Raw genomic sequence first — 172,419 nt, forward strand, 5'->3', positions numbered from 1 at the left:
CACCTCGCCCGGATAGCAGGGGGACCAGAACCCCAGCGGGTGGCCGGGCTGGATGCCCACCTCGAAGCGGCCCCCACGGCAGTCGGACCAGACCTGCTCGACCCGGTCCAGGTCGCGCAGGATCCAGTCCACCGGCGTGCCGTCGACCCGCAGCCAGGCACCGCCGTTGACCCACGGCCCCCAGCCGCCCGGGCCCGCCACCTCCACCGGGGAGCCCTGCAGCTCGCACGCGAGTGCTGTCAGGGCGGCCAGATCGGGAGCGCCCCGGTAGTAGACGCCGAGGTCCCAGTCGGAGTCCGCGCGGTGTGTGCCACGGGCGCGGCTGCCGCCGAGGACGACGGCCCGGACACCGGGCAGTTCGGCCAGCCGCGCCGCCATGTCGCCGATGAGTGGTACATCTACCGAATCCCTGTTCATCGGCAGGGACGTTACCCGCGGCCCGGCTGTCGGTGCGGCGGAATATCCTTGAGTCTCTTGGCCGTCGGCTGACAAAGGAGTCCGAAGGTGCCGTCGATGCTCGATGCCGTCGTCGTGGGGGCGGGACCCAACGGACTGACCGCCGCCGCCGAACTGGCCCGCCGTGGCTTCTCGGTGGAGGTGTTCGAGGCGGCTGAGACCGTCGGAGGCGGCGCCCGCACCGAGGAACTCACCCTCCCCGGCTTCCGCCACGACCCGTGTTCCGCCGTGCACCCGCTGGGCATCGGCTCGCCCGCGTTCGCCGCGATGCCGCTCGCCCGGCACGGCCTGGAGTGGCTCCAGCCCGAGCTGGCGCTCGCCCACCCCTTCCCGGACGGCTCCGCCGCGATCCTCACCGGGTCGGTGGGGGAGAGCGCCATGTCGCTGGGGCCGCAGGACGCGGGGGCGTACCGCAGACTGCTCGCCCCTTACCTCGGCCACTGGGACACGCTCGCCGAGGACTTCCTGCGGACCCCGTGGGACGGGCTGCCGCGCGATCCCTACCACTGGGTGCGGTTCGGACTGAACGCGATCCAGCCCGCCTCACTGCTCTCCCGCCGGTTCCGGGGCGCGAAGGCGCGCGGCCTGTTCGCCGGGCTCGCCGCCCATGCCATAGCTCCTACCAGCGGAATCGCCACCGGCGGTATCGCCCTGCTCTTCGCGCTCGCCGCGCACGAGAACGGCTGGCCGGTGCCGCGCGGCGGCTCACAGGCCATCTCGGACGCGCTCGCCTCGTACGTACGCGAACTGGGCGGCGCGATCCGAACCGGCACGGAGGTCAAGCGCCTCGACGAGCTCCCGCCCGCGCGCGCCTATGTCTTCGACACCTCGCCGACCGCTCTCGCGCGGATCGCCGGACTGGGTCACGCCTACCGTGGCTACCGGTACGGTGCCTCCTGCTTCAAGATCGACTATGCCCTGTCGGGCCCCGTCCCCTGGACCGCGCAGGAGGCACGGCGGGCCGGCACCGTCCATGTCGGTCCCACGGCCGGTGAGATCGAGGGCGCGCTGCGCGCCGCGGTGGCGGGCCGCGACCCGAGCGTGCCGTTCCTGATCACCGCGCAGCCCAGCCTCTTCGACCCGTCGCGCGCGCCGGAGGGTCGGCATGTCTTCTGGGCGTACGCGCATGTCCCGGCGGGCTGGGAGGGCGACGCCACCGAGGTCATCGAGCGGCAGCTGGAGCGGTTCGCGCCCGGCTTCCGTGATCTGGTGCTCGCCCGCGCCGTCGCGGGTCCGCCACAACTCGCCGCGCGCAATGCCAATTACGTCGGCGGTGACATCGCCTGCGGCGCGTTTGCCGGACTGCAGACGGTGATCCGGCCGAAGCTCGCCCGCGTGCCGTACGCGACGGCGCACCCGGCGGTGTTCCTGTGCTCCTCGGCCACCCCTCCCGGGCCCGGCGTGCACGGGATGTCCGGTCACCATGCGGCGAAGGCGGTCTGGCGGCGGCTCCGGGCGGTCTGACCCACCGGAGCAGCCCGGTGACGGCATGATGGCCCGCATGAGCCCACCTCCGACCGTCAGAGTCACTCTGGTACGCGGTGACATCACCCAGCAGTCCGTCGACGTCGTCGTCAACGCGGCGAACTCCTCGCTGCTCGGCGGCGGTGGGGTCGACGGAGCGATCCACCGGCAAGGCGGTCCGGAGATCCTTGCCGCGTGCCGGAAGCTGCGCGCCTCGCAGTACGGAAAAGGGCTGCCCACCGGCCAGGCGGTCGCCACGACCGCCGGCAGGCTCGACGCCCGATGGGTGGTCCACACCGTGGGACCGGTCTGGAGCAGTGCCGAGGACCGGTCCGCGCTGCTGGCGTCCTGCTACCGCGAATCGCTGCGGGTGGCCGCCGAGCTGGGCGCGCGTACCGTGGCCTTTCCCGCCATCTCGACCGGCATCTACGGCTGGCCCATGGACGACGGGGCGCGCATCGCCGTCCGTACCGTGTGGGCGGAGGCTGCCGCGCCGGTCGAGGAGGTGCGGTTCGTGCTCTTCGACGCACATGCGTTCGTGGAGTTCGAAGAGGTCCTGGCAGCGCAAGGTTGATGTCGGATTCTCGCCAGCCCCCACGCCTCCGGTGACCCATGCTTGAAGCATGTACACCGACACCGAGCGCTGCGTACGGGCCGTCCGGTCCAAGGACGCCCGCTTCGACGGCTGGTTCTTCACGGCGGTCCTGACCACCCGGATCTACTGCCGTCCGAGCTGCCCCGTCGTGCCGCCCAAGGTCGAGAACATGACCTTCTACCCCAGCGCCGCCGCCTGTCAGCAAGCAGGATTCCGCGCCTGCAAGCGGTGCCGGCCCGACACCAGCCCCGGCTCCCCGGAGTGGAACGCCCGCGCCGACTCGGTCGCCCGCGCGATGCGGCTCATCGGGGACGGGGTCGTCGACCGTGAGGGCGTGCCGGGGCTGGCCGCCCGGCTCGGCTACTCCGCCCGCCAGATCGAACGCCAGCTCCTCGCCGAGCTGGGTGCCGGCCCGTTGGCCCTGGCCCGCGCCCAGCGCGCCCAGACCGCCCGGCTGCTCATCGAGACGACCGAACTCCCCATGGCCGACGTGGCGTTCGCGGCCGGGTTCTCGTCCGTCCGTACCTTCAACGACACCGTCCGTGAGGTCTTCGCCCTCGCGCCCGGCGAGCTGCGCACCCGCGCCGCCCGGTCCGTGAAGACGCCGGCGACACCGGGCGTGATCGCGCTGAGGCTGCCGTACCGGGCCCCGCTCAACCCGTCCAACCTCTTCGGCCACCTCGCCGCGACAGCGGTCCCCGGCGTCGAGGAATGGCGCGACGGCGCCTACCGCCGCACGCTCACCCTCCCGTACGGGCACGGCATCGTCGCCCTCACCCCGCACCCCGACCACATCGCGTGCCGGCTCTCCCTCACCGATCCGCGCGACCTGACCCGCGCCATCAGCCGCTGCCGCTGGCTGCTCGACCTGGACGCCGACCCGGTCGCCGTCGACGACCAACTGCGGGCCGATCCGCTGCTCGCCCCGCTGATCGACAAGGCCCCGGGGCGTCGGGTGCCGCGTACCGTCGACGGCGCCGAGTTCGCCGTACGGGCGGTGCTCGGCCAGCAGGTCTCGACGGCCGCCGCCCGCACCCACGCGGCCCGCCTGGTCAGTGCGCACGGCATCCCTGTAGACGACCCGGAGGGCGGCCTCACCCACCTCTTCCCGACCCCCGAGGCGCTGGCATGCCTCGACCCCGAGCAGCTCGCCCTGCCCCGCAGCCGCCGCACCACCCTCACCACACTTGTCGGTGAGCTCGCCGACGGCTCGTTGCAGCTCGGCACCGACAGCGACTGGGAGAGGGCCCGGGCCGAACTGATCGCACTGCCCGGCTTCGGCCCGTGGACCGTCGAGGTCATCGCCATGCGGGCGCTCGGCGACCCGGACGCCTTTCTCCCCACCGACCTCGGCATCCGGCGGGCGGCGGAGGAACTCGGCCTCCCGTCCACGCCCGCGGCGCTCACCGCACGCGCGGCGGCCTGGCGCCCCTGGCGGGCGTACGCGGTCCAGTACCTGTGGACCGTCGACGACCACCCCATCAACCACCTGCCCGTGTAAGGGAGTTCCTGCATGAATGCGACACATCTCGCGACCCGTCGGTACACGGTCGTCGACAGCCCGTACGGCCCGCTCACCCTCGTCGCCACCGACGGCGTGCTCTCGGGCCTCTATATGACCGAACAGCGGCACCGCCCGCCCGAGGAGACCTTCGGCGACCCCGATCCATGCCCCTTCGCGGCGACGATCCGCCAGCTGGACGCCTACTTCGCGGGCGAACTGCGGGAGTTCGATCTGCCACTGCACCTGGACGGAACGCCGTTCCAGCGCAGCGTGTGGGAGCAGCTCCGGCAGATCCCGTACGGGGAGACACGCTCGTACGGAGAACTCGCCGAGCACCTGGGCAAGCCGGGCGCCTCACGTGCGGTGGGCCTCGCCAACGGCAAGAATCCGGTAGGGATCATCGTTCCGTGCCATCGGGTCGTCGGAGCCTCCGGCAGCCTCACCGGATACGGCGGCGGCCTCGACCGCAAGCAGCGGCTGCTGGCCTTCGAGAACGGCACGGGGGACGACACCCCGGTGCTCTTCTGAGGGCTGTGATCCGGACACGGCGAAGCCCGACGGTCGCACGGGGCGACCGTCGGGCTTCGCCGTGGCAGGCTGCGTTACGGAACCGGCTCAGGCCGTGAAGATCTCGACCACCGACCAGATCGCCAGCCCCAGCATGCACAGCCCGCCGATGCGCTGGACCGTGCTCAGCGGTACCCGCTTCGCGATGAAGCGCCCCGCGAGCAGCGCCAGCGCGGAGACGGACATCAGCGCGGCCAGGGATCCGATGGCCGTGGACCACGTGCCGTTACTGGCGGCCAGGTTGGCTGTGGTGATCTGGGTGAGGTCGCCCCATTCACTGATGAACACCGCCATGAACGCGGTCGAGTAGACCGGCCAGAAGCCGGTCACGGTCTTGACTTCGCTCTCCTCGTCGCCGTCGTCACCCCCGCCGCGCAGCAGCATGAACGCACCGAACGCGAAGAGGGTTGCCGAGACGAGCTTGACGATCCAGTCGGGCAGCAGCCCGATCAGACCGCCGGCGCCGACGGCGATCGCGACGTGCACGAGGAACGCGGACGAGGTGCCGAACCAGACGTAGAGCGGCCGCATGCGTGTGCCCATGGCCAGCGACGCGAACATGGTCTTGTCGGGGAGCTCCGCGAGGAAGATCAGCCCGAAGGCGGTGACGATCGCCAGGGGGTCGAGATGCATTCCGGGTGGCTTTCTGTGAGAGCCGGGCCCCGGGCCTTTCCGCGAAGCGCCACTCGGGCTTTTCGGAGGACCACTCGGCCCGGCATGACTGCAGCGCCCACAGGGCGCGGGCGTGTCATACCTGACCGAAGGTCTCGCCCGCCCGTAACGATCTACGAGCCCGGCCACCGGGAACCCGAGGGTTCCAGTGTGTCGACGACCGGTTTGCGGGGCTACTCCCCTTCGCAGCCACCAACTTTACCTCACCAGCCCGTAGCCACCGGCCCCGGAGGGGCTCAAGTGTTCGACGTCACTGCGCTCGGTACAGTCCCACGGTGATCATCCGCGCCCTCGCCCTCGCCCGCGTCACGACCGGAAGCGTCCCCGTATGAGCCGCCGCACCCGCAAGGCTGCCACGTCCGCCCCGGGCGCACCCAGGCCCACCGTCAGTGTCTGCCGGGGCTGCTGCTGCGGTACGCCGAAGATCCCGGACGTGGACCATGCCGGCCAGCTCGCAGCTCTGTGCCGGTCCCTCGGCGAGATCGCCGCGGTGCGTGCCGTGGAGTGCCTGGACGCGTGCGAGCAGGCCGATGTCATCGTCGTGCAGCCCTCGGCCGAGGGCAGGAGGGCGGGGGGCCGTCCGGTCTGGCTCGGCCTTGTGAATGACCCGGATGCTGTCGCCGACATCATCGCCTGGGTCGAAGCGGGTGGCCCCGGCCTCGCGGACGCCCCCGACATCCTCGACCTCTACACCTTCCGCCCCTCGCGCCGCGTACAGCAGGAACTCGGTTCGTCCTGAGAACGGTCCCGTAAGCCCTGGTGGATCAGTCGGCCGGGCTTGATCGCCCTCCGAGGCAGGCCGCCGCCCCTCGCAGGTCAGCCGCCCGCCCCCGGGCCGGCTTCGGCGCACAGCCGCGCGAGCAGCGACGGCAGTGCGGTTCCGATGGGCTCGCGGATCGTCTTCTCGGCCAGTTCGTCGTACGGCGTCGGCTCGGCGTTCACCACGATCAGCCGCGCACCGTGCTCCGCCGCGATCCCGGCCAGCGACGCGGCGGGCTGCACCTGCAGCGTCGTACCGACTGCGATGAACACCTCGCAGGCCTTCGCGATCGACATCGCCTCGCCCAGCACCACCGGATCGAGCCGCTCACCGAACATGACGGTCGCCGACTTCAGGATGCCGCCACAGACCGTGCACGCCGGGTCCGCCTCGCCCGCCTCGACCCTGGTCAGCGCCTGAGCCATGGGTGACCGGGCATGGCATCGGGTGCACACCACCTCGCGGGCGGTGCCGTGCAGTTCGAGGACCTTGTGGGCGGAGACTCCGGCCAGCTGATGCAGCCCGTCGACGTTCTGCGTGATCACCCGCACCGGAACCCCGGCCCGCTCCAGGTCCGCCACGGCCCGGTGGGCGGCGTTCGGCTCGGCGTGCCAGGTGGCGCTGGTGCGGCGCATCTGCCAGGAGCGGCGCCGGATCTCCGGATCGGACATGTAGAAGTCGTACGTGACGAGCTTCTCGGCCTCGGGGTCCTTCCGCCAGAGGCCGTTCGGCCCGCGGTAGTCGGGGATGCCGGAGTCCGTGGAGATGCCGGCGCCGCTGAGGATCGCGACGAGAGTCATACGGCGAGCGTACGCAGCGACGGCCGCCGCCCGCGAGGCGTTTTGATCACGCCGTCAGGGCCCGCCCATGGCCGAGCCCACCGTCGGTCCCGATGCGGCACCCGTGGGGGAAGCGATGGTCCCCCCTGTGGGGTGCCCAGCACTGGCAGAAACCGCTGACCACTCCACACCGAAAGATGTCCCGTCACGATGCCGCCGGTATCGCGATCGGACGACGCGCCCTCGGGCACCCGGTCCGGGATGGGTCTCCCCTGCTCGAACGGAGTTGAGAGCTTGGGGAAGGACGGCACCGCCCCCGCACGACCGGAGTGATCGTGCGGGGCATCGGACCGCCCAGGCCGCACCAGGCACCCGGGGGCGTGAGGGAACCCGCCTGCCCGCAACGGACCGGCCCCCTGGAGGGCCGCCGCCGAGCGGGAAGCGAAAGCGGGAACCCAGTGCATCCAACACCGTTCGGGATGCGCCCAGTACGCGGCAGTGGGTCCAGGACTCACTTACGCACACTGGTTAGGAACGGTGACCGGCCTGCCGTCCTCGAGCTCCACGGCGCCGGTTCCGGAGTCGCGCACCTCGAGTGCCGCCCGCACCCGGTCTCCGAGCGGGCCGAGGAGATACCGGTCGAGCGCGTCGCGCTCCACCAGCTTCCAGGACAGGAGCTCCTCCTCCTGCAGCCGGATCGCCTCCAACTGGACGTCGTCCAGGACTCCGCCGTCGTACAGATACGCGGCGATCGGTGGCCTTGCGGGGCTGCGCGCCCAGTCGACAGCGAGCAGCCGTCCCGGCTCCAGATCGAGCCCGATCTCCTCGGCAGTCTCACGGCGCGCGGCCCGGCGCGGGGTCTCGCCCTCGTCGGACTCGATCGTTCCGCCGGGCAACGCCCAGCCGTCCCGGTAGTTCGGCTCGACGAGCAGGACCCGTCCTTCCCTGTCCTGGAAGATGGTCGCGGCGGCGGCCAGCACCCTGGGCAGTCCCGCGATGTACGTGGCGTAGTCAGTGGTGGTCACGTGCGCAGCGTAGTGCGGGCGCCGGGCCGGACACCGGAGCCCGGGTCCAGGGCCCGGACACCCATGGGCAGAGGGCGGGCGCTCCGGATAGGGTCGGGGCGGCGCGACTGCCTGTTCGAAAGCAAGGGATGCAAGGTGACGGACGGAGCAGTGATGGAGACCGCCCGCGTGCTCGTCGCGGCGGACAAGTTCAAGGGCTCGCTGACCGCGGTACAGGTCGCGGAGCGGGTGACAGCCGGGCTGCGGCGCATCGTCCCGGAGGTGCAGGTCGAGACCCTGCCCGTGGCGGACGGCGGCGACGGCACGGTGGCGGCGGCGGTGGCCGCCGGCTTCGAGCGGCGCGAGGCGCGTGTGACCGGGCCGCGCGGGGAGACAGTGACCGCGGCGTACGCGCTGCGGGACACCACCGCGGTCGTGGAGATGGCCGAGGCCTCGGGCCTCCAGCACCTTCCCGCAGGGGTCTTCGCCCCGCTCACGGCCACCACGTACGGCTCCGGCGAGCTGCTTGCCGCGGCGCTGGACGCGGGCGCCCGGACCATTGTGTTCGGGGTCGGCGGCAGTGCGACGACCGACGGCGGCGCGGGCATGCTGGCCGCGCTCGGCGCCCGCTTCCTGGACGCGAACGGCACGCCCGTCGGTCCCGGTGGCGGCGGCCTCGCGGAGCTGGCCGAGGCGGATCTGTCCGGCCTCGACCCGCGGCTGGCCGACGTGGACCTGATCCTCGCCAGCGACGTGGACAACCCGTTGACCGGTCCGAAGGGCGCCCCGGAGGTCTACGGGCGGCAGAAGGGTGCGACCGAGGACGACATCGCGACCCTCGACGCGGCGCTCGCCCACTACGCGTCCATCCTGGGGCCGGACCACGCGAAGCTCCCCGGAGCGGGTGCGGCGGGCGGTATCGGCTACGGGGCGCTGGTGGCGCTCGGCGCCCGGTTCCGCCCCGGCATCGAGGTCATGCTCGACGTACTCGGCTTCGCGCCGGCGCTGGCCCGCGCCACGCTGGTGATCACGGGCGAGGGCTCCCTCGACGAGCAGACCCTGCACGGCAAGGCCCCGGCTGGCGTCGCGGCGGCGGCCCGCGCGGCGGGGCTGGAGGTGGTGGCGGTCTGCGGCCGCCTGGCACTCCCTCCGGGGGCGCTGGGCAGGGCCGGCATCCGGCGCGCGTACGCCCTCACGGAGCTGGAGCCGGACCCGGCTGTGTGCATGGCACAAGCGGGCCCGCTGCTGGAGCGGGTGGCGGAAGGGATCGCCCGCGACTTCCTGTCGTGAGCTGAGCTGAGCTGAGCCGAGTCGGATCGAGCCGGGCTGAGCGGGACGGGCCGTGGCCCGTCCCGGAACGTCCGACCGGCCGTCGCCGGACGGTCCCGAACCCGTCCGGCGGCGACCGGTCGCATCGTCAGCTGGTGTACGCCTCCAGTTCCGAGAGCTGACCCGCGGGCCACCCCGAGTTCGCGGTGAAGGTCAGCCGCAGATAGCGGGCCGACGTGCCGGGCAGAGTGATCGTTGCTGTATTGCCGGCGGCCGGGTCGAAGACATAGTCGGCCGACCCCTTCAGCGAGCTGTACGAGGAGTTGTCGGCGCTGCCCGACACGCTCAGCGTCTGCGTGCGGGTCGCCCATGCCGTCGCCGGGGGCAGTTTCAGGACCACGCGTTTGACGGCCCGGGGAGCGCCCAGGTCCACGGTGATGGTCTGCGGGAAGGCGTGGTTGGTGCTCTCCCAGTAGCTGTTCGCATTGCCGTCCACGGCGTTGGCCGCACCATAGACGTCCGCGTGCCCCGATTCGGTGACCGGTCGGCCCAGCGCAAGGTTGCCGGGATCGGTCGGTGGGTCGGTGGGCGGGTCGGTCGGGTCGGTGCCGCCCCCCGGCACCCCGCCGTTTGTCCACACCGGGTCCGGCCAGGTGCCGGTGCAGACCGGCGGGTCGGCGTACCAGCCGGAGTTTCCGCTGCCCCGGGTGATCTGGAAGCCGCTGCCGACACAGTTGTGGATCGGGTTCGACTGGGCGATGTGCGTGGCGACGACATCGGTGAACGTGGCCGTCCCCGGAGCCTGGATCTGCAGGGCGTAGGTACCCGCGCCGTCGATCCTGACGTGGTCGAAATGCAGCCCGTTGGTCGCCCCCTCGATCAGATGGATCGCGGCGTACGAGCTGTCGAGTATCTCGGTGTCGGTGATGTTGATCGTGGCGTTGATGGGTTCGTTGAGTCCGCTGAACCAGATCGCGCCGACCCCGAACCGCCAGTTGAAGTCGTTGTTCCCGGTACGGATCAGAGTGTTCCGGGCGGCCGTCGTGATGCCGGAGACCGCCGTGCCCTGACCCGAATTCACACCGGGATAGCGATTGGCGACATGGAGGCCGCCGCCGTTGGTGATCGTGTCGGACATGACGTTGTCGGAGATGGTGATGTCCTTGCCGCCGTACGTCACGATGTTGTTCGCGAGGATCGGCAGGATCACGGTGTTGAACGTGAACTTGTTCTTCACATTCGGTACGTTCTCCGCCCACATCGCCAGGCCGTCGTCACCGCTGTTGCGGACGAATGTGTTGGTGACGGTGGAGTTCGTGACGCCGTAATGGAAATTCACGCCGTCGGCGGTCTGGTCCAGAATGCGGCTGTTCTTGACGGTGAAATTGTCCATCGGCCCGTCCATCCAGGCGCCGCACTTGGTGTGCTGCATCCAGATGTTGTCGACGACCGAATTGGACATCGCCCCGCCGATGGCGTTGACCTGGTCGTTGTCCACCCGTTCACGGATGTCGCCGATGATGGCGAAGTCCTTGAGGGTGACATTGCTGCTGCCGCCGTCCGCGGCGTACTTGCCGTAGACACCGACCGCCTTGCTGCGGTTCGACGGATCGCGCCCGGTCAGCACGCTGTACCAGGGACCGGCCCCGCGCAGTGTCACCTTGTCGACGACGATGTGATCGCGGACCTGGAAGGTCCCCTGCGGGATGTACACCTCCTTGCCCTGGGCCCGCCCGGCGTCGACGGCCGCCTGGATCCTGCTGGTGGAGTCGGTGGCTCCCGTCGGGTCGGCGCCGAAGTCGCTCACCACGTCCAGCGCCCCCGACGGCCTGCCGACCGGGGCGCCGACCTGCTCGAAGTCGGCCAGGTCGATGGTGAACGTGGGCGACGCGGCAGTGGAGGAGACCTGCAGCCGCACCTTCGTGCCGATGGGGAGCGTCGACCCGAACATGGTCCGGGCCTCGTCGTAGAAGTGGTGCGGGTTGGTGTCGCCCGGGTTGTTGTTGAACGGGTAACCGCCGTAGTACCAGCCGTACTTCGATGTGACCGGGACGCTCTTCGGCGCCCCGTCGCCCACGCGCACGTCGATCGAGGCGTCCCGGCCCGATCCGTCGGAGCTGTCCGGCAGCGAGTACCGGAAGGACATCGCGTTCGCCGGGGCGGTGAGGGTGAATTCCACGTACTCGCCGACGGCGTCCAGCGTCACGGCCTGTCGGCCGGAGGCCTCGGAGGGCAGCGTGCCGTACAGCCGGTTCGGTCCGATCAGCGTGCCGTTCGTGGCTGCGTACTCGGCTTCCTGTTCCTTGAACGGAACGGTCGCACCGCGGCCGGGGACCGCGAGGGGGGATGGTGCGGGGACACCTGCGGCCCGGGCGGGCGGGGCGCTGGACAGTACGACCGCGGCGGCGGTGCCGAACGCGGCGAGGGCCAGGGAGAGGGAGGCGGACAGAGAGCGTCTGAGCAGGAGGCGTTTCGGTGGTGGGGTCACGTGATCGTCGTCCTTGCGGCTCGTGGGGGCTCTTCGGACGCCCCACAGGCTAGGAGTAGGACGCAAAGACGTCTATGCCGCTCGCAAAAAATCGCCTTGATCACTCAAAATTAAGACTTTGGTCGAGGCTTTTTACGAAGAACGCCCAGAAAGATGGGTGTGCGGAGCAGTGCTCCGAAGTTGTCGCGTGGCATGTCTTGACTCCAGGCGCACGGCGGAGCGGCCCTATGACGCAAAAGACTCGCAAAGTGATGGAAGATGTCGTTCATCGACATGGCCGGGTCCACCAGGAGTGCTGCAGGGCCGCCGGGGCGCATCATGGGTCAACTGCGCAGCGCTGCAAGGGCCTTCGCCCTCAGTGGGCACGATCCGTAGGAGGTGGTGAGCGGCACCAACCGGCTGCTCATCGACCTCGACCCCGGCCAGATCGCCGGCTGCTGCTACGTCGTCCTCGACCCCCGTCACCGGCCGCACCCAGACGGTCCGGGCCGGGCACCCGCATCCCCTGCCCTGCTACGCCGCCCCGACCACACGACGGAGGTTCTGGACCTGCCCGGCGGCATCGTGCTCGGTGTCGCTCCCCCCGTGCGTCCTACCCGGTCAGCAACTTCCTCCTGGCCCCCGGCGCGATCCTGGCGCTGTTCACCGACGGACCGGTCGAGCACACGGGGGCCGACATCGATCTGGGCATCGAGCGGCCGTGCTCCACGATCGAGCGAGCCGACCTGCCGCCGCTCGCCGACACGGATCTGGTGATCCGGGAGGCGAGCAGGAGTCCGACCGGCCCGACGGCATCGCGCTCCTGCTCGCCGCCCGCTGGGACCCGGTGCAGCGGTCGTCCCACCGACCAGCAGAAGCCGGCCGTTCACCCGAGGACTTGCACTTGTGGACCCGGCCCGAGCCGGAGCCTCGCCAAGGAGGCAAGGAGTGTCAGACGACATGCATGAAGGCCCGGGTGCTGGGGAGCACCCGGGCCCTCATCAGGATCACGGCGGTGGCCGCGCAGTGCCGGCCGATGCACCGCGGCCGTTCAGGCCTGCTGTTCGCTGATGTTGACCAGCCAGGTGATGCCGAAGCGGTCCGTGCACATGCCGAAGACATCGCCCCACATCTGCTTCTCGAGCGGGACCGAGACCGTGCCGCCTGCGGAGAGCTTGTCCCAGTACCCGCGCAGCTCTCCGGCGTCATCCCCGCTCAGGCTCACGGAGATGTTGTTCCCGGGGTTGTACGCCATCCCCGGCGGGGTGTCGGAGGCCATGAGTGTGAAGCCGCTGTCGGTCTCGAGCATGCTGTGCATGATCTTGTCGGCGATGTCTCCGGCCTCCTTCTGGCCGAAGTCACCGAAGGTGTTCATCGCCAGGGTGCCGCCGAAGATCTCTTTGTAGAACTCCATGGCTTGCCGGGCGTCGCCGTCGAAGCTGATGTACGGGTTGAGTCGAGAGGACACGAGATCATCCTTTCGGGATGAGACGTCGGTTCTGGCAGATTAGGCGCTGTGCCACCGGTGATGAGGGCGACTCCCCGGCCCGACGCCGACCGCAGTGGTGGCGACACAAGGGGGACGCGCTACCGCGACATGCAGGAGGGCCCGGGTGCTGGGGAAGCACCCGGGCCCTCGTACGTCTTGCTCTGTATCGCTAGGGCAGCTGAGCCGCCCGTGCCTCGCGCCGGTTGTCGCGGAAGGTGTTCACCCGCCGCGCCGTCGCGAAGAGCGGGATGACCGCTCCCAGGACCACCTGCAGCGCGCAGCCGGTCTGCAGGAGCAGCTGACCGCCGGGGGCGTCGAACGCCCAGGCGGCGAGCAGCCCCATCGCGCCGACGATCCAGCTGAGCATCGCCACCGCGAGGACACCCCGCGGCTTCGGGTACTCGACCCGGCTGACCATCAGCCACGCCACTCCGACGATCGCGAGCAGCGTCGGTACGAAGGGCAGCTCCAGGAGGACGATCGAGACGACCGTGAGCGCTCCGAAGGGACTCGGCATGCCCTGGAACATGCCGTCCTTCATGGTCACGCAGGAGAATCTGGCCAGTCTCAGCACCACGGCCAGCAGCACGACGATCGCCGCCAGCGCCGACATCCTCTGGTGTGCGTCGTCCGCGACCATGCCGTACACGAGTACGAAGTACGCCGGCGCGAGGCCGAAGCTGATCAGGTCCGAGAGGTTGTCCAGCTCCGCGCCCATCGGTGAGCTGCGGAGCTTGCGCGCCACCAGCCCGTCGAAGAGGTCGAAGACCGCGGCGAGGAGCATCAGCATCACGGCGGTGGCCGCGGAGTGCCGGGCCATGCCGCTCTCGTCGCTGCCCGTGAGGTGCGGGATGAGGATCCCCGTGGTGGTGAAGTACACCGCCATGAAACCGCACGTCGCATTACCGAGAGTGAGGGTGTCCGCTATCGACAGCCGCATAGAGAGCGGCATGTCCTCGACGTCGTCCTCGGACTCGGCCTCCGGCACCCAGCCGGCCTGTGTGTCGGGATCAATCACGGTCAATTCGAGTCACCCCCGCGGTGGTGGTCTGGCCGACCTCGACCGCGACATCGATACCTTCCGGAAGGTAGATGTCGACCCGGGAGCCGAAGCGGATCAGGCCGATACGCTCGCCCTGCTCCACCTTCGTGCCCTGCGGGATGTACGGGACGATGCGACGGGCAACCGCACCCGCGATCTGCACCATCTCGATGTCACCGAGCTCGGTGTCGAAGTGCCAGACAACCCGCTCGTTGTTCTCGCTCTCCTTGTTGAACGCCGGGACGAACCCACCGGGGATGTGCTCGACCGATGTCACCGTGCCGGCCAGTGGCGCACGGTTGACGTGAACATTCAGCGGGCTCATGAAGATCGCGACGCGGGTGCGCCCGTCCTTCCACGGCATGATGCTCTGCACCACACCGTCGGCCGGAGAGATGACTCGGCCCTGGGTGATCTCGCGCTCGGGGTCGCGGAAGAACCACAGCATGCCCGCCGCGAGGGCGGTGGTGGGCACGGCCACGGCGGCCCAGCGTCCGGACCTGCGGGCCCGGGTGAGGCTGAGCGCCGCGGTGGCGACGGTCGGGAGGAGCCACGGCGAAGCTCCGCGCGCAAGGCGGACTCCGCCGCGTGATGCAGAGGTTTGGCTGTCGGGCATGGATGACCTTCGTAGCGGATGAGGCCGCGCTGGCAACGGGGGACGGCGGCTTTTCCGGCGATGCTATCGGTTGCGAGCCGCAACTGGGCAAGCCAGGAGCCGAGTCGGACGGCTGGAAGGCACCGGCTGAGGATGACAGGGTGTGATCTTCTTCGCGACTAAATCGTCTCGAAGGGGACAATCAGCCCTGGAACCGGTACTCCTCGAGGAGTCGGCGCCCAATGATCATTTTCTGGATTTCGGCGGTACCTTCACCGATCAGCAGCATCGGGGCCTCCCGGTAGAGGCGCTCGATCTCGTACTCCTTGGAGAAGCCGTAACCGCCGTGGATACGGAAGGCGTCCTCGACGACTTCCTTGCAGTATTCGGAGGCGAGGTACTTCGCCATCCCTGCCTCCAGGTCGTTTCGTTCCCCGGAGTCCTTTTTGCGCGCTGCATTCACCATCATTGCATGCGCCGCTTCTACCTTGGTGGCCATTTCGGCCAGCTTGAACTGGATCGCCTGGTGCTGGGCGATCGGTTTTCCGAACGTGTGGCGCTGCTGAGCGTAGGAAACGCCCAGCTCGAATGCACGCTGCGCGACGCCGCAACCACGCGCGGCCACATTCACCCGGCCGACCTCGACACCGTCCATCATTTGGTAAAACCCTCGACCCGTGGTGCCGCCGAGTACACGATTGGCCGGAATGCGTAGTCCGTCCATGATGAGTTCCGTCGTGTCGACGCCCTTGTAACCCATCTTGTCGATCTTCCCGGGAATGGTGAGCCCCGGCCGGACCTCGCCGAAGCCCGGCTCCTTCTCCACCAGGAAGGTCGTCATCGACTTGTGCCGGGCCGTCCCTTCGGGGTGGCCTTCGTCACTTCGGCACAGCACGGCGACGAGCGAGGACGTACCGCCGTTCGTCAGCCACATCTTCTGGCCGTTCAGGACGTACTCGTCGCCGTCCTTGACGCCCTTGGAGGTGATTGCCGCGACATCGGAGCCCAGCGCCGGCTCGGACATCGAGAACGCGCCCCGGACCTCGCCCAGCGCCATCCGCGGCAGGAACGTGTCCTTCTGCTCCTGGGTGCCGTGCTGCTTGAGCATGTACGCCACGATGAAGTGCGTGTTGATGATTCCCGACACGCTCATCCAGCCGCGCGCGATCTCCTCCACGCAGAGCGCGTATGTGAGAAGCGACTCACCCAGGCCCCCGTACTCCTCGGGGATCATCAGCCCGAACAGGCCCAGTTCCTTGAGCCCCTCGACGATCTCCGTCGGGTACTCGTCGCGGTGCTCCAGCTGGGTCGCGACCGGAATGATCTCCTTGTCGACGAAATCCCGGACCGTGGAGAGGATTTCCTGCTGGATGTCGTTCAGGCCGGCGGTCTGGGCGAGTCGCGTCATGGCTACTTCTCCACGTTCTTCTGCGAAGGCTGGTTCAGCTCCGGGCGGCCGGGCTGCTCGCCGCCGCGTTCCTTGATGTACGTCTCGGTGGGGACCATCACCTTGCGGCGGAACACGCAGACGAGCGTCCCGTCCTGCTTGTAGCCCTTGGTCTCCACGTAGACGATTCCGCGGTCACTCTTGGACTTCGACGGAGTCTTGTCGAGGACGGTCGTCTCGCCGTAGATCGTGTCGCCGTGGAAGGTCGGTGCGACATGCTTCAGCGACTCGACCTCCAGGTTGGCGATCGCCTTTCCGGAGACGTCGGGGACGGACATGCCGAGCAACAGCGAGTAGATGTAGTTGCCGACTACAACGTTCTTGCCGAAATCGGTCGTCTTCTCCGCGTAGTTGCTGTCCATGTGCAGCGGGTGATGATTCATGGTGAGCAGACAGAAAAGGTGGTCGTCGTACTCCGTGACCGTCTTTCCGGGCCAGTGCTTGTACACCGCACCGACCTCGAACTCCTCATAGGTGCGTCCGAACTGCATGGTCAGGCCTCCGGAGCTTCGAACTTGGAGGTGCGCTGCATGCCGGCCGCGCGGCCCTTGCCCGCGATGACCAGGGCCATCTTGCGGCTGGCCTCGTCGATCATCTCGTCGCCGAGCATCGCCGAACCCTTCTTGCCGCCCGCCTCCGAGGTGCACCACTCGTACGCGTCGAGGATCAGCTCGGCGTGGTCGTAGTCCTCCTGCGACGGCGAGAACACCTCGTTGGCCGCGTCGACCTGGCCGGGGTGCAGCACCCACTTGCCGTCGAAGCCCAGCGCCGCCGCACGGCCGGCGACCTCGCGGTACGCGTCCACGTCACGGATCTGCAGGAAGGGACCGTCGATCGCCTGGAGGTCGTGCGTACGGGCCGCCATCAGGATGCGCATGAGGATGTAGTGGTACGCGTCCGCGCCGTAGCCGGGCGGCTGCTGGCCGACGACCAGGGTCTTCATGTTGATCGACGCCATGAAGTCGGCCGGGCCGAAGATCAGCGTCTCCAGACGCGGTGAGGCGGCCGCGATGTCGTCGATGTTCACCAGGCCCTTGGCGTTCTCGATCTGCGCCTCGATGCCGATCTTGCCGACCTCGAAGCCCATCGTCTTCTCGATCTGGGTGAGCAGCAGATCGAGGGCGATGACCTGCTGGGCGTCCTGGACCTTCGGCAGCATGATGCAGTCGAGGTTCTGGCCGGCGCCCTCGACCACCGTGATCACATCGCGGTACGTCCAGTGCGTCGTCCAGTCGTTGACGCGCACGACCCGGGTCTTGCCCGTCCAGTCGCCGTTGTTCAGCGCGTCGACGATGTGGTGCCGGGCGCCTTCCTTGGCGAGTGGGGCGCAGGCGTCCTCGAGGTCCAGGAAGACCTGGTCGGCCGGGAGGCCTTGGGCCTTCTCCAGGAACCGCGGGTTCGAGCCCGGTACAGCCAGGCAGGAGCGGCGCGGACGCAGACGGTTCACGGCGGACGTGGGCGTGGTCATGCGGGGACCTCCAGAGGGTCGAGCTTGTTCGCTTTCCGGATCTCGTCGACGATACGGCCGATGATCTCCGTGATGCCGAAGTCCTTCGGGGTGAATACGGCGGCGACGCCCGCCTCGATCAGCGCGGTGGCGTCGGCGGGCGGAATGATCCCGCCCGCGATGACGGGTATGTCGTTGGCGCCGGCCTCGCGCAGCCGGTTCAGCACGTCCGGCACCAGCTCGGCGTGCGAGCCGGACAGGATTGACAGACCGACGCAGTGCACGTCCTCGGCCAGCGCGGCCGAGACGATCTGTTCGGGGGTCAGTCTGATCCCCTGGTAGACGACCTCGAACCCGGCGTCACGGGCCCGTACGGCGATCTGCTCGGCACCGTTGGAGTGCCCGTCCAGGCCCGGCTTGCCGACGAGCAGTCGCAGCCGTCCGGTGCCGAGGTCGCCGGCGGTGCGGGCGACCTTCTCGCGGACCAGGGCGAGCGGCGTGCCCGCCTCCGCGGTCACCGCGACCGGTGCGGACGAGACGCCCGTCGGGGCCCGGAACTCGCCGAACACATCGCGCAGCGCCCACGACCACTCGCCGGTGGTGACACCCGCGCGGGCGCACTCCACGGTCGCTTCCATCATGTTGTCGGTGCCGGCCGCGGCCTTCTTCAGCGCCGCCAGCGCCTCGGAGGCGCGGGCCTCGTCACGGTTGTCGCGCCACTCGTGGAGCGCCGTGACCACCCTGGCCTCGTTGGCGGGGTCGACCGTCATGATCGCGCCGTCGAGGTCCGCGGTGAGCGGGTTCGGCTCGGTCGTCTCGTAGATGTTGACGCCGACGATCTTCTCCTCGCCGCCCTCGATCCGGGCCCGCCGCTGTGCGTGCGACGAGACCAGCTCCGACTTCAGGTAGCCGGACTCGACGGCAGCCATGGCGCCGCCCATCTGCTGGATCCGGTCGATCTCCGCGAGCGACTCGGTGACCAGGGCGTCCACCTTGGCCTCGATCACATGCGAACCCGCGAAGATGTCCTCGTACTCCAGCAGATCGCTCTCGTGCGCGAGGACCTGCTGGATCCGGAGCGACCACTGCTGGTCCCAGGGCCGGGGGAGCCCCAGCGCCTCGTTCCAGGCGGGCAGCTGGACGGCCCGGGCGCGGGCGTCCTTGGAGAGGGTGACCGCCAGCATCTCCAGGACGATGCGCTGGACGTTGTTCTCCGGCTGCGCCTCGGTCAGCCCGAGGGAGTTGACCTGGACGCCGTAGCGGAAGCGTCGCTGCTTGGCGTTGGTGATGCCGTACCGCTCGCGGGTGACCTGGTCCCAGATGCGGCCGAAGGCGCGCATCTTGCACATCTCCTCGATGAAGCGGACGCCCGCGTTCACGAAGAAGGAGATACGGGCGACGACATCGCCGAACTTCTCCTCGGGCACCTGCCCGGAGTCACGGACCGCGTCGAGGACGGCGATCGCCGTCGACATGGCGTATGCGATCTCCTGGACCGGAGTGGCCCCTGCCTCCTGCAGGTGATAGCTGCAGATGTTGATCGGGTTCCACTTCGGTATGCGGTTGACCGTGTACGTGATCATGTCGGTGGTCAGCCGCAGCGAGGGACCGGGCGGGAAGACGTGCGTCCCGCGCGAGAGGTACTCCTTGACGATGTCGTTCTGCGTCGTGCCCTGGAGCTTCGTGGCGTCGGCGCCCTGCTCCTCGGCGACCACCTGATAGAGCGCCAGCAGCCACATCGCGGTGGCGTTGATCGTCATCGAGGTGTTCATCTGCTCCAGCGGGATGTCCTGGAACAGCCGCCGCATGTCACCGAGGTGGGAGACGGGCACGCCGACCCGGCCGACCTCGCCGCGGGCGAGGATGTGGTCGGGGTCGTAACCCGTCTGGGTCGGCAGGTCGAAGGCGACCGACAGACCGGTCTGGCCCTTGGCGAGGTTGCGCCGGTAGAGCTCGTTGGACGCCTCGGCGGTCGAGTGACCGGCGTACGTCCGCATGAGCCACGGGCGGTCCTTCTGACGCCCGCTCATGTCAGACGTCCCGGAAGCGATTGATGGCGTCGATGTGCTGCTCGCGCAGCTCCTCGTTGCGCACACCCAGACCCTCGCGGGGGGCCAGTGCGAGCACGCCGACCTTGCCCTGGTGGAGGTTGCGGTGCACGTCGTAGGCGGCCTGGCCGGTCTCCTCCAGGGAGTAGACCTTCGACAGCGTCGGGTGGATCTTGCCCTTGGCGACCAGCCGGTTGGCCTCCCACGCCTCGCGGTAGTTGGCGAAGTGCGAGCCCACGATCTTCTTCAGCGACATCCACAGGTAGCGGTTGTCGTACTCGTGGTTGTAGCCCGACGTGGAGGCGCAGGTGACGATCGTGCCGCCCTTGCGGGTCACGTACACGGAGGCGCCGAACGTCTCGCGGCCCGGGTGCTCGAAGACGATGTCCACGTCCTCGCCGCCGGTCAGCTCACGGATGCGCTTGCCGAACCGCTTCCACTCGCGCGGGTCCTGGTTGTGCTCGTCCTTCCAGAACTTGTAGCCCTCGGCGTTGCGGTCGATGATCGCCTCTGCGCCCATCTTGCGGCAGATGTCCGCCTTCTGCTCGCTGGAGACGATGCAGATCGGGTTGGCGCCGCCGGCCAGCGCGAACTGCGTGGCGTACGAACCGAGTCCGCCGCTGGCGCCCCAGATCAGCACGTTGTCGCCCTGCTTCATACCGGCGCCGTTGCGCGAGACGAGCTGGCGGTAGGCGGTGGAGTTGACCAGGCCGGGAGCGGCGGCCTCCTCCCAGCTGAGGTGCTGCGGCTTCGGCATCAGCTGGTTGGACTTGACGAGCGCGATCTCGGCGAGGCCGCCGAAGTTCGTCTCGAAGCCCCAGATCCGCTGCTCGGGGTCGAGCATCGTGTCGTTGTGGCCGTCCGAGGACTCCAGTTCGACCGAGAGGCAGTGCGCGACGACCTCGTCGCCGGGGTGCCAGGCGTTGACGCCGGGGCCGGTGCGCAGGACGACACCCGCCAGGTCGGAGCCGATGACGTGGTACGGCAGGTCGTGGCGCTTGGTGAGCTCGCTGAGCCTCCCGTAGCGCTCCAGGAAGCCGAAGGTGGACATCGGCTCGAAGATCGAGGTCCAGACCGAGTTGTAGTTCACCGAGCTGGCCATGACGGCGACCAGTGCCTCGCCGGGCCCGAGCTCGGGCACCGGAACGTCGTCGAGGTGCAGCGACTTGCGGGGGTCCTTGTCGCGGGAGGCGAGCCCGGCGAACATCTCCGTCTCGTCCTTGCGCACGGTTACCGCGCGGTACGACTCAGGGATGGACAGGGCCGCGAAATCTGCGGCCGTGCTGTCCTGCGATTGGATCGCGTCCAGGATTTCCTTCACGGTGTGCCTCCGGGATGGTGTCTCCCCTGCCCGACCGGAGCCGAGTGCTCGGGGAATGCGTCGAGGGACGCCTGAGGGTCCCTGCCAACGGGGGGTGCGGTGCGTTGTGGAGGTGCTGCCGTCGGTTCGGCTGGTAAGGCTTCGGCCTGCTCTGGTGGAGCAGAAGGGTTTGCCTGTGACGCAGGCGTCCGGGCGCGCAGGCACATGGCTTGCGGGGACAGCCGGCGTACGTGAGGTCTCTGCACGCCGGCCGCCCGGACAACTTCAACGTATGGCACTCCGTGACACCTGGCAAGGCACTGGGTGCCAACAATTTCTCTCACATGTCATCCCGCCGGCACGCATGAGCAACACGGGAGGCGGTTCGTGCTGTTCTGTCCCGCTCGGTATGGTCAGGCAGTGCGCCGGTGGACATACGGCGTGGTGGTGCTCAGTGCGGTGAAACCGAGCCGCTGGAGGATCGGACGGCTCTGGTCGGTCGCGTCGACCTGCAGATATGTGTAGCCACGCTCGGTGGCGATCGCGGCACGGAAGGCCACCAGCGCCCGGTAGATGCCCTTCCCGCGCCACGGCTCGACCGTCCCGCCGCCCCAGAGCCCCGCGAAGCCGGTGCCCGGGTACAGCTCCATGCGGGCCGAGCTCACCGGCTCGTCGCCCACCATGGCCAGCACCCCGACGAAGCTGTCCGGGGCCTCGGCGAGCCGGGCCAGCACCTGATGCCGCAGCCGCGACCGGTCCGAGCCGAACGCCCGCTCATGAGCCCGGGCCATCAGCTCCACATCGGCCGCATCGGTCACCGTGCGCAGCCGGACGCCCTCGGGGAGCTCCACCGCGGTCGAGAGGTCCGCGACCGGGGCGACCAGCAGGGTCTCCGGCTCCTCCGCGACGAAGCCGGCCGCCCGCAGCCGCTGCCCCAGGTCCGCCGGCCGGTCGTGCGCGTACAGCTTCCACTCGAACTCGTCGAGGCCGAGCGCGGTGAAGCGCTCCACCTGAGCCGCGATCGCCGCATCCGCCCGGACGGCGTCCAGATCCGGCGCGGACCAGACGACGCCGTTCCAGTCGTCGGCCGCGCCGACCTGACGTACGACATCGGCGGTGCGCTCGACGCGGACACCGGGGCCGTCGGCTCGGGCATGCTCGCGCATCTCGTGGTCGAAGAGGGACAGCAGGGCGTCGTGATCACGAGTCATGCGCCCACCACAACACCGGCGGGTCCGGGCCGCAACCAGGTTTCGGCGCCCGGGCGCGCATACCGGACGGCTCGAAAGCGAGCCCGTCCGGCATGCGGGGGGCGACGGAGCGGTTCGGCCAACAGGCCCCCGCTCAGTGGTCCTTGAGCGCCTGCTGGATCGTGCGCATCACTTCGTCGAGCGGTGCGTCGGTGCGTGCCACCGCGACCAGCACCTCGCCCTCCGTGCTCACCGAAGCTACGGCCGGCGGGGACGCGGGCTCGGTCCCGGCGATCCGGCCCGCGCCGATCCCGGTCCCGAACGTGTCCCGGACGATCGCGAACGCGTGGTCGAGCTGGGCCTCGACGTCGCCCTGGCCGCCCGCCCGCAGCCAGCGGCGCAGCACATGGTTGTGCGCGGTGACGACGGCGGACGCCGCGACCTCCGCCAGCAGCGGATCGTCATTGCCGACATGGTGGTCGCGTTCGTCGAAATGGCCCAGGAGATAGCGCGTGAACAGCCGCTCGTAGCGGGCCACCGAGGCGATCTCGGCCTCCCGCAGGGTGGGGACCTCACGGGTCAGCTTGTAGCGGGCCACGGAGACCGCGGGCTTGGCCGCGTACATCTTCATGACTTCCTTGATGCCGCGGCAGACGGTGTCGAGCGGGTGCTCGTGCGCGGGGGCGGCATTGAGGACGGCCTCGGCCCGGACGAGGGTGTCGTCGTGGTCCGGGAAGATCGCCTCTTCCTTGGAGCGGAAGTGCCGGAAGAAGGTCCGCCGGGCGACGCCCGCAGCGCCCGCGATCTCGTCGACCGTCGTCGCCTCGTACCCCTTCGTGGCGAAGAGCTCCATCGCTGCGGCGGCCAGTTCGCGGCGCATCTTGAGCCGTTGGGCGGCGGCGCGCGTGCCTGCGGCACTCTCCGGGGCGTCGGGTGCGGCGGAGACACGGGGGGACCTGGCAGGCTGGGACATGGTGTGAACGTACTGCATCGGCGCAGGAGAGCGCGCCTGCGGGGGCGGGCCGCCGGGCGGCACCTCCCACGCCGAAGGCGGTGGCGGCGGATCGAGCAGCCCTCCCCAGCCGGCTCCCGGCCCGGGGACCGGCTGGGAGCCGGCCGGGCGGTCCCGCCCGGCCGGAGACCCGGCCGGCCGGGCAGGAGCCCGCCGTCCCTCAGCGCCGGGCATATTCGCGGAAGCCGCGCCCCGTCTTGCGGCCGAGGCAGCCGGCGGCCACCAGATGCTCCAGCAGCGGTGCCGGGGCCAGGCCCGGGTCGCGGAACTCGCTGTGCAGCACCTTCTCGATGGCGAGCGAGACATCGAGCCCGACGACGTCGAGGAGCTCGAACGGGCCCATCGGGTAGCCGCCGCCCAGCTTCATCGCGGCGTCGATGTCGTCGAGGGTCGCGTAGTGCTCCCCGACCATCTTGATCGCGTTGTTGAGGTACGGGAACAGCAGCGCGTTGACGATGAAACCGGCCCGGTCCCCGCAGTCCACCGGGTGCTTGCGGATCTTCCCGCACACCTCACGGACGGTGGCGTGGACGTCGTCGTCCGTGAGCACCGTACGGACCACCTCGACCAGCTTCATCGCGGGCGCCGGGTTGAAGAAGTGCATCCCGATGACGTCCTGCGGACGCGAGGTGGCCCGTGCGCACGCCACGACCGGCAGCGACGACGTGGTGGTGGCGAGCACCGCACCCGGCTTGCAGACCTTGTCCAGCGTGGCGAACAGCTGCTGCTTGACCGCCAGGTCCTCGGCGACCGCCTCGACCGCGAGATCGACGTCGTCGAACGAGTCCAGCGAACCGGCCGCGGTGATGCGGGCGAGGGTCTCGTCCCGCGCCTCGGCCGTCAGCCGCCCCTTGGTGACGGAACGCTCCAGCGACTTGGCGATCCGGCCCTTCGCCGTGTCCGCCTTCTCCTGGCTGCGCGCGGCGAGCACCACGTCGTAACCGGCCTTCGCGAAGACCTCCGCGATGCCCGAGGCCATCGTCCCGGACCCGGCGACGCCCACGGACCGCACGGTGCGCCCGGCCGCCGCTCCGGCGCTCTCCCGCGGCGTCTTCGTGTCCGGCACCACGGTCTGGCTGCCCGGCGCCGCGTACGTGTAGAAGCCGCGGCCCGACTTGCGGCCGGTCAGCCCGGCCTCGCTGAGCTGCTTGAGGATCGGCGCAGGGGCGTGCAGCCGGTCGTGCGACTCGGAGTACATCGCCTCCAGGACGGTACGGGCGGTGTCGACCCCGATCAGGTCGAGCAGGGCGAGCGGGCCCATCGGCAGCCCGCAGCCCAGCTTCATGGCCGCGTCGATGTCCTCGCGGGAGGCGTAGCTCGCCTCGTACATCGCGGCGGCCTGGTTCAGGTAGCCGAACAGCAGCCCGTCGGCGACGAACCCCGGCCGGTCGCCCACCGCGACCGGCTCCTTGCCCAGCTCACGGGCGAGCTCGGTGACCGCCTCGACGGCCGGCGGCGCGGTCAGCACCGAGGAGACCACCTCGACCAGCTTCATCGCGGGCGCCGGGTTGAAGAAGTGCAGGCCGATGACGCGCTCGGGGTGCTGCGACTCGGCGGCCAGCCGGGTCACCGACAGGGCGTTGGTGCCGGTCGCCAGGATCGCGGTGGGGGAGGTGATCGCGTCGAGTTCCCGGAAGAGCTGCTGCTTGATCTCGTACGACTCGGGCACGACCTCGATGACGAGCTGCGCGTCCGCGGCGGCCTGCAGATCGGAGAAGGTACGGAACCGGGCGAGGACGTCGTGCCGCTCGCCCTCGGTGATCCGCCCCTTCTGCACGGCGCGGGCGGTGGAGGCTTCGAGGGCGGCAACGGCCTGACGCGCGGCCGCCTCGCTGATGTCGATACCGATGACCTCGCGGCCGGCCCGGGCGAGGACCTCGGCGATGCCGGTGCCCATGGTGCCGAGGCCGACGACGGCGATGGTGGAGAGCGGGATGTCCATCACGGGACTCCAGGGATGAGTGACGACTGTGTGGGCGCACGACGCGCAAGGATCTGGTGGGGCCGCGGGGCCCGACCGGCGCATGGCGTGCGGGAATTGCATGTCGTGGTGCTCAGGGCCGGGGGTGTACCGAACACACCCGGACCCGGGATGGGGGTGACGGACTCTGTCCCGGAGTCACGTCTCGCAAAGCTGCCGAACCGACAAGCACTCCGGGTGGCTGCGTCACCAGGCCACTGGAGTCGGCGGGGAGTGTGTCCCGCTCATATGAGGTTAACCGGCGAGTAACGAGCGCGCCAGTCCCGAGTTGTTGTGTGCCCGCTCACACTCGCCGTGTCCGCCGATACGCTGACGGTCATGGACGAGGAGTTCCGGTCGCTGGCCGACCGGCTGGGGGACGAGGCGGGGGAGTCGGCGGCGTACCGCAGGCTGCTCGCCACCGAGGACGACGAGGAGCTGGCCCAGGTTCTCGTCGAAGGCGAACGCCCGCTCTGGGCGCGCGAGATCGCCGCGTTCCGGCTCGGCTGCGGCGGCGACAGACGGGCCTTCGAGGCGCTGGTCCTGCTGCTCAACCACCGCGACCCGGAGCGCTGTGTCTCCGCCGCCCATGCCCTGGTGCGCCTCGGCGACCCGCGTACGCCCCGGGCCGCCGCCGCCCTTGCGACCAACACCCTGCGCACCGCCTACGCCCTGCATCCGGTACGGCTGCTCACTGCCCTGCGGGCCCCCGAGTCCGTCCCGACGCTGATCAGCACCCTGGAACGGCTGCTGGCACCGGACGAGCCGCACTGGCGGGTCGCGCTGGCCTGTGTGGAGGGGCTGGGGCAGCTCGGCGACGCGCAGGCGCGGCCGGTCCTGGAGGCGGCGCTGCCGCACCCGAGGCTCGGCGGCGCGGCCGAGGAGGCGATCAGCCGGCTGCCGGCGGCCTGAGGGGACGTACGTAACGCACCTCGGGCACGAGGACGCCACCGACCTGGAAGGGTTCCTCGGCGCCGTCCGGAGCGAAGCCCGCATGCTCGTAGAAACGGCGGGCCGGTGCGTTCTCCTTGAGGACCCAGAGCGACAGATCGGGAAACCCGTCCGCTGTGGAGCGCTCCAGGATCTCCGCCATCAGGGCGCGGCCGACTCCGGTTCCGCGCTGCTCGGGCAGCACATAGATGGCGTACAGCTCGCCGCGGGTGAGCCGCCTGCCGTCCGCGCGGTACGGGCCGTAACAGGCCCAGCCGATCACACCCGTGCCCGGCCGCTCGGCCACCACATTGACGACCGTGTTGCGTTCGGCGAAGAAGCCGCGCCGCCGCTGCGCGTCCTCGGCGATGTCCATCGCGTCCAGATACGCCTGCGGGATCAGCCCGGTGTACGCGGCCTGCCAGCCGCGCACCCGGACCGTCGCGACGGCCTCGCAGTCGTCGATGCTCATGGTTCTGACGGACAGGTCGGGGGCGTACGCGGAGGTGGGCCGTGTCGTCATACGGACCATGGTGGCGTACGCCCCCGAGGGCGTGCGATCGGGTTACCGGGTCCGGAGTCCGGGCCCCTCCCGTCAGCCGCGGAAGCCGAGCATCGCGTGCAGTGCGCCGCCTCCGTCTGCCGTCGCGCCCCGCAACGTCTTCGCCGATGCCCCGGCGGCCAGCGGCTCCGGGTCGGGCGACCTGGGGCAGACCGCGTCCGCGTCGGCACCGCTGCCGCTGCCGTGCGGGACGGTGCCCTTGTCGAGGTAGTCCACCAAGTACCCGTCCAGGCACTTGTTGCCGCTCAGCGTGATGCCGTGGTTGCCGCCGCCCTGTTCGACGACCAGGCTCGAGCCGCGGAGTCCACGGTGCATGGTGACCCCGCCCTCGTACGGGGTGGCCGCGTCCTCCGTGGCCTGGAAGAGCAGCGCCGGCGGGAGCGCGTCGTTGGAGACCCGCACCGGGTTGAGCGGCTGCACCGGCCAGGATGCGCACGGTGCGTTGTACCAGGTGTTGTTCCAGGTGTAGAAGGGTGCCTTGCTGTGCACCCTCCAGCTATCGCTGCGCCAGGTGTTCCAGTCGCGCGTCCACTCGGCGTCGTGGCACTGCACGGCCGCGTAGACCGAGTAGCCGTTGTCGCCCTTGTCGTCGACGGCGCCGAACTTCTTGTACGCGCGGACCAGCGCGTTTTGGTCCTTGTGGTTCACGTACGAGGCGAACGCGTCGGCCAGGTACGGCCAGTACCCGTTGTTGTAGCCGCCCGGCAGGAACGTGTCCTGCAGCTCACTCATGCCGACCGTGCCGCCCGCGGGTTCCTTCCTGACCGCTTCGCTCATCGCGTACCAGGCGGCCTCGACCTTCGCCGGGTCGCTGCCGAGTCCGTACGTCGAGTTGTGCTTCGCGATCCAGGCGGCGAACGCCTTCTGGCGGGCGTCGAACGCGTAGTCCTGGCCGATGTTGTCGTCGTACCAGACCCCGTCCGGGTCGACGTTCGAGTCGAGCACCAGACGCCGTACCCGCTCCGGGAACAGCTTGGCGTACACCGCGCCCAGATAGGTGCCGTACGAGTATCCGAAGTAGTTGATCTGCGGGGAGCCGATGGCCTGCCGGATCACATCGAGATCCTTGGCGGTGCTCACCGTGTCCATGTACGGCAGCAGATCGGGGTACTTCGCGCCGCACGCGGCGGCGAAGGACGCGGCGCGGTCGCGGTTGGCCTGCTCGGTCCGGAGGTCCAGCGGTACCGGGTCGGGGCGCAGCGGCTCGAAGTATTTCGGTACACAGTTCAGCGCCGGGGAGCTCTTCCCGACCCCGCGCGGGTCGAACCCGATCACGTCGTACTGCGCGGCGGTCTCCTTCGGCAGTGAGGCCGCCACGTAGCCGGCCATCGCCAGTCCGCTGCCGCCGGGGCCGCCAGGGTTGACGAGCAGAGGGCCCTGCGAGGTCTTCGCGGTGTGCGGGATCCGCGACAGGGCGAGGGTGATGCTCCTGCCCGACGGATCGTCATGGTTGAGCGGGGTGAGCACGGTTGAGCACTGCAGCGTCGGATACGACTTCGTGGCGCAGCCGGTCCATGTGAGTTGCGCGGCAGGCGGCGCGACTCCATCGGCTGCCGCCGGGGACGGAACGCCGGTCAGCAGACCGGCGACTGTCGCACCGACGGCGAACAGAATTCCTGAACGATTCGTCATATGGCCTCCCGTGGTGGAGGGAACGCGGCTGCGGGTCGTGCAGCCCCCGCCGCATGCTGCCCACATTCGGACACGGAAGGACATGTTCTGATGAGAGTTGACCCATTTGCCCGACCCGGGCTCGCGTAAGCCCAGGGCAGGTTCGGGGTGAGGTCCGGAACCGAGCTCGGGCCGAGGTCAGAGCAGGGTCAGCTGAGTGGGGCCGGGATCGTCGAGCGGCGACTGCTGCTCCTGCTGTACGGGGATCCGGCGGGGCTCTCCGCGACGCGCCGGACCGATGCCGTACTCGGCGGCCAGCTCGTGCACCCGGCGGGTGACGGTGCGCTGGTACCACGTGGGCGCGTACGCCCCGTCCGCGTACATCCGCTCGTACCGCCGCACCAGTTGGGGGTGGTGCCGGCCGAGCCACTGCATGAACCACTCGCGGGCGCCCGGCCGCAGATGGAGCACGAGCGGGGTCACCGAGGTCGCCCCGGCGGCGGCGATCGCGCGAACCGTGGCCCGCAGCTGGTCCGGGCGGTCACCGAGGAACGGGATGACGGGCGCCATCAGTACGCCGCAGTCGATGCCGTTCTCGCTCAGCGTGCGTACGACGTCGAGGCGGCGCTCGGGGGAGGGGGTGCCGGGTTCGACCGTGCGCCACAGCTCGGGATCGACGAAGCCGACCGAGACGGAGATGCCGACTTCGGTGACCTCCGCGGCCTGCCGCAGCAGCTCCAGATCGCGCAGGACGATCGTGCCCTTGGTGAGGATCGAGAACGGGTTCGCGTGGTCGCGCAGGGCCTCGATGATGCCGGGCATCAGCCGGTAGCGGCCCTCGGCCCGCTGGTAGCAGTCGACGTTGGTGCCCATCGCGATGTGCGCCCCGTGCCAGCGGCTGGAGGCGAGGTGGCGGCGAAGCAGCTCCGGGGCGTTGATCTTGACGACGATCTGCGAGTCGAAGCCGAGCCCGGTGTCGAGGTCCAGATAGCTGTGGGTCTTGCGGGCGAAGCAGTAGACGCAGGCATGCGTACAGCCCCGGTACGGGTTCACGGTCCATTCGAACGGCATCCGGGATGCGCCCGGCACCCGGTTCACGATCGAGCGGGCCCGGATCTCATGGAAGGTGATTCCCCGGAATTCGGGGGTGTCGAAGGTGCGCGTGGTCACCGCGTCCGCGGCGAAGAGCGCGCCGGTCCCGGTCTCCCGGGTGTTCTCGACCAGATTGTCCCAGCGCATGGACGCCTCCTCGGTAGCGCTGGACACAGAATAGAACACTTGTTCCCTTGATCGTTTCCTCCCCTTCGTCCCGGCCCGGATTTTGAGCGGCGCGCCGGAGGTGATTGGCTCAGCACACCCCGAACAACCGAGTGGTGGAGGAGCAGCCATGGCGCAGGTCGAGGCCACGACAGAGCGGATCATCGCGGCGGACGCGGAGACGGTGTTCGACGCGCTGGCCGACTACAAGGAGGTCCGGGGCAAGGTGCTGCCCGGCCAGTTCAGTGAGTACGAGGTGCGCGAGGGCGGTGACGGCGAGGGCACCCTCGTCCACTGGAAGCTGCAGGCCACCAGCAAGCGGATCCGCGACTGCCTGCTGGAGGTCGGCGAGCCGACCGAAGGTCAGCTCGTCGAGAAGGACCGCAACTCGTCGATGGTCACCACCTGGACCGTCACGCCGGCCGGTGAGGGCAAGTCCAAGGCCGTCGTGTCGACCGTCTGGAACGGTGCGGGCGGCATCGGCGGATTCTTCGAGAAGACCTTTGCGCCCAAGGGACTTGGGCGCATCTACGACGAGCTGCTGCAGAACCTCGCGACCGAGGTGGAGAAGTAGCACCGGACATCCCTGACCGGCCTCACCGGTTCGGGTGGTTTTCCCGGCCCGCCGGTTGCGCGCCGTAGTGGCTCCCACCGGGGCATAAGCCCCGCGAGTGCGCCGTCAGCGCCCCCCGTCGCGTTTGCCTCTCTATGTCGCGCAATGCGAGAAATGGGCGGCGCAGATGCGACGAGGGGAGCGGCACGTGGTGGGTGGTATCACTCTGGTGAAGGACGAGCCGGACGGTGCGGGCGGCGCCGGGGAGCAGACAGCCGCCGCTCCCGGCTCGGCGACCGCGGCCCCGTCCGCAGCGGCTTCGACGGATCCCACCGTCACGGATCCGACCGCCACGCCCGCGGCCCAGGAGATCAGCCCCCGAGGCATCCGGCTGGTCTTCCTCGGGCTGATGCTCGCCCTGCTGCTCGCGGCGCTCGACCAGATGATCGTCGCCACCGCGCTGCCCAAGATCGTCGGTGAGCTGCACGGCCTGGAGAAGATGTCCTGGGCGGTCACCGCCTATCTCCTCGCCTCCACCATCGGACTGCCGATCTACGGCAAGCTCGGCGATCTCTTCGGCCGCAAGAGCGTCTTCCAGTTCGCGATCGTCGTCTTCGTCGTCGGCTCCGCGCTGGCCGGCTGGTCCCGCACCATGGACGAGCTGATCGCCTTCCGTGCCGTCCAGGGTGTCGGCGGCGGCGGACTCATGATCGGGGTCCAGGCGATCATCGCGGACGTCGTACCGCCTCGCGAGCGCGGCCGCTTCATGGGGCTGATCGGCGCCGCGTTCGGCCTCGCGTCCGTCGCGGGCCCGCTGCTCGGCGGCTTCTTCACCGACCATGCCTCGTGGCGCTGGTGCTTCTACATCAACGTCCCGTTCGGCCTGGTCACCCTCGTCGTCATCACCGTCGTACTGAAGCTCCCCAAGCCCACGGTCCGGCCCCGGCTCGACGTGCTCGGCGCCCTGCTGCTGGCCGCCGCCTCCACCTGCGTGGTGCTGCTGACCAGCTGGGGCGGCACGGAGTACGCCTGGGGCTCGCGCACCATCCTCGGGCTGGCCGCCGGAGCTGCCGGAACGACACTGCTCTTCCTCGTGGTCGAACGCCACGCACCCGAACCCGTCATCCCGCTCCGGCTGTTCCGCGACTCGATCTTCAATGTCACCGCGCTCGTCGGCGCGGTCGTCGGTGTCGCCCTGTTCGGCGCCGCCAGCTATCTGCCGACGTTCCTGCAGATGGTCGACGGCGCCACCGCCACCGAATCGGGTCTGCTGATGCTCCCGATGATGGGCGGCATCGTCGGGTCGTCCGTCCTCTCCGGCCAGCTGATCTCCCGTACCGGCCGCTACCGCCTGTACCCGATCCTCGGCAGTGCGATCTCGGTGGTCGGCATGTGGCTGCTCTCGCGCCTCGAAACCGACACTCCGCGCATCGAGTACAGCATTGCGCAGGCCGTGCTCGGCATCGGGATCGGCCTGATCATGCCGGTGCTCGTCCTGGCCGTGCAGAACTCCGTGCCGCCCGCCGACCTCGGCACCGCCACCAGCGCGAACAACTACTTCCGTCAGATCGGCGGCAGCGTCGGCGCCGCCGTGTTCGGGACCCTCTTCGCTGGACGTCTCGCGGACGCTCTCGCCGTCCGCCTCCCGTCCGGAGCCGACCTCCCCGACCCGGAGTCGATCACCCCGCAGCTGGTCCATGCCATGGAGCCCGCGCTCCGCGACAGCTACATCCAGGCGTACGCCGACGCGATGCCCCGGATCTTCCTCTACCTCGTGCCGGTGCTCGCGCTCGGCCTCGTCATCGCCTTCTTCCTCAAGGAGAAACCGCTGGTGTCCCACCACAGCCCCGATTCAGCTGCTGATTCCGCCTCGATCCCCGGCGCACGTACTACCGTTGCCCCGCCGCCGACCGTCCAACTCTCGGGCGTGCCGGTGTGCGGCAACGTCCAGCACGCCGACGGCTCGAAGGTCCCGCGCGCCGCCCTCACCCTCATCGATGTCCAGGGGCAGCAGGTCGGAAGGGGCGCGAGCGGTGACGACGGGCGGTACGCGCTGAGCGTGCCGGGCTCCGGCAGTTACGTCCTGATCGCGGCGGCCGGCGGACATCAGCCGCAGGCCGTCAGCGTCACCGTCGGCGAACGGCCCGTCGAGCTCGATGTGGTGCTCGGCGGCGCAGGCAGACTGGCCGGAACCGTCGTCACGGCCGACGGGATCCCGGTGCGCGACGCCGCAGTCACCCTCACCGATGTGCGCGGCGAGGTCGTCGCGTCCACCCGCAGCGGCCGCGAGGGCGGCTATGTGATCTCGGAGTTGGTGGCCGGCGAGTACACCCTCGCCGCCAGCGCCCCCGCCTTCCGGCCCGCAGCGCTGCCGGTCAGCGTGCAGGCGGCCAGAGAGACCCGGCAGGACATCGAACTGGCCGGTGGCGCTGTGCTGCGCGGCATCGTACGGGCGAGCGGTGGACGGCCCGTCGAGGACGCCCGGGTCACGCTCCTCGACGCGGCGGGCAATGTCGTCGACACCCTGACCACCGGGCCCGACGGGGCGTTCCGCTTCGTGGATCTGTCGACCGGCGAGTACACGGTGATCGCGGCCGGTTATCCGCCGGTGGCGACCGTCCTCCAGGTCGCGGGCGGTGGACGCACCGAACGCGACCTCCAGCTCGGGCACGCGGACTGACGTAGGGGGCCATGGCCGGAGCCATCAGGGGCAGGCTCTTGGGGCAGGACCCGGTTCCGGTCGCCCCCAGCGGCTCCCCCCGCCCGGTTGTGCGCGGCGGGGCGCGCGGGGCGCACCACCCCTGGGGTCGATTCCGCCGATGTCCGGCGGGGGCCGGACAGGGAGCCGTACCGTGGAGTCACAAGCCGCAGAGCCTTGCGGTGGGGAAGGAGCCTTCCACCCATGGACCTTGGTGTACCGCCGCAGAGGGCACCACAGCCGCGCGACACCACTGCCGGACGGGTACCGCTCGCCGTAGTCGTCGTCGACGTGGCCGGACTCGTGTCGCACTGGTCCACCGGGGCCAGACGGCTCTTCGGCGTCGGGAGGGAGGACGCCATCGGCTGCCCGGCCGGTGAACTCCTTCCGGTCTCCGGGGCGTTGCGGCAGGACGGGGAGCCAGGGCCGGACGGTACGTACGCCGGATTCGGCCACCCGCTCGACAGTTCGCTCAGCGGGAGCGTCGCCTATCCGGCGGCGGGACGGGCCCGTGTCGACGAGCCGCGGCGCGGCCGGATCGACGTTCTGTGGTGGGCCTACCCGCTGGTCGGCCCCGGTTCCGAACGGCTCCTCGTCCTTGCCGCGGACGCCGGGCAGTTGTGCGAGGCCGATGCGAACGGCAGCCGGGACAGCGAGACGATCGCCCCCGGTTTCGCGCTCCACACCGACTTCCCCGGCTATCAGGACCTGGCCGGCCGGCTCCCCGAGATCCTGCCCAACATGAGCGTGCACCAGGCGACCCGGATCGTCTCGCAGGTCCTCGAACTGGGCTACCCGATCCTGGAGTTCAGCCACCGCGACCGGGTACCGGTCACTCCCGACTGGGGTGTGCCGCGCCGGACGCCGCGCCGCCCGGCCGAGGATCCGGAGGCCACCGCCGACGGTTCGCCGACACCCCGCGCCGTGCCGCGCCCCGAACTCGACCTCGAGTACGGCGCGGTCCGTGAACGGCTGGAGTTCCTCAACGAGGTCAGCGGCCGCATCGGCACCTCCCTCGATCTCGAACGCACCATCCGCGAGGTCACCAGCGCCGCCGTCCCCCGCTTCACCGACTTCGCGGGTACGCATCTGCGCGCCGCGGTCCTCGCCGGTGAGGGCTTCCCGGACGGGCCGCCCGACGTCACCACCGTCTGGCACCGGGTGTGGGTCGAACACAACGACGAGCCCGGCCGCTGGGACGACACCGTCCCGGTCGGCGAGTCCATCGCCTTCCCCGAGCACACGCCGTTCTTCCAGTGCATGGTCACCGGTGAGCCGGTCCTCATCCCGTACGTCAGCGAGGAGATGAGCAACCGGATCTCGGGCGAGTTCGAGAAGCGTGACCTGCGCCCCCTGATCACCCACCGGTCGCTGCTCATCGTGCCGCTCAAGGCTCGTGACGTGGTGCTCGGCTTCATGGTCCTGATGCGCCGTCCCGGCCGCGAGCCCTTCGACGACATGGACCGCACCACGGGCGCCGAACTCGCTGCCCGTGCCGGGCTCGTACTCGACAACGCCCGCATGTACACGTACCAGGAGAATGTCGCCGACACCCTCCAGGACAGCATGCTGCCTCAGGTCGAACCGCGCATGGCGGGCTGCGACATCGCCACCCGCTATCTGCCCGGCGCCCGGCTCGGCCGGATCGGCGGCGACTGGTTCGACTCGGTGAAGCTGCCCGGCTCCCGGACCGCGCTCGTCGTCGGCGACGTCATGGGGCACGGGCTCAACTCGGCGGCGATGATGGGCCAGTTGCGCACCGCAGTACTGACGATGGCCACCATGGAGATGCCGCCCGCCCAGCTGCTGCGCAACCTCGACGACCTGGCACAGCGCCTCGGCGAGCAGTATCTGGCGACCTGCCTCTACGCCGTCTACGACCCGATCCACTCCGAGCTCCAGATCGCCAACGCCGGGCACATCCCACCCGTACTGGTCCGCGCCGAGGACGGCCGGGCGGAGCTCCTCGACCTGCCGACCGGTGCGCCCATCGGCGTCGGCGGTGTCGCCTTCGAGACAGCGACCGTGCAGGTGCGGCCCGGCGACCGGCTGGTTCTGTGCACCGACGGTCTGGTCGAGGTGCGCGGCCAGGACATCGGCGCGGGACTCGCCGCACTCTGTGCCTCTGCCGCGCACCCCGCCGCCTCGATGGACGACGCCTGCGACACGATCATCCGCGCCCTGAACCCGAAGGGCGGCCGCAAGGACGACGTGGCACTGCTGATGGCTCGGCTGAACGGCATCCCGGACGGCGACGTCGCCGAGTGGCAACTCGCCCTGGACCCGCGCGAAGTGGCCCGCGCCCGGCGGCTGGTCCGCGGCAAGCTCCTCGACTGGGAGCTGCCCGATGCGGTGGAGTCGGCCGAGCTGATGGTCAGCGAGCTCGTCACCAACGCCGTGAAGCACGGGCGCACCCACCACATCGGGCTGCGTCTCGTCCGGACCGGCGCCCTGCTCTGCGAGGTCAGCGACGACGAACCGGCCCCGGCCGCGCTCCTCAACGCCTCCGCCCACGACGAGTTCGGCCGCGGACTGCTGGTGGTGAGCGGCCTCGCCCGCGAGTGGGGGACGAGCACCACGGCACGGGGCAAGACCGTCTGGTTCGAACAGGCACTCACCCGCTTCCCGCGCCCCCGCTCGAACATCAGGTGAATGACGCCGCCCCGAACGACGGATGATGCGCACACCCTTGCCACCGGACGCTCCGGGGCAGTAGTCCGTTGCTGAGCAGACAGTGGTGGATACAACGGATTCGGGAGTGCGTATGGACGTGTCGCAGGGCTATCGCGAGTCGTGGGAAGGCTTCTGGTCGGCCACCTCCGACGCCCCCGGTGAGGCGATCTGGGACTCCGACCCGTCCCTCACCTCCGTACCCGACAGCAAGTTGCTGCTTACATACGCCGACGCCTCGCTGCCCGTCGTCGACCTCGGCTGCGGCAACGGCACCCAGACCCGCTACCTCGCCACCTGCTTCGCCCGGGCCATCGGCGTGGACCTCTCGCACGCGGCGATCGAGCACGCACGCCGCGCGGACACCGCGGGTGTCGCGGAGTTCGCCCAGCTCAACCTCGTCGACGGTGATGCGGTGCGGGCTCTGCACGAGCGGATCGGTGACACGAACGTCTATATGCGGGCGGTGATCCACCAGAGCGAGCCGTCGGCCCGGCCCGTGGTCGCCGCAGCCGTCGCGACGCTGATCGGCGAGCGCGGCCGGGCTTTCGTCGCCGAGCTGACGCCCGCCTCCAAGACCGTGCTCCAGCAGGCTGCCCAGGCGCCGGGCGGACCGCCCGAGAAGCTGCGGCGGGTCTTCGAGCACGGGCTCAAGCCGGCGAGCGCCACCGAGGAGGAGGTTCCGGAGCTGTTGCGTGCGGCGGGGCTGACGACGCTGGCCACCGGGGACACCGCACTCGCCCAGACCGAGTACCTGCCCGACGGCACCCGCATCGACCTGCCCGCCCGCTGGTTCGTCCTCGCCGGCGGCTGACCCGAGGATCACGGCAGCAGCCGTGGCCCCCGTTTCGCTGCGATGTCCTCGACCCAGCCGAACAGGGCCACGGCCGTCGCGATCAGCACCCAGGCGATCGTGAACTGGAACCACAGGCTGTCCAGCGGCAGATCCCGTTCGAACGCGGGAACGTTCCACATCAGATCGATCAGCGGGACGCTCGCCATCAGTGCGACCTCGTGCCACAGATAGATCGTCACGGCGCGGGCATTGAAGACCTTCACGATCCGGTCGGCCGCGCGATGCCGGGCGAGCCCGCCGAAGTCGGGCCGGAAGCGGAGCAGCAGCAGGACGAATCCAGCGGACCACAACGCCTGGGCGAGCGGGATGTCGTCGAGATCGTAGGAACCGTCGGCCCGGTGGTGGAAGGCCCACCAGGCGCCTGCCGCCAGCAGGGCCGGCGCCACGGTGACGACGAGTGCGGGGCGCATCCGGTCGAGTACACCGTCGCGGTGGGCGAAGCCGAGCAGCCAGCAGAACAGGAAGACCGACAGGTCGCTGAGGGCACTGCCGAGGCGCCCGTCCGGCACACTCCCCAGGGTCTCCAGGACCACGACAGGCACGAGGGACAGTGCGAGCACGGGCAGCGGGGCCAGGCGGAATGCGCGCAGCAGCACCGGCGACAGCAGCACGAACCACAGATACGTGCGCAGGTACCAGAGCACCGCCCAGGCCTGCTCGCCCCACGCATTGCCGGGGGGATCGCCGACCGGCAGCACCCAGTACAGGACATCGGGTCCCGGCAGCCAGCCGTGCAGCAGCATCGCCGTACCGATGACCAGCGCGAACACCCAGAGGGGGACCAGCAGTCTGCGCAGCCGGCCGCGGATGACGGGCAGCGCGGGCCGCTCCAGCGAACGAGCCATGAGCGATCCGGCGAGTGCGAACATCACGCCCATGGACGGGAAGACCAGCCCCAGCCAGGGCCACTCGAACGTGTGGTACGTGATGACGCGGACCAGTGCGAAGGCCCGCAGCGCGTCGAAGTAGCGGTCGCGGCCGCCTTTCGGGGCAGCCAGCACCACGGGCTCGGCCGTGACCTCCTCCGTACGGACCGCGACCTGCGGTCCGCCCTTGCGGTGTGCGCCTCCCATCAGCGCACCCCCGTGCCGGGGGCCGGTGTACCGACCTCGCCGGTGCGCTTCAGCTTCTGCCAGCGCAGCCGGCCGCCGGTCGCGGCGGTGACGCACGAGTGGATCAGCACCAGATACATCAGCTGCCGGTACGCGATCTGCTGCAACGGCAGCATGAGCAGATACCGGTACCGCTCGCGGTCGAGACGGAACGCGTAGGCGGCACAGACCAGTTGGACAAGCAGCACCGCCAGCCAGGCGAGCAGCGACGCCTTGAAGTCCACAAAGATCATCGCGTAGACCGTGAACACGTCGATGAGCGGCGCGAAGACGGGTGTGACGATCTGGAAGAGGACCACCAGCGGCATCCCGACCCGGCCGAAACGGCCGGACGGCCCCCGGTCGGTGACCGATTTCCGGTGCTTCCACAGCGCCTGCATCGTGCCGTAGCTCCAGCGGTAGCGCTGCCGCCACAGCTGCCCCAGCGAGGCGGGCGCCTCGGTCCAGGCGCGCGCGTGCTCGGCGTAGACGACCCGCCATCCGGCGCGGTGCAGTGCGATCGTGATGTCGGTGTCCTCGGCGAGGGTGTCCTCGCTCATCCCGCCGACCCCCAGCACCGCATCGCGGCGGAACGCCCCGATCGCGCCCGGGATGGTGGGCATGCAGCGCAGCAGGTCGTACATGCGGCGGTCGAGGTTGAAGCCCATCACGTACTCGATGTGCTGCCAGGCGCCGATCACGGTGGTGCGGTTGCCGACCTTGGCATTGCCGGCGACCGCACCGACCTCCGGGTCACCGAACGGCTGCACGAGTCGCTGAACGGTGTCGGGTTCGAAGACGGTGTCGCCGTCCATCATCACCACGATGTCGTAACGCGCGTGCCGCACACCGTTGTTGAGCGCGGCGGGCTTGCCCGCGTTCGGCTGGCGGATCACCCGCACGTTCGGCAGGCCCAGGGACTCGGCGATCTCGGCGGTGCCGTCGGTCGAGCCGTCGTCGACGACCACGATCTCGATGGGGTGGGTGCTGGCTGCCAGGGAATTGAGGGTGTTGGCGATGCACTCCTTCTCGTTGTACGCGGGCACGATCACGCTGACCGGTCCGGTGACCGAGGGCCCCCAGGAGAACCTGTGTCTGTTGCGTTGCCGGTAGTGGCGCCGCGCGAGGACGAGCATCATCGCGAACCTGCCCAACACGGCTACGCCCACGACTGCCAGCACCGCGGCCAGACCGGGCACGGTCCACTCCGCGACGGCGACCGCACCGAGAAGGGCGCGGCCCTCCCAGAGCGTGGCGGTGTCGGCCGTGCGGTGCGCGGCCTGCTCCGGGTTGCTCTGCCGGGCGTTGCCCCCGGTGCCGGGGGTGCCCTGCGCCTGCTGCGCTTGTGCTTGCTGTCCCTGTCCCTGTGCCTGTTGCTGGGCGCCGCTGACCGTGGTGAAGGTGTAGCCCTTCGACTTCATCTTCTTGATGTACTGGGGCAGCGCTTCGAGGGTCTGGGAGCGGTTGCCGCCCGCATCGTGAAAGAGCACCGAGGCGCCCTTTCCGCTCTTCGGCGTGGCCCATTTGATGATCTTGGAGACGCCCGGCTGCTGCCAGTCCTCACTGTCCGTGTCGATGAAGACACTGGTGTAGCCCATCGCGCCGAGCTTCTTGTAGACGGGCCAGCTGTAGTTGTCGATCGCGTCGTTCGTCGACGAATACGGGGCGCGGAAGAGTGTCGTCGTGATGCCCGCGGCCCCCGCCAGTGCGAGCTGTGTCTGGGCGATCTCCCGAGTGACGCGGGCCGCGCTCCGGTACGAGAGATCGACATGGGTGAAGGTGTGGACGCCGACCTCGTTGCCGTCGTCGACCATCCGGCGCACCACATCCGGGTAGCGCGAGATCATCGAGCCGACCAGGAAGAACGTGCCGGGCACATCGTTGTCGTCCAGGATGTCGAGCACCTTCTGGGTCCACTCGGGGTCCGGGCCGTCGTCGAAGGTGAGCACGATCGTCTTGTCCGGTACCGACCGGGTCCGCGCCGTGCCGCCCTGGAAGCTGAGGAACGGCCCGCCGTCGAGGACGCTGTCGGGCACCTTGCTCGCACTCGCGTCGGAGCGGACACGCCGGTCGTTTCCGACCTCGGCCCGCAGATAGCCGTCGAGCAGCATCACGGAGACGAGGCCGAGCAGGAGCAGAAGGGCGATGATCACCCGCGGCTTGGGAACCGCCTGCCGGCGGACGCGTTCGATCCGGCTCGGCGTGGCATGCCGTCGCTGGGGTCGTACCTGATTCCGGTTCATCGAGGATCAGCCGGTCCCCGCGGTCGCGGACACCGATACGGATGCCGAGGGCGACGGGCCCGCCCCGCCGGCGGGAGGACCGCTCGGAGGTGCGCCGGTGACTCCCGGAGGCGTGATCCCGGCGGGGCCGCCCTGGGCGGAGGGCGCGCCGTCGAAGGGAAGCAACTCCGAGGGCGACATGGAGATGCCACCCATGAAGGCGAGACCCAGCACGGCCGCGTAACCGACACAGGCGATGCCCAGGGCGATACCCGCACGGCGGAGCAGCCGGGCCCGGCGCCCGGAGCTGTCCACGAAGACGGGACCTTCCTGCGCTGCGGTGCCGGCCAGGGGCCTGCGCAGGCCGGCGTGTTTGCGTCGGCCGTGTCCGGTCGGATTTTTCTCGATGGCGGAGTCGGAATGCATTTGAGCATGCTGACGAACTGCGATGTGCGAAGTCTTAGCCGTTCCTGGCCGAACGCTGTGAGAACGCGGAAAGTCTGTGGATGAACTGAGAACGCGACCGCGGGTCAGGCTCTTTCGAGAGTATGTGATGTCTCGTCATATCCCTTCTGGCGAAGGGGTAATGGATAATCTCTGGGTGACTCTTCGGCAGGCCTGCAGGAAATCTCCGGGTTCGGACACATGGTGATGTGTGAGAGGTTTTCGGTGTCCCCCGTTCTTCATTGTTGCTGTTTCGGGACAATTCTCACGAGAGCAGGTGCAAACTTTATGCGCATTTCACCGAAGGGCTCTCCGAAGGGTGCGGCGGGCCGTGCGAGGCGGGCGACCGCCGTCGTCGCCGGACTCGTCGCGCTCGGGCTCGCCTGCTCGGCGTGTACGACGGGCGCGGCGGCGAACCAGGGCGGTGACTCCCGCTCCCGCGCGGACGGCCCCACGGCCTCCGCTGCCTCGACCGCCTACACCCCGTACGTCAGCGCCACGACCGCGGCCGACACCGACTCCGTAGGTTCCCCGGACACGTACAACCTCGCCTTTGTCGTCGCCGATGACGACACCTGCACCCCGCTCTGGGGTGGCACCGCCGAGCCCACCAGCCGTGCGGTGACCGCACGCGTCGCCGCACTCACCGCGACCGGTGCGGACATCAGGGTCTCGTTCGGCGGGGCTGCCGGGACCGAGCTGGCGCTCGCCTGCGACAGTGCCGAGGACCTGGCCGACGCCTACGCCCGGGTGCTCGACGCCGTGGGCGCCACCAAGGCCGACTTCGACGTCGAGGGCGACGCACTGACCGACCGGGCGTCGATCACCCTCCGCGACAAGGCGCTCCGCCTGCTCCAGAAGAAGCGGCACCTCGACGTCACGTACACCCTGCCCGTGATGCCGGACGGCCTGGAGACCACCGGGACGGACCTCCTGAACGACGCCGCCGAGCAGAAGGTCGACCTCTCCGCGGTGAACATCATGGCCATGAACTACAGCACGTCCCACGACGGTGACATGAGCGACTATGCGCAGCAGGCCGCCGAAGCCACCCACGATCAGCTCACCGACGTACTCGGTCTGTCGGACTCCGAGGCCTGGCAGGCGCTGCACCTCACGGTGATGCTCGGTGTCAACGACACGGCCGGAGAGACGTTCACCCTCGCCGACGCCGCCTCCCTTCGCGCCTTCGCCCGGCGGACCGGCGTCGGTGCGCTCTCCATGTGGGCCACCTTCCGCGACCGGGAATGCACCGACGAGGACACCACGAAGGCGAGCGACACGTGCAGCGGGGTCGAGCAGGAACCGGGAGCCTTCGCGACGGTGCTGGGCGGGTGATCCCTGGTCAGCGCGTGGCGCCATCGAGTGCGTCGCTGCGCACCAAGGTCATCAGCGAGCGGGCGCCGGGGCTCATGGCCCCGGCGGCCGGAAGTACCACGACACTCTCGTAGAAAGGCTGGTCGGCCCCGTCCAGTTCCACCGCGACCAGTCCCAGGGCCTCGGGCTTGCGCGAGAAGTGGTGCGGCACCACGGCGATCCCCAGCCCCTCGTGCACCAGCTCCAGCAGGCTGTGCACGTCGTTCACCTCAAGGCCCACCGTGCGGCGCACCCGTGCCGTCGCGAACGCCTCGTCGGCGGCGCGGCGCGGCCCCCAGTCCGGATGGAAGTCGATGAACGACTCACCGGGAAGCTCGTCGAACGGGACGCGGAGCGCCTGCGCGAACCGGTGGCCGGGGGCGCACAGGACGACCATGCGCTCGCGCGCCAGTGGGATCAGCTCGCCACGCCACTCCCCGGCACTCACCGTCGCGGCGAACGCGACGTCGAGCCGGCCGCCCGCCACCCCGTCCACCAGACTCGACGTGCCCTCCTGGCGGAGCCGGATCTCCATCTGCGGGTGTTTGCGGTGGAAGGCCGCGAGCAGCCGCGGGACCCGCACACCGGCCACACACTGCTCGACCCCCACCGTCAGTGTGCCGCGCAGCAGTCCCCGTACGGCATCGACGGCGTCCTTCGCCGCCCGTGCGCCCGCGAGTGTGCGCTCCGCCTCCACGAGCAGTGCGCGGCCCGCCTCGGTCAGCCGCACGGTACGGGTGGTGCGGCTGAACAGGGGAGTCTTCAACTCCTGCTCCAGGGAGCGGATGGAGGCCGACAGCCCGGACTGCGACACGGCGACCCGTTCGGCGGCACGCGTGAAGTGCTGCTCCTCGGCGACGGCGATGAAATGTTCCAGCTGGCGCAACTCCATGATTGAGAAACATAGACGATAAATCCAACCTGAATCTTCTGTTGGACTGCTGGATCGATGTCGGAGAGCCTGGAGACCCACGCATTCCCGCACCTCTTCCCCTCTCCGTGGAGCCCCGCATGTACCTCCCGTCGCCCGACCGCTACCAGGCCATGCCGTACCGGCGAACCGGACGCAGCGGTCTGCTGCTCCCCGCGCTCTCGCTCGGCCTCTGGCACAACTTCGGAAGGGACCGGACCGCGGACACCCAGGGGCAGATCCTGCGCCGGGCGTTCGACCTCGGCATCACACACTTCGATCTCGCCAACAACTACGGCCCGCCGCCCGGCGCCGCCGAGAGCGCGATGGGACGTGCGCTGAGGACGGACTTCGCCCGGCTCCGGGACGAGATCGTCATCTCCACCAAGGCGGGCTACCTGATGTGGGACGGGCCGTACGGGGAGTGGGGATCGCGCAAGTCCGTGCTCTCGTCGCTCGACCGGAGCCTCACCCGGCTCGGCCTCGACTACGTCGACATCTTCTACTCCCACCGGCCCGACCCGGACACTCCGCTCGAAGAGACGATGGGGGCGCTGGACTCGGCGGTACGGCAGGGCAAGGCGCTCTACGTCGGCCTCTCCAACTACTCGCCGGAGCAGACCCGGGAGGCGGCCAGGATCCTCAAGGACCTCGGCACCCCGCTCCTGATCCATCAGCCGCGCTACTCGATGCTGGACCGCTGGGTCGAGGACGGCCTGCTCACGGCGCTGGACGAGTTGGGCGTCGGCTCCATCGCCTACTCGCCGCTGGAACAGGGCATCCTCTCCGACCGGTATCTGCAGGGGATCCCGGCCGGCTCGCGCGCGGCGGGCGACAGCCCCTTCCTGACGCCCGATTCGGTCACCCCGGAGCTGATCAGCCGGCTGCGCGCGCTGGACAAGGTCGCCTCCGAGCGTGGCCAGTCCCTGGCGCAGATGGCGCTGGCCTGGGTGCTGCGGGGCGGACGAGTCACGTCGGCAGTGGTCGGGGCGAGCAGTGTCGCTCAGTTGGAGAACAGTGTCGACGCGGTGCGGCACCTGGAGTTCAGCGACGAGGAGCTGGCCCGGATCGAGGTACTTCTGAAGACCTCCTGAGGGGGGCTGGCCTTCGGAGGAGGGGGCGGACCGGGCAGGCCGCCCGGTCCGCCCGGGAACGGAGCCGTACCTCTGGCCGGCAAAAGGTGACCGATCCGCCGGTCGCCATGCGGTCGGGAGCCGTCGTCACCCGGACGGTCGGCCGATGTCACTCCGCTGCTTCCCGGGCCGCGCCGTACCGGCCGGCTCCGGAAACGCTGGATGCGTCGCCCCCCTCCTCCCGAAGAGAGAACCGCATGGCATTGTCACCTGTTCTCGCACCGCGGCACCGGCGAATACGTCCGACACGTTCCCGTCGGGGGCATGCGATCGCTGCGGCGCTGACCGCGACGGTCCTCACCGGAGCCGCCGGATCGGCAGCGGCCGACACGGGTACCACAGTCATCACCAAGCCGACCGTGGTGCTGGTGCACGGTGCGTTCGCGGACGCCTCCAGCTGGAACGCCGTCGTCGAACGGCTGCAGCGCGACGGATACAGCGTCGTCGCCCCGGCCAATCCGCTCCGGGGACTGGCGGGGGACTCCGCGTACATAGCGGGCTTCCTCAAGAGCATCCGGGGACCGATCGTGCTGGTCGGGCACTCGTACGGCGGCGCGGTGATCAGCACCGCCGCCGCCGGGAACTCCCAGGTGAAGTCGTTGGTTTTCGTCAACGCGTTCATGCCGGACAAGGGTGAGGCCCTCGGCGCACTGGGCGACAGGTTCCCGGGCAGTGAACTCGCCGCGGCCCTCAGGCCCGTACCGTTCCGCAACACCGACGGCACCAACGGCACCGACCTCTACCTGCAGGCCGCGAAGTTCCACCAGGCTTTTGCCGCGGACCTCCCGGCAGCCGTGTCGGCCGTGATGGCTGCCACCCAACGCCCCATCGCCGCCTCCGCGTTCATGGACAAGGCTGCCGAAGCCGCGTGGAAGACCATCCCGTCCTGGGCCCTGGTCTCCACCCGGGACAAGGCCATCTCCCCGGCCCTCGAGCGCTTCGAGGCGCAGCGCGCCCACGCGCAGACGGTCGAGGTCGACGCGTCCCACGTCGCCCTGGTGTCGCACCCCGCCGCGGTCACCGATCTCATCCGCCAGGCCGCCAACGGCGGCGGGTCGTCCGCACAGCCGGCCCTGGCCGGCACAGGCCTCAACACCCTGGTCCTGGCAGGCCTCGGCCTTCTCGCGGGCGGGACCGTACTGACGGGCTGCGGCCTCATCGGGGCGGCCCGCAAGCGACGCGAACCCAGGCGCTGACCCGCACCGCCGAGCCCCGCCGTCGGCGCAGTCACCGACGTCGCCCGTCGGCGCCGACGACACCGCACGCCCGGCTCCGAGATCCCAACGGTCTTGCACTGGACTGGACCTCTGGAGCTGAAAACACCTCTGGCCTGGGACTCCGCCGCCGCGTACGGTGTTGCGGCAGGAAGATCGCAACGACTTCTGACCTGTGAGAGGACCGGTACATCGTGAAGATCCTCATCAGCGCGGACATGGAGGGCGCCACGGGGGTGACCTGGCCGGCCGACGTGCTGCCCGGCACCCCGCAGTGGGAGCGCTGCCGCTCGATGTTCACGTCCGATGTGAACGCGGCGGCCCTCGGCTTCTACGACGGGGGAGCCGATGAGGTGCTCATCAACGAGGCTCACTGGTCCATGCGCAACCTCCTGCTCGAGCGGCTCGACGACCGGGTCGAGATGCTCACCGGCAAGCACAAGTCCCTCAGCATGGTGGAGGGGATCCAGCACGGGGACGTCGACGCGATCGCGTTCGTCGGCTACCACACGGGAGCCGGTACGGAAGGCGTGCTCGCGCACACCTACCTCGCCAACTCCATCACCGGAGTCTGGCTGAACGGCGTCCGTGCCAGCGAGGGGCTGCTCAACGCCCATGTCGCCGCCGAGTACGGGGTGCCCGTCGTCCTTGTCACCGGCGACAACCTGACCTGCGTGGACGCGGACGGATATGCCCCCGAGGCCCGCAAGGTCGCCGTGAAGGACTATGTGTCGCGGTACGCGGCGGTGTGCCGCACCCCGGCCCGTACCGCCGCCGACATCCGGGCTGCCGCCAAGGAGGCGACCGCGCTCGCCGGGCGCTGTGATCCGGTGCGGGGCGGCTCGTTCACCGTGGAGCTGGAGTTCGACGCCGAGCACCTGGCGGCGGCCGCGACCGTCGTCCCCGGCGTGGCGCCGAGCGGTGAGCGGCGTGTCGCCTACACCAGCACGACGATGTACGAAGGTATTCGGACGTTCAAGGCGGTGACGACGATCGTGTCGTCCGCTGTGGAGGAGCAGTATGGCTGAGGTGACCACCCCCCAGGACTCCGTCGACGATCTGGCGCTCGACGAATCGGTGACGTTCACCTCCGAACTGATCCGGATCGACACGACGAACCGTGGCGCCGGCGACTGCAGGGAGCGCCCGGCCGCCGAGTACGTGGCCGAACGGCTGGCCGCCGCCGGACTGACACCCGAGCTGCTGGAACGCACCCCGGGCCGTACCAACGTGGTCGCCAGGATCGAGGGCACCGACCCGTCCGCCGACGCGCTCCTGGTGCACGGGCATCTCGACGTCGTGCCCGCCGAGGCCGACGACTGGACCGTGCACCCCTTCTCCGGGGAGGTCCGCGACGGGGTCGTCTGGGGCCGTGGCGCGATCGACATGAAGAACATGGACGCCATGGTCCTCGCCGTCGTCCGGGCCTGGGCCCGGGCCGGCATCCGGCCCCGCCGGGACATCGTGATCGCGTACACCGCCGACGAGGAGGCCAGCGCCGCCGACGGCTCCGGCTTCCTCGCCGACCAGCACCCCGAACTCTTCGAAGGGTGCACGGAGGGCATCAGCGAGTCCGGTGCCTTCACCTTCCACGCCGGACCGAGGATGCCGCTCTACCCGATCGCCGCGGGCGAACGCGGCACCGGATGGCTGAAGCTCACCGCACACGGCAAGGCGGGCCACGGCTCCAAGGTCAACAAGGCGAACGCGGTCAGCACGCTCGCTGCCGCCGTCGCCCGGATCGGTGCGCACGAATGGCCGGTGCGGCTCACCCCGACCGTACGCGCGGCGCTCACCGAGATCGCCGCGCTGCACGGGATCCAGGTGGACGTCGACGCTCCCGGATTCGACGTGGACGAACTCCTCGGCAAGCTCGGCCCGGCCGCCGCACTGGTCGAACCCACCGTCAGGAACAGCGCCAACCCGACGATGCTGGAGGCCGGTTACAAGGTCAATGTGATCCCGGGCCGCGCCGTCGCCTACATCGACGGCCGGATGGTGCCCGGTGGCGAGGACGAGTTCCACGCCACCCTGGACCGGCTGACCGGCCCCGATGTCGACTGGGAGTTCCACCACCGCGAGGTCGCCCTGCAGGCCCCGGTGGACTCGCCGACGTACGCGAAGATGCGCGCCGCCGTCGAGCGCTTCGACCCGGACGGCCATGTCGTCCCGTACTGCATGTCGGGCGGCACGGATGCCAAGCAGTTCTCCCGCCTCGGCATCACCGGCTACGGCTTCTCACCGCTGAAGCTCCCGGTGGGCTTCGACTACCAGGCGCTCTTCCACGGCGTCGACGAACGCGTGCCCGTCGAGGCGCTGCACTTCGGCGTCCGCGTACTCGACCACTATCTGCGCACGGCCTGAACCGCACTGGGGGGGATTTGATCATGGTGTCCACAGGGGCCTACGGAACATGGCCGTCACCGATCGACGCACGGCTGGCCGCGTCGCACGACGGCCGCCCGGAATACGTCGGCGTGGTCGGCGACGAGGTGTGGTGGACGGAGCCGCGCCCGGCCGAGGCGGGCCGTCGCGCCCTGGTCCGCCGCCGGGCGGACGGGACCACCGACTCCGTGCTGCCCGTTCCGTGGAACGTCCGCAGCCGCGTCATCGAGTACGGCGGACGGCCCTGGGCCGGCGCCGGGCGTACCGACGGCGGACCCCTCGTTGTCTTCGTGAACTTCTCCGACCAGCGGCTGTACGCGTATGCGCCGGACGGCTCCGGCGAGCCGTGGCCGCTCACCCCGCTGTCGGGCGTCGGCGGAGGACTGCGCTGGGTCGACCCGCAACTGCACCTCGACCGGGGCGAGCGGGGCGAAGTGTGGTGTGTCCTGGAGGAGTTCACCGGCGAGGCGCCCACCGAAGTACGACGGGTGATCGCCGCCGTGCCGCTGGACGGATCGGCGGCCGACGACCGCGGCGCGGTGCGCGAACTCTCCGACGACCGGCACCGCTTCGTCACCGGACCGAAGGTCTCGCCCGACGGGCGGCGGGTGGCGTGGATCGCCTGGGACCATCCGCGGATGCCGTGGGACGGCACCGAGGTGATGCTCGCCGACATCGCCGACGACGGCACGTTCCACAGCGCCTGGAGCTTCGGCGGCGGACCCGAGGAATCGGTGCCACAGATCGAATGGGCCGCCGACGGACAGCTCCTCTTCGCGAGCGACCGCAGCGGCTGGTGGAACCTCTACCGCGCCGATCCGCACCGGGGCACGGTGGCGCTCTGCACACAGGAGCAGGAGTTCGCCGGACCGCTCTGGAAGATCGGGCTCGGCTGGTTCCGGCCGCTGGAGAACGGGCTGATCGCCACCATCCACGGCAAGGGCACCACCACCCTCGGCATCCTCGATCCGGAGACGGGTGAACTCGCCGACATCGCGGGGCCCTGGACCGAATGGGCCGAGACGCTCGCCGTGCACGGCAGCCGGGTCATCGGTGTCGCCGCGAGCCCACGCAGCGCGTACGAGATCGTGGAGCTGGACACCGCGACCGGCCGCACCCGGATCATCGGCGCCCGGCACCGGGACGAGGTCGATCCCGCGTACTACCCCGAACCTCACCAGCGCACCTTCACCGGGCCCGACGGCCGCGACATCCACACCCACATCTACCCGCCGCGCAACCCCGAACGGGTCGGTGCGGAAGGTGAGTTGCCGCCCTACGTGGTGTGGGCGCACGGCGGTCCCACCGGGCATGCCGCGCTCGTCCTCGACCTGGAGATCGCCTACTTCACCTCGCGCGGCATCGGCGTCGTCGAGGTCAACTACGGCGGCTCCACCGGCTACGGAAGGACGTACCGCAACCGGCTGCGCCAACAGTGGGGCGTCGTCGACGTGGAGGACTGCGCCGCCGTCGCCCGGGCGCTGGCCGCCGAGGGCGCAGCCGACCCGAACCGGCTCGCCATCCGCGGCGGCAGCGCCGGCGGCTGGACCACAGCCGCCTCGTTGACCAGCACCGATGTCTATGCCTGCGGCACCATCAGCTACCCCATCCTCGACCTGACCGGCTGGGGCACCGACGAGACCCATGACTTCGAGTCGCAGTACCTGGAGTCCTTGATCGGCCCGCTCGCCGAGGTCCCGGACCGCTACCGCGCACGGTCGCCGATCAACCGGACCGACCGGCTGACCACGCCGTTCCTGCTGCTCCAGGGGCTCGACGACGTGATCTGCCCGCCGGCTCAGTGCGAGCGGTTCCTGGCTGCGATCGAAGGCCGCGGCATCCCGCACGCGTATCTCGCGTTCGAGGGGGAGAGCCATGGATTCCGGCGTGCCGACACCATGATCGCCGCGCTGGAGGCCGAACTCTCCCTCTATGCACAGACCTTCGGGATCGACCGCCCCGACGTACCGCGACTGGAGCTGAAGAAGTGACGCTGACTCCTCTGGCCCGCGCCGCCCGCCTGCGACCGGGTGCCAGGGTCGCCGTCGTGTCGCCCAGCGGACCGGTGCCCGGCGACCGTCTGGAAGCAGGCCTCGATGTGCTGCGCGGCTGGGGCCTGGAGCCCTTCGAGATGCCTCATGTCCGTGCTGTGCACCCGGAGTTGGACTATCTCGCGGGTACGGACGAGGAGCGTGCCCGGGACCTCCAGGAGGCCTGGTGCAACCCGTCGGTCGAAGCGGTGCTGTGCGCCCGCGGCGGTTACGGGGCACACCGCATGGTCGACCTGGTCGACTGGGCGGCGATGCGCGCGGCCGGCCCCAAGGTGTTCGTCGGCTACAGCGACATCACCGTCCTGCACGAGGCGTTCGCCCGGCACATGGGGCTCTCGACGCTGCACGGCCCGATGGCCGCCACGGAGACCTTTCTCAAGGACCCGGACACCCAGGAATCGCTGCGGGCCACCCTGTTCGAGCCGGAGTCGGTACGGACCCTCGGCCTTCGCACGGCCGGGGTGCTGGTGCCCGGCCGGGCCCGAGGCATCACGTACGGCGGTTGCGTGAGCCTGCTCGCCGCCGACATCGGCACCCCGCACGCCCGGACGTCCGCGCGGGGCGGGCTGCTGATGATCGAGGACACGACGGAGGATCCGTACCGCCTCGACCGCATCCTCACCCAACTCCTCAGGGCAGGGGCGCTGTCCGGGATATCCGGGGTCGCCTGCGGCTCCTGGCAGGGCTGCGAACCGTACGAGGAGGTGCGTGCGGTACTCGCCGACCGGCTCGGCGGGCTCGGCGTGCCCGTCGTCGAGGAGCTGGGCTTCGGGCACGGCCCGACGGCGCTCACGATCCCGCTCGGTGTGCCCGCGGTGCTGGACGCGCCGGAGGACGGCGGCCCGGGCGTGCTCACGGTCGAGGTGCCCGCGCTGATCTGAACGTACTCCGGATGCGAAGAAGTTGAACATCCTTCAGGAAACGCTGCCGCGAGCGTTGACACCGCTATGACGCGTATCACAGCATGAGCGCGCCCAGTACCTACTGGTCGGTAAGCTGCCCTCGCTGTGGAGGTCTTCGTGGCACGCGCTGTTCGCAGATCCCGGTCCCGTAAGTCCTTCGCCTACGTAGCCGGGGCGGCGCTCGCCGCACCTCTGGCCCTCACCGGCGCGGCACACGCCGCCACCACGGCCGCTGCCCCCGAATACACCGTCACCGCACTGAAGTTCACCGTCACGGCGGGCGGTCGCTCCTGTACCGTCGACGCCGACCTCTACCGCCCCGCCGGGGCCGACGCCGCTCACCCCGCCCCCGCCGTCCTCGCCACCAACGGCTTCGGCGGCAGCAAGTCGGACGGCTCGACCGACGCCATCGGCAAGGCCTTCGCCTCCCGCGGCTATGTCGGACTCGTCTACTCCGGCCTCGGCTTCGGCAAGTCCGGCTGTCTGATCACGCTCGACGACCCGGCGATCGACGGCCGGGCCGCCACCGGACTCATCGACTTCCTCGCCGGGACCCGCGCCGCCGACGACGGGACGAAGGCCGACTTCGTCACCAGGGACGGCAAGGGCGACCCGCGTGTCGGCATGATCGGCGGCTCGTACGGCGGCGCCATCCAGATGGCCACGGCGGCCGTCGACCGCCGCGTCGACGCCCTCGTGCCGCTGATCACCTGGAACGACCTGTCGTACGCGCTCGATCCCAACAACACGGCCACAAGCAAGGGCGTCTCCTCGGACACGCCAGGTGTCTTCAAGTGGCAGTGGACCAACGGCTTCTACCTGATGGGGGAGGGACAGACGATCCTCGCCCCCAGCCTCGACCCGTCCCGGTTCGGCAACCTCACCTGTCTGCACTTCGCCCCGCAGGCCTGCGACACGATCGGGCTGCTCAACTCCGGCCGCTACCCGGCCGGCAGCGCCGACGCGATGCTCGAATACGCGCGCAGCGTCTCGCCGGTCTCCTACCTCGGAAAGGTCAAGGCACCCACCCTGCTGGTCCAGGGCCAGACCGACAGCCTGTTCAACCTGAACGAGGCCACCGCCACGTACCGGACGCTCGAGTCACAGGGCACCGCGACAAAAATGATCTGGCAGTCCTGGGGCCATAGCGGCGGCCAGGTGCCCGGTGAACTCGACCTGAGTGAAGGCAACCTGGAGACCAGTTACGTCGGACAGCGCGTGCTTGCCTGGTTCGACCGCTACCTCCGGCACAACAAGAGCACCGACACCGGACCCGAGTTCGCCTACTACCGTGACTGGAAGAGCGGCTACGGCACCGCGGCCGCCGTGCCCGCGCTGTCGCAGAAGGTCTACCTCTCCGGTGACGGCAAGCTCGTCGACAACCGCTCCAAGGTCACCCGCGGCAGCCGCCAGTACGCCAACTGGCTGGTGCCGACGAGTCACTCGGAGAGCTCGCTCGCCGGCATCATCGGACTGCCGGACCCCGAACCGTACGACACACATGGCACCTACCTCGGCTGGACCAGCGCCCCGCTGCCCTCCGCCGTCGATGTCGTCGGCGCGCCGAGGGCCACCTTGAAGGTCGTCTCGCCCAAGACGGAGCGCGTACAGAACAGCGGTGACGCCGCCGACAAGCTGGTCCTGTTCGCCAAGGTGTACGACGTGGCGCCGGACGGTTCCAGGACACTGGTGAACCGCCTCGTGTCCCCGGTGCGGGTACCGGACGTCACCCGGCAGTTCACCGTGCAGTTGCCGGGCATCGTGCACCGGTACCGGGCGGGGCACCGGCTCGAGTTCGTGATCGCGGCCAGCGACAGCGCGTACTTCGGCAACCGTGGCATCAAGCCGGTCACGGTCGTCAGCGCCCCGGACGACACGGGGGTGCTGGAGCTGCCCGTGGTCGGCGGCCGGGTGAACTGAAACCGGGCAGACCGACGCGGGCCGGACCGTCACCCGTACGGCCGCTCACCACCGCCCCCGGGCGCCGGATGGAGACATCCTGGTACCGGGGGCGGTGACGTATCAGGACCAGAGAAGGGGCCGGACCATGAGCCCGAAGGACGTGTCGAGCGGCGGCAAGGGCGCCGTGGGAGCGTTCTCGCCCTCCCGCATCGTTGTTCTCGTCATCGCGATCCTGTCGCTCGTCTTCATCGTCGAGAACACCGGTGAAGTCACGATCCGTCTGCTGATCCCCCTGGTGACGATGCCGCTCGCGGCGGCCCTGCTGGCGATGTTCGTCGCCGGGTTGGTGTGCGGCGGCTATCTCTTCCGCCGCCGCGCGAAGTGAGGCCGGCGGCGGTTGCCTACGCTGTCCGGATGTCTGAGAACCCCTACCTGGCCGAGGGCGCACGCACGGCGATCCGCCCCTTCACCACCGCGGACGCCGAAGAGTTCACCAATCGCGCCAAGGAGAGCCACGGCATGCACCATCCGTGGCTGTTCCCGCCCGACGACGCGCGTGCGTACGCCGCGTACGCGGGCCGGCTGACGGTGGACGCCACAAAAGTGGGCTTCCTCGTCTGCGAACGTGCAGTCGACGACGGGAACGGGACCGCGGCCGCAAGCGGCCCCATCGCAGGGTTCATCAACATCAACAACATCGTCGGCGGCGCCTTCCGCTGCGGCGCGCTGGGATACGGAGCGTTCGCCCACGCGGCCGGGCGCGGCCTGATGAGCGAGGGGCTCGACCTGGTGATGCGGTACGCCTTCGGCCCGCTGGGACTGCACCGCCTGGAAGCGAACATCCAGCCCGCCAACGCGGGCTCGATCGCCCTGGTGCGCCGGGCCGGATTCCGCCTCGAAGGCTTCTCCCCGGACTTCCTCTTCATCGACGGGGCGTGGCGTGATCACGAGCGGTGGGCGATCACGGCCGAGATGGTGCGTCAGGACCCGCCGAGGGACGCCGACACCATGGCCCCGGGCTCCGGTCCGGCCTGGACGACCACGACACCGTCCGGACCCCAGATCCCGGAGCCGCCCGACGTCTGCGGACAGGTTCCGCCGGCCCCCGCCGAGGTGGACAGCACCACCCACATACGGTGGGCGGCGGCCCGCTCGCTCATGTGCCCGTCGCGCCGGGCGGCCGATTCGGGGCCCGCACCGTAGAGGGTGCTCGCCACATACGCGTCGATGCCCAGACCGGCGGTGTCGGCGGCATGGTCGGGGACAGCCGCGTCGTAACAGATCGCAAGCCCCAGCCGCACCCCGTCGACAACCAGGACCTCCGGCTTCTCGCCCGGGCTGAAGCGGTCGAACTCCTCGCCGTGCAGCCACATCTTCCGGTAGACGACACGCGCGCCCTCTCCCGTGACGGCGAGCGTGGCGATGTGCTCACGCCCGTCGGCGTCGCGCACCGGGGCCCCGGCCAGCGCCGTCGCCCCGGTGGCGCGGCATGCGGAGACGATCGGCCCGAGGCGGGCGTCGTCGGGGGAGACGGCCGGGGCGGTGAGGTCGTAGCCGGTCAGCGACAGCTCCGGGAAGACGACCAGCCGGGCCCGGGCTTCAGCGACTGCCGCCGCATGGGCGGTGGCGTTAGCGGCGACATCGAGGTGGAGACAGACGGGCTGGGCGACGGCGACGGTCAAGGGTGCGGACAACGTGCTGCTCCGGGTCGGTCGGCGGCGGTCGACAGAGCTGTCAGGCATGCACAGGCCTCTTCATACGCGCAGGTCACAGGCATGAACAGCGTCGTCCACAGCGTAGACGGCGGTCAGCCGAGGGTCCGTACCGGGACCGGCTCGCACGCGAGCACGCCGATGGACGGTGCCCCAGCAGATCCGAGGCGGCGGTGTGCCCGGATACGGGACCGCCCCGGCCGCACGGAAGTGCGGCCGGGGCGGAACGAGTACCGCAGTTGTCGGGTGGCCCGAAGGTCAGCCGAGGGTCGCGATGGCCTCGTTGAACGTCGCCGACGGACGCATGGCGGCCGAGGCCTTGGCGGCGTCGGGGTGGTAGTAGCCACCGATGTCGACCGGCGAGCCCTGCACGGCGATGAGCTCGTCGACGATGGTCTGCTCCTGCTCGGTGAGCGTCTTGGCGAGACCGGCGAACGCCTCCGCGAGCTGCGGGTCGTCCGTCTGCTTCGCCAGCTCCTGGGCCCAGTACATCGACAGGTAGAAGTGGCTGCCGCGGTTGTCGATGCCACCCAGCTTGCGGCTCGGCGACTTGTCCTCGTTGAGGAAGGTGCCGGTGGCGCGGTCGAGGGTGTCGGCGAGGACCTGGGCGCGCGCGTTGCCCGTGGTGGTGGCCAGGTGCTCGAAGCTGGCGGCCAGGGCGAAGAACTCGCCGAGGCTGTCCCAGCGCAGGTAGTTCTCCTTGACGAGCTGCTGGACGTGCTTCGGGGCGGAGCCGCCGGCGCCCGTCTCGAAGAGGCCGCCGCCGGCCATCAGCGGGACGATCGAGAGCATCTTGGCGCTGGTGCCCAGCTCCAGGATCGGGAACAGGTCCGTCAGGTAGTCACGCAGGACGTTGCCGGTGACGGAGATGGTGTCCTCGCCACGGCGGATGCGCTCCAGGGAGAACGCGGTGGCCTCGACCGGCGACATGATCTCGATCTGCAGACCATCGGTGTCGTGGTCGGCGAGGTACGTCTTGACCTTGGCGATCACCTGCGCATCGTGGGCGCGGTTCTCGTCGAGCCAGAACACGGCCGGGACGCCCGTCGCACGGGCGCGGGTGACCGCGAGCTTGACCCAGTCCTGGATCGGCAGGTCCTTGGCCTGGCAGGCGCGGAAGATGTCGCCCTGGGAGACCTGCTGCTCCAGTACGGCGTTGCCGGCCTGGTCGACGAGGCGCACGGTGCCCGTGGAGGGGATCTCGAAGGTCTTGTCGTGGCTGCCGTACTCCTCGGCCTTCTGCGCCATGAGGCCGACGTTCGAGACCGAGCCCATGGTGGACGGGTCGTACGCGCCGTGCGCACGGCAGTCGTCGATGACGACCTGGTACACGCCGGAGTAGCTGCTGTCCGGGAGGACGGCGAGGGTGTCGGCCTCGTTGCCGTCCGGGCCCCACATGTGGCCGGAGGTCCGGATCATGGCCGGCATGGAGGCGTCGACGATGACGTCGCTCGGGACGTGCAGGTTGGTGATGCCCTTGTCGGAGTCGACCATCGCGAGGGCCGGGCCCTCGGCCAGCTCGGCCTCGAAGGACGCCTTGATCTCGGCGCCCAGGTCGGGCACCGAGTCCAGGCCCTTGAGGATGCCGCCGAGACCGTCGTTCGGGGTCAGTCCCGCGGCGGCAAGCGTCTCGCCGTACTTGGCGAACGTCTTCGGGAAGAAGGCGCGGACCACGTGGCCGAAGATGATCGGGTCGGAGACCTTCATCATCGTGGCCTTCAGGTGCACGGAGAACAGCACGCCCTCGGCCTTGGCCCGGGCGATCTGCGCGGTCAGGAACTCGCGCAGCGGTGCGGCGCGCAGGACGGACGCGTCCACGACCTCGCCCGCGAGGACCGGTACCGACTCGCGCAGCACGGTGGTGGTGCCGTCGTCGCCCACGAGTTCGATGCGCAGCGTGTCCGGCTCGGCGATCACGACGGACTTCTCGGTGGAGCGGAAGTCGTCGACGCCCATCGTCGCGACGTTCGTCTTCGAGTCGGCCGTCCAGGCGCCCATGCGGTGCGGGTGCGCCTTGGCGTAGTTCTTCACGGACGCGGGGGCGCGGCGGTCGGAGTTGCCCTCGCGCAGTACCGGGTTGACCGCGCTGCCCTTGATCTTGTCGTAGCGCGCGCGGACGTCCTTGTCCTCGTCCGTCTGCGGGTCGTCCGGGTAGTCCGGCAGCGCGTAACCCTGCTGCTGCAGCTCGGCGATCGCCGCCTTCATCTGCGGGATCGACGCCGAGACGTTCGGCAGCTTGATGATGTTCGCGCCGGGCGTCTTGGCCAGCGCGCCGAGCTCGGCGAGAGCGTCATCGATGCGCTGGTTCTCGTCGAGGCGCTCGGGGAACGAGGCGATGATCCGTCCCGACAGGGAGATGTCGCGGTTCTCCACGGTGACCCCGGCCGTCGAGGCGTACGCCTCGATCACGGGCAGGAACGAATACGTGGCCAGCGCCGGGGCCTCGTCGGTGTGCGTATAGATGATGGTCGAGTCAGTCACCGGGTGCTCCGCTCCACGTCTGCAACATTGCTTGACATCAAGATATCCCGTGACGCCCGCCCGTTCGACAGGGCCCTGCCCCGACCGGTGGCAGAAATCACCGACGAGGGCTGTCGGCGCGCAGGACCAGTTCGAGGAGGCCGGGGAACCGCGCGTCGAACTCCTCCCGCCGCAGTCGGTTGGCGCGTCCGCGCCGTCGGCCACGGGGTCGAGGGGCTGCGTCCGGGGCAGGAGGTCGCCGCGCTCACCGGTGGCGCCTACGCGGAGGTCGTGGTGGCCGAGGCCGCCACCGTTTCCCGCTCCCGAAGGGGGTCGACCTGCGGGCCGCGGCCGCACTGCCCACCGTGCTGCCGACCGCGCATGCGCTGCTCCACGAGGTAGGGCGGCTGCGTGCCGGCGAGAGCGTGCTGGTGCACGGTGCTGCGGGCGGTGTCGGCACCGTCGCCGGGCAGCTGGCCCGGGCGGCGGGAGCGGGCGCGGTGTACGGCGTCGTCTCCTCCGCGGCCAAGGCCGCATACGCACGCGAGTACGGCTACGACGAGGTGTTCGTGGGCGACTCCTTCGTGGACGGGGTCCGCCGGCCGAGCTCATGGGGCAGGGCGGCTCGGTCGCGGGCTTCTCCATCCTGTCGCTCGCACGGACCGCGCCCGAGGTTCTGCGCCCGCTCGTCGAACGCGCGTTCCGTACCGTCGTCGACGGTGTCGTGGACGTGCCGATCAGCGCGGAGTCCCCTTGTCCGCGGCGGCCGAGGCCCACACGCTGATGGGCGGACGCACCTCGACGGGCAAGCTGCTGCTGCGGGTGGCCGAGCAGTCGCCGACGGCCCAGCCGGAGGGGTGATCGACGGGTCGGGCCGAGAAGTCGCCCGGGTCCGGCCGGCCGGAGGTGCTGCCTCGTGCAGCGGGCGCGGGAACGAGATCGCCGGGGTGCGCTCTCTGCGATGCAGGGGCAGCAGGCGATCACGTCGCCCGGTTCACGGCCGGGCCTGCGCCCTTGGCCTCGGTCCAGTTCGGGGAGTGGGGTCCGGATGACGGGTGTGAGGAGGTCACCTCGGCCGGCCAGCGGGCACCGGAGTCGAGGATCAGGGTCACGCAGCCCCGGAGCAGCAGTGCTTCGCCGCCGGGGGCCGTGAGCCGGGCTGTCCATCGAGGCGTGTCGATGGGCCCGGCGGTGTCGTCGGGGTTCTCATCGAGCGAGACTTCGGCCCACACACGGACTGTTGAGTCGTCCGCCAACTTCACCGTTGCCAGTCCCTCGTACGGGTTCATGGAACCAGTTTCGGTCGGCATCCGTAGCGTTGCCCCTCGGGATCGGCCCGCCGGAGCCCGGAGTACTCGCCTCGGCGGTCGCGGCCGGGCGGGATGACGGTCGCGGCTGCGATGTTCGCAGCCGGACGGGCGCGCACAAGATCGCAAGATCGCCATCGACGGACACCCGGAGCACAATGAGATCCAAGGCTGAGCGAGGTCGCGCCCGTGTCAGCGACGGAGGCCCAGGAGGTGCTTGACCATGGAGCGAGGAAGCAGCCAGGTCAGTCCGTGGGTGGACGACGAGAGAAAGCACGCGCTCAAGGACTATCTGAGGTCCGGACACCCCACCCACACGGTGGAGTCGTACGACCCCGAGCCGGCGGCCGACGACGATGTGACGGTGGACGTCGGCGGTCCCGTTCCGCCGCCCGGTGCAGGAAGGGACCGGGCGCGTGCCGAGGCCGAGGCCGGACGGCTCAGGTCCGACCTGGCACGGCATCTGAACCGCAGCGACTTCCCCGCCGACCGCAGGTCACTCCTGCGGACCCTGTCCGAGGAGCATGTGCCGGACCCACTGCTCGAAGCCGTACGAGACCTGCCGGCGGACGAGCGGTACGGGAACGCCGGGCAGATCGTCCGGGCGCTCGGCTACCGGCCCCGCGTGTGAACGCGCACGGCGGAATGTGCTTGCAGAGCGCGGAGTTCATGTGGCATTCGGTACCCGTCAGTGCGTGAACATACCGAGAGCGGCGACGGATCGGCGACAGGAGTTCGGTGCCGTCCCGGGTGGCGTACGGGGTGTTGTGGGCGTATGGGTGGAATGCGTGCGGCGGCCCCGTGGGGGACGTCGCACGGCGCGAGGGAATCGCCACCCGGGCTGCCGCGCGCAGGGCCGGATGCAGGAGAGGAACGATGTGATGCCGGCAGGATCGAGTCGTAAGCGGGAGCGGCAGTACGAGCACATCAAGGAGAGTGCCGAGAAACGTGGCGCCTCCGAGGCGCGTGCGAAGGAACTCGCGGCACGCACCGTCAACAAGGAGCGGGCCCGCTCAGGAGAGGCGCGAACGGCGAGCAGGAGTTCCCTGCGCGATCCGAAATCCGCCTCACAGCGTGGCGGTGAGCGGTCCCATCGCGGAGCGCAGGGGCCCACGAAGGACCAGCTCTACGAAGAGGCGAAGAAGAAGCACGTCGAGGGCCGCTCGGCGATGAACAAACAGGAGTTGCGCGAGGCGCTCGGCCGCTGACAGGACATCGTGCGGGGGCGAGGAGACAACGCTGATGACGCCCACAGGGCACGTCATGCCGGTGTGCGGAACACCGTGCTGGGTCAACCTCATGACCCGCAACCTGCGAGCCACGCAGGACTTCTACTCGGCCGTTCTGGGATGGGAATTCCGGCCGGGCAGCCTGGGAACAGGCTTTTCGGTCGCCTCCGCCCACGGGCAGCCGGTGGCCGGGCTGGGTGAAGTGGCGCCCGGCCGGCCGGTGGCCGGGTCGTGGACCCCGTACTTCGCCGTGGCGGACGCGGACGTCACCGCGGCCCGGGTGCGTGAGCGCGGCGGCACCGTCGCCGTCGGCCCGGTGCGATTCGGCCTCGGCCGGGGCGCGGTGGCAGCCGACCGCGACGGGGCCGTCTTCGGCTTCTGGGAAGGCCGGGCCCTTCGCTGGTCGGACGAGCAGGGCAACCCGCCGGCCGTTCTCGAGCTACGCACCCGGGACGCGTTCGACGCCGCCATCTTCTACGCACAGATCTTCGACTGGGCCTCAGGCGAGCCCGGTGGCTGCGAGGTCGCCTATGCCTACGAGAACGACACCGTCACCGTGCGGCAGGTCAAGAACACCGTGGCCACCGTGCGCGGAGGCGGCGTCGGGGAATCTCCCGACCCCCGCGTGCGGCCACGCTGGCACGTGCACTTCCGGGTCGGCGACGTGGAACCGGTCATCGCCGCCGCACGCACGGCAGGGGGAACCGCCACTCCCCTGGCTCCGTCCCCGGGCGGCGGGACCGAGTCCGTCATCAGCGACCCCGGTGGAGGTCTCTTCACCGTCTCCACCGGATCGGTGCCGGCCGGGCCGGTGACCAGGAAAGGCCCCGTCGGACACGGCGGATGATAATCGGGAGTGCGATCACGCAGCAGAACTGTCTTGGAAGGGTCTCCGAGGACGACACGGCAAGGACGGGGTGCATGGCACCGGACACAGACCACACCGAGGTCGGCAGTGCGTCCGGCAGTCCGTTCGCCGCGACTCGAGCGGCCGCAGCGGTGATGGACGCCCGCGGGGTACTCGCCGGGTGGAGTGCGGGTGCAGAGCAGCTGCTGGGCTACGGAGCTGCCGAGGTTCTGGGGCGGCCTGCTGCGTCCCTGCTCGCCGCTGCCGGGCGCGCAGCAGTCCTCACGGCGGCCGCCGACCTGAGCCACGAGGCGGAACAAGGGCGGCAGGTCGGTGCCACTCTGCGCCGTAAGGACGGGCGAGACCTGGCCGTGGTCCTGCGGGCCCACCCCTGGGTGGGCCCGGACGAGGCACGGTTCTGGCTGCTGCTGGCCGCCGAGGAGGCCGAGACGCGGCGCTGGGAGGAGGACCTCGCGGTACTGTCCGGCCTGTTCAACCAGTCGCCGGTCGGGCTGTTGGTCTCCGACACCGATCTGCGCTGCACCCGGCGCAACGGGGCACTGGAGCGGATGACAGGTGTGCCGATCGGGCAGCGGCTGGGCAAACGGATCAGCGAGGCGCTGCCCGACCTGAACGTCGCCGAGGTCGAGGCGACGATGAAACGCGTCCTGGCCACCGGCGAACCGGTGCTCGACTTCATCCAACGCGGCCTCACTCCGGCCGATCCCAGCCGTGAGCACGTCTGGTCCACCGGGATCTTCCGGCTCGAGGACTCCGAGGGAACGGTGCTCGGACTGTGCCACGCGGTCGTCGACATCACCGATGCCCACCGGGCCAGGGAGCGGATGCAGCTGATCAACGAGGCGAGCATACGTATCGGCACCACCCTGGATGTGGGCCGCACCGCAAAGGAGCTGGCGGAGGTGGCGCTCCACCGACTGGCGGACAGCGTGACGGTGGATCTGCTGGACTCGGTGCTCCGGGGAGACACACCCACGCCCGGCCCGGCCGACCAGGGGCTCACATTGCGTCGGGCGGCCCACGAGACCGTATTCGAGTCGATGCGGCCACCGAAGGTGTTGGCCGTCGGCGAACTGAGCCGGTTCGGTCCGGCCTCGCCCCAGGCCCAGTGCGTAGCCGATCTCGAGGCGAAGTTCATCGCTCACCTGGACCTCACGGCGCCCTGGCTGGACGAGGATCCCAAGCGGGCTGCGATCATCCGTGCCACCAGGGTCCACTCGCTCATCGCCGTACCACTTACCGCGCGGGACGTCCTGATGGGCGTGGCCACCTTCTACCGGTGGCGGGATCCCGAGCCCTTTGACGACGACGACATCACCCTGGCCGCCGAACTGGCCTCCCGGGCGGCTCTCTCCATGGACAACGCCCGCCGCTACACGCGCGAACACAACACCGCCCTGGCCCTGCAGCGCAGCCTGCTCCCGCAACGCCTGCCCGTGCTGAACGCGGTGGAGGTCGCCGGCCGCTACCAGCCCGCCGGCTCGGACACCGATCTGGGCGGGGACTGGTTCGATGTGATCCCGCTGTCCGGGGCCCGGGTCGCCCTGGTGGTGGGGGATGTGCCGGGACATGGAGTACAGGCCTCCGCCACCATGGGGCGACTGCGCGCCGCAGTACACACCCTGGCCGACCTGGACCTGCCGCCTGACGAACTGCTCACCCATCTCGACGACCTGGTGGGCCGCCTCACCGAGGAGGAAGGTGGTGGGGGCCGCGACGAACCCCACGCGGACGGGCCCGCGATCGGGGCAACCTGTCTGTACGCGGTGTACGACCCCGCCGAGCGGCGCTGCACGCTCGCCAGTGCCGGCCACTATCCGCCCGCCGTGGCGGGCCCCGGCGGCAGCGTCGACTTCCCGGAGGTGCCCGCAGGGCCTCCGCTGGGTCTGGGGGGGCTGCCGTTCGAGACGACCGAACTGGACCTTGCCGAAGGCAGCCTGCTCGTCCTGTACACCAACGGGCTGATCCTGGCCCGGGACCAGGACATCGACATCGGCCTGGACTCGCTGCGCCGCGTCCTGTCCCAACCGGAGCCCGCGCTCGAGGACGTCTGCGACCAGCTGACCGCGGCGCTGCTGCCGTTCCGGCCGCCGGACGATGTCGCGCTGCTGGTCGCCCGCACCCGGGCACTCGGCCCGGACCGCGTGGCTTCCTGGGATCTGCCGTTGGATCCCGCCATCGTGGTGGACGCGCGGGCCGCGGCCACCCGGCAGCTGGACCTGTGGGGGCTGCAGGACCTGGCGTACGTCGCCGAACTGGTGGTCAGCGAGCTGGTCACCAACGCCATCCGCTACGGCAAGCCGCCCATCCGGCTACGCCTGATCCACGATCAGAACCTCATCTGCGAAGTGTCCGACGGCAACAGCACGGCCCCGCATCTGCGCCGGGCCCAGAGCGACGACGAGGGCGGTCGCGGCCTGTTCCTCGTCGCCCAGCTCACCGACCACTGGGGCACCCGCTACGCCGCACGTGGCAAGATCATCTGGGCCGAGCTGTCCCTTCCGCAGTGAGTTGCGGGAGTCGGGACGCGGCCGTGCGGTCGCCCGGGAGGATCGCGTTCAAGGCGGCGGAGGCCCAATGCTGTCCCGTGATCCCTGGCGGGCACACAGCGGCAGCGACGGCACCTCGATGCGTTGCCGGAGCGCGCGCATACACCTGCTCGACGACTGCCGCGAGGCGGTTTCCCCCGCCTCCCGGGCATGTCTTCACGGTGTGCCCAACTCGTCAGCCTCCCTCGGACGGTGCACTGTGGAAGTTATGGGAGGCGGGCGGCCCTTTGCCGGTTGGCGGCCATGGCAGTCGAGCCATGCGCTGCTGGTGATCCCGATCGCGCTCATCGTGGTGATCACGGTCGTGGACATCCTGGTCCCGGCGGACGTGCACCTCGGTCCGCTGCTGGTCATCGCACCGGCGATCACCGCCTCGTTCGCCGGTCCCCGGCTGACCGGCGCGATCGGACTCCTCGCCGTGGCGGCCCAGGCGTACATCGGCTGGCACATCGGCTTGCTCTTCACCCGCAACGCGGTGGTGCAGGTCGTCGCGCTGGCAGTGCTCTCATCTCTGATCGTGTTCTTCTGCGTGGTGCGCGAGGGGCGCGAAAGGACGCTGGACCAGGTGCGGTCGGTGGCCGAGGCCGCTCAACACGTGCTGCTGTGGCCCATCCCGGACCGGATCGGTCCGTTGCGGACGGCCTGCCTGTACCTGGCAGCCGAGGACGAGGCAGAGATCGGCGGCGACCTGTACGCGGCGACCCGTACCGACGGCGGTACCCGAGTGATGATCGGGGATGTACGGGGCAAGGGCCTGGCCGCCATCGGAGAGGCCGCACTGCTTCTCGGCGCCTTCCGCGAGGCCGCCCACCAGCACACGTCCCTGCCCGCACTGGCAGACGCCCTGGATCGGAGCGTGGACCGCTACCAGGCAGAATTCTCCGAGCCGGAGGGTGAGGTCGGGGAACGCTTCGTCACCGCCCTGCTGCTGGAGATCCCCGACGGCGACCACATCACCCGGATGACCACCTGTGGGCACCCCCCGCCTCTGCTGCTCAGCCCCGGCGACTCCGTCACCGTCCCGAGCCTGCACCCCGCGCCTCCGCTGGGGCTCGGCCTGATGCGGTCGTCCCACACCCTGGACGTGTTCACCTTCGAGGTCGGAGACACCCTCGTCCTGTACACCGACGGCGTCATCGAGGCCCGTGACCAGGCCGGTGTGTTCTATCCGTTCGCGGAACGAGCCGCCCAGTGGGCCGAGTGCAACCCCAAGGCACTCCTGCAGCACATCCGGCGTGACCTCCTCGCTCACGCCGGCGGGCGCCTCGGTGACGACGCCGCCCTCATCGCGATCCACCGGCCACCCACCCACCACCGGGACCGCCACCACGGAAAGATCTTCCATACCGACGGGTGACGCCACGGCTCCGGAATCGAACCACGGGGATGAGCGCGGCGAGCCACGACCGCGGGATCGCGTGGAACCGGCGTCCCAACTTCACCAAGCCGATGAGGAGTTGGAGCAGTCCGGCGGCGAGGATCAGTACGCAGTGGACACGCCGGTGCAGTCGGTGATGACCGACGTGGCCTCCACGCCCCGTGGTCTTCGCGTCCGGGCCGCCGTCCGGGATCGAGGCCGACACGGTTCTCGTGGACGACTTCGGCGTGGTGCGTGCGGCCACCGCAAACTGCCGGCCAAAGGGCACATCGGCTGGGCTTGGTCCGACGTCTCCGTACGGACGGATGTGTGTGCGATCGATCCGGGGGACCATGGAAGCTGAAGCACTAGTGAACAGGGGGACAGGCCGCAGGTAAGTGGCCAGGCCACGGACCGGGGCGTGGGAGGGGCCACGCGGCCGGCCGGTGGAAGGAGTACCCGGGTGAGCGAGGTCGAAGGGGGCGTGGCCGACGCCGGTCGGCCGGAGGCACGGTCGTCGCAGCCGAGCGGGCTGGTGGACCTTCTCGGTTTCGCCGCGCTGCTGCTGGACGGCGATGGGCGGATCGTCTTGTGGAGCCCGCAGGCCGAGAAAGTGTTCGGCTATGCCGCTGATGAGGTGCTCGGGCAGTACGCGGCGCAGGTGCTCGTCCATGAACAGCACTGGGAACTGATGATCAAGCTGTTCGCCCACGTCATGGGGACCGGTGAGAGCTGGGCCGGGGCTTTCCCCATCCGGCACAAGGACGGCAGCGCCCGTCTGGTGGAGTTCCGTAACACGAGGCTGCTGGACGACCGCGGTGACTTCTACGCCCTCGGGCTCGCTACCGACGAGTCGACGTTGCGTGAGGTGGAGCGGGACGTCGCATTGTCCACCCGGCTGATCTCCCAGTCCCCCATGGGGCTGGCGATCCTCGACACCGACCTGCGGTACGTATCCGTCAACCCCGCCTTGGAGCGGATGCATGGCATACCCGCGGATGACCACCTCGGTCGGCACTACCGCGAGATCATGACCCACTCGAGGTTCGAGGTGGTCGAGGCCGCGATGCGGCACGTCCTGGAAACCGGGATTCCCATGATCGACCAGTCCACCGTCGTGGGCCGCAGCCCCGCCGACCCAGAGCACGAGCATGCCTGGTCGATCTCGTTGTACCGGCTGGAGGACCCCCAGGGGCGGGTGCTCGGGGTGGCCGAACTGGTGGTGGATGTCACCGACCGGCATCAGGCAGCCATGGAGGCTGCCAAGGCCCGGCGGCGTCTTGCCCTGATCGCCGAAAGTTCCGTTCGCATCGGCACCACCTTGGAGGTGGGGAAGACCGCCCGGGAGCTGGCCGAGGTCGCCGTTCCCGAGCTCGCCGACGTGGTCGCGGTCGACGTCCTGGATTCCGTCTTGGAAGACTGTCACCTGGCAGATCGCGAAGGCCCCGCGCTCTTTCGCGCCCTCGCGGTCAAGGCCGCATACCCGACCGAAGCCGCTGAGGCAGCCGACCCGCCCGGCCACCTGGCCGCATATGGCACCGGGCGACTGGCCACCGAATGCGTACGCACCGGCCGCCCGATCCTGATCACCCAGGCGGATGACAACGACCTGGCACGCATCGCCCGCGACGACCACGCCGCCGCCCTGCTGGCCCGCGCCGGCGTGCACTCCTACATCGCAGTCCCGCTCACTGCCGGTGGCCAGGTCCTCGGCTTCCTGGGTCTCACCCGTGCGCGCAATCCGCTGCCCTTCGACGAGGACGACCTCGCCCTCGCCGGTGAGCTGGCCTCTCGCACCGCCATGTGCATCGACAACGCCTGCTCGCACGAGAGGGTGCGCAACGCCGCCGAGACCTTGCAGCGCAGCCTCCTTCCGGAACACCCGCCCCGCCTTCCCGGCCTGGAGATCGCCTCCCGGTACCGGCCCGCACAGGCCGCATTCGAGGTCGGCGGCGACTGGTACGACGTCCTGCCGCTCGATGGCGACAAGACCGCACTCGTTGTGGGCGACGTCATGGGCAGCGGGATCGGCGCCGCCGCCACGATGGGCCGCCTGCGCGCCGCCACCAGTGCCTTCGCCGACCTCGACCTCGACCCCGCCGAGGTTCTCCAGCACCTGGACAAGATCACCTCGGGACTGGGGCACCCCATCGCCACCTGCGTGTACGCCGTCTACGACCCCCACCGCGCCGAGTGCCACATCGCCACCGCCGGCCACCTGCCCCCCGTCCTCGTGCGCAGCGGCAAGCACCCGGAACTGCTCGACCTGCCCACCGGCATCCCGTTGGGAGTGGGAGGCGTCCCCTTCGAGACCACCAGCTTCGACCTCGGCCCCGGCGACCAGCTGGTCCTGTACACCGACGGACTGGTCGAAACCCGCCACGACCCCATCGACAAACGCCTCAAGACGCTGCTCCGCGTGCTGGATGCGCCCGACCGTTTCCTTGAGGAGACCTGCGACCGGCTCCTTCAGGAGCTGCGGCGTCCCGACGGCCCCGATGACGTCGCCCTGCTCATCGCCCGGACACAGCCCTTCGAGCCGAAAGCGTGAACCCCCACCCACTGGTCATCGGAACTGCTGGAAGCCTCGAAGCGCCGCAGTAATTCCTTGAGGGCAGACCTCTCGGCCGCACACGCCACACCCCTGCCGGGCGGGGCGACCGGTCATGCGTCATCGGGGCAAGCAGGCCGTCGCCCTCGCCGGTGAACTGCGTACCTCCGGCGTCCGCGTCACCCTCGTTGCCGCTCGGCCGGCCTCGGGCAGCTTGGCCACGACGTCGATCTCCACGAGGACCTCGTAGAGATCTGGGCCCACCGTCGTGCGCACCGCTTGCGCTACGAGCTGTTCGGGCGCCGCCGGGTGTGTCGCGGCGACGCCCGAGGCCGGTGTCAGTTGGCGGCTACGGGGCTCTCCGCCTGCTGGATGTGGGCTGCCATGGCGGGGTCGCTGATGCCGTCCCCGCCGGTTTCCACTCGGCCGGCGAAGCGGCTCTCGAGCGGCGAGCCGTCCACGGTGACGGTGAAGTCGTACCAGTGACCGCTCGGGTTCAGCGACCAGCGCCGCTCGACTTCCTTGCGGGACGGCACATGGATCGTCCGGGACTCGGTGAAGCGGTAGGCGTGGGGCTCGACGTGCAGCGTGACCGCCTTCGGTCCGGGATTGTGCACGGTGAGGACGACAGACTTGCCGTGACGGTCGTACCGAACCCGGAGCTCCGGGCCGGCCTTGGAGGCCGTATTGCCGGTGAAGGAACGGAAGAAGCCGCCCGGACCGTGGACCTCGAGGTCGTACGCGCCCGAGTCGGCCGCGATGGCGTCCCACACGTCGGCGAGCCGCTTCCCGGCCTCGACGGTGTAACGCCGCGGGATCCGGTCGAGATGAAGCCTGTCGTACACGTGGAAGACGGCCCCCTTGTGACCGGTGTTGCGGAACTGGAGGGTGACCGTGCCCGCGGTGTGATCGGTGGAGGCGTCGGTGTGGAGTTCGTACGGCAGTGCGCGGGAGTAGCGCGTCCCGCGTTCCTGGAACAGCGGCTCCGGTGCCGTCGGGGCCTTCGGCGCCGGCAGGGTGCGCTGGTGGGTGTCGGAGGCGGCCCAGTCGCTCTGGTCGGGGAGTTCCGGGAACCGCTGCTTGTTGGGGTGCTTGAAGTCGAACGCCGAGGTGAGGTCACCGGAGACGGCGCGGTGCCACGGGCTGATGGCGTCGATCTGGACGCCGAAGCGCTGCTCGAGGAACATTCCGACCGAGGTGTGGTCGAACACCTCGGAGTCGACCCAGCCGCCCCGGCTCCACGGGGAGATGGCGTAGAGCGGCACGCGCGGGCCCATGCCCCACGGGCGGGTCGTCCCGGTGACCGTGTCGTCGGCCTTGAGCCACGACGACGGCTTGCCGGACGCGTCGAAGTACTCGCCGTCCACCGGGACCGTCGACTTGCCGGCGAGGGTGCCGTCGAGGTTGTACGACGGGACGGCCGGTGCGGGGACGTGGTCGAAGAGGCCGTCGTTCTCGTCGAAGGTGAGCAGGAAGACGGTCTTGCTCCACACCTCCGGGTCGGCGGTCAGCGCGTCCAGCACGTCGGCGGTGAAGTCGCCCCCGTGCGTCGGGCTGGAACCCGCGCCCGGGTGCTCGGAGTTGGACGCGGTCGTCAGCACCCAGGAGACCTGCGGCAGGGTGCCCTCGAGCACGTCCTGGCGGAGCCGGTCCAGGAAGTCGGGGCCACCGGTCATGCCGTGCTCGTACACCGGCGTGCCCGGCTGGGCGTTGCGGAAGCTCTCGAACGCCAGGCAGCCGTTCATCGCGCCGGTCCAGTTGTCGTTCATGTCCTGGTAGATGTGCCAGCTGACGCCGGCGCGCTCCAGTACATCCGGGATGGTGTCCCAGGTGAACGCGTTGCTCGCGTAGTTGTAGGTCTGCGGCCACGCGTCCGGCACCCACTTGCCGGTGATCCAGCACCGGAGGTTGTTGGGCTCGGACTGGTCGGGGCCGGAGTTGACGCCCTGGCGGCCGAGTTCGGGGTCGAAGTTGGAACCCGACCAGAACGTGATGCGGTTGGGGTCGGTGCCGGTGGTGATGGAGCAGTGGTAGGAGTCGCAGATGGTGAACGCCTCGGCGAGGGCGAACTGGAAGGGGATGTCGTCGCGCCGGTAGTACCCCATGGAGTACTCGGTCTTGTACTTCGGCCAGTGGCCGAGCTTGCCCTGGTTCCACGCGGCCTGCGCGTCGGAGAAGGAGTGCGGCGTCGAGGGGATGAGCAGGGCGCTGGAGCGCTCGGGGTCGAGGTGGTACGGCGGGATCTCCCGCGCGCCGTCGGACTGGTACCAGACCGGCTTGCCGCTCTCGAGCGGGATCGGGAACCGGTCACCGAAGCCGCGCACGCCGCGCATCGTGCCGAAGTAGTGGTTGAAGCCGCGGTTCTCCTGCATCAGGATCACGACGTGCTCGACGTCCTTGATGGTTCCCGTGCGGACGGCCGCGTCGACGGCGAGGGCCCGGCTGATGGACCCGGGGAGCACGGACGCGGCGGCTGCCGCCCCCAGAGTCGTGGCCGACCGGCGGAGAAAGTCGCGTCGACTGGATGGTGAGGGCATGACACATTCCTTCGCTCAGCGGAGGGGCTGCGCCTGGACAGGGACCGTCTCCGGAATCACTTCGGCCTCCGGGGTCGGGTGTTTTCCGTGTGGTGACGGCTGCAGCCAGCACAGGCTAGGAAGGCATGGTGAACCCGGACCGACCGTGCGGAAGATCGGCATGAACAGTGCTGAACACGGCGCCAGGCTCGCGGCGTGGGCCGACGGATAGGGCGCTGCTCCGTGATCGGTCTATCTCCTGATCAAGGAAGCACCTGATGAGCGACGTGATCGCCTCTGTCGATGAGGCTGAGGATGTACGTCCGGTCAGTAGCTGACCGGCCAGGTTTTCGTGGCAGTAATGGGTGAGGGCGAGGACGCCGGCGGTCATCGTGTGGTCGTCTCCCCGTAGCGTTCCGCGAGTTCGGCGGCCCTGTGGGGCGGTACGCGCTCGGGTGCTCGCGTGGGGTGACCCTGGCATGCCGCCCGACGTTTGTACGCTCCAAGGCGAAAGTCTTGAGGCCCTACTGAGCCGGGCCTCCACACATGCGGAGGCGTGCAGCTCGCATCGCCGAGCCCGAATCCTGACCTCAGTCGCTAAGGCCAAAGGCCATGAGCCAGAGGGATCATGCCCATCGAAAGGAGGATCGCACCAAGGATCGTGCAGGTCGTCCTCAAGTCAGTGAAGCTGACTCCGACGCGGTTCGGCATGTGGCTGTGGATTCGCAAGGCGAAATCACGGACATTGAATGCGACCAGTAGCAGGGCCACCCCGCACCCGAGGTCCCACACGATCTTGACCCAGGTACTCAACCCGGCCCCTCCTCGATTTACTGGCCTCATTGTGCATGGCTGGTCAAGCGGCAACCTGCGGTTGCCCTACGAGGTCGACGTAGCGGCTTGGACGGGAGATCGGGGGCCCCGCAAGCTTCCCGCGACTCGGGCTGTCAGCACTGGCAATACGGGCTGCAGGGATCAGCAACGGTTGTTGGTGGTCGGTGTGGCTGCGGTACTTCTCTGCTGTACTGCTGGCCCTGAGGATGAACCGATACGGGGCGGTGGACGGTGAGCGTAGGCAGTCGCGGAGTGCTGGCAGTCGTGGGTACGGCAGCTGATGGAATCGAGACGCTGCGCACCGGCCTGGTCGAGTCGGCCATCGCCCTCGGCTGGCAGATAGCCGTGACCCTGACGCCGAATGCCGTCCGATGGCTGCGGGCAAACGATGAGCTCGAACTCCTGGCGGCGGTGACCGGCCTGCCGGTACGGGTTACGCCTCGCCTGCCGACCGAGCCTGGCCCACACCCTGTCGCCGACTGCCACGTCGTCGCTCCAGCGAGCGCGAACTACGTGGCAAGCTCGCGACGGGTATCGCCGATAACCAAGCCCTGACGCCAGTGTGCGAAGCGCTGGGCACTGTCGACGTCCCGGTAGTTGTATCCCTCGGATCAACGCGGCGCATGCGCGGCACCCGGCATAGGCGGGGCACATCGAGACTCTGCGGAAGGCGGACGTGGATCTTGTCTACGGCCCTGAGGTCTGGCCATGGTGTGAACCTCGCGAGGGCCCGGAAGTTCGAGAACTGCCCTGGCCCACGATCATGGAGTCCATCCAGCAGGTAGCGTCCCAACCTGCTCAGCGTCCGCTTCAGGAGTTCGATCGCCCATTGCTGCCGTGCCCGGGAACCGAGCTGATTGCTCACTCCCGAGCCCTCAGATCGCCTCCGGGCGCGCTCATGCCACCAGCGCTGACACGCCTACTCAGATGCCACCGCGACCATGACCGATATGTTCCTGAAACGAGGACGATGATGAAGCGGGACAGCAGAGATTCGACGTGGTGGCGCCTCGCTCCGGTCTGCGTCAACCTACTGCTCGGCGTACCAGCCATCATCCCCCTGTACTCTGCGTGGCTGCTCCTCACCGAGTACCGATCATGCGCGCTGGACAACTCCGGCTTCGAGTCGCACTGCGGCGACGTCAGCGTCATCGAAGGTGCCGGATGGGCCAGGTTGAGCCTGGTCATCTTCGGTGGGTTGGGGCTGCTGTCGGTTCTCGCAGTGGATGTGCTCTTCCCCCTAGCCACCGGGAAGCGACTGCGGCAATGGCTTTCCGCTTCACTCGTCATCCCCGTTCCCTGCCTGCTTGCCATAACCGCATTCGTAGTCTTCAACTGAACAGACCGAGCTCCCGCAGATCACGATCTACAGCTGCCGTGTTGAGCGATCTTGAGAGCGGTCGTGGCGTGAGTCACCGTGGGTTCAAATCCCACACCCGGTTCGCGGTCGCCGAGACAAGCGTCATCGGTATGGCGCAGCTCGACACGGCTGTGGTCGACAAGAAGGGCGAGCGGCCCTGAGCCAACCGCGCGGCACCTGGTGCGCCCTGGTCCCTCAGATGCCGGGCGCGCCGATTGCGCGCGTGGACCCCGCCAAGTTCAGTCTTGCGCGGGGTCCTTTGGCTCTGTGGAGCTGGCCGCCGCTAAGTTCTCGGCTGCGTGTAGTCACCCCGCCTTGGCGGGGTCAATCCCATACAGGACCGCCGCGGCCACTGCCTGCTTCACGCCACAATCCTCCTGCTCATCGGCCGGGGCGAGCCACAGTGGTATCAGACGCGACGCGGAAGACGAGGAGTCCATGCGCAGGTAGTGGCAGGCGCCGTTGATGTGCAGCGCGAGAACGTAAACGTCACCGCCGTCAGCCTTGCCGGAGACCACGCGCACGGTGTCCCGGGCGGATACCAGCCGCTTGTCCTTCAGCAAGTCCACAGCGCCCTGCGGAGTATGCGCATATCCTTCGGTAGCTATTTGCCGGTACACATACGCACCGGTGGGCTGCCGCGCGAGCAGCTCGCCCATCTGCGCCGCGAGGCTGCCGGGCTTGCTGTCGGACCGCGAGGCGGGGCAAGTCATCGTGGACTGCTTCACGCTATGTGCGCCGAAACTGAAGGAATAGCGGTAACAGCGGACCGGATAGGCGTCTGCGGCGACGGTCTCTGTGCCGGGTGGCAGCAGCCCCAACATCACCTTTGCCGTGTGGACGTGACCACCGGACTGCCCCTGCCCCGTGCCGACGCTCAGCAGCGCTCCGCCGTGTGCCTCGACCTGGGCGACGAGGGTGCCCTCGGTAAACTGCCCCCCGAAGGTGTGCTCTGGTGACCAAAAGCCCGCATTCAGGTCGCGACGTAGGTCCTGGGCAAGCTCAGCGGCCTGAGCGTCGACGGCGGACGTGTCCGGAGCGGTGATTCTCTGGTAGAGCAAGGTGCCCGCCACTCCCGCGGCCCCGGCAACGAGTGCCGTCACCGTGAACAGCAGGACCCGCAACCCGGCGCTGTGCCCCCGCTGCCCGGAACCGGACCGCCGGTCCTCTCGAGCCTCCACAGCGTGCGTCGTCATGTCTTTTCCCCTGTCGACAGGAAGTTGGGCTTGCGGCCTTATCTCTAGCAGGTCGATCACGGAGGATCGTCTTCCTCTGATTAATCGTCCTGCTACAGGACAGGCAGTCCGTACCAGGGCCTGTCCGGCGGATCTTGTGACTGTGTGGGGGTCGTTTCGTTGGCACGGTCATGGGACGGGGAGATCTCACGAATAAGGAGTGGGTCCGGCTGAAGCCGCACCTGCCGAAGTCAGGTCTGCGCGGCGGCCGGTGGGCCAGTCATCGCAGGATCATCAACGGGATCCTGTACCGACGGCGCACGGGTGTGCCCTGGCGGGATCTGCCTGCGCGTTTCGGTCCGTGGAAGACCGTGCATGAGCGGCACCAGCGCTGGTCGGCGGATGGCACGTGGGACAGGATCTTCCAGGGCCAACCGGGGAGGGGACACCTTCACGTCTCGGTGCGGCGGTGCTTACGGTTTGTGGGTTACCCAGAGCATTTCTGCCGGCCAGCGGTGTGCCCAGTCAGGCGGGTCGGTTTGGTTGTAGCCGTTGGCTGTTCCGGGTTCGGGCCGCGGCTCGATGAGGTCGTCGATGACGAGACCTGCGCCGCGCAGGACCTTGATCCAGTCGCCGTAGGTGAGCTGATAGCTGACCGCGCCCTGGTCTTCGGCGATGGTGTCCAGCCCGAAGTAGTCCTGGTGCAGCCTCGTGGTTACGCGGCTGGCGGCTTCGTCGTAGCAGGCTTCGAACCATGGGCTGGCGACGTTGAACACCAGGCGCCCACCGCGGCGCAGGATGCGTGCGGCCTGCGGGACGGCCAGGTGCGGGGGCGCCCAGCTAAGCCCGCCGTAGTCACAGAAAACCAGGTCGAAGCTGTCGGCGGCGAACGGGAGGTGTTCGGCGGCGCCTTGCACCAGCGGGTAGCGGGCCGCTCCCATCGCGCGAGCTGCCGCGGCGAGCTGGGCTTCGGACAGGTCGAGCCCGACCACGGTGGCGCCCTCAGCGGCGAGCGCCCTGGACCACTGGCCGGCGCCGCAGCCGAGTTCGAGGACGCGCTTGCCGGTGACGTCGCCCAGGGCGTGCAGGTGCGCGTCGGGGATGGCGTAGGTGCCCCACAGCCGGGGCGTTGCGCCGATCTGCGGGTCGTGCTCGTGCTGGTAGGCGCTGCTGATCTGGTTCCAGAACCGCCGGTTGGCAGAAATGCTGTCCACGCGCCGACTCAAGCACTGCCTGCCGGGGGCGGTCAACACGATTGTGCTGCGACCGGGAAGGTTCACCGGTTCACGGGTGTCCTGCCTGGCTGCCGATGCGATTGGGCACGAAGAGGCACGGACCGGCCGTTCCCTACCGACGAGCCGACGGTCTCGGAGCTAGGGGCGGTAGTGGTCGCGCACAGTCGGTGAAGAGTTGTGCACTGCGGTGGAGCTGTAGGTAACCCGGTCGTTCCGCGCCAGTACCCGGCTCGCTTGCTCGATGAGGAGTCCGTCGGCGTTCTCTGTGCGGTTGCGCCGCAGCAGCTTGACGATCAGGGCAACCGCCGTCACACCCATGAGTCCGAACATGATGCCAAGCTCGATCAAGGATCCCCCTCTGTGGCTGCTCAGTTCATTCAGCGTGGGATTACCATGACATGCTCTTCGGGCTTGAGGTATCCAGGGCTGAAAAGCTTGAGGATCTTCTGAGCTCGGCCGGATCGCCATGCGGGGCCGTTCACTACGTGGGGCCAGTTACGACTTCGTCGGCGATTGAGCGCCTGTCTTTGATCGCACCCGTATGCCGACGGCTTACGTCTGAGGACCAAGTGGTTTTGCTGACCGCCCGGGGCTTGACCATCACACCGTGTCAGGGTCTGCACTGGATGGCGGGAGTTCACCATTTCCTTGGGATGCCCCGGGGCACCACCGCAGTGTTGATGGGGCTGCCGCAGCCCATCATCGCTTCCTGACCGAAGAAGACAGGACAACAGTGACGCACTACATCGGCTCCGGCCCGTACTGCTACGCCAACTCCCTGGCCATGGTCCTCGGCCAGTCCACCCCGCCCCCGGCCGTCATCGAGGTACTGACCGGTTCGCCGTTCGGCTTCGAATTGATCGGCGGCACTTTGCCGCTGTTCGACCCCTACGGCTGGGACCCGGATCAGGGTCTGGATGCGGCCATCGCCCTGCTCGGCGCGCGCTGCGCGCGTACCACCGGCGGCACGGCCGAGGAGGCTGAGGAGCAGCTGCGTGAGGCCTCCGCCCGAGGCCCCGTACTGGTCGGTCCCGTCGACATGGGGCTACTGCTCCACCAGCCGGGCACACCCACCGCCGACGGTGGCGACCACTTCGTGGTCGTGCTGGAAGTCGACGGAGGCAAGGTGATCTTCCACGACCCGCACGGTCATCCCTACACGACGCTACCGGTCGCGGACTTCCTCGCAGCGTGGGAGGCGAAGGCGGTCGGCTACGCCGATGCCCCGTACGTGATGCGCGCCGGCTTCGTCCAGGAACGGAAGGTCTCGGCGGAGGACGCGCTGCGGGCGTCGCTGCCCGATGCGGAGCGGTGGCTGGCGGGCCGCCACGACCGGCCGGTGCCGGCGGGGACGCTCGGAGGCGACGCCGGGGTGGAGGCGCTGGCCGCCCTCGTGGAGGGGGGACTTGACGTGCGGATGCGTGGCTTCCTGGAGCACTTCGCGATCCGAGTCGGTGCGCGCCGGCTCGCCGATGCCGCGCACTGCCTGGACTCGCTGGGGCTCCCCGGTGCGGCGTCAATCGCGGCCGGGCAGGCACGGCTGGTCGGCGGTCTCCAACACCCGCTGGTCACGGGCGACGACCGGGCGGTGGCGGACGGACTGCGCCGGTTGGCTCCGACCTACGAGCGGCTGCGGACCGCGCTCGCATCCCGCATTGTTTGAACGGGGCTGGTGCGGAATGTGACGTGACACGGGCCGCACGGGTCTTCGAGTGTGACCAAGAAGTGGGCCCGTGCGGCCTTATCTCATCCTGCCTTCTGTGGTTGATCATGCACATCTCGGCTATTTGGCCGAGGAGTTGACCGCCCCATGGACCGCCCCGCCAGGACTCCGGTCTGCGCGAGCGGCGTCGTGGAGATCGGCGCCGGGCGCCCGGGGCCGGGTTCATCTACGGTCCTGACGTCTGGCCGCTCCATGAACCCCGCGAAGAGCCAGCAGTTCGACAGCCCCCTGAGCCGCGATCACGGAGTCCATCCAGCACGTGACAGCCCGGGCCGCTCGACACCCGCTTTAGGGGCGAGGTGGGGCGAGTTGGGGGCTGACCTGTGGGATGCCGACTTCGGTGTCTGCTGGCTGTGGTCTCCGTCAGTAGCCGCAGTTCCCGTTGAGTCCCGCCTGATCTGACGCGGTTGTGGCACGGGGCACTTCTGATTCCTAGCTCAGAGCAGATCGGTCATCTGAGGTCATCACGGTCGCATCGGAATCTTGGGAGTCGACAGCAGTCATGGCCGATGGCTGTGGTTGCTGTACTTGTCGTTATCGCGTTCGTGACCGACGCTTCTCGCCCCAGCGCTCCGCGGCCCTCACGCCTGTAATGGCAACGGCGGCCGTCACAGCGGAGCCGAGCCAACCCATCGGCTCGTCGCGTGTGATCATGGTCCCGAATCGGAGGGCGAGAGTGAGCAGGATCCAGGATATTGCCCAGTCCTCGACAATCTGCCGATTAGGGCGTCGGTTGCTCATGCGCTGCAGACTAGGGGTTCGTAATGTCGGGTCGCTAGAGCCCCAGTTCGGAAGACGCCATACGTGGATGCCTGTTGACATGCGAGGCCGTTGACCTGCGTAGGAGCTCGCCGCTCGCCCCCGACGCGGCCCCTCCGATCGGTCGCGCCACGGGCGCACCCCTATTGCGCATCCACAAGGAAGCAGTTCCTGGAGCCGGTGGCGGTGGCGGTGAGATCGCACGCGGCCGTATCGGCATCCTCCTGCGTAGGGTGCTGCCGCAGAATCGCCGCTGTCGCACGCGTCCCGGCATCGAAACATGTCGGATTCTGCGCCACGATCATGCTGAGGATCTTCACCTGTGTGGCATCCAAGTCCGACTGCATGGAATTGAGGTCGTCGTCATCGTAGGGCGCCCGTTGCTGTTGCTTCCGGAGCTGGCCGGCCCGTGTCTTGAACTCCTGGTTGGCCTGCTCGCACGTCGCGGACCGCTCCGATGCGCCGTCGTGTCGCGTCGCCCCCGACGGCATAACCGCCTATGGAGAGTGTGATAGCTCCAGCGCTGACCAGCGCGATCATCGAACGCTTCGCTTCATGGCCTGGATCGTATACACGCAGGTGAGGCGACTCACCACCGACTGATGCGCCACGGAACCCAGTGTCGCCGGGCTCACGAGCCGGGGCTGTGACATCAGCTTCGCTGGGAGTTAAGATCCGCTGCCGACCTGCGGGAAGTCCGAACGGGCGGCTTCCAGGGGGTGTGGAGTGGCGGGAGCAGTCAGGGTGCCGCGCGGGCAGGCCCGGTTTGCCTGCGGCGTGCTTGCCGCGTTCGCGCTGGTGACTGTCGCGGCCGGGCTGGCGGCGTGGCACAAGTACCAACTGCTGGCGGGACCGCTGGCGCCAGGGCCGTACGTCGACAACCCATTGGTCGAGGTCGACACGTGGTTCAGGAACCTGATGGGCTGGCGGACGGTGCTGCTCGTCGCGGCCCTGTTCCAGTTCAGTATCTGGCTCGCCAACATGCGCGACGTCGCGGATGTGATCTGGCGCCAGGGACAGCGTCGGCACAGGGCGTGGCTGGTCTTCGGCTGGGTGATACCGCTCGGGCAGCTCTTCATACCCAAGATGTTCATCAACGACCTCTGGGCTGCCAGCCGACCGGAACCGCAGCGTCGTCGCGGACATCCTCTGCTCACGGCATGGTGGCTGTCCGTCCTCGTCGCGGCGAATGCATACAGCGATGGCCCCGACGACCTGAAGAAGGCGGTCACCGCGAGCCAGGCTCGTCACGCCCTGCGGCAGCTGATGGTCAGCGATGGTCTGGACATCTGTGCCGCTGCGCTATCGATCATCGTCGTCCGGCAGCTCATTCGCCGGTTGGGGCGCGCCGCACCGACTGCGACAGCGCCCGCGGAGGTCTTCCGGACGGGCCAAGCAAGATCCTGAGGGTCCCGGGTATTTGCATGCGGTCGGTGGAGTCTCAATGGGCGACGTCAAGCGCCTCCCGGTGCGATCAGTAGCCGAAGAAGTGACACGCCGGGTTCTGGACCTGCGGTCACGTCATCGATCGACGCTGTGACCTTCTGTGGATCGGTCATCTGCCCCACCCTTGTTTCTCCGGCAGAGGGGCGGGAAGATCACTGCGCCGCCGGATCGCGAGGATCACGCGGTTTGGCTGGTGGGGAAGTGCTGTGACACAAATACCGCGTCTGCTGACGGAACCGGACCCGGCGGCGATGCGCAAGCGCATGGTCTTTTTGGTGGCCGTTCTGGTCATTATGATGTCGAGCCTGCTGGTCGAGTGGTACATGGAGCGGGACGTGATCACCGGCAACCAGGGCCCATTCCCTGCGGCGTTGGGGACTGAGGCTCCAGCCGCGCCGTCCCAGGTCTCACGCCAGTCCTATCGCCCTGAAGCGCTCGTCCATGGTCTGTCCATCGTCCCCACTGACTCCGGGGTGCGGGCCCTGAACTTGCGCACGGGCAAGGAGTACTGGCGCTACGAGCGGCGTGACGAGGGCGCCGACATGCCCTCGGACGAGGTGTCGGCCGCCACGGTGGTGGCCTGGTTCGATGACGGCAAGCTGGTGGGCATCGACCTGCGTACGGGGAACGTGCGGTGGCGTACGGAATTCTCACGCGGCGGCTTCCAGGACATTCACATGGGCGCGGGGCAGGTCGTCGCGCAGACCCCGGGTGGTGTTGCCGCCTTCTCGGAGCGCAGCGGGAAGAAGCTGTGGACGCTCCGACTTCCCCGTTCCTGCAAGTACCCCTGGGCCGTACACGACCTGCCGAATCATCTGACCGCGGTCGAACTGAGCTGCCAGTCTTCGGACCACCAGAACGGCGTGGTGGTCGGAGTCGACAACCGTACGGGCGCCGAGCTATGGAAGCGCACTGTCCGGCAAGATCTCTACAAGACCGACAATCACACCCTGGTCGCAGTCTCCCCGATCACCACCAGCGAGCTGCGCGAAATGGCCCGCGTCCAAGTACTGGACGTCGACAGGAAGGGCGCCAGACTGCGGGCCGAATTCTCCAGCGACTCCTGGGCCCCGGACGACGCAGGGGACGGCATCATCATCTCCGGCGGGAACCCCGAATCGCCGGGAAGCGCCGGCGCCTCCGTCCTGACGGGCTACGACACGCAGGTCGGCAAGCGTGCCTGGGAGCGCCGGGCTCTGGCGGGCCATTCGTTCGGCTTCGCCAAGTTGGCCGACGGCCGGGTCTACGTCGTCCAGAACTCGACGATCTCCGAAGGGGACGAGAGCCGGGTCCTCCATGCCGATCTGCTCGTCCTGGACGCCCACAGCGGAGACCTGCTCCACAGGCTGCGGTTGCCGGACATGACAGTGCCGCGCGGCTTCGTCGGGACTGGCCTCACGGTCCGGGATGCCGGTGACGGCGTGATCAGAGTCGGGTGGCCCGAGGCGCTGCACGACGAATTGTTCGTGACCTGAACGGCCCGAGCCGCGGTCGTGCCGAACTGAGAGGCGACGGCAAACACCTTCGGCTCTACGACTTCCTGACCCGCACCGAAGAGCTCATCGACCTCGGCGCTGAAGGGACGAGGGATGCCGCCGGCGGCCACGCAGGCGGCGACGCCGGACTGATGGACGCCTTCGTCGCCGCCGTCGCCACCGGAAACCCGGACCTGGTGAAGTCCGGCCCGCAAGAATCCCTCACCAGCCACCTGACCGTACTGGCCGCCGAACGTGCCAGGCGCAACAACACCGTCGAGACCGTACGACCGTCGGACATGGCGAACTGACGAGCAGGACACGTCCTCGGCTGCTGCCATTCCCACACTGAACCATTCCGGGTTCGATAGGGACTCGATATTTCTCTTCACGCCGAACACGACGCTCAGCACCTACGACCCGTCAAGAATGGTCTTATGACGACCGCTTCGCAGGCCCGCTCGTTCGACTTGGCTGCCGCCGGCTACGCTGCGAACCGCCCTTCATACCCGCCCGCCTTGCTCGACGCGGTCGAGGAACTCACCGGATGCCCCTTGAAGGGTGCCCGTGTCGCGGACGTCGGGGCGGGCACCGGACTGGCGACGACGCTCCTCCGCGCCCGCGGTGCGAACGTCATCGCAGTCGAGCCCGGCCCCGGAATGGCCTCGCAGTTCCGCCTCAGCCTGCCCGAAGTCCCGCTCGTGATCGGTGACGGTAACAACCTGCCGCTGGCCTCCGGCTCCATCGACATCCTCACGTATGCCCAGGCCTGGCACTGGACCGATCAGCGCAAGTCCGTCCCGGAAGCTCTCCGAGTCCTGCGCACCGGTGGTGCACTCGCCCTCTGGTGGAACGACTCAGACAGCACTGTCCCGTGGATTGCCGACCAGGACGCCCGCCTCCGTCGCCTCTTCGGTGCCGACGACAGCGCCCCCGACCCCATGGCTCGATTCCGCGGACTGCCATCCGAGCTCGGCTTCGTCGACCGGCACGTGCCGTGGACCCGGAGCGTTCCTCTCGATATGCATCTCGCCAACCTCGCCAGCTACTCCGACTTCCTCGTTCTCGGCAAGGAGGCGACCAGCACGTTCCTTGTCCAGGAACGCGGCCTCCTCGCCGAGGTCTTCCCGAACGGGACGGTCGAGGAGCATTACGTGGTCAGCTTGGCCGTTGCCACCCGTCGACGCAGCACGGCGACAGGCTGACGGCCTTGCACTTGTGGCGATACCCGCTGACCGCCGCCGGGGTCGCTCTCCCCCCGCGACGTGATGGAGATTCTCGGGCACAGCCAAATCGCCGTCACGATGAGCGTCTACGCCCACGTCGTCCAGGAGACACAGCATGAGGCCTGAGCCACCTGGACCGCATGCCGAAGCGGGTCCCGGCCGTGAGTGACCGCCCTGGTTGATGTCAAAAGTAAATGGAAGGCCCCCAACCATGATCGGTTGGGGGCCTTCGGCCTGGTGGGCGCGGACGGTTTCGAACCGCCGGCATCTGCTTTGCAAGACCGGCACCGACCGCGGGACGGTCTTGGCGACAGCCGTAGCCGTACATGAGCCCAGCGTGTCGGCGGGTGTCCGTACCGCCTCGCACCCCAAGTGATCGTGACTGACTGCTCGATCTGGCACGCGCCGCGCGCCGAGGATCCGACTCGGGCCGGAACTCCGCGCATCGTGCCGACCGGTCCGACCTGCCGCCTGACGCGGGGATCGGATGCGGAGTGCCTCCGCAGCAGCGCACACGCGTGAGTCGGGTCACTTTCGGTCAATCGTTGCGCATGGCTTTCACCTTCCGGGGAAGAGGACCAGATCGCTGGGATATGCCCCGTATCAGACAGACCAGCTCAAGAAGGGCAAGGCTCGACGTGTCGGCACAGAAGACCATCCATGTGGGCGGAGAGTGGCGAGAAGCCGCCTCCGGCGCCACGCGCGAGATTCTCGACCCCGTCGACGCGACGGCGTTCGCCGTCGTCGCGGAGGGTGGCGTCGCGGACACGGACGCCGCCGTCGCCGCAGCCAGGGCGGCCTTCGACAAGGGGCCCTGGCCGCACACGCCCGTCGCGGAGCGGGCCGCACTGCTCAGGCGGGTGGCCGACCTGCTGGAGCGCGACCGGGAGAAGATCGGCGCTCTGGAGTGCCGGGACGCCGGCAAGACGCTCGAAGAGGGACGCGTCGACGTGGACTGCGTGCGCGACGCCTTCCGCTACTTCGCCGACCTCGTCATGAACGAGAGCGGTGGACGCGTCGTCGACGCCGGATCCGACGAGATTCACAGCGTCGTCGTGCACGAGCCCGTCGGAGTCTGCGGACTCATCACGCCGTGGAACTACCCGCTGCTCCAAGCCAGTTGGAAGATCGCGCCGGCACTCGCCGCAGGCAACACCTTTGTGATCAAGCCCAGTGAGATCACGCCGCTGACCACCGTTGCCCTCGTCGCGTTGCTCGTCGAGGCCGGACTGCCCGCAGGTGTGGCCAACATCGTCACCGGTGCCGGTGCCACCGTCGGTGCCCGGATCGCCGACCACCCCGACGTCGATCTCGTCTCCTTCACCGGCGGACTCGCCAGCGGTACGAAGGTGATGCGGGCCGCCGCGGGCACCGTCAAGAAGGTCGCGCTCGAACTCGGCGGCAAGAACCCCAACGTGGTGTTCGCGGACGCGTGCGCCACCGACGAGGGATTCGACACCGCCGTCGACCAGGCACTGAACGCAGCCTTCATCCACAGCGGGCAGGTCTGCTCCGCCGGTTCCCGGCTGATCATCGAGGAGTCGGTCCGCGACCGCTTCGTCACCGAGCTCGCCGGGCGCGCCGCGAGGATCCGTATCGGCCGCGGCACCGACGACGGTGTCGAATGCGGTCCGCTCGTCTCCGAACAGCAGCTCGCCAGGACCGAGGAGTTCGTGGCCTCCGCGCTGAAGGAAGGTGCGGTGCTGCGGGCCGGTGGCGAGCGTCCCGAAGGCCCCGGGTACTTCTATCGGCCCACGGTCCTGGACCACTGCGACCGATCCATGCGCGTCGTGCGCGAGGAGATCTTCGGGCCGGTCCTGACCGTCGAGACCTTCCGTACAGAGGACGAAGCCGTCGCCCTTGCCAACGACACCGAGTACGGACTCGCCGGCGCCGTGTGGACTGCGGACGCGGGCCGCGGACGCCGGGTCGCGGGCCGGCTGCGCCACGGCACCGTCTGGATCAACGACTTCCACCCCTACCTGCCGCAGGCGGAGTGGGGCGGCTTCGGGAAGTCCGGCATCGGCCGGGAGCTGGGCCCGACGGGCCTGGCCGAGTACCGCGAGGCCAAGCACATCTACCAGAACCTCGCCCCGCGCCCCGTGCGCTGGTTCGCGGGCTGAACGGGAGCAGAGGTGGAGCACATGACCGACTACGACTACGTCATCGTCGGGGGCGGCACCGCAGGTTCGGTGATCGCCTCCCGGCTCACCGAGAACCCGGACATCACCGTTGCCCTCATCGAGGGTGGACCGAGCGACGTGGGTCGGGACGACGTCCTGACCCTGCGCCGCTGGATGGGCCTCCTCGGCGGTGAGCTGGACTACGACTACCCCACCACCGAGCAGCCCCGCGGCAACTCGAACATCCGCCACAGCCGGGCCCGGGTCCTCGGCGGCTGTTCGTCCCACAACACCCTCATCGCCTTCAAGCCGCTGCCGTCCGACTGGGACGAGTGGGCCGAGGCGGGCGCGGCCGGCTGGGACGCGGCGTCGATGGACCCGTACTTCCACAAGCTGCGCAACAACATCGTCCCCGTCGACGAGGCCGACCGGAACGCCATCGCCCGCGACTTCGTCGACGCGGCGCAGACCACACTCGGGGTGCCGCGCGTCGAGGGCTTCAACAAGGAGGCCTTCCGGGACGGCGTCGGCTTCTTCGACCTCGCCTACCATCCCGAGAACAACAAGCGTTCCTCGGCGTCGGTGGCGTATCTGCACCCCTTCCTCGACCGCCCGAACCTCCACATCGCCCTGGAGACCTGGGCGTTCCGGCTGGAGCTCGAAGGAACGCGTGCGACCGGCGTGCACGTGCGGACCAAGGACGGTGCGGAGCGGCTCGTGCGGGCGCGGCGAGAAGTGGTGGTGTGTGCCGGTGCGGTGGACACCCCGCGGCTGCTGATGCACTCCGGCATCGGGCACCGCGAGGAGCTGGAGAAGCTCGGCATCCCCGTGGTGCACGACCTGCCGGGTGTCGGTGAGAACCTGCTCGACCATCCCGAGTCCGTCATCGTCTGGGAGACGCACGGCCCGATTCCCGAGAACTCAGCGATGGACAGCGACGCCGGGCTGTTCGTACGGCGGGATCCGAACAGCCAGGGTCCCGACCTGATGTTCCACTTCTACCAGATCCCGTTCACCGACAACCCCGAGCGCCTCGGCTATGAGCGGCCCGCGCACGGCGTGTCGATGACGCCGAACATCCCGAAGCCGAAGAGCCGCGGACGGCTGTACCTGACCAGCCCCGACCCCGAGGTCAAACCCGCACTCGACTTCCGGTACTTCACCGACGAGGACGACTACGACGGCCGCACGCTCGTCGACGGGATCAGGATCGCCCGCGAGATCGCGGCGCAGGAACCGCTGGCCGGCTGGCTGAAGCGCGAGGTCTGCCCGGGGCCCGAGATCACCTCCGACGAGGACATCAGCGAGTACGCGCGCAAGGTCGCGCACACCGTCTACCACCCGGCCGGAACCTGCCGCATGGGCGCGGCCGACGACGAACTCGCCGTCGTCGAACCCGACCTGACGATCCGGGGCCTCGATGGCATCCGGATAGCCGACGCGTCCGTCTTCCCGACGATGACGACCGTCAACCCGATGATCGGCGTGCTGATGGTCGGGGAGAAATGCGCAGATCTGCTCGGTGCCACTACTGGGGGTCATGCCTGATGAACACGCCGCCGCACGTTTTCTCCGTACGCGACCTGTGGAAGGTGTTCGGTCCCAAGGCCGACCGCGTCCCCGGTGATGCCGAACTCGGTGCGCTCACCCCGGCCGAGCTGCGCGAGCGCACCGGCTGCACCGCAGCCGTGCGCGACGTCTCGTTCGACGTCCGCAAGGGCGAGGTGTTCGTCGTCATGGGCCTGTCCGGGTCCGGCAAGTCCACGCTCGTGCGCTGCCTCACCCGGCTCATCGAGCCGACGTCCGGTGAGATCACCATCGACGGCGAGGACGTGCTGTCGATGGACGCCGGCCGGCTGCGCGAACTACGCCGCCACCGCGCCGCCATGGTCTTCCAGCACTTCGGCCTGCTGCCGCATCGCTCGGTCATCGACAACGTGGCCTACGGGCTCGAGATCCAGGGCATAGGCCGCGCGAAGCGGCGCGAGCGGGCAGCCGAGTTCATCGCCAAGGTCGGCCTCGACGGCATGGAGAACCGCCGTCCCGGACAGCTCTCCGGCGGTCAGCAGCAGCGGGTCGGACTTGCGCGTGCGCTCGCAGTCGACCCCGAAGTGCTGCTGTTCGACGAGCCGTTCAGCGCGCTCGACCCGCTGATCCGCCGCGACATGCAGGAGGAAGTCGTACGCCTGCACCGCGAGGAAGGTCGCACGATGGTCTTCATCACCCATGACCTGAACGAGGCGCTCAAGCTCGGCGACCGCATCGCGCTCATGCGCGACGGACAGATCGTGCAGCTGGGCACTCCGGAGGAGATCGTGGGGACGCCGGCCGACGACTACGTACGGGACTTCGTGCGCGACGTGCCGCGTGAGCAGGTCGTGACGGTGCAGACAGCCATGCGCCCCGCCGACGGAGAGGAGAGCATCTCGGGCCCGGCGCTTGCACCCGGTACCACGGTCTCCGATGCGATCGAGGCGGTCGTCCGCACCGGCAAGACGGCACGCGTGGTCGACGACGGCCGCTGCCTGGGCGTGGTCGATCACGCCTGCCTGCTCGGCGTCGTAGCCGGGATACCGGCCGTGAAGGAGGCCGCGTGATGCATGTGAGTACCTGCCCGGCTCCGCCGGGCCGTACGTCAGCCGGCCCGTCCGCACCGGAATGCCGGGCCGCCGCGCGGGCCTCCCGGCCCACGAGCGGGGGGTGGCCGCGATGACCGCCACTGTCACCACTCCGCGCACCACCGGGCTGGACGCCTCCACGCCGGCCTCCTCCTTCGCGCGGCACCGCACCGGCGTCGTGCTGGTCGGGGCTCTCGCACTGCTGATACTCGGCGCCTTCCTCATCGGCGGCGGGACATGGCCCGGGAGCCTGACCGTCGATCTGACCGGTCCTCTCGGGCACGTCAGCGACTGGATCATCGACAACCGCGACACCCACCCGCTGTTCCTCTACTTCTTCGGGCACATCAGCAACGCCGTCGTGCTGTCCGTACGCGGCGTCTACCTGGTCCTGCTCGCCGCCGGCTGGGCCGGTGTCACGGTCGCCGCCGGTCTGATCGCCTGGCGGGTCGCCGGCGTCCGGCTCGCAGTCACCGCCGTCGCCGCGTTCATCCTCTGCGCACTGCTCGGCATGTGGGTGCCCACGATGCAGACCCTCGCGCTGATGGTCGTCGCCGTCCTGGCCTCCGTGATCCTCGGAGCACTGCTCGGCCTGGCCGCCGGTCTGTCCGACCGGGTCTTCCGCTCTCTGCGCCCGGTACTCGACACCATGCAGGTCATGCCGGCCTTCGCGTACCTGCTGCCGGTGGTGCTGGTCTTCGGCATCGGTGTGCCTGCCGCCGTCCTGGCGACCGTCATCTACGCGGCACCTCCGATGGCCCGGCTGACCGCGCTCGGACTGCGCGACGCCGACGCCGGAGTCATGGAGGCCGCGGCCTCGCTCGGCGCGACGGGACGGCAGCGGCTCCTCACCGCCCGGCTTCCGCTCGCCCGCAAGGAACTGCTGCTCGGCCTCAACCAGACGATCATGATGGCCCTGTCGATGGCCGTCATCGCCTCCGTGATCGGCGCGGGCGGCCTCGGTGACCGCGTCTACCAGGCCCTCGCCTCCGTCGACGTCGGCGCCGCGCTCGCCGCCGGTATTCCGATCGTGCTGCTCGCCGTCGTCCTCGACCGGGTCACCGCCGCGGCCGGCAACCGCATCGGCACCACCGCCCCGCAGACCGGGCCCGCCTGGTCCGGCTGGGCCGTCGTGGCGGCCGGCACTGTCGGTGCCGCCGTCGTGGCACGGCTCGCCTCCAAGCCGACCTGGCCCGATGCCTGGACCGTCGGCATCGCCGAGCCGGTCAATGAGGCCGTCGGCTGGATGACCGACCACCTCTACTCCGGCGTGCCGGTCATCGGCGGCACGGCGGACTGGGCCGCCCACTTCACCACCTGGATCCTCGATCCGGTACGCGACGGGCTCCAGTGGCTGCCCTGGTGGGCACTGCTCCTGCTGGTCGCCGTACTCGCCATGGTGATCGGCACATGGCGCACCACACTGACCGCCGTCCTCGCGATGGCCGCGATCGGCGTGCTCGGCGTCTGGGACCCGGCGCTCAACACGCTCTCCCAGGTGCTGGCGGGCGTTGCCGTCACCCTCGTGATCGGTTTCGCCGTCGGTATCGCCGCCTCCCGGAGCGAGCGGGTGGAACGCCTGCTGCGTCCGGTGCTCGACGTGTTCCAGACGATGCCGCAGTTCGTCTACCTCATCCCTGTGGTCGCGCTGTTCGGCGTCGGCCGCGCACCGGCGGTGGCCGCCGCCGTCATCTACGCGCTGCCCGCCGTCGTCCGCATCACCACGCAGGGAATGAACAGCGTCGACCCCGTCGTCATGGAGTCCTCGCGTTCGCTCGGTGCCACCGGGATCCAGCAGCTGCGCAAGGTCCAGCTGCCGTTGGCCCGCCCGGCACTGCTGCTCGCAGTCAACCAGGGAGTCGTCCTCGTACTCGCCGTCGTCGTCATCGGCGGACTCGTCGGCGGAGGTGCTCTCGGCTACGACGTCGTGTTCGGTCTCGCCCAGGGCGACCTCGCGACCGGTCTGGTCGCAGGTGCCGCGATCGTCTGCCTCGGCCTGATGCTCGACCGTGTCACGCAGCCGACACAGCGCCGCACCGAGAAGGGGGCCTGACATGGCTCGTCCGCGCACACCTCTGATCGCGCTCGTCTGCGCCGCCGGTCTCGTCGCCGTTGCAGGCTGCGGGGCGGCGGACATGACGCGCCAGCCCTCTCCGTTCGCCAACGCGCAGGGCGCCAAGACCGTGACGCTCTCGGTCCAGTCGTGGGTCGGCGCCCAGGCGAACACCGCCGTGGCCGAATACCTTCTCGAACACGAGCTGGGCTATCGCGTCGACACCGTTCAGATCGACGAGGTGCCCGCCTGGGACGCACTCAGCCAAGGCCGGGTGGACGCCATCCTGGAGGACTGGGGCCATCCGGATCAGGAGGCCCGGTACGTCAAGGACAAGAAGACGATCACGCCCGGCGGGGACCTCGGGGTCACCGGCCACATCGGCTGGTACGTCCCCACGTACTTCGCCAAGGCGCACCCCGACGTCACCGACTGGAAGAACCTCAACAAGTACGCCGACCAGTTCCGCACCGCTGAGAGCGGCGGCAAGGGCCAGTTGCTGGACGGCTCTCCGTCGTACGTCACCAACGACAAGGCGCTCGTGAAGAACCTCGGCCTGGACTATCAGGTCGTGTTCTCGGGCTCCGAGGCGGCGCAGATCACCCAGATCAAGCAGTTCGACAAGGAGAAGAAGCCGTTCCTCACCTACTGGTACAAGCCGCAGTGGCTGTTCGAGAAGGTACCGATGACGGAGATCGAACTGCCTCCGTACAAGGATGGCTGCGACGCCGACGCGGAGAAGGTCGAGTGCGCCTATCCGCACACGCCGCTGAAGAAGTACCTCAACGCGCGCTTCGCCGGCAACGGCGGCAAGGCGGCTCAGTTCCTCAAGAACTTCTCCTGGGGCACCGAGGAGCAGAACGAGGTGGCTCTGATGATCGCCGATCAGAAGCTTTCACCTCAGGAGGCGGCAAAGAAGTGGGTCGACAAGAACGAGTCGACGTGGCGCGCCTGGCTGCCCAAGTGATGTCTATGGGCAGACCGGCAGTCTCCGCGACCGGAGGCACTTTTGAGCGTCACGAGGTCTGCGCGGTCTCCGATCCGCGGTCTGCTTCGGGCCTGAGCCGGGGTAGTTGGCGCAGGGCGAGCATGCCGCCGATGCCGGGCAGCAACGCCACGACGATGGCGGAGTGATCGCCAGAGGGCGCGAACCCTGAGTCCGGGCCACCTGACGGCCACGTGTCGCAGCAGCTCCAGACCAAGATCACCGAACTGGCTGCGTGCTCTGCCCTCTGCGTTACAGGAGGCAGACGTCCGGCAGCAGTGGCAGGTGGAGGTCGATCACGCCGTCACACGTGTCCGGCTTCTGGGGCGCTGAGGGCTTCGGCGTGGGAGATGGCGGCGTAGTGGCGGGGGAAGCGCCCGGGCCGGGTGCGGTGGTCCCGGGCGGGCCGGGTGCCGTCGTCCGGTCCGGGGCCGGGGTGCCTCCGGTGGGCGGCTCGGTCCGGTCCTCGCCGCCGGAGGCGGGCGTGCTGCTGCTCCCAGGGGTGGGCTCCCCCTCGAGGGGGGCCACCGATCCAGGGCCGGAGAACGCCCGCGCGTTGCTGTCGTCATAGGTGACGCCTGCGTCGTCTCCCTCTTCGGCGGGGCTGTGCTCCGTATCCTGACCATCCCCCTTCTTGTCCTGGCGGGCGTCCGGGATGGCGCCCGAGGCAGTGGCGGGCGGCGCGGCGGTGGCTGTTTGGGGTGTGCTCCCGCCCGACGGCAGGGCAATCGCGCCGACGATGGCGACGGTGGCGGCTGTCACCGTGATGGTGGCCGTGCGATGTCCCCTCCAGGCACACCGGGCTCGGTCACTGAAGGAGGCGAGAAGGGCGGCTGCACCGCCGTTGCGGCGGACCGGCTCCTGCGGGGTGTCAGAGGCAGCTACAACGGACGTTCGGCCAAGCGGCATTGCTGCAATCCTGTGTGCGGCTACCTTTGCGCGCAGCGGGGTGATGGTCTCTCGACTTCTCTGGTGCGCCCAGTGGAGGAGGAATACCGCCAGGGCGACGGCCCCCAAAATTCCGGCCAGTACGACATCTGCCACGGCTGCCCCCAAGACACTGATTTGTGACCTTGGGTACATGTTTGTGCTCCCAGGGTAACTTTTTTGGGCATATTCGAATCCGTGACCCGACCGTGACGGGACCACAGCGACCTGCGCGTCGAGCAGGCCGGCGCCCACCGCGACGAACTGCGTCGACGACGGATCCTGCCCGTCATCTCCGCAAGGCATCACCGAACATCAAGGCCGTGGTGCTCGGCTTCGACCAGAACCTTCACAGGACCTGACGCGAGGCCGAGTCCGGCGCAGACCCCGGATCGGCGTCGGCTGCGTACCGGGCGATCGACTTCGAGGAACGTGACGCCTTCGAGGCGCGCTGCTGCGCGTCGTGGAGCAAAGCGCTCCGGACGGCAAGGACTGATCGCGCGCCTCAAGCGCTGCGGGCCGGACCGTCGTCGGACGGCCCGGCCCACCGTTGCGTACCCGGGATCAGGTGTTCCGGCGCAGCGCCACCACGTCGATCTCCACGAGGATACCCATCAGCTCGGAGCCGACCGTCGTGCGCACCGGCCGCGGGTCGCTGAAGTGCTTCCGGTAGACCTGGTCGAACCCGGCGAAGTCACGGTGCACGTCCTGGAGATGGACCGTCGCCTTCACCACGTCATCGAGCGTGAGCCCGTCGGTTGCCAGGAGCGCGCTCAGATTCGCCAGTACCTGGTGGGTCTGCTCGTCGATCGTCTCGCCCAGCTCGCCCGTGACCGGGTCCTGCGGGCCGAAGCCGGAGGTGAACAGGTACGGGCCCGCGGCGATGCCCTGGCTGCATCCGCCGATCGGCGCGGGCGCCCCGGCGGTCGTGACGGCGTGGCGCCCGGGGCGGAAGTTGTCGGTGGTCACTTGGTGAGGTCTCCTTCGCGCGCGTTCACCTCGGCGTAGTGGCGGAGCTTGTCCTCGTCGACGGTGACGCCGAGACCTGGACCGTCCGGCACCCGCAGGCTGCCGTTGTTCAGCGTGAGCGGCTCGATGATGTCGTCCGCGTGCAGGTAGTACATGGAGTCGATGGCACGCGACAGCACCGGGGTGCTGGCAACCACCGCGAGGTGTGCGGCCGTCGCGATGCCCAGCTCGCCGCCGCTGTGCAGGTTCATGCCGAGGCCGAACGTCTCGCAGTGCGCGGCCAGCGCCTTCGTCGGCGCGATGCCACCCCACTTGTATACGTCACCGTGGATCACGTCGACCGCGTTGAGCCGCATGGCGGGCGCGAAGTCCTCGAAGCGGACCACGCACATGTTGGTGCACAGCGGGATGCGCACCTTCTGGCGGACCTGGCTCATGCCCTCGATCCCGACGCACGGGTCCTCCAGGTACTCCAGGTCCAGCTCCTCCAGGGCGATACCGGCGCGCACCGAGTCGGGCACCGACCATGCGGCGTTCGGGTCCACGCGCAGACTCACCTCGGGCAGGGCGGCGCGCACTGCCCGCAGGATTGCGACGTCGCCCTGTACGTCCTTGGTGCCCTTGAGCTTCACGGCCGTGAAGCCGCCCTCGGCCACCACGCGCTCGGTGTGCTCGGCGAGCATGCGCGGCAGGTCGCCCGCGTCGGCGCCGGGTGCGTCGGCGCGGGTGATCAGCGCGGTCAGCGGCACCTCGTGGCGCACCGGGCCGCCCAGCAGGTCGGTCACCGACTGCCCGGTGGCCTTGCCCATGGCGTCCCAGCAGGCGACGTCGATCGCGGCCAGGGCGGCGTAGCCCAGGTAGCCGTAGAAGAACGGCACCATGTGGTGGCGGCGGTGGAAGGACTCCAGGGCGAACGGGCTCGTTCCGATCAGGTCCTCGGCGAGGTCGCGGACGATCGCGGCGACCGGGCGGCCCCACATCGTCTCGCCCCAGCCCTCCACGCCGGAGTCGGTCTTGATGCGCACCACGGTGCGCGTCTCCCCGGTCTTCGTCTCGAACGAGCTGGTGAACGGGTTGACCAGCGGCAGATTGACGACGTGGACGTCGACCTCGGTGATCTTCATGAACGGTTCCTTACGTGTGAGGTGGTGGAGGGTCACGCGACGGGCCGCGACGCGGCGTCGAAGGCGAGCACCGCGCGGGCCAGGCCGCGGGCGCGCCGGTCGAGCAGGCGCTCGCCGTGCGCGGCGTCGGCGCCGGCTGCGTCGTCGGTGGCGCCGCCCACCCGCTCCCACTCGCCGTGCCGCTCCACGGTCAGACCGGGGTAGGGCGGCTTGTCGAACAGCGGCGGCGGCTCGACCGGCTCGCGCCGGGCGCGCTCGGCACGTACCAGCTCCGGCTGTGCGGCCAGCATCAGCGACGTCTCGAACCAGCCGGCGTGCCCGGGCACCAGCTCGGCGTGCTTCTCGTCCGCGTCCGCCTCGGGCTCGCCGGTGTCGATGAGCGTCCAGTACGAGCAGGCCGCGGCCGTCACGTCGGCGCGCAGCGCGAACCGCTTGACCGCGAGCCGCATGATCTCGTCGTTGCCGCCGTGTCCGTTGACGACGAGCACCCGCCGGTAGCCGCAGGCGGCCAGCGAGTCGAGGAGCTCGTCGAGGACCATGCCGAGCACCGGCGCGGACAGCGTCAACGCCGCCGCGAACAGATGGTGCGGGCTGTGCCCGTACGGCAGCGTCGGCAGCCGCACGAGATCCGGCACGTCGTCACCGGCGGCGGCCCGCTCGTCGAGCAAGGCCAGGGCGCGGGAGACCACGGCGTCGGCGAGCATCGTGTCCGTGCCCATCGGCAGGTGCTCGGCGTGCTGCTCCTGCGAACCGATCGGCAGGACGGCGATCGCGTCGGGAGCCGCTGCCCGCGTCTCGCGCCAGGTGGCCTCGGTCAGATTCCGGTGGGTCATACCGCTGTCTCCCCGGATCGATGGCATGACAGAGTCGGCGCATGGCGCATGAACGTATTCCTTTGCGGTTGGTACCCGATCCGCGGCCGGACGAGCCGGCCGGGCGGGACGTCGGTGTGCTTGGCGCCGTCGAGGTGCTGCCCGGAATGGTGCGTGCCGCGCTGCTCACCCGCGCCGGAGCCGTACGCGAGCGGGCGCAGGCCCGCTTCGACGCGCGCAGCGCCGACCCGGCCGTCGTCGACGCGGCGCTGCGGGAGGCGGCGGTGGTGTTCGCAGGGCAGGCCCTGCTCGGCGTCGGCGTGGCCGCGGCCGGTGTGGTGGATCCGGCGGCGGGCCGGATCATCGAGGCGAACGACGCCCCGGCGCTGCGCGGCTACCCGTTGGCTGACCGGCTCGCAGGGCTGGCCGGTGCGCCGGTGCGGATCGAGCACCGGGCGCGCGTGCAGGTGCTCGGCGACCGCTGGTTCGGCGCGGGGCGCGGCCGCCGCTCGTTCGCCTCTGTCGCGACCGGTGAGGTGCTCGGCGTCGGCATCCTCTACGCGGGCGAGGTGCTTGCCCCGACCGGTGGGCGCAGCGGCGCCCATATGACGGTCACCGCGAGCGGCGAACTCTGCACCTGTGGACGGCGCGGCTGCTGGAAAACCGTTGCGACGACCCGCTGGCTGCGCGAGCGCGCCGCCGAGCACGGCCTCGCTCCGGAGGCGGCCACGCTGGCGGCCCTGGTGGCGTCCGCCGCCCCGGCCGCCGGTGATCTCGTCGCGCGGTACGCGGAGAACCTGGTGTTCGGTCTCGCCACCGTCCAGCAGCTCTTCGCGTGCGGCTTGTTCGTGCTGCACGGCGAGGCCCTCGACGGCGGTGAACCGTTCCGGGCAATGGTCGAGTCCCGGCTGCGCGCCGATGTGCTCGGCGGCGGTGAGGCCCCCACCGTGGTCCTCGGCGAGGCCGCGGACACCGGCGCGCTGCTCGGGGCGGCGGGCCTGGTCCTGTCGGGGCCTCGGCCTTAGCGCAGGTTTCACGCCGGGACGCTCCTCAGGATCCGGCGGCTGGGGTCGGGCACCGGTACGGCGTCCAGGAGCCGCCGGGTGTACGCGTCCTCGGGGGCCGTGAACACCTGGTCGGCGGTGCCGGACTCGACGATGCGGCCCTGCCGCATCACGGCCACCCGGTCGGCGATCTGACGGACGACTGCCAGGTTGTGCGAGATGAAGAAATAGGTCAGGCCGAGGCGACCCTGGAGTTCGGCGAGCAGGTCGAGGACGCGGGCCTGCACGGACACGTCGAGCGCGCTGGTCGGCTCGTCGAGCACGACCAGGCGTGGCTCCAGGGCCAGTGCCCGCGCGATGGAGATGCGCTGGCGCTGCCCGCCGGAGAACTCGTGCGGATACCGGTCCAGGATGCCCGCGTCCAGACCGACGGAGTCGAGGAGCTCTCCGACCCGGTCGCGCACCTTGGCCCGGCCGCGCCGCCCGCGCGCCCATTCCTCGTGGGTGACGAGCGGCTCCCCGACGATGTCGGCGATCCGCAGTCGCGGATTCATGCTGGAGTACGGGTCCTGGAGCACGACCTGCATCTGCCGGCGCAGCGGCCGCAGCGCGGCGCCGTTCAGAGCCAGCAGGTCCGTGCCGTCGAAACACACGCTGCCTGCGGTGGGTTCGAGCAGCCGGAGCAGCAGCCGGGTCAGCGTCGTCTTGCCGCAGCCGGACTCGCCGACCAGGGCGAAGGTCTCGCCCTCCCGGACGGTGAGGGAGACGTCGTCGACGGCGACGATCGGCGGGCGGCCGGGGAACTCCTTGCGCAGTCCGGCGATTTCCAGAAGCGGGGTCGTGGTCATGCGACGGGCTCCAGTCGGGGAGTGGCGGCCAGCAGATCGCGTGTGTACGAGGCGGTGGGGCGTGTGAAGACCTGTTCCACATCGCCGGTCTCGACGACCGCGCCGTGCCGCATGACGACGACACGGTCGGCGGTCTCGGCGACGACGCCCAGGTCGTGGGTGATCAGCAGGACGGCCATGCCGTGGCGTTGCTGGAGCCGTACGAGCAGCTCCAGGATCTGCCGCTGCACTGTCACGTCGAGCGCAGTGGTGGGCTCGTCGGCGATGAGGACGCGGGGCCGGGCCACGAGTGCGGAGGCGATCATGACGCGCTGGCGCAGGCCGCCGGAGAGTTCGTGCGGGTACTGGCCGTAGCGCCGTTCCGGGTCGGGGATGCCGACCTCGTCCAGGGCGGTCAGCGCCGCCCGGCGGGCCTCGACGCGGGTGTGGTCGCCGTGCAGCCGCAGTACCTCGGCGACCTGGTCGCCCACCCGCTGCAACGGATCGAGGCTGGTCATCGGGTCCTGGAAGACCATGGATATCTCGGCCCCGCGGACCTTGCGCAACTCCTTCTCGCGCAGGGCGAGTACGTCCTTGCCGTCGAGCAGCACATGGCCGCCCGCGTATATGCACGGGGGTTCGGGGTTGAGGCGCAGCGCGGACAGGGCGGTGGCCGACTTGCCGCTGCCGGACTCGCCGACGACGGCGAGGGTCTCGCCTGCGGTGACCGAGAAGTTCACCCCACGTACCGCGTGCACGGTCGAGGAGGCGAGCGCGAAGTCGACACGCAGGTCCCGGAATTCGAGGACGGGCGCGGACGGTGGGGTCTGTGCGGAGTCGGTCATCGGCGGTACGCCTTCGGGTCTGCGACGTCGCGCAGCGCGTCGCCCAGGATGTTGATGGACAGCGAGGTGAGCATGAGCGCGATGCCGGGGAAGACGGCGATCCACCAGGACGTGCCGAGGTAGAGCTGCCCGTCCGAGAGCATGCCGCCCCAGGTCACTGTCTCCTTCGGAACGCCGAGGCCCAGGTAGCTCAGCGATGCCTCGGCGACGATGGCCGACGCGATGTGCAGGGTGCCGATGGTGGCCAGTGGTGCCATGACGTTGGGCAGCAGGTGCCGGCGCATGATCGCCAGGTCCCCGACCCCGATCGCGCGGGCCTCGGTGATGAAGTCGCGGGTGCGCAGCGACAGCACTTCGGAACGCACCACTCGGGCGTACGACACCCAGCCGGTGATGCCGATCACGAGGATCACGTAGCCGAGGCCCGAGCCGACGAAGCCGACGACGGCGAGCGCCAACAGGATTGCGGGGAAGGCGAGTTGGACGTCGGCGAGGCGCATCACGATGCGGTCGGTCCAGCCGCCGAGGTAGCCGGAGGCGAGGCCCGCGACGGTGCCGATGACTCCGGCGAGAAAGGCGGCTCCGGCGCCGACGAGCAGTGAGACCCGGGTGCCGTAGATGACCCGTGAGAGCAGGTCGCGGCCGAGCTGGTCGGTGCCGAGCAGGTGGTCCGTGCCGCCGCCGGACTGCCAGGCGGGGGGCTGGAGCCGGCCGAGGAGGTTCTGGGCGCCCGGGTCGGCGGGAGCGATCAGAGGTGCGCACAGCGCGCACACGACGATCAGCAGGAGGAAGACGAGCGCGATCGTGGCGAGCCGGTTGCGCAGCAGCGAGCGCAACACGGACGGCTGGGTCGCGGCGGAGGCGGGGGCGGCAATGGTGGCGGAGGGGGCGGTGGTGGTCATCGGGAGTTCCTCACCCTCGGGTCGAGGAGGCCGTAGGACAGGTCCACGAGCAGGTTCACCACGACGAACGTGGAGGCGAACAGCAGCACGGTGCCCTGTACCAGGGGGAAGTCGCGGTTGGCGATGGCCTGCACGGTCAGCTGGCCGACACCCGGCCAGGAGAAGACCTGCTCGGTGAGGATCGCGCCGCCGAGCAGGCTGCCGACCTCCAGGCCGACGACCGTCACCACGGGCAGTGACGCGTTGCGCATGCCGTGCCGCAGCACGGTGCGCACCGGGCCCAGGCCCCGGGCGCGGGCCGTGCGGATGTGGTCGGAGCCGAGCACGTCGATCAGCGAGGAGCGCAGCAGCCGCGCGACGACGGCGACCGAGTAGACGGCCAGCGTGATCGACGGCAGGACGAGATGGGCGAAGGTGCCGTACCCGGAGGCGGGCAGCGCGTGCAGACCGACTGCGAACACGAGGATGAGCAGGATGCCCACCCAGAAGGCGGGTGTCGACTGGCCGATCAGGACGGCCGTGATCACACCGCGGTCGGCGGCCTTCCCGCGGCGCATCGCCGCGATCGTGCCGGCGGGCAGCGCGATCACCAGCGTCACCACGAGGGCGCCCGCCGCGAGCAGCAGGGTTGCCGGGATGCGGTCGGCGAGGACCGCGCGGACCGGCTGGTTGTAGAAGAGGGAGTTGCCGAAGTCGAAGCGCGGCAGGCCCCACAGGTAGTCCAGATACTGCGTGACGAGCGGCCGGTCCAGGCCCAGGTTGTGCCGCAGCACGCTCTCCTGCTGGGCGGTTGCATCGGGCGGCAGCATCACCTTCACCGGGTCGCCGGACAGACGCACCAGGAAGAACACGACGGTGGCGGTGCACAGCAGTACCAGCAGCGCGGTGCCCAGGCGGGCGGCGGCGGGCCGCAGCACGGCCCAGGCCCGGCTGTGTCCGGCGACGGGCGCGGTGGGGGTGGTGGGCGCGGTCAGGGTCTGGCTCATCACACGGCCACCTTCGCGCTCGCCATGTCAAGCACCCCGGCGGTGCCGGGCGTCCAGCTCGGCCGGGTGTTGTGCACATAGATGTTGTCGATCTGGTACAGGGGCACGAACGGCGCCTCGTCCTTGATCAGTTGCTGCAGGTCGGAGAAGGCGCGGCGGCGCACGGCCGGATCCACGGACAGCTCCTCGCGGTCCACGAGTCGGTCGGCGCGCTTGTGGTGCCAGCGGCTCTGCCGGCGGTCGCTGCGCACGTTCGACTGGAGCATGCTCTCGCCGTCCATGGTCCAGACGGTGGACGCGGCCAGGTACATCGGGCCGAGCGCGCCGTGGTTGGTGGAGGTCAGGCGCTGGGAGTACGTGCCCGGGTCGAGCAGGTTCACCTTGGCGCGGATGCCGGCGCGTGCCAGCAGGCCCGAGATGGCCTCGGCGACGTTCGCGTCCAGGTTGGAGGCGGTGATCGAGGTGCTGATGCCGTCGGGATGCCCGGCCTCGGCAAGCAGCGCGCGGGCCTTGGTGAGGGAACGCTCGAACGGCTTCACGGACTCGTCGAAACCGAACGCGCCGCGCGGGATCATCGCCGGGACCTCGGTGGCGTTGCCGCCGAGCACCGCCTTGATGAGCAGGGGCACGTCGACGGCGTGGTTGAGCGCCTGCCGTACGCGCCGGTCGCGCAGCGGTCCCTCGGTCAGGGTGTCGAGCGACAGGTACGAGGTGCGGATACCGGTGTGGTGGCCGATCCGCACGCCCGGGTATCCGGCCAGCTGTTCGGCGGCGTCCGGGGTCATGCCCGCCACGATGTCGACGCCGCCGCTCTGCAGGGCGGCCAGCGCGGACGACGAGTTGGGGGCGGGTACGAAGACCAGCTCGTCGACGTGCGGGCGGCCATGCCAGTGGTGGTCGTAGGCGGCCAGGCGCAGCTCGTGGTCACGTTGCCAATGCCGGAACGTGAACGGCCCGGTGCCCACCGGGTGCGCGGCGAAGCCCTCGTCGCCGACCTCGGCCAGGTAACGCGGGGGCACCACGACTCCGCCGAACAGGGACAGCTTCGCGGGCAGGATCGGGTCGTGCACCGAAGTGTGCACGTCCACCGTGTACCGGTCGACCACGCTGACGTCCTCGACGTAACGCAGCTCCACGATGGGCGACTTGGTGGCGGGGGCAAGCAGCCGCTTGATGCTGAACCGGACAGCCTCGGCGTCGCACGGCTCACCGTTGTGGAAGGTGACGCCGCGCCGCAGCTCGAAGCGCCACACCTTCGGCTCGACGGCCTTCCAGGACACGGCGATCCGTGGTTGGAGAGTGTTGTCGCGGCCCCTCGTGGTGAGCGTGTCGAAGATGTTGATCAGGGCGTTCATCGACGTCATGTCGCCCTGCTTGTGCGGGTCCATCGTCTTGGGGTCCCCGGGCTGGGAGACCCGCAGCACGTTGCCTGCGGAGGCCGCCGACGGTGCGCCGCACCCGGTCAGCAGGGCGGGGGCTGCAAGGGCGGGCACCGCGAGACCACACAGGCGCAGCGCCGAACGGCGGGAGCAGCCGACGCGCGGGCCGCCTCCCCCTTCACGTATTCGTTCCATTGGACAACACACTCGTTCCGGTGAATGGAATGCAGTTCGGGTAAGGTAGGTCACATGGGGAAACCGGTCAACAGTCGTTCGCAGAAGCAGGCCTCCGCAGCAGCGTCCATCGCCGCCTCCGAGGGCCCGGGAGCGGACGCCGCGCCGCCCGCGCCCGGACCGGTGGACAAGGCCATGGATGTTCTGGCGGCCCTCGCCCGGTCGGGGGCGCCACACCGTCTCGCAGACCTCGCCCGTCACACGGGACTCGCGAAACCCACCGTGCACCGCCTGCTGCGCGCCCTCGCCGCGACGGGCTACGCCGAACCTGCCACGGGCGGCAGCTATCGGCCGGGGCCACGGCTCCTCGGACTCGCCGCTAGCGTCCTCACCGACGACGCCGCGTTGCGCCAGGTCAGCCCTGTCCTCGACGAACTCCGCGCACGCACCGGCCTGTTCGCCTCATACGCGGTGCGCGACGACCGTACGGTGATCCACCTGGATGTCCGTGCGCCCGCCCAGGGACTCGGGCTCGACCTGCGCCCCGGCTTCTGCGAACCGGTGACCGCGGGCGCGGCAGGCCTCGTCCTGCTTGCCGCCCTGCCGGCCGAGGAGAGCGAGTCCCTGTCGACCGGCCCCGACGGCGCCCCCGCCGATGACGCGACCCACGCGGCCCTGGCCGCCGCGGCCCGCGACGGCTACGCCTTCGACGGCACCGACACCTGGCTCGACCGGCGCGCGCTCGCCGCCCCGGTGCGCGACGCGACGGGCCACGCGGTCGGCGCCCTCGTGCTGACCGGCGTGGCCTTCACCCTCGACGACGCGGCCGCACAGCTGCACGGGCCGATGGTGCGCTCCGCCGCGGCCGCGGTGTCGGCGAGCCTGGCCGCACTGCCCGGCGCACGGCTCGGACTGGTCGCGGGCCCGGAGCGCCCCACGAGCGGGACGGGCAGCAACGGCCGCAGGGGGAGTACGAACGGAGTCGAAGGGGCGGGGGAGAAGCGATGAACGCCGAGGACCGGCAGCGGGCATCGATCATCGGCGACTGCGGGACGGCCACCGGCCCGAGCGGCACCAGGCCCGACGCGACCGGCTCCGCGCACCACGCAGCCGTCCGCCGACGGTTGCTGGAGGACGGCCGGGCGCGCGGCCTCTACTCGGGCGCCACCTGGTCGCTGGGCGACGCGGCAGGCCCGTACGACCGGGGCTGGACCGGCACCCGCTCCCTCGACGGACCAGCTCTGGACGGCCATGACCTGTGGGACCTTGCGTCCGTGACCAAGCCGATGGTCGGCCTGGTCGTCATGGCTCTCGTCGACCGCGGCGTCGTCGGCCTCGACGACACCGTGGGACACCACCTCGCCCGCTACTCCAACAGTCCGCACGCCGCCCGTACGGTCGCCCAACTCCTCGACCACACCGCAGGGCTGCCCGGCGGCGTCCCGCTCCACCGCGACCACCCCACCCGCGATTCCCTGCTCACGGCACTCGGCTCACTGCCGCGCACCGCCGAGCCCGGTACCCATGTCACCTACTCCTCCCAGGGGTTCATGCTGCTCGGCCTCATGGCCGAACAGGCCACGGGCCAGGGCCTGGACCAGCTGATGACCGATCTCGTCAGCGCTCCCCTCGGTCTGACCGACACCCGTTTCCGGCCGGAATCCGCCGACCGGGCACGCGCGGTGGCAACCGAAGCCTGCCCCTGGCGCGGCCGGACCGTCGTCGGTGAGGTGCACGACGAGAACGCCGTGGTACTCGGCGGCGTCGCCGGGCACGCGGGCCTCTTCTCCACCCTCGCGGACCTGGAACGCCTCGCCCTCTCCCTGCTCGGCGGCGGCCCACCGCTGCTGAAGCCGGACACCCTGGCCCTGATGACGGCCCCCCGCACCGACCACCTCAACCTGCGCCGCGCACTGGCCTGGCAGGGGCAGGACCCGATCGGTTCGCCGGTGGGCGACACCTTCGGCCCGACCTCGTACGGCCACACGGGCTTCACCGGCACGAGCCTGTGGCTCGACCCGTCGGACGGCCGCTACGCGATCCTGCTCACGAACCGCGTCCATCCCAGCCGCGAGGAGCGCGGGTTCGCGGCGCTGCGACGGGACTTCCACGCGATCGGAGGGTGACGGCGGGAAGTGTCCGGGCAGGTGGCCGTCTCGCCACCGGCACTCGATCTCCGGTGGGAGTCGGTCAGGGCCACCTGCGTGACTCTTGAGATCCTGAGGCGCCGCGGTTCATGCCATCCGATCGGTGCGGGTGTCCTGGACCGGGCTGATTGGACACTCGCACAGGTCAGTGCCGTCGGAGCTTGTAGTTGATCTTCATGGTGTCCAGGTCCGTCGCGGTGGAGCGCAGCCGCCCGTAGCCGTACCCGTGCTCCTTCAGCGTCGTCTCCGCCCGGTCCTCGGCGATCGCGGATGCCATCTCTTCGCCGTCCTCGGCGTCCGAGACGACCACGTAGCGGAAGCTGAAGTGCTTGAGCACCCTGTCGTAGGTGAGCGAACCCTCCTCGGTGAACTGCATGGCCTCCAGACCGTGCTGCTCCACCTCGGCCAGCAGGCGGGCGCGGGTCTCGTCCGTGAGGCCCTCCCAGGTGCCGCGCACGATCACTCGGTAGGTGTGCTGGGTGCTCATCCCGTTCTGCCGCCTCTGTCGTATGAACCGTCGAGGATCAAGGCTACGACGGCGAGGACGGGACGTGCGCGGAATATTGTCGCCGTCGACGCCGGTGGCGGCCTTTGCCGAAGCCTGACGGCGACGCCCCTGGTCGGAGCGGCTTCGAGAGTGTTCCATGGTCATCGGGGGCGCCCGGACCTGCGGCGGCCCGCGCGAGGGAGCGAGGTTGCTTTGGCCACGACCGTACGACGTGCCGTACTGACTCTGCCCGCCGCACCGTTGGGCCCGGAAAACCCGCTGCCCGCGCTGCGGCCGCTCGACGAGATGCATGTCGTCGACGACCGTGACCGGGCCGGGCTGCCGCGCGACATGGCGCGACAGATCGGCTACGAGCCGCTGACCACCGTCCTGCCGGTGCGCATTCTCGACGGGTACGGGCGCGAACGGACCCCCACCGACCTGGACGCGATCGTCATCGAGAACGACCGGCTCCGGGCCACCGTCCTGCCCGGGCTCGGCGGCCGGATCCACTCCCTTCACCACAAGCCGACCGGCCGGGAGCTGCTCTACACCAACCCCGTCCTGCAGCCTGCCGACTTCGCCCTCAACGGCGCCTGGTTCTCCGGCGGCATCGAGTGGAACATCGGCGCGACCGGCCACACCACACTGTCCTGCGCCCCGGTGCACGCCGCCCGCGTCCCCGCACCCGACGGCGGTGAAATGGTCCGTCTCTGGGAGTGGGAGCGGCTGCGCGACCTGCCGTTCCAGGTGGACCTGTGGCTGCCGGAGGACTCCGACTTCCTCCACGTCGGGGTGCGGATACGCAATCCGCACGAGCACACCGCGCCCGTCTACTGGTGGTCCAACATCGCCGTCCCCGAGGGCGCGCGGTCCCGGGTCCTGGCCCCTGCCGACGAGGCCTGGCACTTCGGTTACGAGCGGACCCTGACCCGGGTGCCCGTGCCGGAGACCGGTTCCGTCGACCGTACGTACCCGCTGCGCAGCGACTTCCCCGCCGACTACTTCTACGAGGTGTCCGACGGCACCCGCCGCTGGATCGCCTCCCTCGACGAGGACGGTCACGGACTCGTCCAGACCTCCACCGACCTGCTGCGCGGCCGCAAGCTCTTCCTCTGGGGCAGCGGGCCCGGCGGGCGCCGGTGGCAGCAGTGGCTCACCGAACCGGGCACCGTCGGCTACGCGGAGATCCAGGCCGGACTCGCCCGTACCCAGCTGGAGCACATCCCGCTCGAACCCGGCGCCGAATTCAGCTGGCTGGAGTCGTACGGACCGCTGACCGCCGACCCCGGTGCCGTGCACGGCGACGACTGGGCCGCGGCCCGCGCCGAGACCGAACAGCGCCTCGCCGAAGCCCTGCCGCGCGCGGACGTCGACGCCGCGTACGCGGCCTGGCGCCCGCACGCCGACGCCGAGCCGGGCGAGTCCCTCGCCACCGGCTCCGGCTGGGGCGCCCTCGAAGTCCGGCGCGGCAAGTACCGACTCCCGGGCACACCGTTCGCCGAGTCCACCCTCGGCGAGCAGCAGGCACCGTGGCTGCACCTGCTCGACCAGGGCGCCTTCCCCGAGCCGCGCCGTGTGACGCCCCCCGGACCCTCGCTCGTCTCCGCGCACTGGCGCGACATGCTGGAGACGGCATCCGCCGAACCGCTCACCGAGTACCACCTCGGCGTTGCTCAATGGCACGCCGGCGACCGTGCCCAGGCGGTCCGCAGCTGGGAGCGTGGTCTGGCCCTCGCCCCGTCCCGCTGGCCGCTGCTGCGCTGCCTGGCGGTCGCCGCCCAGGAGGGCGGCCAGCGGACCAGGGCCGCAGACCACTACGCCGAGGCGTTCGAGGACCTCTGCGCGGAACGCCGGGACGACGGCGAAGCCTGGACCGCCGCCACCACCGCCCTCGGTCATGAGGCGATCGAGGCGCTGCTGGCGGCCGGGCGGACCGGCGAGGCCCGTACGGTCCGGGACGGGCTGCGTCCGGCGATCCGGCAGCGCGGCCGGTTCCGCCTGCTGGAGGCCCGGCTCCTGCTCGCCGAGGGCGACCGTGCGGCGGCCCGCGCCGTCTTCGACGAGGGCTTCGAGGTCGCGGACCTGCGGGAGGGGGCGGAGATCCTGGACGAGGTCTGGTCGGCGCTGACCGAAGAGCCGCTGCCTGACGCCTACAACTACCGGATGCGCCCGAAGAGTTGACCGGACACTCGCCGGGGTGAGCGGCCCACGTGCGAACCGGCCGGTGAGGTGCCGGTGCGCGTGGGTACGGAACGACGTCAGGAGTTCCGGAACCTGCCGGATCAGGCCGGCAGGTTCCGGTCGACGTACTCGAAGACCGAGCCGTCCGGGTGGACCGCGATCAGGTTCCGGCCGACCGGGGTCGGCACCGGACCAGCGAGTATCCGGGCGCCGACGCGGGTGAGCGACTCATGCGCGTCGTCGACGTTCTTCACCGCGATCGTCGCCGTCACCTTGCGCAGGATCTCCAGCTCCGACTCGGGGCCACTCATCAGCAGAAAGCAGCCGATCGCGGCGACCGAGACACCGCCGCGCTCGAAGCGCAGCGCCGGGCCGGCCGTGAGGTCCTCGTAGAAGGCCACCGCGGCCTCCAGGTCGTCGACGCAGATGCGCAGCGTGGTTCCCAGAATTTCCATGCGGAACAGGGTAGTTGGCGGAGCCGCGCCCTGTGATCGATTCCCGTGGCCGGCCCGGCTGCGTCAGGCGCGGCAGAGCACTTCGCCGTGCGGGACCATGAACCAGGCGTCGTCCTGCTCACCCCAGGTGCGCCAGGCCGCCGCGATGTCGGTCAGTTGCTCGGTCGTCGCATGGCCACCGTCCACGGCCAGTTTCGCGTACACCGAGCCGACCGTACGGTCCGCCCACAGACCGCTCCACCACACCCGGTTCTCCGGCGTGGCGAAACACCAGGCGGCAGCGGACGGGGTGATGTCGGTGAAGCCGGCCTGCCGGGCCCAGGAGAGCAGCCGCCGGCCCGCGTCCGGCTCGCCGCCATTGGTGCGGGCCACCCGCCTGTACAACTCCAGCCACGCGTCCATGACCGGCGCCTCGGGGAACCAGGCCATCGCCGCGTAGTCGCTGTCGCGGGCCGCGACGATGCCGCCGGGGCGGCAGACCCGCCGCATCTCGCGCAGCGCCTGCACCGGGTCGCCCACGTGCTGCAGCACCTGGTGGGCGTGCACGACGTCGAAGGAGTCGTCGGGGAAGTCCAGGTCGTGCACGTCGGCGGTGGTGAACTCGACGTTGTCCAGGCCGCGTTCGGCTGCGGCCTCGGCGGCCTGGTCCAGGATCTCCCCGGTGGTGTCGACGGCGGTCACCCGGCCGGGGGCGACCAGCGCCGCCAGATCCGCGGTGATGGTGCCCGGACCGCAGCCGACGTCCAGCACCGTCATGCCCGGCCGGAGTTCGCCGGTCAGATAGGCCGCCGAGTTGGCGGCAGTGCGCCAGCGGTGCGAGCGCAGCACCGACTCGTGGTGGCCGTGGGTGTACACGGCGGTCTCCTTCGGCATGGCTGTGCGTCCTCTCTCGGAGCGTGATGCGAAGCGCTGAGCGTGGCACCAACGGTACGCCGAGATGTCGGATTGTGAGATTCGCGTCTTGATATATGGATGGTCTTGGTGACTCACGCAGGCATCGGGCAGTAGACGGTCAGCGCCTCCGGAAGCTTGTCGATCAACAACTCCCTCTGGCTGTGTGCTACTTCGCCGTCGTACGCATACGGTGTTCCCGGGGTCAGGCCGGCGATCCGCACCCTGCGAAGCCGTACCGCCGCATGAACGGGGGAGCGACTCAACGGGCCCGCAACCGCAGCCGCGAGGAGACGAAGGCCGGGTGTGCGGCCGCCGTGCACCGCCCGGACGTCCAGCAGTCCGTCCGCGAGGTTGTGGCGTCGGCCCGGTGCCGGGCCCACCCGCCGGAACAGGCCGTTGCCCACGAACAACAGCCACAATGGCCGCCGCTCTCCTTGCAGTTCGGCCTCCAGCGGGCGATCGCCACGCAGTACATGGAGCGCCGCCAGGACGCCCGCCGGCCAGCCGCCGATGCGCGGTGCCCAGTGCTCGCGGGTCCGTACCAGCTCCGGATAGGCGCCCAGGCTGAAGGCGTTGAGGAAATAGCCCGGCGCGCCGGCCGGCCCGTCCGGCCCCGGCCGGAAGCGGCCCAGGTCCACCCGTACCGCATCGCCCGCGGCCAACGCGGCACATACGTCGTCCACCGTCTCGATGCCCAGGTCGTAGGCGAAGTGGTTGAGGGTTCCGCCGGGGAACACCGCGAGCGGCACACGGTGCGCGGCGGCCACGGCGGCCGCGCAGTTGACCGTGCCGTCGCCCCCGCAGATCCCGAGCGCATGGCCCTGTCCGGCGGCCTTCTCCAGTTCGGCGGAGAGCTCGCCGGGCGCGCACTCCACCACCTCGGCAAGCGGCAGCGAGTCCCGCACCAGCGAGGCCGTGGCCGTCGCCGAGCCGGACTCCTGGTTGACGACGACCACCAGGCCCCGGCCGCCCGGCAGAGCGGGCGCATGGGCGGGCGGTCTGCCCGGCGCGGGCAGCTGTCCTCGCGTCGGTACGACACCGCGCAGCGCGAACGCGGCTCCTATGCCGAGCGCCGCACCGGCCAGCACATCACTCGGATAGTGGACCCCCGTATAGACCCGGGAGGCGGCGACCGCCAGCGCGAGCGGGGCGACCGCCGCACCCCAGCCCTTCGATTCGAGGGCGACGCCCGTCGCGAAGGCCGCCGCCGAGGCGGCATGCCCGGACGGGAAGGAGGTGGTGAACGGCTGGCGCGTGAGCTGCCGTATCACCGGCACGGCGTCCAGTACCGGCCGCTCCCTGCGCACCGCACCCTTCCCCACGGTGTTGATCGCGGCCGAGGCCACGGCCAGCGAGACCACCCCGCGGAGCGCGGCGCGCCGGGCCCGGGCGCTGCCGCCCAGTACCGCCATCCCCGCCGCGGCGCCGAACCACAGCAGCCCGTGATCGGCGCTGCGGCTCAGCCGTGGCAGTACGGGGCCGGCGCCCGGCCAGTGCCGGCCGGCCACGCTCCGGAAGACGGCGAGATCGCCCCGGTGCAGCCAGCTACGGAGTCCGGTGGGCGAGGGGACTGAGGACGCGTTGCTCGGAGACGGCATGGGACTGCGGATACCCTTTTCGGCCGCGCCGAAGCAGCAGACGCGCTCGCGCGCGACTCTCCGGACGGAGACAGTGGTCACATGGCATCTCACACTCCCTCCGCCCGCGACCTGCTCGACCGGCACGCCGAGGCGCTTCAGCTCTTCACGGACCGGGTGCATGCCGTGCGCGACGACCAGTGGTCCGCATCGACGCCGTGCACCGAGTGGTCCGTCCGCGATCTGGTCACCCATCTCACGTCCGAGCAGCTGTGGGTCCCGCCACTGGTGACGGAGGGACGTACCGTCGCCGAGGTAGGGGACGCCTTCGACGGCGATGTGCTGGGCGACGACCCGGTCACCGTGTGGGACCGTGCGGCAGCAGCGGCCCGCAAGGCGTTCGCGGCCCCCGGAGTGCTGAAGCGGACCGTGAATCTCTCGTACGGGGACAGCGCCACCGACGCCTACTGCGCGCAGATGGTGAGCGACGCGGTGGTGCACTCCTGGGACCTCTCCCGGGCGATCGGCGCCGACGAACGGCTGCCGGAGGATCTCGTCGAGTTCACCCGGCGCGAGGTCGAGCCGTATGTGAAGGGCTTGTCGCAGACCGGCCTGTTCGCCCCGCCCGTCAAGACCGAGAAGGATGCAGACCCACAGACCGAGCTGCTCGCGCTGCTCGGGCGGCAGGTCTGACGAAACAGGCAGCAAGGGGCTTATATCGACGCATCGGCGGGGCGTTGGGGCGGGTCGGCGGCATTGCCGTCACAAGTGCGCTACGACTAGCCTGTGTTCGCGATTCCGGCCAATGGTCGGAGTGTCGAACGCGAGAGGTGGGTGCACAACCATGGGGCGACTCGTCCCTGCGGTGACCAGAGCCCTGGATGTGCTCGAACTCTTCCTCCACGGCGACGGAACGCTCTCCGCGCCCGAGGTCACCCGCAAACTACAGCTGCCACGCACCACCGTCCACGAGCTGCTGACCACTCTCGCCGCCCGCTCGTACCTGGTGGCGCTCCCGGACCAGCCCGGCCGCTACCGCCTCGGTGTCCGCACCTATCAGCTCGGCAGCCGGTACGCCGAGCAGCTCGACCTCGCCGCCGAGGGACAGCAGGTGGCCCGCGAGGTCGCCGAGACCTGCGGTGAGACGGTCCATGTGGCGATCCTGGAGGACACCGACGTCATCTATATCGCCAAGGTGGACTCCACCCATGCGGTACGGATGGTCTCGGCAGCCGGACGCAGGCTGCCCGCGCACTGCACCTCTGTCGGCAAGATGCTGCTCGCCACCCTGCCCGACCGGGAGCTCGACGCCCGGCTCGACGGCCGTGAACTCACCGGCATGACGCCCAACAGCATTACGGACCCTGCCGAGTTGCGGACCGTGCTCACCGGCGTGCGGGAGCGCGGCATCGCGGTGGAGCACCGTGAGTCCAATCCGGATGTGAGCTGTGTGGCGGCTCCGGTGCGGGACCGGGCGGGCCGGGTCGTCGCCGCGCTCTCCATCTCCGTACCGATGATCCGCTGGAGCGAGAAACGCGAGCAGGAGCTGGCGGTCCTCGCGGCGGACGGCGCCGAGGCCCTCTCCGCCCGTCTCGGACACCATCGGAGGGAGCAGTGAGCGCGATGCGCCTCGACGTGGCCGTGCGGGAGCAGAACGAGCTCGGTGAGGGCCCGACCTGGGACCCGGCGACCGGTCGGCTGATCTGGGTCGACATCCTCTCCGCCCGCGTCCACACCTACAGCCCGGCGAACGGCCGCCGCACGGTCATGGCCACCGAGCAGCATGTCGGAGCGGCGAAGCCGCGTGCGGGCGGCGGGCTGGTCGTCAATCTGCGCGACGGCATCGGACTCTACGACCGCGACGGCGCCTTCCGCTGGCTGGTGCACGACCCCGAGCCCGGGCGGCGTGGCAACGATGCGGCCGTGGCGCCCGACGGGGCGCTTTGGGCGGGCACCATGCGCTACGACGAGGCGGAGGTAGGCGGCAGCCTGGCCCGCATCGCGCCCGACGGCACGGTCACCCCGGTGCTGCCCGTGGTGGTCTGCAGCAATGGCATCGGGTGGAGTCCGGACGGGCGGCTCATGTACTACATCGACACCCCGACGCGCCGCATCGACGTCTTCGACTTCGACGGCCGGCGTGCCCTGAACCGGCGGCCGTTCGCGACGGTCGAGGAGGGTGCGGGTTTCCCCGACGGGCTGACGGTCGATGCCGACGGATGCGTATGGGTCGCTCTGTGGGACGGAGGGGCGCTGCGTCGCTACACGGCCGACGGCGCGCTGGACCGGACCGTGGCACTGCCGGTGCGGCGCCCGACGGCCTGTGCCTTCGGCGGTACGGACCTGCGCGACCTGTACATCTCCACGGCCCGGACGGGGCTCGCCGCCCCGCACCCGCTGTCCGGTTCGCTGTTGGTGCTGCCGGGCGCGGGGCAAGGGATGCCGGGGACGGCCTTCGCGGGCTGAATCGGGCGAGGGAGGTTCGAGGAACTCGACCTCGATGCACTCGCTACTCGCTACTCGCTCGTGAAGCGGCGCAGCGGGCCGGGCAGCCGGGAGCCGAGCGGCGACATGTTCGTGCCGGCGCCGTGCCGGGCCAGCAGGTCGAGGGCCAGCCGCCCCCGACGCACCCGCTCGCGGGCCGTGTCCAGCGCGACGTCACGCAGATGTGCGCCGTACGGATAGATGCCGGGCGCCCTGGACAGTCCGAACTTGAGATAGATCGGGGCGCCGCGGCGGATCAGCTCGGCGGCCTCGTACATCCGCACATAGCCACCGAGGTCGTCCGGCGCCTCGATGTAGAGGTCCATCGGTGCGCCCGACACCCGCCGGATCTCGGTGAAATGAGCAAGTGTCAGATCGGACGGAATGTTGATCGAGTCGGCGCCGAGCCGCTCGTGGACCGCGAAGGAGGCCGGGTTGACCGGCCCGATGAGCGCCGACACCTTGAAGGTCGTATCGGCGGGCAGTACGCCCCGGGTACGCAGCCGGTGCAGTGTCCAGAGCACCCCTTCGTCGGCGACGAGCAGGCATTTCACACCCAACTCGGATGCTCGAAGGGCGTCTTCGACGCAGCCGGCCAGCGCGTCATGGCCGCGGGCACGCAGCCCCGCCCCGCCCGAGTCGGTACGGGTGGAGGCGCCCGTGTCCCAGCTTCCGCGCGGTCCGGTGAACAGGCAGAGTTCGACGCCGCGTTCGGCGCAGCCCTCGACCATCTCGGTGATCTCGGTGTCGCTGAGCATCCAGATGCCGCTGCCCTGGCTGATCCGATGGATCGGTACATCGAGCCGGGAGGACTCCTTGAGGACGACGGAGAGGGCCTCCGGGCCTTCGACGGACGGGACCTCGGTCCGCCAGGTGCCACCGTCGGGGAAGGCGTACGGAGAGGTGTCGGCCGGGTCGGCGGCGGGCGCGCCCAGCCCGAGCGCGGTGAGCGCGGGCTCGCCGGGGCGACGGGCGGGGGAGTCGGACGAGGTCATGAGCGACCTTTCGTGTTCGAGATATCGGACGAGGTTCGGGTGGGCGGTTGCAGGGCTGCATCGGTGTGTGGTGTGAAGAGAGCGCGTGGTGTGAGGAGAGCGGTGGGGCCGACGGGGCTCTACGGCCGCAGCAGCACCTTGCCCGTCCCTGGACCGCCGCCGCCGACCAGCGCCACGGCATCGGCGAACCGCTCCAGCGGGAACTCGTGAGTGATCAGCGCCGCCGGATCGAGCAGCCCCGCCGTGAACGCCCGCACCGCGTAGGACCAAGCCGCCGATGGTGCCCCGAAGACACTGCGCACGGTGAGCTGGCTCAGCGACAGATGCACCGGATCGATACCGGCGGCACCCGGCGCGAACATGCCCGTGAGCACCACCCGGCCGCCGCGCCGCGCCAGCAGGCAGGCGTCGGCGGCGGTGGACGGCGCGCCCGCCGTCTCCACGACCAGGTCGTAGCGGCCGTGCACCTCGGTGGCCTCCTTCGGGGTGCGGGCTTCGCTCGCCCCGAACGCCAGGGACCGGCCTGCACGTTCGTCCCGTGGGTCGATCACCGTCAGCTCCCCGGGCGACATGGCGGAGAGCAGCTGAACGGCGAGCAGCCCGAGCGTCCCCGCGCCCACGACGGCGATGCGCTCACCCGGCTCGGGCGCCCCGGCCCGTACGGCCGCAGCGACCACCGCGGCCGGTTCCAGCAGGGCGGCGGCCCGCAGATCCGCGTCGTCGGCCAGCAGGTGCAGCAGCCTTGCCGGGACCACGACATGGTCGGCGAACGCCCCGGGCCGGGTGAACCCCGTCTCGTCGTACCCCGCCGTGCACAGCGACGTGTCCCCGCTCCGGCACCGTTCGCATCTGCCGCAGGACCGGAAGCCCTCGGCGACCGTCCGACGGCCGAGCAGCGCCGGATCGACGCCTGCACCCAGGGCGTCGACCACCCCGGACCATTCGTGGCCGGGCACCACCGGGTAGCGGACGTAGGCGGGGTCGCGATGGCCGTCGTACACCTCGCGGTCGCTCATGCAGATCCCGGCCGCGGCGACCCGCACCCGGACCTCGCCGGGACCGGGCTCGGGAACGGGGCCGCTGGTCAGCCGGTGCTCGCCGGGCCGCTCGACCGTGACCGACCGTGAGTGGGTGCTGCTCACTTGGGCTGCCTCCTCTCCCAGCCGTCCGCCCACAGATCGAACCGGGCCTGCTGCTGCGGGAATTCGGCGGCCGCGTCCACATCGAGCTCCACGCCGAGGCCCGGAGCGTGGGAGAGCTCGAAGCAGCCGGTTGCGGCGTCCACCTGCGGGGCGCCCTTGACGACCTTCTTGATGTCGGCGTCCGCGAAGTCGTTGAAGTGTTCGAGGATCTTGAAGTTGGGTGTGCAGCCCGCCAGTTGGAGACTGGCGGCGGTCAGCACCGAGCCGCCCACATTGTGCGGTGCGATCAGCGTGTAGTGGGTCTCGGCAGTCGCGGCGAGCTTGCGGGTCTCCAGGATGCCGCCGATGTGGCCGACGTCCGGCTGGATGATGTCGGCAGCCTGCGACTCGAAGAGCTCACGGAACTCGGTCCGGTCATGGATGCGTTCGCCGGTCGCGATCGGCAGATCGATCTTGCCGGCGACCTTGCTCAGCGCCTTGAGGTTCTCCGGCGGCACCGGTTCCTCCAGCCAGGCCGGACGGAACGGTGCCATCTCGTGGGCGATCCGTACGGCGGTCGACGGGCTGAAACGGCCGTGCATCTCCAGCATCAGCTCGGCGTCGGGGCCGATGGCATCCCGTACTGCCTCGATCAGCGACACCGCGTACCGGGTCTCCTGCTGGCCCAGCTCGAAGTGGCCGGTCCCGAACGGGTCGATCTTCAGGGCGCGGTATCCGCGCTCGACGACGGCCCGCGCCGCCTTGTGGTACGCCTCCGGGGTGCGCTCGGTGGTGTACCAGCCGTTCGCGTACGCCTTGACCCGCTCGGTGACCTGTCCGCCGAGCAGCTGCCAGACCGGGACGCCGAGCGCCTTGCCCTTGATGTCCCAGCAGGCCATCTCGACGACCGCGATGCCGGACATCACGATCTCCCCGGCCCGCCCGTAGTCGCCGTACTTCATCCGGCGTACGAGGTCCTCCACGGCGAACGGGTCGGAGCCGGCGACGTGGTTGGTCTCCGCCTCGCGCAGGTAGCCGATCAGTGCGTCGGTGCGGCCGAGCATCCGGGTCTCGCCGACACCGGTGAGGCCCTCGTCCGTATGGACCTGGACGTAGGTGAGGTTGCGCCAGGGGGTGCCGACGACGTGTGTACTGATTCCGGTGATGCGCACGGGAGTTGCCCCTCGACGTGTTCGATATTTCGTCACTCGTTCGAAATTCTGGCGTGACCGTAATGACGCGGCGGGTCGAGTGTCAATGGGGCCGCCGGGTCCCGGTGCCATTCCCGGTCGGGAGGGTGCTCCCGGTCGGTCGGCCCGCCAGGGGGTGGCCGGTGTGTCGCCCGGCCGGGCAAGCGGTGTCGCTCAAACCTCCGTATAAAGGGCCCTGAGAACGAGACAGGGTGACGGAGCGACAGCGAAGGAGGCCCGGGATGGCGCGGGAGCGGACCGGGCAGGACGGGGATGCGGAACCGGCCGGGAACGGCGCCGGGCAGGCCGTCGTCCGGACCCTTCGGGAGGACCGCGGGCCCGTTCGGTACGGGCCGCCCGCTCCCGATCCCGGGCTGCCCGTGCTGCCCGAACTGGCCGACGTGCTCGCCGCCGCGGCCGGGCGCAGCGAGCCCGAACCGACCGGCGGCGGCGAGGCCCTGCGTGAGGCGGCCGCCGCCTACTGGATCCGGCGCGGACTGCGCGGCGGACCGGAGCACATCGCCGCCGCCCCCGGCGCCTCGCCCCTGCTCCTCGCCCTGATCGCCGCACACGGCGGCGATGTCCTCATGCCGCGCCCCTGTCCCCCCACCTGGATCCCGCAGGCCCGGCTGCTGGGCCGGCCCGCCTACCATGTGCCGACCCCGGCCGAGTGCGGCGGCGTGCCCGATCCGTACGCGCTCCTCGAGACCGTACGCAGAGTGCGCGCCGAGGGCGGCAGACCCCGGCTCCTGCTGATCTCCGTCGTCGACGACCCGACCGCCACCGTCGCCCCGCCGGAACTCGTGCGCGAGGCGTGCGAGGCCGCGGTCGCAGAGGGGATGCACATCGTCAGTGACGAGACCTGGCGCGACACGCTGCACCGGCCGCACGACACCGTCCTGCTGAGCCCCGCCGAGATGTGCCCCGAGGACGTCACCGTCGTCTCTGATCTGGCCGGTGCGCTGACTCCGTCCGCCTGGCCGGTCGCGGTCGCCAGATTCCCGGACACCGTACGGGCGGCGGCGCGCCACGCCCGTACCCTCGACATCCTCACCGCGCTCGGCGCCCTCGTCGCGGGCCCGGTGGCTGCCGCGGCCGCCTATGCGCTGCGCGAACCGGAGCCCGTCACGGCTCGGGTCCGCCTCGCCGCCGGGTTGCAGGCGCGGGTCGCGGCCGCGGCCCACCGGGCGGTGCTCGCCTCCGGGGCGCTGGCCAGACCCCCGCAGGCCGGCCGTCATCTTTACGCCGACCTGGGCCCTCTCCGGTCCCGGCTGGCCACCCAAGGCGTCACGGACTCGCTGGAACTGGAGGAGTACCTCACCGAACGCCTCGGCGCTCCCACCCCGGGAGGCCACCGCTTCGGCGACGAACTGGGTGCGCTGCGGGTGCGGCTGGGCACCGGACCGCTGCTCGGCTCGACCCCGGAGCAGCAGATGGAGTCCCTCACTGCGGTGGAGCCCCTCGAATTGCCGCACGTCGCCCGAGCCCTGAGCATTTTTGCAGCAGCTCTCGGCGAACTCCGCTGACGAAGGCATGGCCGACGGCATACCCGACGGTTTCCCCGATGGCCTGCGCGACGCCGCACCCGCGACGACCCACTCGACGACGCACTCCGAGACGGGAGTCCCTCGATGACGGACCAGACCGAGCGCTCCCTCGACGGGCCCGCGCGCCCGGCTCCCGTCGGCCGGATCGTGTCACCGCGCCCGCTCGGCGAGGCGAGGGTCTGGCCCGACACGTTCGCCGACCGGCTCACCGCCCCCCTGCCGGGTGTCAGGGGCATGTCCAGGCTGGCCTGTGAGCGCGCCGTGCGGCCCGACGCGGAGGGACTGCGCGGCGTCCACCGGCTCCCGTACGCCCCCGAACCGCTGCCCGACACCGACGCGGGTGCGACCACCGTGACGTGGGTCGGACACGCCAGCTGGATCGTCCGGACCGGCGGGCTGACCATCCTCACCGACCCCGTGTGGTCCCGCCGCATCCTCGGGACACCCGCCAGGATCACGCCCGTCGGCGTCCGCTGGGAGGATCTGCCGACCGTCGACGCGGTGGTCATCAGTCACAACCACTACGACCACCTCGACGCCCCCACCCTGCGCAGACTGCCGCAGGACACTCCGCTCTTCGTCCCCGCGGGACTCGGCCGGTGGTTCCGTCGCCGCCGCTTCTCCTGCGTCACCGAGCTCGACTGGTGGGAGTCGGCGGTGCTGAACGGCGTCCGCTTCGATTTCGTGCCCTCCCACCACTGGTCGAAGCGGACCCTCACCGACACCTGCCGCTCCCTGTGGGGCGGATGGATCATCAACGGCATCGGCGGTGGCGACGGACAGCGGGTCTATTTCGCCGGGGACAGCGGCTACGGGCACTGGTTCACGGAGATCGGCCGCCGCCACCCCGGGATCGATCTGGCCCTGCTGCCGATCGGGGCGTACGAACCGCGCTGGTGGCTCGGCGACGTACACACCGATCCGGAAGAGGCCGTGCAGGCGTACGAGGATCTCGGCGCCCGCGCGATGGCGCCGATGCACTGGGCGACGTTCCTGCTCTCCGCGGAGCCCGTACTCGAACCGCTCACCCGGCTCCGTACCGCCTGGCAGCGGGCCGGCCATCCGCGCGAACGCCTCTGGGACCTGCCGATCGGCGGCTCCCGGGTGCTGGACGGAGCCCGCACCCCGCGCTCACCGCAGCCGCCCCACGGCATCAGCGGCTGAACCGGGCCCGCGCCCTGCGCCACACCGCGGGCGCCCCGCTGATCAGCAGCGTGAGGCCGACCGCCGCGACCACGCCCTGCCACGGCTCGGGGAACAGCGAACCGCCCAGAATGCCGATCAGCTGATACGTCGCAGCCCACGCCAGACAGGCCGGCACATCCCCCCGGGCGAACCGGCGCATCGGTATCCGGCCCAGCAGGCACGCCAGCATCACCGGAATCCGCCCGGCCGGCACCAGCCGCGAGAGCACGAGCACCACCGAACCGTGCTCGTCCAGCTTCTGCTGCGCCTGGGCCAGCCGCTCCGGCGCCGCCCGGTTGCTGATCGCCTGCAGCCACTTCGAACCATTCCTGGACCGCACCCCGCGCTGCCCCAGCCAGTACAGACAGATGTCCCCGAGGAACGCCGCCGAGGACGCCACCCCGAACACCACCAGCAGCGCGAACGGGTCCGTCTGATGGAACGCCACCACGGCCGCCGAACTCACCAGCGCCCCGGTCGGCACCACCGGCACCAGAGCACCCAGCGCCACCAACAGGAACAGGGACGGATAGCCGACGGCCTGCTGCGTCGACTCAGGGGGCAGCTGCCCCACGACCTCCTGGATCACCTGGCGGCCTCCGGCCGCACATGCTCCCCGTGGGCCAGCCGGTGCACCGTCACGTCCGGCGCCAGCAGAGCCGCCTTACGGACGAACTCGTCGCCCGGTGAGTGGAACTCGTGGGGCCGGACCCCGTCCATCCCGATGGGCCAGTACGTGCCGTAGTGCACCGGCACGGCCGATCGCGGCGCCAGCCGGGCCAGGGCCTGGGCGGCCCGGCCCGCGTCCAGATGGCTGTGGCCCAGATACGGGCCCCAGCCGCCGACCGGCAGCAGCGCCACGTCCACCGGGCCGACCGCCTCCGCCATCTCGTCGAACAGCCCGGTGTCCCCGGCGAAGTAAGTGCGCGCCTCGCCCTCGACGACATAGCCCAGCGCGGGCGAACGATGCGGGCCCAGCGGCAGCCGCCGTCCGTCGTGCTGTGCGGGGACGGCCCGTACCAGCACGCCGCCGGCCCGCACCTCGTCCCCGGCCGCCACCTCGGTGATCCGCAGCCCGCGCACCCGGCGCAGCATCCGCAGCCCCGGTACGGAACGGACGGCGCCGAGCGGAACGATCAGCCGGCTGCCGGGCGCGAGGCGGGCCAGCGACGGCAGATGCAGATGGTCGGAGTGCAGATGGGAGATGAGGACGACGTCGGCGACGGTGGCCTCGGGGCCCGGGAGCGCGCCGCGGCGCCGGCGCAGGTGGGCGAGGCGGCGCACGAAGAGGGGGTCGGTCAGGACGCGGACTCCGGAGTCCTCGATGGTGCAGGTGGCATGGCCCCACCAGGTGACTTCCACCGGCACCGTCTGCCTCCTCGCCCGTGGTTCCCGCTGTCCGGCCCTCGCCATGAGCGTAATGCCGGAGCCGGGCAGGGGGTCGGGCGCGTCCGGCCGCCGCCGTGCCCGGCAGGGAGATCTCAGTCCGTGAGCCCCAGCGCGCCCGCTGCCTGGATCGCCAGCCACACCTCCGCCAGCGCTCCCGTCGACGCCAGATCGCGGTCGGTCAGCGTGCCGAACCGCCGCAGCCGGTACGTGAGGGTGTTCGGGTGGATGTGGAGGGCGGCCGCCGCCGCATCCGTTCGGCGGTCGCGCTCCATCCAGGTGCGGGCGGAGACCAGCAGCTGCGAGTCGTGCGCCTCGTCGTAACGCAGTACCGCGCCGAGGACATGTTCGACCAGCGCGGTCAGCACCGCCGGGTCGTCGGGCAGCCAGCGGCCCATCGAATCGTCCCCGTAACGGATCACCGGGCGGCCCGACTCGACGGCCTTCGAGACCGCCCAGAGCGCCTCGCGCTGCGCCACCCGCAGTGCGGCGCCCGGCAGGAACGGGCGGCTCATCCCCGCCGCCACGTCCGGCAGTTCACCGATCCGGCCGGCCAGCTGCGGCGCACCCAGCACATAGCGGTCCTCGCCCCAGGTGAGCAGGAGATGCGGATGGTCCTGGAGACACCGCAGCAGTGCCTCGTCCGTGGTCCGCCGGACCACGATCAGCACGGTGTCGCCCTCGATCGCGTGCCGGGCGAGCCTGCGCCGGGCCGCTTCCGGGTCGAGGACCTCCTGCAGCAGCTCGGCGAGGGTCTCCGCACCCTCCCGGCGGAGCGTCTCGCGTTCGTTGCGCACCATCGCCACCCGCAGCGCCGCCACCGTGGCGATGTGCTGGACGACGGCGAGCCCGGCCGGCTGGGCGCCCTCCCGTTCGTAGGCGACGAGGAACCCCGCCGGCCCGCCGGGCGCCGGAACGGGCAGCACGAACCCGCCGGGCACGGTCGGCGGGGCATCGACGGAGGAGGGCAGGACGCCCGGATCGGGCACGGGCACGCCGGGCAGGAGGGGGCGCCCCTGCGGCGTGCAGAGGTAGACGTCGTAACCCGAGAGGCGTTCGAGGCGGCGCAGCAGTGTCGGCGTGTCGAGGTCCTCGGCGACCAGCCAGCGCAGCGAACCGAAGACCTGCAGCTGGGCGCCGAGCCGGTGCCGGGCATCCTCCTGGACCGACGCGGCGACCTCCTGGGACACGGCGATGAACGGGACGGCGAGCGGCACCTCGAGGACCGGGAAGCCCCGCTCCTCGGCGGCCCGGAAGAAGGCGTCGTGCAAGGGGGGCATGTGCAGCTGTGCCGAGAGGGCCAGTGCGGACACCCCGGCGTCGTCGAGCCGCTCCAGATACGCGCGCTGCCCGGCCGCGGTACGCGGCAGCGCCTGGCCCGTCGTCATGATCACCTCGGCGCCGAGGAGCCAGGGCGTCGGATCGTCCAGCTCGCTCGCGTGCGCCCAGGAGACCGAGCGGCCCAGACCGCTGCTGCCCGCCTTCACGGTGAGCTGGAGGGCGGGGTACGAGAGGAGATCCTCAACAGTGAGTTTGTCGCTGGCCACAGACAACAGGGTATCCCTTTGTGATTTTCACAATTGCCGCCCACGGTTCGGCACCACAGACTGAGGGGCCAGTCCCCGTGCATGAACAGTAGGTGGAGCGTCCGTGACTTCCTCGATCACCGAAGTCGAGACCAACGGGGTCGAGCGGATACCCGAGGCGGACCGGACCGCCCGCCCCCTCGACCTCTTCCGGCTCGCCTTCGGCGGCGCCAACACCTTCGCCACCTGTGTGCTCGGTGCGTTCCCGATCCTCTTCGGGCTCTCCTTCCGGCAGGGCCTGGCGGCAACCGTCCTGGGTTTGCTCGTCGGCGCCCTGCTGCTCGCCCCGATGGCGCTCTTCGGCCCGACCAACGGCACCAACAACGCCGTCTCCTCCTCCGCCCACCTGGGCGTGCACGGCAGGATCGTCGGCTCGTTCCTCTCGCTGCTCACCGCGGTCGCGTTCTTCTCGATCTCCGTGTGGTCCTCGGGTGACGCACTCGTCGGCGGCGCCCACCGGCTCGCCGGTCTCCCCGAGTCCGATGTGAGCTACGGCGTCGCCTACGCGATCTTCGCCGGACTGGTGCTCGTCGTCTGTGTCTACGGCTTCCGGTTCATGCTGCTGGTCAACAAGATCGCGGTCGTCGCCGCCTCGGCGCTCTTCGTCCTCGGCGCCTTCGCCTTCGCCGGAGACTTCGACCCGGGGTACGCCGGAGCCTTCGCTTCGACCGCCGACCCGCTCTTCTGGCCGGCCTTCATCGGCTCCGCGCTGATCGTCCTGTCCAACCCGGTCTCGTTCGGCGCCTTCCTCGGCGACTGGTCCCGCTACATCCCGACCGCCACGCCGCGCCGCCGGGTGATGGGCGCCGCGTTCCTCGCCCAGATCGCCACCCTGCTGCCGTTCCTCTTCGGTCTGACGACCGCCTCGATCATCGCCGTCAAGGCCGCGAAGTACGTCGACCCGGCCGCCCCCAACTATGTCGGCGGACTGCTCGCCATCTCGCCCGGCTGGTACTTCCTGCCGCTCTGCCTGATCGCCCTGATCGGTGGCCTGTCCACCGGCACGACCGCGCTGTACGGCACCGGGCTCGACGTCTCCAGCGTCTTCACGCGCTTCAGCCGGGTCCAGTCGACGTTCTTCATCGGGGCCCTGTCGATCGCCTTCATCTTCGTCGGCCGGTTCGCGCTCAACCTCGCGCAGTCCATCTCCACCTTCGCCACCCTGATCATCACGTGCACGGCCCCGTGGATGATCGTCATGGCGCTCGGTTACCTCACCCGGCGCGGCTGGTACGACGCGGACGCCCTCCAGGTCTTCAACCGCCGCCAGATCGGTGGACGCTACTGGTTCAACCACGGCTGGAACTGGCGCGGAATGTCCACCTGGGTCATCTCCGCCGTCGTGGCGCTGCTCTTCACCAACCTGCCCGGCCAGTTCGTCGGCCCGCTCGGCAACCTGGCGAACGGCGCGGACATCTCCCTGCCGGTCGGCCTCGCCCTGGCAGCCGTGCTCCACCTCGCCCTGCTCACCGTGTTCCCGGAGCCGCGCGGGGTGTACGGGCCGGACGGACCCCGGCTGGTCCGGGCCTCGGACACCGAGATCCCGCCGATCACCGGCGGCCCGGAGGAGTCCCTCGCCGCCGAACCCGCCGCCGCTCGCTGAGCGCCCGCCCCGCCCGTAACCAGGAGCCACCCTTGAGCACGTCCGAGAGCACCCCCGTCCAGGAGATCCAGGCCGCCGCCGATGCGCTCGTCGCCGCCTTCGCCGAGGGGCGCCTCGACGACTACTTCGGTTCCTTCGCCCCGGACGCCACCTTCGTCTTCCACTCCACGCCGCAGCGGCTCGCCTCCACGGCCGAGTACCGCGCGCTGTGGCAGCAGTGGGTGGCCGAGGACGACTTCCGGATCCTGGGCTGCATGTCCACCGGACAGCTGATCCAGCACCTCGGCTCCACCGCCGTGTTCAGCCACGACGTCGAGACCAGGATCGCCACCCGGGCCGGTGAGGAGACCGTCCACGAGCGGGAGACGATCGTCTTCGCCCGCGCCGAGGACGGCAGCTGGCCCGCCGTTCACGAGCACCTGTCCGCCCGCACCACCGCCTGACGAGGCGTTCCGGGTGCGGCCGCCCGACCGGGGGCGCACCCGTGACACCGACCGACCACGAGAGAGACCGGTTCCATGAGCACCACGTTCCGCAATTACATCGACGGCGCCTTCGCCGACGCCTCGGACGGCCGCACGCTCGATGTGGTGGACCCCAGCACCGGCGACGTCTATGCCACCTCCCCGCTCTCCGGTGCCGCGGACGTCGACGCGGCGATGGCGGCCGCCGCTGCCGCGTTCCCCGTATGGCGCGACACCACCCCCTCCGTACGACAGCTGGCCCTGCTGAAGATCGCCGACGCGATGGAGGCGCGGGCCGACGAGCTGGTGGCGGCGGAGAGCCGGGACACCGGTAAGCCGCTCCACCTCACCCGCAGCGAGGAACTGGCCCCGGCCATCGACCAGGTCCGCTTCTTCGCGGGTGCGGCGCGGATGCTCGAAGGCCGCTCGGCCGGCGAGTACATGGAGGGGATGACCTCGATCATCCGCCGCGAGCCGGTCGGCGTCTGCGCACAGGTCGCGCCGTGGAACTACCCGCTGCTGATGGCGGTCTGGAAGTTCGCACCCGCGCTCGCCGCAGGCAACGCAGTGGTCCTCAAGCCCTCGGACACCACCCCGGCCTCCACCGTGCTGATGGCCGAGATCATCGGCGGCGTGCTGGAGGCGCTGGAGCTGCCCCGCGGCATCTTCAACGTCATCTGCGGCGACCGTGAGACCGGCCGGCTGATGGTCGAGCACCCGACCCCGGCGATGGCCTCCATCACCGGTTCCGTCCGAGCCGGCATCCAGGTCGCGCAGAGCGCGGCCAAGGACGTCAAGCGGGTCCACCTGGAGCTCGGCGGCAAGGCCCCGGCCGTCGTCTTCGAGGACGCGGACCTGCAGAAGGCGGTCGAGGACCTGATCGTCGGCGGCTTCTTCAACGCCGGTCAGGACTGCACGGCCGCGACCCGCGTCCTCGTCCACGAGTCGGTCCACGACGAGTTCGTCACCGCGCTGGCCAAGGCCGCCGCCGACACGAAGACGGGGCAGCCGGACGACGAGGACGTGCTGTACGGCCCGCTCAACAACGCCGGTCAGCTCGCCCAGGTCAGCGGCTTCATCGCCCGGCTCCCGGAGCACGCCAGGGTCGAGGCGGGCGGCCACCGGGTCGGCGACAAGGGCTACTTCTACGCACCGACCGTCGTCTCCGGCCTGCGCCAGGACGACGAGATCGTCCAGAACGAGGTCTTCGGCCCCGTCATGACCGTCCAGTCGTTCACCGACGAGACGCAGGCGGTCGCGTACGCCAACGGCGTCGACTACGCCCTCGCCTCCTCCGTATGGACCAAGGACCACGCACGGGCGATGCGGATGTCCAAGTACCTCGACTTCGGCTGCGTGTGGATCAACACGCACATGGCGCTCGTCGCCGAGATGCCGCACGGCGGCTACAAGCAGTCGGGCTACGGCAAGGACCTCTCCGCGTACGGCTTCGAGGACTACACGCGCATCAAGCACGTCATGACGTCTCTCGACGACTGACCCTCCCGCCGCCCCTGCCCCGGGTTCCGCCCCGGCGCGGGGGCGGCGGCGCGCTCCCGCCCCGTACGCCTCCCGTCCTGACATGCGCCTTTTTGTACGAGTGTCGGAGCGGTAGGGTCGCCGGTACGCCTAGCACGGGGGGAACGCCCATGGGGGACGTACGGGTGGCGGCGATCGCCAGTCTCACACCGCTCGAGGAGCTCGACAGCGACCCGTTCCTCGTGGACACCCGCAGCCAGCACGTCATGTGTGCCCGGTGGGCCGCGGACAAGGGCTATGTCGTCACGCGCGAGCTGCGTTTCTACGGCCTGCGCCCCGACCACCACGCACTGTGGGCGGATGTCGAGGCCGGCGACATCGAACTGTTCGTGGCCCCCAACGACCGAGTCCTCGCCCGGGCACTGACGTCGGTGCCGCAGTTCGCCGCGGAGTGCGAGCGGCGCGGCGTACGGCTGGAGTTCGCCGGTCTCGACGAGCCGTCGTACAGCAGCCGCACGAAGGCGAGCGTGCATCGCAGGCTCTCCATGCCGACCGCCGGTTACGACGGCTGCTGACCGCCGCCCGGTGCACCGCGCCGTACGAGCCCCCTGTGAAAGGCTGGGTGCGGGTCCTCAGCAGTAAGGCGGCCCGGACATGTGAGGTGGCAACGGCGTGAGTGTCGGGCGATGGCGAACGGCCGGCAGCGCCCTCGTGCGAGTGGTCGTGGTGTGGGCCGTCTCGACCCTCACCATGCTGGCACTCGCCGGGATTCTGCCGGACTTCCAACTCCAGTCGGACAACGGTGACAGCATCACCAGGATCGCTTTCACGGCGGCCTGGGGTGCGGGCGCGTTCGGTCTGCTCTCGGCGCTGGTCTGGCCGGCTCTCGTACGGGCACTGCTCATCGTGCCCGCCCTCGTCCTGGGGATGCTGGTCTTCTTCCTCAACGGCTCGCTGCTGCTGGTCGCCCTGCGGCTCACCCCGGACGGGCGTGGCGCCGCCAACCCCGAGACCGCGGTCGTCGTCGCCGCCGTGATGTCCGCTGTGGCCTCCGCGACATCCACCGCGCTCGCCGTCCGCGACGACAACGCCTACCGCCGCAGACTCTCGCGCCTCGCCGACCGGCGCCGCCGTCGCACCGGCACGGGCCGGGACGTGGAAACGGGTCGCGGTGAACCGCCCGGAACGGTCTTCATCCAGCTCGACGGCGTCGGCCACGACATCCTCGCGCAGGCCGCCGCCGACGGGCTGATGCCCACCGTCGCGCACTGGCTCGGCGACGGGTCGAGCCACCGGCTCACCCCGTGGCGCACCGACTGGTCCAGCCAGACCGGCGCCAGCCAGCTGGGCATTCTGCACGGCAGCAACTACGACATACCCGCCTTCCGCTGGTACGAGAAGGAGACCGGCGACGTCATGGTCTCCAACAGACCCGCGAGCGCCCTCGAACTGCAGCGGCGCGCCATCATGCGCACCCATGACGGCGGGCTGCTGACCCTCGACGGAGCCAGCCGCGGCAATCTCTTCAGCGGCGGCGCCGACCAGCTCGCGCTCGTGCTCTCGATGGCCGCAAGGCGCGGCAAGGGCCGCCGCTCACGGGCCGGTTACTTCGCCTACTTCTCCGACCCGGCCAACGCCGTCCGTACCGCGCTGTCATTCGTCGCCGAGGTCGTTCGGGAGATCGTCCAGTCGACCCGGGCGAGGCTCCGGAAGGACACGCCCCGGATCAAGCGCGGCGGGCTCTACCCCTTCATCCGGGCCTTCGCGACCGTCGTCGAACGCGATGTGGTGGTCGCCGCGGTCATCGGCGACATGTTCGCCGGACGCACCGCCGTCTACGCCGACCTGGTCGCGTACGACGAAGTGGCGCACCACTCCGGGCCGCACAGCCGGGACGCGGAGAAGGTCCTGGCACGGCTGGACCGTTCGCTCGCCCTGATCGTCAAGGTCGCCGAACACACCCCGCGCACCTACCGGATCGTGCTGCTCTCCGACCACGGACAGAGCCCGGGGGAGACCTTTGCGGGGGTGTACGGGCTGACGCTCAAGGACCTGGTGCGGGCGGGCTGCGGGCTGCCCGTGCCGCGCCGGGCGCAGCATACGAAGAGTGCCTCGGAGGCGCGTGACGCGGTACGGATCGCCCTGCACCGGCCCGTCGACGAGAGCGCGGCGGAGCACGCCGGACGCGCGTCGGACCCGATCGTCCTGGCCTCCGGCAACCTCGGCCTGATCTCCTTCCCCGACATCGACGGACGCGCGGCCCGGGAACAGCTCGACCGCCGCCACCCCGCGCTGCTCCGCACCCTCGCCAACCACCCGGGCATCGGCTTCCTGCTGGTCCGCAGCGAGCGGCACGGATCGGTCGTGCTGGGGCGCGGCGGCGCCGAGATCCCGGTGTCGGAACTGAAGGACGGGGAAGGCCCACTGGCCCCGTTCGGTCCGGGCGCGGCGGCCGCGGTGCGGCGCACCGACACCTTCCCGCATGTCGCCGATGTGATGGTCAACTCGATGTACGACCCGGACACGGGCTGTGTGCACGCCTTCGAGGAACAGATCGGCTCGCACGGCGGACTCGGCGGCCGGCAGTCGCGGCCGTTCCTGCTCTGGCCGCGCTCCATGTCGGATCCGGTGGCCTCCCACGCGTCGGCGGAGCCGGGCGCGGAGCTGGTGGGAGCCGAGCAGGTGCACGAGGTACTGCGGCGCTGGCTGCGGGAGTGTTCCGGGCCGCAGGTGCCGCTGACGCCGCATGGTGCGGATGACGCCGGCGAGGCGGACGGGACCGTGCAGGTAGCCGACTGAGGGGCGTTGTCAGTGGTGGGCGGCAGGATGGGGGCCATGACGAACTCAGCTGTTGTGCTCGCCGATGCCGCCGCCTACGCCGCCGCGGTCGAAGAAGCCTCGGTGGCCGCCGCCGCGTACTACGCCACGGGCGAGAGCACGCTCGACGACGACGCGTACGACCGGCTGGTGCGCGGGATCGCCGCGTACGAGGAGGCGCATCCGCAGGACGTGCTGACCGCCTCGCCGACCGGCAAGGTCGCCGGCGGCGCCGCGGGCGGGGACGTGCCGCACACGGTGCCGATGCTCTCCCTGGACAACGTGTTCTCCGCCGAGCAGTTCGTCACCTGGACGGCGTCGCTGGAGCGCCGGATCGGCAGACCGGTGGCCGCCTGGTCCGTGGAGCCGAAGCTCGACGGGCTCGCGGTCGCCGCCCGCTACCGGCAGGGCCGGCTGGTGCGCAGACGTTCTTCGCGTACGGCGCCCTGCCGCTGCCCGAGTCCGGCGAGCTGACCACCACCCTCGCCGAACTCCCGCACAGCGAGGTCCTGCAGTACGTCGCCGGTCTCGGCGTGCACACCGCCGCGGACACGGACGCGGCACCGCGCACCGTCACCACCGTCGAGGAGGTGCAGGCCCGGGTCGAGGAAGTCGCCGCGCTGCGCGCCTCGTTGCCGTTCGGCATCGACGGCATCGTGATCAAGGCCGACCTCGTCAGCCGGATAGACCCTGCACGCGTACCTGCAGGGCGGCGCCGTACCGGGAGTACTCCCCCCTGAGCCGGTCGAGTGTCGGGATGAGTTCGGCGACGGCGGCGCCGAAGAACTCCTCGGAGTCGGTGAGTTCGGTGGTGCCGTCCGACTGGGGGGTGAGCACGAATGAGTGCCTCCCGAGGATCGCGTCGAGCGATCCGCCCTCCCAGACCAGCCGGCGGGGAGCCTCCACATCGACGATCCTCATCGTGACGTCCTGCTGACCGGTGTCGCCGCCCGAGAGGCGGCCCGGAATTTCCGCCCCGACCACGACCTGTTCGGGCTTCGCGTCGAGAGACAGAACCGGGTGCCACAGCGAGTACTGGTCGAACGCCACGAGCACGCGCCACACGTCCTCCACCGGAGCGGAGATCCTGGTCACTGCGGTGACAATGGGAGCTTCCTGCACGATCTGCTTCCTTCCGGTGCCGTCGGTGCCGGTCTCGGCGTTCACGGCACCAGCACGATCCGGCCGCGCTGGCCGCCCCGGGCGAGCTGGGCGTGGGCTTCGGCGGCCTGCGACAGGGGGTAGATCTGCGCCACGCGCGGCGTCAGCACGCCCACCTCGGCGAGCGCGGAGAGGTACGAGAGACGGGTCGCTTCGGGACCGGCGTTGGTGAGCCGCACCACCACACCCCGCTCCGGGGCCGGCAGCACGTCACCCCTCACGCTCACGAAGATGCCGCCGTCGCGGACAGCTGCCAGCGCAGGGGCGCCCAGCGCCGCCGCGTCGAGCACGCCGTCCACGCCCTCCGGCACGAACCGGCGTACCGCGTCGCTCAGCTCATCGTCGCGTGATACGAACCAGGTGGCGCCGCGACCCCGGAGGAACTCCTCGTCCTCGGGCCGCCCCTGCGCGACGATCCGCACGCCCCGCGTCCGGGCCAACTCGACGGCGTAACCGCCAACGGCCCCGGCGGCGCCCGTGACAAGCAAAGTGTCGCGGGGGCGCAGCGGGAGGTGGTCCAGGGCCAGTGAGGCGGTCATCGCGTTGAGAGGGATCGTCGCCGCGAGCGTCAGGTCCATACCCTCGGGGGCGGGGGCGATGGAGTTGATGTCGGTCACAAGATATTCGGCCTGGGCCTTCGTCGGGCGCAGCACGACGGCATCGAACGCGATCACCGGGGTTCCGACCTTCAGGACGACACCCGGGCCGACCGCGTCGACCGTCCCGGCAGCGTCCAGACCAAGACCGGTGTATTCCATCTCCTCCAACGGCCTGAAGAACCCGGCCCACACAGCGGCGTCGGCGGGATTCAGCGCGGCGGCCGCGACCTTGATGCGGACCTCCAGGGGACCTGGTTCCGGGAGGGGGACCTCCAAGACCTCTACGGCCTCGGGTCCACCGATCTTCTTGACGACTGCTGCGCGCATAATTTTTGTTCTTCCCTTTGCATATTCGAACGCTATGAACGCTACGAACGCTAGGCGAGTTACGATCAATTCGTAAGTAGGCACTTTAAAGTGCGTTACGCCCCTGATCGGGCAGATAACCACCACGGTGAAGTCGGCGCGCCAGGTCGAGCCCGGTATGTACGAGGCGTACACGCATGGTTGCCCCAGTCAGAAGAGGCTCGCCCGGATTTCCTGCGTTCACATGGAACGACCCGGGATCCGGCCGTGTAGCAGAACGAGGAATTCTCCACGCACCTGGGCATGCGCACGGAGCGGTTCCTGCTGCGCGGCCGCGGCGACAAGTAGGGCGAGGCCTTCGATGCGGTCTTCGATGCCGAGAGCGTGAGCGCGCGCCGCGTGAGGCTTCGATCACGTCATGATCAAGGACGAAATCCACGCTGGGCAGGTCCCTCGCCGAGTTTCGGCACGACAACGAGCATCGTCCCGCCGAACTGTGACCAGCTCGCGGGCGCGTCGGATAAGCGCCCACTGGCGGGAGAGTCCTCGGCAGCATCCGTGCCGTCCGCAGCCCACCAGTGCCCCCGCCGCCGTGCACGACGTGGAAGGCTGCAGTCCAACCACGTCCTCGGCGACGTCATACACGAGTATCGATATGGCACCTGACCTGCAGTGATGACTTCCCGAGCCCCGCGGTGATCGCTGATGACGAGGTCGGTCATCCTGTTCGGGCGCAGGCGCACAGCCCGCGTGGGGGCTTCCGTTGTCGTTACTGGTCGGTCTGCCGGGTGTCGTAGTGTGCTCGCGCCTCGTCGACCTCATCGGTTTTGTCGGCGGCCCAGTCGCGTACCTGGGACAGCAGGCCGTACAGGCCCCAGCCGAGCGGGGTCAATTCGTAGTCGACACGTACCGGCACAGTCGGTGTGACCGTCCGTTTCACCATGCCGTCGCGCTCGAGCATGCGCAGGGTCTGGGTGAGCATTTTCTGGCTGACGCCCGGGATTTCGCGGCTGACGTGGCTGTAACGCATCGCGTCGCCGTGTGAGCCGAGGGTGCACATCGTCAGGCTGACCCACCGGTTGCTGATCGTCGAGAGCAGGGCCACCGCGGGGCAGTCGTGCATGTATGCCTCATACGTGCCGGGCTCGATCTGGCGCGCCGGCTTCGTCGTGGTGGCCATCTGTCTCTCCGATCACGGGAGTAACGCACTTAAAGGTGCCTACTTACGAATCGATCGTACCTCGCCTAGCGTTCGTAGTGTTCGAAAACGCAAACGAAAGAGCGAAGATCATGCGAGCAGTTGTCTACCGGTCCGTCGGCGCCCCGGAGGTCATCGAGGTGGCGGACGTCGACCTGCCTGAGCCGGGGATGTTCGAGATACGCATCAAGGTGGATGCTGCCGCCCTCAACCCGGCTGACGTGGCGGCCTGGAGCGGTCTGTTTCCGGCTCCCGCGCAGGGCAGTCACTTCGGGCTGGGCTGGGACGTGGCAGGCACCGTCGACGCTGTGGGACCCGGCGCGGCGTGGGAGGTCGGTACCCCCGTGATCGCGATCGTGCAGGGCGCGACCGGCGTCCTGCGGGCCCAGGCCGAGTACACGATCGTGCCCAGTAACACCCTGGCCCACGCGCCGACCGGGATCGACGCCGTGCACGCCTCGACGATCCCGCTGAACGGCCTGACCGCCGCGCAATCGGTGGAGCTTCTCGGCCTCAGCGAAGGGCAGAGCGTCTTCATCACCGGCGCGGCCGGTGCGGTCGGCGGCTACGCCGTGCAACTGGCCAAGCGACGCAAGCTGACGGTGATCGCCAGCGACTTCGCCGAGGACGAGGACTTCGTCACCAACGTTCTCGGCGCCGACGCCTTCGTGTCCGCGAGCGAGAACCCCGCCGCAGCGGTGCGCCAGCTCTACCCGCACGGAGTCGACGCCGTGCTGGACACCACCCTGCTGGGCGTCATCGCAGCAGTCAGGGATGGCGGAACCTTCGTCACCACCCGGATGGATGCCCTGCCACAGGCGGAGCGCGGCATCCGGGTCAGGCTGACCCAGGTCTCCCCCGACGCAGCGATGCTCACCACCCTCTCCGACCTCGCCACCTCAGGTGCGCTCACCCTTCGGGTCGCCCGGACATACCCACTGGAAGAAGCGGCGCAGGCTCACGGACGCCTCGCGGAGGGCGGCCTGCGAGGCCGGCTCGTCCTCACCCCCTGACCACTCGATACAACCGCAGAGCCGGCCGACGCGCTCGGACCGCGCCGCCTGCTTCGGCCATGCCGACCGAAGCAGGCGGCCATCCCGGGCCCGCCCGGGCAACCCACTGCAGTGCACCTACGAAGGAAGACAACATGGCCGTCATCGGCTTCATCGGCAGCGGCAACATCGGACAGGTCCTTGCCCGACAGGCGATCGCCTCCGGCCACGACGTCGTGATGAGTAACTCCCGAGGCCCACACACCCTCACCCGGTTGATCGACGCGCTCGGCCCGAGGGCACGTGCTGCAACCCCCGAGCAAGCCGGTGCGGCCGGCGACCTGGCCGTTGTGGCGATCCCGTTCCGCAATGTGCTGCAGATACCGGTGCAACCCCTGGCCGGCAAGATCGTCATCGACGCGAACAACTACTTCGCTCCACGTGATGGACAGGTTCCGGCCATCGACAACGGAGATACCGCGGCAAGCGAAATCCTCGCCGCACACCTCACCACCACACGCGTCGTCAAGGCCTTCAACGCCATCATCGCCACCCATATCATCAAGCACGCCCGCCCGTCAGGAACACCTCGCCGACGCGCCATACCGATCGCCGGCGACGACGACCAAGCGAAGCGAGCCGTCACCGAATTCATCGACCAGATTGGCTTCGACGTTGTCGACGCCGGATCACTGGTCGACGGTCGAAGCATCGATCCGATGGATGCCTGGGGCCCGGTTCTCGACGCGGACGCCCTGCGTGCGGCCATGGCCGCACGCACACAGCACTGACTGAGCGTTTGGCAACGCAGTACGGCGCCGCCTCCCGCGTCGTCGACGACCCCGCCCAGGCCCTGGAAGTCCTCGGGCTGTACGCCCGCTCGGTCGACGGCGCCGAAAACACCACAGTGGCCAAGACGTTCGTCGACTGGGACACCCACACCATCACCTACAGCTGCGCCGGTCACCCGCCGCCGGCCCTCCTGATGGACGGCACCGTTGTGTTCCTGGACCAAGCCACCGACCCCCACTCGGCGCCCGACCCGAACACGCCCCTGGCCCCAGGCCACCACGCCTTTCACCCGGGGCTCCGTCCTCGTGCTGTACACGGACGGCCTGATCGAACGCCGCCGAGAGGACATCGACACCGGCCTCGCGCGGCTCGCCGACTCCCTGGTCCGCCACCGGACAGCCGACCCCGAAACCCTCGCCGACGCCCTGCTGGTCGACCTGCACCCGCCAGGCGGCGCCACCGACGACACAGCCCTGGTCATCGTGCGCCTATGACCCGACCCGCTGCGCAGCGGATACCGACGACCGGGGCAATCCCTGTCCAGGGGCCGATTTGTTGATCAAGGTCGACAGACGCGTTGTCAGTGGTGGGCGGCAGGATGGGGGCCATGACGAACTCAGCTGTTGTGCTCGCCGATGCCGCCGCCTACGCCGCCGCGGTCGAAGAAGCCTCGGTGGCCGCCGCCGCGTACTACGCCACGGGCGAGAGCACGCTCGACGACGACGCGTACGACCGGCTGGTGCGCGGGATCGCCGCGTACGAGGAGGCGCATCCGCAGGACGTGCTGACCGCCTCGCCGACCGGCAAGGTCGCCGGCGGCGCCGCGGGCGGGGACGTGCCGCACACGGTGCCGATGCTCTCCCTGGACAACGTGTTCTCCGCCGAGCAGTTCGTCACCTGGACGGCGTCGCTGGAGCGCCGGATCGGCAGACCGGTGGCCGCCTGGTCCGTGGAGCCGAAGCTCGACGGGCTCGCGGTCGCCGCCCGCTACCGGCAGGGCCGGCTGGAGCGTCTGATCACCCGGGGCGACGGCACCGCGGGAGAGGACGTGTCGCATGCGATCGGCACCGTCGTCGGGCTTCCGGAACAGCTCGGCGAGCCGGTGACGATCGAGATGCGCGGCGAGATCCTGATGACGAACGAGCAGTTCGAACAGGCCAACACCGTGCGCACCGAACACGGCGGCACCCCCTTCGCCAACCCGAGGAACGGCGCGGCGGGAACCCTCCGCGCCAAGGACCGCCCCTACACGGTCGAGATGACGTTCTTCGCGTACGGTGCCCTGCCGCTGCCCGATTCCGGCGAGCTGACCGGCACCCTGGCCGAACTCCCGCACAGCGAGGTCCTGGAGTACGTCGCCGGTCTCGGCGTGCACACCGCGGCGGACACGGACGTGGCGCCACGCACCGTCACCACCGCCGAAGAGGTGCAGGCCCGGGTCGAGGAAGTCGCCGCGCTGCGCGCCTCGTTGCCGTTCGGCATCGACGGCATCGTGATCAAGGCGGATCTCGCGGCCGACCAGCGCGAAGCCGGTTCGGGGACCCGGGCTCCGCGCTGGGCCATCGCGTACAAGCTCCCCGCCGTCGAGAAGGTCACCCGGCTCCTCGCTGTCGAGTGGAACGTCGGCAGGACCGGCATCATCGCGCCGCGCGCCGTGCTGGAGCCGGTCGAGATCGACGGATCGACCGTCAGCTACGCCACGCTGCACAACCCGGCCGACATCACCCGCCGGGATCTTCGCCTGGGCGACCGGGTGATGGTCTACAAGGCGGGCGACATCATTCCCCGCATCGAAGCACCCGTCGCCCATCTGCGGACCGGCGACGAGAAGCCGATCGTCTTCCCGGAGACCTGCCCGCAGTGCGGCTCCGAGATCGACACCGGTGAGCAGCGCTGGCGCTGTGTCCGCGGCCGGGACTGCCGACTGGTCGCCTCCATCTCGTACGCGGCGGGACGCGACCAGCTCGACATCGAAGGGCTCGGGGCGACCCGCGTCGTCCAGCTCGTCGATGCCGGCCTGGTCGCCGACTTCGCCGATCTCTTCACGCTCGAACGCGAGCAGCTGCTCGGCCTGGAGCGGATGGGCGAGACCAGCACCGACAATCTGCTGGCCGCCATCGAGACGGCGCGCAGCCGGCCGCTCTCCCGGGTCTTCTGCGCACTGGGGGTGCGGGGTACCGGGCGCTCCATGTCGCGGCGGATCGCCCGCTACTTCGCGACCATGGACCGGATCCGGGCCGCCGATGCCGATGCGCTCCAGCAGGTGGACGGCATCGGCAAGGAGAAGGCCGCGGCCGTCGTCGCGGAGCTGGTGGAACTCGCCCCGCTGATCGAGAAGCTGGTCGCCGCCCGGGTCAACATGGCTGAGCCCGGTGCGACGCCGCCGCCGGAGCCCGGCGAGGAGAGCGTGGACGGGGCCGCTGCCCCCGCGAACGGCGAGGCGGCGGCCGAACGGCCACTGGACGGGATGACGGTGGTGGTCACCGGAGCCATGACCGGGGCGCTGGAGAAGCTCTCGCGGAACCAGATGAACGAGCTGATCGAGCGGGCCGGCGGTAAGTCTTCGTCCAGCGTCTCCAAGCGCACCACGCTGCTGGTCGCCGGGGAGAAGGCCGGGTCCAAGCGCACCAAGGCGGAGGATCTCGGCGTACGGATCGCCGCACCGGACGAGTTCGCCGAGCTGATCGCCGAGTTCCTGCCGTCGGAGGTATGACGGGCGGAACACTCGGGCGCCCGTCCGTGAGGGTGGACGGACGAGCGCGCGAGCCCTTGGATTTTGCCTGTGAGTGGCTTTCTTTGCCTTCTTATTGCATAGTGGGAGCTCGGTCGTGCCTCGCTATCGGCGGGTCGACGCGTGTGTGAACGGCTGCTGCGGCAAGCCGGGGGATGAGGGACGATGCCTTCTCCGCACGACGGACGGCTCCACGGCCGCTGTCTCCGCAACGGATACCGCGGTGTCACCCGCGGACTCGCCCTCGACCTCGGCAGTTCCGGCACCCGCGCCTGGATTCCCGGACTCGGCATCGTCACCGACGCCGAGTCCACCGGCGATCCCGAGGGCGGGTCCGGTCACGGCCGTCCGGTCCGGCGCGGGCGCGTAGTCGACCCCGAGGCCTGCGGCCGGATGCTCAGCCGCATCGCCGACACGGCTCTGGGCGCCGACCGGAGCGAGACCCTGATCGTCCTCAGCCACCCGGTACTCGCCGGGCCCGAACACCGGGCCGAGGTGCGGGAGCTGCTCGCCGCACTCGGGCCGACGAGCATCATCGTGCTGGACAGCGCCAGAGCCGCCGCCGCATATGCCGGACCGCAGGACGGCGGCCCGCTGCTCGTCGTCGACATCGGTGCCGAGCTGACCGAAGTCACCCTCCTGGTCGACGGAACGGTCCGTGACGCCCGCCAGGCCGAGACCGGGCTCAGTGACCTCGGACCCGCCGAGCCGCCCTCCGCCGTCGTCCGCACCGCACTGGACATGATCATGGAGATGTGGCGGCAGGACCGGCACGGTGTGGTCCTCGGAGCCCTGCGCAAGCGGCCGTTGCTCGCCGGAGGCGGTGCGCTGCGCCCCGACATCACCAACCGGATCGCGGTCCGCCTCGGGGTTCCGGTGCGGCTCGCCGACGACCCGGCCACCACGGTGGTCCGCGGCGCGGGACTGATCCTCGGCTCCGCGCTCCGCAAGGCCGGCGCGGCACCCGCCCTGCCCGGTCCGGTGAGGTGACCACCTTCCCGGGGCCGCCCCCGGGCTACACACTCCCGAGACGGCGACCGAACAGCCCGGCCCGCCACACGGCGTTCCGAGGGCGCGCGACGGCGACGCGTCAGGCCCTGGTCGTGCTCCTCCTCGTCGTGTTCACCGTCGTCGGCGGCGCGTCCGCAGCCGTCGCGGCCGCCGGAGGCGTAACCCCGTCACGCTCCCTGTCCGGTCCTGCGTCTGCCGGAGGCGTAACCCCGTCACGCTCCCTGTCCGGTCCTGAGTACGCCGCCGCGCACCCGCCCGCCGCCCGGACGCCCGCCCGGCGCATCGACCTGACCGCCCGCACCGGCCCCCCGCACGACACCCGGCGGACCCGCACGGCCACGGCGACCGGCCACGACCGCACAGATCTCCCGGCCGTTCCCCGACCCTGGGTCGCCACCGACCACATCCGCATTCAGCACCAGCTCCCGCCGCCCGGCCCCGGTGGCGCCCTGTTCCCGGGGCCGCTCGGCATCCAGGTACCGCTTCCCGCTCGGCAACAGGCCCCGGACGCCCCCTCCTTCGCGGCCGACCGCTTCCACGTGGCGCTCCCCGGCGTACGCGGCCCTCCGAGGACGGTCCGTCCCCTCGGCCACCGTTCTGCTCGACAGATCTGACGGCACGTCCTCGCCGAGGTGAGGGCGCCGGCGTCCCTCGGAGGATTTCCATGACTCGCGCCACCACGGTGCGAGCGGTTCTGGCTGCGGCCGTGCTGCTCGTCTCCGTGCTCATCACGCTGACCATGTCACCCAGACTCGGCCTCGATCTTCAGGGCGGCACCAGGATGGTGCTCCAGGCCAAGGACTCCGCCACCTTGAAGGCGGACCGGGAGAGCACCGACCGGACCCTTGAGGTGCTGCGCCGGCGCATCGACTCGCTCGGCGTCTCCGAACCGACCCTGACCCGGTCCGGGGAGGACCGGATCATCGTCGAACTGCCCGACGTCCAGGACCCGCGCAAGGCCGCCGAAGTCATCGGCAGGACCGCCCAGCTCAGCTTTCACGCCGTCCGGGGCCCGGGCGCGGAACAGGAGATGGGCAAGACCGCGGGGCTGACGCTGCCCGACGAGGACGGCCGCCCTCTCGCCCTCGGCCCGGCCCGGCTCACCGGGGCGGGCGTCAAGGACGCCGGGGCCTCCTTCGACGCCCAACAGGGCGCCGGCTGGACCGTCGCCCTCGACTTCCACAAGGGCGCGGGCCGGGACTGGACCCGGCTGACCGGCGAAGCCGCCTGCCATCCCGCTCAGGACGAACGGCGGCGGGTCGCCATCGTCCTCGACGACCGGATCATCTCCTCTCCCCAGGTCGCCCCGTCCGTCGGCTGCAACGTGGGCCTTCCGTCCGGCTCCACGCAGATCACCGGCTCGTTCGGCGCCGACGAGGCCCGCGATCTCGCGCTGCTCATCAAGGGCGGCGCGCTGCCCCTCCCCGTCGAGATCGTCGAACAGCGGACCGTCGGCCCGACGCTCGGCGCCGCCGCCATCGACGCCGGCGCCCGGGCCGCCCTCATCGGCGCCGCCGCCACCGCCCTCTTCATCACGTTCGTCTACCGGCTCTTCGGCGCCCTCGCCGCGGTGGCCCTGGCCGCGTACGGAGTTATCTCGTACGCCGCGCTGGTAGCCCTCGGCGTCACCCTCACCCTCCCCGGTCTTGCCGGATTCGTCCTCGCCATCGGGATGGCGGTCGACGCGAACGTGCTGGTCTTCGAACGCGCCAGGGAGGAGTACGCGGAACGGTCCGGCCGCTCCCTGCGCTCCGCCATGACCGCCGGGTTCCGTAACGCCTGGAGCGCGGTCGCCGACTCCAACGTGACCACACTGATCGCGGCCGGTCTGCTCTTCTTCCTCGGCTCGGGCCCGGTCAAGGGCTTCGGGGTCACGCTCGCCATCGGTGTTCTCGCGTCGATGTTCTCGGCGCTCGTCATCGCGCGCGCCCTCACCGAGATCGCGTCCCGCTCGCGGTTCGTCGGCGACTACCGGGGCGTCAACGGCATCGCACGCCCGGGACGCGTACGGACCTGGCTGGCCCGACGTGACCCGCAGCTGTTCCGGTCCCCCCTCCGCTGGCTGCTGATCTCCACGGCACTGATCGCCGTCGCGGTCCTCGGCATCGTCGTACGAGGTGTCAACCTGGGAGTGGAGTTCACCGGCGGCCGGCTCGTCGAGTACTCCACGAGCCGGCCCGTCGACGTGGAGACCGCCCGCACCGTGCTGGCCGGAGCGGGATTCGGCGATGCAGAGGTCACCACGGCGGGCGCCGGCGACCTCTCCGTACGCACGGGAGACCTCGACAACCACGAGGAGCATGCCCTGCGTGCTGCCCTCGCCGAGGAGGGCGGCCACACCACCAAGGTCCGCGACGAACTCATCGGCCCCAGCCTCGGCGACGAATTGCGGCGCAACGCGCTGATCGCGCTCGCCGTCGCCGTCCTCGTGCAACTCGCCTATCTGGCGGTCCGGTTCCGCTCGACGTTCGCCCTGGCATCGGTCGCCGCGCTCGTCCACGACGTCATCCTGCTGGTCGGCGCGTTCGCCTGGCTCGGCCGCACCGTCGACGGCATCTTCCTGGCCGCGCTCCTCACCGTCATCGGTTACTCCGTCAACGACTCGGTGGTCGTCTTCGACCGGGTCCGCGAGCTGTGGGCGAAGGCACGCCGCGAAGCCGTCACGACCATCGCCAACCGCTCCGTCCTGCAGACCGTGCCCAGAACCGTCAACACCGGCATGGGCGCCCTCTTCATCCTGGCCGCCCTCGCCGTGCTCGGCGGCGACTCCCTCGAGGACTTCGCGCTCGCCCTGCTCATCGGCATCTGCGTCGGCACGTACTCCTCCGTCCTGACCGCCGTACCGGTCGCGCTCACCCTGGAGAAGAGAGCCAAGGCCCCGCCGCCCGCCCCCGAGCGCGCCTCCGGACGCACATCCGGCGCGGGAGCGAAACGCCGGGACCCGCTCGACAACCGGGCGCGCGTATAAGCGCTTCGCGTTCCCACAACGTGTGCCGCCCCCGACCACCGGTGCGGGGGGCGGCACACGCTGCGGCGGTCCTGAGTTCCGCACCCCGATCACGGCACAATCCTGATTCCGTCCCGGTGATTGGAGCGTGCCCATGCCCGTCCTGCTGCGTGACGCCTGGGCCACCCTCGTGCCTGACATGACCGACCGGCACGGGCCGCTGCCGCCCCTGATGCTCGCCCTGACCGTCGTCACCGGCCTGGTCGACGCCGTCAGCTATCTGCAGCTGGGCAGAGTCTTCGTCGCGAACATGACCGGCAACGTCGTCTTCTCCGGCTTCGCGTTCGCCGGGGCTGCCGGCTTCTCGCTCGCCGCGTCGCTCGTCGCGCTCGCCGCCTTCGCCACCGGGGCGCTGCTCGGCGGCCTGCTCGTGCACCGCACCCACGGGCACCGGGGCAGAATGCTCCAGTACGCGCTCCTCGCCGAGACCGTGTGCGTCGCGGCCGCCGTGATCGTCGCGATGGTGTCCGGCACTCCGTTCGTGGGAGGGGTCCGCTTCACCCTCATCGTGCTGCTCGCCCTCGGCCTCGGCGTGCAGAACACCGTCTCCCGCGCTCTCGCGGTCCCCGACCTCACCACCACCGTGCTGACCCTCACCATCACCGGCATCGCCGCCGACAGCCATCTCACCGGAGGAGCCGGCAACAAGGCCGGCCGGCGGGTGGTCTCGGCCTGCGCCATGCTGCTCGGCGCCGTCGTCGGAGCCCTCGCCGTCCTGAACGGACACCCGACGCTGCCCGTGCTGCTCGCCGCGGTCATCCTGGCCGCGGCGAGCGCGGCCGCGACCGTCCTGGCACGCACCGACGCCCCGTGGACCCGCCCCCTCGCGAAGAAGTGACACCCCGCACCCGGCCGGGGACGCGCGTGACGCCGGACGTCAGGAGGCGAGCGACCGCAGATACGAGGCGGTCTCCTGATCGGCGGGCAGGAACGTCTCGATCGCCAACTCGGCCACCGTGACATCCATGGGCGTGTTGAACGTCGCGATGGAGGAGACGAACGACAGCACCCGCCCGTGGTACTCGATCACCAGCGGCAGCGCGAACGACAGCGCCGACGGCGGTCCCGCCGGCTCGTCCTGACCGTCGGCGCTGTCGGACACCGGATAGGCGGCGACCTCCTCGTACAGTTCACGCAGCTCCGCCGAACGGGCCAGCGCGATCTGACGCTCCATCTGGGCCAGCAGATCGGCCCGCCACGCCCGCAGGTTACGGATGCGCGGAGCAAGACCCTGCGGATGAAGGGTGAGCCGCATGGCGTTCAGCGGCGGGGCGAGCAGATGCTCCGCGACGCCTTCCAGCAGCATCGCGATGCCTCGATTGGCCGCCACCACGGTGTAGGTGCCGTCGACGACGAGCGCGGGATACGGGTCGTACCCCTGCAACAGCTGCTCCATGCCGTCGCGCAGCGCGCCCATCGCCGGGTCGTCGAGCGCGGTCTCCGCGTAGCGGGGCGCGTAACCGGCCACCACCAGCAGGGCGTTGCGCTCCCTGACCGGGATGTCGAGATGATCGGCCAGCCGCAGGATCATCTCCTGGCTGGGGCGCGAACGGCCCGTCTCGATGAACGAGATGTGTCGGGCCGAGGAGTCGGCGCGCAGGGCCAGCTCCAGCTGGCTGATCCGGCGCTGCTGACGCCAGCTGCGCAGCAGTGGCCCTACCCCCGTGTCTAGCGCGACAGTTGTCATACGGAGACCGTAACGTCACCGCCACCGCCCTTCAGCAACCGACCTCGTGAGGGAGCCGCCCCGTGCCCACCGAACCGCTGTCGCAGAAAGAGATCGAGGACCGGCTGAGCGAGCTGCCCGGATGGGCGCTGGAGGGTGACCGGATCACCCGCACCTACCGGCTCGCCTCGCACTTCGCCGCCGCCGCACTGGCCGTCCATGTCGCTCAGATCCAGGACGAGCTGAACCATCACTCCGATCTGACGCTCGGCTACAACACTGTTGCCCTGGCGGTGCACACGCACGATGCGGGCGGTGCGGTCACCGAGAAGGACCTGACGCTGGCGGCGCGGGTGGAGGCGGTCGCTGCGGTGCACGGCGCGCACTGACGAAACGCGAGTGACGCCAGTGACGGAACGGGGGGCGCCGTGCAGGGCGCGATGTCACGGCGGCTGAACCAGGGCGCCGCGCTCGTCAGGGCGCCGCGCCGAACCGGGGGTGCGCGGCGAGCCGGCGCGTACGGGTGTCGCTGCGCTCCACAGCCTCCGCGTGCGCCTCCCGGGTGTGCGCGCTCACCGAGGCGCCGGCCGCGCCCACCGCCGTCGAGCTCGGGGGAGAGAGGTCAGCGGGTCTGGTCGTCCCGCTCCGCCTGCTTCTCCGCGTTCTTCTCCTTGATGCGGACCGCTTCCTTCCGGACCTCGGCCTGGGTGGCGCGTTCCTTCTGGAGCCACTCGGGAAGCTCCTTCTTCAGCGCCTCGATCTGTTCGGTGGTGAGGGCGTCCGTGATGCTGCCACGCGCGAGACCCGAGATGGAGATGCCGAGCTTCGCCGCCACCACCGGACGGGGGTGGGGGCCGTTGCGCCGCAGTTCCTGCAGCCACTCGGGCGGATCGGCCTGCAGCGCGTTGAGCTCGCTGCGCGAGACGACACCCTCCTGGAACTCGGCGGGGGTGGCCTCGAGGTACACACCCAGTTTCTTCGCCGCGGTCGCGGGCTTCATGGTCTGGGTGGTCTGGTGCGACGTCATGGTGTCAAGAGTAGCGAGCGTGTGCGATACCTCCGACCACGACCGGTAACCTGGCGGGGTGACAGGCTCCGAGATCCCCCCTTCTTTCCGGCTTGCGTATGTACCAGGCGTGACGCCGACCAAGTGGGTGCGTATCTGGAACGAGCGGCTTCCCGAGATCCCACTGACTCTCGTCGCGGTGACCGCCGCGGAGGCATCCGACGTGTTGCGGGGCGGCGGCGCCGACGCGGGATTCGTGCGGCTTCCGATCGACCGTACGGACCTCAGCGCGATCCCCCTGTACACCGAGACGACGGTGGTCGTGATCCCGAAGGACCACATCGCGGCAGCGGTCGACGAGGTGTCCGCCGAGGATCTGGCCGACGAGATCGTGCTGCATCCCCTCGACGACACCTTCGACTGGGAACGTCCGCCGGGACGGCCCGCGAACGAGCGCCCCGCCACGACGGCGGACGCCATCGAACTGGTGGCGGCAGGGGTGGGACTGCTGGTCGTCCCGCAGTCGCTGGCCCGCCTGCACCACCGCAAGGACCTCACGTACCGGCCGGTCACCGGCGCTCCCGAGTCGCGCGTCGCACTGGCGTGGCCGGAGGACGCAACCACCGCCATGGTGGAGGACTTCATCGGGATCGTCCGGGGGCGGACCGTGAACAGCTCCCGGGGCCGCACCGCCACCCCGCCCCAGCCGAAGCAGCGCAAGCGCCCCGACGCGGGCGACGCACGGCGGAAGCCCGCGGGCGGCAAGTCGGCCGGCAAGAGCCCACGGGGCGGTTCCGGCGGCCCGAAGGGCGGCAAGCGCGGCAAGCCGCGCCGTCGGTCGTAGCCCCGGCTTCGCTCATCCGCAGTCTTGTGGCAGCGCCCGCCCGGGGACCCGCCGGTGTCCTACAGTCGTCCGCATGCTCGACTACAACACCGAGGCAGCGGTCTACGACGCGACCCGCGGTGGCGTGCCCAGGGCCGAGTCCGCAGCCCGCGCGGTGCTGGGCCTGGTCCCGGAGTCCGCGCGCACGCTGCTGGACATCGGCTGCGGTACGGGGCTGGTCACCCAGCGGCTCGCGGTGGCCCGGCCCGGACTGAAGGTGTTGGGCACCGATGCCTCGTACGGAATGGCGCGGCTCGCCCGGCAGCGGATCGGCGCGGTGGCGCTCGGCGACGCGCGGCGGCTGCCGCTGGGCGCCGCGACGGTGGACGCGGTCGGTGCGATCTGGCTGCTGCATCTGCTGCGGGAAGCCGGGGAGGTGCGGGCGGTGGTGTCCGAGGCGGCCCGGGTACTGCGGCCCGGCGGGGTGTTCGTCACCACGGTCGACAAGGACGCGGCGCACGACGTGGGCAGCGACATCGACGAGGCGTTCGCCCCCTATCTGAGGCCGAAGCCGTCGGACAGCGAGGAACTGGTCGTCGCGTACGGGGCGGAAGCCGGGCTCGACGTGGTGGGGGAGGCCCGCTTCCTCGGCCATGGACAGGGGCGGACACCGCAGGCGGCGGCGCGAAGTGTACGCAGGGGCGACTTCGTCTCGCGTCTGGAGCTGCCGGGGGTGGCGGCCGACCGGCTCGCGGCGGCGCTGCTGGCCCTGCCCGACCCGGACCGGCCGCGCCGCGACCCGGAGTACCGGTTGCTGGTGTTCCGCCGCCGGGACTGACAGCGGGACCGCGGCGCACGGATGGTGCGTACATGGCGCACGAGTGGCGCGTCCGCCGTTGAGACAGGTGGGGCGGCTTGCCGAATCGGCAACAAGGCTATGCCGGACACCTGACGTGGGGCGAGTCTTGTCCGCATGACGAAGCACGCCGATCACGGCCCTCACCACGACACCGCGCACGGCCCTCACCACGACACCACCGACTTCGACTGGGACGTCATGGGCCCGCTCCTGGAGCGGAACGCCGAGCTCAGCAGCCCGCAGTACCGGGAGGCCGCCCGCTGGATCGCCGGTCTTCCCACCGCCCCGCGGGTACGCCGGGTCCTCGACATCGGCAGCGGCCCCGGCGTGATCGCGTGTCTGCTCGCCGAGGCGTTCCCGGAAGCCGAAGTCGTCGCCGTGGACGGCACCCCGGCGCTGCTGGAGCGCGCCCGGGCCCGTGCCGTACGGCTCGGGCCCGGTGACCGGGTCCGTACGCTGCACGCGGAGCTCCCGGACGAACTGGCGAAGCTGGGGGACGCGGACCTGATCTGGGCGGGCAACGCGCTGCACCACATGGGTGACCAGCGCGCCGTCCTCGCCGGTTTCGCCGGGCTGCTGCGCCCCGGTGGCACGATCGCCCTCCTCGAGGGCGGGCTGCCGCCCCGTCAGCTGCCGCGCGACATCGGGTTCGGCCGGCCAGGTCTGGAGGCGAGGCTCGACGCGGTGACCGCTGATTGGTTCGAGGAGATGCGGGCGTCCCTTCCGGACGCCAAGCGGGAGACCGAGGACTGGAGCGCCCTGTTCACCGCGGTGGGGCTGGCCCCGCAGGGCACCCGCAGCTTCCTGCTCGACCTGCCCGCACCGCTCTCCGACCGGGCCCGCGACCATGTCATCGCCGAATTCGCCCGGCGGCGCGACATGTTCTCCGACGCGCTCACCGCCGACGACCTCGCCGTACTCGACCGGCTGCTGGACCCCGACGACCCGGCCGGGCTGCGTCACCGCCCGGACGTATTCCTGCTCACGGCACGCACGGTCCACCTGGCCAGGCGCGCCTGAGGGCTGTTCCGTCGTCCCTGGCGGGCGCACGACGACAGCTGCGGCACCTCTCCCCCGTAGCCTCAACGGCACGGGGGTACCCCCTCCGTTGTCGGAACGCCCGAATACGCCCAGTATGCGGACATCCCTCGCCTTGCGATGCACCGCATCCGACGCCGCGCGCTGATCCACCAGGGATCCCGGGACAGCCGTCAGCGCCCCTGGGGCACCGGTTCCAACTGCCACCACTGGCCGGGGGAGTCGGTGTCCTCCCACTGCTGGACGTTGGCGCCGTCCGCCGTGCTGCCATCGGCCACTTCGAGGGCGAGTCCGCTGATGAAGCTGACCAGGGTCACGGTGCCCGGCGCATCCAGGTGCTGTTCGACCAGCCATTCCTGGGCGCCGTAGTTGTTGGCCTTCCACTGCTGGACGTTGGCGCCGTTCTCCGTGGAGGCGTTGGCGACGTCCAGCCGTTTGCCACTGTGCGCGTTGGTCAGATGGTAGAGGGCGGCGCCGTCGTGCACCGGTGAGAGCTGCCAGTGCTGGGCGCCCGCCCCGTCCCGCTTCTCGCTGCCCTGCTGCACATTGGCGCCGCTGCCCTTGGCGGAGCCGTACACCTCCAGCAGCAGCCCACTGCCCACATTGCGCAGCCGGTACAGGCCCGGTCCGACGACGGGCGCGGTCTCCCCGCTCATGGCGCGGTCCTCCAGGTTCGGGCATGCGGACGCCGCCCGGCGCGAGGCCGGGCGGCGGTTCCGCGTGGTTCGATCGTGGAGCGGCAGGGCTCAGGCGCCGAGGTTGAACTCACCCGGGTTCGGGCCGAGACGCTTGCCCTCGTCCAGCGCGGCGAACGCGGCGAGGTCGTCGGCGTCCAGCTCGAAGCCGAACACATCGAGGTTCTCCGCGATCCGCGACGGCGTCACGGACTTCGGGATCACCACGTTGCCCGTCTGGATGTGCCAGCGGAGCACCACCTGTGCGGGCGTGCGACCGTGCTTCTGGGCGATCGCGACGACCGTCGGGACCTCCAGGAGGCCCTTGCCCTGACCCAGCGGCGACCAGGCCTCGGTCGCGATGTCGTGCTTGGCGTGGAAGGCGCGGGACTCGGCCTGCTGGAGCTGCGGGTGCAGCTCGATCTGGTTGATCACGGGGACCACGGAGGTCTCACCGAGCAGGCGCTCCAGGTGCTCGGGCAGGAAGTTCGAGACACCGATGGCCTTGGCGCGGCCGTCGGCGTAGATCTTCTCGAAGGCCTTGTACGTGTCGATGTACGCGTCCTTGGCCGGCACCGGCCAGTGGATCAGGTACAGGTCGACATAGTCGAGACCCAGCTTGTCGAGCGAGGCGTCGAACGCCCGCAGGGTGGTGTCGTAGCCCTGCTGGCTGTTCCACAGCTTCGTGGTGACGAACAGCTCTTCTCGGGCGACACCGGAGTCGGCGATGGCCTTGCCCGTGCCCTGCTCGTTCTCGTAGATCGCGGCGGTGTCGATGCTCCGGTACCCGGACTCGATAGCTGTCCTGACCGCCTTCGTCGCCTCGGTGTCCGGCACCTGCCAGACACCGAAACCGAGCTGCGGCATCTCGACGCCATTGTTGAGGGTGATGGAGGGGACCTGGCTCACGAGCGGTCGATCCTTACGTCGTCGGTTCAGTATTCATTGGGGCAACGATCAAGGGCCCTGATGCATTCCCGGCGAGAGGTATTTCAGGTCGGCGCCCCCGGGCACGCCTCACCGGTACAGCGCGTCCACCTCGGCGGCGTACGCCGTCTCGATCGCCTTCCGTTTCAGCTTCAGGGACGGGGTCAGCAGACCGTGCTCCTCGGTGAACTGATGCGCCAGTATCCGGAACGTACGGATCGACTCGGCCTGCGACACCGCCGTGTTGGCGGCCACCACCGCCCGCCGGACCTCCATCTCCAGATCAGGGTCGCGCACCAGGTCCGCCGCCCTCATCGGCGGCCGCCCCTGCATGGAGAGCCAGTGGTCCACGGACTCCTGGTCCACGGTCACCAGCGCCGCGATGTACGGTCTGTCGTTGCCTACCACGATGCACTGCGCGACCAGCGGATGCGCCCGCACCCGCTCCTCCAGACCGGCCGGCGACACACTCTTGCCGCCCGACGTCACCAGGATCTCCTTCTTCCTCCCGGTGATGGTCAGATAGCCGTCCTCGTCGAGTGCACCCAGGTCGCCGGTGGCCAGCCAGCCGTCGTGCAGCACCGCGTCGGTGGCCTTCGGGTCGCCCAGATAGCCGCCGAAGACATTGCCGCCGTACACCCATATCTCGCCGTCGTCGGCGATGTGCACGGTGGTGCCGGGGATCGGCTGCCCGACCGTGCCGTACCGGGTGCGCTCCGGCGGATTCGCGGTGGCGGCCGCAGTCGACTCGGTCAGTCCGTACCCCTCGTACACCGTGATGCCGGCGCCCTCGAAGAACAGACCGAGCTGCCGCTCCATCCCGGAGCCGCCCGACATGGCGTGCCGCACCCGGCCGCCCATCGCGTCGCGGACCTTCTTGTACACGACCTTGTCGAAGAACTGGTGCTGCATCCGCAGCCCCGGCGACGGCCCCGGACCGGTTCCGAACGCCTTGTGTTCCATCGCCTCCGCGTACCTCACCGCGATGTCGAAGGCCTTGTCGAACGGCCCGAGCTTGCCCTCCGACTCGGCCTTGCGCCGGGCACCGTTGAAGACCTTCTCGAAGATGTACGGCACCGCCAGGATGAACGTCGGCCGGAACGTCACCAGGTCCGGCATCAGCGCCTTCGCCGACAGCTCCGGCTGATGGCCCAGTTTCACCCGGCCGCGGATCGCCGTGACCTCCACCATCCGGCCGAAGACGTGCGCCAGCGGCAGGAAGAGGAGTGTGGCGGCCTCGTCGCCCGGCTTGGAGTGGAAGACCGACTCCCACCGGGAGGCCATGGTGTCCGTCTCGAACATGAAGTTGGCGTGGGTGATCACACAGCCCTTGGGCCGGCCCGTCGTACCGGAGGTGTAGATGATGGTCGCCACGGACTCGGGCGTCACCGCCCGCCGGTGCCGGTGCACCACCTCGTCCTCGACATGGGTGCCCGCGTCGACGAGCTCGGTCACCGCGTCGGCGTCCAGCTGCCACAGCCGCCTCAGCCCGGGCAGCCGGTCGATCACCGAGGCGATCGTCATCGCGTGGTCCTCGTGCTCGACCACGACGGCGGACACATCGGCGTCGTGCAGCATCCAGAAGACCTGCTCGGCCGAGGACGTCGGGTAGATCGGCACGGACTGGCAACCGACCGTCCACAGCGCGAAGTCGAAGAGCGTCCACTCGTACCGGGTACGGGACATCAGGGCGACCCGGTCGCCGAACCGGACGCCGTGGGCGATCAGCCCCTTGGCGAGGGCCAGCACCTCGTCACGGAACGTCGCGGCGGTGATATCACGCCAGTGTCCGCTCGCGTCCTTCCGGCCGAGCGCAATCCGATGCGGGTCCTCCTCCGGGTAGTCGAAGACGACATCAGCCAGACCGCCGACGTGGGGCGCGGCCGCCATGGGTGGGACCGTGAACTCGCGCAATGAACTGCTCCTTGTGGCGCTCCGCACAGCGCCGTGACGCTACCTGATCGGGCGGCGCGGCGGGAGGGCCCGGAGGCTTTGGAAAGCGTGGCATCTGTACAGGTCAGCCACAAATATCCGGCCACATGGGCAGGGCTCGGGCGCACATCTGACGGAGGAGTAAGTAGCTTGCACCGGAATCTCCACCGGATCTGTACACCTCGGTCACGTGCCCTCGCGGCTGCCGATGGCGTTGATGCCGCCGACGGTGCGGATCAGCCGGTCGCCTCCTGCCAGGATCGCCGCCGCGAGCGCGTCCGCTGCCTCCTGCGCCGCGTCCCGGCGGCGGCCGTGCAGCAGGACGAAATCCACATCGCCGAGCTCCGGCAGACCCGCCCTGGCCGGCACCGGGGTCAGTCCCGGTGGGATGAGGCCGCGGGTGTGCGCCATCACGCCCAGCCCGGCATGGGCCGCCGCGATCAGCCCGCTGAGGCTCGTACTCGTACAGGCGACCCGCCACGACCGGCCGTGCTCCTCCAGCACCTCCAGGGCGCGGGCCCGGGTGATGCCCGGCGGTGGAAAGAGGACCAGCGGCACCGGACGGTCCGGATCGATCCGCACATGCGGTGCGCCGATCCAGGTCAGCGTGTCCTGCCAGACCAGCTCACCGTGCGTGTCACCGGTCCGCCGCTTGGCGAGGACCAGATCGAGCCGGCCCGCCGCCAGCTGCCGGTGCAGCGTCCCGGAGAGCTCCACGGTCAGCTCCAGCTCGACCTCCGGGTGGTCGCGGCGGAACGACTCCAGGATCTCCGGCAGCCGGGTCAGCACGAAGTCCTCCGAGGCCCCGAACCGCAGCCGGCCGCGAAGCCGCGTCCCGGTGAAGAACGCCGCTGCCCGCTCATGGGCCTGCAGGATCGTCCGGGCGAAGCCGAGCATCGCCTCACCGTCCCCGGTGAGATCGACCCGGTGCGTGTCCCGGGTGAACAGCTGCCGTCCCGTCGCGTCCTCGAGCCGCCGCACATGCTGGCTCACCGTGGACTGCCGCACGCCGAGCCGACGGGCGGCCTGGGTGAAGCTCAGTGTCTGGGCGACGGCGAGAAAGGTACGGAGTTGTGCAGGGTCGTACATAGCGTCAGGTTATCGCGAAGCATGATGACAGTGAGAGCGGTGTGCGGGATTCCCGATTGCGGTGATCAAGAGCAAGATGGGGAGGGCACGACCTGAACGAGAGAACACGTGGAGCACATGAGCCGCCGCACCCTGAAGCTGCCGTCCTGGTTGCCGATCGACCCGTACATCCTGGCGCTGATCGGCACCGTCGCGGTTGCGGCGCTGTTGCCCGCATCCGGGGCCGCCGCGGATGTGGCGGGCGGCGCGTCGACCGGAGCGGTCGCCCTTCTCTTCTTCCTGTACGGCGCCCGCCTCTCGACCGCCGAGGCGCTCGACGGACTCAAGCACTGGCGGCTCCATCTCACGGTCCTGATCTGCACGTTCGTCGCGTTCCCGCTGCTGGGCCTGGCGGGCGAGGGCCTGGTGCCGTACGTCCTGACGCCCCAGCTCTACAGCGGCTTCCTCTTCCTCTGCCTCGTCCCGTCGACCATCCAGTCGTCGATCGCGTTCACCTCGATCGCCCGCGGCAATGTGCCGGCGGCGATCTGCGCCGGCTCCTTCTCCTCGCTCGCCGGGATCTTCCTCACCCCGCTGCTCGCCGCCGGGCTGCTCGGCAACAGCGGTGGCGGATTCTCGGCGGACGCACTGCTGAAGATCGGGGTCCAGCTGCTGCTGCCGTTCGTCGCCGGGCAGTTGCTGCGCCGCTGGATCGGCGGGTTCATCACCCGCCACAAGAAGGTGCTCGGCTACGTCGACCGGGGCTCGATCCTGCTGGTCGTCTACAGCGCGTTCAGTGAGGGCATGGTCGCCGGCATCTGGCACCAGGTCACCCCGGTCCGGCTCGGTGCGCTGCTCGCCGCCGAAGCGGTTCTGCTCGCGCTGATGCTCGCACTGACCTGGTACGGGGCGAAGCGGCTCGGCTTCGACCGGGGCGACCGGATCGCCATTCAGTTCGCCGGTTCGAAGAAGAGCCTGGCCTCGGGGCTGCCGATGGCGAGCGTGCTCTTCGGGGCACACGCGAGCCTGGCCGTGCTGCCGCTGATGCTCTTCCACCAGATGCAGCTGATGGTGTGCGCGGTGATCGCGAAGCGTCGCTCGCGCGACCCGCTCGACCGGCTCGACCGGCAGGATCCGCGGCAGGGGCACCGGGAGCGGCCCGGGACTCCGGTGAGTGGTGCGGCGGCGGAGGAGCCGGTCGCGGTGGGCTGACCGGCTCGCCCGTGGCGTGAGTTGCAGACCGGCGGCGTGGCCCGACGGCTCATTCTGCCGCCCCCGAACGGGCCGGCGACGTACTCACGGGGCGGGACCGGCCGGCGCAGGGGGCGCTCCCCGCCGGCCGGATCCCTGACCCGTGTTGCGGGCCGGGGCGGCTCAGCCCTGGCCGACCGTCGCCTCGAGGGCGATGCGGTGGTCACCCGCGTACACGTTCATGGATGGACCCCGCAGAAAGCCGACCAGGGTCAGTCCGGTCTCGGCCGCCAGATCGACGGCGAGCGACGACGGCGCCGAGACCGCGGCGAGCATCGGGATCCCGGCCATCACCGCCTTCTGGGCCAGCTCGAAGGAGGCCCGCCCCGACACCAGCAGAATCGCCCGGGACAGCGGCAGCCGGTGGTCGGTCAGGGCCCGGCCGACGAGTTTGTCGACGGCGTTGTGCCGGCCGACGTCCTCCCGGATGTCGAGGAGTTCACCGGTCTCGGAGAACAGCGCCGCAGCGTGCAGACCCCCGGTCCGGTCGAAGACCCGCTGCGACTCGCGCAGCCGGTCGGGGAGGGCCGAGAGCAGCGCGGGTTCGACCCGGAGCGGCGGAGTGTCGGCGATCGGGTGCCGGGTCGTGGTGCGGACCGCGTCGAGGCTCGCCTTGCCGCACAGTCCGCAGGACGACGTCGTGTAGACGTTGCGCTCCAGCGTGATGTCGGGGACCTGCACGCCGGGCGCGAGCTTCACATCCACCACGTTGTACGTGTTCACGCCGTCGGCCGTCGCCCCCGCGCAGTACACGATCGACTGCACCTCGGAGCCGTCACCGATCACGCCCTCGCTGACGAGGAAGCCCGCGGCCAGTGCGAAGTCGTCGCCCGGCGTACGCATCGTGATCGCCAGCGGCCTGCCGTTCAGCCGGATCTCCAGAGGCTCCTCGGCGACAAGTGTGTCGGGGCGGGCGGAGACCACCCCGTCCCGAATACGAATGGTGCGGCGGCGCTCGGTGACCCGTCCCATGGCGGTTAGACCCGATTCTGTACGTGTTGGAAGCCGAAACGGCCCTTGATGCAGAGGTTGCCGTGGGTCACCGGGTTGTCGTGCGGTGAGGTGACCTTCACGATCTCATTGTCCTGCACATGGAGTGTGACGTTGCATCCCACGCCGCAGCGGGCGCGGACGGTGGTGGTTTCCGTCCGGGACGGCTCGTCGTGGTCGACGGGCCCGACCTCCGACGGGTCGTCAGTGGCGGCCGGTTGCGCGGTGAATTCACCGCGCGGGCCGAGGACGCGTACGCCGTCACGCCGCATCGCGGCCAGATGCGGCCCGCAGGCGACGAGATGGACCTCGGCGCCGGCGCGGTGGAGCGCGGCCCCGAGACAGGCGCCGGCACCGGCAACTGCGACTTTCACGGGGCTCTCCGTTCGGTAAGGGACCGAGCGAGGGAACAGGAGACTATGTCAAGTCAGCAGAATATTGTCTACAGTATGTGTTCAGACGGGTCAAGGGTGTTGTCAAGCCTCCAAGCCTCGGCCGGTAATCCTGTGGGATCACGTGCACCCGTACCGGGCGGTAGCCACCAAGACTGGATAGTTCCTGCCATACGTAGCGAGGGGAACCTCTACATGACCGGCTCACGTGTCGTGGCGCTCGGCCACTACCAGCCCGCCAAGGTGCTCACCAACGACGACCTGGCGGCCATGGTCGACACCAGCGACGAGTGGATCACCAGTCGCGTCGGGATCAAGACCCGTCATGTGGGAGGCCCTGACGAGCCGGTGGACGAGATGGCCGCGCACGCGGCGGCCAAGGCGCTCGCCGCGGCCGGTCTGCTCCCCACCGACATCGATCTGGTCCTCGTCGCGACCTCCACCGCCATGGACCGTTCGCCGAGCATGTCGGCGCGGGTCGCCGCCCGTCTCGGCATGGGTTCGCCGGCCGTGATGGACATCAATGTGGTCTGCTCCGGCTTCACCCACGCCCTCGCCACTGCGGATCACGCCGTCCGGGCGGGCGCCGCGACCCGTGCGCTGGTGATCGGCGCCGACAAGATGGCCGACATCGCCGACTGGACCGACCGCTCCACCTGCGTCCTGCTCGGCGACGGCGCGGGCGCCGCGGTCGTGGTCGCGGATCCGCGGGGCGATGCGGACGCCGCGCCCGGAATCGGCCCCGTGCTGTGGGGTTCGGTGCCGGAGATGGGACGTGCGGTGCGGATCGAGGGGACGCCGCCGCGCTTTGCCCAGGAGGGGCAGTCCGTCTACCGCTGGGCCACCACCCAGCTGCCGCCCATCGCGCGCAAGGTGTGCGAAAGGGCCGGGGTCGCCCCCGAGGATCTCGCTGCGGTGGTACTGCATCAGGCCAATTTGCGGATCATCGAACCGGTCGCCCGGAAGATCGGTGCGGTCAACGCCGTCATCGCCCGGGATGTAGTGGATTCGGGCAATACGTCCGCCGCTTCCATTCCCATGGCGCTGTCGAAACTGGTCGAACGGGGTGAGGTCGAGAGCGGTGCCCCGGCGCTGCTTTTCGGGTTCGGCGGAAATCTTTCGTACGCGGGTCAGGTGATCCGCTGTCCCTGAACCCCATTGTGCTCGGTAGACTGTAGACGATAAGCAATTGCTCGTCGCCCGGAGGGGGACCGCGATGTTGTCCACAGGACTGCCGCAAGGGGCTGTGCCGAAGCTGGAACGGCCCGGTCCGTTGCGCGAGCGTGTCTACGAGGCGCTGCTCGAACTGATCACCACGCGTGCGCTCCGCCCCGGCCAGCATCTGGTCGAGAGCGAACTCGCGGGACACCTCGGCGTGTCCCGGCAGCCGGTGCGCGAGGCGTTGCAGCGGTTGAACACCGAGGGCTGGGTCGATCTGCGGCCTGCGCAAGGTGCGTTCGTCCATGAACCCACCGAGGAGGAAGCGGACCAGCTGCTGTCGGTCCGTACGCTCCTGGAGGCCGAGGCCGCCCGGCTGGCCGCGGCCAATTCGGGGACGGCCGGCATCGCCGCGCTCGAAGAGCTCTGCGCCAAGGGTGAGCAGGCCGTCGCCGACGACGATGTGGATCTCGCCGTTGCCACCAACGCCGCGTTCCACGCCAAGGTCATGGAACTGGCGGGCAATGTCGTCCTCGCCGAGCTCGCCGGGCAGGTGGACCGCCGGGTCCGCTGGTACTACACCCCGGTGGCCCGCCAGCGCGGCACCCAGTCCTGGATCGAGCACCGCGCACTGATTGCCGCGATCTCCTCGCGCGACGAACAGCGGGCCACGGAGGTCATGCGGACGCACACGGAACACACGCGCAAGACGTACCACCAGCGCGAAGAGGGCTGAGGCCTGTCCGGCGGGTCAGGGTCGGACAGACCACAGACCGAACCGAGGGGCCCTCAGGACTGACACCCACGCAAGAAGCAGGTTGTCCTGCCCCGTGACGGGACAGGACAACCTTGTGGGTGGTGGCCGGCCGGTCAGGCCTTGACTTCGGCCTCGGTCACCTCGGAGGCCGCGTGCTGCGAAACGGCGGACCCCGGCTGTGCCGCCGCCCTCACAGGAATGAGGGAAGCAACGACCGCAGCCGCGAGACCCACGCCGCACCCGATCAGCATGGCGATGCGGAAGCCGTCCTCGGAAGGCAGCGCGTAGCCACCGAAGTCGGTGGTCAGCTGGGCCAGGACCACACCGATCACGGCGGCCGAGACCGAGCTGCCGATCGAACGCATCAGTGTGTTGAAACTGTTGGCGGAGGCGGTCTCCGACTGGGGAACCGCACCCATGATGAGGGCCGGCATCGCGCCGTAGGCGAAGCCGACGCCTGTGTTGCAGACGATGGTCACGGCCAGCAGGCTCCAGGTGGAGCCGGAGCTGATGAGCGGCAGAGAGATGCCGTAGCCGACGCCGATGATCAGGCTGCCCACGGCCAGGGTGACCTTGGGGCCCTTCACGGCAGAGAGCTTGGCGCCGATCGGCGACATGATCATCATCATCAGGCCCGCCGGTGCCATCCACAGGCCCATGGCGAGCATCGACTGGCCCAGGCCGTAGCCGGTGGCCTCGGGCAGCTGGAGCAGCTGGGGCACGACCAGTGACTGGGCGTACATCGCGAACCCGACCAGGATCGAGGCCGCGTTGGTCATCAGTACCTGGGGGCGGGCCGTTACCCGCAGGTCGACCAGCGGATCACCGATGCGCAGCTCCCACCAGCCCCAGACCAGCAGCACGATGACGGCGGCGGCGAACAGGCCGAGTGTGGTGCCGCTTCCCCAGCCCCAGTCGGCGCCCTTGGAGGCGGCGAGCAGCAGGCAGATCAGCGCGCTGCCCAGGCCGATGGCGCCGAGCAGGTCGAAGCCGCCCGAGGCGTTGTTCTCGCGGCCCCCGGGCACGAAGATCCAGATCAGCGTGCCGACGGCCAGGGCCAGGGCTGCGACGACCCAGAACAGCACCCGCCAACTGGAGTTCTCGGCGATCGCGGCGGCGAAGGGCAGGCCGAGCGCGCCGCCCACCCCCATGGATGCACTCATGATCGCGATGGACGAGCCGAGCTTCTCGGCCGGCACCACGTCGCGCAGGAGGCTGATGCCCAGGGGTACCACGCCCATGCCCAGGCCCTGCAGACCGCGACCGGCGATCATCGGGACGACGGAGGACGACAGGGCGCAGACCACCGAGCCCGCGACCAGCGGAATCAGGGAGGTCAGCAGCATGCGCCGCTTGCCGTACATGTCGCCGAGGCGCCCGGCGACAGGCGTCGCCACGGCGGCGGCCAGCAGCGTGGCGGTGATCACCCATGAGGCGTTCGACGCGGAGGTGTCGAGCAGCTTCGGCAGTTCCGCGATCAGCGGCACCACCAGGGTCTGCGTGATCGCGGCCACGATGCCCGCGAAGGCGAGGATGCCGACAACGCCGCCTGGGCGTGCTGCGGGCGGGGGACTGTCCACGGGTACTCCCTCTTGCATTTCGGGGCCATGGCGAGATGCACCATGCAGTCAATATGCACCATACACTTGATGTGCACCATGCACTTCACATGCATCATGCATGCAATTCGTGGTATATCTACTGGAAGGTGACCTTCCCCAAGGGGAGGCACGCCCGCGGCCGAAGGAAACCCTGCGTGGACATGCCCCTTGACCAGATCGAGTTCGAGACCATGCTTCTCGGCCGGTACATGCATCTGCTCACCTACCGGGGCAGTGGGCGACTCGATCGCAGCGCCTACATCCTCCTCAGCCGCATCCAGGTCGAGGGTCCGCTGTCCATCAGTCAGCTCAGTGGCGCTTTCGGCCTGGACACCTCCACCCTCAACCGCCAGACCGCCGCCATGGTGCGAGCCGGTGTCGTCGAGCGCATCCCCGACCCCGAGGGGGGCATCGCCCGGAAGTTCGCCATCACCGCCGAAGGCAAGCGTCGTCTGGACAGCGACCGGGCCGAGTACGTGAACGGCCTGGCCCATGTGCTGGCCGACTGGACACCCGAGGAGGCAGCCCAGCTCGCGCACTGTCTCGGGCGCCTCAACCGCGACATCGAACGCCTCGACGGCCGCCCCTGGCCCCGCGACTGAACACGGTCGCCATCCCCGGCCGGGAGCTCAGGGCGACGTGGGCGGCAGCGCGGGCGTGAGGCGGTGAGGCCGTCCCGGCTCGCCCGGTAGGGAGCCGTCACGAAGTCGGCGACATCGATGTGCGGTCAATTCGATGTGCGGTCACGGAGTATGCGGCTCCGGAGGGCCCGTTCCGGCACCGCTGACTTCCCCGCCGCACCGCGCCAGGTGCACGCCCCGAAGGTACTCGCGCCGAAGTAGGGACCGACTGCGTCGAAGAACGGCTTTGTCCTCGCTGTGGAGAAAGTTGTAGCGGATTCCTGCGCAACTTCTTCCCACTCCCGGCAACCGCTGCTACGTTCCCCTCGAAAGCCCGACGGATGAGCCGATGTGGCGGGGAGGGGCGCGTGAGACGTATGACGGCACGACCCGCGAATGCGCATCAGGCGCGACTGCTCCGGCTGTTGCGCGACGACGGGCCCAACTCACGGGCACAGCTGGGGGATCAGATCGATCTCTCCCGCTCCAAGCTCGCCGTCGAGGTGGACCGGCTGCTGGAGACCGGACTTGTCGTGGCCGACGGACTCGCCGCCTCCCGCGGCGGGCGTCGCTCGCACAACATCCGGCTCGCTCCCGCACTGCGCTTCCTCGGCGTCGACATCGGCGCCACATCGATCGATGTGGCGGTCACCAACGCGGAGCTGGAGGTCCTGGGCCACCTCAACCACCCCATGGACGTACGCGAAGGACCCGTCGCCGTCTTCGAGCAGGTGCTTTCCATGGCGGCCAAGCTCCGGGCCTCCGGGCTCGCGGAAGGCTTCGACGGTGCGGGCATCGGCGTACCCGGACCGGTCCGCTTCCCCGAAGGCGTACCGGTCGCACCCCCGATCATGCCCGGCTGGGACGGCTTCCCGGTCCGCGAGGCGCTCAGCCAGGAACTGGGCTGCCCCGTCATGGTCGACAACGATGTGAACCTGATGGCGATGGGGGAGCAGCATGCAGGCGTCGCACGCTCCGTGGGCGACTTCCTCTGCGTCAAGATCGGTACCGGCATCGGCTGCGGCATCGTCGTCGGCGGCGACGTCTACCGCGGTACGACGGGCAGCGCGGGCGACATCGGGCATATCCAGGTCGAACCCGACGGGCGCGCCTGCGCCTGCGGCAACCGGGGCTGTCTGGAGGCCCACTTCAGCGGCGCGGCGCTGGCCCGCGACGCCGAGGACGCGGCGCGCACGGGCCAGTCGCAGGAGCTCGCGGCCCGACTGGAGGCGGCCGGCCGGCTCACCGCCGCCGATGTGGCCGCCGCGGCGGCCGCCGGTGACGCGACCTCGCTCGACCTGATCCGCGAGGGCGGTAACCGGGTCGGCCAGGTCATCGCCGGCCTCGTCAGCTTCTTCAACCCCGGACTGGTGGTGATCGGGGGCGGCGTGACCGGCCTCGGCCACACGCTCCTCGCCAGCGTCCGGACCCAGGTGTACCGGCAGTCCCTGCCGCTGGCCACCGGAAATCTTCCCATCGTGCTGGGCGAGTTGGGACCGACCGCCGGAGTCATCGGCGCCGCCCGGCTCATCAGCGACCACCTGTTCTCACCGGCCTGATCCTCGGCCGGCAGTACGGCACCAGCGATACATCGGCAACTGAGCACCACCCCGCACCTGGTACAGCCCTGCCCGCTCACCGGCCCTTCCCCAAGCTCTCGGCTTCGCTCGAGCAGGGGAAGACCCCATTCGCCGAGGGGATTTGTCATGGCACCAGAACCACCCCTGCTCACCATGTCCGGCATCACCAAGTCGTTCCCCGGTGTGCGCGCTCTCGACGGCGTGGACCTGGAGGTCCAGGCCGGTGAGGTCCATTGTCTGCTCGGGCAGAACGGCGCCGGCAAGTCCACCCTCATCAAGGTGCTGGCCGGAGCCCACCAGCCCGACGACGGCGAGATCGCCTGGCGCGGTGCGCCCGTCGCGCTGAAGTCGCCGATCGCCGCCATGCGCCTCGGCATCGCGACCATCTACCAGGAACTCGACCTGGTCGAGGGCCTCTCGGTCGCCGAGAACATCTTCCTCGGCCATGAACCCACCACCGCCCGCTTCATCGTCCGCACCCGCGAGGGCCGGACCGCGGCCGCCGCCCTGCTGAAGCGCCTCGGCCACCCCGAGATCGATCCCGCCCGCCCGGTCGGCGCGCTCTCCGCGGCCCAGCAGCAGATCGTCTCCATGGCACGGGCGCTCTCCCACGACGTACGGCTCATCGTGATGGACGAGCCGTCCGCCGCCCTCGACCCCGACGAGGTCGACAACCTCTTCCGCATCGTCGCGTCACTCACCGCAGACGGTGTCGCCGTCGTCTACATCTCCCACCGGCTGGAGGAGATCCGCCGGATCGGCGACCGGGTGACCGTGCTGAAGGACGGGCGGGCCGTCGCGGTCGGTCTGCCCGCCAAGTCCACCCCGACACGGGACATCGTCGCCATGATGACCGGCCGCAACGTCGAGTATGTCTTCCCGCAGCGCCCCGAGACCTCCGCGGAGGTCACGGAGGCCGCCCGGCAGGATCCCGTGCTCACCGTCGAAGGGCTCGCCAGGGAAGGGGAGTTCGCACCGCTCGACCTCGCGCTGCGGCCCGGCGAGATCGTCGGCCTCGCCGGCCTCGTCGGCTCCGGGCGCTCCGAGATCCTGGAGACGATCTACGGCGCCCGCAGGCCGAGCGCGGGCCGGGTCCTGGTCGGCGGGCGGCCGCTGCGCCCCGGCAGCGTCCGCGCCGCCGTCGCGGCGGGCATCGGGCTCGCCCCGGAGGAACGCAAGGCGCAGGCCCTGCTGATGCTCGAATCCGTCACCCGCAATGTCTCCGTGTCCTCCATGTCCCGCTTCTCCAGGGCAGGTTGGCTCGACCGGTCGGCCGAGCGCCGGGCGGCCCGCACCGCCACCCGCGAGCTCTCGCTGCGCCCCGACAACCCGGACACCCCCGTCCGTACCCTCTCCGGCGGCAACCAGCAGAAGGCCGTCCTGGCCCGCTGGCTGCTGCGCGGCTGCCGGGTGCTGCTGCTCGACGAACCGACCCGCGGTGTCGACGTCGGCGCCCGCGCCGAGCTCTACGCCGTGATCCGCCGGCTGGCCGACGAAGGCCTCGCCGTCCTGCTGGTCTCCAGCGAAGTGCCCGAAGTGCTGGGCCTCGCCGACCGGGTGCTGGTGCTCCGCGAGGGCCGCGTCGTGCATACGGCGGACGCCCGGGAGCTCGACGAGCACCGTGTACTCGACCTCGTGATGGAAGGGAGCCCGACGTCATGACACAGCCCGTCTCCTCGGCGCAGCACGGTGGGCCGGACAAGGCGGCACCGGCCGCCCCCGCCTCGTTGCCGCCCTCGAAGGGCGGCGGACCGCGCGCTCTCGGGGTGCGCGCGGACGTCCGTAACCTGTCGCTGCTCGGCGTCCTCGCCGTACTGATCGCCGTCGGCGGGTTCACCGAGCCCGACGCCTTCCTGGACACCGGGAACCTGCAGCTGATCCTGACCCAGTCGTCCGTGATCGGCGTCGTCACGGTCGGCATGACGTTCGTCATCACCAGCGGCGGCATCGATCTGTCGGTCGGTGCCATGGTCGCGCTCGCCTCGGTCTGGGCGACCACGCTCGCCACCCAGGAGTACGGCTTCGCAGGCATCCTCTTCACCGCCGTGCTCGTCGGACTCGGCGCCGGACTCGTCAACGGGCTGCTGATCGCGTACGGGAGGATTGTGCCGTTCATCGCGACGCTGGCCATGCTCGCCTCGGCCCGCGGCCTCGCCCTGCAGCTCACCGACGGCAAGACGCAGATCGTCACCGTCCAGTCGGTTCTCGACCTGGGCCTGCCCGACTCGTACGTCCTCGGCATACCGCCCCTGGTGATGGCGTTCGCCGCGGTCACCGTCATCGGCTGGCTGGTGCTGAACCGGACGACCTTCGGACGCCGTACCGTCGCGGTCGGCGGCAACGCGGAAGCGGCCCGGCTCGCCGGTATCGACGTACGGCGCCAGCGGCTCTATCTGTATCTGCTTTCCGGGCTGTGCTGCGGGATCGCCGCCTTCATGCTGATCATCCTGTCCGGCTCGGGACAGAACACCAACGGCAACCTGTACGAGCTCGACGCCATCGCCGCCGCGATCATCGGCGGCACCCTGCTCAGCGGCGGACGCGGCACGATCGTCGGATCCGTCCTCGGCGTCCTCGTCTTCACCACCATCACCAACATCTTCGCTCTCAACAATCTGCAGAGCGATGTTCAGCAGATCGCCAAGGGCGCGATCATCGTCGCCGCCGTCCTGGTCCAGCGCCGAACCTCGGCCCACGGGGAGACCTGAGCCCCGGCTCTCCCACCCCCGTCCCACCTCACCCCATCCCGCCCCACCCACAGTTCCGCATGCCACCCACGCACCGGATGAAGGGTTCCACAGCCATGCCAGAAACCAGCCGCAGAGGACTGCTCTTCGGCACCGCAGCCGTCTCCGCGGGCGCCCTCCTCACCGCCTGCACCAGTAACGAGCCCAAGAAACCGCAGACCTCGCAGACCGATCAGCCGGCCGCCGACAACAAGCCCGGCAAGCCCGTCACCATCGGCTTCGCCGGTCCGCAGGCCGACCACGGGTGGCTCAACGCCATCAATGAGAACGCCAAGTCGCAGGCGGAGAAGTACTCCGAGGTGACCCTGGAGATCACCGAGGGCTCCAACGACACCGCCGCCCAGATCGGCCAGGTCAAGACCCTCATCAACAAGAAGGTCGACGTCCTCGTCATCCTCCCGGCCGACGGCAAGGCGCTCACCCAGGTCGGCCTGGAAGCGATGAAGGCGGGCATCCCCGTCATCAACCTGGACCGCATCTTCGCCTCGCCGCAGGCCTACCGCTGCTGGGTCGGCGGCGACAACTACGGCATGGGCCTCAACGCCGGTACGTACATCGGCGAACAGCTCAAGGACAAGCCGAACGCCAAGGTCGTCGAGCTCGCGGGCATCGACAACCTGGAGCTCACCAAGCAGCGCAGCCAGGGCTTCGCCGACGCGCTCAAGAACTACCCCAACGTCAAGCTGGTCGCCCGGCAGGCCGCCGAGTTCACCGTCGAGACCGGTCAGGCGAAGATGGCCCAACTCCTCCAGGCGCAGAAGCAGTTCGACGCCTTGTGGAACCACGACGACGACCAGGGTGTCGGCGCGCTGCGTGCCATCCAGCAGGCCGGCCGGGACGAGTTCCTGATGGTCGGCGGCGCGGGCGCCAAGTCCGCCATGGACGCCATCAAGGCAGACAACAGCGTCCTGAAGGCCACCGTCCTCTACCCGCCGACGATGGCCGCGTCCGCGATCGACCTGGCGCGCGCGCTCGGCCAGAGCAAGGGCATCGGCGGCCTCTCCGAACTGGAGATCCCGACCAGCCTCACGCTCTACTCCGCCGTCGTCACCAAGGACAACATCGACCAGTACCTGCCGACGGGCTTCAGCTGATCCGCAGTCCAGGAGGGTGCTGACCCTCCTGCCGCCCCCACCGAACGACCGACGAGGAGGAAGCCCGTATGGCCCGTAGGGAAGAGACGGAGCAGGAAGCCGAAGCGCCGCCGTCGACAGAGCCGGCGGCGACGCTCGGGGTCGGCATGGTCGGATACGCGTTCATGGGCGCCGCCCACTCCCAGGGGTGGCGCACCGCGGGACACGTCTTCGACCTGCCGATGAGGCCGGCTCTCGCCGCGATCTGCGGACGCGACCGTACGGCGGTCACCGCCGCCGCCGAACGTCACGGCTGGGCGGCGGCGGAGACCGACTGGCGCGCCCTGATCGCCCGGGACGACGTCCAGCTCGTCGACATCTGCACCCCCGGCGACAGCCATGCGGAGATCGCCATCGCCGCCCTGGAGGCCGGCAAACACGTGCTGTGCGAGAAGCCGCTTGCCAACACGGTCGCCGAGGCGGAGGCCATGACCGAGGCCGCGGAACGGGCCAGGGCCCGCGGCCAGGTGGCGATGGTCGGCTTCAACTACCGCAAGGTGCCGGCGATCGCGTACGCACGGAAGCTGATCGCCGACGGCAGGCTCGGCGCCCTGCGGCACGTACGGGCCACCTACCTCCAGGACTGGCTGGTCGACCCCGAGTCGCCCCTCACCTGGCGGCTCGAGCGCGAACACGCCGGCTCCGGTGCGCTCGGCGACCTGGGGGCGCACATCATCGACCTCGCCCAGTATCTGGCGGGGGAGCTGCTGGTGGGGGTGTCGGCGGTGTCCGAGACGTTCGTACGGGAGCGCCCCCTGCTCGCCGGAGCGTCGGCGGGACTCTCGGGCGTCGCGAGCAGCGAGGCCCGAGGGGCGGTCACTGTCGACGACGCGGCCATGTTCACCGGCAGGCTCGCCTCCGGTGCGCTGGCGTCGTTCGAGGCGACCCGGATGGCGGCGGGCCGCAAGAACGCGCTGCGGCTGGAGCTCAACGGGGAGCGCGGTTCGCTCGCCTTCGATCTGGAGCGGCTCAACGAACTGTCCTTCCACGATCACACCGAGCCGGCCGCCACGGCCGGGTTCCGCCGCATCCTCGTCACCGAGCCCGAACACCCGTACCTGGAGGCATGGTGGCCGCCGGGCCATGCCCTCGGCTACGAGCACACCTTCATCCACCAGGCCCGCGACCTCGTCCGGACGATCGCCGAAGGGGCGGACCCGGTGCCGTCGTTCGCCGACGGGCTCCAGGTGCAGCGGGTGCTCGCGGCCGTGGAGGAGAGCGCCGAGAAGAACTCCGTCCACACCCCCGTACAGCTCTAGGAGGTCCTGCGCATGCCCCGTCCCTTCACTCTCTTCACCGGCCAGTGGGCCGACCTGCCGCTGGAGGAGGTCTGCCGGCTCGCCCGTGACTTCGGCTACGACGGGCTCGAACTCGCCTGCTGGGGAGACCACTTCGAAGTCGACAAGGCCCTCGACGACCCCGGCTACCTGGCCGGGCGGCACCAGCTGCTCGACAAGTACGGGCTGAAGTGCTGGGCGATCTCCAACCACCTCGTCGGCCAGGCCGTCTGCGACAACCCGATCGACGAACGGCACCAGGGCATTCTGCCCGCCAGGATCTGGGGCGACGGCGAGCCCGAAGGGGTACGGCGCAGGGCCGCCGAGGAGATCAAGAACACCGCCCGCGCGGCCGCGGCCTTCGGGGTCCGTACCGTCATCGGTTTCACCGGCTCGTCGATCTGGCACCTGGTGGCGATGTTCCCGCCGGTGCCGCCGCGGATGATCGAGCGGGGGTACGAGGACTTCGCCGAACGCTGGAACCCGATCCTCGACGTGTTCGACGCGGAGGGCGTGCGGTTCGCCCACGAGGTGCACCCCAGCGAGATCGCGTACGACTACTGGACCACGCACCGCGCCCTGGAGGCCGTCGACCACCGGGCCGCGTTCGGGCTGAACTTCGACCCGAGCCACTTCGTCTGGCAGGACCTCGATCCGGTCGGCTTCCTCTACGACTTCCGGGACCGGATCTACCACGTGGACTGCAAGGAGGCGCGCAAACGCCTCGACGGGCGCAACGGCCGCCTCGGCTCACACCTCCCGTGGGGCGATCCACGGCGCGGCTGGGACTTCGTCTCCGGCGGGCACGGTGATGTGCCGTGGGAGGACGTGTTCCGGATGCTCCGGTCGATCGGCTACGAGGGACCGATCTCGGTGGAGTGGGAGGACGCCGGGATGGATCGGCTGCTGGGTGCGCCGGAAGCGCTTGCCACGATGAAGCGGTACGACTTCGACCCGCCGGCGGCGTCGTTCGACGCGGCGTTCGGCGGCGGCGACTGACGGTTCCCGGGGGCTCCGCCCCCGTATCTCCGCTCCTCGATCGCCGGAGAGCCGGATTTCCGGACTCGGCTCCGGTGGCCCGCTCAGGCGGCAGAACCCAAGCCTGCCTGGCGTTTGAGGGCACCTTGTTCAGCCCGTCCGGCGATTGAGGACCGCAGGGCCCGGGGCAGAGCCCCGGTTCGGGAAGGGGATGGGCAGGGGAAAGGCCCGACGGCAGCAAGCACGCCGTCGGGGCGGTCCCGGCTGCCCTCATCCCTCTTTGTCCTCCAGCAGGAAAAAGTTCAACTCAACTGCTGTGCAAGGGCTTTCCGCCCCGTACGAACAGGTCTACCGTCCCTGTGGTGTACACGAAATGACTCGCGTCGCTGGGGCCCCATGGAGCCCCAGGTGACCTGCGCGGCAGTCCCCGCGCGGAACGGCTCGGCTCCACCCGCCCGTACAACCGGCACTCTCCGGAGGACACTCGTGCACAGAAGCAGAACCAGAATCCGGCCCCGACTCCGCAAGTCCCTCGCCCTGCTCACCGGCGGCCTGCTCACCGCAGCCACGCTCGCCCTGGGCGCCCCCGGCGCCTCCGCGTCGGGCCCGGTCTCGCCGGCAGCCACCGATGCCGCGGCGGCCGCGGGCGAGGACTTCCAGCAGGTCACGCTCGCCAAGGGCGCCGCCGAAACCGGCGAACCCATGTCGCTGGCCGTGCTCCCGGACCGCAGCGTCCTGCACACCTCGCGCAGCGGCGAGCTGCGGATCACCGACAGCGCCGGCGACACCAAGGTCTCCGGCGTACTCCCGGTCTACTCGCACGACGAGGAAGGCCTCCAGGGCGTCGGCATCGACCCGGACTTCGACAGGAACCGGGCGATCTACCTCTATTACGCGCCCCCGCTGGACACTCCGTCCGGCGACGCTCCGGAGACCGGCACCGCGGCCGACTTCGCCAAGTTCGACGGCGTCAACCGGCTCTCCCGCTTCGTCCTCAAGGAGGACGGCACCCTCGACCTGAGCAGCGAGAAGAAGGTGCTCGACGTCAAGACGTCGCGTGGCATCTGCTGCCACGTCGGCGGCGACATCGACTTCGACGCACAGGGAAACCTGTACCTGTCGACCGGCGACGACTCCAACCCCTTCGCCTCCGACGGCTACGCGCCGATCGACGAACGCCCCGACCGTAACCCGGCGTTCGACGCCCGGCGCACCGCGGGCAACACCAACGACCTGCGTGGCAAGATCCTCCGGATCAAGGTCGCCGATGACGGCTCGTACACCGTCCCCGAGGGCAACCTCTTCGCCCCGGGCACCGACAAGACCCGGCCCGAGATCTACGCGATGGGCTTCCGCAACCCGTTCCGCTTCAGTGTGGACAAGGCCACCGGCATCGCGTACGTCGGTGACTACGGTCCCGACGCGGGCGCGGCCGACCCGAAGCGCGGACCCGGCGGACAGGTCGAGTTCGCCCGGGTGACCAAGGCGGGCAACTTCGGCTGGCCGTTCTGCACCGGGAACAACGACCCCTTCGTCGACTACGACTTCGCGACGAAGACGTCCGGCGCGGCCTTCGACTGTGCCGCCCCGAAGAACACCTCGCCGCACAACACCGGCCTGGTCGACCTGCCCCCGGCGCAGCCCGCCTGGATCCCGTACGACGGCGGATCCGTACCCGAGTTCGGCACCGGCTCCGAGTCGCCGATGGGCGGGCCCGTCTACCACTACGACCCGAACCTCGACTCGCCCGTGAAGTTCCCCGAGGCGTACGACGGGGACTTCTTCGCCGGTGAGTTCGGCCGGCAATGGATCAAGCGCATCGAGCAGGACGGTGATGGCGCCGTCCAGTCCATCAACGACATCCCGTGGTCCGGGACCCAGGTGATGGACATGGCCTTCGGCCCGGACGGGGCACTGTACGTCCTGGACTACGGTCTCTCCTGGTTCGGCGGCGACGAGCACTCCGCGCTCTACCGCATCGAGAACGCCACCGGCGGCCACTCGCCGGTCGCCGAAGCCGCCTCCAACAAGACGTCCGGCACCGCGCCGCTCAAGGTGCAGTTCTCCTCGGCGGGCACCACGGACTCCGACAACGACGCGCTCACCTACGCCTGGGACTTCGGCGACGGCGGTACGTCGACTGCCGCGAACCCCACGTACACGTACAAGAAGAACGGCACCTACACCGCGACCGTCACCGCCAAGGACCCCACCGGCCGCACCGGTTCGGCGAGTGTCCATGTGACCGTCGGCAACACCGCACCCAAGGTGAACCTGGAACTCCCCGGTGACGGGCAGTTGTTCAACTTCGGCGACGACATCCCGTTCAAGGTGACCGTCACCGACCCCGAGGACGGCACCATCGACTGCTCCAAGGTCCAGGTCAGCTTCGTACTCGGCCACGACAGCCACGGCCACCCGATCACCACGGAGCACGGTTGCTCCGGCACCATCAAGACCGAGATGGACGGCGGTCACGACCCGAACGCCAACATCTTCGGAGTCATCGACGCCTCGTACACCGACGGCGGAGGCGGCGGTCAGGCCGCGCTGAGCAGCCACGACCAGTCGCAGCTCCAGCCTCGCCACCGGCAGGCCGAGCACTTCACCGAGTCGTCCGGCATCCAGACGTACGACAAGGCGAACGCGGAGGGCGGCAAGACGGTCGGCGACATCAACAACGACGACTGGATCGCCTTCAAGCCGTACATCCTCGGAGACTCCACCAAGCTCACCGCCCGGATCTCGTCCGGCGGCGCGGGCGGCTTCCTCGAAGTACGGGCCGGCTCCGCGACCGGCAAGATCCTCGGCTCCGCACCGGTTCCGGTCACCGGCGGCTGGGAGAACTTCCAGGACATCGACGTACCGCTGCGCGGCGTCCCGAAGCAGGCCACGGAACTCTTCCTGGTCTTCAAGGGCGGCGAGGGCGCGCTGTACGACATCGACGACTTCGAGCTCTCGAACAGCGCCCCCGACCGGACCGCCAAGCGGGTCCTGGTCTTCTCGAAGACGGCCGGCTTCCGCCACGACGCCATTCCCGAGGGTGTCGCCGCACTGAAGGAACTCGGCGCGAGCAGCAACATCACCGTCGACGCCACCGAGGAAGCAGGCCAGTTCACCACCAGCAACCTGGCCCGCTACGACGCCGTCGTGTTCCTCTCCACGACCGGTGACGTGCTCAACGCCGACCAGCAGAAGGCGTTCGAGAACTACATCGCGACCGGTGGTGGCTACATGGGCGTGCACGCCGCCGCGGACACCGAGTACGACTGGGCGTTCTACGGCGGACTCGTCGGGGCCTACTTCGCCGGGCACCCCGCGATCCAGCCCGTCACCGTGCGCGTCGAGGACCACAAGCACCCGGCCACCGCCCACCTGGACGATGCCTGGGACCGGACCGACGAGCTGTACAACTACCGCACCAACCCGCGCGACAAGGTGAAGGTCCTCGCCACGCTCGACGAGACGACCTACACCGGAGGCACCATGAAGGGCGATCACCCGATCACCTGGTGCCAGTCCTACGGCGGCGGCCGCTCCTTCTACACCGGCCTCGGCCACACCAAGGAGTCGTACGCCGAACCGGCCTTCCGCCAGCTCCTCCTCGGCGGCGTCCGCTACGCGGCCGGACAGGTGCAGGCCGACTGCAAGCCGGACACCGGCTACCGGTCGATCTTCAACGGCAAGACGCTCGAAGGGTGGAAGCAGGCCGGCCCGGGCAAGTTCGACGTCGTCGACGGTGAACTCCGCTCCGAGGGTGGCATGGGTCTCCTCACGTACCAGCCCAAGGAGCTCGGGTCGTACTCGCTGAAGCTCGACTGGAAGCTGGCGGGCGACGACAACTCCGGTGTCTTCGTCGGCTTCCCGGAGTCCGAGGACCCCTGGTCCGCGGTGAACAACGGCTATGAGGTCCAGATCGACGCCACCGACGCGCCCGACCGCACCACGGGCTCCGTCTACACCTTCAAGGCGGCGAACATCAAGGCCCGCGACCAGGTCCTGCGGCCGCCCGGCCAGTGGAACAGCTACGAGATCAAGGTCCAGGGTGAACGGCTCCAGGTCTTCCTGAACGGGGTCAAGATCAACGACTTCACCAACACCGATCCCGTACGCAGCCTGAAGGACGGCTACATCGGCCTCCAGAACCACGGAGCCGACGACCAGGTGTCCTTCCGCAACATTCAGTTGAAGGAGCTGCCCGCCACGTAGGGCGACAGCCGCAGTCCGACGGCGGGCGGGGCAAAGGCCCTACCCCGCCCGCCGTCACCACCTCTTCCCTGCCCGCCCCGATCTGATCAGCACCGCTCTCTTCGCACTGCCCAGCCAGGACCCCCAGCCAGGGAGGCAGCCCGTGTCAGCACATGCCGTTCGTACCGGAGTCTGGTTCATCGGAGCACGCGGCTCCGTCGCCACCACCGCCACGGCGGGCTGCGCAGCCGTCACGGCGGGGCTCCACCCGGCGACGGGCATGGTCACCGAGACCGCGCCCTTCGCCGACAGCGGGCTGCCGACGCTGAACTCCCTGGTCTTCGGCGGACACGACACCGTCGGCTGTCCGCTGCCCAAACGGGCCGAGGCACTGGCCGCCGGGGGAGTGCTGCCGCACGGGCTGTCCTCGGCGGTTCGGTCCGAACTCGGCGCCGCCGACGCGGAGATACGCGCCGGCGGCCCGCTGCCCGGCGACACCCGTACGGACGAGGAACTCATCGCGGCGTTCACCGCCGACCTCATCGACTTCGGCCGCCGCAACGAACTCGCCCGCACCGTCGTGGTCAACGTCGCGTCGACGGAGCCGGTCCCGGCACCCGGACAGCACCGGCTCCCCGCCAGCTCGCTCTACGCCGCCGCGGCCCTCCGGGCCGGCTGCCCCTACATCAACTTCACCCCCTCCACCGGGCTGCGCACCCCCGCGCTTCAGGACGCCGTCGCGGACTGCGGACTTCCTCACGCAGGCCGCGACGGCAAGACGGGCCAGACACTGCTCCGCTCCGTACTCGCCCCGATGTTCGTGCAACGCGCCCTGCCCGTACGGGCCTGGTCCGGCACGAATCTGCTGGGCGGCGGGGACGGGGCGGCGCTGGCCGACCCGGGCGCGGCGGCCGCCAAGAACGCGGGCAAGGAACGCGTCCTCGCCGACACACTGGGTGTCACGCCCGAGGGCGAGGTCCACATCGACGACGTGCCCGCCCTCGGCGACTGGAAGACGGCCTGGGACCACATCGCGTTCGACGGCTTCCTCGGAGCACGCATGGTCCTCCAGACGACCTGGCAGGGCTGCGACTCGGCGCTGGCCGCCCCGCTGGTACTGGACCTGGCGCGACTGCTGGCCCGCGCCCACGAAGCGGGTCTGACGGGCCCGCGGCCCGAACTCGGCTTCTACTTCAAGGACCCGGACGGCGGCCCCGCCGCACTCTCCGAGCAGTACCTGCAGCTCCTGGCCTTCGCCGAACGACTGCGGGGGCAGAAGTGAAAGGCGCAGTACGGGCCTGGGCCGAACTGCTCAGGGTCTCCGCGCTGTTCACCGTCCCCGGGGACGCGCTCGCCGGTGCGGCAGCCCTCGGCCGTCGGCCCGACCGAGGCACCGCGCTGGCGGTCGGCGCCTCCCTCTGCCTGTACGAGGCGGGCATGGCCCTCAACGACTGGGCCGACCGCGACGAGGACGCCATCGACCGCCCGCACCGCCCGATCCCCTCGGGCCGGATCACCCCCGGCGCGGCCCTCGCGGCAGCCGGCGCCCTGACGGCTGCCGGCCTGACCCTGGCCGCCCGCGCAGGCCGCCCGGCCCTGACGGTGGCCACCGGCCTGGCGGCGACGGTCTGGGCCTACGACCTCCATCTGAAGCACACCCAGGCGGGTCCGGCAGCGATGGCGGGGGCACGCGCACTGGACCTGCTGCTGGGCGCGACGGCGACCGCGGGGACGGGCGCGGGGTCGGTGGGCGTCAAGCGCCCGGCGGGCGCGACCGGCACGTCGCTCGCCGCCCGTAGTGCCGGCACCGTCCTTCTCACGCGCACCGCCCGCGCTGTGGGCCCCGTCCAGTCCATGGGCTCCGCTCACACCACCCCCCCCAAAGTCCGTGCCGCCGTACCCGCCGCCGCCCTGCTCGGGGCGCACACCTACGCCGTCACCGCCGTGTCGCGCCACGAGGCGCAGGGCGGTTCCACCGCCGCGCCCCTCGGCGCACTCGCGGCGATCGTCGCGCTCGGCGCCGCCGCGGTGCGCGAGCAGCACGGATCCCGGGACCTGCCCCCGGATCCGGGAGAGGGCGGCCGCCCTGGTGACCGCCACCGACCCCGCCCCGGAGCACCCGCCCCCCGCGTCCTCCTCACCGCACTCACCGCCGCCTACCTCCGTACCGCCGCCAAGCCCCTACTCCACGCCGCCCTCAACCCGTCCCCACCCCTCACTCAGCGTGCCGTCGGCGGCGGCATCCGGGCGATGATCCCGCTCCAGGCCGTGCTCGCCGCCCGCGCCGGAGCGGCCGGCACCGGGCTCGCCGTCATGGGGCTCGTCCCCCTTGCCCGCACACTCGCCCGGAAGGTGAGCCTCACATGACGATCCGCCTCGGCTACGGCACCAACGGGCTCACCGACCTCCGTCTGGACGACGCCCTGGGACTCCTCGCGGACCTCGGCTACGACGGCGTCGGCCTCACCCTCGACCACATGCACCTCGACCCCTCGGCCCCGGATCTCGCCGCCCGCACCCGGCACGTGGCGGACCGGCTCGGCCGGCTGGGGCTCGGCGTGACCATCGAGACGGGGGCCCGCTATGTCCTCGACCCGCGCCGCAAGCACGGCCCGTCCCTCCTCGACCCGGACCCGGAGGCCCGCGCCGTCCGCACCCGGCTGCTGCTGCGGGCCGTCGACGTCGCTGCCGACCTCGGCGCCCACGCCGTGCACTGCTTCAGCGGCATCACCCCACCGGAGACCCCACCGGACACGGCCTGGCAGCGGCTGACCGACGCCCTCGCACCGGTGCTCGACGCCGCCGCCCGTACCGGCGTCCCGCTCGCCATCGAGCCCGAGCCCGGCCATCTCCTGGCCACTCTCTCGGACTTCCACCACCTCCGCGTCCTCAGTGGCGACCCCGAACCTCTCGGGCTCACCCTCGACATCGGGCACTGCCAGTGCCTCGAACCGGCCGCACCCGTCGACTGTGTCCGGGCCGCCGCCCCCTGGCTGCGGCACGTCCAGATCGAGGACATGCGCCGGGGCGTCCACGAGCACCTCCCGTTCGGGGACGGCGAGATCGACTTCCCGCCCGTGCTCGACGCGCTCGACGCCCTCGGCGACACCGGATACCGCGGCCTCACCGTCGTCGAACTGCCCCGCCACTCCCACGCGGGCCCCGAACTGGCCATGACCTCCATCGCGTTCCTGCGCGACCGCATCCCGTCGAAGTCCTCGAAGGGAGCAACACCGTGCCGATGACCCGCAAGCAACTCGACGCACAGCTCGGCGGCGCCGCACGCGCCTGGCTCGACGAGGCCCTCGCCGAGGCCGCGCACACCGCCTTCCACAAGGACACCGCGGACACCGCGCCCGCCAACCGCTACGCCGTCCCCCCTTGGGAGCTGCGGTTCGCCGCCGCCGGCCGGCACTGCGGACTCGAGTACGCCGACTCCGTACGCGCCCTGCTGCTCCTCGAAGCCTGCGCCGGCCTGCCCGCCGTGACCAGACTCTACGAACAGGGCACCGCCGCCGAACGGCGCGCCGTCCTCCTCACCCTGCACCGGCTGGACCTCGGCCCCACCGCCCTTCCGCTCGTCGAGGACGCCCTGCGCACCAACGACTCCCGGCTGGTCGCCGCCGCCGTCGGCCCGTACGCCGCCGTCCATCTCGACGCGCACCAATGGCGGCACGCCATCCTCAAGTGCCTCTTCACCGGCGTCCCCCTCGACGCCGTCGACGGACTGGCCCGGCGCGCCCGCGGCGACGCCGAACTCGCCCGCATGCTCGGCGACTTCGCCGCCGAACGCACCGCCGCCGGCCGCACCGTCCCCCACGACCTGAGCCGCGTCCTCGCCCTGACGGCCCCCGCACCCTTCCCCGAGCACTCGAACATCCCCGAGCAGGGGCGACGACCCCATCCCCCCACGGAGGAGTCCTGATGCGCATCTTCGACCCCCACATCCATATGACATCCCGCACCACGGACGACTATCAGGCGATGTACGACGCAGGTGTCCGCGCCCTCGTCGAACCCTCCTTCTGGCTCGGCCAGCCCCGCACCTCACCCGCCAGCTTCTTCGACTACTTCGACGCCCTGCTCGGCTGGGAGCCTTTCCGAGCCGCCCAGTACGGCATCGCCCACCACTGCACGCTCGCGCTGAACCCCAAAGAGGCGAACGACCCCCGCTGCACCCCTGTCCTGGACGCCCTGCCCCGCTACCTCGTCAAGGACTCCGTCGTCGCCGTCGGAGAGATCGGCTACGACTCCATGACCCCGGCCGAGGACACCGCCCTCGCCGCCCAGCTCCAGCTCGCCGCCGACCACGGGCTGCCCGCCCTCGTCCACACCCCGCACCGCGACAAACTCGCCGGCCTGCACCGCACCATCGACGTCGTCCGCGAGTCCCACCTCCCCCCGGAGCGGGTCCTGCTCGATCACCTCAACGAGACGACCGTGAAGGACGCTGTCGACAGCGGCTGCTGGGCCGGCTTCTCCATCTACCCCGACACCAAGATGGACGAGGACCGCATGATCGCGATCCTCAAGACGCACGGCACGGAGAAGATCCTGGTCAACTCGGCCGCCGACTGGGGCAGGAGCGATCCCCTCAAGACCCGCAAGGTCGGCGATGCCATGCTCGCCGCCGGGTTCGGCGACGACGACGTCGATCAGGTGCTCTGGCGCAATCCCGTCGCCTTCTACGGACAGAGCGGCCGCCTCCAGCTCGGCCTCACCACCCCCGATCAGCTGCACGAGGGGAACTCCATCCTCCGCGGCGGGGAGTGACCCGATGCGCTTCCGCCACCCCGACGGATCGACCGTCCATCTCGCGTACTGCACCAACGTCCACCCCGCCGAGACCCTGGACGGAGTCCGCGCCCAGCTGCGCGACCACTGCGAACCGGTCCGCAAACGCCTCGGCCGCGACCGCCTCGGCATCGGCCTCTGGCTCGCCAAGGACGCCGCGCGCACCCTGATCAACGACCCGGCCCAGCTGCGCTCACTGCGCGTCGAACTCGACCGCCGCGGCCTCGAAGTCGTCACCCTGAACGGCTTCCCCTACGAAGGCTTCGGCGCCGAAGAGGTCAAGTACCGGGTGTACAAGCCGGACTGGACGGACCCCGAACGGCTCGCCCACACCACCGATCTCGCCCGGCTCCTCGCCACACTGCTTCCCGACGACGTCACCGAAGGCACCATCTCCACCCTCCCGATCGCCTGGCGCACCCCGTACACCGGCGACCCGCAAGCCGCCCGCACGGCGCATGCCGCCCTCACCACCCTCGCCGAACGTCTCGACGTCCTGGCCGAGCTGACCGGCAAGTCCATCCGGATCGGCCTCGAACCCGAACCGGGCTGCACGGTCGAGACCACCGCCGACGCGATCGCACCGCTCACCGCCGTCGGACACCAGCGCATCGGCATCTGCATCGACACCTGCCACCTCGCCACCTCCTTCGAGGACCCGGACACCGCCCTCGACGCGCTCGCCGCAGCCGGCATCCCGGTGGCCAAGACCCAGCTCTCCGCCGCACTCCACGCCGAGCACCCGCACCTGCCCGAGGTGCGTACGGCGCTCGCGGCTTTCGCCGAACCCCGCTTCCTCCACCAGACCCGCACCCGGACCACGCACGGACTGCGCGGCACCGACGACCTCGACGAGGCGGTCACCGGCCGGGCACTGCCCGACGGCACCCCGTGGCGCGCCCACTTCCACGTACCGCTGCACGCACCGCCCGCCCCACCGCTCACCTCGACGCTCCCGGTGCTCGGGGCCGCGCTGACCCGCCTGGTCGGCGGCGCCCGGCCGCTGACCCGTCACCTGGAGGTGGAGACGTACACCTGGCAGGCGCTCCCCGCCGAGCTGCGCCCGCGCACCCGCCCCCAGCTCGCCGACGGCATCGCCGCCGAACTCACCCTCGCCCGCGACCTCCTGGTCGACCTCGGCCTCAAGGAGCTCCCATGACCGCAGCCGAAACGGGTACGTCCTCCCCTCTCTCCGCCACTCCCACCCCACTGCTCGTCCTCGACGTCGTCGGCCTCACCCCCCGGCTCCTCGACCACATGCCACACCTCAAGTCCGTGGGACAGTCGGGCACCCACGCCCCCCTCGGCACCGTGCTGCCCGCCGTCACCTGCGCCGCCCAGTCGACCTTCCTCACCGGCACCACCCCCGCCGAGCACGGCATCGTCGCCAACGGCTGGTACTTCCGCGAGCTCGGCGACGTCCTCCTCTGGCGCCAGCACAACGGACTCGTCGCCGGCGACAAGCTCTGGGACGCCGCCCGCCGCGTCCACCCCGGCTACACCGTCGCCAACATCTGCTGGTGGTACGCCATGGGCGCCGACACCGACATCACCGTCACCCCGCGCCCCGTCTACTACGCCGACGGCCGCAAGGAACCCGACTGCTACACCCGGCCGCCCGCCCTCCACGACGAACTCACCGAGAAACTCGGCACCTTCCCCCTCTTCCACTTCTGGGGCCCCGGCGCCGACCTGATCTCCTCGCAGTGGATCATCGACGCGACCCGGCACATCCTCGACACCCGCCACCCGGATCTGGCCCTGTGCTACCTCCCGCACCTCGACTACGACCTGCAGCGTTACGGTCCCGACGACCCTCGCGCCTTCAGTGCCGCCGCCGACCTCGACCGGGCCGTGGCCCCGCTCCTCGAGGACGCCCGCCGCGAGGGCCGCACCGTGGTCGCACTCTCCGAGTACGGCATCACCCGCGTCGACCGACCGGTCGACATCAACCGGGCTCTGCGCCGAGCCGGACTGCTCGAGGTCCACACCCAGGACGGCATGGAGTACCTGGACCCGATGGCCTCCCGGGCCTTCGCCGTCGCCGACCACCAGCTCGCCCACATCTATGTACGCCGCCCCGAGGATCTTGATGCGACCCGTGAAGCTCTCCAGGACGTGCAGGGCATCGAGCAGCTGCTCGACGACGAAGGCAAGAAGGCACATGGCCTCGACCACCCGCGCTCCGGCGAGCTCGTCGCCGTCGCCGACCCGGATGCCTGGTTCACGTACTACTACTGGCTCGACGACACGCGCGCCCCCGACTTCGCGCAGCTCGTCGAGATCCACCGCAAACCCGGCTACGACCCGGTCGAACTCTTCCTGGACCCCCAGGACCCGTACGTCCGGGTCAAGGCGGCCACCGCCGTGGCCCGCAAGAAGCTCGGCATGCGCTACCGCATGGCGGTCGTGCCCCTCGACCCGTCACCCATTCGTGGCAGCCATGGCCGCCTCCCCATGAGCGACGAAGAAGGTCCGCTCATCCTCTGCTCCACCCCCCACGCGTTCACCGGACCCGTCCGGGCCACCGAAGTGAAGTCCCTGCTCCTCACGCTTGCCGGCCTCGCATGAGATCGGTCCGTGCTGAGCGTTGCGAGCATCTTCGAGAAAGAGAGAGACCGTGACCGCGTACAACGACGAATCCGGAACAGACAGCGCCCTGCGCCGCAGCCTCGGCGTCAGTCGCCGCCGCTTTCTCAGCACCTGCACCGCCGCCGCGGCAACGGCGATCGCCGCGCCCGCCTTCGGCGCGTCGCCGGCCTTCGCCCAGCCCGCTTCCCACAAGGGGCACGGCCACGACCACGGACACGGTCACGGCCAGGCTCTGGTCCCGGCGGCGAAGAGAGGAATCATCCTGTACACCGTGCGCGACGCCACGGGCCGGGATCCGCTCAGCACCAACCTTCCCTCGGGCTTCCGCGAGGTCTTCAAGGAGCTGGCCCGCTATGGCTACAAGCAGGTCGAGTTCGCCGGGTACGGCCAGCACGCCAACGCACCCGGCGGAAGCAACCTCGAAACAGTGGAAGGCGCGAAGCTGCTGCGCTCGTGGCTGGACGACTACGGTCTGCGCGCCCAGGGCAACCACGGCTTCATCCCGTCGTCCTGGCCGCTGAGCCAGAGCGACCTGGACCAGTTCAAGCGGACCCTCGAAATAGCGAACATCCTCGGCATGGACCACATGGGCACCGGTGGCGACCCCACCGGCAGCGCCTACCGTGCCGACTGGGACGTGGCCGCCGACAAGTGGAACTCGCTGGGACAGATCGCTCATCGTGCGGGCATCAAGCTGTACACCCACAACCACGACGCGGCCTACGGCTTCCTGCTCGACGGCGGTCCGCTGGACGCACAGGGCCGACCCACCCGCAGCTCCGGCATCCGCAAGCTCGAGTACTTCCTCAAGGTCACCGACCCGAAGACCGTATGGCTGGAGATGGACATCTTCTGGGCGCACGTCGCCCAGTACAAGTTCCACACCTACACCGCGCACGACGGATCGCAGCGGGAGAACATCTTCGACCCCGCGGCACTGGTCCGCTCCCACAACAAGCGCTACCCGCTCTTCCACGCCAAGGACGGCGTCGTCAACACGACCAGCGGCGACGGCTACGACATGGTCCCCTTCGGTACCGGGGTCATCGACTACCGGACGTTCTTCCGTCGCGTCGGGGAGGCGAACTACCGCAACCCGATGGTCGAGCAGGACAACGCACCGAGCTCGACCGACCTGGCGCAGTCCCTGAAGCATGCGCGGATCGGCTACGACAACCTGGCGGCGCTGCGCAAGTAGGACCAAGGCGGCACCGGAGGGGCGGTCCGCGCCTCACCCTGAATTCCTGACATCGGGGAACAGCGCGAACGCCCGCCCGGAGACGTCAGGCACCGTGCGCTCCACGGCCGTCACCAGGAGCGTACGGTGCCCGACCAGCACCCCGAACTGCCCGACCGACCACGGGGTCGGCCGAGGATCCGCCGGTCGGTCCGGCCGATGCGGTTGCCGTCGACCCGCCGGTCCGTGAACTCGCGGAAGCCCGCGCCCGCCGTGGTGGCCGACGCGGACTCCGTTACATGAGGTTCGCTGTCACATCAGGAGATCTCCCGGCTGATCGGGTACGGATTGGGTTCGATGCGCTTGGCGCTCGGCCGGCCAGGCGCCTTGAGGAAGCACGCGAGGACCGCGGAGGCGAGACCGATGCTGCCCGCCAGGGCGAAGGCACCGCCGTAGCCCCAGGCACTGA

Annotated in this window: 144 protein-coding genes and 8 pseudogenes (1 of these 152 only partly in view); 88 read left to right on the top strand and 64 right to left on the bottom strand. The window is 70.1% G+C overall.

Features of this window, described 5'->3' with window-relative positions:
* On the bottom strand, nucleotides 1–417 hold the 5' portion of the coding sequence (locus tag ACIA8E_RS05370) for a nucleotidyltransferase domain-containing protein (RefSeq protein ID WP_399294772.1). Its footprint begins 396 nt before the window's first position; 417 of the gene's 813 nt are visible here — the first part of the coding sequence; it begins with the start codon at nucleotides 415–417; its stop codon lies off the left edge, out of view.
* Between the two features lie 87 nt (nucleotides 418–504).
* Here ACIA8E_RS05370 and ACIA8E_RS05375 point away from each other — a divergent pair, with 87 nt between their 5' ends.
* From ACIA8E_RS05375 to ACIA8E_RS05390, 4 genes are read left to right on the top strand one after another with little or no spacing between them, the layout of a single operon-like run.
* Entirely contained in the window at nucleotides 505–1,920 is a 1,416-nt protein-coding gene (locus tag ACIA8E_RS05375) for a phytoene desaturase family protein (RefSeq protein ID WP_399294774.1), read from the top strand.
* A gap of 37 nt (nucleotides 1,921–1,957) precedes the next feature.
* The gene (locus ACIA8E_RS05380; protein ID WP_399294776.1) at nucleotides 1,958–2,494 is read left to right on the top strand and encodes an O-acetyl-ADP-ribose deacetylase; all 537 of its coding nucleotides are present in this window, start codon (nucleotides 1,958–1,960) and stop codon (nucleotides 2,492–2,494) included.
* Nucleotides 2,495–2,543: 49 nt separating this feature from the next.
* Entirely contained in the window at nucleotides 2,544–4,016 is a 1,473-nt protein-coding gene (locus ACIA8E_RS05385) for an AlkA N-terminal domain-containing protein (protein ID WP_399294778.1), read from the top strand.
* Between the two features lie 12 nt (nucleotides 4,017–4,028).
* Complete coding sequence (locus ACIA8E_RS05390; protein ID WP_399294779.1) at nucleotides 4,029–4,547, top strand: methylated-DNA--[protein]-cysteine S-methyltransferase; 519 nt, start codon at nucleotides 4,029–4,031, stop codon at nucleotides 4,545–4,547.
* 87 nt (nucleotides 4,548–4,634) lie between these two features.
* On the opposite strand, the gene ACIA8E_RS05395 is transcribed toward ACIA8E_RS05390, so the two are convergent.
* Nucleotides 4,635–5,219, bottom strand: a complete 585-nt coding sequence (locus ACIA8E_RS05395) for a TMEM165/GDT1 family protein (protein WP_399294781.1) — start codon at nucleotides 5,217–5,219, stop codon at nucleotides 4,635–4,637.
* Between the two features lie 367 nt (nucleotides 5,220–5,586).
* On the opposite strand from ACIA8E_RS05395, the gene ACIA8E_RS05400 reads away from it, so the two are divergent.
* Entirely contained in the window at nucleotides 5,587–5,997 is a 411-nt protein-coding gene (locus tag ACIA8E_RS05400; protein ID WP_399294783.1) for a (2Fe-2S) ferredoxin domain-containing protein, read from the top strand.
* A 77-nt stretch (nucleotides 5,998–6,074) separates the two neighbouring features.
* On the opposite strand, the gene ACIA8E_RS05405 is transcribed toward ACIA8E_RS05400, so the two are convergent.
* Nucleotides 6,075–6,818, bottom strand: coding sequence for an SIR2 family NAD-dependent protein deacylase (locus ACIA8E_RS05405; protein WP_399294785.1), 744 nt, complete (start codon nucleotides 6,816–6,818; stop codon nucleotides 6,075–6,077).
* A 494-nt stretch (nucleotides 6,819–7,312) separates the two neighbouring features.
* Nucleotides 7,313–7,822: an NUDIX domain-containing protein gene (locus ACIA8E_RS05410; RefSeq protein ID WP_399294787.1), complete on the bottom strand. Its 510-nt coding sequence runs from the start codon at nucleotides 7,820–7,822 to the stop codon at nucleotides 7,313–7,315.
* A gap of 153 nt (nucleotides 7,823–7,975) precedes the next feature.
* Between ACIA8E_RS05410 and ACIA8E_RS05415 the strand changes: the two genes are divergently transcribed.
* Nucleotides 7,976–9,091, top strand: a complete 1,116-nt coding sequence (locus tag ACIA8E_RS05415) for a glycerate kinase (protein ID WP_399295079.1) — start codon at nucleotides 7,976–7,978, stop codon at nucleotides 9,089–9,091.
* Between the two features lie 127 nt (nucleotides 9,092–9,218).
* Here the strand turns inward: ACIA8E_RS05415 and ACIA8E_RS05420 are convergent, their stop codons facing one another.
* Entirely contained in the window at nucleotides 9,219–11,558 is a 2,340-nt protein-coding gene (locus tag ACIA8E_RS05420) for a discoidin domain-containing protein (RefSeq protein ID WP_399294789.1), read from the bottom strand.
* Nucleotides 11,559–11,828: 270 nt separating this feature from the next.
* On the opposite strand from ACIA8E_RS05420, the pseudogene ACIA8E_RS05425 reads away from it, so the two are divergent.
* Nucleotides 11,829–12,378: pseudogene (locus ACIA8E_RS05425) on the top strand (PP2C family protein-serine/threonine phosphatase); the annotation flags it as partial.
* A gap of 210 nt (nucleotides 12,379–12,588) precedes the next feature.
* Here the strand turns inward: ACIA8E_RS05425 and ACIA8E_RS05430 are convergent.
* From ACIA8E_RS05430 to ACIA8E_RS05480, 11 genes are all read right to left on the bottom strand, one after another.
* Complete coding sequence (locus ACIA8E_RS05430) at nucleotides 12,589–13,005, bottom strand: VOC family protein (protein WP_399294791.1); 417 nt, start codon at nucleotides 13,003–13,005, stop codon at nucleotides 12,589–12,591.
* Between the two features lie 190 nt (nucleotides 13,006–13,195).
* Complete coding sequence (gene pssA / locus ACIA8E_RS05435; RefSeq protein ID WP_399295080.1) at nucleotides 13,196–14,014, bottom strand: CDP-diacylglycerol--serine O-phosphatidyltransferase; 819 nt, start codon at nucleotides 14,012–14,014, stop codon at nucleotides 13,196–13,198.
* A 22-nt stretch (nucleotides 14,015–14,036) separates the two neighbouring features.
* Nucleotides 14,037–14,684: a phosphatidylserine decarboxylase gene (locus tag ACIA8E_RS05440; protein WP_399294793.1), complete on the bottom strand. Its 648-nt coding sequence runs from the start codon at nucleotides 14,682–14,684 to the stop codon at nucleotides 14,037–14,039.
* Nucleotides 14,685–14,865: 181 nt separating this feature from the next.
* Nucleotides 14,866–16,071, bottom strand: coding sequence for an acyl-CoA dehydrogenase family protein (locus ACIA8E_RS05445; RefSeq protein WP_399294795.1), 1,206 nt, complete (start codon nucleotides 16,069–16,071; stop codon nucleotides 14,866–14,868).
* Between the two features lie 2 nt (nucleotides 16,072–16,073).
* Nucleotides 16,074–16,601, bottom strand: a complete 528-nt coding sequence (locus ACIA8E_RS05450; protein WP_030916550.1) for a MaoC family dehydratase — start codon at nucleotides 16,599–16,601, stop codon at nucleotides 16,074–16,076.
* A gap of 2 nt (nucleotides 16,602–16,603) precedes the next feature.
* Entirely contained in the window at nucleotides 16,604–17,578 is a 975-nt protein-coding gene (locus ACIA8E_RS05455) for an HpcH/HpaI aldolase/citrate lyase family protein (protein WP_399294797.1), read from the bottom strand.
* Nucleotides 17,575–19,587, bottom strand: a complete 2,013-nt coding sequence (locus tag ACIA8E_RS05460) for a protein meaA (RefSeq protein ID WP_399294799.1) — start codon at nucleotides 19,585–19,587, stop codon at nucleotides 17,575–17,577. Before ACIA8E_RS05460 ends, ACIA8E_RS05455 begins: the two co-directional genes overlap by 4 nt.
* A gap of 1 nt (nucleotide 19,588) precedes the next feature.
* Nucleotides 19,589–20,926, bottom strand: a complete 1,338-nt coding sequence (gene ccrA / locus ACIA8E_RS05465; RefSeq protein ID WP_399294801.1) for a crotonyl-CoA carboxylase/reductase — start codon at nucleotides 20,924–20,926, stop codon at nucleotides 19,589–19,591.
* A gap of 392 nt (nucleotides 20,927–21,318) precedes the next feature.
* Nucleotides 21,319–22,116 carry a GNAT family N-acetyltransferase gene (locus ACIA8E_RS05470; protein ID WP_399294803.1) on the bottom strand — a complete coding sequence of 266 codons (798 nt, stop codon included), beginning with the start codon at nucleotides 22,114–22,116 and terminating at the stop codon, nucleotides 21,319–21,321.
* A gap of 133 nt (nucleotides 22,117–22,249) precedes the next feature.
* Nucleotides 22,250–23,068, bottom strand: coding sequence for a TetR family transcriptional regulator (locus ACIA8E_RS05475; protein WP_399294805.1), 819 nt, complete (start codon nucleotides 23,066–23,068; stop codon nucleotides 22,250–22,252).
* 199 nt (nucleotides 23,069–23,267) lie between these two features.
* Nucleotides 23,268–25,049, bottom strand: a complete 1,782-nt coding sequence (locus ACIA8E_RS05480; protein ID WP_399294806.1) for a 3-hydroxyacyl-CoA dehydrogenase family protein — start codon at nucleotides 25,047–25,049, stop codon at nucleotides 23,268–23,270.
* A 357-nt stretch (nucleotides 25,050–25,406) separates the two neighbouring features.
* Between ACIA8E_RS05480 and ACIA8E_RS05485 the strand changes: the two genes are divergently transcribed.
* The gene (locus ACIA8E_RS05485; RefSeq protein ID WP_399295082.1) at nucleotides 25,407–25,979 is read left to right on the top strand and encodes an adenylosuccinate lyase; all 573 of its coding nucleotides are present in this window, start codon (nucleotides 25,407–25,409) and stop codon (nucleotides 25,977–25,979) included.
* Here the strand turns inward: ACIA8E_RS05485 and ACIA8E_RS05490 are convergent.
* The 3 genes from ACIA8E_RS05490 to ACIA8E_RS05500 form a co-directional block, all read right to left on the bottom strand.
* On the bottom strand, nucleotides 25,957–26,520 hold the full coding sequence (locus ACIA8E_RS05490) for a GNAT family N-acetyltransferase (RefSeq protein ID WP_399294808.1): 564 nt from the start codon (nucleotides 26,518–26,520) through the stop codon (nucleotides 25,957–25,959). The genes ACIA8E_RS05485 and ACIA8E_RS05490 overlap by 23 nt on opposite strands.
* A gap of 72 nt (nucleotides 26,521–26,592) precedes the next feature.
* Nucleotides 26,593–28,191: an alpha/beta hydrolase gene (locus ACIA8E_RS05495; RefSeq protein WP_399294810.1), complete on the bottom strand. Its 1,599-nt coding sequence runs from the start codon at nucleotides 28,189–28,191 to the stop codon at nucleotides 26,593–26,595.
* Nucleotides 28,192–28,368: 177 nt separating this feature from the next.
* Nucleotides 28,369–29,409 carry an Rv2578c family radical SAM protein gene (locus tag ACIA8E_RS05500; RefSeq protein WP_399294812.1) on the bottom strand — a complete coding sequence of 347 codons (1,041 nt, stop codon included), beginning with the start codon at nucleotides 29,407–29,409 and terminating at the stop codon, nucleotides 28,369–28,371.
* A gap of 148 nt (nucleotides 29,410–29,557) precedes the next feature.
* Between ACIA8E_RS05500 and ACIA8E_RS05505 the strand changes: the two genes are divergently transcribed.
* The 4 genes from ACIA8E_RS05505 (at nucleotide 29,558) to ACIA8E_RS05520 (ending at nucleotide 36,162) form a co-directional block, all read left to right on the top strand.
* Nucleotides 29,558–30,001 (top strand): SRPBCC family protein, encoded by a 444-nt coding sequence (locus ACIA8E_RS05505; RefSeq protein WP_352267326.1) that lies wholly within the window; start codon nucleotides 29,558–29,560, stop codon nucleotides 29,999–30,001.
* Between the two features lie 187 nt (nucleotides 30,002–30,188).
* The gene (locus tag ACIA8E_RS05510; protein ID WP_399294814.1) at nucleotides 30,189–32,660 is read left to right on the top strand and encodes an MFS transporter; all 2,472 of its coding nucleotides are present in this window, start codon (nucleotides 30,189–30,191) and stop codon (nucleotides 32,658–32,660) included.
* Between the two features lie 222 nt (nucleotides 32,661–32,882).
* Nucleotides 32,883–35,330 (top strand): SpoIIE family protein phosphatase, encoded by a 2,448-nt coding sequence (locus ACIA8E_RS05515; protein ID WP_399294816.1) that lies wholly within the window; start codon nucleotides 32,883–32,885, stop codon nucleotides 35,328–35,330.
* Nucleotides 35,331–35,442: 112 nt separating this feature from the next.
* Nucleotides 35,443–36,162 carry a class I SAM-dependent methyltransferase gene (locus ACIA8E_RS05520; protein WP_399294818.1) on the top strand — a complete coding sequence of 240 codons (720 nt, stop codon included), beginning with the start codon at nucleotides 35,443–35,445 and terminating at the stop codon, nucleotides 36,160–36,162.
* 8 nt (nucleotides 36,163–36,170) lie between these two features.
* On the opposite strand, the gene ACIA8E_RS05525 is transcribed toward ACIA8E_RS05520, so the two are convergent.
* The 3 genes from ACIA8E_RS05525 to ACIA8E_RS05535 are packed head-to-tail and all read right to left on the bottom strand — an operon-like array spanning nucleotide 36,171 to nucleotide 39,943.
* The gene (locus tag ACIA8E_RS05525; protein WP_399294820.1) at nucleotides 36,171–37,277 is read right to left on the bottom strand and encodes an acyltransferase; all 1,107 of its coding nucleotides are present in this window, start codon (nucleotides 37,275–37,277) and stop codon (nucleotides 36,171–36,173) included.
* Nucleotides 37,277–39,538 carry a bifunctional polysaccharide deacetylase/glycosyltransferase family 2 protein gene (locus tag ACIA8E_RS05530; RefSeq protein ID WP_399294822.1) on the bottom strand — a complete coding sequence of 754 codons (2,262 nt, stop codon included), beginning with the start codon at nucleotides 39,536–39,538 and terminating at the stop codon, nucleotides 37,277–37,279. Before ACIA8E_RS05530 ends, ACIA8E_RS05525 begins: the two co-directional genes overlap by 1 nt.
* 6 nt (nucleotides 39,539–39,544) lie before the next feature.
* Nucleotides 39,545–39,943 (bottom strand): hypothetical protein, encoded by a 399-nt coding sequence (locus ACIA8E_RS05535; protein ID WP_399294824.1) that lies wholly within the window; start codon nucleotides 39,941–39,943, stop codon nucleotides 39,545–39,547.
* A gap of 306 nt (nucleotides 39,944–40,249) precedes the next feature.
* Between ACIA8E_RS05535 and ACIA8E_RS05540 the strand changes: the two genes are divergently transcribed.
* Nucleotides 40,250–41,299, top strand: coding sequence for a chitinase (locus ACIA8E_RS05540; RefSeq protein WP_399294826.1), 1,050 nt, complete (start codon nucleotides 40,250–40,252; stop codon nucleotides 41,297–41,299).
* 7 nt (nucleotides 41,300–41,306) lie between these two features.
* Here ACIA8E_RS05540 and ACIA8E_RS05545 read toward each other — a convergent pair whose 3' ends face one another.
* Nucleotides 41,307–42,209: a LysR family transcriptional regulator gene (locus ACIA8E_RS05545; protein WP_399294828.1), complete on the bottom strand. Its 903-nt coding sequence runs from the start codon at nucleotides 42,207–42,209 to the stop codon at nucleotides 41,307–41,309.
* Nucleotides 42,210–42,328: 119 nt separating this feature from the next.
* Between ACIA8E_RS05545 and ACIA8E_RS05550 the strand changes: the two genes are divergently transcribed.
* The 9 genes and pseudogenes from ACIA8E_RS05550 to ACIA8E_RS05590 all read left to right on the top strand — a co-directional run.
* The gene (locus ACIA8E_RS05550; protein ID WP_399294830.1) at nucleotides 42,329–43,321 is read left to right on the top strand and encodes an aldo/keto reductase; all 993 of its coding nucleotides are present in this window, start codon (nucleotides 42,329–42,331) and stop codon (nucleotides 43,319–43,321) included.
* Between the two features lie 236 nt (nucleotides 43,322–43,557).
* Entirely contained in the window at nucleotides 43,558–44,556 is a 999-nt protein-coding gene (locus ACIA8E_RS05555) for an alpha/beta fold hydrolase (RefSeq protein WP_399294832.1), read from the top strand.
* Between the two features lie 212 nt (nucleotides 44,557–44,768).
* Nucleotides 44,769–45,602, top strand: coding sequence for a M55 family metallopeptidase (locus ACIA8E_RS05560; protein ID WP_399294834.1), 834 nt, complete (start codon nucleotides 44,769–44,771; stop codon nucleotides 45,600–45,602).
* On the top strand, nucleotides 45,595–46,938 hold the full coding sequence (locus tag ACIA8E_RS05565) for a M20/M25/M40 family metallo-hydrolase (RefSeq protein WP_399294836.1): 1,344 nt from the start codon (nucleotides 45,595–45,597) through the stop codon (nucleotides 46,936–46,938). The genes ACIA8E_RS05560 and ACIA8E_RS05565 overlap by 8 nt, the downstream gene beginning before the upstream one ends.
* A gap of 23 nt (nucleotides 46,939–46,961) precedes the next feature.
* Complete coding sequence (locus tag ACIA8E_RS05570; RefSeq protein WP_399294838.1) at nucleotides 46,962–48,950, top strand: prolyl oligopeptidase family serine peptidase; 1,989 nt, start codon at nucleotides 46,962–46,964, stop codon at nucleotides 48,948–48,950.
* Nucleotides 48,947–49,891 carry an LD-carboxypeptidase gene (locus ACIA8E_RS05575; protein WP_399294839.1) on the top strand — a complete coding sequence of 315 codons (945 nt, stop codon included), beginning with the start codon at nucleotides 48,947–48,949 and terminating at the stop codon, nucleotides 49,889–49,891. Before ACIA8E_RS05570 ends, ACIA8E_RS05575 begins: the two co-directional genes overlap by 4 nt.
* Before the next feature lie 126 nt (nucleotides 49,892–50,017).
* Nucleotides 50,018–51,832: a CocE/NonD family hydrolase gene (locus ACIA8E_RS05580; protein WP_399294841.1), complete on the top strand. Its 1,815-nt coding sequence runs from the start codon at nucleotides 50,018–50,020 to the stop codon at nucleotides 51,830–51,832.
* A gap of 127 nt (nucleotides 51,833–51,959) precedes the next feature.
* Complete coding sequence (locus ACIA8E_RS05585) at nucleotides 51,960–52,199, top strand: DUF1049 domain-containing protein (protein WP_399294843.1); 240 nt, start codon at nucleotides 51,960–51,962, stop codon at nucleotides 52,197–52,199.
* A 29-nt stretch (nucleotides 52,200–52,228) separates the two neighbouring features.
* A pseudogene (locus ACIA8E_RS05590) lies at nucleotides 52,229–52,789 on the top strand (GNAT family N-acetyltransferase); the annotation flags it as partial.
* A 5-nt stretch (nucleotides 52,790–52,794) separates the two neighbouring features.
* Here the strand turns inward: ACIA8E_RS05590 and ACIA8E_RS05595 are convergent.
* From ACIA8E_RS05595 to ACIA8E_RS05605, 3 genes are all read right to left on the bottom strand, one after another.
* Complete coding sequence (locus ACIA8E_RS05595) at nucleotides 52,795–53,556, bottom strand: carbon-nitrogen hydrolase family protein (RefSeq protein ID WP_399294845.1); 762 nt, start codon at nucleotides 53,554–53,556, stop codon at nucleotides 52,795–52,797.
* A gap of 228 nt (nucleotides 53,557–53,784) precedes the next feature.
* On the bottom strand, nucleotides 53,785–56,007 hold the full coding sequence (locus ACIA8E_RS05600) for an NADP-dependent isocitrate dehydrogenase (protein WP_399294846.1): 2,223 nt from the start codon (nucleotides 56,005–56,007) through the stop codon (nucleotides 53,785–53,787).
* Nucleotides 56,008–56,966: 959 nt separating this feature from the next.
* Complete coding sequence (locus tag ACIA8E_RS05605) at nucleotides 56,967–57,275, bottom strand: hypothetical protein (protein WP_399295090.1); 309 nt, start codon at nucleotides 57,273–57,275, stop codon at nucleotides 56,967–56,969.
* 241 nt (nucleotides 57,276–57,516) lie between these two features.
* Between ACIA8E_RS05605 and ACIA8E_RS05610 the strand changes: the two genes are divergently transcribed.
* The 6 genes from ACIA8E_RS05610 to ACIA8E_RS05635 all read left to right on the top strand — a co-directional run bounded on the left by ACIA8E_RS05610 (nucleotide 57,517) and on the right by ACIA8E_RS05635 (nucleotide 65,847).
* Nucleotides 57,517–57,924, top strand: coding sequence for a DUF2795 domain-containing protein (locus tag ACIA8E_RS05610; protein ID WP_399294848.1), 408 nt, complete (start codon nucleotides 57,517–57,519; stop codon nucleotides 57,922–57,924).
* Between the two features lie 250 nt (nucleotides 57,925–58,174).
* Nucleotides 58,175–58,501 (top strand): plasmid stabilization protein, encoded by a 327-nt coding sequence (locus ACIA8E_RS05615; protein WP_399294850.1) that lies wholly within the window; start codon nucleotides 58,175–58,177, stop codon nucleotides 58,499–58,501.
* Nucleotides 58,502–58,535: 34 nt separating this feature from the next.
* Nucleotides 58,536–59,369, top strand: a complete 834-nt coding sequence (locus ACIA8E_RS05620) for a VOC family protein (protein WP_399294852.1) — start codon at nucleotides 58,536–58,538, stop codon at nucleotides 59,367–59,369.
* A 74-nt stretch (nucleotides 59,370–59,443) separates the two neighbouring features.
* Nucleotides 59,444–61,900 (top strand): SpoIIE family protein phosphatase, encoded by a 2,457-nt coding sequence (locus ACIA8E_RS05625; protein WP_399294854.1) that lies wholly within the window; start codon nucleotides 59,444–59,446, stop codon nucleotides 61,898–61,900.
* A gap of 247 nt (nucleotides 61,901–62,147) precedes the next feature.
* The gene (locus ACIA8E_RS05630) at nucleotides 62,148–63,296 is read left to right on the top strand and encodes a PP2C family protein-serine/threonine phosphatase (protein ID WP_399294856.1); all 1,149 of its coding nucleotides are present in this window, start codon (nucleotides 62,148–62,150) and stop codon (nucleotides 63,294–63,296) included.
* A 463-nt stretch (nucleotides 63,297–63,759) separates the two neighbouring features.
* The gene (locus ACIA8E_RS05635) at nucleotides 63,760–65,847 is read left to right on the top strand and encodes a SpoIIE family protein phosphatase (RefSeq protein WP_399294858.1); all 2,088 of its coding nucleotides are present in this window, start codon (nucleotides 63,760–63,762) and stop codon (nucleotides 65,845–65,847) included.
* A gap of 338 nt (nucleotides 65,848–66,185) precedes the next feature.
* Here the strand turns inward: ACIA8E_RS05635 and ACIA8E_RS05640 are convergent, their stop codons facing one another.
* Nucleotides 66,186–68,384: a phosphocholine-specific phospholipase C gene (locus ACIA8E_RS05640; RefSeq protein WP_399294860.1), complete on the bottom strand. Its 2,199-nt coding sequence runs from the start codon at nucleotides 68,382–68,384 to the stop codon at nucleotides 66,186–66,188.
* Between the two features lie 1,077 nt (nucleotides 68,385–69,461).
* On the opposite strand from ACIA8E_RS05640, the gene ACIA8E_RS05645 reads away from it, so the two are divergent.
* The 3 genes from ACIA8E_RS05645 to ACIA8E_RS05655 all read left to right on the top strand — a co-directional run bounded on the left by ACIA8E_RS05645 (nucleotide 69,462) and on the right by ACIA8E_RS05655 (nucleotide 70,718).
* Nucleotides 69,462–69,752, top strand: a complete 291-nt coding sequence (locus ACIA8E_RS05645; protein WP_399294862.1) for a hypothetical protein — start codon at nucleotides 69,462–69,464, stop codon at nucleotides 69,750–69,752.
* A gap of 415 nt (nucleotides 69,753–70,167) precedes the next feature.
* Entirely contained in the window at nucleotides 70,168–70,536 is a 369-nt protein-coding gene (locus ACIA8E_RS05650; protein ID WP_399294864.1) for a hypothetical protein, read from the top strand.
* 41 nt (nucleotides 70,537–70,577) lie between these two features.
* Nucleotides 70,578–70,718: a hypothetical protein gene (locus ACIA8E_RS05655; protein WP_399294866.1), complete on the top strand. Its 141-nt coding sequence runs from the start codon at nucleotides 70,578–70,580 to the stop codon at nucleotides 70,716–70,718.
* Nucleotides 70,719–70,862: 144 nt separating this feature from the next.
* Here the strand turns inward: ACIA8E_RS05655 and ACIA8E_RS05660 are convergent, their stop codons facing one another.
* On the bottom strand, nucleotides 70,863–71,813 hold the full coding sequence (locus tag ACIA8E_RS05660) for a hypothetical protein (RefSeq protein ID WP_399294868.1): 951 nt from the start codon (nucleotides 71,811–71,813) through the stop codon (nucleotides 70,863–70,865).
* A gap of 110 nt (nucleotides 71,814–71,923) precedes the next feature.
* On the opposite strand from ACIA8E_RS05660, the pseudogene ACIA8E_RS05665 reads away from it, so the two are divergent.
* Nucleotides 71,924–72,157 (top strand): annotated as a pseudogene (locus tag ACIA8E_RS05665) (transposase); the annotation flags it as partial.
* A 48-nt stretch (nucleotides 72,158–72,205) separates the two neighbouring features.
* On the opposite strand, the gene ACIA8E_RS05670 reads toward ACIA8E_RS05665, so the two are convergent.
* Nucleotides 72,206–72,946: a class I SAM-dependent methyltransferase gene (locus ACIA8E_RS05670; RefSeq protein ID WP_399294870.1), complete on the bottom strand. Its 741-nt coding sequence runs from the start codon at nucleotides 72,944–72,946 to the stop codon at nucleotides 72,206–72,208.
* 159 nt (nucleotides 72,947–73,105) lie between these two features.
* Nucleotides 73,106–73,315 carry a hypothetical protein gene (locus ACIA8E_RS05675; protein WP_399294872.1) on the bottom strand — a complete coding sequence of 70 codons (210 nt, stop codon included), beginning with the start codon at nucleotides 73,313–73,315 and terminating at the stop codon, nucleotides 73,106–73,108.
* Between the two features lie 385 nt (nucleotides 73,316–73,700).
* On the opposite strand from ACIA8E_RS05675, the gene ACIA8E_RS05680 reads away from it, so the two are divergent.
* The gene (locus tag ACIA8E_RS05680; RefSeq protein WP_399294874.1) at nucleotides 73,701–74,630 is read left to right on the top strand and encodes a hypothetical protein; all 930 of its coding nucleotides are present in this window, start codon (nucleotides 73,701–73,703) and stop codon (nucleotides 74,628–74,630) included.
* A 962-nt stretch (nucleotides 74,631–75,592) separates the two neighbouring features.
* Here the strand turns inward: ACIA8E_RS05680 and ACIA8E_RS05685 are convergent.
* Nucleotides 75,593–75,940: a hypothetical protein gene (locus ACIA8E_RS05685; RefSeq protein ID WP_399294876.1), complete on the bottom strand. Its 348-nt coding sequence runs from the start codon at nucleotides 75,938–75,940 to the stop codon at nucleotides 75,593–75,595.
* A 253-nt stretch (nucleotides 75,941–76,193) separates the two neighbouring features.
* On the opposite strand from ACIA8E_RS05685, the gene ACIA8E_RS05690 reads away from it, so the two are divergent.
* The 9 genes from ACIA8E_RS05690 to ACIA8E_RS05730 all read left to right on the top strand — a co-directional run bounded on the left by ACIA8E_RS05690 (nucleotide 76,194) and on the right by ACIA8E_RS05730 (nucleotide 87,357).
* Entirely contained in the window at nucleotides 76,194–76,856 is a 663-nt protein-coding gene (locus ACIA8E_RS05690; protein WP_399294878.1) for a DUF4328 domain-containing protein, read from the top strand.
* A 245-nt stretch (nucleotides 76,857–77,101) separates the two neighbouring features.
* On the top strand, nucleotides 77,102–78,370 hold the full coding sequence (locus ACIA8E_RS05695) for a PQQ-binding-like beta-propeller repeat protein (RefSeq protein WP_399294880.1): 1,269 nt from the start codon (nucleotides 77,102–77,104) through the stop codon (nucleotides 78,368–78,370).
* Nucleotides 78,331–78,681 carry a hypothetical protein gene (locus tag ACIA8E_RS05700; RefSeq protein ID WP_399294882.1) on the top strand — a complete coding sequence of 117 codons (351 nt, stop codon included), beginning with the start codon at nucleotides 78,331–78,333 and terminating at the stop codon, nucleotides 78,679–78,681. The genes ACIA8E_RS05695 and ACIA8E_RS05700 overlap by 40 nt, the downstream gene beginning before the upstream one ends.
* Nucleotides 78,682–78,807: 126 nt before the next feature.
* A complete protein-coding gene (locus ACIA8E_RS05705) occupies nucleotides 78,808–79,575 on the top strand; it encodes a methyltransferase domain-containing protein (protein WP_399294884.1) in 768 nt (255 codons plus the stop codon).
* A 614-nt stretch (nucleotides 79,576–80,189) separates the two neighbouring features.
* Nucleotides 80,190–81,719, top strand: coding sequence for an aldehyde dehydrogenase family protein (locus ACIA8E_RS05710; RefSeq protein WP_399294886.1), 1,530 nt, complete (start codon nucleotides 80,190–80,192; stop codon nucleotides 81,717–81,719).
* Nucleotides 81,720–81,740: 21 nt separating this feature from the next.
* The gene (locus tag ACIA8E_RS05715) at nucleotides 81,741–83,267 is read left to right on the top strand and encodes a GMC family oxidoreductase (RefSeq protein WP_399294888.1); all 1,527 of its coding nucleotides are present in this window, start codon (nucleotides 81,741–81,743) and stop codon (nucleotides 83,265–83,267) included.
* A complete protein-coding gene (locus ACIA8E_RS05720; RefSeq protein WP_399294890.1) occupies nucleotides 83,267–84,316 on the top strand; it encodes a glycine betaine/L-proline ABC transporter ATP-binding protein in 1,050 nt (349 codons plus the stop codon). The genes ACIA8E_RS05715 and ACIA8E_RS05720 overlap by 1 nt, the downstream gene beginning before the upstream one ends.
* 112 nt (nucleotides 84,317–84,428) lie before the next feature.
* On the top strand, nucleotides 84,429–86,390 hold the full coding sequence (locus ACIA8E_RS05725; RefSeq protein WP_399294892.1) for an ABC transporter permease: 1,962 nt from the start codon (nucleotides 84,429–84,431) through the stop codon (nucleotides 86,388–86,390).
* A gap of 1 nt (nucleotide 86,391) precedes the next feature.
* Entirely contained in the window at nucleotides 86,392–87,357 is a 966-nt protein-coding gene (locus tag ACIA8E_RS05730) for an ABC transporter substrate-binding protein (protein WP_399294894.1), read from the top strand.
* Between the two features lie 270 nt (nucleotides 87,358–87,627).
* On the opposite strand, the gene ACIA8E_RS05735 is transcribed toward ACIA8E_RS05730, so the two are convergent.
* The 4 genes from ACIA8E_RS05735 to ACIA8E_RS05750 form a co-directional block, all read right to left on the bottom strand.
* Nucleotides 87,628–88,137, bottom strand: a complete 510-nt coding sequence (locus ACIA8E_RS05735; protein WP_399294896.1) for a hypothetical protein — start codon at nucleotides 88,135–88,137, stop codon at nucleotides 87,628–87,630.
* A 729-nt stretch (nucleotides 88,138–88,866) separates the two neighbouring features.
* Nucleotides 88,867–89,271, bottom strand: coding sequence for a RidA family protein (locus ACIA8E_RS05740; RefSeq protein WP_399294898.1), 405 nt, complete (start codon nucleotides 89,269–89,271; stop codon nucleotides 88,867–88,869).
* A complete protein-coding gene (locus ACIA8E_RS05745; protein WP_399294900.1) occupies nucleotides 89,268–90,395 on the bottom strand; it encodes a mandelate racemase/muconate lactonizing enzyme family protein in 1,128 nt (375 codons plus the stop codon). The genes ACIA8E_RS05740 and ACIA8E_RS05745 overlap by 4 nt, the downstream gene beginning before the upstream one ends.
* Nucleotides 90,396–90,427: 32 nt before the next feature.
* Nucleotides 90,428–91,228, bottom strand: coding sequence for a creatininase family protein (locus ACIA8E_RS05750; protein WP_399294902.1), 801 nt, complete (start codon nucleotides 91,226–91,228; stop codon nucleotides 90,428–90,430).
* 41 nt (nucleotides 91,229–91,269) lie between these two features.
* On the opposite strand from ACIA8E_RS05750, the gene ACIA8E_RS05755 reads away from it, so the two are divergent.
* Nucleotides 91,270–92,232, top strand: coding sequence for an ROK family protein (locus ACIA8E_RS05755; RefSeq protein ID WP_399294904.1), 963 nt, complete (start codon nucleotides 91,270–91,272; stop codon nucleotides 92,230–92,232).
* Between the two features lie 8 nt (nucleotides 92,233–92,240).
* Here the strand turns inward: ACIA8E_RS05755 and ACIA8E_RS05760 are convergent, their stop codons facing one another.
* The 5 genes from ACIA8E_RS05760 to ACIA8E_RS05780 are packed head-to-tail and all read right to left on the bottom strand — an operon-like array spanning nucleotide 92,241 to nucleotide 97,345.
* Nucleotides 92,241–93,059 carry an ATP-binding cassette domain-containing protein gene (locus tag ACIA8E_RS05760; RefSeq protein ID WP_399294906.1) on the bottom strand — a complete coding sequence of 273 codons (819 nt, stop codon included), beginning with the start codon at nucleotides 93,057–93,059 and terminating at the stop codon, nucleotides 92,241–92,243.
* On the bottom strand, nucleotides 93,056–93,883 hold the full coding sequence (locus ACIA8E_RS05765) for an ATP-binding cassette domain-containing protein (protein ID WP_399294908.1): 828 nt from the start codon (nucleotides 93,881–93,883) through the stop codon (nucleotides 93,056–93,058). Before ACIA8E_RS05765 ends, ACIA8E_RS05760 begins: the two co-directional genes overlap by 4 nt.
* On the bottom strand, nucleotides 93,880–94,785 hold the full coding sequence (locus tag ACIA8E_RS05770) for an ABC transporter permease (RefSeq protein WP_399294910.1): 906 nt from the start codon (nucleotides 94,783–94,785) through the stop codon (nucleotides 93,880–93,882). The genes ACIA8E_RS05765 and ACIA8E_RS05770 overlap by 4 nt, the downstream gene beginning before the upstream one ends.
* The gene (locus ACIA8E_RS05775; protein ID WP_399294912.1) at nucleotides 94,782–95,771 is read right to left on the bottom strand and encodes an ABC transporter permease; all 990 of its coding nucleotides are present in this window, start codon (nucleotides 95,769–95,771) and stop codon (nucleotides 94,782–94,784) included. Before ACIA8E_RS05775 ends, ACIA8E_RS05770 begins: the two co-directional genes overlap by 4 nt.
* The gene (locus tag ACIA8E_RS05780) at nucleotides 95,771–97,345 is read right to left on the bottom strand and encodes an ABC transporter substrate-binding protein (RefSeq protein WP_399294914.1); all 1,575 of its coding nucleotides are present in this window, start codon (nucleotides 97,343–97,345) and stop codon (nucleotides 95,771–95,773) included. Before ACIA8E_RS05780 ends, ACIA8E_RS05775 begins: the two co-directional genes overlap by 1 nt.
* 54 nt (nucleotides 97,346–97,399) lie before the next feature.
* On the opposite strand from ACIA8E_RS05780, the gene ACIA8E_RS05785 reads away from it, so the two are divergent.
* Together ACIA8E_RS05785 and ACIA8E_RS05790 are read left to right on the top strand one after the other, a co-directional pair.
* The gene (locus tag ACIA8E_RS05785; protein WP_399294916.1) at nucleotides 97,400–98,332 is read left to right on the top strand and encodes an IclR family transcriptional regulator; all 933 of its coding nucleotides are present in this window, start codon (nucleotides 97,400–97,402) and stop codon (nucleotides 98,330–98,332) included.
* Nucleotides 98,329–99,450: a serine hydrolase domain-containing protein gene (locus ACIA8E_RS05790; protein ID WP_399294918.1), complete on the top strand. Its 1,122-nt coding sequence runs from the start codon at nucleotides 98,329–98,331 to the stop codon at nucleotides 99,448–99,450. Before ACIA8E_RS05785 ends, ACIA8E_RS05790 begins: the two co-directional genes overlap by 4 nt.
* A 166-nt stretch (nucleotides 99,451–99,616) precedes the next feature.
* On the opposite strand, the gene ACIA8E_RS05795 is transcribed toward ACIA8E_RS05790, so the two are convergent.
* Nucleotides 99,617–99,958, bottom strand: a complete 342-nt coding sequence (locus ACIA8E_RS05795) for a DUF6204 family protein (protein ID WP_399294920.1) — start codon at nucleotides 99,956–99,958, stop codon at nucleotides 99,617–99,619.
* 213 nt (nucleotides 99,959–100,171) lie between these two features.
* Here ACIA8E_RS05795 and ACIA8E_RS05800 point away from each other — a divergent pair, with 213 nt between their 5' ends.
* Entirely contained in the window at nucleotides 100,172–102,142 is a 1,971-nt protein-coding gene (locus tag ACIA8E_RS05800; protein ID WP_399294922.1) for a DUF5107 domain-containing protein, read from the top strand.
* Between the two features lie 101 nt (nucleotides 102,143–102,243).
* On the opposite strand, the gene ACIA8E_RS05805 is transcribed toward ACIA8E_RS05800, so the two are convergent.
* The 3 genes from ACIA8E_RS05805 to ACIA8E_RS05815 all read right to left on the bottom strand — a co-directional run bounded on the left by ACIA8E_RS05805 (nucleotide 102,244) and on the right by ACIA8E_RS05815 (nucleotide 105,089).
* Nucleotides 102,244–102,597 (bottom strand): VOC family protein, encoded by a 354-nt coding sequence (locus ACIA8E_RS05805; RefSeq protein ID WP_389725658.1) that lies wholly within the window; start codon nucleotides 102,595–102,597, stop codon nucleotides 102,244–102,246.
* A gap of 63 nt (nucleotides 102,598–102,660) precedes the next feature.
* On the bottom strand, nucleotides 102,661–103,470 hold the full coding sequence (locus tag ACIA8E_RS05810) for a class I SAM-dependent methyltransferase (RefSeq protein WP_399294924.1): 810 nt from the start codon (nucleotides 103,468–103,470) through the stop codon (nucleotides 102,661–102,663).
* Nucleotides 103,471–103,583: 113 nt separating this feature from the next.
* The gene (locus tag ACIA8E_RS05815) at nucleotides 103,584–105,089 is read right to left on the bottom strand and encodes a bifunctional phosphatase PAP2/diacylglycerol kinase family protein (RefSeq protein ID WP_399294926.1); all 1,506 of its coding nucleotides are present in this window, start codon (nucleotides 105,087–105,089) and stop codon (nucleotides 103,584–103,586) included.
* A gap of 81 nt (nucleotides 105,090–105,170) precedes the next feature.
* Between ACIA8E_RS05815 and ACIA8E_RS05820 the strand changes: the two genes are divergently transcribed.
* From ACIA8E_RS05820 to ACIA8E_RS05830, 3 genes are all read left to right on the top strand, one after another.
* A complete protein-coding gene (locus tag ACIA8E_RS05820; protein ID WP_399294927.1) occupies nucleotides 105,171–105,761 on the top strand; it encodes a TIGR03086 family metal-binding protein in 591 nt (196 codons plus the stop codon).
* A gap of 151 nt (nucleotides 105,762–105,912) precedes the next feature.
* Nucleotides 105,913–106,686, top strand: coding sequence for an IclR family transcriptional regulator (locus ACIA8E_RS05825; RefSeq protein WP_399294928.1), 774 nt, complete (start codon nucleotides 105,913–105,915; stop codon nucleotides 106,684–106,686).
* Between the two features lie 5 nt (nucleotides 106,687–106,691).
* Nucleotides 106,692–107,534, top strand: coding sequence for an SMP-30/gluconolactonase/LRE family protein (locus ACIA8E_RS05830; protein ID WP_399295084.1), 843 nt, complete (start codon nucleotides 106,692–106,694; stop codon nucleotides 107,532–107,534).
* A 50-nt stretch (nucleotides 107,535–107,584) separates the two neighbouring features.
* Here ACIA8E_RS05830 and ACIA8E_RS05835 read toward each other — a convergent pair whose 3' ends face one another.
* The 3 genes from ACIA8E_RS05835 to ACIA8E_RS05845 all read right to left on the bottom strand — a co-directional run bounded on the left by ACIA8E_RS05835 (nucleotide 107,585) and on the right by ACIA8E_RS05845 (nucleotide 110,840).
* Nucleotides 107,585–108,547 carry a hypothetical protein gene (locus tag ACIA8E_RS05835; protein ID WP_399294929.1) on the bottom strand — a complete coding sequence of 321 codons (963 nt, stop codon included), beginning with the start codon at nucleotides 108,545–108,547 and terminating at the stop codon, nucleotides 107,585–107,587.
* 119 nt (nucleotides 108,548–108,666) lie between these two features.
* A complete protein-coding gene (locus tag ACIA8E_RS05840) occupies nucleotides 108,667–109,689 on the bottom strand; it encodes a zinc-binding dehydrogenase (RefSeq protein ID WP_399294931.1) in 1,023 nt (340 codons plus the stop codon).
* The gene (locus tag ACIA8E_RS05845) at nucleotides 109,686–110,840 is read right to left on the bottom strand and encodes a mandelate racemase/muconate lactonizing enzyme family protein (RefSeq protein ID WP_399294933.1); all 1,155 of its coding nucleotides are present in this window, start codon (nucleotides 110,838–110,840) and stop codon (nucleotides 109,686–109,688) included. Before ACIA8E_RS05845 ends, ACIA8E_RS05840 begins: the two co-directional genes overlap by 4 nt.
* Before the next feature lie 260 nt (nucleotides 110,841–111,100).
* Here ACIA8E_RS05845 and ACIA8E_RS05850 point away from each other — a divergent pair, with 260 nt between their 5' ends.
* Together ACIA8E_RS05850 and ACIA8E_RS05855 are read left to right on the top strand one after the other, a co-directional pair.
* Nucleotides 111,101–112,384: an aminotransferase class I/II-fold pyridoxal phosphate-dependent enzyme gene (locus ACIA8E_RS05850; protein WP_399294935.1), complete on the top strand. Its 1,284-nt coding sequence runs from the start codon at nucleotides 111,101–111,103 to the stop codon at nucleotides 112,382–112,384.
* Between the two features lie 105 nt (nucleotides 112,385–112,489).
* Nucleotides 112,490–113,569, top strand: coding sequence for an MBL fold metallo-hydrolase (locus ACIA8E_RS05855; protein WP_399294937.1), 1,080 nt, complete (start codon nucleotides 112,490–112,492; stop codon nucleotides 113,567–113,569).
* Here ACIA8E_RS05855 and ACIA8E_RS05860 read toward each other — a convergent pair.
* From ACIA8E_RS05860 to ACIA8E_RS05870, 3 genes are all read right to left on the bottom strand, one after another.
* Entirely contained in the window at nucleotides 113,559–114,179 is a 621-nt protein-coding gene (locus ACIA8E_RS05860; protein ID WP_399294939.1) for a DedA family protein, read from the bottom strand. The two genes, ACIA8E_RS05855 and ACIA8E_RS05860, sit on opposite strands and share 11 nt — an antisense overlap.
* Entirely contained in the window at nucleotides 114,176–114,958 is a 783-nt protein-coding gene (locus ACIA8E_RS05865) for an MBL fold metallo-hydrolase (protein WP_399294941.1), read from the bottom strand. Before ACIA8E_RS05865 ends, ACIA8E_RS05860 begins: the two co-directional genes overlap by 4 nt.
* 113 nt (nucleotides 114,959–115,071) lie before the next feature.
* A complete protein-coding gene (locus ACIA8E_RS05870; RefSeq protein WP_399294943.1) occupies nucleotides 115,072–116,523 on the bottom strand; it encodes a PucR family transcriptional regulator in 1,452 nt (483 codons plus the stop codon).
* Nucleotides 116,524–116,626: 103 nt separating this feature from the next.
* Here ACIA8E_RS05870 and ACIA8E_RS05875 point away from each other — a divergent pair, with 103 nt between their 5' ends.
* The 6 genes and pseudogenes from ACIA8E_RS05875 to ACIA8E_RS05900 form a co-directional block, all read left to right on the top strand.
* Complete coding sequence (locus ACIA8E_RS05875) at nucleotides 116,627–118,165, top strand: purine-cytosine permease family protein (RefSeq protein WP_399294945.1); 1,539 nt, start codon at nucleotides 116,627–116,629, stop codon at nucleotides 118,163–118,165.
* A 32-nt stretch (nucleotides 118,166–118,197) separates the two neighbouring features.
* Nucleotides 118,198–118,608, top strand: coding sequence for a nuclear transport factor 2 family protein (locus ACIA8E_RS05880; protein WP_399294947.1), 411 nt, complete (start codon nucleotides 118,198–118,200; stop codon nucleotides 118,606–118,608).
* A 75-nt stretch (nucleotides 118,609–118,683) separates the two neighbouring features.
* Nucleotides 118,684–120,129, top strand: coding sequence for a gamma-aminobutyraldehyde dehydrogenase (locus tag ACIA8E_RS05885; RefSeq protein WP_399294949.1), 1,446 nt, complete (start codon nucleotides 118,684–118,686; stop codon nucleotides 120,127–120,129).
* Between the two features lie 149 nt (nucleotides 120,130–120,278).
* On the top strand, nucleotides 120,279–120,683 hold the full coding sequence (locus tag ACIA8E_RS05890; RefSeq protein WP_399294951.1) for a hypothetical protein: 405 nt from the start codon (nucleotides 120,279–120,281) through the stop codon (nucleotides 120,681–120,683).
* Between the two features lie 97 nt (nucleotides 120,684–120,780).
* A complete protein-coding gene (locus ACIA8E_RS05895) occupies nucleotides 120,781–122,907 on the top strand; it encodes an alkaline phosphatase family protein (RefSeq protein WP_399294953.1) in 2,127 nt (708 codons plus the stop codon).
* A gap of 27 nt (nucleotides 122,908–122,934) precedes the next feature.
* Nucleotides 122,935–123,605: pseudogene (locus tag ACIA8E_RS05900) on the top strand (hypothetical protein); the annotation flags it as partial.
* Here ACIA8E_RS05900 and ACIA8E_RS05905 read toward each other — a convergent pair.
* The 3 genes from ACIA8E_RS05905 to ACIA8E_RS05915 form a co-directional block, all read right to left on the bottom strand.
* Nucleotides 123,601–124,092, bottom strand: a complete 492-nt coding sequence (locus tag ACIA8E_RS05905) for an SRPBCC domain-containing protein (protein WP_399294955.1) — start codon at nucleotides 124,090–124,092, stop codon at nucleotides 123,601–123,603. The pseudogene ACIA8E_RS05900 and the gene ACIA8E_RS05905 overlap by 5 nt on opposite strands.
* Nucleotides 124,089–125,012 carry an NADP-dependent oxidoreductase gene (locus ACIA8E_RS05910; RefSeq protein WP_399294957.1) on the bottom strand — a complete coding sequence of 308 codons (924 nt, stop codon included), beginning with the start codon at nucleotides 125,010–125,012 and terminating at the stop codon, nucleotides 124,089–124,091. Before ACIA8E_RS05910 ends, ACIA8E_RS05905 begins: the two co-directional genes overlap by 4 nt.
* A 748-nt stretch (nucleotides 125,013–125,760) precedes the next feature.
* Nucleotides 125,761–126,171, bottom strand: a complete 411-nt coding sequence (locus ACIA8E_RS05915) for a winged helix-turn-helix transcriptional regulator (RefSeq protein WP_399294959.1) — start codon at nucleotides 126,169–126,171, stop codon at nucleotides 125,761–125,763.
* Nucleotides 126,172–126,281: 110 nt separating this feature from the next.
* Here ACIA8E_RS05915 and ACIA8E_RS05920 point away from each other — a divergent pair, with 110 nt between their 5' ends.
* The 8 genes and pseudogenes from ACIA8E_RS05920 (at nucleotide 126,282) to ACIA8E_RS05955 (ending at nucleotide 135,560) form a co-directional block, all read left to right on the top strand.
* Complete coding sequence (locus ACIA8E_RS05920; RefSeq protein ID WP_399294961.1) at nucleotides 126,282–127,202, top strand: NADP-dependent oxidoreductase; 921 nt, start codon at nucleotides 126,282–126,284, stop codon at nucleotides 127,200–127,202.
* 134 nt (nucleotides 127,203–127,336) lie between these two features.
* Nucleotides 127,337–127,972 carry an NADPH-dependent F420 reductase gene (locus ACIA8E_RS05925; RefSeq protein ID WP_399294963.1) on the top strand — a complete coding sequence of 212 codons (636 nt, stop codon included), beginning with the start codon at nucleotides 127,337–127,339 and terminating at the stop codon, nucleotides 127,970–127,972.
* 26 nt (nucleotides 127,973–127,998) lie between these two features.
* Nucleotides 127,999–128,467, top strand: a pseudogene (locus ACIA8E_RS05930) (PP2C family protein-serine/threonine phosphatase); the annotation flags it as partial.
* A 104-nt stretch (nucleotides 128,468–128,571) separates the two neighbouring features.
* Entirely contained in the window at nucleotides 128,572–130,686 is a 2,115-nt protein-coding gene (ligA, locus tag ACIA8E_RS05935) for an NAD-dependent DNA ligase LigA (protein ID WP_399294965.1), read from the top strand.
* 183 nt (nucleotides 130,687–130,869) lie between these two features.
* Nucleotides 130,870–131,694 (top strand): rod shape-determining protein MreC, encoded by an 825-nt coding sequence (locus ACIA8E_RS05940; RefSeq protein WP_399294967.1) that lies wholly within the window; start codon nucleotides 130,870–130,872, stop codon nucleotides 131,692–131,694.
* Nucleotides 131,695–131,807: 113 nt separating this feature from the next.
* Nucleotides 131,808–132,329: a hypothetical protein gene (locus ACIA8E_RS05945; RefSeq protein ID WP_399294969.1), complete on the top strand. Its 522-nt coding sequence runs from the start codon at nucleotides 131,808–131,810 to the stop codon at nucleotides 132,327–132,329.
* A 50-nt stretch (nucleotides 132,330–132,379) separates the two neighbouring features.
* Nucleotides 132,380–134,683 carry a protein translocase subunit SecD gene (gene secD / locus ACIA8E_RS05950; RefSeq protein ID WP_399294971.1) on the top strand — a complete coding sequence of 768 codons (2,304 nt, stop codon included), beginning with the start codon at nucleotides 132,380–132,382 and terminating at the stop codon, nucleotides 134,681–134,683.
* A gap of 133 nt (nucleotides 134,684–134,816) precedes the next feature.
* Entirely contained in the window at nucleotides 134,817–135,560 is a 744-nt protein-coding gene (locus tag ACIA8E_RS05955) for a YoaK family protein (protein WP_399294973.1), read from the top strand.
* Nucleotides 135,561–135,599: 39 nt separating this feature from the next.
* On the opposite strand, the gene ACIA8E_RS05960 is transcribed toward ACIA8E_RS05955, so the two are convergent.
* The gene (locus ACIA8E_RS05960) at nucleotides 135,600–136,409 is read right to left on the bottom strand and encodes a helix-turn-helix domain-containing protein (RefSeq protein ID WP_399294975.1); all 810 of its coding nucleotides are present in this window, start codon (nucleotides 136,407–136,409) and stop codon (nucleotides 135,600–135,602) included.
* A 62-nt stretch (nucleotides 136,410–136,471) separates the two neighbouring features.
* Here ACIA8E_RS05960 and ACIA8E_RS05965 point away from each other — a divergent pair, with 62 nt between their 5' ends.
* On the top strand, nucleotides 136,472–136,777 hold the full coding sequence (locus ACIA8E_RS05965) for a 4a-hydroxytetrahydrobiopterin dehydratase (RefSeq protein WP_399294977.1): 306 nt from the start codon (nucleotides 136,472–136,474) through the stop codon (nucleotides 136,775–136,777).
* Nucleotides 136,778–137,010: 233 nt separating this feature from the next.
* On the opposite strand, the gene ACIA8E_RS05970 is transcribed toward ACIA8E_RS05965, so the two are convergent.
* Nucleotides 137,011–137,415 (bottom strand): DUF5997 family protein, encoded by a 405-nt coding sequence (locus tag ACIA8E_RS05970; RefSeq protein ID WP_399294979.1) that lies wholly within the window; start codon nucleotides 137,413–137,415, stop codon nucleotides 137,011–137,013.
* A gap of 58 nt (nucleotides 137,416–137,473) precedes the next feature.
* On the opposite strand from ACIA8E_RS05970, the gene ACIA8E_RS05975 reads away from it, so the two are divergent.
* The 3 genes from ACIA8E_RS05975 to ACIA8E_RS05985 all read left to right on the top strand — a co-directional run bounded on the left by ACIA8E_RS05975 (nucleotide 137,474) and on the right by ACIA8E_RS05985 (nucleotide 140,096).
* The gene (locus ACIA8E_RS05975; protein WP_399294981.1) at nucleotides 137,474–138,238 is read left to right on the top strand and encodes a LysR family substrate-binding domain-containing protein; all 765 of its coding nucleotides are present in this window, start codon (nucleotides 137,474–137,476) and stop codon (nucleotides 138,236–138,238) included.
* A gap of 73 nt (nucleotides 138,239–138,311) precedes the next feature.
* Nucleotides 138,312–139,055, top strand: coding sequence for a class I SAM-dependent methyltransferase (locus tag ACIA8E_RS05980; protein ID WP_399294983.1), 744 nt, complete (start codon nucleotides 138,312–138,314; stop codon nucleotides 139,053–139,055).
* Nucleotides 139,056–139,190: 135 nt separating this feature from the next.
* The gene (locus ACIA8E_RS05985; protein ID WP_399294985.1) at nucleotides 139,191–140,096 is read left to right on the top strand and encodes a class I SAM-dependent methyltransferase; all 906 of its coding nucleotides are present in this window, start codon (nucleotides 139,191–139,193) and stop codon (nucleotides 140,094–140,096) included.
* A gap of 191 nt (nucleotides 140,097–140,287) precedes the next feature.
* On the opposite strand, the gene ACIA8E_RS05990 is transcribed toward ACIA8E_RS05985, so the two are convergent.
* The 4 genes from ACIA8E_RS05990 to ACIA8E_RS06005 all read right to left on the bottom strand — a co-directional run bounded on the left by ACIA8E_RS05990 (nucleotide 140,288) and on the right by ACIA8E_RS06005 (nucleotide 144,736).
* On the bottom strand, nucleotides 140,288–140,770 hold the full coding sequence (locus tag ACIA8E_RS05990; RefSeq protein WP_399294987.1) for an RICIN domain-containing protein: 483 nt from the start codon (nucleotides 140,768–140,770) through the stop codon (nucleotides 140,288–140,290).
* Between the two features lie 90 nt (nucleotides 140,771–140,860).
* Nucleotides 140,861–141,697, bottom strand: coding sequence for an aldo/keto reductase (locus ACIA8E_RS05995; protein ID WP_030971951.1), 837 nt, complete (start codon nucleotides 141,695–141,697; stop codon nucleotides 140,861–140,863).
* A 108-nt stretch (nucleotides 141,698–141,805) separates the two neighbouring features.
* Nucleotides 141,806–143,605 carry an AMP-dependent synthetase/ligase gene (locus ACIA8E_RS06000; RefSeq protein WP_399294989.1) on the bottom strand — a complete coding sequence of 600 codons (1,800 nt, stop codon included), beginning with the start codon at nucleotides 143,603–143,605 and terminating at the stop codon, nucleotides 141,806–141,808.
* Nucleotides 143,606–143,833: 228 nt separating this feature from the next.
* On the bottom strand, nucleotides 143,834–144,736 hold the full coding sequence (locus ACIA8E_RS06005) for a LysR family transcriptional regulator (protein ID WP_399294991.1): 903 nt from the start codon (nucleotides 144,734–144,736) through the stop codon (nucleotides 143,834–143,836).
* 117 nt (nucleotides 144,737–144,853) lie between these two features.
* On the opposite strand from ACIA8E_RS06005, the gene ACIA8E_RS06010 reads away from it, so the two are divergent.
* A complete protein-coding gene (locus tag ACIA8E_RS06010; protein WP_399294993.1) occupies nucleotides 144,854–145,927 on the top strand; it encodes a bile acid:sodium symporter family protein in 1,074 nt (357 codons plus the stop codon).
* Between the two features lie 162 nt (nucleotides 145,928–146,089).
* On the opposite strand, the gene fdhD is transcribed toward ACIA8E_RS06010, so the two are convergent.
* From fdhD to ACIA8E_RS06025, 3 genes and pseudogenes are all read right to left on the bottom strand, one after another.
* The gene (gene fdhD, locus ACIA8E_RS06015; protein WP_399294995.1) at nucleotides 146,090–146,938 is read right to left on the bottom strand and encodes a formate dehydrogenase accessory sulfurtransferase FdhD; all 849 of its coding nucleotides are present in this window, start codon (nucleotides 146,936–146,938) and stop codon (nucleotides 146,090–146,092) included.
* A 5-nt stretch (nucleotides 146,939–146,943) separates the two neighbouring features.
* A pseudogene (locus tag ACIA8E_RS06020) lies at nucleotides 146,944–147,129 on the bottom strand (Fe-S-binding domain-containing protein); the annotation flags it as partial.
* A pseudogene (locus ACIA8E_RS06025) lies at nucleotides 147,130–147,330 on the bottom strand (ketopantoate reductase family protein); the annotation flags it as partial.
* A 213-nt stretch (nucleotides 147,331–147,543) separates the two neighbouring features.
* On the opposite strand from ACIA8E_RS06025, the gene ACIA8E_RS06030 reads away from it, so the two are divergent.
* Both ACIA8E_RS06030 and ACIA8E_RS06035 read left to right on the top strand, forming a co-directional pair.
* Entirely contained in the window at nucleotides 147,544–148,500 is a 957-nt protein-coding gene (locus ACIA8E_RS06030; protein ID WP_030971962.1) for a beta-ketoacyl-ACP synthase III, read from the top strand.
* Nucleotides 148,501–148,564: 64 nt separating this feature from the next.
* Complete coding sequence (locus ACIA8E_RS06035; protein ID WP_399294997.1) at nucleotides 148,565–149,242, top strand: GntR family transcriptional regulator; 678 nt, start codon at nucleotides 148,565–148,567, stop codon at nucleotides 149,240–149,242.
* Nucleotides 149,243–149,376: 134 nt separating this feature from the next.
* On the opposite strand, the gene ACIA8E_RS06040 is transcribed toward ACIA8E_RS06035, so the two are convergent.
* A complete protein-coding gene (locus tag ACIA8E_RS06040) occupies nucleotides 149,377–150,861 on the bottom strand; it encodes an MFS transporter (protein ID WP_399294999.1) in 1,485 nt (494 codons plus the stop codon).
* A gap of 158 nt (nucleotides 150,862–151,019) precedes the next feature.
* On the opposite strand from ACIA8E_RS06040, the gene ACIA8E_RS06045 reads away from it, so the two are divergent.
* The 16 genes from ACIA8E_RS06045 to ACIA8E_RS06120 all read left to right on the top strand — a co-directional run bounded on the left by ACIA8E_RS06045 (nucleotide 151,020) and on the right by ACIA8E_RS06120 (nucleotide 171,971).
* Nucleotides 151,020–151,466: a MarR family winged helix-turn-helix transcriptional regulator gene (locus ACIA8E_RS06045; RefSeq protein ID WP_399295001.1), complete on the top strand. Its 447-nt coding sequence runs from the start codon at nucleotides 151,020–151,022 to the stop codon at nucleotides 151,464–151,466.
* A 395-nt stretch (nucleotides 151,467–151,861) separates the two neighbouring features.
* Nucleotides 151,862–153,043 carry an ROK family transcriptional regulator gene (locus tag ACIA8E_RS06050; RefSeq protein WP_326606640.1) on the top strand — a complete coding sequence of 394 codons (1,182 nt, stop codon included), beginning with the start codon at nucleotides 151,862–151,864 and terminating at the stop codon, nucleotides 153,041–153,043.
* Nucleotides 153,044–153,190: 147 nt separating this feature from the next.
* Entirely contained in the window at nucleotides 153,191–154,726 is a 1,536-nt protein-coding gene (locus ACIA8E_RS06055) for a sugar ABC transporter ATP-binding protein (protein WP_399295004.1), read from the top strand.
* Nucleotides 154,723–155,772, top strand: a complete 1,050-nt coding sequence (locus ACIA8E_RS06060; protein ID WP_399295006.1) for an ABC transporter permease — start codon at nucleotides 154,723–154,725, stop codon at nucleotides 155,770–155,772. The genes ACIA8E_RS06055 and ACIA8E_RS06060 overlap by 4 nt, the downstream gene beginning before the upstream one ends.
* Nucleotides 155,773–155,867: 95 nt before the next feature.
* On the top strand, nucleotides 155,868–156,905 hold the full coding sequence (locus tag ACIA8E_RS06065; protein WP_399295008.1) for a substrate-binding domain-containing protein: 1,038 nt from the start codon (nucleotides 155,868–155,870) through the stop codon (nucleotides 156,903–156,905).
* A gap of 68 nt (nucleotides 156,906–156,973) precedes the next feature.
* Nucleotides 156,974–158,203, top strand: coding sequence for a Gfo/Idh/MocA family protein (locus ACIA8E_RS06070; RefSeq protein WP_399295010.1), 1,230 nt, complete (start codon nucleotides 156,974–156,976; stop codon nucleotides 158,201–158,203).
* A gap of 12 nt (nucleotides 158,204–158,215) precedes the next feature.
* Entirely contained in the window at nucleotides 158,216–159,220 is a 1,005-nt protein-coding gene (locus ACIA8E_RS06075; RefSeq protein ID WP_399295012.1) for a sugar phosphate isomerase/epimerase family protein, read from the top strand.
* A gap of 465 nt (nucleotides 159,221–159,685) precedes the next feature.
* Nucleotides 159,686–163,408 carry a ThuA domain-containing protein gene (locus ACIA8E_RS06080; RefSeq protein WP_399295014.1) on the top strand — a complete coding sequence of 1,241 codons (3,723 nt, stop codon included), beginning with the start codon at nucleotides 159,686–159,688 and terminating at the stop codon, nucleotides 163,406–163,408.
* A 142-nt stretch (nucleotides 163,409–163,550) separates the two neighbouring features.
* Nucleotides 163,551–164,669 (top strand): inositol-3-phosphate synthase, encoded by a 1,119-nt coding sequence (locus tag ACIA8E_RS06085; protein ID WP_399295016.1) that lies wholly within the window; start codon nucleotides 163,551–163,553, stop codon nucleotides 164,667–164,669.
* Nucleotides 164,666–165,754, top strand: a complete 1,089-nt coding sequence (locus ACIA8E_RS06090) for an SCO3242 family prenyltransferase (RefSeq protein ID WP_399295018.1) — start codon at nucleotides 164,666–164,668, stop codon at nucleotides 165,752–165,754. Before ACIA8E_RS06085 ends, ACIA8E_RS06090 begins: the two co-directional genes overlap by 4 nt.
* A complete protein-coding gene (locus ACIA8E_RS06095) occupies nucleotides 165,751–166,632 on the top strand; it encodes a sugar phosphate isomerase/epimerase family protein (RefSeq protein WP_399295020.1) in 882 nt (293 codons plus the stop codon). The genes ACIA8E_RS06090 and ACIA8E_RS06095 overlap by 4 nt, the downstream gene beginning before the upstream one ends.
* A complete protein-coding gene (locus ACIA8E_RS06100) occupies nucleotides 166,629–167,312 on the top strand; it encodes an EboA domain-containing protein (protein WP_399295022.1) in 684 nt (227 codons plus the stop codon). The genes ACIA8E_RS06095 and ACIA8E_RS06100 overlap by 4 nt, the downstream gene beginning before the upstream one ends.
* A complete protein-coding gene (locus ACIA8E_RS06105; protein WP_399295024.1) occupies nucleotides 167,312–168,160 on the top strand; it encodes a TatD family hydrolase in 849 nt (282 codons plus the stop codon). Before ACIA8E_RS06100 ends, ACIA8E_RS06105 begins: the two co-directional genes overlap by 1 nt.
* A 4-nt stretch (nucleotides 168,161–168,164) precedes the next feature.
* Entirely contained in the window at nucleotides 168,165–169,340 is a 1,176-nt protein-coding gene (gene eboE / locus ACIA8E_RS06110; RefSeq protein WP_399295026.1) for a metabolite traffic protein EboE, read from the top strand.
* Nucleotides 169,337–170,752 (top strand): nucleotide pyrophosphatase/phosphodiesterase family protein, encoded by a 1,416-nt coding sequence (locus ACIA8E_RS06115; protein WP_399295028.1) that lies wholly within the window; start codon nucleotides 169,337–169,339, stop codon nucleotides 170,750–170,752. Before eboE ends, ACIA8E_RS06115 begins: the two co-directional genes overlap by 4 nt.
* A 49-nt stretch (nucleotides 170,753–170,801) precedes the next feature.
* On the top strand, nucleotides 170,802–171,971 hold the full coding sequence (locus tag ACIA8E_RS06120; protein ID WP_399295030.1) for a sugar phosphate isomerase/epimerase family protein: 1,170 nt from the start codon (nucleotides 170,802–170,804) through the stop codon (nucleotides 171,969–171,971).
* 296 nt (nucleotides 171,972–172,267) lie between these two features.
* Here the strand turns inward: ACIA8E_RS06120 and ACIA8E_RS06125 are convergent.
* Nucleotides 172,268–172,419 (bottom strand): annotated as a pseudogene (locus tag ACIA8E_RS06125) (MFS transporter); the annotation flags it as partial.

The sequence above is a fragment of the Streptomyces sp. NPDC051664 genome (genome assembly GCF_044453545.1).
GTDB lineage: Bacteria > Actinomycetota > Actinomycetes > Streptomycetales > Streptomycetaceae > Streptomyces.

Coding starts and splice junctions, on each gene's coding strand:
- ACIA8E_RS06060 (WP_399295006.1), top strand. CDS start 154,723: ATGACACAGCCCGTCTCCTCGGCGCAGCACGGTGGGCCGGACAAGGCG.
- ACIA8E_RS05595 (WP_399294845.1), bottom strand. CDS start 53,556: ATGCCTGACAGCTCTGTCGACCGCCGCCGACCGACCCGGAGCAGCACG.
- ACIA8E_RS05500 (WP_399294812.1), bottom strand. CDS start 29,409: ATGCGCTGGGACAATCTGGTCGAGAACACCCGGGAGACCGGGACCGGC.
- ACIA8E_RS05605 (WP_399295090.1), bottom strand. CDS start 57,275: ATGAACCCGTACGAGGGACTGGCAACGGTGAAGTTGGCGGACGACTCA.
- ACIA8E_RS06065 (WP_399295008.1), top strand. CDS start 155,868: ATGCCAGAAACCAGCCGCAGAGGACTGCTCTTCGGCACCGCAGCCGTC.
- ACIA8E_RS05555 (WP_399294832.1), top strand. CDS start 43,558: ATGGCATTGTCACCTGTTCTCGCACCGCGGCACCGGCGAATACGTCCG.
- ACIA8E_RS05830 (WP_399295084.1), top strand. CDS start 106,692: ATGCGCCTCGACGTGGCCGTGCGGGAGCAGAACGAGCTCGGTGAGGGC.
- ACIA8E_RS05780 (WP_399294914.1), bottom strand. CDS start 97,345: ATGGAACGAATACGTGAAGGGGGAGGCGGCCCGCGCGTCGGCTGCTCC.
- ACIA8E_RS05920 (WP_399294961.1), top strand. CDS start 126,282: ATGCGAGCAGTTGTCTACCGGTCCGTCGGCGCCCCGGAGGTCATCGAG.
- ACIA8E_RS05960 (WP_399294975.1), bottom strand. CDS start 136,409: ATGACAACTGTCGCGCTAGACACGGGGGTAGGGCCACTGCTGCGCAGC.
- ACIA8E_RS06010 (WP_399294993.1), top strand. CDS start 144,854: ATGAGCCGCCGCACCCTGAAGCTGCCGTCCTGGTTGCCGATCGACCCG.
- ACIA8E_RS05885 (WP_399294949.1), top strand. CDS start 118,684: ATGAGCACCACGTTCCGCAATTACATCGACGGCGCCTTCGCCGACGCC.
- ACIA8E_RS05815 (WP_399294926.1), bottom strand. CDS start 105,089: ATGCCGTCTCCGAGCAACGCGTCCTCAGTCCCCTCGCCCACCGGACTC.
- ACIA8E_RS05445 (WP_399294795.1), bottom strand. CDS start 16,071: ATGACGCGACTCGCCCAGACCGCCGGCCTGAACGACATCCAGCAGGAA.
- ACIA8E_RS05455 (WP_399294797.1), bottom strand. CDS start 17,578: ATGACCACGCCCACGTCCGCCGTGAACCGTCTGCGTCCGCGCCGCTCC.
- ACIA8E_RS05910 (WP_399294957.1), bottom strand. CDS start 125,012: ATGCGCGCAGCAGTCGTCAAGAAGATCGGTGGACCCGAGGCCGTAGAG.
- ACIA8E_RS05620 (WP_399294852.1), top strand. CDS start 58,536: ATGACGCCCACAGGGCACGTCATGCCGGTGTGCGGAACACCGTGCTGG.
- ACIA8E_RS05835 (WP_399294929.1), bottom strand. CDS start 108,547: ATGACCTCGTCCGACTCCCCCGCCCGTCGCCCCGGCGAGCCCGCGCTC.
- ACIA8E_RS05980 (WP_399294983.1), top strand. CDS start 138,312: ATGCTCGACTACAACACCGAGGCAGCGGTCTACGACGCGACCCGCGGT.
- ACIA8E_RS05550 (WP_399294830.1), top strand. CDS start 42,329: ATGTACCTCCCGTCGCCCGACCGCTACCAGGCCATGCCGTACCGGCGA.
- ACIA8E_RS05890 (WP_399294951.1), top strand. CDS start 120,279: ATGGGGGACGTACGGGTGGCGGCGATCGCCAGTCTCACACCGCTCGAG.
- ACIA8E_RS05615 (WP_399294850.1), top strand. CDS start 58,175: ATGCCGGCAGGATCGAGTCGTAAGCGGGAGCGGCAGTACGAGCACATC.
- ACIA8E_RS05490 (WP_399294808.1), bottom strand. CDS start 26,520: ATGACGACACGGCCCACCTCCGCGTACGCCCCCGACCTGTCCGTCAGA.
- eboE (WP_399295026.1), top strand. CDS start 168,165: ATGCGCTTCCGCCACCCCGACGGATCGACCGTCCATCTCGCGTACTGC.
- ACIA8E_RS05585 (WP_399294843.1), top strand. CDS start 51,960: ATGAGCCCGAAGGACGTGTCGAGCGGCGGCAAGGGCGCCGTGGGAGCG.
- ACIA8E_RS05820 (WP_399294927.1), top strand. CDS start 105,171: ATGGCATCTCACACTCCCTCCGCCCGCGACCTGCTCGACCGGCACGCC.
- ACIA8E_RS05400 (WP_399294783.1), top strand. CDS start 5,587: ATGAGCCGCCGCACCCGCAAGGCTGCCACGTCCGCCCCGGGCGCACCC.
- ACIA8E_RS06035 (WP_399294997.1), top strand. CDS start 148,565: ATGTTGTCCACAGGACTGCCGCAAGGGGCTGTGCCGAAGCTGGAACGG.
- ACIA8E_RS05850 (WP_399294935.1), top strand. CDS start 111,101: ATGGCGCGGGAGCGGACCGGGCAGGACGGGGATGCGGAACCGGCCGGG.
- ACIA8E_RS05565 (WP_399294836.1), top strand. CDS start 45,595: ATGGCTGAGGTGACCACCCCCCAGGACTCCGTCGACGATCTGGCGCTC.
- ACIA8E_RS06005 (WP_399294991.1), bottom strand. CDS start 144,736: ATGTACGACCCTGCACAACTCCGTACCTTTCTCGCCGTCGCCCAGACA.
- ACIA8E_RS05480 (WP_399294806.1), bottom strand. CDS start 25,049: ATGGACATCCCGCTCTCCACCATCGCCGTCGTCGGCCTCGGCACCATG.
- ACIA8E_RS05475 (WP_399294805.1), bottom strand. CDS start 23,068: ATGTCCCAGCCTGCCAGGTCCCCCCGTGTCTCCGCCGCACCCGACGCC.
- ACIA8E_RS06040 (WP_399294999.1), bottom strand. CDS start 150,861: ATGCAAGAGGGAGTACCCGTGGACAGTCCCCCGCCCGCAGCACGCCCA.
- ACIA8E_RS05385 (WP_399294778.1), top strand. CDS start 2,544: ATGTACACCGACACCGAGCGCTGCGTACGGGCCGTCCGGTCCAAGGAC.
- ACIA8E_RS05755 (WP_399294904.1), top strand. CDS start 91,270: ATGGCGCATGAACGTATTCCTTTGCGGTTGGTACCCGATCCGCGGCCG.
- ACIA8E_RS05795 (WP_399294920.1), bottom strand. CDS start 99,958: ATGAGCACCCAGCACACCTACCGAGTGATCGTGCGCGGCACCTGGGAG.
- ACIA8E_RS05970 (WP_399294979.1), bottom strand. CDS start 137,415: ATGACGTCGCACCAGACCACCCAGACCATGAAGCCCGCGACCGCGGCG.
- ACIA8E_RS06095 (WP_399295020.1), top strand. CDS start 165,751: ATGACGATCCGCCTCGGCTACGGCACCAACGGGCTCACCGACCTCCGT.
- ACIA8E_RS05520 (WP_399294818.1), top strand. CDS start 35,443: ATGGACGTGTCGCAGGGCTATCGCGAGTCGTGGGAAGGCTTCTGGTCG.
- ACIA8E_RS05630 (WP_399294856.1), top strand. CDS start 62,148: ATGGGAGGCGGGCGGCCCTTTGCCGGTTGGCGGCCATGGCAGTCGAGC.
- ACIA8E_RS05730 (WP_399294894.1), top strand. CDS start 86,392: ATGGCTCGTCCGCGCACACCTCTGATCGCGCTCGTCTGCGCCGCCGGT.
- ACIA8E_RS05460 (WP_399294799.1), bottom strand. CDS start 19,587: ATGAGCGGGCGTCAGAAGGACCGCCCGTGGCTCATGCGGACGTACGCC.
- ACIA8E_RS06055 (WP_399295004.1), top strand. CDS start 153,191: ATGGCACCAGAACCACCCCTGCTCACCATGTCCGGCATCACCAAGTCG.
- ACIA8E_RS05750 (WP_399294902.1), bottom strand. CDS start 91,228: ATGACCCACCGGAATCTGACCGAGGCCACCTGGCGCGAGACGCGGGCA.
- ligA (WP_399294965.1), top strand. CDS start 128,572: ATGGGGGCCATGACGAACTCAGCTGTTGTGCTCGCCGATGCCGCCGCC.
- ACIA8E_RS05985 (WP_399294985.1), top strand. CDS start 139,191: ATGACGAAGCACGCCGATCACGGCCCTCACCACGACACCGCGCACGGC.
- ACIA8E_RS06070 (WP_399295010.1), top strand. CDS start 156,974: ATGGCCCGTAGGGAAGAGACGGAGCAGGAAGCCGAAGCGCCGCCGTCG.
- ACIA8E_RS05745 (WP_399294900.1), bottom strand. CDS start 90,395: ATGAAGATCACCGAGGTCGACGTCCACGTCGTCAATCTGCCGCTGGTC.
- ACIA8E_RS05855 (WP_399294937.1), top strand. CDS start 112,490: ATGACGGACCAGACCGAGCGCTCCCTCGACGGGCCCGCGCGCCCGGCT.
- ACIA8E_RS05775 (WP_399294912.1), bottom strand. CDS start 95,771: ATGAGCCAGACCCTGACCGCGCCCACCACCCCCACCGCGCCCGTCGCC.
- ACIA8E_RS05545 (WP_399294828.1), bottom strand. CDS start 42,209: ATGGAGTTGCGCCAGCTGGAACATTTCATCGCCGTCGCCGAGGAGCAG.
- ACIA8E_RS05805 (WP_389725658.1), bottom strand. CDS start 102,597: ATGGAAATTCTGGGAACCACGCTGCGCATCTGCGTCGACGACCTGGAG.
- ACIA8E_RS05625 (WP_399294854.1), top strand. CDS start 59,444: ATGGCACCGGACACAGACCACACCGAGGTCGGCAGTGCGTCCGGCAGT.
- ACIA8E_RS06030 (WP_030971962.1), top strand. CDS start 147,544: ATGACCGGCTCACGTGTCGTGGCGCTCGGCCACTACCAGCCCGCCAAG.
- ACIA8E_RS05415 (WP_399295079.1), top strand. CDS start 7,976: ATGGAGACCGCCCGCGTGCTCGTCGCGGCGGACAAGTTCAAGGGCTCG.
- ACIA8E_RS05990 (WP_399294987.1), bottom strand. CDS start 140,770: ATGAGCGGGGAGACCGCGCCCGTCGTCGGACCGGGCCTGTACCGGCTG.
- ACIA8E_RS05785 (WP_399294916.1), top strand. CDS start 97,400: ATGGGGAAACCGGTCAACAGTCGTTCGCAGAAGCAGGCCTCCGCAGCA.
- ACIA8E_RS05640 (WP_399294860.1), bottom strand. CDS start 68,384: ATGCCCTCACCATCCAGTCGACGCGACTTTCTCCGCCGGTCGGCCACG.
- ACIA8E_RS05810 (WP_399294924.1), bottom strand. CDS start 103,470: ATGCCGAAGGAGACCGCCGTGTACACCCACGGCCACCACGAGTCGGTG.
- ACIA8E_RS05395 (WP_399294781.1), bottom strand. CDS start 5,219: ATGCATCTCGACCCCCTGGCGATCGTCACCGCCTTCGGGCTGATCTTC.
- ACIA8E_RS05770 (WP_399294910.1), bottom strand. CDS start 94,785: ATGACCACCACCGCCCCCTCCGCCACCATTGCCGCCCCCGCCTCCGCC.
- ACIA8E_RS05495 (WP_399294810.1), bottom strand. CDS start 28,191: ATGACGAATCGTTCAGGAATTCTGTTCGCCGTCGGTGCGACAGTCGCC.
- ACIA8E_RS05715 (WP_399294888.1), top strand. CDS start 81,741: ATGACCGACTACGACTACGTCATCGTCGGGGGCGGCACCGCAGGTTCG.
- ACIA8E_RS06115 (WP_399295028.1), top strand. CDS start 169,337: ATGACCGCAGCCGAAACGGGTACGTCCTCCCCTCTCTCCGCCACTCCC.
- ACIA8E_RS05380 (WP_399294776.1), top strand. CDS start 1,958: ATGAGCCCACCTCCGACCGTCAGAGTCACTCTGGTACGCGGTGACATC.
- ACIA8E_RS05765 (WP_399294908.1), bottom strand. CDS start 93,883: ATGACCGACTCCGCACAGACCCCACCGTCCGCGCCCGTCCTCGAATTC.
- ACIA8E_RS05720 (WP_399294890.1), top strand. CDS start 83,267: ATGAACACGCCGCCGCACGTTTTCTCCGTACGCGACCTGTGGAAGGTG.
- ACIA8E_RS05390 (WP_399294779.1), top strand. CDS start 4,029: ATGAATGCGACACATCTCGCGACCCGTCGGTACACGGTCGTCGACAGC.
- ACIA8E_RS05440 (WP_399294793.1), bottom strand. CDS start 14,684: ATGCCCGACAGCCAAACCTCTGCATCACGCGGCGGAGTCCGCCTTGCG.
- ACIA8E_RS05685 (WP_399294876.1), bottom strand. CDS start 75,940: ATGCCGTCGGGGGCGACGCGACACGACGGCGCATCGGAGCGGTCCGCG.
- ACIA8E_RS05825 (WP_399294928.1), top strand. CDS start 105,913: ATGGGGCGACTCGTCCCTGCGGTGACCAGAGCCCTGGATGTGCTCGAA.
- ACIA8E_RS05450 (WP_030916550.1), bottom strand. CDS start 16,601: ATGCAGTTCGGACGCACCTATGAGGAGTTCGAGGTCGGTGCGGTGTAC.
- ACIA8E_RS05525 (WP_399294820.1), bottom strand. CDS start 37,277: ATGGGAGGCGCACACCGCAAGGGCGGACCGCAGGTCGCGGTCCGTACG.
- ACIA8E_RS05955 (WP_399294973.1), top strand. CDS start 134,817: ATGCCCGTCCTGCTGCGTGACGCCTGGGCCACCCTCGTGCCTGACATG.
- ACIA8E_RS05925 (WP_399294963.1), top strand. CDS start 127,337: ATGGCCGTCATCGGCTTCATCGGCAGCGGCAACATCGGACAGGTCCTT.
- ACIA8E_RS05650 (WP_399294864.1), top strand. CDS start 70,168: ATGATGAAGCGGGACAGCAGAGATTCGACGTGGTGGCGCCTCGCTCCG.
- ACIA8E_RS05530 (WP_399294822.1), bottom strand. CDS start 39,538: ATGAACCGGAATCAGGTACGACCCCAGCGACGGCATGCCACGCCGAGC.
- ACIA8E_RS06050 (WP_326606640.1), top strand. CDS start 151,862: ATGACGGCACGACCCGCGAATGCGCATCAGGCGCGACTGCTCCGGCTG.
- ACIA8E_RS05610 (WP_399294848.1), top strand. CDS start 57,517: ATGGAGCGAGGAAGCAGCCAGGTCAGTCCGTGGGTGGACGACGAGAGA.
- ACIA8E_RS05535 (WP_399294824.1), bottom strand. CDS start 39,943: ATGCATTCCGACTCCGCCATCGAGAAAAATCCGACCGGACACGGCCGA.
- ACIA8E_RS06100 (WP_399295022.1), top strand. CDS start 166,629: ATGACCCGCAAGCAACTCGACGCACAGCTCGGCGGCGCCGCACGCGCC.
- ACIA8E_RS05505 (WP_352267326.1), top strand. CDS start 29,558: ATGGCGCAGGTCGAGGCCACGACAGAGCGGATCATCGCGGCGGACGCG.
- ACIA8E_RS06000 (WP_399294989.1), bottom strand. CDS start 143,605: ATGGCGGCCGCGCCCCACGTCGGCGGTCTGGCTGATGTCGTCTTCGAC.
- secD (WP_399294971.1), top strand. CDS start 132,380: ATGACTCGCGCCACCACGGTGCGAGCGGTTCTGGCTGCGGCCGTGCTG.
- ACIA8E_RS05470 (WP_399294803.1), bottom strand. CDS start 22,116: ATGACTCGTGATCACGACGCCCTGCTGTCCCTCTTCGACCACGAGATG.
- ACIA8E_RS05940 (WP_399294967.1), top strand. CDS start 130,870: ATGCCTTCTCCGCACGACGGACGGCTCCACGGCCGCTGTCTCCGCAAC.
- ACIA8E_RS05915 (WP_399294959.1), bottom strand. CDS start 126,171: ATGGCCACCACGACGAAGCCGGCGCGCCAGATCGAGCCCGGCACGTAT.
- ACIA8E_RS05725 (WP_399294892.1), top strand. CDS start 84,429: ATGACCGCCACTGTCACCACTCCGCGCACCACCGGGCTGGACGCCTCC.
- ACIA8E_RS05515 (WP_399294816.1), top strand. CDS start 32,883: ATGGACCTTGGTGTACCGCCGCAGAGGGCACCACAGCCGCGCGACACC.
- ACIA8E_RS05540 (WP_399294826.1), top strand. CDS start 40,250: ATGCGCATTTCACCGAAGGGCTCTCCGAAGGGTGCGGCGGGCCGTGCG.
- fdhD (WP_399294995.1), bottom strand. CDS start 146,938: ATGGGACGGGTCACCGAGCGCCGCCGCACCATTCGTATTCGGGACGGG.
- ACIA8E_RS06075 (WP_399295012.1), top strand. CDS start 158,216: ATGCCCCGTCCCTTCACTCTCTTCACCGGCCAGTGGGCCGACCTGCCG.
- ACIA8E_RS05570 (WP_399294838.1), top strand. CDS start 46,962: ATGGTGTCCACAGGGGCCTACGGAACATGGCCGTCACCGATCGACGCA.
- ACIA8E_RS05485 (WP_399295082.1), top strand. CDS start 25,407: ATGGACGAGGAGTTCCGGTCGCTGGCCGACCGGCTGGGGGACGAGGCG.
- ACIA8E_RS05405 (WP_399294785.1), bottom strand. CDS start 6,818: ATGACTCTCGTCGCGATCCTCAGCGGCGCCGGCATCTCCACGGACTCC.
- ACIA8E_RS05705 (WP_399294884.1), top strand. CDS start 78,808: ATGACGACCGCTTCGCAGGCCCGCTCGTTCGACTTGGCTGCCGCCGGC.
- ACIA8E_RS05710 (WP_399294886.1), top strand. CDS start 80,190: ATGCCCCGTATCAGACAGACCAGCTCAAGAAGGGCAAGGCTCGACGTG.
- ACIA8E_RS05790 (WP_399294918.1), top strand. CDS start 98,329: ATGAACGCCGAGGACCGGCAGCGGGCATCGATCATCGGCGACTGCGGG.
- ACIA8E_RS05760 (WP_399294906.1), bottom strand. CDS start 93,059: ATGACCACGACCCCGCTTCTGGAAATCGCCGGACTGCGCAAGGAGTTC.
- ACIA8E_RS06105 (WP_399295024.1), top strand. CDS start 167,312: ATGCGCATCTTCGACCCCCACATCCATATGACATCCCGCACCACGGAC.